Source organism: Rhizobium sp. O111 (genome assembly GCF_055616315.1).
Window position 1 is genome coordinate 1,082,672 of the sequence record NZ_JBSHXL010000002.1, and the last position, 229,128, is coordinate 1,311,799.

Here is a 229,128-nt window from a genome sequence, read left to right on the forward strand (position 1 = left end):
GCGAGCCGCTTGGAATTATCGGCGAGAACGTGCTGTACCTCCCAGGCCTCGCTATTCCGGAAGCGGAGCAGGAAATCAGCGATCTAGCGGCATTCAGTGGTATACAGCTCTTCGCGGAACGTGTTTCCATGGTCGCAGAAGAGTTTTCTATAGACGGCCCTCATAACATCAGGCTCGCTGCGGAAGTAGTGCGCATGACCGAGGGCAATCCGCTGGCTATCGAACTCGCCGCATCCCGTGTCGCGGACCTTGGCCTCGAATATCTGGTTATTTCCCTTGACCGTCCTCTCAGAACGCTTCGGCGCGGCAACAGAACCTCGCATCCACGTCAGCAGACCCTCAGGGCAAGCATCGACTGGAGCTACGACTTGCTCGACAGCAACATGCAGGCGCTCCTCGGCCTACTTTCCATCTTCGAGGCCGAGTTCACCAAGGAACTCGCCCGCGAACGATACGAATGCAACATCGGTCCGTCCGACTTCGAAGAAGCGTTCGACGGTCTTGTCGTCAAATCACTCATCGACGGCCAGCAACGGGGCGGCAGCTATTCACTCCCGCGGCTGATCAGGGAATACGCATCGGAAAAGCATCGGCTGTGTGAAGTCGGCAGCCACTCCGAGAAGATGCAGCGCTTGGATGAGGTATCCCCCTATAGTCCTCGCTATCAGTCAGAAACTTTCGCACCGCGTTCTGACCGTCGTGCACTCGACGTAGTCTGCCAAGCAGCCTAGGTTTCCATCTCATTCGCGGGCGGTTTGGACAGTAGCTCCGCCTTCTTGACCAAATCGGCAACCGACCGCGCTCGCATCTTCTTCATCAAATTAGAGCGATGGAGCTTCACGGTCACCATGCTGATACCGAGCTGACCCGCAATTTGCTTGTTCATGTAACCGTTGACGACGGCGTGCATCACCTCGACTTCCCTCGGAGTCAGGCTCTCCCGTAGCTTCTCGATACTCGACCTCGACTGAGATTGCTCTCTGATCGCCTCGTCGCGTTTGATCGCGCCAGTTACCGCGTCAATCAAATCCTGCTCTCTAAAGGGTTTGGTAAGGAAGTCGATTGCCCCGGCTTTCATTGCCCTTACAGTCATAGGAATGTCCCCGTGACCCGTCACGACAATGATGGGCATCCTATTTCCTGCCTTCTGCAGGTCGGATTGGAAATCGAGACCACTGGCGCCAGAGAAACGGACGTCGAGCACGATGCAGCCCGGCGTATCAAGATTGTCGGCCTCAAGCAGCGCTTTGGGCGAGTCGTAGGCGATCGCGTTCAAATCCATCGAACTGAATAGGTCCATGAGGGATACGCGTACCGAATTGTCGTCATCGACGATACGAATAAGCGGGGATGATGACGTCTTCTCTTGCACTGCGAGACCCTCGACGGTTCCCCTAGCCCTGTATGAACTTCGCTGAAACCTGAACCCAATGCCTAAGATTTAGCGCGAGATGTTCGCCGTTGCAATTCGGTAAAGCGGTTTAAGGGGTCGGAATCGCTTGCAAATACGCGTCCTATGAGCCGAAACTGCGGGAGGTTTGCGGAGGCAGTGCACGCCAGATCGCCGATCGAACCTGATCCAGAAATCTCTCAGGCATAAAAGGCTTCTCTATCAAGGCAAAAGCACCAGATTTCAGAGCCTCCGCGGCTTTGGCACCCTTTCCTTGGGCCGAGACAATGATGACCGGGGTCTCTATGCCCTTGCTTTGTAACGCATGAAGAAGATCAACACCGTTCCTTCCCGGCATGTGAAGATCGCTGACGATGCAAACGCACTTCCAAAGAGCATCAGAACTGAGGAAGCCATCGACCGTTGTGAAGCACTCTGTCGAGTATCCGCTGCTCTTGAGGAGATCGTCTATTGCTGCCGCGACGCTGGGATCGTCGTCGACTACCGATATTGCTGGAAATGCCGTCAAAGTTCATGCCTCTGCCATAAGCCAGACCCGCGGCGCCTTCCCGGATCACGTTGCTTGCAAGAACGTCGTTCACCGTCCAATTGTTCCCCACCGACCCCGACCTGACTTTGATTTTGCTCCAGAAAACTCAAACTTAACAACATTTCACATGCTCTCACTCACGTTTTCGGTGAAGGTGGCAAAGGGCTTCGCGCGAGTTGCTCGAACTTGGCTGGCGAGCCAAAAGATTGAGAGCTGGCGGACACGGGTGCGCTAATTTTCGGCGAACCGAAGCCTTGCGATGGCGGTCTTGGATCTCCGGAAGCTATCGCGTTGCGACACGAAACGAGGCAATGATGAATTCGAATCCGCTCTTCCTGCCTCGGCACGGGGGCACACGGACTCAAAATCCGGAGTACACCGGCCAATCAGCCGCGGCGAAAGTCGGCGAATACGCACCGGCGTTCGTTCTGCCACGTTGCGACGATGGCTACTTCGGGTTCGCCGAGCTGATCGGTAGACCCTCGATCCTGCACTTCTATCCGAGTGCGGTGGCTTCGTGGTCACGACAAAGTGCCTGCCTGAACGCGCTCGCGCTGACGCTTGAAATGCTGGGCGTGAGGCTGGTCGGCATAGTTTGCGCTTGTCGGGAGATTGCCGCCTATCACTGCAATGAGGCTCAAACCGTTTTTCCGATCCTGTCCGACTGGGAGCCTATCGGCCTCGTCTCACGCCTGTATGGTCTAAACAGCTCGCGCGTTTCGCCGGATTTTCCGGCGACGTCCTATCTCATGGACAGCCGCGGCGTCATTAAATGGACTTCGTTGGAGTTGCCGTCGGAACGCGCGGATCCGACTGCGATAATCAATGCAGTCAAAGCGCTTCTCTCATTTCCCGCACCATTGGACTCTTGCGACTAATCCGAAAGGTATTCGCCATGTCGCTCCTGCAGTTCGACGACTACGAAATTGATATCGAGCAACGGCGACTGACCGAGCACGGACAACCCTTGCGCCTTGGCGGGCGGGCCTTCGACATTTTGTCGACGCTTGTTTCGAGAGCTGGGGAAGTCGTGACGAAAGAGGAGCTGATCAGTCTCGTCTGGCCGACAACCCTCGTTGACGAAGGCTCTCTGCGCGTCCACCTCGTCGCTCTCAGGAAAACGTTAGGGGACCGTGCCCGACATTATGTAGAAACTATCCCAGGCCGCGGCTATTTGTTCGCTGGGGATGTCCGGCCGATATCAAGAGCGTATGACGTCGTTGCAAAGCCGCAACCCGCCTCTCCTGCCCTTGTAGGCAATCTACCGAGAATGCCAAAAAAGCTGGTCGGTAGAGAAGAAAGCATCCAATCCAATCTTGAACTGTTGGAAAGTACCCGCCTCCTGACGCTGGCGGGACCCGGAGGCATCGGCAAGACCGCCGTGGCGGTGATGTGCGCTAACACGCTCGCCGAAAAGAAGCGCGTCGTTTTCTTGGACTTGGCAACGCTCGCCGATGGAGAAGTTCTCCTTTCCTCGCTTGCAACCCACCTTGGCCTTAACACCTTCGGCGATGATGTCCTCCCCGGAATTCTTGCCGAGCTCTCGCGAATGGAAACAGTGCTAATCCTTGACGGGTGCGAACGGGTAGTGGACGCCGCCGCGAACGTGGCCGAGACGATCTTGAAAGCGTCGACGACGACCCAGATCGTGACGACCACCCGCGAACCGCTGAGGACCGCGATGGAAAAGGTGAGGCAAATTCCACCGTTGGAATTCCCTTCCCACACAGACGAATCCTTTGATATTCAGGCTTACCCCGCCGTTGAACTTTTCCTCGGATTGGCGGCCTTGGCAGGTGATGGCTTGGACATCTCGCGACAGCAGGACCTCCAAATCGTTGGCGATATAGTTCGCAGCCTCGACGGGATACCCTTGGCGATAGAACTGGCCGCGGCCCGTCTGTTCGATATGGACCTCCCAACACTTCATCGTTCGGTCGCCGACCCCATAGCCTTCTTGAGACGCGGAAGACGAACGGCGCCGCCACGTCAGCAAACTATGCGGGCCACCTTGGACTGGAGCTATTCCACACTGTCGGATGACGAAAAGGAATTGCTTTTGAGGCTATCCGTCTTCGCGGGGACCTTCACGACCGATGCAGCCCTCTCAGTCTGTGAGCGCACCGACCGGGTGGATGCATTCCACGAGGCTTTCGATGGACTGTTCCTCAAATCATTCCTCGTGGCAACACAGAGGGGCGGCGGCTTCCGGTTACTGTTGACAACTCGAGACTACGCGCGCGAAAAACTTAACGACGCAACGTTTTCAGTATCCTGCCGGCAAGCGCATGCAGGATATTGCCTCAATGGACTGCGCGCAGCCACCGAAGAATGGCGGGAAATAGGTCAAACTATTTGGCATGCCCGTTATGGCGAGCTTGTCCACGACGTGCGTGCAGCCATCCACTGGACGCTCTTCGACAATGGGGACGAGGAGCTTGGCCTCGCTATCTCGAAGGCATGTGATACGTTGTGGGTGCCATTCGGCCTAATCGCCGAGCAGCTTACCGTTTCGGAGCGGGCACTAGGTGTCTTCGAGGGCCGGCATGTAGTTGATGTAGGTCTCGAGATGAGTTTGCGTATGTCATACGGGCTCGCTCTGTACCATTCGAAGACATTCGAGAGAAATGCCGAGGTAATCGAGCAATATCAGAGGGTACTCGACCTCGCAGTTGGCGCCGGCGACAACACGATGTTGATGCGTGCGATCATAGGAATAGCGGCAATTCACACGTCGAATGGTCACTATCAGATGGCAATCGATCTCGTGCATCGGTTCGAGAACGAATTTGACCTTTTCCCCCCGCAGGCACGCAGCCATCTCCTCAATCACAACTACCACTACGTGGGCGACTTCAACAGAGCCATGCACCATGCCAGCCTGGCGCTGATCCCGTCCCGCGATACGACGAGATCGCCACCAAACTATGGGAGCAACTTCGATCTTCGGATCAGTGCTCTCTGCACCATCGTGAAAACGCATTGGATACAAGGCCGTTACTCAGCAGCGAGATCAGCCCTTGATGAAGCTCTCGAAGAGGTGATCCAAACGGACCACGCGATCTCGACATGTCTCTTTCTCGCCGCATCCGCCAGCCCAACGGCCTTCGGAATAGGAGATAACGAAACCGGCGCCGCACTGCTGGGAATGTTGCGCCAGGTGTCCACCAAGAACTCACTCATGAGGTGGAAAATTTGGGGTGAAGCGTACGAAGCCGTCGTAGCTGCGAGACAGAAGCACGATGCACTCGCCTTTCATCAGACCGTGTCTGCTTTGAAGGGGACGTCATTCGAGAACTCGCTCGTGATGGGCTGCCACCTGGCAAAGGCAGAACTCCTCGAACGGATAACCCCGGAGGGAAACTGGTGTGGGGCGGAAGTGTTGCGGCTCAGAGGAGAACTAGCCATGCCCCTCTCGCCGGCTGGAGGGCGAGCGCTCCTGCAGCAGGCCTTCGAAATGGCGCAGCGACAGGCTGCAGGAACGTTCGCGTTGAAATGCGCGACCAGCATTTATATACACTCGCCCGCCGATCGGATGAGCTTATCACGGAGCCAACTCCTCGAGAGTCTCGAGGCTGTGGAATATCGCGAGGACGTCGCCGACGTCGCATACGCACGAGCCGCCCTCTGATCACGCTTCTAAACCGTCATCCCTTCCGGCTCGTTTCAAAGAGGAACCATACGCGGCCCTCGGCCTCGTCTACCCAGCCTTCGAGCAGGCTCGTCGTCGCCACATCCCTGTGCTCCGAGGTCAGATCGTGGACGCCCCTCATAATAGCGATGAGTTGCTCGTTGTCGCCTTTAAGTTCCGCGAGCATGTCATCGGCGGCGACAAAGTCGGCATCGTTGTCGAGGAGCCTTTGAAGGCGTGCGGCATGACCAAGGGAACGCAGCGTTGTGCCGCCGATTTTCCTCGCGCGCTCGGCGATCGCGTCCGTCATAGCCATCAACTGTCCGGCTTGCTCATCGAGCATCAGATGGTAGTCACGGAAATGCGGACCGGAGAGGTGCCAGTGGAAGTTTTTCGTCTTGAGGTAGAGCGCGAGCACATCTGCCAACAAGGCTGTGAGCGCTCCGGCGATGTCTGCTCGTGCGTTCTCACCGAGATCGGTCGGGGTCTTCAAGGAAGCTTTGTGAAGCGCTTGGTTCATAGTCTTCTCCATTGGATGCTGCTTGATAAGGCGCGCGGTGGCGCGAACTGATCAGGAAGGGGCAAGTTTGCAGGTGAGAAAGCCCAGTTTATTGCACGATCGTGCGGTCGCTTCGGCGTTTTCCAAGCTGAACCGCACAGAAACGGTCGCGCCGAAGATCTTGCTAGAGCTGTTCTTCGGATATCTTGATGATGTGAGACAAAGAATGGATAAGTGGGTGTCCGAGACCGCAGAGGCCGGCCGCTTGGGGGCAGAATGGACGGGGGCATGGGTGTATGACTGATCGGCTGCGAAGACCCCTGTTTATGGGCCTGGCCATTGCCTTGTCGGCCGTTGTTTTCTGGATTGATAGCATAGCTGAATACGAGTCCTCCGTAGCAATCCTCTATCTGGCGGCGCTTGTACTCGTATCAGCGGCAGGCAATGCGAAAGAGGTTGCACGCGCGGCTCAGGGATGCGTAGGCCTGACCGTCCTAGCATGGGTCATCGTCCACGTGGATGGACCCACCGTATCAAGCATTCTTCGTTGTCTGTTCGCATGTGTCGCCATCGGTGTGACGGCAGCTTTGCTCATCAGCAGAAAACGGCTTGAGGCGACTCAACAGGATCTGGAGCGAAGCCGAGCAGAAGTCGATCTGTTCGCAAATTCGGTGCCGTACGTCCTTTGGCGGTCAAATCCGCAGGGCGAAATCGAATATTTGAACGAGAGTTGGACTGCCGTCACGGGTTTGGATAGATGGACGGTCTTGGAGGGTCAACGCTACAACGACGTCGTTCATCCAGACGACATCCCGATCCTTAATGAGACGGTCTCCGCCGCAGTCGCAAACAGGACTATTACCAATCTCAAGGTAAGGATCCGACAGGCGGACGGTTCATACCGGTGGATGCAAATTTACGACAACCCCGCCTACTCTCCCCTAACCGACCAAGTGGAACGCTTCGGCGGACTTTCGGACGTCCATGACGAGGTCGTTGCGAAGCAAGAACTACAGCAGGTTCGGGACGAACTGGAAATCAGCAGGGCTGAGCTTGTAAACTTCACGGATTCTGTTCCTCAAATTCTGTGGCGAGCCAATTCAAATGGCGACATCGATTTCTTCAATCGCCGCTATACCGAGATCACTGGTAGGAATGTTCTGGCGACACTAGCGCAACAGAACCATGCCGACGACATCCACCCCGACGATCGGGAGCATTTCGAACTCCTCGCCAAGAATGCAGTCTCAAACCGGGCCGAAATCCGTGCCACCTTCCGGCTGCATCATGTGAATGGCGATTATCGATGGATGTCGCTAGTTGGCCGGCCGGTTCAGTTCGGAGACGGTCCTGATGAAGTGAGATATTACGGGGGCATCTCCGACATTCATGACGAGGTAACGTCTCATCAGAAGGTGAAGGAGCTGAACGAGACCCTCGAGCATCGGGTCGCCGAGCGGACTTCCGAGCTCATGCGTACCGAGCAGCGATACGCGGGCTTGTTCGACGTGAGCAACATGACCTTTGCAGAAATGGACTTTAGCGGCGCAGAGGAGATACTAGACGCGATCAAGGCGACCGGGGTCACGGATCTGCGTGCCTACATGGCAGCCCGCCCGGACGAACTGGTGCGCACGCTTGGCGCCATCCAAACGACTAGGGTCAATGAAGCGCTGGCGCGTCTCATGGGATACGATAGCGTTGCCGATCTCGTATCTAATCCCCCCGCACAGAACGCTGAAGACGGGCCTGAGGTTCTTCTGCGCCAACTTGAAATGCACTTCTACGGCATCAACCATATTGATGGACATACCGTGCTGGTCGGAAAGGGAGGGAGACGCATTCCGGTCTACTTCACCGTGACACGCCTCGCGGACGGCATGCATCTATCGAGCCATGTCGACCTCTCCGAGCGCGCCCGGATCGAGGAAATGCGGCAGGCGGCCCAGGCGGAGATGGCCCGCGCGAACCGGATCGCGACGGTCGGCGCCTTTTCTGCTTCGATCGCGCATGAACTCAATCAGCCCATCACGTCGATGGTCTTCGATGCCAGAACTGGAATCCGTATGATGGCCCGCGAAATGCCCGACATGGAAGGCATCGATCGGATTCTGCAGCGGATGGAAAAGAATGCGCAGCGCGTGGCGGGCATTGTGCAGCGGACCCGTGAGAACCTTGTCGGAAAAAGAAGGGAGCTCGGATGGGTCGATCTCTATAGTCTCGCGGTCGAAACACGCGAACTCATCCAACATGATCTCAAGCGGTCGGCGGTCGAGCTTGAGGTAATTAGCGATACGCCTCTGCCCAAGATCAAGGCCGACCCGATCGAACTGCAACAGGTCTTCGTAAACCTCGTCAGCAACGCGATCGACGCGATGCGTGGCGAAGCAAGTACCCGTCGTATCACAATCGAATTGATTGCCAAGGAAACATCTGTAGGGGTGCGGGTTGCCGACACGGGACCCGGCATTCCCGAGGAGTATATCCAAAAGTTGTTCGAGCCATTCTTCACGACCAAGTCTACTGGAATTGGCATGGGGCTGGAGATCTGCCGCGCTGCTGTGGCAGCAATGGGTGGTCAGTTGACCGTCGCAAATCAAGTCGAGGGCGGAGCATGCTTTAGCTTCGACCTTCCTTTGCCAGTCGACCAGACCTTAGAGCCCTCCGCCTAAAGCAATCAGCATGGATCGCAGTGGTCTGCAGGCATCGATGACCATTCGGTGAGGATGTTCTGTTTTCACGCCAAGGTCCGAATGATCTCAAAGACCTCGCGAGTTGCGCGGATGCAGGATCGTACAATCACAGAGGTTTCTGACTCGATACCCCTCACCGGTGTGGGAGACGACGTCATGCCGGGGGCATCGTAACCAGGCTGCGAAGGCTCCTACAGCGGGCCCGTCCATTCTTCAATTCAAGAGGTTATCGTAATGTCTAATGCTGCAGTGGATAAAGGCGGCCGTATCGCTGTCCTTGGCGCGACAGGTAGGATCGGCTCCGCGTTGCTTTCCAGGCTTGTCAATGACAACCTTGATCTCGTTCCACTCTCACGCGACGCTTCTTCGGATCGGTTGCCCCCTGGATTGAGCCCTACCGTCATCGATTTTGAGACGCCTTCGACGTTGCTCAGCGCCTTGGAAGGAGTTGAAAAGCTTTTCCTCGCACACGGCACGTACGCACGTCAGGTTGAGAATGAAATTGCTCTGATTGACGCTGCGGTCCGAGCGGGTGTCTCACACATCGTCAAAGTTTCGGTGATGGGCCCTCCCGTGCGCCTACACCCTTTTGACTGGCACGCGAAGATCGAAGCGCACCTCGCCGAATGCGATATCGGATACACACTACTCAGGCCTTCCGCGTTCGTTGATATCCTGGCACGGGCAGCGTCACCAGTGGCTGGTGGCTTCTGGGGAGGCGCCGCCGGAGACGGACGGGTGAATTTCATCGACACACGTGACATCGCAGATGTCGCGCGAATGGCGCTGCTGGACGACAGGTTCGAAGGCGTACAGCGCGCCTATCACCTAACAGGGCCTGCGTCGGTGAGCATGCCTGAGGTCGCCACGGAACTTTCAGAGCAGCTCGGACGGGAGGTGAAGTACCAGCTACGTACGCCCGCCGAACAGCGGGAAGTTCTCATCCGCATGGGTTACAGCGAGATGGCAGCAGACATCTCCCTCGGGCTTGATCAACTCTTCAAGCAATCAGTGCAGGCAGAAACGACTAGCACCGTCTCCGAGTTAGCCGGACACGCCCCTCGATCCGTGGCATCTTGGTTGAAGGACAACATCTCCGTGTTTCAAGGAACACCGGCTGCGGCTTAGGTGTGATGGTGGCTCCACCACGGGAGCATATGCTGACGTGGACAGAGAACGCTGCCAGGGTCTCAGGCACAAACCGATTCATAGACTCGAAGGCCGTTTCCTCTCTGTGTCTGAGCTACCCCTGAAACAATGCAGGATTCGCGCAGGCGCAAGCAATCGAGTGCGCATCGAGACAAAGACTGAGACAGGAAGGATCAGACATGAAGGATCAGCGTCCCGATGGCATCAAGGCCTACGATGAACCGGCTGGAGGTTGGGGTGCGCTAAAGGCGGTTGCCAAGACCCTCGCACATCAACAGGTCGTCGCTCAGGGCACCGCCACCCTTCTCAAGGCGAACCAGCCGGACGGTTTTGACTGTCCTGGTTGCGCGTGGCCGGACCCCAAGCATACTTCATCTTTTGAATTTTGTGAAAATGGAGCGAAGGCAGTTACGTGGGAATCTACGGCTCGCCGTGTCGGCCCTGATTTCTTCGAGGATCACACCGTCGAAGAACTTTGGGAGTGGACTGACCACAAACTGGAAGACGCCGGGCGACTTACGAGCCCCTTGGTCTACAACGCCAGCCGCGATCGCTACGAAGCCGTGGATTGGAGCGATGCGTTCAAGCTTATCGGCGAAGAGCTGAACAAGCTTCCCGATCCGAACATGGCAGAGTTCTATACCTCTGGGCGGGCCTCGAACGAGGCAGCCTTCCTGTATCAAACATTCGTTCGGGCGTTTGGTACCAACAATTTTCCCGACTGCTCAAATATGTGCCACGAAGCAACGAGTGTCGGGCTGCCGATTTCTATTGGCGTTGGCAAAGGAACCGTCACCCTCGAAGATTTCGATCATTGCGACGCGATCTTCTCATTCGGGCACAATCCGGGGACAAACCACCCAAGAATGATGACTACCCTGCATGAGGCTTCTCGTCGGGGCGTAGCAATCGTTGTCTTCAACCCTCTCAAGGAGCGCGCACTAGAGCGGTTTGCCGCACCCCAGAACCCAGTCGAGATGCTGACGATGTCATCGACATCAATAGCGTCAGCCTACCATCAACTCCGCATAGGCGGCGACATAGCGACCTTAAAGGGCCTGATGAAGATGATCCTCGAGCGTGACGCCGCGGACATTGACGGCGGCGGTCCGGGGGTCTTGGATCGGCATTTCATTGCCGAGCACACGCTCGGTCTCGACGATTTGACACGGGACATCGAAGCGACCTCCTGGGAGAGCATTTTGGATGTCTCCGGACTGTCATTGGACGAGTTCGCGAGCGCCGCCGATGTCTACATCCGCGCGAAGAACGTCATCATTTGCTATGGAATGGGATTAACTCAGCATGAAAATGGCACGGCGAACGTTCAGCAACTTGCAAACCTTCTAATGCTGCGGGGTAATATTGGTCGACCAGGCGCTGGGATTTGCCCGGTCCGCGGCCATTCTAACGTGCAGGGTGACCGTACCGTCGGCATAACGGAGATCCCCAGCGACTCGCTTCTCGATGGCATGGAGAAGGCTTTTGGATTTAGACCATCCGGACAGAAGGGTCACAATGCCATTGAGACAGTAGAAGCAATTGCCGATGGTCGCTCTCGGGCGTTATTGTGCCTCGGCGGTAACTTTGCCGTTGCGATGGCGGATCCCGACGCCACTTTCTCGGCCATGCGGAAACTCGATCTCGCGGTCCATATTGCGACCAAGCTGAACCGTTCCCACCTACTTCTGGCGAAGACCTCGATCATTCTACCATGTCTTGGTAGAACCGACCTCGATACGCAGGCGTCCGGGCCGCAATCCGTCACCGTCGAAGATTCGATGTCGATGGTTCATGCTTCTCGTGGGTTCCTCAATCCGCCTGGTGAGCTGCTCCGTTCTGAGCCCGCGATAATCGCGGGGATTGCCAAGGCAGTCTTGGGCAGGCGCTACGGGATCGACTGGGATGCGTTGATAAGCGACTACGATCGAATTCGCGAGAAGATCGAGATTGTCTTCCCCGACTTCTCCGACTTCAACAAGCGGGTGCGCGTCAAAGGAGGCTTTCGTCTCGACATCCCGGCAGCCTATCGTGTCTGGAAGACAGCAAGCGGGAAAGCAAATTTTCTCGTTCCGCCCAGTCTGGACGGGGACCGTCTCGTTCAGAACCGAGACGCGCTGATGTTGACGACCATTCGCAGCCACGATCAGTACAATACGACTGTCTATGGTCTCGACGACAGATATCGGGGCGTATTTGGCAGGCGTGACGTGATCTTCATGAATGAGGCCGACCTCGCCGATCGCGGCCTGAAAGATGGCGATCTGATCGATCTCACAGCAACACTATCGAGAGAACCTCGAAGAGCGAGCAAATTCACTGTGGTCGAATACAATATTCCACGCGGATCGGTCGCCGGATACTATCCAGAACTGAACGTCGTCATTACGCTCGAGCACTATGACCGACTATCAGGAACTCCCTCCTACAAGAGCGTTCCCGTTATCGTTTCCGCAGCGGCGTGAAGCTGATGAGGATCATCAGAGGATTGGAGTACGCTCCAGGCTGCGACTTAGACGCATATATGTCGCTTTCGCCACGTGGCGCCGTGCTCCTTCTGACGTCCTGTTGGCTCGAAGGAGACGAAGGCGAGGCCTCCGGTCTGGCAGAGCTTCTCTGCAATGCGGGCTTCACCGTGTTCGCCACTAGCTTTCGACTGGACCCAAGCGGCCCGAGCGGCGTCGCCCTCAGTGACGCGTGCGCCGCGTTGAGCTGGATCGCAACTTCCGAGATGCGGTTCGAGCGCCGGGAAATGGTGGTCATGGGCTGCGGAATCGCGGGAACAGTCGCGATTGAGGTTGGCTTGCGAGAAAGCATTCCGGTGGTCGCGTGGTCAGCCGTGATTGACTTCAGGGCGTTCATGGACAGCACGGCGAGTCTTGGTGATAGCGACCACACTCGCGACTATCACGGCGTCGATTGGGGACAGATTAAGGATTCAGGCGAACAGGTACCGTTTCTGCGGAGCGTCATTTTAGCTATAATATCCAACAACCTGAGCCTTTTGACGGCGATGAATCCCGTGAGGCGTGTTGTTTCGTCAGCAGGTCCAATGTTGCTGATGGGTTCGACACGCGAGGTAGTTCCGGCGGCTGGCGTTGCGTTGATGGAGAAAGCCCTGAAAGGACAAGGGATCCCTTGCGCGGTAGACCTCATGGAGGGTGCCGGGCATGCGACTGATTATTTGGACCAGGCACTTCCAGGCACGATCCGTTTCATTGGCGAGGCGCTCTCCGGAACTGAAACTACGAGGTTCTCCGCCACGGAGATCGATCTCGAAGCAATTGCAAAAATCTGTTCCGAAGTTTCAAGCAATTTACAGCCTAACATTGCGCTAATGCGGCCGGTGTTGGGGGCGAGATGAGACAATCCTGAACTCGTCGTTTCATGCACTTCATCTCGATGACTCAACTCATCCGATGAAGACAGCCATGATCGCATCTTTGCTTTGGAATCCTATACTTCAGTTCGCGGTGCTGATGACGGCGACCGTGGCGGTACGCGTGCTTCTCGGCCGAAACCCAACGATCAGGTTCGTGGTCAGCATCAGCTTCCTTGCATTGTTGACAGCTTCGCTTTTGAGCCATCACATCACGCCATATGTTCCTGATGCCGGCGAAGAGATACTCTCGCGAAAAATCACAACCGGGTTTCTCAAGTCCGTATGGTGGATGGGGGTGGCCGTGGTTCTTGTCAGCGCTGTTCGCCTGTTTCTTATCTTCGAGAACAATCCTCGCGAAGGACGCCTTGCTCAGGACCTCCTAGTAGGCGTGGTCTATCTGGGGGCTGGTCTGGCCCTCATAGCAAATGTGTTCAGTTTGCCCATCGGCACATTGATCGCTACCTCGGGCGCATTCGCGATCGTACTGGGTTTGGCCCTACAGAGCACCTTGAACGACGTGTTCTCAGGCGTAGCCCTAAATTTAGGCCGCCCGTATGCAGTCGGCGACTGGATCGTTCTGGAGGGAGGCTTTCAGGGGCGTGTGGTGGAAACCAACTGGCGCTCGACGCATCTGGTGAATGGTACCGATGATCTAGTCGTCTTGCCGAACAGCACACTGGCCAAAGCGAGGATCGTAAATCTGACCCGTCCGCATGAAACGCACGGAGCCTCCATTACGGTGCGCGTCCTTCCTACACGCACTCCGGCCGCCATTGTCGAGACGATGCGAACCGTTCTCCTAAGTAGCGTTTCTATCATCAAGACGCCCCCACCGTCCGCGCTTGTCGTCGCGATAGACAGCCAGGCCGTTGAGATTGAACTGACGTTCCGGGTCTCTGGGTTTGCGTCGGTCGGCGCTGCCAAGAGCGAAATCTACGACCTAGTCTATCGTCACGCCAAGGCCACGGGGCTTAGGCTGGCAGGACCACGCGAAGCCGCGGCTCTATATTCAGAAGCAGGGCAGGACACCCAAACGGCAAAGCATCCCGGCACACCGTGGCGTCTGCTGGAGTCGATTCCACTCTTTGCAACATTGACGGACGACGAAAAGGACGCGCTGGCCTCCGCGATGACCCGCCGAACTTACCAGCGCAATACGGTTATCGCCGCCCAGGGTAGCAAGTTGTCATCGCTCATGATCATGCGGACGGGTGTGGCGGCGGTCGAACGGTCCGACGGCGGAAGCTCTGTCGAGTTGGCTCGCCTCTCGCCGGGCGACCTATTCGGTGAACGAGGTGTCTTGGTTGACTCGGCCGAAGTCGGGGACACCAGAGCGCTCACTTTTGTCGTGATCTACGAAGTCGCCAAGGATGATCTCGCCGCAGTGATGCGCGACCGGCCCGCGTTGGTCGAAGAACTCGGAACATTGCTATCGCGACGTATGGAGGATCTGGACCTTCGGGCCAATGCGAATGCGCTCTCTCATGGAACACATCCGGACACCTTGGCGACGCGGATCCGCAGGCTCTTCGAAATATCGCGGGAAACCGACTAGCTGTTGAGGGCGCCGGCTGGCCGGCGCCCTCAAATCAAATCACTTCACGTTGCCAAAAAGCATATTCAGCCCTTCCGTGATCGTCGGATGGGCGAAGATACCATCACGCAGTGCCGTGAACGGCAGTTTCCCGAGCATCGCCATCTGCACGACGCTCATGACTTCTCCTGCGTTGACCCCCAACATGCTGAAGCCAAGGATCTGATCCGTATCCTTCGCCACTAGCGCTTTCATGAAGCCCTTTCGTTGGGAGAGAGTGCGGGCGCGGGGAACAACGTCCATGGGAAGTCGCGCGATACGGTATTCTAGGCTTCTCGAGCGGGCTTCGTTTTCGTTCAGGCCGACACGGGCGAATTCTGGATCGATGAACACGCAGTAAGGGATCAGCCGCCCTTCTGTCGTCCGCTCGCCGCCCTTGAGCTGGCTCGATACAATTCGATAGTCATCGAGCGACGCGTGGGTGAACATCGGCGTGCCCGCGACCTCGCCCATTGCCCAGACGCCGTCCGCTGTCGTTTTAAGCTTCTCATCAACTTTCACGAATCCGCGAGGGTCCAATTTCACACCCGCAAGCTCAAGGCCGATCCCATCTGTCCGCGGACGCCTGCCCGCTGCCACAAGGAGATGGGAGCCCTTGAACACACGCCCGTCGGCAGTTGTGACGGTCACCGACTGTCCCGACTTCCCAGCCACCCTTGTGCCGTTGCAGTCCAACGCAACGTTGACGCCCTCTCCCTCAAGCACTTGAAGCAGCGCGACACCGACGTCTTCATCTTCCCTAGGCGCGAGACGGGAACCCCTCTCGAGAATTGTCACCTCCGCGCCGAGACGACGGAATGCCTGGCCAAGCTCCATACCGATGTAGCCGCCGCCAAGAACAAGCAGGTGGGTCGGCATGTCGCCAAGCTGAAGTGCCTCGACGTGAGTGATGGGATCGGCGGCCGCAAGCCCAGGAACATCTGGTATAGCTGCAGTTGTGCCGAGGTTTATGTAAACCTTGTCACCAGTCAGGGTTCTGATGCCATTCCCGGTTTCGACGGAGATCGTCTTAGGGGAGACAAAGCGGCCCCAGCCAATCACCAGCTCAAAGCCGCTTGAATCGAAAATGGACTGATTGAAAGCGACCATTTCCGCAACTACACTTGCTGTGCGGTTGCGCACGAGATCGAGACTGGTGCGAATATTATCAGCCTCTGTGCCGTACTCTGCGGCTCTTCGGGTGGCATGCGCAACCTCGGCGCTGCGGATCAGCGCTTTGCTGGGAATACAGGCTATATTGATGCACGAGCCACCGATGAGGCCAGCTTCCACCACAGCTACGCGCTTACCCGCCTTTGCCTGCTCCATTGCGAGTGTCTTACCCGCCTTGCCGCCTCCGAAGACGAGTATGTCATAGGATTCCACTTGGGCCATTGTCTTTTCTCCTTTGGGTTTGTGTCCCCCGGAGGAAAGCAGGTGGCGGTCTCAAGTGATTGTAAAATCATGCCTGCGACCAACCTCGGCCCCAAATTGCACTAGGACTCGTTTGGTCATGTCGTGGGAAACAGAACGGCGAAGTGTAGCCCCGTTCCTGTAAGGCTATGCACCATTTTTCCCTGCAACTGGCGTTCGACAAGCATCCTCATCAGCTTCGACCCCTCATTTGGCTCGGCCAAGGTGTCCGTTTTCGGCCCACCGGTCTCCCGCCACCAGAGCCCTATCTCGCCGTCGCAATGAGTCCATTGAACCATCACCCGACCGGAGCAACCCGAAAGCGCTCCATGCTTGAGTGCGTTTGTAGCAAGTTCATTGGCGAGTAGACCTAGTGCCGTTGCAACATTGCCGGCCACCTCGATGTCAGGGCCTTGAACGACGATCCTCGGAACATCGGGATCCTGGTATGGCGCTAGTACGGCGGTCAGGAGCGCATGCAGTGAGACAACCATCCTTCGGTCGCCGTCGTCATCGAGAAAGTGATGTACCTTGGCCAAAGCTCTCAAGCGATAGGCGTACTCTGTAGAATGCTCTCGTGGCAGCGACAGATTGGCAAGCCCGATCGCGGACGCGTACACGTTTTTCAGGCGGTGTCGCACCTCGTCGCGCTCAAGTTTGAGACGGGTAGTCGCGATCGCCAGTTCAGCGAACACGCCGCATCTCGAAATTGCCGCCGACGCCGCGCGCGCGAGTGTTTGTGCGGCAAGTATCTCGGCGATCGCTTTTGCAAGATCGCCATCGGGCTCCTCCGTGTGAAGGTTATCCGCGCCATGCCGTAGCGTTCGCGAAAAACTCTGGGGGTTCGGGATCATCCCTGCCCCGCCGAGTAAAGCCGGATGGTTCACCTTGGGCATCAACGATAGACCTGCTAGATCGCTTGCGTATGAACCGGAAGGGATGGCGGAAATTGCGGTAAGAGGCGCTGATTGTGCCCCCACCACCTCCAGACCTTGCGTTTCGATGAGTGCTATAGCGTCGTCAGACAGGATCTTCCGTGCGGCCTGACGGGCAATTTCCGAGATCTGACTGCTGTCGTTGGAAGCCGCGATCTGGGCAAGCGCTTCTACGAGTATGGGATAAGGCTGAGGCATCTTCGGCACCAATTCTTCACGGGTCGCCGCATGGGCTGTGGATAGCACCATGGCTAATACCTGGCCCCGTCGCGGAATAGGACGATTCAACTCCGGGATGCCCGGCGACTTTCAGGCTTCATCGCTCAGCTTGACGACCGGATTCGCCAATCGCGCGTCACCCGCCTTCGATAGTCAAGGTCGCGCAGACGTCAACGATAGGGCAAGAAATGACAATCGCGACATCCGAAGGCACAAGACATTTGGGCGCATTCGAACACCTGTTCGCGGCGTACGGCGAAGACGGCACGATGAACTTCACGATTGCGGCGCGTCTGTCCGGAACTCTGTCCGAGGCAGGCGTCATATCCGCACTCGCACAGGTGCAAGCACGGTACCCTCTCCTTAGAGCTTCATTGGCGTGGGACAAAGACGACGCCCACTGCTTCGTCCCTTCAAATCATCCGATACCCCTCTCGGTGATTGCGGGGTCCACGACTACGTGGCATCGAATTGCAGAAAACGAAATTAACAGGCCTCTCATCTCCGCAGAGGCACCACTTGTTCGCGCGGTGATCGCAACCGAAGCTCGGTCAGGTATCTTGGCGCTGACTTTCAATCATGCCGTAGTGGACGGTCTCGCCGCCGTCTTCGTACTTCACGAGGTCCTACTCGCCTTGAGCGGCAGTGACCTTTCCCTTCCGATCGCGGACTCAAGATTAGAGGATCGCATGGGGTTGGAGGTCCCGTTGTTCAGGCGGCGCGCGCACTTCGAGCAGAGTTTCACCGACGGAAAGCCAGCTCAATCAGCTGAGCTTTACGCGACTGCGTCGATCGACGCAGTTGAACTCGACAGGGGCCGTCTCACAAAGCTCTACCTCGATGCAAAGTCACGTGGATTAACGCTGAACTCGGTCCTGACCGCGGCACATGGAAGGGCCCTAGTCGACCTCAACGACCGCTGGTCAGGTCAGCCGTTGCGGGTGATGTCGCCGATCGACCTCAAGCCAGAATTCGCAATTCCTGAGCATGTTGGCCTTTCGCTGTCCGTCGCGGTCACTCCTTTCCAGAGGGATGGGTTAGAGTTCATTGACGACGCACGCCGAGTTCAATCCCAGATCGCCAAGTTCCGAGAACGGAAAATGGCGCTCTGGATGGTCGCCGATCTAGCGAAGCGGTTCACCGAAGACGCGAGCTACGAGGCAAGCCGCCAGCGCGTAGTCGAGCACATACCTTTCGATACGGTGATGACAAACCTCGGCATACTGCGTTTGCCGGAACGGTATGGTGACCTCGTGATTGAAAAGATTTGGGCTCCCGCGTTGCGCTCGGTTCGCGGTCAGGACGTTGTGGCCGCAGCAACATTCGACGGTACGCTGAGCCTGGTTCACACAGCTGTCGAGGGAACCAGCGGCCTGCTGGCACGCATCGTTGAGATCCTAGCCGAAGGAGGTCGCGCCTGAGTCGACTTGGGCGTGAGATGCAATTCGCAAGATGAACTGGCCACGGCCGGTTCGTCAGCCGCCTGTCACGCTCATGTGGCGGCGCACAGCGGGCTCCCGCCCTCTTTCAATGACAAAGTCATGGCCCTTTGGCTTGCGTGCAATGCCCTGGTCAATAGCATTTCCTAACCCCACGTCATCGATACCCGCGCGCATGACTGCCCGCAGATCGACGGCATCTTCCTGCCCGAGACAGGCGTAGAGAGAGCCTGTGCAAGTGAGGCGCACACGGTTGCAGCTTTCGCAGAAATTATGGCTAAGCGGCGTAATGAAACCAAGTATGCCCCCTGTCTCTGCAATCTCAACGTAGCGCGCGGGGCCTGAAGTACGGAAATTCAACGGCCGCATCGTGAAATGCCTCGCAAGCTCCTGTCGGACGTCCGATAGCGGCAAATAGAATTTGGTCCTGTCCTCGCCGACGTCACCCATCGGCATTGTCTCGATTAGGGTGATGTCCATGCCGTGACGATGAGCAAAGCGAACTAGATCCGGTATCTCCTGCTGATTGATGCCGCGCATCGCCACAACGTTCAATTTGACCTTCAGTCCAACATTGCGAGCCACGCCTATGCCGTCCAACACTTTCGTGAGTTCTCCCCGTCTTGTTATCGAGCGAAACCGCTCGGGATCAAGGGTATCGAGGGATACGTTTACTCTGCGAATGCCGGCATCCATTAGCTGAGCGGCGTACTGCGAGAGCTGTGAACCGTTGGTCGTGAGTGTTAACTCCTCAAGGCCGGATCCAATCAATCTTCCGAGCGCCCTGACAAAATCGATAATCCCCTTCCGTCCCAGGGGTTCACCTCCTGTCAGCCTTATTCTCTTAACCCCTTTGGTAACAAAGATCCGACAAACCCTTTCGAGTTCGTCGAGCGTCAGAAGTTCATTCCTCGGAAGAAAAGACATGTTTTCAGACATGCAATAGGTGCATCGGAAATCGCAGCGGTCTGTGACAGACACGCGGAGATAATTGATTGATCGGCCGAACCCATCGGTCATCTTCTCAATCGTTGGCGATATCATTCGTACTCCTAGCTTTAGATCCCTAGCCGGTCCCTGCTTCAAACTGCGGCTTGAGACAGAGGCAGAGACCGGATGCGCTTTCCCGTTGCCGAGAATATCGCATTTGCCAACGCGCCAGCAGCAGCGGCTGTTCCGGCCTCACCAACCCCGCCAGGTTTTTCATTGCTTTTCACTTGGTAAACTTCGACCTTGGGCGCCTCGTTGATCCGCAAAATCCGGTAGGTATCGAAATTGCTCTGGTCCACGGCGCCATTGCTGAAAGTCACTTCGTTGAACATTGCTGTGCCCAGCCCGAACAAGACTCCACCTTCCATCTGAGCCCGGACCGTGTCTGGGTTGATAACGATCCCGCAATCGACTGCCAGGACTGAGCGGAGCAGCTTTACCTGTTTGCCAGGCACTACCTCGACCTCAAGGACATGAGCGAGGTACGTGTTGAAGGCGAATTGCAAATTGACCCCTCGCCCGCGGCCTTTCGGGAGCGGCTCCGTCCATCCGGCTTTTTCGGCCGCGAGCTCCAGTACTGCAAGGGCTCGTGGGTTCTTCGTCAGCATTCGTCTCCTGAACTCTACAGGATCCTGACCGGTCGCATGGGCCATTTCGTCCACGAAGCTTTCCATGACGAAAAGATTGTGGGTCGCACCGACCCCTCGCCACCAAGCTGTCGTCAATCCTTCCGGCTCATGACGGACATAGTCCGCGAACACCGCTGCTTCATCGTATGGGGTTTCCGCCGCGCAATCGAGAGAGTCGGGGTCGACACCATTGACGAAAGCCGGAGGTGCCCATCGTGCCATAACAGACGAGCCCGTCACCCTATGGGTCCGTCCGACAAGGCGGCCGGTTTCGTCCAGCCCGGCAGATACTCGATCGTAATAGTACGGTCGGAAGAAATCGTGCGTCAGGTCCTGCTCCCGCGTCCAGACCAGTTTCACCGGATATCTCACGTCTCGGAGGAGCTTGGCGGCCTGCTCGATCGTGTCGATGTCCAGCCGGCGCCCAAACGCTCCTCCCATCAGCTGATTGTTCACAACTACCTTCTCGGGAGGAAGCCCCGTCGCGTCTGCCACGGCCTTTTGCGCCCGGACAGGGACCTGTGTCCCGACCCACAGTTCGGCACGATCGTCCTCGATGTGCAGCGTGCAGTTCATAGGTTCGAGAGGCGAATGAGAAAGAAACGGCGAACGATACACCGCATCGAGCTTGGTCTTCGCCTTTCCGATAGCTTCTGCAGCACCGTTGTCGTCTCGAACGACTACGCCCGACTTCATTGACGCTTCGTGCATGTCGTTGACAATAGAGTCTGTCGAGACAGAACCATTCGGTCCGCTCTCCCAAGTCAGTTCGAGAGCATCCACGCCTAGTTTGGCGGCCCACATGTGCTCGGCGATAACCGCTACGGCGTCGTCGGTGCGGACGATGTCACGAACGCCCTTTACCGCACGACCGGCCTTTTCGTTCATGGTGGCGATCCTGCCGCCCTTTACAGGCGCGACCGCCAAGGTCGCAAACGCCATGCCCGGAAGCCTGGTGTCGATCCCGTATACCTGGGAACCGTTGACTTTCGCGGGCGTGTCGAGGCGTTTCGCCTTCGTACCGATAAGCCTGAATTGGGAGGGATCCTTGAGCGCAACTTGTTTTGGCACTTCCTGCGTAGCCGCATCCGAGGAGACCTCAAGGTAGCCGATAGCACGCCCGGAAGGTGGATGGTGTATTGTGCCCCGCGCAACCGTGCATTCCGCGGGCGCGACCCCCCAACGTTCTGCAGCTGCACCGACTAGCATGATGCGGGCGGAGGCGCCTGCCTCACGTAGACGTACCCAGTCGGATTGAGTGGAAGTCGAGCCGCCTGTGGCTTGGTCGAACAGGATTGGATCCATGTATTTTTTGAGATCGGGCGGCGCTGCCTCCACACGAACCTGATCGAGATCGACTTCCAGTTCCTCCGCCATAAGCATGGCGCTAGACGTGTAAATACCTTGGCCCACCTCGGTGTGAGGCATGATCAGCGTGATCCCGCCAGTGTCGATTTTGATAAAAGCGTTAGGTACGAACTGCGGCTGCTCCCCCATCGCGGCCGCGGCTCGACGGACGTTTCCGGGCAGCTGAACAGCCAAAACCAGACCAGCGGTAGCGAGCGCGGTTCCACGAAGGAAATTCCTGCGGGATACGAGATTCTCGATCATACTGCCGCCCTCTCACACATTGAGCGAGTGGATGGCTTCACGGATCCTTACGTAGGTGCCGCAGCGACAGATGTTTCCCGACATGGCGTCGTCGATGTCAGTGTCCGTTGGTCGGGGATTGTCTGTTAAGAGGGCCGCCGCGGACATGATTTGCCCAGACTGACAATATCCGCACTGGACCACTTCCTTTTCCAGCCATGCCGCTTGAACTTTCGCGCCGATAGGAGTGTCACCGACGCCTTCGATGGTCGTGATTGGCATGTCCTCAATGGCGTCCATCGTCGTCTGACAGGATCGCACCGCTACACCACCTAGATGCACAGTACATGCTCCGCACTGAGCGATCCCGCATCCGTATTTAGTTCCCGTCATCCCGAGCACGTCGCGTAGCACCCATAGGAGTGGCATGTCGTCCGGCACGTCCAGCTCGTGGACTTTGCCATTGATGGTCAGCTTTCTCATCGTTCGCCTCTTCGTAGCCCCCGGACCAATATGCCGCGTAGTAGCTAAGCACGGTCGATCAAATCGTCGTCGATCATGGTGACAGCTTTCGAGGCTCGAAAATTGGACGATCCTGCACCAACGGCATGCGTCGGTCACTTTGCAGTCGTCCCATTCTTAGGGGCAGTCCACCGTCTCAATAAGCGAGAGGCATGCGCACGTCGGGGTTTAGTCCGCAGCGGTCGCCGCCTTTCAGATAGTCCCAGCGGCGTGTTGCGGAGACCGAGGCGTTTTTCCGCCATTTTAGCGGTGTGGTTCCCACGAGGCGTTTGAAAACCTTGGAGAGGTGAGCCTGATCGCTGAGACCGCAAGCATGGGCGATCTGGCTGAGCGGCTCATCTGTCGAGGCTATAAGATATTTTGCCGCCTCTATGCGTCTCGACAGCACGTAGTCATACGGCGGTCGTCCAAACGTGACGTTAAATCCCTTGGAGAACCTGCTCACGCTCAAGCGAACCTGCTCGCTCAAATCACTGACGCGGAGCCTGGTGTCCACATTCTCGTCGACGTAACGGATAATCTTCTTCCGTTGCCACTCGCTGAGCCCTGATGGAATTTTTTCCTTCGCTACCGCAACCGCCGGGATGATTCGGTCCGCAAGGCTTTGCCTATCAAGCCAGCCATCAATCGTTCCGTAGTCTACTTCAGCGTGCCAGATCTGTGAGGCGCTGCCACCATCCAATGTGGCGCTGAAAGAGAGAGACGTGTCCATCGCGATATCCTCGCTGCTTCGATGCAGGGAGATTGCCGTGTTGGGACGTGTGAAATCGAGTTATAGGATGTAAAAAGAAGTTACGCCGTTAAGGCCTCGCCCTTAACAACGGAGGGGACTGAATTTTACAATAATCGCTGGAAGCAGCTCGATAACCGCTTGGTGAGGTGCCCGACCCACGCGAGGCCCATCGATCTTTGCAAACTCTTCGAGGCATCCATTGAGCACTGTCGGACAGGACACAGACCGGACCGTTAGCCTTCGGGTGGCTCTGATTACACACGCGCATACCGAAATTGGCGTCGCTACAGTTCAAGCTCTCGCTCGCGAGGGAGTAGATCTGGCGCTCGCGACGGAGGAAGAACCTGATCCTCATTTTCTCGAGTCTCTGCGATCATACGGCGGGCAAGTCGTGTGGTTCCCCATGGCACGGACTTCGACTCGAAACCAGGCTTCACAGCTCGCACGTGCGGTTGCCACTGCTTTCGGACGCCTCGATGTGCTTGTAGCAAACACGGTTCATCGTGTCGAAGGCCAGATCGACGTCGACGATGTCGACGATGATGCCCTCAGTGAACAGTTGGACGTGGATATGCGAAGCGTCATTGCTCTGATCAAGGCAGCTTCAAAGGTCATCAACAATGGTGGTCGGGTGGTCGCATTGGGGTCTAGTTTGGCTGCGCGCACAGGAACTGCCGGACTCGCCGATTTCGCTGCGACGCGCGCAGCTATAGCTGCCTTCTGCAAGGGAGCTGCACACGATCTGGGACCGCGAGGGATTACCGTGAATGTGGTCCAGATTGGAGCAATTGCTTCTAGGTCTGTCGCTAAGATCTCCAAAGAGGCCGAAGCTGCAGAACGTGCCGCGCGACGATCAACGTGGAATTCGAGCGACAATCAGGATGGGACTTTGCGGGTGGTGGGCGTAACGGAGTGAGGGCGTAGCCCGATCGAAGTTATGCCCACCACCCGTGGCGCAAATTCAGGCATGCCTTGCGCCTGTGATCGCGGTCAATCTGGCGATTTTCCATAACCGGAGAATCACTTTGTGCCAGGTCGCCATGTAAACGATCATCAAATGAGGCTTTTCATGAAGTTACGTCAAAATCATTCCGTCACGGTTGCTGCCGCAAAAGCCGAGATCGGCCGCACGACAGCTTTCCGGATCGAGAAGGATCCGCGTCTGCCATCTCAAAAAACAAAACCGCGAGAGCGCCGGCGTCCGGATCCACTGGCCCATATCTTTGACGCCGAGATCGTGCCGCTGCTTCAGGCTGCGCCCGGAATACGGGCGGTGGCGATATTCGAGGAGATGTTGCGCCGCCACCCGGAGCTTGGGGACGGCATTCGTCGGACGATGGAGCGGCGCATTCGCTCCTGGCGCGCTGTGCATGGCGCAGAGCAGGAGGTCATCTTCCGGCAGGTTCACGAGCCCGGCCGGTTGGGCCTTTCGGATTTCACCAACATGGATAGTCTGGAGGTCACGATCGCCGGCCAGTTGCTCGATCATCTCCTGTATCACTTCCGCCTTGCCTATTCCGGCTTCGAACATGGTCATGTCATCCTCGGCGGCGAGAGCTTTGTCGCCCTGGCGGAAGGGCTACAAAACGCCCTGTGGTCCCTTGGCGGCGCGCCGCATGACCATCGCAGCGACAGCCTGTCGGCGGCGTTCCGCAACCTGACTGCCGACGAGCAGGAGGATCTGACGCGTCGATACGAGGAACTTTGCGCTCACTATCACATGAAGCCAACGCGCAATAACAAAGGCATCGCCCACGAGAACGGCTCGATCGAGAGCGTGCACGGGCATATCAAGGCAGAGATCCGTGATGCGCTGCTCATGCGCGGCAGCAACGACTTCGACGATCTTGCCGCCTACCGTGCCTTCATCGATGAGATCGTTAGCCGCCGCAATGCACACAATCTCAAGCGTATCGAGGCAGAAAGACCTCATCTTCAGGACCTGCCGCAGCGCAGGACGACAGACTTCGAGGAGGTGGTTGTCAGGGTGATGCGCACCGGCGGCTTCTCGCTGCGCAAAGTCTTCTACAGTGTGCCTTCCCGCTTGATCGGTCATCGGCTACGGGTGCGCCTCTTCGATGACCGACTTGATGTGTTCGTCGGCGGCACCTATCTCATGACGCTTTCCCGAGGGCGGGGACATCCAGATGGTCGCCACAGCCAGGTCGTCAATTACCGGCACGTCATTCACTCGCTCCGTCAGAAGCCGATGGCGCTATTGCGGCTCGTCTACCGAGACCAGCTCTTCCCGAGGCTGGAATATCGGCAAACCTTCGAGGTCTTGCTGGAGCGGCTGACCGACAAGCAGGCCTGCAAGACCATGGTCGAGATCCTGGCGCTGGCCCATGAGCGAACCTGCGAACGCGAACTGGCCGAGCAACTGGCCAGAACGTTGGATGCCGGCGAGCTTCCCGATATGGCTGAGTTGCGAAAGCACTTTGCGCCCGACCCCGCCGCCTTACCCGTCGTCTCCGTCCATCTGGCACCGCTAAGCGGCTACGAGGTCCTTGTCAGCGCCGACCAGGTGGGAGAACGCGCATGACCAATCCCAATGATATCGATGCTGGCCGTCTGAGCATTATGTTGAACGAGCTTCGCTTGCCGGCGATCAAGATGCTTTGGGCAGACTTTGCCCAACAGGCCGACAGAGAGGGTTGGCCCGCGGCCCGCTTCCTATCGATTATCGCCGAGCATGAGCTTGCCGAACGTGACAGACGCAGGATCGAACGCCATCTGTCCGAGGCCAGGTTGCCGCCGGGCAAAACGCTCGACAGCTTTGCCTTCGACGCCGTGCCGATGATCTCCAAAGCGCAGATCATGGCGATGACGGCGGGAGATAGCTGGCTGGCGAAGGGGGCTAATGTTCTCATGTTCGGGCCGCCGGGGGGCGGTAAAAGCCATCTTGCGGCAGCCATCGGCTTGGCGCTGGTCGAGAACGGCTGGCGCGTGCTCTTCACCAGGACGACGGATCTCGTTCAAAAGCTCCAGGTCGCGCGACGCGAACTGCAACTGGAATCCGCCATCAACAAGCTCGACAAGTTCGATCTGCTTATCCTCGACGATCTTGCCTATGTCGCAAAGGATCAGGCTGAGACCAGCGTCCTCTTCGAGCTCATCTCGGCACGCTATGAGCGGCGATCTATCCTGCTGACCGCAAATCAGCCCTTTGGCGAATGGAACAAAGTTTTTCCAGATCCCGCCATGACGCTCGCCGCGGTGGATCGCCTCGTTCATCACGCCACGATCTTCGAGATGAACGTCGAGAGCTACCGTCGCCGCTCAGCTATGGAGGCAAAACGGCAACGCGGGCGGCCTCCAATCTACGCGACAATCAACGAGGCTACACAGATTGACGCTCCGCGACAATTAGAAGAGCAATGACCGCTTGCCAGCGTCAATCACGCTGCTAAATTCCCACTGTCCGCGACACAACAGTCCCATCTAGATTGTCGCGCGAGTTCCTTCCAGATTGCCGCGCTATAAGAACGCGAGGCAAATGCCTTGAAGAGGCTCGGCACACCATCCGAGGTGGCCGAAGCGATACTATTTCTCGTCGGGCCGAGCGCCGCGTTCATCACGGGCAGCGTATTGAACGTCGATGGTGGCTACAGCGCCTGACTGGCTCTCGGCCAAGTGTTTCGTCATGTAGGCAGCGGGGTCCCGTCCATTAGACGCTGATTATACCTCGTTTCATGCCTATCGCGACAGCGTGCGCTCTGTCGTTCGCAGTCAGCTTGCTGAGTATGCTCTTTATATGCCCTTTCACGGTCTCCTCGGTGATCGAAAGCACAATACCGATCTCGCGGTTCGAATTGCCTTCCGCAACGAGCGCTAGCACGGAGATTTCACGCGCAGTCAGAGTATCTCCATCAGCGTAAGCCGCAAGCGTGTTAGCAACCTCGGCATCGACGTGACGTCGTCCGCTCGACACAGACCTTATGGTGTTGATCAGGTCTTTACGGACAGCCGACTTGAGTAGATAGGCTTGGGCGCCGGCAGCTATCGCCCTGCTCGCAAGCTGCTCGAAATCATAGGTGGTGAGGATGATAACGCGTGCTGAGGGGTAGTTCTTCCGAATCTCCATCAACACGTCGATCCCATGCACTTTGGGCAACTGCAAATCAAGAAGCAGGATGTCTGGCTCTAACTCGCCATAACGTCTGATCGCCTGTTCGCCATCGGCAGCCTCGCCAACAAGCTCGATGTCCGGATGTGCGGCTATCAGCGCCGCCAATCCTTCACGAATAAGCAAGTGGTCGTCAGCGGTCATTATTCGAATGGGACGCGATGCCATTGATGTCAGGGTCCTCGGAGCGTGAGTTGGTCTCGGACAAGGTCATCCACCACCACGCACCTGCGACTGTGAACCGGACGCAACACTTTCCGTAACGACATTGTTTTTAATCCAACTCGGCTGATGCATTCATTTGTAGTCCACGTCGAGGCGGCGCGCCACAGTCACATCGACACAACCGTTATCAACTGTGTTTACCGCCGATGGTAGGTTCCTGCCCCACTTTGTCCACCCCCGAAAGGGTGGTTCAGCGTGACGGAGCAATATCACTCGGATAGGCGAGACCAACGGATCGCGGCTCGGCGCTGGTTTAGGAAGCGCTCAGTTCGCCGGCCAATGTTGCCGACGCAAGTCGGGGCTCCTTGCAGATTTGGCCATACCGCAGCCAGCGGACTTTCGTCCGACCTACCAAAATAGATAGGTATCGTATGCGAAACTAAAGGTGTTAGCTCTCACGTCAAATTAAACCTTGGGTAGGAGCAAGCGAAGTTGCCAGACGAGGAATGGCCTTTGCGACGAATAGTTGGTTTATTTTCCGTACAGTCCAATCCAACCCGATCACACTCGCGGTGGGATAGGGCCTGGCCAACTTTTGCAATGGCCGCATCGTATCTCGGCAGGGCGCGCTCTGACATTGCATTGTCACCAATCCCACACGCTGCCTCAAGCTTGCTCGGGTTACCTCGATCCCTGTTCATCGTCGCGACCTGCTCGACGGTCGGCCTCACGTGTCTTGTCGCATTGAATGGATCACAAACGACCCTTTCAATTGCTGCCTGGATCGAAGGTTGCAACCTGATGACCTTGGCGGCGGCTATCGCAGCATTCGGCTTTTTCGCCCACCGCAGACAGCGGAACAATCTTCGCGAGCCGCCGTCCCAAGTCGATGAACGTCAAGAGTTCGCCGACGCCCTACCGCATGTTCTCTGGGGAACCGCTGCTGACGGGCGGTGCGAATTCCTCAACGAGCGATACACTGAAACGTTTGGAATTCCGCGTCTTCAGGCAATTCGCGACCAAAGCTGGGTCGACCCTATTCATCCTGCCGATCGTCTCAAGATGTATCAAGCCTGGCGACTAGCGGTGGAGAATGGCAGTGCGTCCTATTCAGCCCACGCGCGGGTTTGCATGAACGATGGCTCATACCGCTGGATGGAGTCCCGTGGCCGATCGGTCAGCTCACCCAAGAGCGGCGAGGTAGTCAAATGGTTTGGCAGTCTCATCGACGTTCAAAGCCAAGTCGAGTTGCAGGAGACTATCGCCCGGCTGCAGTTTGACATGCAGACTGTTACCGACGAGTGCGAAATGGCACTCGCCCGCGCTGAGGAACGATTTCAGAAGACCTTCGAATCCCGAGAAATGGGTTGGATCGAGTACGAAATTCGACCCCACTCACCAACATTAGGCGGCTCGGGTCTGCACACTTCGACGAGTATCCGCGAGTTCCTTGAAAAGCATCCCGCCGCCGCTGACGAATTGAGACGTGTAATCTCTATCACCCGCGCAAGTGAAAGAACAATTTCAGCGCTTGGATACGCCGACCGTTCACAGATGGTCTCAGGTTGGGCCGGGATCGCCGGCACTGCCACTCTCGACGTCGAGATCGCGATCCTCAACGCGCTGCACGACAAAACTCCAACATCCTGCGGAATTGCAGAACTGCTCGACGCTGAAGGCAAGAGGCGGGCTTATCCTTTCGCGCTGTGGATCATGGATAGCGGGATCGCTAAGGTTGCCTTCTTTGATGCGAGCGAAACCATCGAACGGACTGAGAGCCTCGGCGCTGCGCGACAGCACCTGGCCAAGGCGAACAGGATCGCATCGGCGACGGCACTCTCGGCGTCGCTAGTTCATGAGATCAGCCAGCCGATCACTGCGATCTCCCTCGACTTAGCCACGGCGACACGTCTGGCGGCGGCGACAGACACGACCGACACTGATGCACTCTCCAAGGTGATGGAGCGCCTTCGCTGGAATACACAGCGGTTAACCGAAATTGGGAAGCGGACCCGTGAAAGCCTTCGTCCTAGCCGGCTTGGTCGAGAAGCTTTAGATCTCCATGAGTTGGTAGCTCAGTGCCGTGACCTTCTGATTGAACCGCTAAGCGGTAAGGCGGTTTCGGTATCGATCATCGCCGATGCCGAATTGCCCCTGATAGTGGCTGATCCGGTGGCGCTGAAGCAAGTCGTTTGCGCTTTAATACAGAACGCCCTGGAGTCAGCGAACTCGCGGGAAGAGGCATCTTCGGTGTCGGTATGGATTTCACGCGCTACGCGATCGAGAGACCTTAGAGTAAAGATTGCAGATCGCGGCGTCGGTGTGAAGGAAGAACACCTCGCCATGGTCTTCGATCCGTTCTTTACGACTAAGCCGAACAGGTTGGGGTTTGGTCTCACGGTGGCCCAGGCCGTGGTGGAAGGCTTTGGCGGGAGACTCAGACTTTACAATCGGCGTGAGGGAGGAACGGCGGTAGAATTCTCCATTCCGACCGGAGAACTGCGGTGAAGCAAAGGATCCGCAACGACGAGACCTCGGCTGCGATTGAAATCGGAGTGCCGCAGCATTTTGTCCTCACCCAACGTGGCCGGCGAGTTCCAACACACTGGCGATAATAACGTCGATATCACCTCCCTTGCTGAAGAACGCCGCCGCTCCTGCCTCCATGGCCTTAGCCCTGGTGGTTTCGTCGTCTTGTGACGTGATGAAAATCGTTCTGAACGTAACTTCACGTTCTTGGAGAACACCTTGAAGCTCCAGGCCGCTCATTCCCGGCAGCCTTTGGTCAAGGATGAGGCAGGCTACGTCGTGCGTCGTGATGTGTTCAAGAAAGTCCTCCGCATTCGAAAAGGCGGCGGTTTCACAATCGTATGACGAAAACAAATCGGCGTAGGCTCGACGGACGGCAAGGTCATCTTCCACGATAGCAATCGGAGGACGAGTTGTCATATTCATCTGATGGACTGCGGCATTTGGGTGTGAACCACTTCTTGGAAATTAACTTGCATTGTCGGCGGCCATCTTCCGAGCGATCGATCGGAGCCGGCTTTCGCTTGTATTCATGCTCAGAACAACCTTCGTGCCATGACCGAGCCGACTCGAAATCGCGACGTTGGCGCCCAGATTGTTTGCCCTCTCTCTGATTCCCGAGATGCCATAATGTCCAGCCTCATGTCTCGATTCAAATTCCTCCGGCATACCCTTTCCATCATCGGCAACGATGATTTCCATACGTGAGCCCTCGAACTTGAAGAAACAGCTAATATTGCTGGCTTGCGAATGGAAGTAGGCGTTCCGGAGAGCTTCGCGACAGATTTGGCGTAGTTCATCCCGCACTTCTATGGGAAGGCGCGCTTGTGTTCCCTCAACCTCAAGCGAGAAACTGGCATGGCCCTCATCAGGCTGAATGGAAGCAAGTTCGACGGAATCTTCTTCGACCAACTTTAGCAAGTCCGCGCTAGCTTTGGTTGGGTCGCGAAGCGACTGAATTGTGTCACGACCCTCTACAATTGCGTCATCGCTCTTGAGGAGGATGACGTTGAGCATTTCCGACGCTTTCACTGGCTCGCCAGGAAGAAGGCTTCGGACCGCTTCGAGGCGATAAATCAAACCCTGGAAGCTTTGTAGAAGCGTATCGTGAAGATCTCTGGCGACACGTGTGCGTTCTCCAAGCCGTTCCTCCAGACGTGCTCGATATAGCGCGTCAATCTGCATCACTCGGGCTCGATAAACCGCAACGAGCATTGTCATCAATAATAGACAAACCAGAGCAACGAACCACCAAGTCGTCCACCATGGCGGGGAAACTTGAATAGACAAAGAGCGGGCACCACCCCAAGTCCCCCGTTCCGTAGCGGCCTCGACGATGAGCGAGAATGTCCCCGATGGAAGGGTAGCAAAGTTGATCGTTCGCGACGTCGCTGGCAATTGATGCCAATCCGCTTCCAATGGCGCGATTCGATACCTGTATCTCACCGCTGCTGGATTTGAAAAATCGAATGCGGAGAAGGATACGGCGAAGTTCTGATCGTAGCGCAGTCGAAAAGCGGTCTTCTCGCCCTTAAGGGGATAGAGAACGGATTTGTCCGCGATCCTGACGTCTGTGAAGAGAATCGGGGAATTTTGTTCCACAGGGCGGATGCTCGCTGGGTTCGTAACCGCGGCGCCAGGGAAGCCTGCGAAATATATCCGCCCGTCCTTACCGCTGCTACAAGCATGCCATCCTCCCATGTCGTTGCCCGGCAAGCCGTCAGCACTGGTGAAATTCTGGAAGGTGCCAGTCGTAGGATTCATTTTCGAAACGCCACGGTTCGTGCTTATCCAGAGATTTCCGTCCGCATCCTGCCGTGTGCAACTGACGGCATTGCCAGCCAGCCCATCCTTTTCGAAGAACGCTTTGAACTTGCCGGTTTCGGGATCGAACATGTTCAATCCGTTATGGGTGGCAACCCATAAATGGCCGTCTCTGGCTCTGAAGATGTTGTTGGTAGTGTTGTTGCTGATGGATGTGGGATCCGCAGGATCGTGACGGAACTCCTCGAATTGCTCTATCGCCGTGGAAAATTTCACGAGCCCTACTCGCGAACCAATCCAAAGGTTGTCCTTGTCGTCTTCATCGATCGAAAAGAGCTCCTTGTTCAACGACGTATCAGCTCGATAGGTTTTAAAGGTCAGGGATTTCGGGTCTAGGCGATTGAGGCCGTTCCAGGTAGCAAGCCACAGCACATTGTGCCGATCTAGGAACACGCGCGTGACGACATCGCTGCTCAGCCAATCACGCCGTCCGCGCTCATATCTGAACGTCTGCGTCTTGCCCGTATCTGGGTTGAATGAGAACAAGCCGGTTCCGATAGTTCCGATCCAGAGCGTCCCCTCGCTGTCCTCGGCCATTGAAAGGATTTCAACGGATGTCCCATTGCCCGCAAGGTCGAATATTCGAAGCTTACCAGCCGGGTCGACCCGCGTCAGCGACCCACCTGTTCCCATCCAGACGTTGCCTTTGCGATCTTCTAGGATGGCGTTTACGAAGGTTTCTCCCAACTTGTTTACATGCCCCGGATAAGGCCATATTTTTCGGAAAGGCAGTGGTTCTGGAACGAAGATATTCGGCGGGCTAGCGTGAAGTCCGGTCCATATATTGCCTTGACGGTCTTCAAAGATCTCGATGACCCTGTTTTCCGACAGGCTTTGGGGATCAGTCGGATCATTCACGTACTGGTCGAACGTGAAGTCTGTTCGGTTGAACCTGAGAAGACCAGCCCCCATGCTGACAAGCCATAGGTCGCCATTCCGGGTTTCGATCATTTTGTAGATCCCGGACATCAACCCGTCGGCGCTGTTGCTGAAGGAGATCTTCTTCACCGTATTCGACGTTCGATCGTAGAGCGCTAGGCCGCTGCCCGAACCCCAGAGGATCCAGAACAGTCCCTTGGAGTCTTCGAAGAACTGGAACTCCCTGGCTTCGATACGCAACGGAATACGGAGACTTACCTTGCCAGTTTCGGGATCGAACGCTTCCAAGCCGTTCCCTGTCGCGACCCAGAAGACGCCTTCCCGATCCGTCGCAGTCGACTTGATGTCGTCGGTGCTCAAACCATCGTCGCGCCCAGCGACCTGTCCGAAACGCTTGACGTCGCCGTTTGCAATGTCGAGTCTATAAAGGCCCTGCGACGTCGCAAGCCAAAGATAACCATTCCGGTCCTGGCTGATCTGGAGGACGGTCGGAGTTGACGCGTCTAGCACGTAGTGTCGGAATTTCCCGGTAGTCCTGTCGAATGCGTCTAAAAGCTGGTCCGTTCCAATCCAGATCGTGCCATCGCGGTCCTTGAATGTCGAGTAGATGTAAACTCCGCTCAAGCTATCGGGATCGTCGCGGTCATGTTTGAAAACCTGGAAAGTATACCCGTCGAACCTGTTGATCCCGTGCTGAGCTCCCAACCATATAAAACCGTCGTCGTCCTGAATTATCTGCCCGACACGGGTTTGCGAGAGCCCCTGCGACAAAGACATCCTAGTGAACTGGATGTCGCTTTTTGGAATGAGGCGGCTGGTGATAACTTCGGGCAGAACGGTAGCCGTAGGGACTTGGCCGACGGTTTGGGCAAGAGCTGGCAGAGGCCAAATGACCAACAGCTCGATGAGGGCCGCCAACAGAAGAGCTCTCAGCGAAATTTTGTCCAAGGAATTGGTGCGCAAGACAGCTCCGCCAAGTTCAAACCACGATCCAGATTATGTCGAATAGCCCGGTGTTCACAAGCGGTCGCCGAATTTCTGCACACCTGGGCGAATTCACTCGCGAGATGGCCCCACTGCGACGACGCGCGGCTCCTAGTGGTCGCCATAAACATGTACCCCCCTCTTTCGAGGGTGGGCGAAACGAGTTCGTTGCTTCAGTTTATGCGCTGGAATGTGACACCTAGCATCGATCACGTTTCGCTCGCTGCATCACTTGGGATACAATGCGATGACAGATTTGAATTCGATTTCACGCGACCGCGCTGGATCTACTTGTGATCCAAGGTCCGGCGAATGCGGGTTGGATGACAACTCCGTCTCAAAACCGCAGCAAGTGGTCGAGCTTCTCTATCTTCTCAAACTCGGCGTAAAAACCAATCTTCGTTGGATTGGACGAGACAAACCGGACATAGACGCCGCACGCATGACCTCTGCGCGCCTATGCCAGTATGTGGATCGCCTTGAAATGCTCCTCGAAGGTGTGAGGGATAACTGATGCAGCCGAAGAAGGCTGACTGATAGGTTGCGTTGATCGGTCCGTATTGACTTTCAGGCGCCCGGCTTCTCGGCGTCCATTAGGCTGGTGGATGCGTTACGGCAGCCGGCCATTGTTTGCCGTTGCCTTAAAGCCATACAGATGTGATACCCGTGATGTAGATCAATTCTGGCGGGATCAACGTTTCGGCGATGGCTGTTATAAAGTTCGGCACCTTTGAGCTCGATGTTCTCAACAAAAAACTGACTCAATCGGGTCGACCGTACCAACTTGGCAAGAAAGCTCTGGAGTTGCTGATCGCGTTGGTCAGTAAAGCCGGGGAAATTGTTTCGAAGGATGAGTTGCTCCGTGCGGGGTGGCCGACCACTACTGTCGACGAGGGCGCGCTTCGTGTCCATCTCGTAACGCTCCGGAAGGCCCTGGGCGAACATAGTGACCGGCGATACATCGAAAACATCCCTGGTCGTGGATATATGTTTGTCGCTCCTACGGAGCAATCTCTCGCAGCCTCGAGCGTGCCAAACCGGCAAAACGGCGATCTCGATACCAACCTGCCGCGGTTCGCGAGCCGCTTGATTGGACGACAGGATTTCATCCAGACGACACTAGCTGCATTGACGTCCACTCGGCTGCTGACGATTGCAGGTGCTGGCGGGATTGGGAAAACTGCCGTTGCCCTCGAAATCGCGACGAGGGTCCAGTCGTCAAAGACGGTAATCTTCCTCGATCTTGCGGTTTTGAGGGACGGCAATCTGTTGATGCCTACTCTGGCGTCGTCTCTGGGCCTGGTTCTTTACACAAAAGATTATCGACAAGCTGTTCTCAACTCTCTCGAAGGAAGCGACATTCTCCTCCTTTTTGACAACTGTGAGCATCTAATCGACACGGTTGCGCAGGAGGTAGATCAGATCCTCAAGGCAACGGCGAGCGTGACGATTCTAGCGACCAGTCGCGAACCCCTTCGGGTCGCCGGCGAGAAAGTGAGGCAGTTGCCCTCTCTCCCTGTCCCAGATCTGGAGATCTCGTCGGGGGATCTTCTCTCCATTCCATCCGTTGAACTGTTCGTGGAAGCGGTGAAACTGGCTTCGGACGTCGAAGATTTCGCCGAAGAAGAAAGCCTTTGGGCAGCAGCAGCGATCGTTCGAAGCTTGGACGGCATCCCTCTGGCAATCGAACTTGCTGCTTCTCGCGTCAGCAGCCTCGGCCTGAAGAGCGTTCTTGGCTCTCTGGACGACCCGTTGTCCATCCTACGTAGAGGACGACGAACCGCACCTCCCCGACAGCAGACGTTGAGAGCTACCCTCGATTGGAGTTATGACAGTCTGGATCACGACGAAAAGCAACTCTTCGCGATGATCGCGGTGTTCCCCGGCACCTTTTCGGATCAGGGCGCAGAAACGGTCGCCAACAAATGGCTTTCCGGCGAGCGTTTCGACCGCGCCTTCGATGGATTGCTACTCAAGTCACTGATCGCCGTATCGAGCGCCGATGGTCGATATCGTCTCTTGGATACCACGAAAGGGTATGCTGCCGAGAAGCTTGCTGATAGCGCTCTGGCGAAGGAGTATCGCCTGTCGCATGCGCAATACTGCCGGGATGAACTCTTGAGGGCAGAGTACGACTGGAGATCGCTCTCGACGGCCGACTGGATCCGTCGTTTCGGGTCTCTCATAAACGACCTTCGTGCTGCAACTGTGTGGACGCGCTCATCCGACGTCGATATTGATCTGTCAGTTGAGCTTGTCGCCATTTCGAACGTGATATGGGTTCAACTGGGCGCGATGAGCGAACAGTCGGTTGAAATCGAGGCCGCACTTGAGCTTCTCCCGTCAACCAAACACGTCGGCACTGACATCGAGGTCCAGTTACGTATCGCGAGAGGAAGCGCACTTTACCATACCCGCGGCTTCAAGAGCGACGACGAGGCCCTCGCGGAGTTCGAGAAAGCTATTGCGATTGCCGAGCGTCTCGGAAACCCGACACGGATAATGAGGGCGTTCGGAGGCAAGGCATCGGTCACCAGTTCAAACGGTCGCTACCTTGACACGATCGCGATCGCGAACGATCTGCAGGCGAGATTCCCAGGCTCATTGAGCTTCAGCAGGCTGCTCGAGCACAACTACCTTTTCCACGGAGATCTTTCCGCTTCGCGCCGGCAGGCGGAGATTTCGATTATGGAGGCGAGCCGCGCAGTCAGGACGACGCAAAACTACGGCACAGGCTACGACCAAGGGACGATAGCGCGATCCGTTGTCACTATGATCGACTTCCTCGAAGGAAAGATAGATGAAAGCCTCGAGGGAATACGTGAACTTGTCGCCGACTCAGAAACACTCGGCCACTCTATCTCCACCTGCCTGATGCTGTCGCTTAGCGCCATACCGATCGCTTATCTGGCTGGGGACATTCAGGCCGCCAGATCGCGATTGGGCGCTGTAAGGCGGATCGCAGCTAAGGACATGCTGGTCCGTTGGCAGGAATGGGTGGATGGATACGAGCTCATTATTCCCCCAGAAACTCAAACCGACGAGGTACAATCCCAGCTGCGGCGGGCTCTTCTCGAAGGGGTTGGCATGAGGCTGGAGTACATGACGATACTTGCTGGGTGCAGAGCGTCACCGGCTGCATTGGACAGGGCTCTTTCTGGCGACGCCGGCTGGTGTAGGCCTGAACTGCTAAGACTGAAAGCGGTTTCGTTGATCAAGCAGGATCGCGTCGGGGCGCTTAGGCTCCTCAATGAGGCGCTCCATCTCGCCCGCTCGATGGGCGCGATCTTCTGGGAACTCCGATGCGCCATATGCCTCTTCAGGATTGCACCATCAGCCGACGTCAAAGCGGCGCGGGAGGCTCTGGAGGCGGTACTCGGGAAGTTCACCTGCAGCGGCACGATATCCGACATCGATATGGCGCATGCGCTGCTAGACCGATAGTGTCTCTGATGACGTCTGCTCCCTGAAGGGTGACGTTGTTCGATGTTGCACCAATTACCTCGGCGGCTTCAACGCCGAGGTCGTTTTAACTCTATTCGTCACGCTGCCTTGCGCGCGTTGACGATCCGTCGCTGTGTGAAATCCTCCATCCCTTCGAGGCCGTTCTGCAGGCCCATTCCGGACTGCTTCGCTCCTCCGAAAGCGACATCGTATGGAAGGGACATGTGTTGGTTTACCCAAACGGTGCCGCTTTCGATCTCGGAGGCGATGGAGACGCCCCTCTCGACATCACTTGTCCAGATTACACCGCCAAGACCGAACTCAACACTATTCGCCTGTTCGATCGCTTCTTCGACCGTGTCATAGGACTGAATGGGGAGAACAGGTCCAAACTGCTCTTCCTTGACGAGACGCGCGTCGTTGGACAGATCGCGCACGATCGTTGGCTTAATGAAGTAACCATCGCCTTCAACTCGGTCCCCGCCAGCGACGATCCGGCCATTCCGACGCGAGTCATCGATAAAGCTCTGGAGTTTATCAAACTGCATTTTGTTTTGGATGGGACCAATCGAGGTTCCCTGCTCTAAGCCGTCGCCTACTTTCGCGTCCTTTGCGAGCGCGACAAGAGCCTCGGTCAGCGGGTCGATAAGCTTGCTTGGCGCGTAGACCCGCTTGGTAGCAAAGCAAATCTGTCCGGCGTTGAGGGTGGCGGCCCTGAAGATAGCAGGGGCGACCTTGTCGATATCCACATCGTCGAGAACGATCGCAGCGTCATTACCACCGAGCTCCAACGTGAAACGCTTGAGTGTGCTCACGGTGCTTTCCAGCACTTTCTTTCCAGTTGGTGTCGACCCGGTGAAACTTACATGGGCGATGTCTTCGTGGCTGGTCAAAAGCGGTCCGAGGTCATTCGTGTCCGCAAGGGTTTGGAACACCCCATTGGGGAAAATCGCCGCAGCCAATTCTCCGAGCAAGAGCGTCGTCAATGGCGTCGTCGGCGCCGGTTTCGCGATCACCGGATTGCCCGTCATCAACGCCGCGCCGACTTTGTAGATCAACAGCGACACCGGAAAGTTCCAGGGTGTTATCGCAGCTACAACCCCCTGGGGATAGCGTTGCTCCACGATGTACTCGTGTTCGTTGTCGCGGATAACTCTTGGCTTCAGCTCCTGCGAAGCGAAGAAACGCAAGGCTGCAACCGAGCCTCGGATTTCAGCCTGGGCCTGCGGAAGCGGTTTCCCCTGCTCCAGCGTGAGAAGACGAGAGAAATCTTCTGCGCGGGCTTCTAACGCGGCGGCGAATGCCTCTACGTAGCCCGAGCGATGCTCGTAGCTCAGAGCGGCCCAAGAAGGAAACGCCTTCTTCGCCGCTGCGATTGCTCTCATCGCGATTGCCGCATCTGCCCTTGGAGCTGTCTCGAACTCGACGGCGGTCGCAGGGTTGATCACACCCACACTCCTCGCGCCGTCGATCAATTCGCCATCGATCAACAGTCTATAGCTCATTCGTCTGTCCTCTAGAAAGCGCCCGCTTTCGGGCGTCTTGTTGAGCCTGGTCGGGCCAGCATTTTGTCGCGGCCGCTCAGTGGCGGCCGCGATTTGCTACTTGCTCAGACGGGGATCGGGTCCTTGACCATCGCCTCGTTGAATTGAAAGAAGAACTCGTGCTCCTTCGAGCCCGGATTGTCGCGCAACATCTGGATAGCATCGACGTAGATGTCCTCCTTGTCGGTCGCGAGTTTCTCCATGGTCTCCTTTACGAAGGCGTCCAGGGGCATTGCGCGCGGATCGCCGCTCTTCTTGATGAGGTCCGTGTCGACCCACGGCGGAGCGATTTCCTGAACCTTTACGGAGGTGTCGCGGAGCGTGAAGCGCTGGGACATGCTGAAGGAGTGGAGGGCCGCCTTCGTCGCCGAGTAAACGGCATTGTATGCAAGCGGCACGTAGGCAAGCACGGATGTGTTGTTGATAATGACTGCCGAGGGCTGTTTCTTGAGATGCTCGATCAGCGCCGACGTCATTCGGATCGGGCCGAGGAAGTTCGTTGTGACGATGTCCTGCATGGTTTTCTCGTCAATCGGCTTGGCGGCATCGTCGAAGGGCATGATGCCGGCATTGTTGAACAGCACGTTCAACGACGGATAGTCGGCTACGATCTTTGCTGTGACCTGTTCGATGTTGGCCGGGTCGGTAATGTCCATCTCATACGCGGCCATACCTGGATTTGCCTTGACGGTCTCGTCGAGGTTGGCCTTGCGACGTCCAGAAATGATCACCTGGTTTCCCAGCTTGTGGAAAGCTTCGGCAAGACCACGGCCGATGCCGGAACCGCCACCAGTGATGAAGATTGTGTTGCCAGTCATTTTCATTGTCGTTCTCCTTGGTTGTAAGTTGGGTTGAAAAAGTCGAGTCGACGTGCCGATTTTCAGTGGGCAGGCGACGCGTTGGGTGATGTCGCTTTGGTAGCGAAACCGTAGAGCAGGATGATGCCGATCGTTTCGGCGAGAGCTGCGGCTATGCCGAGATCTGCAACCTGTCCATGTGCGACGACGAGAGAGCCGATGGCGCTCCCGATGGCAAAACCGCCGTACATGAAAGATGCGTTCAGCGAGAGGACGATAGGCGCCGAGCCATGTCCGCCAACATGTATGAGATTGGAGATCTGAGCTGGAAAGAAGCCCCAGACTGTCACGCCCCATACCGCTACCGAAACCACGATCGGAATGATCGCTTGTGAGGGGGTCAGGAAGAAAGCCGTCAACGACAGAGCGACGAACGCCAATGCCAGGATCACGAGGCTAGCACCCATTACAGCCTTGGCGCCAAGCTTATCACTGAGGACTCCACCACTGAAGACACCGACGGCCGAACCGACTCCCCACAGGCAGACGATGAAACTAATGCCATTCGGACCGAAATCGGCGACGGATGCGAGGTAAGGAGCGATGAAGGTCCATACGGTATACGCGCCGATCGCCCAGAAGAGTGTAACCCCAAGCCCAAGTAGAACTGGAGGTCGCTTGGCAACCGCGATTCTGGCGGCCAAAGTGGGCACGGGGATTCCAGCCCCGATCGATCGATGAAGGCCGAAAATCAGGCCGACCACTGCGATAGCTGCAAGAATGCCAACGCCGAGGAACGTGACTCGCCATCCGAGCGCATTGCCAACGAGAGAACCGATTGGCAGCCCCAGTGCGATGGCAATCGTCAAGCCGCCGTTGACGATGGCGAGCGCTTTGCCCCGCTTCTCAGGCGCTACTAACATCCCAATCAGCGCGTTGGCGTTCGGCGTGTAAAGTCCTGCGGCTACAGCCAGCAGAAGCCTGGCGGCAAAGATGCCCCAGTACCCGCTGGACTGCCAAGCAACTAGATTTGCAAGCGCGAAGAACACCATCGTCGAGATCAACAGGCGCCGACGGTCTACGCTTCCAAACAGGGTCGTGAGGATGGGCGAACTAAACGCAAGGGTCAGCGTAAAGACGGTGACAAGTGTCCCTAACGTGGCAATGGGTAGCTGCAGATCAGCGGCCATGTTTGGCAGCAGCGGTACGATCATGAACCCCTCGGTACCAATAGCGAAAGTACCGAGCGCCATGATCCATGCAGGCGTTAGGCTTTTGTCCTGTGTGCTTGTCGCCATGGATACATCTCCGTGATGCCGTTTTCAATATGACCGGTCGTCTTGACTTGCATTTAGATATGACCGGTCGTATTATCGTGTCAACTGAGTTTATTTTTTCGATTTGCGGTCGTTCAGACTTGAATTCAGATAGCCCCGTTCATATGCCCGGACCTAAGGAGACACTCATGGCCTCAATGACCAGAGACAAGATATTCGCTGCCGCTCAAGACCGCTTTCACGCGCTCGGCTACAGTGCGTGCGGCGTCCAGCAGATTGTCGATGCGGCTGGCGTGCCGAAGGGCAGTTTCTATAATTACTTCAAGACCAAAGAGGGCTTGGCGCTTGAGGTGTTGGAGACATATATCGCATCGTCGAAGCGAGAAATATTGTCTAATGCTGCTCTCTCTCCCCTCACCCGGATCAAAGAGCACTTTGGTTTTTTTATCTCGAGATACGAGAAGGACGGCTTCGATAGAGGTTGCCTGATCGGAAACCTGTCGGCAGAAAGCTCGGACAACGTTCCTCTCCTGAGGGAGGCACTCAAGGGTTCCCTATCCACTTGGGCAGATTTGCTCGCGAAGGTTATCGCCGAGGGGCAGGATATCGGTGAGATCAAGCGAGGACTTGAGCCTGACGAGATGGCACGCTTTCTCATCAACAGCTGGGAGGGTACTGTTCTGCGAATGAAAGTCATGAATGATCGGCGGTCGCTGGATGACTTCATGTCGATCGCAATGGGATTGCTCGAACAGAGGCGGGACTGACTACCGAACCGAGTCAACCGGTTCAGCCGCCGCGCGGAACTGCCGGAGAGAAGTCTTCGCCATTGTTCGCGACAACTCGCGCAGCGACATCGGCAATAACTGAAACTGCGAGCGAATAGGCATCCCTCGCTTTGTCGAAGAGACCGATAGGCGCCTTGATCCGCGAGATTTCCGCTTCGCAGTAACCTAGTCTCTCCAGCGCCTGCCTGCGCCTGTCGTGGGTTCGACGGCTGCCCAGCGCACCGATATAGAACGCGGGAGATTTGAGGGCCGCCTCTAGCGCGGGCAGCTCAGCATCCAGATCATGATTTAACAGGACGACCGCCGAGTACTTGTCGGGAGCGACGTCACGGATATCTTTTTCGGAGAATCTCCCAATCAGATCGACGCCATAACCGGCGGCCAGGGCGACATTAGCGACTGCATTGGCCTCCAAGGCATTACCCGAAACAATCAGTCGGATCGACGGTCTGTATATTCTCAGGAAGCCGTCCCGATGCCAACCCGTCTGGCCGGACCCACGGTATGAGATCGTCTCTCCTCCAGGACTGTAGATCAAACCTGCTTCTCTGCGAGAGCAAAGTTGTTCGAGCACTTCTTCAATGGCCTCAATCTTCCGGATAACGTGTATCGAGAGCTGGATCCCGCCACCGCATGGCAACACGATGTCGAAAAATGGCGATCCTTCCCCCAGTCGAAGGAACCTGTCATGCCCCTTCTTCAGCGCGTCGATTGCCTCATACGCGACGGCGGACTCAGTGCATCCACCGGAAACGAACCCACAGTAGAGACCGTCGATACGCACCGTCATCTGCGCTCCCAGTGGTCGTGCGGCACCTCCACGGATTTCGACTAGCGTGACCAGGGCAACAGCGACACCATCTCCGAAAGATTCTCGTGCGTAGCGAAGTATTTCGACTGGATCGTCAGTGACTAGGTGAGTTCTAGGCGTGCTGCTCTCGGCGATAAGATCGTAGGCATTCATCGCATTGGTCCCGTCGGAGTTTGAAGGATTGGCCCGCGCTTTCCATTCGCGGGCCTTCGGCGAATTCTATGATCAGCGGGCTTCGGAAACCTGCGCGGCGGTCACCGTGCCCGTTCGTCCACTGAAGTGTTCGACCACGTAGTTTGCCAGCGCGGCAATTTCCGCGTCCGAGTAGATCTTCGCAAACGAAGGCATGGTCTTACCGGGGGCCGAGGCATGATCGGACGACCCCTGCAAAATTACCCTCACGACGTTGCTTGCTTCCGGGTCGGCGAGCGCGTGCCCGCCAATAATTGCGGCGCGTGGATTGAACTGCCCCTCACCGTTCCATCCGTGGCAACTCGCACACGCCCCAGCATAAATATCCTTACCCGCCAACAAGGCCGGAGAAGTCGGTGTAGAACTGGCGCTCAGCTCGCCCCCCTCCCGTCTTGCCGCTCTGTCGTTTGCCGCGCCGGTCACAGGGGGAACGGTCCGAAGGTATGACACTATGGCGTCGATGTCCGACTGCGGTAGTTTGCTCAGGCTCAGGTCGACTGCTTCCCGCATCGGACCTGCCGCTACGCCGCGGCCGTTGGCATGTCCGGTGGCCAACATGTCCGCGATCTGCTGATCGCTCCAATTCCCGAGGCCATAGTCCTTGTCAGACGTGATGTTCCACGCCTTCCAGCCGTCGACATCGCCTCCGGACAGCGCGACTCCCTGCTTTCGTTGGAACATCAAGCCACGGGGGGTGTGGCATTCCCCGCAGTGCGCAAGTGCTTCGACGAGATAGGCGCCGTCATTCCACTGCTTGTCCCTACTGGGATCAGGTTGGAATGGGCTCCACGGCACGAAGAGTAGCTTCCATCCACGCATCAGGGGCCTTTGATTGAACGGGAAGGCGAGTGCGTTATCCGGGGCCGGATCCGATACAGGAGCGAGCGTCGTGAGGTAGGCCTTGATCGCAAGAATGTCGTCGGTAGAAAGCAGAGCGTATGAGCTGTATGGGAAAGCGGGATATAGATCCTCGCCATGCTTGCCGACGCCAGACCGCATGGCTCTGACGAACTCGGCATCACTCCAGTCGCCAATTCCGGCAGCCTTATCCGGCGTGATGTTCGGAGAATAAATAGTCCCGAATGGCAGCTTGAACGCCAATCCGCCCGCGAAAGGCTTGCCGCTCTTGGTAGTGTGACAGGCCGCGCAGTCGGCGGCGACAGTGAGATACTCGCCGCGCGCGATCAGTTCAGAACCGGTCGGTTGGGACTTGCTGGCTTCAATTTGGGGAAGGCCGTGGGGCCAGTAGAAGAATGCGGCCGCGCCGAAAAGGCCCACGACCGCGATGGAACAGATCCCGATTATGTAGTTCCGCCAACGCCTCATTGTCTTGCCTTTCCGCGCTTGAAAACCTTCATCACCCCTGTAACCCCGCCCATCTTTGAGTTCCGGATGTCTACGGGATGCAGCTGGGTGACACCCCATCGATAGCGGCTCGTTGGACGATGGATTGAACAATCCTGCCCCCACGGACGCCGTTCCTTCTTTTGACTGACCGCTGTGGAACTGCCGGCGCAAAAAAGAAGGCGATCCCTGCTCGTTCTGGGAGAGGGAACCAGGAGCAGGGATCGCAAAGTCGCAGCCACGGCGGATGGTCTACGACTGGAAGGCGATGAGGACACCTTCGCGGAGAGGCGGTCGCTGGGAGGAGGGTTCGACCGGTTGCCTCGCCTGTATGTATAAGACGCCAGATCCAGCCGACATTCTTGCAAGATTCGATCTGCGAGAAGGACGCTTTTGTACGATCCATTCCCAACAGTCCTCCAATGCAAAACGCCGACCAGGAAGGCCGGCGTTAAACTCAAGTCCATTTCAGCTGACTATCAGTTTAAAGCCTTCGGCTCCGGTTCAGCGACCGCTTTCGGCCTGTGATGGGACCGAAGAAGCACGAAGAACACGGGTGTCAGGAAGAGACCAAAGAACGTCACTCCCAACATACCCGAGAACACGGCGGTTCCGAGCGACTGCCGTAGCTCTGCTCCCGGGCCCTCCGCTATCATCAGCGGCACTACGCCGAAGATGAATGCAAACGCGGTCATGAGGATCGGCCGTAGCCGCAGCTTGCTTGCGTTGATGGCAGCTTCGACGGCAGAGGCTCCTTCGTCTTGCGCCTGTTTCGCAAACTCCACGATGAGGATCGCATTTTTCGCGGCCAGACCGATGAGGACGATCAGTCCGATCTGGACAAGAATGTTGTTGTCCAAACCACGGAGGTGCACGCCGATAAGCGCCGCCAGAATTGCCAGCGGCACGATCAGGATGATCGCCAAAGGCAGCGTCCAGCTTTCGTATTGGGCCGCGAGAGCCAAGAAGACGAAGACCACCGAAAGAATGAAAATGTAGGCGGCCGTATTTCCTGTATTCCGCTCCTGATACGAAAGCTCTGTCCAGTCGAAGCTCGTGCCTGGCGGCAAGACCTTGGCGGCGACCTGTTCCATTGCATCCAACGCGCTCCCCGTGGAGACGCCTGGCGCGGCGCGCCCCTGGATCGGGACCGACACGTACATATTGTAGCGCTGCACAAGCGACGGGCCAGCCGTGTCCTGGATGTCTACTAGTGTTCCCATGGGAACGAGCGCTCCGGTGGCCGATCTCACCTTCAACGCAAGAATGTCGTCACGATCCATCCGGAAGTTCTTCTCGGCTTGAGCTCGCACCTGGTATACGCGGCCGTAAGCGTTGAAATCGTTCACATATGAGGTTCCAAGGTTGATCGACAGGGCCTCGAAGATATTGGGGATTGGCACGTTCAAAGAGCGCGCTTTGTCACGGTCTACATCCAGGAAATACTGCGGGCTCGACGCGCTGAACGTGGTGAAGACACCTGCCAATCCTTTTGTCTTGTTTGCGGCTGCCATGACCTCGTATGCGAGCGGAAGGATTCGCTTCATGTCCGAATTATTGAAGTCTTTGATCTGCATCTTGAAACCGCCCGAGTTACCGACGCCACGCACCGGCGCCGGAGGGATTGCGATGATGAACGCCTCCTCGAGCACTTGCATGTTGGCGTAAAGCTGACCGATCAACTTTTCGGCCGTCTGCCCCTTCTTCAAGCGCTCTTCAAACGGATCGAAGGTCGCGTAGATCAGTCCCTGGTTCGATGCATTGGTGAACGTCGCACCACTAAATCCTGCGAATGACGCAGTGTGCGCTATGCCAGGCATCTTATTCAGGATTGCAGAGGCGCGCCTCACTACGTCGTCGGTCCGGCTGAGAGAAGCGCCGTCTGGAAGCTGGACGATCACCAACGCGTACTCCTGGTCCATTGTTGGAATGAACCCTCTCGGCACGATCTGTGTCATGTAGAAGGTCGCTCCCAACAGTGCGACAAAGGCGACGAGCGAGCATATAAGTGCGAGCTTAGTCTGCACCATCCTGCGGACGACCCAGGAATACCCCTCGCTAAGCCGATCGAAGCCGCCGTTGAATTTGTCGGCAGCCCAATGGCCCGCCCTGGCAACGTTCCCCCCTCTTGCGCCATGCTCATGAGGCCGTAGGACGATTGCCGCCAGGGCGGGAGATAGCGTGAGTGAGTTGAGCGCCGATATGGCTGTGGCCACAGAGATCGTTACAGCGAACTGCCTGTAGAACTGGCCTGTGATTCCAGGGATGAATGCCGTCGGCACGAAAACCGCGATCAGCACCAGGGAAATTGCCACAACGGCGGTCCCGACTTCGTCCATCGTCACGTGCGCAGCTTGGCTGGGCGTCATGCCATTCCGGAGATTGCGCTCGACGTTCTCAACGACCACGATGGCGTCATCGACCACGATGCCGATCGCCAACACGAGCCCGAACAGCGAAAGCATGTTCAATGAGATTCCAAAGGCGAGAAGGAATGCCAAGGTTCCTATAAGCGATACCGGGATCGCGACGATCGGAATAAGAGCTGTGCGCCAGGATTGCAGAAAGACCAAGACTACGATGGCAACGAGAACCGCGGCCTCGAAAATGGTCTTGTAAACCTCGTCAATGGACTCGGAAATGAACTTGGTGGGATCATACACGATCCGATATTCTAGCCCTGGCGGAAAATTCTTTGCCTCGGCCTCCACGATCTTTCTTACTGCCGCCGCGGCCTCCAGCGCATTGGTGCCGGGACGCGCGAAAATCCCCATGCCAACCGCGGGTTTTCCATCGAGATAGCTGTTGGTGACGTAGTTTTTTGCGCCAAGTTCAATGCGAGCTACGTCCTGGAGCTGAACTAGACGACCTGTGTCAGTCGACTTGACGATCACATACCGGAACTGGCGAGCGTCGCTGAAGCGACCTTCGGTTCTCACGGTGTATTCGAAAGCGCTACCTCCGGCGGATGGAGGGCTGCCGATCGAGCCGCCGGAAACCTGAACATTTTGGTCGCGCAACGCCTGCACGACATCGCCAGCCGTCATTCCATAGGCCGAAAGCTTTTCGGGATCGAGCCAGATGCGAAGCGAGTATTCCCGTTCGCCGAAGAGCGTGACGTCCCCTACCCCTTGAAGCCTGACAAGTTGATCTCGGATGCGGTTGCGACCGTAATTCGAAATGTAGAGCTGGTCATAGCGGCTGTCCGGAGAAAGCAGGTGAACGACCATCATGATGTCTGGCGAGCTTTTCACCGTGGTCACGCCTAGCCGGCGTACGTCTTCGGGCAGACGGGGTTCGGCAATGGCGACACGGTTCTGGACCAGTACCTGCGCCTTATCGAGGTCCGTACCTAGCTTGAAGGTAACGGTGATCGACATCGCGCCGTCGGCGCTGGAGTAAGAAGACATGTAGAGCATGTCTTCTACGCCGTTGATTTCTTGCTCGATAGGCGTCGCAACGGTATCGGCGATCGTCTGAGAGTCTGCACCTGGGTAGGACGTGCGCACCACGATAGTGGGTGGCGCGATCTCGGGATACTGGGCGACGGGAAGATTGAAATACGCGATCCCGCCGATGATCAACAAAAGCAGAGACAGTACGGACGCGAAAATCGGACGCTTGATGAAGAAATGTGCAAATCTCATTGTCCCGCTCCCGGCACTGCTGCTTCCTCGGGAAGCTGTGTCATCTTCGGCGTGACCTTCTGACCTGGACGTACTCTCATCAGTCCGTTGACGACGATAGTCTCATCACCTTTGAGTCCTTCGCGAATTACGCGGTAGCCGTAGAGTTTCGGCCCGGTCCGGACGGCTTTCGTAGTCACCGTTCCATCGTCACTCACGATGTATACAACCCGCTGGTTCTGGTCTGCTGCGAGCGCTTCATCAGGAACGAGTACCGCAGAGTAGGCCTTCGATGCTCCTACCTCGATCCGGCCGAACAGACCGGGCTGAAGGACAAGGTCGGGATTGGCGAAACGTGCCCGCACCCGCATGGTACCGGACTCGCCGTCGACCTTGTTTTCCGAGAAGTTCAGCTTGCCATGGAAGGGACGTGAGGCGCCGTCCGCGATCTTTACCGTGACGTCGAGCCCTCCACCACCTTCCTGCAAAGCCTTCCCGTTCTCACGGGCGAGCGCCGCGTAGGCGAGCAATCGGCGCTCGTCGACGTCGAAATAGAAGTCGATCGGATCCAGCGAAACGATGCTGGTCAATTCAGTCTGATCTGCCTGGACAAGGTTCCCAGGAGAGATCATATGCCTGTCTATCCGGCCACTGAGCGGCGCAGTGATCTGCGTGTATTCCATGTCCAGTTCCGCCCTGTCGGCGCTCGCCTGAGCGCCCCGGACGTTGGCCTGGGCCGAAAGCCATTCACGCCGTCGGTCGTCGAGCACCGATATCGACTGGCTGCCATTGGTGGACAGCGCCTCCGCGCGTCGGAACTGCGCCTCGGCGTATGTCTGGGTGGATTTCGCAACCTCTAGCGCTGCGTTCGCCTCGTTGAGCGCGGTCCTGAACGGTCGCTGGTCGATAACGAATAGAGGGTCGCCGCTTTTAACGAGGGCACCGTCGTTAAACTGGACTTTGTCGAGGTATCCGCCGACCCTAGCGCGGACAAGGACCTCCTCCACGGCACGGAACCTGCCAATGAACTCGTCCTGATCAATGACTTCGCGTACCACAGGCCTGGCAACAGAGACGGGCGGCGGAGACGCCTCTTGTGCTAGTGCCGTCGAAGTACAGAGGGCGGCCAACATCGCGAGCGTGGCCGACTTCGCATGCCTCCGCGATCTGGTGGGTTGGTAGAGTTTCATGGTTGATGCCTTGTCTCTCGAGGTATTTCTGGAGAGACAGTCTGGCGGGGCAACCCAATGAGTTGATTGTATCTTACGGCTCTCTCAGGGTCGACGGCTCGCGCTTTTGGACGATCCAGTCGTCGCAACTTTGAGCGCGCCACGAGCTGCGATTTCTTACAATATCGCCTTGGCAGATGGCCATAGCGTCCGCTCATCAACCGCTCCAACTAGGAGAACATCGATGAGAGACAGCTACCAGCCCCGCAATGACAACTACGGCACAGGACCGATGATGTTCCTCATACTCTGCTTGATGGCGGGGATGGTCGGCTATCTCGTCGCATTCGGCGATACATTCAGGGCCGGCTCGACTCCTCGTGTCTATCTGGCCGACATGCCTGAACTGTATGCCAAGCCCGTTTCCAGGTGATGAGCTCGCGCTGAAGCGGGCACGATCCCAAAAGCAGCGAGCTAGCTCACCTAGAGCAAAGCCAGCGAACTTCTCCGGTTTCGGAAGCGCAGTAGCGGCGAGACGCGGGGGATGCATCAAACAATCTGAGCGGCGCTCCCTCATCGATACAGGTGTCGCTAGCTTCGCAATCTTTGAAGCTCGTGACCATTAGGGAACAGTCGCGCTCGCTGAGCGCGCGTTTGAAGGGAAGACACATGAAAATCACCTATCACGTCGGCCAACATGACGGCGGTTTTGCCTATCGTCTGGATGACGTTTGGTCGGAGCCGTTCCGAACACATGACCAGGCTTTAAGGGCAGCAAAGGCAGCGGCGCAACGGCAGCATATCGAGGGCCGAGATGCCGAGATCACTTATCAGAACGCCGACGGCACCTGGAAGAGCGAACACGCCCTCGGTGGCGACAGGCCGGAAACGGCAGTCGTGGATGACGCCTGAACCCAGCAGCTAACGAAAGAGGCCCCGCCGAGCAATGCGCCCGCCGGGCCTCTTTATGTTCTAAATAAATGTCGGTATCGACGTGCTAGCTTATGACCGAGCGCCTACTTGGCGAACGCCGCAGCTCCAGCCTTGGCGACAGCCTCATCCTGATCTTTGTTGCCACCGCTCACGCCCACGGCGCCAATGACTTTTCCGTCGATTTTAAGTGGAATCCCTCCCTGCATCACGACATAGCCTGACGACAGTAGCGCGGTCCGGCCTCCGTTCGCGGCATTCTCCAAATTCCCCGTGCTCTGCCAGAAGGCCGCTGCCGTCTCCGCCTTGCCTTGCGCGATCTTCGCGCTTGCTGGAAAAGCTCCGTCCATGCGCTCTGCCGCGACGATCGCGCCCGAGGTGTCGACTACGAAGATACTTGAGGGCGGGCCCTTCTTCGCTTCTACGACCGCAGCTGAAATCACCTTTCGAGCAGCGTCGGCATCAAGAACTGCCGACGTCTGGGACGATTGCGCATAGGTCGGGGCGGCGCATGTCAGAGCCACGCTCAGCGACGCCGCTATAAGGGCACCATCGCGCTGAAACTTCGACGGCGTTGTTTGGGCTAGACTGCGAAAGTATTTCTTCATCGAGAACTCCATTTGAATACGGGGCGCGGAACGCCACGAACGCGCGCCAACCTAGGCACTTTAGGCCCCGCGTTCTTGTAACTTCGGGTCACGAGTTGATGAGCGCTACAGGACGGCGTGACGGCAGCGCGTCGAGTTTCCAAGCCAACGGTTATGCATCAACCGTGTCGGCTTGACGCTGACTGTGTTCTTCATCGAACGACAACGGCACGAGAATCTCGAATATCGCCCCACCATCGTCGTGATTTCGGGCAGTCAGCGAGCCACCGTGTGCCTCCACAATCGTCTTGCAGATTGCCAGTCCGATGCCCATGCCGTCGCTTTTGGTAGTGAAGAACGGAAGGAAAAGTTTGGCGAGGTTCTCTGGTGCGATCCCGGTACCATGGTCTCGAATCTGTAATCTTACCAGTGGAGGTTCCGCTGCGGACAGCGAAATGCTGAGTTCGCGATGCTCCGCGGATACGGCTCCCATGGCTTGAATTCCATTGGTCACGAGATTTGCTATGACCTGCTGGATCTCGACCCTATCGGCCAGGACGATTGCTTCCTGAATGTTGAAGTGCGTGGTGACCCGTGTCGAGGCCGACATCAATTCCCGATCAAGAAGTTCAACGACGTCTGTTACGATGTCCCTCAGATCCACGGTTTCGAGCGTTCTTTGGGCGCCGCGGACTTGCTCTCGCGTACGCTGGATAATCTCGCTTGCTCGCATGCTGTGAGTGATGGCCCGTTCGGCCGCAGTCGAGGCCGCCTTGATGTCGGGTGGATTTGCCTTGAGCCAGCGAACACAAGCCTGAGCGCTCATGACAACCGCTCCGATCGGTTGGTTTACCTCATGAGCGATCGAGGCCGAGATGGCGCCCACGGTCGCCACCCTTCCTACGCGGGCAAGCTCTGCCTGCGCCGCGATTAGAGCCTCCTTCGCTTGTTCTCGTTGAGTCACGTCGATCATCGCGCAAGCCACGCGGTCAAAGGTGTCCTTGTCTTCAGGAAACGCTATGACAAAGATTACGATGACCTCGGCTCCCTCGCCGCGGAGCAATCGCGTCTCCATTTCGACGCGATCATCGCCGGAGCATATCCCCATTATGATAGCGTCCGCCAACTCGCTGTGCGGCGGAAGGAAGCGGTCGATAGAGCCAAGCACCTCTGAATCGCTGCCCTTACCGAGCAATTGCACCGTTGCGCTGTTCACGTCCACGAAACTTATCAGCTTCGCACATTCGTCAACCATCGCCGGATTGTTGCCGAGGTAGGCCCTGAGCTCTTGTGGCGAATATCCACGAACAGGCTCTAACCGCTTCCAAAGCGACGAGAGGTCGACTTCGCACAGCGAGACGTGGTTCTGTGCGAAGATTGACCTGTATCTGATATCGCTTTGAGCGAGTGCATCGAGGGCCTTCCTCCGGGCACTTGCATCGAAGGCGATAAGGCTCAGCCCACCGGTGATGGCAAGGTAGAAGCCTACTGCCACCAAGCCGCTGTACTGGGAGAGCGCCTGTGAAACGACAGGGGTTAGCGCTCCGCCGATGATCCCACCTATGTTGAAGGCCACCGATGTTCCCGAGTATCGAACTCGGGTCGGGAACAGACCGGGCAGCCAGGCGCCAAGCGGCCCGTTCACAAAACCCATTACCCAGAGCGAGAACGCCAAGTAGATAAAGATGACAAATAGTGAGCCGCTACCCAGCATGGGTGCGAGAACGATCCCGGAAATGATCGTGCCAATGCATCCGAAGATCAGAATGCGTTCTGGATCGATGCGATCTGAAAGCCAGCTCGCGACGACGATCCCTGCCGCCATGAACAGGATCGCGCCAAGTTCCACCATGAGAAACGAGGATCGTGTATAGCCGAGCTCTGACGTTCCGTAGCCAAGGGCGAAGGCAGTCACAACGTAGTACAGAGAGAAGCAGGCTACGACGCCGAACGCCCCAAACACGACTTGGTCCATATGCAACCGAAAAATGTCGAGCAAAGGCACGCGAGAGGGCTTCGCCTTGCTTATGGCAGCATGGAAGTCCCGCGTTTCAACCAGATTGAAGCGGATCCAGATCCCCATCCAGACCAGCGGCGCGCTCAACAGGAATGGAACTCTCCAACCCCAATCGGAGAACTGCTCGGGTGATAGCGTCAGCGTCAGGATGAGGAACAGACTGTTCGCCAACAAGAAGCCGATTGGAGCGCCTAGCGGCGCGAACATCGCATATCTTGCTCTCCACCCCTTTGGAGCATTCTCGAGGGCAAGAAGGGCCGCACCGGTCCATTCTCCTCCTAGCGCCAGCCCCTGCCCGAACCTCAGCAGACACAGCAGAGCCGGCGCCAGCCATCCAGCGATAGCGTAGGTTGGCAACAGTCCGATCGCCGCGGTAGACGCGCCCATCAACAAAAGAGACACCACCAGCGTCGCTTTTCTACCCACCCGATCTCCGAAATGACCGAAGACCGCCCCGCCGAGGGGCCTTGCTATGAATGCGATGCCGAAGCTGGCGTACGCGCCGATCAACTCCATAGAGGACACGGTCGCCGGGAAGAAAAGGGGGCCAAACACCAGGCTTGCCGCTGTCGCGTAGATATAGAAGTCGTAGAATTCGACGGAGGTCCCGACCAAGCTGGACATCAAGACGCGGAATGTCATTCCGCTCGACATCGGTTCGTCACCGAAGCGTTCGGCGTCGGGCTGGGCTTTAGCGGTCATCGAAATCGGTCCTGGGGATTGAGATATTTCGGCCTCCCAACCTGCTCGGACACTACAATATCGGGCCGCCGCCAGAACCTATTCTTATGGATAGGTCGAGCTTTCCTCCCACGCGTAGTAGTTATTCACGCGTCGTTTGGAACCTCGTGGCCAATTTCCCAGTTGCGGATACCAAACCAAATAGGCTTTGAGGTCGATGCCGATGACGGCTGCTTTGGGTAGATGGAACAACAAGGACGCAGCAGCCGAAACGCCGCTTGTCGTCGTCGTGGATGACGACGACGGGATGCGTGATGGCGTCCGAGATGTTCTACACTCGGTCGGCATCGAGACCTTGGGGTTCTCGTCGACTTCCGCACTGTTGGCAGAGACCCTACCCGATCGTCCCGGCTGCCTTATACTCGACGTTCGCTTGCCGGGCCTTAGCGGGCTCGACCTCCAGGCGAAGCTTAATGCCATGGGCAACAGACTTCCAATAGTTTTTATGACCGGATACGCAGACGTTCCGATGAGCGTTCGCGCGATGAAGGCCGGGGCCACCGATTTTCTTACGAAGCCATTTCGCGACCAAGAGATGCTTGATGCTGTCTCTGTAGCTGTGGAGAAAGACCGGGCGCGGCGTCTCGAGCTGGGTGCAGCCAATGAGGCTACAAGAGCCGCCTCGTCGCTCACTCCAAGAGAGCATGAGGTCATGGAGGCTGTCGTCAAAGGCCTACTCAATAAACAAATCGCACACCTACTCGACATCTCTGAAGTGACCGTAAAAATTCACAGGGGTAACGTCATGCGCAAGATGAACGTCACCTCACTTGCCGATCTCGTCCGGAAGGCTGAGATCCTCAAGGCGCTCGCCTGAGCCACGGCTGTCGTCGACTCATACAATCGTATTATTACAAAATCGCGCCAGTCAGACTAACTAGATGTCATAGCCCGCAAGTCAGGGAAAAGGAACATCAGGTGTCTGGCGACAAAAAATCCGTAGCGATCGTGGATGACGACGAGGCACTCCTCGAGGCCACTTCAGGGTTCCTCGAGTCAATGGGCTATGACGCGTTGCCTTTCAGTTCGGGCAGCTCATTCCTTGCTTACGATAACATCGAGCTGGTCAATCTGTTGCTGACCGACGTGAACATGCCCGAGATGACCGGGCTTGAGCTATTGGACATCGTGAAGGCGCGGTGGCCCTCGATGCCCATCATAATGATGACGGCTTTGAAGGACGAAGTGACAAGGCGGCGAGCGATAGCTGGTGGTGCGCGAGATGTTCTAAAGAAGCCGATCCTGGCCGATGATTTGATCAAGTGCATTGAGGACGCATGAGCGGACTGACGTTTTCGCTTCGGAGATGGCGCCCGCCTTTCGGTACGCGGTGGCGGGATCGAAGAACGGGTCGAAGCGTCCCTGCTCGAAAAAGCAACGCCACTGAATGGTCGCGGTCCGCACCGCGGCTCTACGCCAACGACGAAGCATCGCGAGAACAAGCTCCTCTTTGCCGGCGTTCATGAACGTCGGCAGCTTGTCGCAGCGATAGATCGGAGGGCGCTCGCGCTTCCGTTTAGGCAAGACGCGCGTCTCTCGAAGAGGGCACGCGTGCTGCGTCCTGCATCATCTTGCGCGAGATCCAATCAGGCGTCAGGAGAGCGAGAATGTCTTCCGCAGCGGCAAGGTAGAAGTCGCGTTCATGGCCTTCCATGGTCGTGCCCACGACCGCCACTTCGAGCATCGACTGGAATGCCGCAACTCGCGACGCATGTTCGTCACGATGCCCCAGATCATCTGTTGCGCTGCCGCGACTGTCGATTACGCCGTGATTGAAATCCGCCAAACGCCCGCCCCATTGCTCTTCCTATGAGGAAATGGTCGGGCGAAAAACGAACGGCCGCAATAGCGTTTTCGACGTTGGATCGACCAATTGGCGTGACGCCATCAACCTAATATGCAGTAGTGGCGAACGCGATCGGCCGAGCGGCTTCAACCTCGTATGCGGGAATGCCATAAATCTAGTCACCCGTGATGGGACACCGGACGAATAGCGCAGGTCCGAGTGTACTGGCCATAGCATCTACCGAACTACATTCGGAAAACCAATGCTCCACCGACGAGGCCAGCCCCCATTGCGGCCATCAAAAGATGCTCTCCTTCTGCGAACTTCAATTCCTGGTTCGCGACAGCAAGGGACAAGGCAACGGTAGCGGCAGAAGAGTTCCCATATGTTTGAATCGTCCGAACGATCCTTTCATGTGGCACACCCAGATCTCTTGCGACGATGTCAAGAATACGAGAATTGGCCTGATGGGGGATGAAGCGGTCGATGTCCTCAACAGCGATCTCCGCTTCGGAAAGCGCTCGACGGGAGACATCTGTCATCAAGGTCACCGCGCGCGCAAAGACCTCGCGCCCGTCTCGCATCGTCATTAGGAATTCTTGCGCGTCGAACTCGGATGGGAACGGTAGATTACTACCGCCAGCCGGTATTTTGATCAAATCATAGCCGCTACCGTCCGAGACGAGTTGTGAAGCAAGAAGGCCGCGGGCGTAGTCTTTCTCCGGCACAAGGACGACGGCGCCGGCGGCGTCAGCGAAGAGAACAGAGCTCGGCTTCTCGGCAGGATTAATCCGGCGACTGAGAATGTTGGCGGCGACAACCAGAACAGCCCGACCGTGCGCTCGAACGAAACCATCTGCGAGCGTGAGTGCGTAAATGAAGCCGGAACAGGCGCCAGCAAGATCGACCGCGCCTGAATTCGGAAGACCCAGCTTGTATGCCAGCAGCGGCGCCGACGGTGGCAAGAGATGATCCGGCGTCGACGTAGCTAGCAAGGTCAGCCCTATATCGCTTCGGCAAATTTCCGCGTCATCGAGCGCCAATTGGCTGGCAGTGGCGGCAAGGCCGCTCAGCGTATCCTCGTCATCGGCCCAATAGCGCGTCCGGATGCCGGTTCGGCGCTCGATCCAGCCAGCCTCAAGGCCTAGCCTTGCCTCGATTTCCGAATTTTCAACGCGTCGTCCTGGAACGGCATGACCAAATCCGGCAATGCGCGACGAACTTACTGACTTCATTTTGCGTGCTCCAGGACAATGGACGCCACCTCGTCTATGGCATCGTAAGCGCGGCCGATCTCCTGTGCCGTCAAGCAGTAAGGAGGCATCAGATACAAGACATTGCCAAGCGGGCGGATTAGCAGGCCACGGCCCCGAAAGAAGGCCCGCATCTGCTGTCCGACTTCCGCAAGATAGCCGCCCGTCGGCACCACCAAGTCCAGCGCCGCTATCGTGCCGATTTGACGAAGATTGGCGAACCGGCGATCGCCGGCGAAGCGGGCAAGGTTGCACCGATGGGCCTCTTCTATTGTCTCTATGCGAGACAAAACCGGCTCCGCCCGCCAAATCTCCAAATTGGCGACCGCCGCCGCGCAGGCAATCGGATTGGCGGTGTAGGAGCTCGAATGGAAGAAGGTTTTCCGCCTATCGGTGGAGAGATGAGCATCGAAGATCTTGGCAGTTGCAAGCGTTGCCGCGAGCGGTATGGCGCCGCCGGTCAGTCCCTTAGAGGTGCACAGAATGTCTGGCGCAATCGAGGCCTGCTGGCACGCGAACATCGTCCCGGTCCGCCCCCAACCTGTCATGACTTCGTCGGCGATAAACAGGCATCCGAAACGCTCGGCAATATCCTTCAACGAGGCCAGCATACTTGCCGCATAGATCTTCATTCCGCCGGCACCCAGAACCAGAGGCTCGATCAAGAGGGCCGCAACGCGGCCTGTTCGGCAAACAGCCTCGAAACAGTCGAGTACATCCTGCTCGCGCCCTGCCTGCGGGAATGGAAGTCGATCGACGCCAAAAAGCAGCGGCTCGTAGGCAGCATTGAACACACCCCGCTCCCCGGCCGACATCGTGCCGATGGTGTCGCCATGGTAACTCCCCTCCATCACTACGATACGGTCGCGCGGCTCGCGGCGGTTGTGGAAATAGCCCAGTGCCATCTTTATCGCCACCTCGACAGCGGTCGACCCACTGTCGGAATAGAAGACATGCTCCAATCCGAGTGGAGCGATTTCGACCAAGCCTTGCGCCAACCGCTCAGCGGGCTCGTGCGAAAATTCGGCGAAGATTACCTGATCATAGGCCTCAGTCGCGGCACGGATGGCCGCCATGATCTTCGGGTGTCGATGGCCATGAGTAATGACCCACCAGGAAGAGATTGCGTCGAGGAGGTGATTGCCATTCTCATCTATGAGGTAGGCCCCATCTGTCGACGTGATGCGCGTCATCGGTGGCTCGAGCGCATGCTGGGTGAAGGGATGCCACACGGTTGATCGGTTCATTGGGAGCCCCCAGCGAAAATGGATAGGTCGAAATTCTCGGCGAATGCGCGGCGAAGTCCATCACAGCTCATTTCTGCAATCCACGGTAGGCGACCGACTATTTGGGTGCCACTCGAATTGCCAATGATGCGTTGCGTCTCCCGGTTTTCGTCGCCGATGAATGCGATCCCGAAAAGTGGGATGCCGCGATGTCTCATAGCCTCGACGGAGAGCAGCGTATGGTTGATCGTGCCGAGCGACGTGCGTGCGCAAAGAATGGCGGGAATTTGCCATTGCGCGAAAAGGTCTGCAAAGAGCAGGTCATCCGCAAGTGGCACCAGAAGACCCCCGGCCCCCTCTATGACCAAGGGGGCGTCTGTTTCCGGTGGAACAAGCCGGGCGGGATCGATCGCAACGCCGTCGAGACGGGCGGCGAGATGCGGCGAGGCAGGTGTTCCCAGGCGATAAGCCTCCGGCAGAATCCGTTCACGGCCAATGCCGCCAAGCCGCAGAACGGTCTGGCTATCGGTCTCCCCGTCGAGGCCCGACTGCACAGGCTTCCAGTAGACGGCGTCCAGGGCTGCGGTCAGCGCGGTCGCAAACATCGTCTTTCCAATGCCGGTATCCGTACCTGTCACGAGATAGCGTAGATTCATGGTCTGTCCTCCTCGATCGCAGCAGCCAACCGCGCGATCATCGCGGTGATCTGTTCTTCATCGACATTGAGGGTGATGGAGAGACGAAGGCGCGCGGTACCATTGGGCACGGTTGGCGGCCTGATCGCCCTGATGTCGAAACCCTCGCTTTGCAAGCGCGCCGCAACCCGCAAAGCCCGCGCGTTGTCGCCCATCACGATTGGCTGGATCTGCGATCCGCTCGGACTGATCCCAAGCTCGGAGAGCAAAAATGCGGCAGCGAATTCGCGCAAAGCATGAAGACGGTGTCGCCGCTCAGACTCGTCGTCCACTATCCGCAACGCCTCGCGCACACCGGCTGCTACGAGCGGCGACGGCGCAGTCGAGTAGATGAAATTGCGGGCGCGATTGACCAGGTAATCCGCAAGAACGGCAGGCAGGGCGAGGAGTGCGCCGGAAACACCTAGCGCCTTGCCGCAAGTATGCAGCGTAATCAGGCTATCCGAGCGCGTGAGGTCAGATGTGAGCCCGCGGCCGCCGGTGCCGAATATGCCCGTTGCATGCGCCTCGTCGACGACGAGAAATCCGTCATGCCGTTCAGCGAGTTCCAGCAACTCCATGAGCGGCGCCCGGTCACCATCCATGGAATAGAGGCTCTCGACAGCGATCCATGGGTGCCCCTTGCCGCCAGCCCGCCGCCAATCACCCATAGCGCCATCGAAAGCGTCGACGTCATTGTGGCGGGCAGCGACTGCTTCGGCCTTGCCGGCTGAAATGCCATCAAGGGCGCTCGCATGGATCAATTCGTCATATACGACGAGATCGCCGCGTTTGGGTAGGCAGGAGAACAGCGCAACGTTCGCAGAGAACCCGCAACCGAAATATAGAGCCTTCTCCGCCTTGAAGAAGGTTGCGGCATCGGCTTCAAGTGCTTCATGCACCCAGTGATTGCCGCGTAGCAGGCGCGATCCGCCAGAGCCTGAAGGGATGCCTTGCTCAATCGCAGCATATATCGCAGCAGCCAGGCGCGGCGAACGGGAGAGTGACAGGTAATCGTTCGAAGAGAAGTCGATGCCTTGATACGGAGATAATGCCCGTAGATGTGATTTTCGGCCGAGGCCATCGAGCGTGGCTTGGTAGCGGCGCAACAACGGCGCACTCACTTCTGCTGCTCCAACTCCAAAGGTTTCAGACCGAGCCGACGAAAGAGAGAGCCGTCATGATCTTCGCCAGGGTTGCCGGCCGTCAGCAACGTCTCGCCGACAAAAATGGAGTTGGCGCCCGCGAAGAAGCAAAGAGCCTGCATTTCGTCGCTCATGTCTGTCCGCCCGGCGGAAAGCCGAACAAAGGATTTCGGCATGAGAATACGCGCCAAGGCGATAATTCTGACGAAATCGAACGGGTCGATGGGGGCCGCATCCTGCAGTCTTGTGCCGGGGATCGGTATCAGCATGTTGATAGGAACACTTTCCGGCGGAGACGGCAGGTTGGCCAGTGTCACCAGCATGGAAATACGGTCCTCGATGGTTTCACCCGTGCCAAGGATGCCGCCGGCGCAGACCTTGATGCCAGCTTCTCTTACATTGGCCAGCGTCTCCAGTCGGGCCCCAAAGGTGCGGGTGGTGATGATTTCCGAGTAGTGCCGCTCGGACGTATCGATATTGTGGTTATAATAATCCAGTCCCGCATCGGCGAGCTTGGCGGATTGCTCTGGTGTCAGCATGCCAAGCGTCATGCATGTCTCCATGCCGAGCGCCTTGACGCCCTCGACCATAGCAACCACGGCATCCATGTCGCGGTCCTTCAGATTTCGCCAGGCAGCGCCCATGCAGTAACGCGAGGCTCCTCCATCCTTCGCCTTCCGGGCTTCCGAGAGCACCCGCTTCACCTCCATTAATTTCGACGCCTTGAGACCGGTCGGAGCGTGAGCGGATTGGCTGCAGTAACCGCAATCCTCTGCGCAGCCTCCGGTCTTAATCGAGAGGAGCCGGCTCATCTGAATGGCATTGGGATCGAAGTTTTCGCGATGGACCTCATGTGCATGAAAGAGAAGGTCAGAGAATGTCATGTTGTAGATAATTTTAGCATCTTCGATTGTCGCGCCGGGTGATAATTTCCGAGAAAGTCGAGCTTCACTCTGCTTATTCGTTAAAACGATATCCATCGCGCCATCCAATTCGAATCATAGTAGATATATCGAGCAAATTATCTATAATTTTTCTGCGCGCAACCTCATTCGCCTTCCGGTGTAGGCAGAACGTTAAAAACGGACGCGTCTAGTGAGATTTTATGCGCTTTGCAGGGAGGCACCGGCGCGGCGCTTCTCTATCAGCCGCAGCACATGGCGCTCGAGTGTGCGGACTGCCTCATCGAGATTGCCGGAGCGCAGATGCTGTAGGACCGCATGATGATCCGCATCGTAACGCGGCACAGCCCACCCTTTATTGCCTTCGAGAAACAGAAACCGGGAGCCCACCATGTGGAGATCGTCGATCTCTGCGAGCAATCTCGGCATCTCGCAGGGGGTGAGCAGCAGGCTGTGGAATTGCCGATTTGCAGATTCTTGCTGAACGATGTCGACCGCTTGATCGCAGGCTCTCGCAACGACCTCGGCATTGTCGAGCATGTGCGAAGTAAGATGTGGCGCGGCTTGCCGAAGTGCCAGCCCTTCGAGAACAGATCGCATTCTGGTTGCTTCTTCGACTGCAGCCGAGTTGAAAGATGCGACCCTTACACCGCGGCGCGCTTCGCTTACGGCGAGGCCTTGAGCTTCAAGTCGGCGGAGCGCCTCGCGAACCGGCACATGGCTTGCTCCAAACTCTTCCGCGATATGCTCTTGACGCAGACGCGTGTCGGCCTGGAGCACGCCCGTTATTATCCGGTCGGCTAGGACGCGGCTGATGCGGTGTGCGATCGTATCTTCTGTGGCGCTCATCCTTCCGTGGATAAATTTTTCAAAGCTTGCTGTCGAGGCCGAGAGCGGCGGTCCCACGAAATTTCATAATCCGGAGTAGCCAAACCAAAGTGCAAATCGGCAGCGAGCCCTAAAGTTCATCGCCATTCGCGTCACAGCCGACACTCTCATTGAGCACATTGTGGAGGCTAGATGCCGGAAAGAACACCTATGTCACTGGAGCACCAGATATTGTCGACCGTATTGCGTGATGACGCAGATGTCTCCGCTCCTCTTCAGTTCGAAGTCGTAGCGGTTCTTAATCAGGTAATGGCGCGAGGGATCGCTGCGGGGGACATGCTTCTCCTCGACTAGAACGTCCATGCGTGCCGTGTCGCCATCGATTGTTACCCGCGGGTTGGCGACGGAATGCGTCGTGCCTAGGGTGGAAAGCGATGTCGTCAGCGCCGAGACTATGAAACCCCGGCCCTCGATAACAGGATAATCGGAGCCGGCGATGGCGGCTGCCGGCCGCAAGTCGGAGCCGGCATTCTCCGCCAAGGATGACGCGAGGAGATCGTTGTCGCGAAGATCGATGCCCGCGGTGAAGCGATAGAGGGCCTCGACGACGGCGAGCCTGTCTGCGCCCTCCTGTGCGAACGATGGCGATATGGTCATGAACGTGCCCCTTGTCGTGCCAGAGGCCCGCGGAACGCACGCCTTCCCCGACATCGGCGCGCTGGGCGCCAATGGATGTGGTAGTGAGAACTGCTGTTGAACCGGTTATTCGAGATCGGCGTCGATCCGCTCGATCAGGCCGATGGCATAGATCGCGATCTTCAGATCGCCGCTCTCGTGTCCGAAATCGCCGGTGGAATCGAGCCGGACGCTATAGAAATGCCTCGAAGGCAATGGGCCAGCGGAGACCGACTGCCGGTAGAGACAATTTCGACACCAATGAGATCTGACTATCGGTGCCGCACGAGCGCTGCGATCAGTTGAGAGCGATGACAGCGCTTGAATTGCTGAAATGATTGCGGGAATGCGGTTTACCGGAGTCGTGACTGGCGGCTAGAGCGGTACGGCGCCAGTTATTCGGAGTGATGCCAAAAACCTTTCGGAAAGTCTTGCAGAGGTGCGCCTGATCAGCCATGCCGCAATCCAATGCGATCTCGCTAAGAGCTGTATTGGTCTCTGCGATCAGTTCTTTCGCCAATTCCATACGCCGACGAAGGACATAGCTGTACGGGCTCTCTTTGTATGCCGCTTTGAAGACCCTGGAGAAATATGTTTTGCTGAGCTTAGTCATCGTAGCCAGTTCTTCCACCTTGATGGTTTCGGTGAGGTTGGCTTCGATGAACTGCATAATTTTTCTACGCTGCCACGGCAGAAGCAGGTCACGCTGGACAACCTCGGCGGACTGATCCGGAAGCACCACAGGCGCCTGGCCTGGGGTAGACATGGCACGCGACAGGTCGATGTCAGATACGATTACCAGCGCGGCTGCGGCGATGATCTTGTGATCCTTGGTCGGGGCGTAGGCGTTCATCAGACTCTCCGTTATTTGGGTTTCGATGAGCAGATGTTGCCTGTCCCTGAGCTTGAAATCTGTTCGGACCACGGTGTGCCGAAGCCATACCTTTTGGTTATATTCGACTGCCCAAAGCGTGATCTCGATCTAAGAAGCGTTGAATGTCATCCGACAATGATGTTGGCTGCCATCAATCCGCTCAGGTCTTGAGCAGCTTGAGATGCTCTGGTCGCTGACCGATATCGAAACAGAAATGACCATGAACCTAGAATGGTGGCCGTGGATTACAGTCCTGTCTGGGAGCCGCGTGATTGGAGATGCTGTATGGACACTAAGGTGGCGATCGCTGTCCTAGCTGCGGGCCGGTCCAGCCGTATGGGAAGCTTCAACAAGTTGTTGTCGAACTTTGCTGGGGTACCATTGATCCGGCGGACAGTGGAATGCGCCACCGCTTGCGATGATTGCCCCGTGATTGTCGTGACCGGCCATATGGCCACCGAGATAACAAGCGCTATCGGGGAGCTCGTTGTGACGGTCGTTCAAAACGACTCGTACGCCTCGGGAATGTCTTCCTCGATACGAGCTGCACTGCGGGCGGTTCCTCAAACCTGCGACGGCGTTCTCATCCACTTGGCCGACATGCCATTGATAAACGAGAGCCACATGTCCTCACTGATCCAAACCTTCAAGGACAACCGAGGTTTGTCAGTTGTACGCGCGATGGCATTTGGAGAGCCTGGCAATCCGGTCATCCTTCCAAGATTACTTTTCCAGGCTCTTGACGAAACTGACGGCGACACAGGAGCACGCAAAGCAATCGCGGCAAGCGGACTACCAGTAGTCGGCGTGGAAATTGGAGCAGCGGCGACATGCGACGTCGATACACCAGAAGCACTTGAGGCCGCCGGAGGTCGCCGACCGTGATAAACCATGACCGGCCTCCGAAAGCCAATTTCAACGCGCCGGATCTAACGTACACGGGATCCGGACGGACGAAGGCAGCACACGACGCATCTCGCGCAGGACCGCGGCCTCTTCGTTGGATCATCGGTACGGAACTGAGATCTTTTCCAAGGCAGGAACCTAGGCGTTCGAACGCGCCGATCGAATCCTTGCCGGCGTCAAACACCGTCGAGTACCGAAAAAGAGCTTAGCAAGGATTCCCCGCCGGCGACGCTGGATTCGTAGGGAAAAATCTCTCCAAAACCAAGGGCATTCACGATCCTCGATCTGGTTCGACGCTGCTCGGCACATGTATCGAAGCGGCATCCGGTGCATTCCACCCCCTTGACACCATTTCGTCGTAACCGGAGCGGTATCCCATCATAGCGTTTTCGATTACCTTTCCGATGTCATTGAAACCAGCCACGAAATCTGGATTATTTGCAGCGGTTGTTTCGCCGTCAACGATAGCGGCCATTCGCGCTAAGCCCGCCGTGTCTTGCTCCACGAACACCGTCTTTCGCTTCTCAACCTCATAGGGGTGCATACCAAGCGACTGCAGCGCTATCCCAGCAGCCTGGATTGAACCGTCGAACATCTCCCGCACGATGTGGTCCGCTCCGGCATCAGCCAGTTTGTAGTAGTGAAGACGATCATAGGCGCGAACAATGATCGTGACGCCGGGGTTGACCCTGCGTGCGTGAGAAACGATCTCCGTGGCGCGGTCAGGGTCGTCTATGGCAACGATGAGCAATGTCGCGTGGGCCAGACCAGCCGAATCCAGCAGATCTGGACGGCCAGCATCTCCAAAAAACGACTTCACCCCGAATTTGCGCACATTGTCTACAACGTCTGCTCGGTAATCCAGGACGACAGGCTTGTATCCGTTTGCGAGCAGCATTCGATTCACGATCTGCCCGAAGCGCCCAACCCCTGCGAGGATGATCGTGCCCTCATCCGGCTGGTCAACTGTTCTGCGACGGCCTCCGCTCTTCTCTAGCATGACAACGATCCGGTCAGAGAGTTTGAACAGCAACGGCGTGACGACCATACCGAATGTAATGACCAGTACCGATACCGACACGAATTGAGACGAGAGAATTCCGCGATCACCGCTTATCGACAGCAGGACGAAACCGAACTCTCCAGCCTGTGCAAGACCAAACGCGAATAACCATCCAGACGGCCCGCGGACTTGAAAGAACCACGCCAAAGGAAGAAGTACCAACGCCTTGATCGCAATCAAGGCCAGTGTTGCAGCAAGCACGACCGGCCAGTTCGCATAGAGCACCTCCGGGTCGATTTTTGCTCCGATAGTCATAAAAAATAGCCCAAGCAATAGCCCCTTGAATGGCTCGATGTCGTTCTGCAGCTCATGCTTGAACTCGCTGTTCGCAAGAACGACGCCTCCCAGGAACGCGCCAAGTGCCGGCGAAAGACCCACTGCAGACATGAGGACGGTTATAGCGACCACCACCAGCAGCGCCGCTGCGGTGAATACCTCCCGAAGCCCGAGAAGCGCTATCGTCCGGAAGACCGGGCGAGACAGGAAATGAGCAACAGCAACCACCACTCCCACCGCCGCGATGGTGACAATCGCAGAAACCCAGCCGGGGAGCCCTGCCAAGAGATCCGCGCTCCCATGCGCCGACGGTGATCCATGGGCGCTTCCGGCTATTAGCGGAATACACGCAAGCATGGGAATTACCGCCAAGTCCTGAAACAGAAGTACCGCGAAGCTCGCCTGGCCACCATCCGATCTAAGAAGGCCTTTCTCTTCGAGAGTCTGCAGAACGATCGCAGTTGATGACAAGGCTGCCACGAAACCAAAAAGTACGGCTTGCTGCCACTCGAATCCGAGCCCTATCCCGGCGAACGTGACCACGGCGATCGTGGCTACGACCTGAAGCCCGCCAAGACCGAGTAGCTTGCCTCTCAGCCGCCAAACCATCTGGGGGTCGATCTCAAGGCCGATCAGGAACAGCATCATTACAATGCCGAATTCCGAAAACTGCTCGAGGGTCGCGGACCCAGTCACCGATATCTGGAAGACCGGACCGATCAGGACGCCAGCGGCGATATAGCCGACGACGGAACCCAGTCCGATGCGCTGGGAAACGATAACAGCGAGGACCGCTGCAGCAAGGTAGCAAAGTGCGTAGATTGCGAAGCCTTCCAACGGTCAGTTCCTCACCAGATCGATTAAGTCATAGCTCCCAAAAATCGGCAGCTGGCGGACGTCTGCGATTGCAAAACTGTCGTCACGAAGCGCTGCCAGCAGCCGTGGGTAGGATCGAATGTGATGTTGCACAGCCGCGTCACCGAGATGATTGGCTGAGTATAGGACAAACGGAGGAAGATACTCCATGCCGCAGAGGGTCGCTGTCTGTTCCAGCGGATAGAGAAACTGTTCGACAACGCGACGATTGCCGCCGCTTTCCGAGTAGTCCGACTTGCTGCCTCCAGTAGTGATACAAGCCATGAGATGCTTTCCCGCCAGCATCTTGCCCCGCGGACCGTAGGCAAAGCCGTACTCGAGAACCAGATCCTGCCATTGCTTGAGAAGAGCCGGGGTCGAATACCAGAACACGGGAAATTGGAAGACGATGACGTCGTGCTCCAGGAGCCGACGCTGTTCGCGATCCACGTCTATGGAAAAGCGTGGATACTCAGCATAGAGATCGACGAACGTCACGCTATCCAAGCCTTTGGCGCTCGCCGCCATGGCCGTGTTGATACTGGACTTCCGCTGCGCCGGATGCGCAAACAGAACTAAAACTCGCATCTGTTCTCTTCCTCTGAGCCTGACGACGCGACCGTTTGAAAGGCCACGCGATACCGTTGCATGGCGTTATCGGCGCATCGGGAGAGTCTTTATTGAAGGATCGCGTCCTTGCGTCGCTAAGGCAGCTTTTCGAGGGTTTGCCGATCCCTCGTCTACTCTTGAAATTTCGGCGTGGTCAGTGTCGATGATTGACCGCGCCGAATTCATTGTAGGATCCGGAAATCCACTGCTGGATTTCAGCACCATATTCTTCCGCTGCGTCCTCCCAAATAAGGTGTCCGCCTTCCAGGAGAACCTGTTGGCAGAGGCTGATCCGCTCGACGAGAAACTCGCCGTTAGCAGGTGGAACGATCGGGTCGTGCCGCCCTGCGAGCACAAGAACAGGCGCTTCTATCTGCGGGAGCACCGTCTCGAGGATCGGAAGTTCCTCGGAGTAGGACCGAACGAAATTCGTCGCTCGGTCAAAGCGCGCGGCGGACGACGAGTGCCAGTAGTCTTCGATTACGGATGGTGGAACCGTGTTTGCGGATGCGCTTGTGACAAAGCCCACCGCCAGATCTCCACCCTGCTCCTCCGCAAATGTTCCAGGCGCTGAGGCGATCAGGTCGACTAAACCGCCTGCGGCCAGTTCGACCTTCGTAGCGCCGCTGCCAACGACTAGACTCTCAAAAAGATCCGGACGGTCGGCCGCGGCAAAGAGCATTGCGAGAGCGCCTACGTCGGGTCCGACGCCGTGCATCCGCCTGATACCCAGTTTCCAGGCAGCTCGCACGAGGAAGCGAGCCATTGCCCTCGGTGACATCAGATCTGAGCGTCCCTCCGACATGCCGAAGCCCGGCAAATCGATTGCTACATATGGCGCCGCTTTTCCGATCGCTGCCAGAATGTTTCTGAATGCGTAAATGCTCTCAGGCCAGGGACTGGTGATGACAACCGGAATTCCCTCGGACCCTCCGCCGGTCGCAATGCGCACATTGACGCCGTCGATTTCCATATACGACACTTTGCCGATATCAGGTAGCACGTTTGCCATCTCACAATCTCCGTTCGCCCGCATACAGCGCGGTTGCGCCCATAGCCGGATCTGTGTCGTGAAGATTAAACATCGGTGCGCCCGGAGATTGTCCGATCGTGCGATCGTCAAGCGCGGGCTTGGGACACGATCCTACAATAACCTGGGCGGATAGCTGCCATAGTCGCTTCCTATTGGGGCCGATTGTTCTTGACCTTGAGGTCAGCCGACTGGGTTCAGCACTCCCCACTCGCTGTCTGCGGTCTGGAAGCTTTTTCTAGTCCGATGGGACGTGCGATCGGAGTTGCCGCATCTATCCGGTATCTGGCCAGCCACAGAACTTCGCTTGATGGGCAGACCGCCCGATAGCTCAATCCCAAGGGCGAGGCGCCCGAGCCAGAATATATGGAGGCGATTTTGTCGCAGAACGAACCGCACACAACCATCAAGACCTATCTGAGGCCGATCGATCGCGATGGCCTGATGGCCTTTGCAGCCCGAGGCCGTGAAAATCCGGACAGACGCGGGACGAACATTGTTCATACGGTCTGCGAGGGCCAGTACCGCACGCTTAGCTACGTTGGCGATCACGAGCCCGTGGTCGTCGATGAGCCCTTGCATCTGTTTGGCCAGGACACGGCGCCTGCGCCAGGCGAGATCGTGCTTTCCGGACTCGGAGGATGTCTTGCAGTAGGGATTACCGCAGTCGCCACGTTCAAGAACATTCGGCTCTCTCGCCTCGAACTTCATATCGAGGGAGACGTTGGCAATACGGCAGCCTGGGGCGCTGGCGGCGCACCCCGCGAGCCTTTCCAGATGGGTTTTCAGGCTATCAGAGTGAAGATCGACGTCGAGGGCGATGCCACCCGCGAGGAGCTGGACGAAATTGTCCGGCTGGCAAACTATTTTTCCCCTGTTGCCAACTCCATGCGAAACCCAGTCCCGCTGGACGTTTCGGTCTCGTAAACCGAGGCCGGAAACAACGCGAGGCCAATGGCATCCTGATCCAGGCCGTCGGCCTCCTCCTGCTGCGGCAAATTCTGGAGCAGGTAGCAGCGCATGCTTGGCGTGCTCTGACGTCCTTGGTGCGCTTACGCATCTGCAGCTGACTTCGTCCATGGGAAGTCGGACGATCAACTGGAACCGAAAGGTGACGATATGCCTACCGACCGCTCAGCAACTTCATGCATCTTTAGACGGGCACCAATGTCGAGGGTGAAAGCACGCGCCGTTGGGCGGGGGATGCGAGCAGCAAACGACAACACGTTCAGGCGCCAAGCTGTTGAGCCGACCCCAACTGACGACACTCCTTCTCTTGCTGATGTCGGCCCAATTATGGCGGTCGCCGGGATCTCTGCCGCAACCTTTTACGTGATCTCGACAGTGATCTTGGGCTATCTGAGATCCTTTCCACTGTTCTACCCGTAACAGCAGAAAGCCGCGACCGGCTAATGCACCGGTGCGAACGACGATACGCTGCATCACACGCGCGCAGCACTACCGCTCCATCAAAAGAGTACGTCGGGAAGCCGTTGAACGAGTGTGCTCTCACAACGACGATAGGTGCGATCCCCGAGTATGTGACGCGTATGGAGTAAGCAGGCTGGACAACGAGCCAGCCTAGCTTGCGCTACGAGTTATCGGCCAGATACTGGTGTATCGCCGCAACCACGACAGAGCCTTCCCCCACGGCAGAGGCAACCCTTTTGATCGAACCAGAGCGGACGTCTCCTACCGCGAAAACTCCGGGTTTGCTCGTGCGATAGGGTGTGATCGGCGAAGCACGTTGTCCGTCATCCGAATACCCGGTCTCCACGAAACCGCTCCGATCGAGATCGACGCAGCCGGCCAGCCAGTCCGTGTTGGGCGATGCACCGATCATCACAAACATGCTTGTAGCAGGGCGGTCGTATGACTGCCCAGTCTTCCTGTTCTTCCAGCTCACGCCCTCAAGACCATCTTCGCCACGAAGCTCCGTTATCTCACACGATTCGTGGAGTGTGATCCGGGGCGAGCTCTTGATCCTTTGAACGAGATAGTCTGACATCGTGGACGAAATTCCGCTTCGCATGACCATATTCACGTGACTGGCCGTTCGCGACAGGAAGACCGCCGCCTGACCTGCCGAGTTGCCGCCCCCGACGATGACAACCTCCTGCGCCGCACAGAGGTTTCCTTCCATTGCCGTGGCCGCATAGTGGATGCCCTGCCCCTCAAACTTGTCGTAGTTCGGAAGATCAAGCGTTCTGTAGCGAGCACCGGTCGCAACCACCACGGCTTTCGCCCGTATTGTGGAGCCATCGGACAGTCCGATCTCGAAAGGTTTCTTCGAGCAGTCGAGGGACACAGTCCTGCGCGAAACACAGATACGCGCGCCGAACTTCTGTGCCTGTATATGCGCCCGTCCAGCCAGAGCTTCGCCCGATATCCCAGTCGGGAAACCTAGGTAGTTTTCAATTTTGGACGATGTGCCAGCCTGGCCACCCGGAGCCAGCGTTTCCACGACGATCGTCCGCAATCCTTCAGAAGCCGCATAGACCGCCGAAGCAAGACCCGAGGGACCGGCTCCGAGAACCACCACATCATAGACGACGCCCTCTTCGGGAGGCTCAAACAGCCCTAGTTCCTCAGCGAGCAATTCGTCGGATGGCTTCGACAGAACGACACGGTCTGGCTTTATCAAGACCGGAAGGGCAGAGACCGGAATGGGGAGCTCCTCCATTGCCCGGATAGCCTCTGGGTCGTTGACGATGTCCAGCACCTCGACAGGATAGAGATTGCGGGTGAGGAACCGCTGTATACGGAGCAATTCGGAGTGCTCGCGGTGGCCGACCAAAACACCACCGCCTCTAAGGTGCCGCACAAGTCCTGCGCGCCGAAGGATGTAGGCCCGCATCATTATCTCAGCGATATCGGGCTCTCCGGTTACGAGGGCCCGGAAACGTTCGTGAGGAACCCTGACGAATTTCGTGCCCGCCAACATCCTGCCGGACAATAGGGTATTGCGGTCGGTGAACATGTTGTGCTCGCCGCTAAACTGACCCGCGCGATAGCTGTAAAGATACTGCCGTCCTTTAATCGGGTGATCAGCGTGAACTTCCATTTCTCCTTCCAAAATCAGGTAAAAGTCCAAAGCGTGGTCGCCCCGGCTAAAGGCAATGCTATCGTCGTGGCTAACCTGTAGCTCGCCGTATTTGCGAACTCGTTCAATCATCTCCTGAGGTATAACCGGGTAGGTCTGCGCTTCGCGTAGCCATGGATCCGACGGATCGTTGGGCATAACGTTCATGGTAGTCTCCTCAATGGTCGCTAGGGGTGATGCGTGATGCTGTATCGACGAAGGCTTCCACAGACATTCCGGGACCGAGCCTCTCGAACTGAGGCTGGTCAGCATCGATTTTAATGCGCACTGCAATACGTTGTGGAATCTTTGTAAAATTGCCGATGGCATTGTCCGTGCGTAGGACTGAAAACTCGGATCCGGCTGCTGGCGAGATATCCTCCACCGTTCCATGGAAGCGGGCCCCGGCCAACGCGTCGACAAAGAACCATGCTTGCTGTCCAGCGCGGATCGCGCCGGATTGGGCTTCCTTGAAGTTCGCAATCACCCAACGAGCTTTGGGGACCAGGAACATCAGCTGGCTGCCACTCGTGACGAATTGTCCCCGTCTGGCGCTTACGTCGCTCAGCTTCCCATCCTCCGGGGCTGTTACGACAGTGTAACCGAGGTTGATCTCCGCCATTTGTAGCCTGGCTCGCGCACTCTCTACATCGGCTCTGAGTGTAGAGTCGTTCACGGTTGCGGCTTTCAACGCCTGCTCCGCATTGCCCAACCCCGCGTTCGCCTCCTGCAGACCAGCCCCGGCCACACCTTTCGCTGCACGCGTGGCGTCCTCCGCGCTGGCGGAACCAGAACCCTGTTTTGCTAGCTGCGTCGCCCGCTTAAAGTCTGCCTCGGCCTTGACAAGTTGCGCGTTGGCGCTTGCAATTTTTGCCTCGGCGGTCGTGATGTCGAGCCGTCTCTGTGTGATCGTCTGCTGATTATTGGCGAGGTTGGAGCTGGCAATATCGAGTTCCGCGTGAGCGGCCGCGACCTGGGCTCGGTAGACCCTGTCATCGACGCGCAGCAGCACGTCGCCCTCCTTGATCTCTGCGTAGTCACGGACTCCAATCTCGCCAATGTAGCCTGTCACCTGCGGGCTAATCACCGTGGTGCGTCCTCGGACGAACGCATTGTCGGTCTTCACAACGCTGGTTGCGAACGGGGGCAGCTGCCATGCGGCCAGAACCGCAACCATGCCTGCAGCTACCAGCAACATGGCGAATGCCTTCGTGATGAAGCTGCTTATCTTGGGCTGCCATTGCTGAGGGGGAGCAGCTGCCATCTCCGTGGCACTGGCCGTCTGCGCCGAGGTGACGGGGGATACCGCGTTCATGGTGTCTTGCTCCGATATTGCTTGAACAGGCTGACTGTGATGACGGCAAGCAGCGAGACCGCGCCGGCCGAGGCTGCGAGCGAAATGGCGGTGAAGACGTCGACATACCCTGCAAGCCGCGCGTACAGGGTGACCTGTTGTGACAGAGCCGCAACACCCTCTGCGGACCGTATCGCGGGGTCGTCGATGGTCGAAACATATCGAGCGGCAAGCGTCGACAGAAGCGCCGTCACCTCCGGATTGGACTTCGCCACCTGCCCGGCATATTCGCCGAGATGATATTGTTGGGCGTGAAAGAGATATGTTTGGGTGAACGCATTTCCTGTAAGCGTTCCAACCGACTGCGTGACGTTAAATAGCGCAATAAAGCTCGTCATTCGGACCCCGCCATCGGCCAAGACCCGTCCAAGCCCGAAAATGAACACTGGGCCGATAAAGAACGTACCCGCGAAAGCGACGAGCGGTTGGGTGATCATCAATTGAGGTGCCCGTGTCAAAACGCTCGATCCAGAATCGATGTATGTCGCGACGGCGACTAGCAGCAAAGCGAATAGAACCATGTGCGGCAAACGCGGCGGCGACACGATCATCGCGGCTGCAACCAATCCCGCCACCGCGCCAATAAATATGGCTCCGGTGAGCGGCCTGATATCGTCATTCGTGAGGCCGAAATCCCGCAGCATCGTCAGGATACCGATCGTCTGCTCGGATTGGACGAATCTGCAGAGGACAGCGATCATCGCCCATCTGACAAAGGTTCCGGCCGAAAGCCATTTTACGTCGATGAGCGGGGTCTTCCTGTGGTACTCGATCCAAACGAACAAGGCGAAACACGGGAGACAGGCTGTGAAGCACCACCCGATCCATGGCACGTTCGTCCACCAAAGATAGCTGCCTAGTCCCATCGCAGAGCCAAACATGATGAAGCCCGAAGCGTACAAAACGAAACTAAGGGCATCCAGCGGCTCGAACGCCTTCGACCGCACGCTAGGCGGGAGACGAATGATCGAGACAATACCTAGCGCGGTGAGCGACAGACCTAACTCGAAAAGGTAGAGCCCGTTCCAGTTTCCGAGTGCCAAGAAGTCCTTGGGAACAAGCCACGCCAGCGGAAGCGAAAGTTGTGGCGTGCCGACGCCGAGACAGACTGCTCTCAATCTGTGCGCAGCGGGAAACGCCTGCATCATGTAGAACACGCCCAGCGTCGTCAGCGCCGACGCAGATATACCACTTGCCGCGCGCACGAGTATCGCTCCGGCCAGTCCATTTACAAACAGATGAGATGTGATCAACGCTGCCTGCAGCGTTAAGAAGATCATGCAGAAAGACCGTACGCCGAACTCCTGGCGATATTTTACCAGCACGCAGCCAGTAATGGCATTCGTGACGAGGTAGGCTGCCGGAAGCCAAGCCACCTCGCTGAGATCGAGCCCCAGCGACCCCTGAATGTACGGGAGGTTCGCGGCTACAATCGCGTTTCCCAAAGCTCCAGTGATCCCGACGAACATGGCTGTAAACCCGTACATCACACGGCGGCCCACGGGGTGGCTGGGAAACCCAGGTGAGCCCGGCAACGCCGGACGCTGTCCGTCGGGGCAGTTGAACAGTTCGTCGTCTTCGTAAAAATGCTGTTTGCGGACCGGGGTCGCTGTCCGCTCTTGTATCTTCGCAAGGTTCGAAGCGACAAATCCCACGGCAATGACCTTTCTGCTCCATCGGGTCACTCCGCGTGTGCGCTCTGACCTGGAAAACGCGTCGGACGTGACTTCCTTAGAAGCGGCCCTCTCATGGAGTAGCCGCAAGGTGTCGGACCATATTGAACGATCCTATCCCGGTGGGAATCGAGCGGTCTCATTTCGGACATTGAGCCTATCTCGGCATCCGCGCGTTTGTGCCCGAATCTACAATATCGGTATTCGCTTCTCCCCTAGCTTCCGGTCATGCCGTGACCCGGCGGAAACAATGGAGCCGACTGTGACCTACGACCTTTCTCGCCGACAGACACTGATTGCGGGGGCAGCCGTCTCCTTTTCCATGTTTGTGCCCGTGGCAAACGCAGCAGACAAAAAAACAACCGCAACTATTGGAGAGCTGGAAATGACTGAAGCATTCGTAGAGACCAAGGACGGCGTGGAGTTGTACTACAAGGATTGGGGTCCAAAGGATGCCCAGCCGATCGTCTTTCATCACGGCTGGCCACTATCCTCAGATGACTGGGACGCACAGATGCTCTTCTTCGTGCAGCATGGCTATCGCGTCATCGCTCACGATCGACGCGGCCATGGCCGCTCGTCGCAGGTGGCCGACGGCCACAACATGGACCAGTACGCAGCCGACGCTTCTGCGGTCTACGAGCATCTCAACCTCAAGAACGCAGTTCATATCGGCCACTCGACCGGCGGCGGCGAAGTTGCACGCTACGTCGCGAAATACGGGGAGCCCCAGAAGCGGGTCGCGAAGGCAGTACTCGTCTCCGCCGTCCCTCCGCTGATGCTCAAGACTGAGTCCAATCCTGGTGGTCTTCCGATGGAAGTCTTCGATGGGCTCCGCAATGGTCTCGCAGCCAACCGCGCTCAGTTCTATCTGGACGTCGCTTCCGGTCCGTTCTACGGCTTCAACCGAGATGGCGCCAAAGTCTATCCGGGCGTTATTCAGAACTGGTGGCGGCAGGGCATGATCGGCGGCGCGAAGGCGCACTATGATGGCATCAAAGCCTTCTCTGAGACCGATCAGACCGAGGACCTCAAGAAGATCACAGTGCCGACCTTGGTCATGCACGGTGACGATGACCAGATCGTACCGATCGACGACGCGGCCCGCCTGTCGGTGAAGTTGCTCAAGAACGGCACGCTCAAGGTATATCCGGGCTACCCGCACGGCATGCTGACAACGCACGCTGACGTCATCAATCCGGACCTGCTCGCTTTCGTGAAGAGCTGATGGCTTGACGATATGACGACATCGCGAACGCGCCGTATCCAATGGCGCGTTCGCGGTGAGGATACTATTCTATTGAATCGTGCGTGGCTCGAACCCAGCAATCTGATAGCCCAATTCAATGAGCACCATGGAAATCAGATACTGGGTTATTTCGGAACCGCTCTGCTTGGCGACCTCATAGGCCGCGATGCAATGGTCGGCAAGTTCGGAATTCGGCTCTTTCCGTTCCCCTCTGATCCGGAATACTAGTCCGGTGCAGACGTCCGGAACGCGGCCCCCGCCCAGGAACGAGTGGCCAATTGCCTGCAGTTCCTCGAGACTTCCGCTCGCCGCCTTCAGCCTGAAAGCGCGCCTGAAAGACGATCCGGTTCGCGCGGAAGTTTCAATCCCATCCAAGAACCCCGCGCGATCCGCCTTGTGCAATAGGTCAACAACATGATGCAGGGAAACTCCCTCCGCGCCAATTGATTGAGCTACTCCAAGATATTGGCATAAGGTGGCGTCCATTCTGAAAGCGTCCGCAGCAACATCCCACATGTAGACGCCATAATCCGCTGGCCCCACTTCTGAGCCAGAGAGCCGTTTCAAGTCAGGTCTTTTCATAGAATCTTTCATCGTTCTTGGACGCGACAACCGAGCATCCCTTCACGAAACTGATAACCCTCTAAAGAGGGGTGCGGATGAATCCGGTGACTATCCTGATGAGGGTGTGATTACCTAGGCAACCTTGTCATTCGAGAATACAGGCGAACCCTTCCCCTTGGGCCTTCCCCACCCTGCAGCAGAACGGCTTTGCGAAATGCACGGGCATGAGCCAGGTGCCCGTTTCGCTTATAGCTTCAAGGATCTTGATCCTCGTGGGAACCGCCTGCTCAGTCACCGAGCATGCAGCAGAATTCCAGCTCGGAATGTGCACTTGGATAGGGTGATGAACGATATCGCCGGAGAACACTGCCTTTCCGCCGCCCGACGACAGGGTTAGATGGCAATGTCCGTCGGTATGGCCAGGACTGGTCTCGATGAGGAGCTCGTCACAAAGCTGGAAGGGAGCATCGATCGGGAGCCATTGCCCGCTCTCGATGATTGGCTGGATCGTATCCACAATCAAATTCAGATCATCGCCGGATGGCGTTTCATCCTCGACCAGGCGTTCGAATTCGCTACGGGACACGATGTACTTCGCGTTCCGGAACGTGGGCACCCACCGCCCGTCGACGAGGTGCGTGTTCCAGCCTGCGTGGTCGATATGGAGGTGCGTGCAGAAGACATAGTCTACATCGTCCGCGTCCACTCCGGCTGCCGCCAAATTCTCCAGATATCGGGAATTCATCATGGAGAAGAACGGGCTGTCGGGGCGATGCTTGTGGTTGCCGCTGCATGTGTCCACGAGGATCGTCAGATTTGGCAATTTGATCAGCCAGCTGTGTATCGATCCCACTAGCCTGCCTTCGCTTGGGACGTAATGGTCGGGCACCATCCAGTGCAGGTGCTCTTCCACCAGTCGGTCATCCCAATCTGGCAAGAAGGCTTGCGGGGGAAAACCTAGACCGTGGTATTCTTCGATACGAAAAACCTCTGCGTTTCCTATCCGCATGAACCACCCCTGTTGTGCTGGCCCAGTTATTCCGTTCGTGGAGACGCCTTCAACCTGACTCTATGGCTAGGTATTTTTGGGAAATCCAACGGGCTAAGGTAATCGCATAGAATTGTGGTCGATTGCTTACCCATCATTTTCGGGTTGTTCGAGGAGGTTCCGGGACATCCTGATGTCAACTATTCGATTTCTTGATTTTGAACTCGACGTCTCCCGCAGGTTGTTGGCTCATCAGGGCAAACCCGTGAAGATCGGATCTCGAGCGCTAGACATCCTAGCGCTACTAGCCTCGCGCGCCGGGGAAATCGTGTCCTCGAGCGACATCCTTCTGGCCGTTTGGCCTGACAGCGTTTCCGCTGAAAACTCGCTTCGGGTTCATGTGGTTGCACTCAGAAAGGCGCTCGCCGTGGGCAACGCGGGCTCCCTCGTTCAGAGCGTGGCGGGCCGCGGATATATTCTGTCGGCGACCGTGCGAAGGGACGAGCGAGCTGTCGAGCCGATCGCCCCACAGCGCAGAGGCAATCTTCCTGGTAAAGTGACAACTGTTATCGGCAGGCAGGATTTCATTGCCAAATGCCTGGAACTGCGCGAGTCGCGCATCATGACGATCGTTGGCCCCGGAGGCATCGGAAAGACCACAGTTGCCCTGGAGCTGGCGCATCTGCTCAAGGGTGATTATGAAGCCGTGTATTTTCTGGACTTGGCAGCCATCGGCTCAACAGCAACGATAGCGCCTACGCTGGCATCCCTACTTGGTCTTTCTGTCTATAGCGACGATCCCCTCCCCGGAGTCATCGCGGCCTTGGCGCCGGAAAAGATCCTGCTCGTCTTCGACAACTGCGAACATGTCATCGCCAATGCCGCCCAGATCATAGACGGCATCATCAGGACGTGTCCCGAAGTGACGGTACTCGCAACGAGCAGAGAACCCCTATCCGTTCACGCTGAAACCGTCAGACGGCTTGGAGCACTGGATGTCCCTGACGTAGGTGAGGGAACGAAGCAGGCAATGCAGTCCTCGGCTGTGGCCCTTTTTATGGACAGGATGGAGCATTCGTTCGAGATGACCGCTCCTCTGCGAGAAGATCAGTTGGACGTTGTAACCTCGATCGTGAGGAGACTCGAAGGTATCCCACTCGCTATCGAATTTGCGGCCACCCGAGTGGTAGATCTTGGACTGGACCAGCTTTTGGCTTCACTTGATCAGCCATTGACAGTGCTGAGAAGAGGGCGACGCACCGCTCCTCGCCGCCAACAAACCCTGCAGGCTACCCTCGACTGGAGCTACGGCTTCCTTACAGAAGGCGAGAAGGTCGTTCTGCAAGCTCTGTCGGTTTTCGCATACTCCTTCTCCCGAGAAGGCGCACTCGTCGTGTGCCAAGCGGTTCTCGGACAGGAAGAGGCCGAAGATGCGATCTGGGGGCTACAGTCGAAATCGCTTCTCGCTCGTTCGGAATCGGGGCGAGCGCTGCGCCTGCTTGAAACCACCAGGGAGTATGCGGCAATCAAGCTTGCCTCGACTGGACGGCATCGGAACGTGCGTTTGTCTCACGCAGCGCTGCTTCTCACACGAATGCGAGAAGCCGAATTTCAATGGGACAAACTTCCAACCTCGCAATGGATGAATGGATATGGGGTTCTCATTCACGATCTTCGTCTCGCTCTGGCGTTCTGCGAGGAGACTGCTGAAACCCACCTTTTCTACGAATTGCTCGCCGCCTCCGGAGTTCTCTGGACACAGCTCGGACTGCTGAACGAGCAGTTCAGGCATATCGAGAAAGCGATCCGGTCGATCGACCTCGAACCGCTAGCCGATCCACTGCTAGAAACACAGCTACGGTCAGCGTATGGCTCCATCGCTTACAACGTTCATAGCGTCGATGGCGATGCGGAAGCGGAACGTCAGTTCGAACTGGCCGCGCGTTCGGCGCGATTGCTAAACGACGCTACTAGGCTCCTGCGAGCGGCGAGTGGTATTTGCGCCCTTCTGACCACACGGGGGCACTATCATGCTGCGAATGAAGTGGCTTTGGAGTTGCGGAAAGATCTAGGTCAGATCGCCGAGCCTGCGGTGAACCGTATTCTCGCCCACAACAGCCACTACCTTGGCGCCCACGACGAAGCCTACGATTACGCCCTGCGCGCGCTGCAGGCGAACGGCCAAGCCGTTCGCGGAACCCTCACAAGTGGTGCAAGTTTCGGTCAGAAGACGCTTTCGTTAATGGTCATGGCCAAAACCGCATACCTCCGCGGCCAGATCAAGATCGCTCTGGAGCACCTGGATGAGCTTACCTCGGACATCGTGGTGGTTGACCATCCGATATCGACTTGCCTTGGCCTCGCCGTCGGCGCCTGCCCCATCTACTTCGGGGTCGGGGAAATGGAGCTCGGGAACCGGTTTCTGGGTATTCTAAGAGATACCTCGACTAGAAACTCGCTCGTCCGATGGCAGGAGTGGGTGGAAGGATACGAGTACGCACTGGAAGAGAGCCAAATCCAACGAGGCCCTGCGCCCGCCTGCTTCCGACATGGCAGTAATGGACCTCTCCTTGAGAACATTGTTACGACCGCTGGAAGGAAAGCTGGGCTCGAGTTTATCCAGCTCGGTCTCGCCGGCGAAGCGGGTTGGTGCCGGGCGGAACTGTTGAGGCTTTATGGTGAAATCCTGCTCGATCGCAACGATGAACGTGGCAGCGTCTTGCTTCACGAAGCCTACCTCACCGCTGAGGTGCAGTCCGCTCTGACCTGGCAGCTCAAGTGCGCGAACAGCCTTGCGACGCGCGGTACCGTTCAGACGTTTGACGCAGATCGTGAAAGGATCGAACGGACACTGCGGCTTTTCCCAGAAGTCCCGGTTAAAGGCGACTTGGAGGCGGCCGAAGCAATCCTTTCCCTCGCCTCCTTTGAGGCTGAGGCGATCTGACCGTCGGTCTCAAGAGATCTCCGCCGACGCATAAATCACCTCGTTCGTGAGGCGGCGAGCTTTTCCGGACGAATGTACAATAACCAAGCCGAAATATGGCGCTTATTCAAGCAGTCGAAAATCGAACGAGGATATCCCATGTTCAAGAGCCTACTCGCATCTGCATTGCTTGCCACTTCGATGGCGAGTGTTCCGGCCTACGCGGCCAGCACAAAGCCGACGATCGTCCTGGTCCATGGCGCGTTCGCAGACGCGTCGAGCTGGAATGGCGTTATCGGAAAACTTGAATCCGACGGTTATCGCGTTGTCGCCGTGGCAAACCCGTTGCGCAGCGTCAAAGGTGACAGCGCGTACCTCAAGCGCATCATCGCAAATCTCGATACTCCCGTCGTGCTCGTAGGGCATTCCTACGGCGGCGCCGTGATCTCAGAAGCCGCAACGAAGGACGGCAAGATCAAGTCGCTCGTCTATGTCTCGGCATTTGCTCCGGAGCTCGGCGAATCCGCCCTCACGCTTTCCGGCAAGTTCCCAGGCAGCACCCTTTCGTCGGCGCTCGACAAACCGGTCGAGCTGGGGAGTGGCGTAAAGGACCTCTACATCCAGCAGGAGAAATTCCACAATCAGTTCGCAGCGGACGTTTCTGAAAAGGCTGCAGCCGCCATGGCAGCCTCGCAGCGCCCGGTCACCGATGCCGCTCTCGGCGAAGCGGCAACAAACGCTGGATGGAAGGAAATCCCGTCATGGTCGATTTTCGGTTCCGCCGACAAGAACATCCCGCCTGAAGCTATGAAGTGGATGGCTAAGCGTGCGAACGCCAAAGAAACCATCGAGGTCAAGGGTGCCTCACATGTCGTCATGGTGTCCCATCCGGACCGCGTAGCGAAAATTATCGAGGACGCAGCCCAGGCAAAGTAGCCGGAGGGGTCGGGCCGTCCTCGCGTAGGGCGGCCTCACTCTTTCCACCACGCGGCCACAACATTAGGTCTCGGGTAGTCAATGCAGCCGCGATCTTACCCTTCTTTGGATGTGTCACGGCGATAGTCCCGATCGATATGCCCCTCTTCCGCCTTGTAGAAGAATTGACTGTTTACCAGCCAGCCCTTGAGAGGGCGAAGGGGCAAGATGCAGGCCAGTAGGGTGATCGGCAGCGAAACCACCGCATGCATCCATATTGGGGGCGCGAAAGAGACCTCCAACCAGCAGGCGAAGGCTACAGCTGGAACGCAGGTGAAGCAGATGACGAAGAATGCAGGACCATCTGCAGGATCGGCAAAGGAATAGTCGAGGTCGCAGACCTCGCATCTCTGCTTCAATGTTAGAAATCCATCGAATAGATGCCCTTGCCCACACCGCGGGCACAGTCCTCGTATCCCGGTTTCGATTGGCCGCAGTGGAGGGTATTCGATCATTTTGTGACCTTTCATCGGCATTCTTTCAACAATGCTGGGTCTTCATCGAGCTTCGAAGTCGATCACTGTTTGAAGCCGCTCCCCGAAGATCATTGACGCGATCTCGGCTCAGAGATTGTAGGATTCGCTCGCCTTCGGGCGCCACTGGGAGTTCGGCCACTGGAGTTCCCGCTATGTGCCAGGGCGTTTTTGTACAATACGGCTGTGAGACCGGTACCTACCGATTGCTGCCGGCGTCATCCGACGCCGCGGACCAAGATTGGGAGAACTCCATGAAAGCCATCGGATACCAGCAGGCAGGCGCGCTCGATCGCGAAGATTCCCTTGTAGACATAGTGTTGGAAAAACCCGTGCCGACAGGACGCGACCTTCTGGTAAAGGTTGAAGCCGTGTCCGCGAACCCGGTCGACTGCAAGATCAGAAGCAGCATGTCGTCCCCGGAAGGCGCGTGGCGGGTTCTCGGCTGGGACGCCGCGGGGACAGTCGAGGCCGTTGGCGATGGCGTGTCTAACTTCAAGGTGGGCGATGCCGTCTTCTATTCAGGGTCCCTTATCCGGCAAGGTGCAAATGCCGAATACCACCTGGTCGACGAGCGCATCGTCGGTCCAAAACCCAAGCACGCCAGCTACGTTGAGGCAGCAGCGCTTCCTCTGACGGCCATCACCGCATGGGAGATGATGTTCGACCGCCTCAATGTTCGGTCCGCACTGCCTGGCGCTGCCAATGCGATGCTCATCATCGGCGGCGCTGGTGGCGTCGGGTCCATTGCCATCCAGTTGGCACGCGCATTGACGGACCTCACAGTGATTGCAACAGCGTCACGTCCGGAAACCGTCGAGTGGGTCAAAGAGCTAGGCGCTCATCACGTGATCGACCACAGGCAGCCACTCGCCGAGCAGGTCAAAGCGTTGGGCGTCGGCGCACCAGCGTTCGTCTTCTCCACAAACGAGACCAAGTCCCAGCTTTCCGAGATCATCGAGTTGATAGCGCCACAGGGCAAGTTTGGCCTAATCGACGACCCCGATAGCTTGGACATTATGGGCTTTAAACGGAAGTCTGTTTCTGTCCACTGGGAGTTCATGTTCACGCGATCGATGTATGGTACCGCGGACATGGGGAAACAAGGTGAACTTCTAACCGCGGTCGCTGATCTCATCGACGAGGGAAAGATCAAGACGACCGTCACAGAGGTCTTGCGGCCCATAAATGCTGCAAACCTCAGGAAGGCACATGCAGTACTCGAAAGCGGCAAAGCCAAGGGCAAGATCGTACTCGAGGGCTTCTGAAGCGAAAGCCGGAAACCCACGCGGCGAGTAGATAAATCTGCTCGTCGCGTGGTCGCATGCGTTACCGGACGTTTTTTACGAAGGACGTAATCATCTCCGCGCAGAAGATAGGTTCCTGATGATGCGGGCCGTGTCCTGCCTGCGGGATTGTCACAAGATGGAGCGAGTTCCACTTCGTAGCCAGCGGCAGCCAATTGCCGATCGGGCATGCGATGTCATGATCACCGCTTATGACGATGACAGGGGTCGTGCCCGACGCCAGCGCCGCCATCTCCAGCCCCTCTGGATCTGGGTAGATCGTGGTCCGGTCCTTTGCCTCGCTCAGAAGTTTCAGGAACACGGCCTCGGGGATCTGAGGTGAACGGTCGGCGACGCGGCTGCCGATGCGCTCCAGAGACTGCTTTGCCGCTTCTCTGCTGCGTGCCGACTTCGGCTCGAAGAACAAAACTATCTGGTCTTCCAAGCCGTTATTCGGATGCATCGCAGTCTCCATGAATAAGCGCTCGCCGCTCACTTCAGGCTTTCCGGGAGGAGCTGTTCCGATCAACACGGTATGCGAAACGGCTTCCGGATGGGTGGCAGTAAATTTCTGAGCGACGACCCCTCCGAGAGACCAGCCGCCGATCACGACCTTTTTGAAACCCAGGTATTCGATAAGGTCCTTGGCGTCCTTGACCAGAGACGCGCGGTCGTAGGTAGGATGCCCGGTCGATGCTCCAAGGCCCGTGTAGTCGAAAATGACCACTTCGAAACTCTTTGCCAGTTCATCGAGGAAAAGCGGATCCCACGAATCCATGGTTCCGCGGAACCTTACGTTCAAGACGAGCGGGATTCCCTTCCCGAACCGTCTGTATGCGATCTTGCGATCGGAAAATTCGGCGAACTTGGTCGGTGCATTCGAGGCTACTTCGGTCATACTGTCTCTCCTTTGCTTGAGAGAACAGACACCGAGTGTCAGCTCAATTATTGCATGAAACAGCCTCTAGGAGTTTCCGACCTGGTTGCCGTATGAGGGCGATCTGCGCTCTGGCGTCGTGCACTTCATCCATGATACTGTCCATCACCAGCGAACATTTGATTTCGCTAGATCCAGTACAGAGTCGCCCCTGCCGCTTAGGACGGCTTTAGCCATCCATAAGCTGAAGCCTCCGACCTGCTCTAGGGTCACCTTGGGAGGCATGGCGAGTTCATCCCGGTTTGTCACGACATCCACGACCACTGGACCATCATACGCGAAAGCGGTCCTCAGCGAGTGCTCCAGATCTGCGGCCTGTTCGACCCTGATACCCATGATTCCACCTGCCTGCGCCATCGCGGCAAAATCCGGGTTGGCGAGCTCTACATTAGACGGAAGGAACCCGGCGGCTTTCATCTCCATATCGACGAACCCGAGCACGCCGTTGTTGATGATGACGATCTTCACTGGAAGATTTAGCTGACGGATCGTGAGGAGATCCCCCATCAGCATTGCGAAGCCACCGTCGCCGGACAAACTGATCGTCTGGCGTCCAGGAAAGGCGACCTGCGCACCAATAGCTTGCACCATGGCGTTTGCCATCGAACCATGGACGAAGGACCCAAGCAGGCGGCGCTTGCCGTTCATTTTAAGATAGCGCGCTGCCCAAACAGTCGGAGTGCCGACGTCGCAAGTGAACACCGCGTCTTCATCTGCGATCTCGCTCACAAGTCTAGCGACGTATTGCGGATGGATGGGTTGGCCGTGCTTTCCTGGTGTGGCGAGCTCGTCAAGTCCTTCACGCGCTTGCACGTAGTTGTCGAGGGCATGCTGCAGATGATCGTGGTTATTCTTGATTTCCACCCTGGCGATCAACGCCTCGACCGTCGCGGCGACGTCTCCGGTCAAGCCTAGGTTCAACCTCGTCCTCCGACCGAGCCTCGAGCCATCGATATCAATCTGGATGACCTTTGCGTCACCCGGATAGAACTGCCGATATGGGAAGTCGGTGCCAAGCATGAGCAGCGTATCGCACTGCTTCATCGCGTGATATCCGGAGGCGAAACCAATCAGCCCCGTCATGCCCACGTCGTAGGGGTTCTCCCATTCAAGATGTTCTTTTCCTCGCAAGGCGTGAACGACTGGCGCTTTCAAAATCTCGGCCAGTTGGACGACTTGGTCGTGAGCGCCGGCGCAGCCCGCCCCTGCAAGAATTGTCACCCGCTCGGCGGCGTCGAGAAGGGATACCGCTTTGGCGATATCTTCCGAATGCGGCACGACAGTAGGATCGGATGGCACGACCCAACGCCCCGGTTCAATCGCGTCCACCTTTTCCATCGCGATGTCGCCGGGCATTACGATTACTGAAACACCGCGCTTTGAGACCGCTTGGCGTATGGCAACGTCGAGCACTCTCGGCATGACGTGCGTCGTTGAAATCAATTCGGTATAGTGGCTACACTCGGCAAAAATCTTTTCGGGGTGCGTTTCCTGAAAATATCCGCTGCCAATCTCGGAGCTCGGTATTTGAGCTGCAATGGCGAGCACCCTCGCCCCGCTGCGATGGCAGTCGTAGAGGCCGTTGATAAGGTGGAGATTGCCGGGACCGCAACTACCTGCGCAGACGGCCAGCCCCCCGGTAAGCTGGGCCTCCGCACCAGCCGCAAACGCCGCCGCCTCCTCGTGTCTCATATGTATCCATTCGATTGTACCATTGCGCCGGAGGGCATCGCTTAACCCGTTCAACGAGTCTCCGGTGACGCCGTAAATGCGCTTCACGCCTGCTGCTTCGAGCGTGTCAACGATCAACTCAGCTATAGTCTGCCTTGCCATGAGAACCTCATTTCTGCGTGAGCGCTGCCCCTAAAAAGTCGGCTAGCCGTTATGAGCCAGAAGGTCGCTCAGACTATTTAGCATCGCGGCTGCCAACGCGGTCATCACGTTTGCACCGAACTTCGGCGTTAAGCTGAAATTCAAGCGCGACTTTGGAAAAGACGCCGCGCTTTCGAGACGCGGCGAAAGTTCCGCAGGTCGGTCTTTCTATTCCATTCGTCCCGATGCCATCGGGTCGCTAGCCGGAAATGATTCCACCAGCGCCTCGTCAAGCAGTTCTTCCGGCTTTGATTTGACGGCTGGCGGTAATTCCAGTGCGATGTCCGCAAACTCCGGCAAGACTTCCACCCCGTCCCTGACCTGTTCAGCCGATCGGTCAAATTTACTGCTCATGGTGATGTGCTCCATTGATCATTGCGGGACTAGAACGTGGTTGGAGCGACGAATCTTGGATGATCCAATCCTGTTTTCGCACGCAGCGACAACCGATCTAGGCCTGATCGATTCATCACGCACCAAAATCAGCGAGCCCACTTGAGAAACGTGCGCGAGCACGACGCGCAGTCCGCAAGCGCCGAATTTTACAATAAACTCGCTTGGCGACGCCCTAGACCAACTCAACACATTCGATGGAGGGTCGGTTGAAAGCTGCAATCGAAAAAATCGCCGGCATTGTCCCGGCTCAGGGTGAGGTTCCAAGTTTCCACGAGGGTGACGATGTTTCGATCGCAACCCGTTCGCCGATCGGCCACTACAGGATGCCGACCTACCTCCGTGGCAAGCGCGGAAAGATCGAGGCCATCATGCCGGTAATGGCCGTTGATAATGAGGAAGAGGGATACGGTCGCAACGCGGGCTCCAAGGGCCATTACTACCGCGTCGCCATCCCGATGACCGAGATTTGGCCGGACTACGAGGGCTCGCCCAACGACGGCCTTCGAATTGAGATCTTTGAAAACTGGCTGGAGAAACTGTCCAATGTCTGATCAGCACGACCACGATCATGACCACGATCACGATCATGATCATGACCACCACCATGATCATGCACCTATCACTGCCGACGAGAAGCCAGGCTACTTCGATCTGATGGAGACGTCGGTTCGGGAACTGCTAACTGAGCGTAAGCTTTTCGGAGCCGACGAGATCCGTCGTCAGATCGAAGTGCTCGACTCCCGGACTCCAGCTCTTGGGGCAAAAGTCGTCGCGAGAGCCTGGACAGACCCCGAGTTTAAATCTCGTCTCCTCGCAAATGGGCGGTCTGGATGCGAAGAACTGGGCATCACATTCTATGATGACACTCAGTTGATCGTCCTGGAAAACACGCCGGATGTGCATAATCTGATCGTTTGCACACTCTGCTCCTGCTATCCGCGCCCGGTTCTCGGACTTCCGCCCGACTGGTACAAGCTCAAGCCTTATCGCGCTCGTGCAGTTTACGAGCCACGAGCGGTTCTGGAGGAGTTCGGAACGTCCATACCCGACGACGTCGAGATCCGCGTCAGCGATTCCACTGCGATCATCCGCTATCTTGTCCTGCCCATGCGGCCGACCGGGACTGAGCATCTAACCGAAGTACAACTAGCCGACTTGGTTACGCGTGACGCCATGATTGGCGTCATTCAAGTCGATTACAATAAGGAGGCGGCGTGATGGGTTCCGAAACTCTGGTAAGAAAGCTTCCCAACGATATCGGTGGCGACGAAGCGGGTAAGATCGAACGCGTTGAACACGAGCTGTTGCCTTGGGAAAAACGATGCCATGCATTGGCTGACGTCCTCGACTTCCACAAGATCATCAATACTGAAGAGAAGCGACGAGGCGTAGAGGCTCTCGGCGCTGAGATGATCGGAAAACTCTCGTACTATGAACGCTGGATCGTCGCCTTTGCCAACATTCTCTTCCAGAAGGGCATTTTGACCCCTGAAGAGTTGGCGACAAAGATGTCGGAAGTCGAAGCAAGGTTTTCCGATGTCCCAAGCCCGCAACACAGCTAGGTCCGGCGAACCGGGCGCAATTCCCAGCTTCTTCGAGCACAACCCCGAACTGCCAATCTTCAGGCGCGCGTTCGTCGAGGCGGTGGGTACAGCATTCCTTGTCGCTGCGATGATCGGATCAGGAATAGCTGCGTCGAGGCACGTGCCAGCCGAGTCGCTAGCTGCGTCCCTGCTCGTCGCAGTTTCGATTGCAGGGGCACTCGTAGGATTGATAGTTGCCCTCGGGAAAGTTTCCGGAGGCCATTTCAACCCGCTGATCACGCTTGCGCAGTACATCAATGGTGAGCGTGGCCTCGCCTGTTCGGCTGCGTACATCGTCGGGCAGACAATAGGTGGCGTTCTAGGCGCATTGCTCGCTGCTGCGATGTTCGGCTATCCGCTTCGCGCTGACTTGGCCGCTGCTCCTTCCATTGGGAATCTTCTAAGCGAAGTCGTGGCCGCGGCCGGATTGATGACGATCGTGCTGGGATGTGCGCGCAGTACGAAATGGGACACCGGACCGTTCGCCGTCGGGGCATGGTTGGTGGCGGCTATAATCGCCACCCCTTCCACCTCATATGCAAACCCGGCGGTCACCCTAGCAGCTATCTTTGCGCCGGGCCTTGCCGGACTTTCGCCAGTCACCGCCGCCGCTTTCGTTGTGGCACAGATTGTCGGAATGTTCATCGCTATGGCCATCAACAAGATAGCGTTCGCCGCCGACACGCCCCTCTCGGGGTAGATGGCCTGCTGCCCTCCGAGTGCCATCGGCATTTGAGGCTCGATTATACCGAGTGTCGCAGGGGCACATCCTGCGACAGAAATGACCTTGAATTCTATCATCCCTTGAACAAACGCCACTCGCTTTGGAGACAGCCATGCATATCGAACCAGGAATAGTAGACAGTTCCAAAATTGTACTCAGCTACGCGACAGCAGGAGCATCGGGGCTGTTTGCGCTGAAGCTCGCAGCGGACGAAATCCGCCGAGGCGGCGTTCTGTCCCTCGTTGTGAGAAGCATCGTTACGACGGCGCTGGTTTTCTGCTTCTTCGAGGTTTTGCCACACTACCCCGTAGGCGTTTCCGAAGTACATCTCATCCTCGGATCCACTCTGTTTCTGCTGTTTGGCATGGCCCCTGCGGCGATCGGGCTCGCACTTGGTCTGCTCGCGCAGGGAATGTTCTTCGCACCATATGATCTGCCGCAATATGGCATGAACGTAACCACGCTTCTCGTGCCTCTATTTGCTCTGCGGGCTGTGGCCGTTCAAGCTATTGCGCCCGGAATACGCTACGTCGACCTTACCTACCGCCAGGCGCTGACCCTGTCTGTCGCCTATCAGGCAGGTATCGTTACATGGGTCGCATTCTGGGCGCTCTATGGCCATGGGATGGGCGCGGATAATCTAGCTTCGATCGGCACTTTTGGGCTTGCCTACATTGCGGTCATCACAATTGAGCCACTGGCAGATCTGGTCGTCCTTGCAGTTGCCAAGTCGAGCGCGAATGTCACTCGGAGCAGGTTCTTCGAACCACGGCTGCTCGGACAAGGTTGAAGAACGGCCATAAGTGGCGCGACGGTTATTGAGAAGAGGGCGCGATCGTTTCGCGCCTTCACGCATTTCGTTCGGGATGATCTTCATCATACCAAGGGGTTACCAAACGAAACTTGTATAGAATACCCCACCCTCGAACGGTTCCCTATCCTGGCCTCACTGACCAACCCAATCCCACTAGCAATCAAAGCGAGGAACCACGTATGGACAAGAAAAATCATCGAAGCCGAGGCTATCTGACAACTGCTGTTTTGGGAACTTTCGTGTTTATCGTGCCGATCGGTACTGCCTCAGCCTCGTGGTTCCCGGACCTTATTTTTCCGAAGGCCGAACCGGTGCCAGTCACAAAGGCCGACAAGATTGTCACCGGCACCATCCCTCGGAGTAAGCGTGATGATGAACGCGATTTTCTCTCCAATAAAACTCCAATGAGACCGTCGCGTGGCAATCCTGCCAGTTCGAAGGAGGGTCAACCATGAAGTCTCATTCGTCGAACCAGCGAAGCAGCACCGCCGCAAGCAGAGCGCATGCCCTGCCCAGCCTTCATATCGTCGCCAGCCTCTACTGCTTCAGCCTGGGCGTGCTGGCGCTCGTGATCGCTCTGAACCGAGTGTGAAGGGATCGCTTCTAGCGGAAGCCGTCTCTTCGCAGACCGATCTTCTGCCGGGTAGATGCTAGGCGGCCAGCCTACGGGACGAGCCGCCTGCAAGCGTCTACCTTAGTTCCCAAGCCACTGATATTCGGAAACTGCCGCCCTGCCAGTACGCTTGTCGTAGAGACATATCATGCTGACCCTGGCCTTCGATTTTCCGCGTCCCATTTCTCCTCGCAGTAGAATGGCGATTCTCCCGACGCTGTCGTCGAAAACCACAGGGCGAGACGCCTCCGGGGTGTTCAATGTGGATAGGCCGATACATGTGCCGTTGGCTTTGGCCAACATCGCGCTCCAAGCACCATCGCTGGATGCAAACGCAGAGCTGATGGATGTGGCGACCACTAGCGACGCCATTACGCATTTTAGAAGCATTTTCTGCCTTTCAACGGGTTGAGCGCCGTTGTTGACCGCCCGGTTTGGCTCGATCTTGGCGCTGTCTGACCGGGCAACGACCTGAGCCACAATGCTCGATAGGTCGCCTGCGCAGCCAAGCGGAGGGATAGAGGCACGCTATCGCAGGATCTTGTATGATGCAGCTGACTTCTTGTCCGTGCACGAGCGGATACGCCAATTTCAGTCGCAGATTCCTTGCTAGGAAGTGATGAGTATCACGGCGGACGTTGCTCAGAGTCTGGCTCAGGGCGGGTTCAAATTGGAGGCAAAGATGGGCGTTAACGGCGAACTTTTGATTGGGAACGCAAGCTCGATAGGGAAAGGCACCGCCTTTTTCGCAATCGAACAGACTACAGGCAACAGGCTTGGAAAAGCCTTTCATGGCGCGTCGACTGACGATGTCGAAAAGGCGCTGGCTCTGTCTTGGGAAGCCTTTCGAACGTATCGCGAAACGCCCCTTCATGAGCGAGCGCTCTTCTTGGACCGTATCGCTTCGAACATTCTGGCCCTCGGCGAGCTAGTGGACAGGGCAAGCGCGGAGACTGGACTTCCCAAGAGCCGGATCGAGGGTGAGCGTGCGCGAACCGTCGGTCAGTTGCGGCTTTTCGCCAACGAAGTTCGCGAAGGCCGCTTCCAGGAGCTCCGCTTCGATCCCGCTGACCCAACTAGAAAACCGCTTGCAAAGCCGGACCTGAAGCTTCGCAACATCGCTCTCGGACCAGTTGCGGTGTTCGGATCTTCGAACTTCCCCCTGGCGTTTTCGGTGGCAGGAGGAGACACCGCGTCTGCTCTTGCTGCAGGCTGTCCGGTCATCGTCAAAGCGCATTCAGCGCATCCGGGGACGTCGGAACTCGTTGGAAAGGCCGTTCAGCGAGCCGTCGCCGACTCTGGCTTCGCTCCAGGTGTCTTCAGTTTGCTGTTCGACGCCGGCTTCGAAGTGGGGCAAGCCCTTGTTGCCGACCACCGGGTTCGCGCTGTTGGTTTCACTGGCTCCCGGCGTGGAGGCCTGGCTTTGGCGGATATCGCCTCAAAGCGAAAACAGCCGATCCCCGTCTACGCCGAAATGAGCAGCATCAACCCCGTCATTATTTTTCCGTCCGCTCTGAAAAATCGGGGTGACGATATTGCGAAAAGCTTCATCGGGTCGCTGACACTCGGAGCCGGCCAATTCTGCACAAACCCTGGACTGATCCTCATTGTCGATGGGCCGGGCGCAGAAGAGTTCGTGTCCGCAGCCGCATCGTATATCGCCGAGGCCGCCGCGCAGACGATGTTGACAGCAGGTATCTGTGACGCCTTCAAAGGCCAGACAGCCAAGATGGAAGGCAAATCGACCGTTACTGTGGCTGGACGCGGAGCCGCAGGGACTTCGCTGGAGGGCCAGGCTGTCCTTTTCTCGACGACCGGATCTGCGGTACTGAGCGACCCGGAGCTTCAGGAAGAGATTTTTGGGGCAGCGAGCCTGGTAGTCAGGTGCGCTCACCAAAGGGAATTCGAGCAAGTGCTCGCTTCACTCGAGGGGCAGCTTACCGTAGCGCTGCAAATGGACGAGGCTGACACTGAGTTGGCACAACGGCTCCTACCTTCGCTCGAACTTCAGGCAGGCCGAATTTTAGTGAACAACTTTGCGACTGGGGTCGAGGTCTCACCCGCGATGGTTCACGGCGGCCCATTCCCCGCGACCTCCGACGGCAGATCGACGTCGGTCGGCACTCTGGCAATATACCGTTTTCTGCGGCCGGTTTGCTACCAAGACTTCCCGCCAGCCCTGACGCCGGCGGCCTTCCGCGATAAGTGAAACGCGGTTCAGTAGCCACACCTCCTTCGAGGGTGTGGCTACGGGACAGTCTTGTCTAGGGTCTCGGAGTTACGATGCCTCTCGACCATTTTATCAACTCGGATGTGACCAACTCGCGTAGCTAATTACCCATGCACTTCGATCTTCGACGGTTGGTAACGATGCTTTTGCGGTGCGGGTTTCCCTAGTCATACAGAACCTGGAGTGCGTTCCCACCATGAACGTTTTCGATCTCTTCGACGAAAGCCAACGGCCCAAAGCACCCCCGATCCGCGGAGCGACCGAGCAGCATCGATCGGTCGGGCGCAGGCTCGCCGCGATTCACGCGATGCACCTCTCTGCGCTCGATGAAACAAAGGAGATGATGGAACGCGTGCAACAGGGTGAAGCCGCTGCTACGGATCTAGCCGAGCAGGTCACTTCGCTAGAGTTGCTGGACAACTACCGCAGATTTGGAAATCTCTGCGGTCGCGAATGCCAATTTCTCGATTTCCATCATACATCCGAGGACAACGAGATCTTCCCCGCGATTGCACAGAATGGCGGCGAGGAGTTCAAAAGAGTCATTGAACGCCTTACTGAAGAACACGCGGTCATCCACCGACTTCTGGAAACGCTGGCGATGAATGTCGTTAATCTTCAAACAGAGCCGTCCGCAGCAAATTTCGCGCGAACCCGAGATACCTTCGAGGCGCTCTACCGGGCTGTCGGATCCCATTTCAACTACGAACACACCGAGCTCGAAGAGGCCATAGGGCACTATGGCCTCTTATGAGGACGCGGCTAGTTGGCCGAAACGAAGAGCGGCAGGGTGGCCGCGCTAGAAACTAGTCTTTCCAGGGGGCAGACGTCCACCGATGAACGCCGGTCGCATGGTGCGTTCGGTCAGGCATCTAGCGACACGCAGCTTTAGTTCTCTCGGCCGGCGTCACTTTCCGAGCAGACTTTAAGGAGTGCACGCAAGCAGTGGGAATCGTGCGCGGCTCGAAAACTTGATCATCACCAGAGGCTTCCAAAGGAAGCGAGAACGATCCGCTGTTGCTGTCGTCGCGGTAGCGATCGGTCCCCGGAGGCATACCCTCAAACCGACCGGAGTTGTCTTGGTCGCCAAGCGATTGAGCCACCGCAAGAGTGGGCAGTAACACGAAAAGTGCAGCAAGTGTCGATGAGCGCATCAAACGGTACCCTTGGATTGTTGAGGTCGCTTTCAGAAATAGCCTCTGTCGGCGTCACGGGCTTGTATCATTCTGCTTGAACGTGACTTTGCTACGCAGGCGGAGCGAGGCGACCGTCATAGTCGAACATTGCCGAATAAGGAGTGACTGCGAAGCTGGCGCAGCTGCGTTCGCAGCGCGATGTCTCGCCATGCCGCGTTGCGCACGTATGACGGCCGGGGTGGAATCGGCCAAGTCAAACCACGCTTCAGCTCCTATTGTCGGAGACGCTACTACCGCGCCGTGTTCGAAATCCGTCACTGCGATTACACAGATAGGAAGGCGTATACTTATGAGAAAGAACGTGGAGCACCTCTCCATTCGCAGCAAGTTTGACCCTGCAGAAACGATGGACAGGCTCGAGCGAGCGGTCTTGGATCGAGGTATGACGATTTTCTGCCGTGTAAATTTTGCGGCCGACGCCGGCAAAGTCGGCATGGACCTCGAGGCGACCGAACTGCTGATCTTCGGGAATCCTAGGGTCGGCACACTGCTACTGCAGTCCGACCAGCGCATTGGACTTGACCTTCCATTGAAGGCGCTCGTGAGAGGTTCGGCCAAGGGCGAGACGGTAGTCGACGTGCAAGATCCAATCGACTTGGCGGCGCATTATCGGGTGACGGACTTGGAGGTCGTAGCGAAAATGCAGCAGGTGGTTCATCGAATAGTCCAGGAGGCCACTGGGGAGGCGCTGTAGCTGTCGTTCTCCGAATGGCGATCCATCCACCCCTGCGCCGAGGCACCCGGATCGGCGGCGAGGGACAGATCATTCATCAAAGAACGACCACGGAACGCACAAGGATTCCGCGGTCGTTCTTATCGAACCTCAGTTACTTTGCGACGAACTGAAGTTTGAGTTCTTCTGTGCCGACGGCAACATTGACGCCCTGCTCAGACTGAACGGACACCGGCTGCAGCGCGATGGACTTTCCTTGCCCGCCACCGAGCACGTTAGCGCCGAGACCGACACCGATTGTCGCGTCGGCGTTGATACCTACATAGTCGCCCGCGAGTGCGCCGGCACCGAGGCTTGTCGCCCCGTAAACGAACCATACGAGGGATGCTTCGCGGATCTGACCGATTTCCAGGCCAAATTTTGCGATTGTTCCTCGATAGTGCTCCAGCGCACCCGTGGTCGGCTTGAATGTGCAGTCGACGTCCTGCTGAGCGACCAGAATTTTGCCAATCCCTGCCGACACGTCACAGGTAAGTGTGCCGGCCTGGATACGGGCTGCTGACGCGGAGTCGAAAGACGAGACTAAGGCGGCGGCTACGATTGCGATTACTTTTTTGTTCACTTGGCTCTCCATTGTTCACGGAACAACAGTTGCGCAACTCCACCTGTGCAGATTGTACGAATTGGCCGTACCGTTTCATATCCGCGGCGTTCGTTTCGGCATTGCTGCCCACCGATCTAGCGGTTTAGCGAAATAGAGATGCGCACCGAATGGTACAATATCGGCTCAGTGGACAGTTCTAAGGCTTGTCAGACGTCACCTTTACTTTCGATGTCTTTCAAGGCCGAACCATTTCCCTGGAGGAATCCCATGGCAAACTTCATCGTACCTAAACTCTCCCGCCGCGGCTTCTGCCTTTGCTGCATCGGTGTCGCGTCCGTCGGCCTTGCAGGCGGGTGGCTCTCGCCCCGAGAAGCTTATGCCGAGGCGCATCAGCTCGTCGGAATGATCCGGGGTGCCGCTGCAAAAGCCGATATAGCGACCCATAAGCTTCGCGGTGGTGTCTACGTTTTTGAGGGCTCGGGCGGAAACATCGCCGTCTTTGTCGGAAAGGACGGCAAGGTGATGGTCGATGCCGGTATCACTGCAACTCGCCCGAAGATCGTTCAAGCGCTCAACGCTCTCGGCTCGCAACCCGTCACCAACTTGATTGACACCCACTGGCATTTCGACCATGCGGATGGCAACGAGTGGGTTCACGCTCAAGGCGCCTCGATCATGGCGCACGAGAACACCAAGAAGCGGTTGATGGAAACCCAGCAAGTAGCGGACTGGGATTTCACCTTTCCGCCCTCGCCGGCTGGCGCGATCCCGACTGAAGTGTTCTCGTCTGACCACGAGGTCACGCTCCAGGGATGTAAACTTCATCTGGTCTGCTACGAAGCAGCCCACACAGACAGCGACGTCGGCGTGCATTTCGTTGATCAGAACATTCTGCATACAGGTGATACATACTGGAACGGCATCTACCCTTTCATCGACTATTCCACCGGCGGCAGCATCGGTGGCAAAATCGCAGCATGCAAAAAGAGCCTCGGAATGGCTGACGACAAGACGATCATCGTCCCCGGTCATGGCGCGCCTGTGAGCAACAGAGCTGAGCTCAAGGCGTTCCACGACATGCTCGTTGCGGTTCGGGACAACGTCGCGAAGCTGAAGAAGCAAGGCATGTCCGTCGGAGAGGTTGTTGCGGCCAAGCCGACTTCGGCGTTCGACAAGAAGTGGGGTCAGTTCGTTATAACCCCCGGCCTGTTCACCGAGCTCGTGTACGAGGGCGTCTGAGCAGGCGTGCGTCCGTTAAAGCATCCGCTGCTAGCATGACGCAACAAATCGAGATTTAGGTTTCATTGTCATCGGCACGGGAGCGAAAAGCGACCGTGCCGATGACTATTTGCCTCGCAGCAAGGAATGCCTGAATATCAATCGGTCACGCTGGAAAAAAGAGATGGCCGCGTTGCCGCGACCATCTCTAGGAAAAGGTGCCGAGCACCTTCCGGCGCGCTCAAAGAATCCAACAAAATCTAGCGCACATAGAACGTGATGCTACCGTCAGCGGCCTGATACGCATTGATCACGTCCCGTACCGCGACACCTTTTTGGGTCAGGCTGCCCAGCAGGTCGTTGTTGTCTCGAATAGCGGACCGCATCCGCTGAATTTCTTCCAACGGGCGGTCGGGAATGCCAAGCGGACCATCGGTTCTGTCATTCAACGTGAGACGATTGTGGACGTACTCGACATCGATGTGTCCGTTGAATGTGCGAAGGCTCTTCTCAAGGGAGGCCGGCGAATTTGCGCTTAGGCCGTCGGCGTGGGCTACTGTGATACCAAGGGTGGCGGCGACTGCGAAAGCAACTAGCGATGGCTTTACAAGATGCATGATGACCTCTCGAATTATCGGACTATGGCCTGGTAGAAACATCCCGTCATGGGTTGAGGCCCGACAAATCTTTGTCATCACGATGGTCCGTGGAATTGTAGGATACGGCGCCGCAGTTCGCCTTCGACTGATTTTGATTAACGAGGTGGCCTCTCCGCTGAAGCTCCTGTGTCATGCGCCGGTATCCGCAGCAGCGCAGCTCGTCCTGGGTTTACTCTGCAACGAGCTCGCAATCGCCGAATTTCAAAGCTTTTGCCGCGGATCGGTAATAGTAGGCGCACCTCGGAGATCGATCATTTTGCACTCCCGCCTGACAGAACTAGCTGGGAGCGCTGATAATGGAGGAGCTCGCGCTGTCGGCGGAGATCGGTTGGCGCGGTTTTCCTTTCACCAGGTCCAACTCCATGTGAGCTGCCGACAGACTGAACGAACTTGGCTATTGCCGTTTGGCGTCCCTGTGTTTCGCAAGAGATCTGAGGTACGCAAAAGCTTCCGTTCTCTCCATCGGATCGACAATGTGGACCGCGGCGCTCACTTTCTCCAGATCCTCGAGCGAAAGACGCTGAAGATTCGCCATGATCCTCCTTTGCAAAGCTTGGCGGTGATCATTCTCTGTCATCATATTGGCAATTCTCCCATTCACGTTCTGAAAAATGGAAACCTTGATCGAGCATGGCGTCAAGCATTCAATGAAGAACGTAGCACAGTCAGTTGCTCTGAAAATGTAACCGCGGGGTATGACGGTCTACGCCGTGATCATTGGTGAAATTCGTTGAAAGGTTCAAAGGGTAACAGGTGCCGCGAGTGAACGACTGGTTCAGTGCGAGCCAAGCCAGTGCCTCCACCACCGGTGCATCGAAGGCCGACAGCCGTTGACCCACTCGCACCGTCTCAGACTGTCACTGTCATGTTTGGGAAGTAGATCGAGATTGGCGTATCTACAACATGCTCTGGCTCTAGGGCCCGTCGTACCTGACTTGCTATCTCCGACCGGTAGGATTCGATGCGAGGAGCGAACGAATAAATATCGCTCGTATCAATCTGAACCGTTCGCATCTGGTTTACATCAAACGGAATTTTATCGGCTGACCTTACTAGCTGAACGATTGGAAGTTTCACGGCATGCCGCAGTGCTAGTTCGTAGAAAACATTTGGATTGTGGAACGACAAATCTGCAATCACCAACCGGGATCGCATAATGTACTCGATGATCTGGCGGGTGATCACACCCGGTTTATCGATGGCATCGGCACGTATCACCTTTAACCGAAATGCTTCAAGAGCGGGCTCCACAATCGTGCCGAGAAATAGATCGGAGTGCTTTCGCGCTTCTGAACCGTCTTCTCCTATCGGCGCGATGTAGAAGCAGGTACTCTCAAACTGCGCGTGCTCAGATGTTACAACGCTAGTACCGTGTACTGGGATCAACGTCGGTCTGGCGGCAACATTCGGAGCTACAGACGGCACATCGCCAAGCATCATATCGACGGATATTATTCGCTCTGCACCCGAAAGCATTCTCAGTAAGCCAGCAAAACGGAGGTTGACGACAAAGGTATCCACAGCTTCCGCCGCATGGGATGCATCAATACCAACGTCCTTTGCCGCATCGATTAACACGGCGTGAGCAGGAAGTTTGTTCCCCTCGAATTTTGAGTGCAGCTTCTGGAACGGCTCGATGTTGAGGATCGCGACCTCTGCAAGAACGCGCGCGCGCTCCCGCTGTGCTATTTGCTCATCTACCGCCTTTAGCCCTTCAGCCGTTAACTCGATGCTGTCAGCTTGGACCCCTCCCCTCGTAAGCCCGTACTTACCAGCGTTGATTATCAACTGACGAGAGCCTCCGCTTTCAGGCGACTTTCCGAGTTGATCGAACAACGTTAGGCGTTTGACCGGCTGCCCACTCCCGATCCGAAAAATTGACTTCGCGAATTCCAGCGGCTCTTCGACTGTAGACGCCGGGAAAGAACGCTGGGACCGCCGCTTCTTCAGTTCCGCTTCGACTTTCGAAGACTGTTCAGGCGCCGCTTTAGATGCTTCAGAACGCTTGGCCACTATAACTCCTCTCGAAAGATGACGTTGCGAAATTACGCCCGAACATCTAATTCGTCACAAGTACCGAATTGTGAAATCCGCGAATTATAAACTGAAAAGTTGCAGCGGCCTAAGACGTCTGAGCAAGTATAGAGATTTTTGCAGGAGATTATGGGGGCCTATATTCGGCTTTTTCCCGCAGCCGATGAAGCAGTCGGACTGACCCGCTCCCAGTGCGGCACCTCTCGGCGTCCGTACACCGCGATCGTTGAGGGCATGTTGTCTGGTTGGATATCAGGCTTCCCCGAGAAGGAAGAGAGTTCCGCCCCCCGAGGTCCGGCGAATTTTAACGACCTAGTACACGCGAAAATAAGTCGTCCCGGATACAACTGCTGCGTTCAGTTTAGGGGCGGGCATGAAATTTCCGGCGGTTGTTGCATTGTGTTCGACGGCGGCTTTTCTCGGAGCCGGAGGCTATACGGTGCTGCCAAAAGCCGTCACCAATGCTTTTAATCCGGGCTGCAAGATCAAAGGCAATATTAGCATCGATTCGGGGGTGCGAATTTATCACGTGCCGGGGCAGCACTACTACGCTGTGACTAAAATACGCCCTGACTACGGAGAACGTTGGTTCTGCTCCGAAGACGAAGCACGCGCTGCTGGCTGGCGCAAGGCTGGCTACTGAAGCTCTCACTCTTCACCACAGAAGCCTCAGGAACGCGATGATCTCGGCGTATGTGCAGGTGAGTCTCGCTGGTCAGCAAATACGTGTAGGATGACATCTTCGCCGTTCATGTAGGCTTCGAATACCCGATATTCTGCCGGAGCCATGCGAGAAAACAAGCCATTCATGAGCGTTCCCATGTAGCCGGCACTTCTGATGCTGTGTTAATGAGCGGACATTACCTGACCTGCGAGTGACGCGTCTTCAGCTATTTCATGAAAAATGTTTCTTGCTACGTGTTCATCGCTGCTCGTTTTCTCCAGTTACATAGCCGTGGAGCAGACCCAGTCATCATTCGCGAGTACAGGCTCGAAGTCATTGCAGAGCCCGTTTGAGCAGCCTCTGTACGATCCTGTACATGCGGTTATTTAGTTGAAACAGCAACTTTCATGAACATGCGAATCTGCTAAATCAGCGGTTGGTTCTGCCCGAGAACCACGCCTAGAGAAGTCCCGCTGTCACCCCAACTTCAGCGGGCTTCTTCACGTTTCCCCTGGGATTTACCTCCTGGTCACCGGCATTCAAATCACAGCCGCACCAAGCCGCTGAGAGCCGGATGCTCATAGCCGCGAGATCGTAGGGCCCAGGATACAACTCCCTGTCGACCCTCGAAATTTGCCAGATGTGATGGCCGCCTCGCGGAGCTGCCTCGTCACCTGCAACCGTCAGTTCCGTCCGCGCCTCCATGCCCGCACAAGCCTGTAGTGGTACTCGATTGGTATGCGAAGTAGGCCGCCGCGGAAGGAGATCGCGGGAATGCCAGTCGATTTCATTCTTCTCGACACCAGCGTTTTGAGCGAAGCGCGCAAGACGGCTGAAGAGCTGAATGAGAGTATCGTCACTTTTCTTAGAAATATCCCGATCGGAGCGGTCGCGGTTCCATCTGCTGCGATCTTCGAGCTCAGGCGTGGGGCGCTCATCCTCTCAAAGACAGATCCAGTTCGTGGGAAGGCTCTCGGGCGCTGGCTCGATCAACTGCTTGAAACCGACATCTGGCTGCCTTCCGTGAACATCGAGGTACGAGAGCTTGTTGCGGTGATGTCGATCACTCCCGAGCTGGCCGGGTTCTGGATGACGAGCAGCTACCGAAGCAGGATGAAGTTCGGATGCGATCCCGAGATTGCTGCGACCTCGATAGTCCATGGCATCCCGATCGCCTCGACGGACGTCTCGGACTACATGCGGATAAACCGTTTTTTCCAAGTTCCGGGACTTTACTGCCCGCTTCGAGGCAAGTGGTTTATAGACCCGCCGGAGGGATGGCGCCTGCGTGAGCACATTCAACCGGTGCGCAGCGATTGGCGAAGGATGATCGGGCCGATAGATTGGCGATCCGGAGAAGACGACCTTGATGACGTGAACACACCAAAGATGTAGATGACTTCGCCGTGCCGCTATTCGGCGCTGTCGGTCTTGGTATTGATCACCCGCAGGTCTTCAAACAACGAGGATCTCGCCATTATCAGGGCGACCTCTCGCCGGGCTGAGGCATCCATGCGCTCAAAAGAAGTCCCGGCCGCGCGGTCATGAGTCAGCCGCTCCAAACGCTTTAGCACCGCTCGCGAAATTGCGAGCTTGAATCAATCGATCGTACCGTATGCTCTTCCATTTCTCATCTCGCGCAACTCAAGAGAGAGCGTGTGGCAAGGAGGCGATCCGGTCAACGTCATCGCCGCGTATCAAGAGATTATTGGCTGTCGTCTGCTGACCTGCCCTTTGAAAGGAATTCCTTGGCGCTCCCTCGCGGGCCGCGAGGCGAAAATGAGACTGTGTAGATCCCGTCGTGATCGAAGACGACCTGTTCACCTGTGGACTTCGCGCTGGCGAAGATGCGCCGAAAGTCCTCGCTATCTTCGGGCAATTCCCATCGATCGTCAGGCGTCATCGCGAATCTCCGTGCGCTCGAATCTTTATACTACCGCCTGATCATTTTGCGAACGGAATAGCATCGAATCCATATTTCCATTATCCCGAGCTGAAACTTAGCGACGCCGGTGAATCCTTTTAGTCCTCAGCTTAAACCGAAGGAAAAGTCATGCGGTTCGAACTTCGCAGGGCGGCACAAAATTTCTTGATGGTCGCAGCGCGCTTCTAATCCTCGCTCTGCGACTGAGGCCAAGTGGGTTCTTTCTCAGCCGAGCGGGTCTCCTATGCTTTCTCGGCGAGTGGAGAGCCTGAAGGTCCCTCAACGCTGGTTGACTCTCCACATTTCTTCGCCGCCCAGCGCATAACGTACGAAGCGGACCAAGTTCTCGACTAAAATCCCAGTGCCCGTCGTCATTTTGCTGGTCGTGTTTAGGCATGGCGGGCCGCTCCCTAGTCGTTTAGGCGAACGGCAGTTGCTCAAGGACTCATTAACCATATTCGATCAAAGCTAGCCATTTTGGCGCATAGTGGCGATTAGGCGTCTTGCAATGGATCATGATCGGCGCCTAACTGCACGACCACAGGGTAACCTGATCGGAAACAATCCAACCAATGAAGTACTCGATGTCACAACCGCAACACCAACAAAGTTGCCGCACAGCGGCCTAGGCCGGTGATATCGATCGCCGCGGCCCAGGGCGCCCGGCAACTCCTTCGAAGTCTTGTCTTTGATTTGAGGAAGTACGAATGGCCCGCATCTATCTCAGCATAATCCATCTCCAACGACTCTAAGCCGGGTCGAGGTCTGCTCGCTAACATTTGCGATTGGTTCGCGAGGTTGGCTGCCCCCTCGTCGATGTGGAGTTTATCAACTGCGTAGATCGCGGTCGTGACGTCGTGCGCCGACGCCGCCGGATCATTAAGAAAGGAAAGTCCAATGAAGAAGCTTACCATCAACCTACAGACCATCACGATCAAAGCCGACCGGCCCACCGCAGCAAGCCGTCTATGGTCTGCGGAAGAGATTGACCGCATCGAAGCGGAGGTGGTCTCTGGCGTCGTGTTTCGCTACGCCTCCCTGGAGGGCGCTCGTACCAAGAGCCGCGGAGACAAGAAGGCTCGTCGCTCCTCCGCTGCCGTTGCCGTTGCCGGGAAGTAAATGGGATTTTGAAGGCTCTCGGAAGCCGAGATGGCCCCTTGGAAAAGGAAGGAAATACAATGAATAAGATTGAAACGATCGCAATGATGATCGACCGCGGCACTCTCTCGGAAAAGCCTGTAGCCATGGAACGCGCTACTTGCTTCGACTTTGTCGTGAAGTATCGCAATGGACAGTGTCGCGCATTCACGGTGAAGCCTTCTGGCTCCGCCAATCTCGTTGATGTGCTCTCTGATAACGGGTTGAACCGCCGCTCGCGTTAGAGATAGCCTTGGAAAATCGACTCCCTGTTTTGCGTTAGGAGGCAAACATGAGCAAGATCAAGCTCGCACTTCAGTACTACCGCTACGCTGAGAATGGCTACGATATCCTGGATATCGCGCATGGCTATGAGACGTCGTTCGCCAATGCTGATCGCCAGATTGGCAACCACACTCGCCGGAGCGCGCAAGGATAAAGACGCTGAACCGTGCATCGAAGAAAAGCTCGGTTTCAAGGTAGAACTCGACCCGGTTTCTCCTTACGACCGTGCAGTCTCGATGAAATCCGGCAAGAACTGCCGCGTGTTCCTCAACAATCCGTTGGGAACCGGACCGCTTCGTTGCGAGAGCTGGTTCGAGGCGCAGTGCGCGATCTACCTAATGTCACGGCGTGACGTCGTCGATGTTTCTTGCCAGTACGAGGTCGAATACGCGCAGGGAAAGTTCCACTACTTTGACTTCCGCGTGACCTAACCGACAGTGGGCTTGTCTTCCTCGGCCTCCCATACGGTGACGAGCGTGTCCAGGAAATTCGCAACCAGAGTACCAAGGGCACATTTACTATCCGAGTATCGCCCCGCGACCTGTCCAAGATCTGGGTGAAGACGCAGAACGGGCGTGGCTACTACGAGCTGCAATGCAATCTTCCAGGTACCGAGCATCTTACTCTGAACCAGTGGAAAGCCGCTTTGCATCATATGCGGAAGACCGTGAAGAAGTCCCAGGAGGGATCATGGGAGATTGCTCTCCGGGCGATTTATCAGGTCCAGAAGCTTGTGAAGGCCGCAGAGGACCGCGCCGGCATCGCCATTGCGACGTGGACGGTCGAGGACTTGCAGAACCTGGAACGCGACGTTGTACAGGGCGTGATCTACAAGCGGCCCTACGAGATGGATTACGGTCAGCAGATCCACCAACAGCTCAACCCAGGAGACGGAAGCGCGAACGCGCCTATCGAGGATCTTGCAGAGCCGGAAGCTGATCTCGACAGCGAGTTCGGTGACGTGGACGATGGCGTCAAACGCGATCCGAACCGTTTTGCCACGCCTGAAGAGGGTGTGCGCCGAGAGGGTCGCCCGAAACAAGATCCGTATAGAGACGAGCCTCCCCAAGCCGAACCGAATTCTATCTCGTCCGGAAGACGATCAAAGAACCGCATTGGCGGCCCAAAACCATGGCAAGGAATTAAAGGATAATTTCATGGCAAGAGAAGATAACGCTGTCACCCGCACCATGACCGAACGCTTGTCTCCGGAGCAGCGCAAGATCCGCGACATCATGGAGAAGGTGGAGGCTTTCTACCTGACCACCCACAATGATCCGGAAGTAAAGCGCGAAATCGACGTCGTGGTCCGCGGGGCTTCCCGCGCCGCAAAGGACGGTCACATCCTTTTGATCACCGCCGAGTCCCAGTCGGGGAAGACTACGATGGTGAACCACTATCTTGATGAACATCCATCGCTGTTTCCCTTCCCCATCGAGAACGACAACACGGCTTACCCATTGTTCAAAGTCACCGCGCCGCCGGATTGCACGATGGCAGGTCTGGGTCGTGAGATGGCAATGCGCTTAGGTTATCAGTTGCATCGCAGGGTGACCGAACCGAGCATATTCGAAAAAGTACGCGCTCAGTTACAAGTGCAAGGGACCAGACTTGTTGTTGTCAACGAGATCCAGCACGTGTTGGATGCACCAAGCATCAAAGGTCTGCGCCACTTCTCCGACGCGTTTAAGAACCTTCTTCAGGAAGAAGATTGGCCGATCCACATCATCTTTGTCGGCCTCCCCGAAGCAAAAGATATGATCAAGCGAGATAAGAAGGAGCAGTTGGAGGCACGTGTGATGCACCTCGCTCTCGAGCCCCTATCCTTGAATGATCATAGCGAGGCGATAGCCGACATGATCGATGAGGTTCTGGCTATTGCGGGCCTTGGGTCCGCCACTCCCTTAACCAACGAGTTCTTGGCTCGCCTGTTCCACGGCGCGCGGGATCGTCTCGGGTTGATCTTCAAAATGCTGCACTTCGCGATCGAAGACGCACTGGACAGCGGCGATACCGAGGTTGTCATCGAGCACTGGGAAGATGCTTACATGCGCCTGGCGAAGGGCGGCCGAAACGTCTTCGTCGAGCTTGAGTGGTGGACCATCGTCCGGGGTGTTCGATCTGACGGTTTTCTCACAACGGAGAAAGAAGAAGGTGACCTCGCAGCCTCAAAAGGTGGCGCGGGCGGTTCTCAGAAATCGGGGCGGCGATGAGAGGCATATACAAAGTTCCCTTCCACGAAGACGAGACCGCCACCAGTCTTGCGATCCGGCTTGCGGCTGCTAACCGCATCGCTGCGGTTCCGTTTTGCGACGACCTAGGATTCTCGTTCAAGGGCGTTGTTGGTGGAGAGCACGACGCGTTAACGCGTCTAAGTGAAATTTCCCAAATTTCACCCCAGCGCATTTTCCGAAATGCCTTCACCATCACAAAACCGGGCCACGGAATATTGAGAGACGAGAAGGTGCGAACCCCGTGGCTGGCCCGCTATCCGGCGCGCGTTTGTGCGGCATGCCTTCATGAGGACCTTCGCCGCGAACAAGGCCCAAACTCGGCACGGCGGTACTACCGTATTCATTGGCAGTTGGTTTCGATTCGATCGTGTGAGATCCACAATGCTCCTCTGATCGAGCTGCCCTCCGCTAGTAAGTACCGGAATTTTGACCTGGACTACCGAGCTACAAATCACACAAGGGAACTTAACAACGCTCTAGCTCTCAACGGAACCCGGCTCTTTACAGACTATGAGAGGTTCGTATTGGATCGTCTTGAAGGCCGCAGGCAGGCAGGCGAATTGCTCGACAGCATGTCAATGCTCTCAGGCATGGACGTCACAGAGCTCATCGGGATGTACGCTACCTTCGGAAAATACGCCAATCTCGACCAGCATAATGAAAGCGACTGGCATACTGGTGCGCAGGCTGGGTTTGGCCTGATGCGACAGGGACGGCTAGGAATAAGACAGTTTCTTCAGCAAATGACCGCGGATACGAACAAGAAAAGATCGGCCCGCGGCGGAGGCACGATCCTCGGCGGGATCAATCTTGGACTAAGTCCTATGTACCCCTTCCGGTCGGGTCCGGATTATGACCTGATCCGCGCTGAAATGATGACGTACGTCAATGAGCACGTAGCACTCACCTCCAAGCAAAGGATCTTCGGTAAAGCCTCGTCAGGAACGCATGTAGCCGTTCACGATGCACTAAGGACCATGGGAGGAGGAGACATGGCTCGAGGATTACTGTTGCATTTCTCTGGTGAACAAGACGAAAAGACAACGGTATTTCCCCTCGCAGCGTACGAGAAGGCCCAAGAGTATTGGGACGACCTCGTATTCCCAATAGACGCAAATCTGCTGCTCGGGACAAACAGCCCCCATTTTGTTCAACTTGTTGACCGCGGCATCATTGAAAAAGACGAGCTATACGGGAAGCTGTTTCCATCCAATATGGCCAGATATTCCAGAAGCAAGCTTCTGGCGCTGGTCGACGCAGCTCGTAGCTGCCCCCCAGTTGCTAAACACGATGGCTTGATCTCACTGTCCAAGGCCGTCGTGTTAGTTCGCGTGCCGTTCGCAGACATCATCACCCTTCTCATCGAGCAAAAGCTGTTACAGGTGTGCTACAACCTGGAGCTGCCCGGCTTGGCGTCGATCTTGATCGATCCTGCAGAGCTGAAGGGCCTCTTCCCCTTAGATGAGCGCTGGATGATGGTAGGCGACGTTGCAAAGCTGATGGGAGTTTTGAAGCGAGATATCTGTCAGATGACGCGGGAAGGCATCTTGCCGTTCTCCAAATTCCGGTTCCCTGGACGTAGCCAATCGATCTTCTTCGACCGAAATGAGATTCAGGAATTTCATAAAAAGTATACCCACTCTAAAGCCCTCGCGACAGAAACCGGACTGAGAAGCCAGAAAGTGGCGCAGCTTCTGAGATTGACGGACATCCCAAAACTTCGAGCAGGCATCGCAGTGTACTACGAGAGAACTGCGGCCAGGGCGGCACTCGCCGAGGCTGGATACCCCTAAATCTCTGATTCTGATGTTGGTTTTAGCCCTCCGCTTCGTAAGAGGCGGGGGGCTTTTTTATGCCATTTTTTTCGTAAAATAATCCAATTAAATCAATGATTAACGTGACTTCTCCCTACGACGCTCTAATATGTAAGTGTCAGTTTGGCGTGACGTTTGTGTCATGTGAGATGTCGCGGAGGCTGGCTAAGTATCTGTTTTTATTAGATGGCCGGTGTCTAGCCTCGTGACGCGTAATAACCTAACCTAATCGAGAGGTCGGCGATCCAGATAGAGAAACCCATTTCGACACGGAGGATGTTCAATGGATTATCGAAAGCTTGGACCAAGCGGGACAATCGTCGCGCCATATTGCCTGGGAACGATGACCTTCGGCGCGGAGGCCGATGAAGCCACCTCGCACAAGATACTCGACGACTATTTCAAATGGGGCGGCAACTTCATCGACACCGCCGACGTCTATAGCGCTGGCGTTTCGGAAGAGATCATCGGCCGCTGGCTGAAAGCACGACCCACCGAGGCCCGCCAGGCAGTGATTGCCACGAAGGGACGTTTCCCTATGGGAAGCGGACCGAATGACATCGGACTGTCACGGCGGCATCTGAACATCGCGCTAGACGACTCGCTTCGACGTCTCGGCGTCGAGCACATCGATCTCTACCAGATGCATGCTTGGGACGCCCTGACACCGATCGAGGAGACGCTGCGCTTCCTCGATGATGCCGTCTCCAGCGGCAAGATCGGCTATTACGGCTTCTCCAATTACCTCGGCTGGCATATCGCAAAGGCAGCCGAAATCGCCAAGGCACGCGGCTACACCCGGCCGGTAACGCTGCAGCCGCAGTACAGCCTGCTCGTGCGCGATATCGAGCTCGAGATCGTGCCGGCCTGCCAGGATGCAGGCATGGGACTGCTGCCTTGGTCGCCTCTTGGCGGTGGCTGGCTGACAGGCAAATACCGCCGTGACCAGATGCCGACGGGTGCGACCCGGCTTGGGGAGAATCCCAAACGCGGGATGGAATCCTACGACCAGCGCAACGCGCAGGAGCGGACGTGGGACATCATCGGTGCGGTGGAAGACATCGCGAAGTCCAAGGGTTGCAGCATGGCCCAGGTTGCGCTCGCCTGGACCGCTGCGCGGCCGGCAGTGACGTCGGTCATCCTCGGCGCCCGGACGACGGAGCAATTGGCGGACAACCTCGGTGCGGCCAAGATCAGCCTCTCGGACGAGGAGATGAGCCGCCTCACCGAGATCAGCGCGCCGCACCCCTTCGACTATCCCTACGGGGTCGGTGGAACGAACCAGCGCCACCGCAAGCTCGAAGGCGGGCGGTAAATCATCAGGCAGCGGCGGCGTGTGCCGCCGCTGCCTTGTTCCTTCAAATACGGACGCCGGTCGCGTCGTCGAAGAGATGCACCTGTGCCGGATCGATGGTCACCCCGATCGTCTCGCCACCGCGGGCCGTGCTGCGACCGGTCTCGACGATCGTCAGTTCCGGCGTGGTCGCCGCCGTGATGAAGGTGGCCGAGCCGGTGGATTCGACAACGTCGACGGGGATGTCGAATGTCCCCTGCCCTGTCGCCGTGATGCCGATATGCTCCGGGCGGATACCGACGGTTAACTTGCGGCCAGGCTGCAGCTGGCGATTGCTCGGCAGCGTATGCTTGACCGTTCCAAGGTCGATTGCCAGCCCGCTTCCGTCCGCCTGCACGACACCGGGAATGAAATTCATCGCCGGCGAGCCGATGAAGCCGGCCACGAATTTGTTGGCCGGTGTGTCGTAGAGCTCGAGCGGCTTGCCCTGCTGCTCGATGACGCCTTCGCGCATGACGACGACGTGGTCGGCCATGGTCATCGCCTCGATCTGGTCGTGGGTGACGTAGACGGAGGTCGCGCCGAGCCGATCGTGCAGCGCGCGGATTTCCTTGCGCATGTGAACGCGCAGCGCCGCATCGAGGTTCGACAACGGCTCGTCGAACAGGAAGGCCTTGGGATGACGGATGATAGCGCGGCTCATGGCCACGCGCTGGCGCTGGCCGCCGGAGAGCTCGCGCGGATAACGCTTCAGCAGGTTGGAGAGCCCGGTCGTCGCCGCGACATCGGCCGCTGCCTTCTTGGCCTCGGCCTTGGCGACGCCGCGGATGCGCAGGCTGTAGGTCAGGTTTTCCTCGACCGTCATGTGCGGATAAAGCGCGTAGGACTGGAACACCATGGCGACGTCGCGCTTGCGCGGCGGCACGTTGTTCATCAACTCGCCGGCGATCTTCAGATCGCCCTCGGAGATGCTTTCAAGGCCTGCGAGCGAGCGCAGCAAAGTGGACTTGCCACAGCCCGACGGCCCGACGAGTGCCACGAAGCTGCCCTTGGCGATCTCAAGGTTGATGTTCTTCAGCGCGTGGAAGGCGCCATAATGTTTGTTGACGCCGCTGAGCTCGATCTGATTGGTCATTTGAGGGCTCCAGAGGTGAGGCCGGATACGATGCGGCGCTGCAAGAGAACGAAGATGGCGAGAACGGGCGTCACATACATCGTGGCGTAGGCCATGATGTTGTTCCACTCGCTGGTATTCGGCCCCATGAAGGAGTTGAGACCGACGCTGGCGGGCTGAAGCTCTGCTTCCTGGATCATCGACTTCGAATAGACGAACTCGCCGAAGGCCTGCATGAAGATCAGAATCGCGCTGACGAGAATGCCGTTGCGGGCAAGCGGGAGCACGATGTTGAAGAAGGCGCCGAAACGGGAGTTGCCGTCGACCAGCGCTGCTTCCTCAAGCTCCATCGGCACGGCCATGAAGGTGGCGCGCACCAGGACCACGAAGAACGGCATGCTTTTCGCGGCGATCGCCAGGATCACGGCAAAGCGCGGATAGTCGAGCAACCCAAACTGCGAGAAGCCCACGAAGATCGGCGTGATCATCAGCGATGCCGGCAGGACCTGCAGCATGAGGATGAGGAACAGGCCGATATCCACCCACATGTTGCGATAGCGCGCCAGCACATAGGCACAGCCGACGCCGAGCACGGTGATCAGCGCCACGGAACCGAAGGCGATGACGACAGAGTTCCAGAGATAGCGCCCCATGTTCCGGCTTTCCCACACATAGGCGTAGGTTCCCCATTGCGGCGAGGACGGCCAGAAGCTCGGCGGATTGGCGAACATCTCGGAGCCGCTCTTCAGCGCCGTGATATACATCCAGTAGAGCGGGAAGAGATAGATTGCCGCCAGGACGATCGCAATAAAGAGCATCAGGCGGTTGCGGTTGGTATCGCTCATCCGCGCACCTCATGTTTTGTCGACCGGACATAGACGATCGAGGCGAACATCACGAAGACGATCATGATGACGGAGATCGTGGCGCCCTTGCCGAAGTCATATTGCCGGAAGGACAGGTCCCAGGCCCAGTATTGCGTGACGTTGGACGAATTGTTCGGCCCGCCATCGGTGATGGCCGCGAACAGGTCGAACTGCTGCAGTGTGAAGATCAGGCCGAGCGAAACGATGGCGCCGATGGTCGAGCGCATCATCGGAAGCGTGATCGTCCAGAAGCGCTGCCAGGCATTGGCGCCGTCGAGTTCAGCCGCCTCATAGAGATCGCCGGGAATGGAAGAAAGGCCGACGGAGAGCAGGATCATGTTGAAGGACGTGCCGAGCCAGATATTGGCGATAACGACGGCCCAGAGCGAGAAATTGGGGTCCGAGCGCCAGAAGATGTTGGAGCTGATCAACCCGCTTTCACGCAAAATGAAATTCAAGACGCCGAAATCGCCAGAGAGCACCCAGTTCCAGATCGCGCCGACGACGAGGCCGGGCATGACCCAGGAGACGAGGAACAGGCCGCGCAGCCAGGAGGCGCCCGGAAAGTTCACCCAGAAGAACAGCGCCAGGCCGAAGCCGATCAGGAACTGGCCGGCGATGGAGCCGACGACGAACAGCACGGTGTTATAGATGATCGGCAGCGTTTCAGGCTGCTTGAACAGATCGACATAGTTCTTGAAACCGACGAAGGGGCGCACGAAGGTCCCGAGGCTGAACATGTCGACCTCCTGGAAACTCATGACGATGTTATAGACGAGCGGCAGGCCCGAGAGCACGAACAGGAAGATGAGCGGCAGGGTGACAAGCGTGATGTCGAACCCGCGGCCATCGGTGATGCTGGAAAATAGCCTCTTCATGGATACCCCTTAAGCTCCGAACGGGGCTGCCTGGCGCTTGCGCGGAAGACAGCCCCCGCCGGGAGGAAACGGTGGGATGGCGAGAACGCCATTGGGGTCGGACAGGCGGAGCGCGTCATGCACGCTCCGCTTGCCCTGATATGTCACTCTTCGACGGCCTTGATCTTTTCGGCGGCCTGATCGAGCGCATCCTTCGGCGACATCTGGCCGGTCAACGCGGCCTGAATGGCATCCTGGATTGCCTTGGAAATCTTCGGCCATTCCGGCGACGGACCGCGCGGCTGGGCATATTTCAGCTGCTCGACGAAGGTCTTCAGCGCATCGTCCTTCAGCTTGTTGCCTGTCGGCGGGATGGCGATGTCGGAGCGAGCCGGCAGCTGGCCGAACTTCTCATACATCGTGTTGTCCTTGGAGGCGAAGAACTCAAGCGCCTTGAAGGCTTCCGCCGGATGCTTGGAACTGGAGAAGATCGCCCAGTTGTAGTCGCCCATGGCCGAAGACCGTGTCGCGCCTTCCTGCGGAACCGGCAACAGCGCCGTGCCCCAGTCGAACTTGGCGTCGGTCAGCATGCGGTCGATTTCCCACGGACCGGAGATGGCCATGGCCGCATTGCCGGCGTTGAAGGTGGCGGTCGAATCCCACTGGCTGCGGGTCAACGTATCGGGAGAAGCAAGCTTCTCGTCCATGATCTGCTTCCAGACCGTCAGCGCCTTCACCGCACCGTCAGCATTGATCGTCTTGTAGGTCGCACCGCCCATCTGCGCCCATGGCAGGAACTGGAAGGTGCCTTCCTCGTTGGCCTTGGCCGAGAAGGTCAAGCCGTAGACGTTCTTCGACGGATCGGTCAGCTTCTTGGCGTCCGCAACCAGCTCGTCCCAGGTCTGCGGCGGCTTTTCCGGATCGAGGCCGGCGGCCTTGAACATGTCCTTGTTATAGTAGAGCGCGATCGTGTTGGTCGCCTTCGGCACACCATAGAGCTTGCCGTCCCAGGTGGCGGACTTCAGCGGGCCGGGGAAATAGTTCTCGGGCTTGATGACGGTCGACTTGGCGATCATGTCGGTCAGGTCGAGGAAGGCCTTGCGGGCAGCGAACATCGCGTGGTTCGGGTTGTCGATGGCGATGATATCAGGCGCCTTGCCGGTCGAAAACGCACGCATCGATTCGCTGACGACGTCGTCGAACTGGATCTGGCGGTATTCGATCTTGATGCCGTTGTTCTGATCGTTGAATTCCTTGATCAGGTTCGGCGCCGGCTGAATGTCGCGGTCGAGCGACCAGAGGGTCAGGGTGACGTCTTCGGCTTTGGCGGCAAGACCGAAGAGCGACACGCCCGCCAGCGCAAGTGCGCCGATCATTGCAAATTTACGGATAGCCATGGTTCTCCTCCTTTGTGGTTATCCTAGATCGTAGGCCGGCAATTCCTCCTTGCCGGCCGCGATATCATCAAACCGGATCGACGACGAAGTCGCCGCCCCGGGCATGCTTCAAATGGTTCAGCGCATGAACCTGGCCGGTCATCTCGAGCGCGTCGCGATAAACAGGATCGTGCCAACCTTCAATGTCGATGGATCCCGACCAGCCGGCGAGGCGCAGTTCCGAAATGATGTCCGTCCAGTTGCTGTCGCCAAAGCCCGGCGTCCGCATGAACACGAACTTCTCCTTACCGAAGATGCCATGCTCCTTGATGACATCCCAGCGGATCGTTGCATCCTTACCGTGAACGTGGAAAATTTTCGACGCCCACTTGCGGATCTGCGGCAGCGGCTCGATCAGATAGACCATCTGATGGCACGGCTCCCATTCGATGCCGATGTTATCGTCAGGCGTCTCGTTGAAGATCAGTTCCCAGGCATCCGGATTGTGAGCGATGTTCCAGTCGCCCGTCTGCCAGTTGCCGTCCATCGCGCAGTTTTCGAAGGCGATTTTGATGCCCTTGTCGGCGGCGCGCTTGGCAAGCTCGCTCCAGATTTCCTTGTAGCGCGGCAGGCTGTCGGTCAGCACCTTACCACGGATACGGCCGGTAAAGCCGGCAACGCAGGTGGCGCCGAAGTGATGTGCGTTATCGATGCAATCCTTCCAGCCCTGGAGCGTGTCGAGATCGATATCGGTGGTTTCGAGCGGGTTGCCGAACATGCCAAGCGTCGAGATCGTGATATCGCGGTCGCCGATGGCGTCGACGCAGCGCTTTCCGACCTCGGCAAGGTTCTGGCCGTTGGTCGTCTGCCAGAAGAAGGGTTCGAAGCTTTCGAAGCCCATATCGGCGATCTGGCCGATCCGCTTGTCGGCGCCGCCCTTGGAGGCGCTGACCATGGTTCCGATACGAATGGACTTGGCGGGGTTGCTCACAATCTCAATCCTTATGCTGAAATTTCGATACGCTTGCCGGTCTTGGCGCTTTCGATCGCGCCGAAGACCATGGCGAGGCTTCTGATGTTGTCGGAACTTGCTGTTTCCGGGCGCTTGCCCGTCTTGATCGCCTCGACGAAGCTCGCGATCACGCTGGCGTGGCCGTGTGTCTCTTCGTCATGTTCAGGTGCTGGAACATCGACCGGCGTGAAGCCGTGCAGCAGACCGGGCTCGCTTCCGGCGGTCGCGGCCTTGAAGCCCTCTTCGCCATCCCAGGTCAGCATTCCCTTGGAGCCGACGAGGCGCCACTGGCTTTCCCAGCTCGTGCGCTCGCCTTCGGCACACCAGGAACCGCGATAGGTGAAGACGACATCATCGGCGAATTCGAAAGTCGCGTTGGCGGAAGCGCCGTGCTGATACCAGGAACCCTTCGGATTGCGCTCGACACAGTAGACGGCGAGCGGCTTCTTGTCGGCCACGAAACGCGCGGCATCGAAGGTGTGGATCGCCATGTCGAGCAGCAGCACGTTCTGCATCTCTTCGCGGAAGCCGCCGAAATGCGGTGCCAGGAAGAAGTCGCAATGGATGCCGGTGATATCGCCGATGGCACCGCTTTCAACGAAACGGCGCATGCGGCGAACACCCGAAATGAAGCGGCGGTTCTGAATGATGGCGTGCACCTTGCCGGTTTCGGCGGCGAGATCGATGAGGGCAGCCCCTTCGGCAAGCGAGGTTGCCATCGGCTTTTCGCTCAGCACATGGCAGCCGGCCTTCAGCGCTGTCGACACGACGTTGAAGCGCGCGGTCGGGATGACCACGTCGAAGACGATGTCGGCTTTGGATTTGGCGATGACGTCGGCGAGATCAGTGCCGATCACGGCACCGCTCAAACCAAATTCCTCGGCGAGCTTTTCAGCCGCCGCAGGATTGACGTCGACGAGGCCCTTGACCTCGATCTCGGCTGCAAGAGCCGGGGTTTCCTTGATGGCGCGCAACCAGCCCTTGGACATGGCTCCGCAACCGCAGAGAACGGCATTCAATGTCACGATTTCCTCCCGTGGACAGTTTCTGGCTTTCCTCCCGAAACTTGTCCCGTAAACGTTTACGATACTAAGCGGAAACGTTTCTCGCTGTCAATCCCACGCGATCAGACAAAAAATGCTGCGGAAAACATCTGCAAATGCGGGGCCTTAACGCCTGCTGCGCCGCAGCGCAGCACGAAAAAATTTCGCGCTATTTTGCGCCCGCGTTCCGGCTGGAACGCAGGTTGCCAGATCAGGTTTCGATTCTTCGATTAGCGGATCAGGATCGCGCGGAAGTCATTGACATTGGTTCCCGTCGGGCCAGTCTCGAACAGGTCACCGATAGCAGCGAAGCCGCTATAGCTATCATTGCCATCGAGAAGACGTCGCGGATCAAGACCGGCGGCGCGCAATCGTTCGACCGTCTTCCCATCCACGAAGGCGCCCGCATTGTCTTCCGACCCATCGATGCCATCGGTGTCAGCGGCAAGCACATGCATGTCGTGGCCCTGGATCGCCAACGCCATGGCGAGCGCGAACTCACCGTTGCGGCCGCCCTTTCCGCCCTTGCCTCGGAGCGTCACCGTCGTCTCGCCGCCGGAGAGAATAACGACCGGCTTTTGGAACGGTCGGTCTTTGGAGAGGACCTCACGGGCGATCGCCGCATGCACCGAAGCGACATCGCGGGATTCGCCCTCGATGGAATCCGACAGAATGGCGGCTTCCACCCCATGCGATCTGGCAAGCGCGGCCGCGGCCTCTAGCGAGACGCCGGCCGAGGCGATTACGTGATGTTCGTGGCGGCCGAAAACCGCATCATCCGGGCTCGGCGCATCGGCGGCGGGCGTGGCAAGGAAATCGAGCGCGGCCTGCGGCAGCGGCATTTTGTATTGCGCGATGATGTCAAGCGCATCGTGCCGCGTCGAGCTGTCTGGAACCGTCGGGCCCGAAGCGACATAAGCGGGGTTGTCGCCGGGGATATCCGACACGACCATGCTTACAACACGCGCCTTTGTGGCCGCCGCCAGCCTGCCGCCCTTGATCGTCGACAGATGCTTGCGCACCACGTTCATCGCGGAGATCGGCGCGCCCGAGGCGAGCAGGATCTCGTTCATGGCAATCTCGTCTTCGAGCGTCAGCCCCTCCGGCGGCGACGGCAGCAGGGCGGACCCTCCCCCGCAGATCAGCGCGATGACGAGATCATCCTCGCCAAGCCCGCTCACCGCGTCCATCAACCGCTTCGAAGCCACGAGGCCGGCGCGATCAGGCACGGGATGCGAGGCTTCAAGGATCTCGATGTTTCGGGTTTCGCAGCCATAGCCATAACGCGTTACCACAACGCCCTCGAGCGGACCGTCCCAGACACCCTCAAGCGCCTGGGCCATCTGTGCCGCGCCCTTGCCGGCGCCGATCACCACCGTTCGTCCCTTCGGCTTGGCTGGAAGATGGGCGGTGATGCCTGTCAACGGATCAGCCGCCTTGACTGCGGCGGAGAAGAGATCTTTGAGGAATTCGCGCGGTTGCATGGGCTGGCTTTCGAGAAAATTCAGATGTTGAGACTGAAGGCATCGCTCTCGCCCGCAACGAGCTCAAGCGGCCAAATCGTGTTGCGCGCGCCACCGGGATAGAAATCCGCGTAGGCGGGCATGGTCGCGAGCAGCGTTTCCGCAAGCTCGGCGCCAAGATCGCGCAGCGACATTCGGAAACATGTCAGTGCCGGCTGCAGGAACCTGGCGCGCGGCTCTTCGCGAAAGCCGATGACGGCAAGATCCCGGCCTGGAATGATGCCTGCCTCGACCATGCGCCGGTAAAGCCCGATCGCCATCAGTTCGTAGATCAGAATGATTGCCGTCGGCCGAGGATCGAGGCGGATGAGCTCGTGACCGGCCTGATATCCACCCTGCTCGCTCGACTTCGCGCGAATGACGAGTTCGGGATCATAGGCGATACCGTGGCGTTCCAGCGAGCGGCGGTAGGCATCGAGGAAGATGTAGCCGAGATTGACGTCGCTCGATGGGACCGCGATCGCGATCCGTCGATGGCCCTTCGACACGAGGCGATCGACAGCGCTGGCCGCGACGCCTTCGAAATCTAGGTCGATCCAGCTGTAATTGCCGCCGGACGAGCTACGGCCAAGCGCGACGAAGGGTATCTTCGCCTTGGCCAGGAAATCGATACGCTTGTCGATGCGCTGCGTGGCGGAAATGATCAGTGCATCGACAACACGACGCGCCACCATGCGCTTCAGATACTCCTGCGGGTCTTCGTCATTCGGGCAAGGCAGCATGATGAGATCGAGCTTGTGGCGCGAAAGCACGCTTTGCAGACCGCCGGTCAGGCCCAGGAAGAAGTTGTCGGCGTTTTCGACCGTTTCCTTGCTGGACTCGATCATCAGGCCGATGACGTTGGTCGTACCCTGCCGCAGGCTTCGGCCCGACTGGTTCGCAACATAGCCAAGCTCTTCGGCCGCCGCCAGCACACGCTTGCGGGTCTCCTCATTCACATCCGGTTTGCCATTCAGCGCCCGCGACACGGTCCCGATCGAAATATCGAGATGCTTGGCCAGTTGGCGAATTCCCCTCATTCCGACAATCGTCCTCCCAGTGGCGATGGCTAGCCGACCTTATGTGACACACCAAAACCGATCCGGAAAGGACCAAGGACAACGATATCTGGTGGAGTGAGAGACGTCAGGCCGATGATCGGCAACTTTCCGCGCCGACGCAACTATGATCGCGAACCGCCGTTACGGAAAAAGATCCGCATCTCTCATCAACGGCGCCTGCGCGTCCTTGGATGAAAGGGTGGGGGGTACCTCTATCGGCCAGGCGACGTTCACCGTCGGGTCGTTCCAGATAATGGCGCGCTCATGTTGCGGCGAGTAGAAATCAGTCGTCTTGTAGAGAAATTGCGCGGTTTCGGACAGAACCACGAAGCCGTGCGCGAAGCCCGGCGGGATATAGAGCTGGCGCCTGTTGTCCGCCGACAGGATTTCACCAACCCAGTGCCCGAAGGTCGGAGAGGATCGCCGCAGATCCACGGATACGTCGAAGACCTCGCCCTCGACCACCCGTACCAGCTTTCCCTGGGCTTGGCTGATCTGATAGTGCAGCCCGCGCAGCACGCCCTTGGCCGACTTGGAGTGATTGTCCTGAACGAATGAAACCTCGACCCCGGCCGCTTCGTTGAAGCGCGCCTGGTTGAAGCTTTCAAAGAAGAAGCCGCGCTCGTCGCCATAGACGGTGGGCTCGATCAGCAGGACCTCAGGAATTTCCAGAGAAGAGACTTTCATCGGTCAGCCCGCCTCCGCCAGAAGTCGCATCAGGTATTTCCCATATCCGTTCTTGCAGAGAGGCGCCGCCAGTTGCTCCAGTTGGCGGCCGGTGATCCAGCCGCTTCGAAAAGCGATTTCCTCGGGGCAGGATACCTTCAACCCCTGGCGTCGCTCCAGCGTTGAGATGAATTGCCCGGCGTCGAGCAGTGAATCATGCGTTCCCGTATCCAGCCAGGCGTAGCCGCGGCCCATGATCTCGACGGTCAGGCTGCCATCCTCGAGATAGCGCCGGTTCAGATCGGTGATCTCGAGCTCGCCGCGCGGCGAAGGGCGTAGCGACTTGGCGAATTCGACGGCGCGTTCGTCGTAGAAGTAGAGGCCCGTCACGGCATAATTCGATTTCGGCTCCGCCGGCTTTTCCTCAATCGAGACCGCCCTGAAGCGCCTGTCGAATTCGACGACGCCATACCGCTCCGGATCCAGCACGTGATAGGCGAAAACCGTCGCGCCGCGATCAACCGACATGCCGCTTGCCAGAAGGATCGGCAGGTCATGGCCGTAGAAAATATTGTCGCCGAGCACGAGCGCCGACGGCGCGCCATCGAGAAACTTCTCGCCGATGATGAAGGCCTGGGCCAGGCCATCCGGCGATGGCTGTTCGGCGTAGGAAAACTTGACGCCCCAGGCGCTGCCATCGCCCAGCAGCTGCTCGAAGCGAGGAATATCGAGCGGCGTCGAGATGATCAGAATGTCCCGGATGCCCGCCAGCATCAGTGTGCTGAGCGGATAATAGATCATCGGCTTGTCGAAGACAGGCAAGAGCTGCTTGCTCATGGCCAGCGTCGCGGGATGAAGACGTGTGCCGGATCCACCGGCGAGAATGATGCCTTTTCGGGTCACAGCGGCCACTCCCGTTCCCTCAATTGATCAATTACGCGATCCACATGCACCGTCCATTCGGGCAGGGTCAGCCCAAGGGCAGCACTCAAAGCATCCGTGTTGAGCGACGAATTGCGCGGCCGCGCGGCAGGCCGCGGAAACTCCTCGGTCGTGATTGCTTCGATATCGGCGGGATCGACCGCCGATACGAAGCCGATCTCGATCGCCCTCTGGACAATATGCCGGGCGAGCCCGTGCCAGCTTGTTCGTCCCGATGCGGTCAGGTGATACGTCCCGTCGGCAAGTCCACCGCGCCGGTTCGCGGCAATTGCAAGGGCAGTGACATCGGCGAGCAGCTCGACCGCCGTCGGAGCCCCGAACTGGTCCGCGACGATCCGCAGGTTCGGACGCTCGCGCGCCAGGCGCAGAATGGTCTTCACGAAATTCGTGCCATCGGCAGACACGACCCAACTCGTGCGAAGCAAAAGATGCCGGCAACCGGACTCGGCGATCGCCAACTCGCCGGCGCGTTTTGACTGACCGTAGACATTCAAAGGATGCGTGTCGTCGCTCTCGCGATAGGGCGTCTCCTGTCTGCCGTCGAAGACATAGTCCGTCGAATAGTGAACCAACAACGCGTCGCACCGGCGGGCGTAATCCGCTAACGCCTTCACGGCCTGGTGATTAACGCGAAACGCCGCATCGGAATTCGTTTCGGCCAGATCGACCTGCGTATAAGCCGCCGCATTGACGATGATGTCAGGGCGGATGGCATCAAGACGGTCGGCTATTGCTTCCGGCTTGTCGAGATCGAGTTCGTCGCGCGCGACTGCGACGAGATTGCCGAATGGAAGCAGCGTGCGCTGAAGTCCGCGTCCCAGTTGCCCGTTTTTTCCGAGAAGCAGCACGGTCATGCGTATTGCTTCTCCACCCAGTTGCGGTAGCTGCCTGAGGTCACGTTCTCGACCCAGTCGGCATTGTCGAGATACCATCGGACGGTCTTGCGAATGCCGCTCTCGAAGGTCTCGGCCGGCCGCCAGCCGAGCTCAGCCTCGATCTTGCGCGCATCAATCGCGTAGCGCCGGTCGTGCCCAGGGCGATCGGTCACGAAGGCGATTTGCTCGCTGTATTTCTTGCCATCGGGTCGCGGCTGCAGCTCGTCGAGAACCTCGCAGAGCGTCGTGACGACGTGAATGTTGGCGCGCTCGTTCCAGCCGCCGATATTATAGGTTTCGCCCAGGCGCCCGGCCTCCAGCACGCGACGGATCGCGCTGCAGTGGTCTTTCACATAGAGCCAATCACGGATCTGCATGCCATCGCCATAGATTGGCAAAGGACGGCCTTTCAGCGCATTGTGGATCACCAACGGAATGAGCTTTTCCGGGAAATGCAGCGGACCGTAATTGTTGGAGCAGTTGGTGGTGACGACTGGAAGCCCGTAGGTATGGAAATAGGCGCGAACCAGATGGTCGCTCGCCGCCTTGCTGGCGGAGTAGGGGCTGTTGGGCCGATAGCTGGTTTCCTCGTTGAAAGCGGGGGCATCGGCGCTCAGCGTCCCGAAGACCTCGTCGGTCGACACGTGCAGGAAGCGGAAATCTGATTTGTTCTGGAGGCCACCCCAATAGGCGCGCGCGGCCTCCAGCAGACGAAACGTACCGAGAATGTTGGTCTGGATGAAATCTTCCGGCCCGTGGATCGAACGGTCCACATGGCTTTCGGCCGCGAAATTGACGACGGCCCGGGGCTTGTGGCGCGTAAAGAGATCGCTCAGAAGTGCCGCGTCGCCAATGTTGCCATGCTCGAAGATATGGCGCGGATCGTTCTCGAGAGACCGCAGGTTACTCAGATTGCCCGCATAGGTCAGTGCATCGAGATTAACGACCGGCTCGTCGTGCTCCGCCAGCCAATCCAGCACAAAGTTCGAGCCGATAAAGCCGGCTCCCCCAGTCACAAGTATCATCGCCTACGCACCTCTCAACCAACGCAAACACCAGGATTGACGACGAAATTTCAGTAGACGTTGCTCCGATCCTGTAAGCCGATCGCCGTCATCACGACGATCCTGAGATCCAGCCACAACGACCAATTGTTGATGTACCAAATGTCGTGCCGCACCCGGTCGGCCATCCGGTCGACGGTGGGGGTCTCGCCCCTGTGCCCGTTGATCTGCGCCCAGCCCGTCAGGCCTGGCTTCACATGCCGGCGAGAGGCGTATTGGGCGATCAGCGTTCCATAGAGATCGTCATGCGCCAGCGCATGCGGGCGCGGACCGACCACGGACATCTCGCCGCGCAGTACGTTCCAGAACTGCGGCAGTTCATCGATGCTCGTTGAGCGAATGAAGGCGCCGACGCGGGTAACGCGCGGATCGTTGCGCGTCGCCTGGCGAATGTCGCCGGAATCCTCCATGACAGTCATGCTGCGAAACTTCAGGATCCTGAACGGCTTTCCATTATGCCCCTTGCGGCACTGCATGAAGAAGACGGGACCGCGGCTCTCGCACTTGATGGCGATCGCTACGAGGACGCAGAGCGGCAGGGTTACCGTCAGCGCGCCAATCGAAAAGCCGATATCGAACAGGCGCTTCACGATACGCTCGACCAGGCCGAGCGGTGGGCGATGGATCTGGAATGCCCGGTTCTCGCCGATATCTTGAGCAAAACCCTGGGCAATATCGCCAACAAGACCGGAGAACATCACGCTGACCGGTACGCAGAACTCACGCAATGCCGAGAGGCATTCTTCGAGAACAGCGGCGTTGGCGTAGTCGCCCCAGACAACCAGAACCTCATCGACATCAGCGATGCCGTTCTTCTGAAGCTTTTCATGCAGCAGGTAAGGAGGCTCATCGACGCCGCGGAGGTACATCGTATGCTTGATGGACAAGCCGCCAAGTGCAGCCTTGTGGATGAGAGGCTCAACCGGCGTGGAATCGGGGCAGATCAACAACACCCGCCTGGTTGGAAAAGCTGCATGAGCGACCGCACGGTTCAGGTAAGAGTACCACACCAGCCGCAGCGTCGTCAGTGCGCCAAACGACAGCACGGCTGCGGAGATTATCGCGCCACGCGACACCATCGTGCCAATCTTCAGGAAAAAGACAATCGCAAGAAGAAACGCAACGACCGCTGGCAGAAACGTGCAAACAATTGCCATCTGTCTGCGAAACGACAGTAGCCCGGCCGGGCGATAGGCGTGGGCGCCGCCCATCGCAAGAACGAAAGCGGTCGCGACCAGCAGGCCAATACCAGCATATCGTGACAGGTCGTCATCCATCCCCAAGAATACCTGCTCATAAAGCATGTATCCTCCGGCGCTCGCGAAGAATAACACCGCGAAATCGAGGATGGCCGCAACGTAAGTGGTCGCGACAGCATTGAAGCTAAACCACCGTCGATCATTTCTGGCTGAAAGCCGCACGCTCCAGCTGTGTTCCACTGGCATGGTCATAACGTTTATCCTCAACCCGCCAGTCTAGTTAACACAAGATTAATACACCCAACAATTCGCCCAGGAATACTCCTTATTTAGTATTTCAAAGTAGGAATACGTCTCGCATCACAGTCTTGTCGATTATACGACTTGGCGTTGGAGTAAATCCTCAAAAATACAAACCTAGAGTAGGCGCTTTAGATGCCAACAAATGTCGACCGCTCCGGTAGTATAATATTTTAACGACGACAGGGCTCTCAAGCTTGGAAACATGCGGTCGCGACACACCGAGGATTGGTCATAAAATCACGATACGAAAGCTGTGGAGGCTTTACGCCTATCGGCAACTTCACCGACAAACAGGAGTTATTCATTCAACGGCAGCGCCGACCACCTTAAGAGTAAATGTATATTCAATATTAAAATTAACAATTACGATTCTATACTTAAAAATAGAGCGAATTTACTCATCGAAACGCTCACTTCTGTGGCGCCGTCACTCGTCCAGCGGATCGTCGTCATCGCCATCGAAGCCAAATGACCCGCCCTGCATTTCAACCGTCATTTGCTGATAGGCACGGGCCTTGATCTCGTTGCTGATCAGAACGATCCAATTATGGGCACGCCCAAGGCCGGACCCATTTTCCGGCATCACGAGCGCCATGCAGGTCATGACCCGTGGCCCGGTCTCACGATAGGGCTGCATGCTCCAGGCGAAGGGCTCATCCCGCTGGCGGCGCTTGCGAAATGTAACGCTACGCTTGCGCGCACTCTTCCACGCCATCGTCATCGACCTCTGTTATCGACGCTGCGAACACAGGACTGGCGTCCCTTTTTATTTCGCGCCCGATCGATCGATAGAAGAGCGAGCTGTCTCGCGCGCAACGGCCGGCGGGCCATCCCAGCCTGCGCGCATCGAACGGCCTGACTATCAGCGAGCAAGATCTTCGTAAGTCCCTCTGTCATCAGCATGCGCCTCAAATGTCATCTCACTCATGTCGCGATGAAGAGCAGCTTGCGCGCTCAGATGTCAGCTCGCCGCTTGGCGGAACCGCAACGCAAAAAAGCGCGCGATCGGTGAGATTTTCTCAGCAGCGAATGTCGCCGACGAGCGGCCTCATGCGCTGATCTGCTATTTATCAACGACAGCGAGAGCTTAAATGTGAATTGACCAAAGGCAGGGTGAACGGCGGAGAGGCGCTCAAGGCATGGTCCGTGAAGTATCTCTCCAGGACCTGGATCGGCGTGAGCGCCGATTTTTAGTTGTTTTCTCATTTCTTCCCCCGAAAGCACACAAAAAACACCTCCGGAAAAGAAATTTCCGGACACTATACATACACTCTAAGGAAGCCACACTCGACGATATTGCTCTCGTTCACTTTATTATTAACGTGAAACAATGCTAAGCGCAAAAATTCAGCGATGCAATAGTCAAATTTCATTATGAAACGACGAAGACTGAAGCGAGCAGCAGCAGCAACAAACCTAACAGAAACACCAATCATTGACATCGGTATATTCACGCTGAGGCGTCATCATTTCGGATATACCGATAATTACAATGGCGTTACTTATAATAATGGATAAGGAAAGAACGGCAACCGGAAGTATTCTTTCGGCTGCACCTGTGTCTCGCGTAGCGCGACGACCAGCAATAGCACTTTGGCGCGAAACGATCAGGCGATCAGGCGGCGGCTGGCAAGTACGGCACGACGCTCCCACCACACAAGCAGGAGGCTAGAGCAGACGATCACAGCCGCGCCGGCAACGACGTTCACCGTTGGGACTTCTGACCAGATGAGGTAGCCCAAGAGAAACGCCCAGACGAGGCCGCTATACTCCATGGGAGCAAGCGTAGACGCCGGCGCGTGTCGGTATCCCTCATAGAGCAGGAATTGGCCGAGCGCCGATACAGCCCCGAGCCCCAGCATCAACACCCAGCCGGCAAGATCGGGCGACTTCCAAACCCACGGCAGCATGATCCCGCAAGCGATGGCGAAAAGGAAGCTTGTCGCCATCATCTGGTTGAACGTGCTCTCGAAGCGGCTGACCAAGCGGACAAGCACCGTGCTCCACGCCCAGCAAAAGCCTGCAAACAGCACCATGAGCGTCGGCGCAAGGCTTGGCGAATGCGTAGGATTGGCGGCAAGTATGACGCCGGCGAAGCCCGCAAAGCAGGCAAACCATCGCATCGGGCCTACGTTTTCCTTCAATACGAAGATGGAAAGGAAGATAACGATGATGGGGGCCGAGAAGTATAAGGTCGTGATCTCGGCAAGGCCGAGATGCCTGGCGGCCGAGTAATATGCCATCCAGGCGCCCAGCATGAGCAGGGCGCGCAGGACGAGCGAACCGCGATGCGCGCTTTTCAAGATGGACGGATGGCGCAAGCGCCTGACCATGAAGCCCGCGACCGCAACGATGATCACGCTACGAATGAATAGAATTTGCGGCACCGCATAGTCCGCAACCAGCCATTTCACGATCGCATCCTGGATCGCAAACAGCGAATAGCCTGCGCATGACAGTGCAATACCAACGAGCGGGTTGGGCGAGGTGTCTGAAGCGCGGAAATGCATGATATGGCAGCCTGGATGCGGCATTGATGATGCTGTGCACCTAGCAAGAAGTTGCATAGGGAACAATGGCTAGTTTTGGTCCAGTATACATTAAGGATGCGGCAGGCGATTGACGCGGTGTGCTTGTCCGCGCGGTTGCTTAAACGCGCGATATTGCATACGAGCCACAATCGTAGTGTATCAACGAATGACTTCGAGATTTGGCGGAGATAACACGTGACCGACAAGAGCGCATCGATCACCCACGCGCTGCTTTCATGGATGCTGTGGCCAGCGCTGTTTGCAGCCGGGCTGATAGGCGCTGGGTTCGCCTTTCAGAGCCACGCGCCTCTGCTGTGGTTCAACGTGGTGTACTTGGCGATCGTCTGCGCAATTGCGCTTTTCGAGCGCGTGATGCCATTCGAAAAGCAATGGCTGCAGCGGGACGGCGAGACGTTCAATGACGTCGCCCACACGCTGCTGAGCAAAGGTGGTGTTCAGCTGGCCGCCGCACTGGGTGCGACCGCGCCGATGGCGGTCGCGACCGTTGCGCATCCCTTTGTTGTCGGCCTGCCCGATATATGGCCCAGCAACTGGCCGCTGGCGCTTCAGGTGGTCCTCGGCTTGGTAATCGCCGAATTCGGACTATACGTCGCCCATCGCGCGGCCCATGAGATCCTGTCGCTCTGGCGGTTTCATGCCCTTCATCACAGTGTCGAGCGCCTCTGGGTCGTGAATACCGGCCGGTTCCATTTCATGGACTCGCTTTTCAAGATCGCGCTCAGCCAGCTTCCGCTCTATCTCCTGGGCGCACCGCTGCCGGTGTTTTTATGGATCGGCGCCGTGACGGCCTTTATTGGCCTTCTCACCCATTGCAATATTGACGTGCGCACGGGGCCGCTCGATCTGATCTTCAGCACGCCGGGCCTGCATCGTTGGCACCACTCGCGAGTGCTGGCCGAGGGCAATACGAACTACGGCGAGAACCTGGTCTTGTGGGATCAGCTGTTCGGCACCTACTTCAATCCCGACCGCCGCCCGTCGACGGATATCGGCATCAGCGGCCGCGTCGCCGACAACTTTATTGGTCAGCTGTTCCAGCCGTTCTCGAAGAAGGGCTACCGACAAATTCTTGGCCGCCGGGTACACCCCGACGGCCAGGAAACACGAACAGGTGACAAAGGATCGCGGAGCCCATCCGGCGCCATCAGCGAGAACCACCCGGTCAGCACGGATGGCACCGCCTAGCCTGACCTAGGTCGCGTCCCCATTAAAGGGTTTCGCTTTAGTCAGGATGATGATTCAATGTCCTTGGAAGGAGATTGATATGCGCCGTCATGAACTTAGCGATGAAGAGTGGGCGATTATCGCACCACTTTTGCCGAATAAGAGCCGTGGTGTCGAACGTGTTGATGACCGCCGGGTGATCAATGGCATTTTGTGGCGTTTCAGAACTGGCTGCTCTTGGCGGGATATCCCTGAGCGCTACGGCCCTCGTACTACACTTTACAATCGGTTCTCGCGCTGGCGTAAAGCCGGCGTTTGGGACCGACTTCTTGAAGCGGTATCAAGGCGTTACGACGGCGATATAGTTATGATCGACTCGTCGTGTGTGCGCGTTCACCAGCATGGTGCCAACGCAAAAAAGGGGGCTCTACCGATCCTTGCATGGGACGTTCGCGCGGCGGCCTGACGACCAAAATCCATGCCATGGTCGATGCGGATGGCCGACCGTTACGAATGGAGCTGACAGCAGGCCAGGCAGCGGATGCTCCGGTCGCTGAGAGGCTGATATCTGACATCGAACCAGGCACGACGCTACTTGCAGATAAAGCGTATGACACGGATGCGATCCGAGCGTTTGTGAAAGGCCGCAAGGCTTGGGCTAACATCCCAACAAAGATAAATCGGAAGCAGAGCTTCAGCTTCAGTCGCTGGGTCTATAGGCAGCGAAACCAAGTGGAGAGGTTCTTCAATCGTATCAAACACATGCGGGGCCTGGCCACGCGCTACGACCGTCGCCCTGACAATTACCTTGCTGCACTGAAACTCGTTGCGACACGAATTTGGATCAATTCAGTTTGCGAGTCCACGTCCTAGTCCGCCGATGCGCTCCAGCGCGAGTCGGACTGGAACAGATCGTTCAGCTTGTAGGCAACCTCGGTACGGTTGGTCGCCTTCAGCTTCTTCATGATGTTGCGGATATGAACCTTGACGGTGCTTTCGCGCAGATTGAGTTCATAGGCGATGATCTTGTTCGCCTTGCCCTTGCGCAACGCCTGGACGACTTCGGCCTGGCGCAGCGTGAACATGCGCGAGAGCTCTTTCTGCCGTGGCGCGTTGTCGACAGGAGCCGACGATGTGAAGGCCTTGCCCGCCACGATGAAGGTGCCGCCCGCAACGGCCAGCCCGATGGCTTCAACGCAAACTTCGATGCCCACGGAAGTGGGAATGAAGCCGCGAGCGCCATGCTCGATCGCCCGGAGCGTCTGATTGAGATCGTCACCATCGGCGAGGATGACGACCGGCGCCGGTGCGAGTTCCGTGGCGATGCTGGCGATCTCTTCGTAAAGAGCGCCATCGCTCGACGCACGGCCGGTGATGTTGAGCAGCACCGCCTTGACGCGCTGCGTTGCATCTTTCTTGCGCCGCCATTCCGCCACCGAGCCCACCGCGCAAGCCTTCATGCCAAGGCCGTTCTGCGTCAGCGTCGTCGCGAGGCATTCCCGCTCGAGTGTTCTGCCGTCGATGATAAGCAGGCACCGGTCCTCGCCGATAACCTTTACTTCGCCCAGTTCGCTGAGAGCTCTGGGTGCCACGGCAACGGCCTGAAGTCTGTTGACAGGCGTGCGTCCGCTTTCAAATTCCGAAGGTACGTAATTCATACTAGCCTCATACTCAATAGTGTTAGAGGTGACCATTCGCAACGAAATGCAATACTCGGGGGACATCGGCGTGTATTAAGTCAGCAAAGTAGTTTATCCGTTTTGGATCACTTATGGCGTGTGGTTTCTACTTTATTAAGAACCTACATACATCAGTAGTGACAATCAATACAAAATATTTCGTCAGATTTAGATTAAAAATGCTCAGTATATAAAATTATACCGCCTATAGATAAAAACAGGAATTAATTTTTACTCCGAAGCAAAAACATCAACCAAGAAGCGTATGGCAATTATTCTTTAGAAATACCGTTTCTTAACGATAATAATCGTTTGTGTTTTCGCCTCACGGTATAGTGCCAAATCCCGTATTGTTCTGGCATAGACGAAGCAACGTCATCCCTAGTAAATACTGTAGCAACGCCATTGTAACGGGATCACGAAACCAAGCTAATCCAATTGGTTAATCCCTCGTTTACCACTCGAGCCGGGTTTTCAGGGCAATCTTCGGGGATATTGGACGCTGTGGATAACATTAAGCCTTACCGCACGCCGATTGCCCGGCGCGCGAGGCAGAAAAGCCGGCAATTGTGCGGCTAGAAGTCCAAGTCTTGCGGCGATTTTACTGTCGACCTCTGAAGCGACGCTGATAGGTCGCATCGTAAAGCGAGCTCTCGCGAAAATCGGTCGACGACAAGGATGGGCCGACGAAGATGATCGCCGTCCGCTCGATCGGCTCCGCGGCCACCTTGGCCTCGATATCGCCGAGCGTCCCGCGCACGATCCGCTCATCCTCCCAGCTTGCCTTCACGACGATGGCGACGGGGCACTCGGCCCCATATAGCGGCGTAAGGTCACCGACGACCCGGTCAAGCGCGTGAATGGCGAGATGGATGGCAAGCGTGGCGCCCGTGGCACCGAACTGCGTCAAGGTCTCGCCACCCGGCATCGGCGACGCCCGGCCGGATACGCGGGTCAGCACCAGGCTCTGCGCGACCTCGGGAATAGTCAGCTCGCGGCCGAGCGCGGCGGCGGCGGCGGCAAAGGACGGAACACCTGGTGTCATCGTGTAGGCAATGCCATGCTTATCCAAGCGGCGGATCTGTTCGGCGACAGCGCTCCAGACCGATAGATCGCCCGAGTGCAGGCGCGCGACATCCTCGCAGGCATTGGCCGCGCGCAGATATTCGGCCTCGATCTCGTCGAGCGACATGGGGGCGGTATCGACGATCCGCGCTCCCGGCGGGCAATAGACGAGAAGATCCGGCGAAACGATCGAGCCGGCATAGAGGCAAACGGGGCATTTTCCGATGAGGTCGCGGCCGCGCACGGTGATGAGATCCGCGGCACCCGGACCAGCGCCGATGAAATGAACGGTCATGTCCTTGTCCTCAATCCTTGACCCAGTGCCACTGCGTGACGGGCATTGCTGGGCGCCAGCCCGTCATCGCACCGATCGCGCCGGCGCGGGAAATATCGATACGGGTCAGCGACCCGCCCAGGCTGGTGTGCAAGGCCAGCAATTTCGCATCCATCTCGAGCGTCACAGAGTTGGCGACCAGCCGGCCGCCGCTTTTCAGCGCCGCGATCGCGGCTTCCATTACCCCATCCTCGCTGCCCCCGCCACCGACGAAGATAACGCCGGGCTTGGGCAGCGACTGCAACGCCTGTGGTGCTGCACCTTCCACGACCGCGAGCCCGGGCACGCCGAAGGCCGCCGCATTGCGCGCAATGCGCTGCGCCCGCGCGCTCGATTGCTCGATGGCAATCGCCCGAAGCGACGGGTCACACAGCATCCACTCGATGCCGATGGAACCGGAACCGGCGCCGATATCCCACAGCAGCTCGCCATGCCGGGGCGCCAGCGTCGACAGCGTCAACGCCCGGATCTCCCGCTTGGTGATCTGGCCATCATGTTCGTAGAGCGCATCATCGAGGCCGGGCGCAAAGGCAAGCACGCGCGCGCCCTCGCCTGCCACGATCTCGATGGCGCAGACGTTCAGCGGATTGATGTCCTTAAGGTCAAATGCATCGGCTTGGCAGGTCCTTCCGCGCTCGTGCTCGCCGCCGAGTGCCTCAAGCACATGCAGCCGCGATCGGCCAAAGCCACTGGTCGCAAGGAGCGCCGCAAGCTGCGTCGGTGTCTCCTGGTCGGAGGTGAGCGCGATGATGCGCCGGCCGTGATGCAGATGAGGACGGATGAGATCGATCGGACGTCCGTGCAGGGAAACGGAGGCAACCTCCTGCAACGGCCAGCCCAACCGCGATGCAGAAAGGCTGAAGGATGACGGCGCCGGTATCGCGCGCATCTCCGTTGCATCGACGTTCCGCGACAGCGTTGCGCCCACACCATGGAGAAACGGGTCTCCGGAGGCCAAAACAACGACAGGCGAACCGCGCCGCGCGGTGATTGCCGCAACCGAACGTTCGAACGGGCTCTCCCACGTCAGGCATTCCCCCTGGATGAGGTCGCCCATCAGCGCATGATGGCGGGTACCGCCGAAGACGACGGACGCGGCTGCGATCAGCCGCTTGGCTTCATCGCCCAGCCCTGCTGGACCATCCTCGCCGATGCCGATAATAGTCAGCCAAGGTTGGCCGGGAGCGGAAGACATATCAGCCATGAGCAAAATCCGCATTCTGATGCTTGGCGGGACGACCGAGGCAAGCGCGCTCGCCAAGGCTTTGGCCGCTCAGCCGCGATACGATGCCCTGCTGTCGCTTGCCGGCAGGACGGAGAAACCCGCTCCGCAGTCGCTGCCCACCCGCGTTGGCGGATTTGGTGGCGCGGAGGGGCTCGCTAACTTTCTGCGTGATGGGAAATTCGACCTGCTGATCGACGCCACCCATCCCTTTGCAGCGCGCATCTCGCAAAACGCCGCGCAAGCCGCCACGATGACCGGCCTTCCCGCCTTTTGCCTTCGCCGCGCGCCCTGGCAGGCCGAGGCGGGCGACAATTGGCGGCATGCCGCGAGTGTCCAGGATGCCATCGCGAAAATCGGGAGCGCGCCGCGCCGCGTGTTTCTCGCCATCGGCCGCCAAGAGGCGCACCGAGCGGATGCCGCTCCGCAACACCACTATGTAATCCGAAGCGTGGATCCGGTCGATCCGCAACCCCAGCTTCCCCACGCGCACTATCTTCTCGATCGCGGACCCTTCGATGTCGAACGCGAAGCCGAGTTGCTGCGGGAGCACCGCATCGATGTCGTCATCACCAAGAACAGCGGCGGTTCGGCCACCTATGCCAAGATCGCGGCTGCGCGCGCGCTCGGTATCGAGGTGATCATGATCGGCCGCGCCGAAGCGCCCGCCATCCCCACGGTCGCCACTGTCGACGAAGCCTTGGCGATGATCAATCACCTGCTGCCCCCGGGCTGAAACGAGGGGTATAGATGAGATCGGCCCTGCCCTTGCGTTCGATGATCTTCGTCTCCGCCGAGCCGATGATCACGCAGGTCGCCATATCGGCCGTCGCGGCATCCGCAACATTGAGCGATTGAGCGGAAATACGCTCGTCCGGCCGTCCGGCAGCTCGGCCGAAAATGACAGGCGTCGAGCCGGGCAGCTTTTCGCGCAACAATTCGAACGCCTTTCCAAGCTGCCACGGACGCGCCTTGCTGATCGGATTATAAAGCGCGATAACAAAGCCGCCTTCGGCTGCGGCAGCCAGACGCTTTTCAATAGTCGCCCAGGGCTTCAGATTGTCTGAGAGCGAAATCGCGCAGAAATCATGGCCAAGCGGGGCGCCGACACGGGCGGCGACCGCCAGCATGGCGGTGATCCCCGGCAGGATGACGAGATCGACGTCCCGCCACGCATCCGGACCATTGTCGACCGCCTCGCAGACAGCAGCCGCCATGGCGAACACACCAGGGTCGCCACCCGAGACGACACAGACGACCGCGCCCTCGGACGCGGCGCGCAGCGCGGCGCCCGCGCGGTCCAGTTCCTCGCGGTTATCGGACGCCTGACGCGTCTGATCGGCCCGCAGGTTCAGGCGATCGAGATAGGGGCCGTAGCCGAAAAAGGCGGTGGCCTTCGAAACGGCGGCATGCGCCTCCGGGGTCATCTGATCAGGATTGCCCGGGCCGGTGCCGATGACGAAAAGCTGGCCGCTCATCGGTTGCTCTCCCAGCCGGGAACAAGCACAATCGAAAAGTAGGGCGCATCGCCTTCGGGGCGATCGGCGAGCTTGATCATCGCCGCGTTGGCCATGGTGCCGCGCTCGACATAGACCGCTTCGGCAAGCCGTCCCGATGCCTGCAGCGCACGGCGGATCTTCGGCAGGTTGCGCCCCACCTTCATGATTACCGCGGCTTGCGTATCGGATAGACGGCGCTCGAGCTCCTGCTCGGCCATCGTGCCTGGCAGAACCGACAACACGTCGTCGCCCTGCACGATCGGGATGCCGGCGAGAGACCAGCAGCCGGACATGGCGCTGATGCCGGGGATCACCTCGGTCGGATAGCGGTGGGCGAGGCGCACATGCAGGTGCATGTAGGAGCCATAAAACAGCGGATCGCCCTCGCTGAGGACGGCCACCGTGCGGCCGGCATCGAGATGCGCGGCGACAGCCGCCGCCGACTCTTCGTAGAAATCGGTGATCTGTCGCCTGTATTCGGCTTCGTTCTTTTCGATCTCGGTGGTCACGGGATAGTAGAGCGGCAGCATGACCGCGTCCGCCCCTATCAGGTGCTCGACGATCGCCCTGCCGTTGCCGCTTCTGCCGCGCTTGGCGAAATAGGCTATCACGTCAGCCGCTTCGATTGCCTTGACGGCCTTGACGGTGAGCAGTTCCGGATCGCCGGGACCGGTGCCAACGCCGATGAGACGACCAGCGCCGCTCATAGGCCGGGCCTCGCCAAGGCGTTGACCGCCGCTGCCGTCATGGCGCTGCCACCAAGCCTTCCGCGAACGATCGCATAGGGCACGCCGTAGGAGTTTTCAGCCAAGGCATCCTTGGATTCCGCAGCGCCGACGAAACCCACAGGCATGCCGATGATCGCCGCCGGCTTCGGCGCGCCGTCGCGCAGGAGCTCGAGCAGATGGAAGAGCGCGGTCGGTGCATTGCCGATCGCGACAACGCTGCCGGCAAGACGGTCATTCCAGAGGTGAAGAGCGGCGGCCGAACGCGTGTTTCCGGTCTCCTTCGCCAGCTCCGCGGTGCGCGGATCGTGCAAGGTGCAGATGACATCGTTCTTGGCAGGCAGTCTCGTGCGGGTCACGCCGTGCGCCACCATCTCGGCGTCGCAGAAGATCGGTGCACCGGCATGCAGCGCCGCGCGCGCGGCGCTGACGAAGTGCGGCGCGAACACGAAATGCTCGGCGGCTTCAACCAATCCACAGGCATGGATCATGCGCACGGCAACGTCGGCCTCCTCGGCGGCAAACCGCGACAGATCGGCTTCGCTGCGGATAATCGCGAACGACCGCTCATAGATGGCGTCACCGCTGTGGATGTAATCGTAGTCTGGCATGCCTATTCCTGTCGCAGCGCTCGCATAATCGTGGCCGTCCCCACCCTGTCGAGACAGGCCCTAGCAGATTCGCCAGCTTGTCTTTCACTTTTGATGAGACGGGAAAGCCTCTCTATAGCGGAATTGATGTCACTACCAGCAATCTGTGCATCGGGCGCATCGGACGCGAGGCCGCTTAGCACGAGGTGATAGCCGTTTGCGGCACCCGAGACCGTCAAGGCGCGGCGTGGATGGGCGCAACCCTTGGCGCAGCCGGACAAATGCAGGTCGAGCGAGCCATCCAGCACCTCGGGACACCGCTCGATCAGCGTCTCCGCCAATGCCTTGGTGGCATAGAAGCTCGACGCGCAGGCGCCTGCCCCGGCACAAGTGGCGATGCGCGATGAGAGATCGTCGCTATTGGCGGATAGACCGAAGCGCTCCGCCGATTGCCGGACTGCTGCGGCGCTCTCTACGCTCAGGCCTGTAATGAAAAGACAGCGATCAGGAGCCGGGCGGATATCCGTCGCATCGAGATCGCCGAGGAATCCAAGAAACGCCAGAAGGTCGGTCGCGTGTATTTGCCCGAAGCGCGGCTTGAGACCGATCACCGCCGAACCGTCTTCCATCCGATGAATGCCGACCGATGGCGTCGCGCCCGCGCGCCGTTGGCACGAAATGGCATGCATATCGGGGAAGATCGACGCCAATCGCTCCGGATCGATAACGCGGCAACGCTTCTGCCAGCCGATCGAAAGCAGCAGCTTGAGCACGTCACCGACCGCCGCGATCGCCTCATCGGCGGAACCGACGGCAACCGGACGGGCACTCGCGCTATCCCCAGCGATGGCGACCACCCACTCTTCCGCCGACAAGGCCAGCAGCCTGATGTCGGCGGTGACATCGGCCAGATCAAAGCGCCCACCGCCATCGACGATGATCGACAGCTTCGGCGCGAGCCCCGGCGCCTGCAGATGCTCGGCGAGCCGGTCCCGCAGCAGCAATTCCATCGCGGCAGCATCCCCGACATCACCGAATTCAGCGCCATGCAGCGGAGGCAGTTCGATCACAGGATTGGGCGAGACGATGATGCCCGCCGCATCCACCGCTTCGGCAAAGGGCTCGACCGTCTCCGGCCGAAGTCCTCTTATCTGCAGGCTGCCTCGCGCGGTCACCTCAAGCAGACCGTTACCACACAGCAAGGCGGCTTGAGCCAGCTGCGCGCACTGGTGGACCGTCAGGATGCCGCCCTGCGGACGCAGGCGCGCAAGCAGGCCGTCACCCGTCGGCATCGGCCGCGCCAGGGTCGGACAGGCGCCGCGCCGCGCATAGGGTTGCGCGGCTTCGCCTGCAATATCCGTCTTGATGCGCTCATCGCATGCCATCTCGTCATTTCCTTCCGCCCGGCGCCTATAGCGAGGCACGGGGCAAAGCTATCGCTGGTGTCACAGATCGTCGAAATCGCGACCCTTGCGCAGCAGATAGATATCCATGATCCAACCGTGTCGTGCCCGCGCTTCGGCACGCAACTTCACGATATCCGCCGCGACGTCACCAAGCCGCCCCGAACGCACGATTTCGTCGTCCGTACCGAGATAGGCGCCCCAGAAGATCTCGGCATCCGGATCTTCGATCTCGGAGAAAGCCTGCTCTCCATCCAGCATGACCACGGTGCTATCCGCCCGGTTCCCATGTTCGACAAGCCGCCGACCGGTCGTGATCTCGACCGGCTTACCGACCATGTTGATCGGAATGCGGTGGCTTGCCGCCAGGGCCTGGATGCTGGTGATCCCGGGAACGACGCTGAAGTCGAAATCGACGGTGCCGAGCTCCCTTGCCCGCTCAATGATACGGATCACGCTATCATAAAGGCTGGGGTCGCCCCAGACGAGAAAGGCGCCGGTGCCGTCTTCGGGAAGATCGTTGATCAGCCGCACATAGGTCTGCGCCAGTGTCGCATGCCAGTCATCGACGCTTTCGACATAGCTGCGGTCAGCCGTCTTGCGCTGAGGAATGGCGAACTCGACGATCCGGGTCGTCGCATTGGTGACGAAGCGCTCGCAAATCTCACGGCGAACGGAAGCGAGCTTCTCCTTCTCCTCGCCTTTCGTCGGCAGGAAGATCATGTCGGCGGCGTTCATCCTGCCTATGGCCTGGATGGTGACGTGCTCGGGATTTCCCGTTCCGATACCGATGACATAGATGTGGCGCACGCCGGCTCTCCTGATCAATTCTCACTGCTTTTGACGCACATGGTCCGGTGCCGCAAGGGCATGGATCAAACCGGCGGTGGGCAACCAGCGATCGATCGACGCTGAAGATTGCTGCCATTTTCGAATCGTGCGATCCTTTACTGATAATGGCCCGCCTGGCATTGGCCCACATGCCGCGGACAACGAACGGGCTGGTGATCAATATTCACCGCCCCCATGAAGCAGGAATAGCCGGGCATGTTCGCGGCAGGACGATTTTTCGAAGCGTTGACGGGACACATCAGAGCGCGCCGTATGCGCCCAACACCGATCTCTCGCGAGATACAGGCCAGCCGGACCGGAGACGCCTGGCGATGAAGCACGAGATCGATACCACATCGGTGATGACGCTGCTCCCGCTCTTCGTTCGGGCGGAAGATGCCTTGGCGCGGCTGGACGAGCGCGCGCTGCGATCCTCGATCGCCGACGGTTTTTCCGAGCGCCGCCACTTCTTCGATGCCGTCGGCGCCTTGTGGGTGGCGGGCGAACTGGTCCATCTCGAAGACCTGGTGCTGCACGACGCCCATATGGATGCCCGCACCCCCAGCCATGAGCTGACGATCGCCCATGCGGTCCTGCGCGCACGCCGCAGAATATGGACGAGCGATGCCTATTGGGCCTTGAGCGAAACCGGCATGACGGTTCTGACGGGGATCGGCGGCGAACAACAGAGAGCGCCGGAGCTGAAGAGCGCCTATCGCGATCACGACAACGACGATCATGAACCTGATGCCCCGCTGGCCACGGAGCTGGCCGAAATCGACGCCGTGCTGGAGCGGTCGAGCCGGCTCCTCGACGATCTCGCCAGAGGCGTTCGAGAGGCCAAGCCTGAACCCACACGGCCGGAGCGAGCGGACGACCGGCTGGCGCTGCTTGATGACGAAGATTGGGACGAGGCAGCGCGCCTGCGCGAGTGGCGTTCGGTTATCGCTGTTGCCGACGCCTTGCCGCCGACATTGGGCGCAGCCGTCCTCTTCGACGCGTGGGAGCAGATCGAGCCGCTGCGGCGACAACACTGGCTGGGTGGACTACTGGTTTCCGGCTATCTGCGCCAGCGCGGCAAGATCACGTCGCATCTGTTTTCATTCTTCGCTGGCCTGAAGACCGTTCGCCACGAACGCCGGCGCTCCCGGCAACGTCTCGTCAGGCTGCAATCCTTTCTCGAAGCCATGGTGGAGAGCGCCGATCTCGGCCTGAAGGAGATGGATCGACTGTCGCTGGCACAGCAGCAGATGCAGATGCGTTTCAAGGACAGGCGCTCCAACAGCAGCCTGCCTGACCTTGCGCAATTCGTGCTATCGCGGCCGATGGTGTCTTCGGCGATGGTGGCGCGGGAGCTCAAAGTCAGCGGCCGCGGCGCGCTCAATCTGCTCAACGATATAGGCATCCGCGAGATCACCGGTCGCGGACGTTATCGCGCCTGGGGCATCATCTGAACGTCCGTAAAATCTCAACATCTCTAAAACAGAAAAGCGGCCGGACTTGCGTCCGGCCGCTTCCCTATGGTGAACACCCGATCCACGCATCCTGTCACAGAGTGCGGATCGGGCGTTCTAGCGCTTCCTTTGCCCCCAGAAGCGCCGTAGCTCGACTATTCGCGCTCGCCTGTGAAGTTGAGCAGCAGCTGGAAGATGTTCACGAAGTTCAGGTAGAGCGAGAGGGCGCCGAAGACGGCAAGCTTCTGGTTCGATTCCTGATCGTAGTTCTCCGAATACTGTTCCTTGATGTTCTGTGTGTCGTAGGCGGTCAGGCCGACGAAGACGACGATACCGATGACCGAGATCGCGAACTGCAGAGCGCTCGATCCAAGGAAGATGTTGACCACGCTGGCAATCACCACGCCGATCAGGCCCATCATCAGGAACGAGCCCATGCGGGACAGGTCACGCTTGGTCACGTAGCCATAGAGGCTGGTCGAGCCGAACATGGTGGCGGCGATGAAGAAGGTGCGCGCAATGCTGGTGCCGGTGAAGACCAGGAACACCGAGGCCATCGACAGGCCCATGACGGCACAAAAGGCCCAGAAAGTCATCTGTGCGGCGCTTGCCGACATCGTCTGGATCTTGAACGAGAAGAAGAAGACGAAGGCGAGCGGCGCCAGCATGACCACCCACTTTAGCGGCGACTGGAAGATCGGCACGTACAACGCCGGTGTCGAGCCAACGATGAACGCGACGATGCCGGTGATGACAAGGCCGATGCCCATGTAGTTGTAGACGCGCAGCATGTGCTGGCGAAGACCCTCGTCGAACATGGCCTGCGAGCCAACGGCTGCACCGTAACGCTGCTGATTGATTGGGTTCATTGAGATCTCCTCGAGTGAACTAGTAAAGGGTACGGGCAAGCCCATCGGCTGCCTGATCCAGTGAGATGGAGCGATCCGCGGTCACCAGTGCGTAAGCGACGTCGCCGATCTGCCAATAGGCGGCCTCGGCGCCATCGAGCGCGATATGGTTGACCGACTGAACGGAGAAGACGCCCGGACGAACGGCAAACAGCGAAAGCTGCTTCTTGTCGGCCGTGATCGACATTTCGACGCTCGGGCCGAACTCGGACGGGAATATCTGTACGTCCGAGATCGTCCAGCCAGCCGGAAGCTGGGGCATGACGATGCCGGTTGCGGCGCGAATTTCATCCGGCTTGTAGCCTTCCGCCGGCTGTGACGACACGGACTGGCGCACCAAGGCCGTCTTGTAGGCCTGAACGGCTTCCTCGACATAGGCGGGCGCCGGGACGGATGCTGCCACTTCGGTTGCGGTGAACGCGCCGAACGAGGTGTGTGCAACCCAGCCAGCCGCCACCATGACGCCGACGGCGGCAACGCGCTGCACGGCGTGGAAGATGCGACCATAGGCAAGTCCGCGCTCGAGACGGCGCGCGAGATCGCGCGTTTCCGCCCGGCCGGAGGCGCCTTCATGAGCGAGCGCCAGACGCAATTCGCCGCGCATGCTCAGATCTGCCATCACCTTCGCGGCCGTTTCGGGATTCTCGGAAAGATAGGATTCCACCTGGATGCGGCGGGTCACATCGAGTTCGCCATCGACATAGGCATCGAGATCGGCGTCGATAATGGGATCAACTGCTTTCATTCCCGCCTCCTTCGATCAACCTCAAATGTGGTGCGCGCGGTGTCGCTTCCTCGATTTCGCGCAGCTGGGCGCGAGCGCGCGAAATGCGCGACATCAATGTACCGATCGGAACGCCGAGCGCTGCAGCAGCTTCCTGATAGGAGAGGTCTTCAATCGCCACGAGATGGAGGGCCTCGCGCTGCTCCTCCGGCAAGCGGAAGAAAGCATTGCGCACCTGCTGCAGACGCACGGCATGTTCCTGCGCGGCTGGCAAGGACTGCTCGGCCTCTACGGCGGCCTCATCGTGCCGTCGTGTCAGCGATCGCCCCTGTCGGACGCGGTCGATGTGAGCGTTATGCACGATCGAGAGCAACCACGTACGCAAGTTACCGCCACTGCGGAAGCTCTGCTTCTTCTCGTATGCCCGGACCAGGGCATCATGAACCAGATCTTCGGCGTCATCCGAATTGCGCACCAGGGAGCGCGCGTAGCGCCGAAGCGCTGCGAGCTGACCGATGACATCGAATGGGCGTTCTTTCCGTTCCATGATTGAGTATACGAAGCCGCGCGTTGTTTTATTCCCCGCGGCTGCGATTTTTTCTGCATTTTCGTCATCCAGCCGACAAAACAGCAGAACGCCCGCAGAATATCACATGGAAATCATGACGTTAAGCATTGCTCGGAGATGTCGCACATGCGGGCAAATCGTCAGGCATGCTGCTCGTCCGACAGTTCCTCGAGGATGGGACAGTCAGGCCGATCATTTCCGTGACAGGCATGGACCAGATGCTCGAGCGTGTGCCGGAGTTCGCTGAGCTCGCGGATCTTGCGGTCGATCTCCGTGAGCTTGGCCTGGGTCAACTCCTTCACGTCGGCACTGGCCCGGCTCTTGTCCTCGTAGAGCGCCAGCAGCTGCCGGCACTCCTCCACCGAGAAACCGAGCCCGCGCGACTTTTGTAGAAAGCGCAGCTTGTGTACGTCGGCGACCGCGTAGTCGCGGTAGCCGTTGTCGTTTCTATCAGGGTGGATGAGGCCGATATCCTCGTAATATCGTATCGTCTTCGATGGCAGGCCGGACCGTGCCGATGCTTCACCAATATTCATGGCGACCTCCTAGAGCTTGGCGGCGCGCAGCCGCAGCGCATTGCCGATGACCGAGACAGACGACAGACTCATCGCCGCCGCCGCAATCATCGGCGACAGCAGCAGACCGAAGACTGGATAGAGCACGCCGGCGGCCAGCGGAACGCCGAGCGCGTTGTAGCCAAAGGCGAAGCCGAGGTTCTGGCGAATATTGCGCATCGTCGCCTCTGCCAGGCGCCGCGCCCTGACAATGCCGTTGAGATCGCCCTTGACCAGGGTGATGCCGGCGCTCTCCATTGCGACATCGGCACCCGTGCCCATGGCAATGCCGACATCGGCAGCGGCCAGCGCCGGCGCATCGTTGACGCCGTCGCCGGCCATGGCAACCACCGCCCCCCCGGCATGCAGCTCGTCGATCAGCGCCTTCTTGCCCTCTGGCAGGATATCGGCGCGCACATCGTCGATCCCCAGGCTCCTGGCGACCGAGCGCGCCGTGCGCTCGTTGTCGCCCGTCGCCATGATGATCTTCAGACCGCTGGCATGCAGCGCCTTGATCGCGGCAGCCGTTGTCGGCTTGATGCGGTCGGCGACGGCCACCAGCCCGGCAAGGCGCTGGTCGACGACAACGAAAATCACCGTCTTACCCTCGTCCCGCAGCGATTGCAGCAGCTCTCCATGGGCGGCGACGTCGATGCCGAGATCAGCCATCATCGCCGCGTTGCCAAGCGCCACGGCCGTCTCGCCGATATTCCCCCGTACGCCTTTGCCCGTTGCCGCGTCAAAGCCTGTGATATCGATCAAGGCGATCCCGCGCTCTTCCGCACCCGACACGATAGCGGCCGCCAGCGGATGCTCCGATCCGCGCTCCAGGCTGGCAGCAAGCTGCAGGAGCCGGTCATCGGCCACGTCACCGAGCCCCACAACATCCGTCAGGCGTGGCTTTCCTTCGGTGAGCGTGCCCGTCTTGTCGACAATCAGCGTATCGACTTTCGAAAAACGCTCCAGCGCTTCAGCATCCTTGATCAGCACGCCTTCATGGGCGCCGCGGCCCGTGGCGATCATGATCGACATCGGCGTGGCAAGACCCAACGCGCAGGGGCAAGCGATGATGAGGACGGAAACGGCGGCGAGGAGCGCGTGGACCATGCGCGGCTCGGGACCGACGAGAGCCCAGATCGCAAAGGCGGCAATCGCAGCGGCGACAACGGCCGGGACGAAGAAGGCCGAAACGCGATCGACGGCGCCCTGGATCGGCGCGCGCGAGCGCTGCGCCGTGGCGACCATGTCCACGATGCGCGACAGCGTGGTCTCCGCACCGACCTTCACGGCCGTCATCACCAGCATGCCGTTTTTGTTGATCGTACCGCCCGTCAACGCATCGCCCACGGCCTTTTCGACGGGCATCGGTTCGCCCGTCAGCATGGATTCGTCGATCGTCGATTGCCCCTCGATAACCGCGCCATCGACAGGAACCCGCTCGCCCGGCCGAACGCGCAGGCGGTCTCCAACCACGATATCGTCGATCGGCACATCGGCCTCGCTGCCATCGCGGCCGATACGTCGCGCGGTCTTCGGCGCGAGATCGAGCAGTGCGCGAATGGCCGAGCCGGTCCGTTCGCGCGCCTTCAACTCCAGCACCTGCCCGACGAAAACCAGGGCCACGATAACGGCGGCCGCCTCGAAATAAACGGGCACGGCGGCGCCGTGCCCACGGAACGTATGCGGGAAGATGCCCGGCGTCAGCGTGGCGACAAGGCTATAAATATAAGCCGTCCCGACACCGAGGCCGATCAGCGTCCACATATTCGGGCTGCGATTGACGACGGACGCCCATGCGCGGCGGAAGAACGGGAGTGCTGCCCAAAGCACCACGGGCGTGGCGAGAATAAGTTCGGCCCAGGCCGCGAGCGGCTCGCCGAGCCAATCACGCACAGGCAGGCCGACCATCGGTCCCATTGTGATGACAAGCAGCGGAACCGAGAGAATGCCGCTGATCCAGAGACGGCGGGTGAAATCGACCAACTCCGGGTTCGGGCCCTCATCCATGGGCGGGATGCCCATCGGCTCCAGCGCCATGCCGCATTTGGGGCAATCGGCCGGATGATCGCTGATCACCTTGGGATGCATCGGGCAGGTATATTGCGTCCCCTTCGGGGCAGGTTTCGGCTGCGGCTTGCTGCCATCGCGATAATCCGCCGGCGCGGCTTCGAACTTCGTCTTGCAGCCAGCCGAGCAAACGTAGTGCTTCTCGCCTTCATGCCGCAGGAAGTGCTTCGCGGTCGCGCGGTCGACGCTCATGCCGCAGACAGGATCCTTTGCCGTCAGATACTCCTCAGGCGCGGCTTCGAATTTGGTGCGGCAGCCCTCGCAGCAGAAGAAATAACGCCGCCCCTCACGCTCAAGCGACGGCTTGCCGGCAGCGGGATCGACCGTCATGCCGCAGACGGGGTCGCGGACCACGCCGTCATCCGCTAGATGATGGTGGTCGCTGTTGCCGTGATGATGTGCGTGGGTGCTGTCCATTTGTATCTCCTGTGCCTGACAAGGCAGTGGAGATGCTTATCAACCTTCCAGCAACTGGAAGGTCAAGTGCAAAATGCATGTCTCTTGACGGCGGTCAAAACCGGCTCAATCGATGAAGACGCCGACGCTTGCCGCGCGCCCCATCGCATCGATCACCGTAAGCTTCGAATAGCCGCCGCCATCGGGCGTCCACTGGTTGGTGCGCCGCCGCGACAGGTCGGGCAGAGGTTTGCCGTTGGCGAGCCAGCGGAAGGGCGCGCGGCCACCTTGCAATTTCAGCATCAGCGGCGAGAGCTCGCCGCCTTTTGCCAGGCCTTGGGCGCCAAGATCGACATGCGCTCCTTCAGGCGGATAGACGATCTGCGGCGCCGGCTCACGGCCTGAGGTGGCCAGCAATCCGCTGGGATTGATGGCAAAGCGGCGCTGGCTGATCGGCAGCTGCGCCTGCGCGATGCGCACGGCGCCGGACGGTGGGCGCGGCAGCGGCGTCGTCGCGATACCCGACTTGGCGAAGCCCTCGAACAGGATCGGCGCGGCCGTGCCATAGCCTGTCAGCCCGGGAGAGGCGCCGTTGTCAGGGCGACCGACCCAGACGCCGAGGACATAGCGACCGTCATAACCAACCGACCAGGCGTCGCGGTATCCGTAACTCGTGCCGGTCTTGTAGGCGATGCCGCGCTGCGGCGCGGCGGCGGGCGGGATGACGCCCGAGAGAATATCGGCGACATTCCACACCGCGACCGGCTCCAGCAGCGCCTCGCCTTCGATCTCTCCGGGCTTTCCGGATATGCCGTCCCCGATCCTGACCGCCTGCCCTCGATTGGCGAGCGCAGTATAGAGCTGCACCAGATCCTTGAGCGTGAGACCGACGCCACCAAGCCCGATCGCAAGTCCCGGCGTTTCGTTGGCCGGCAGCAGCGGGCGCACCTCGGCGCGGCGGAAGCGGATGAGGAGCTTGGCCGGGTTGACGGCATCGAGCAGCTTGACCGCGGGCACGTTGAGCGAGAGCTGCAGCGCATCGCGCACCGTCACGTCACCCTGGTAGCTCATATCGAAATTGCGCGGCCGGTAGCCGAAGAAATCCGCCGGCCGGTCCTCGATGATCGTCTCCTGGCTGACCAATCCCTCCTCGAAGGCAAGGCCATAGATGAATGGCTTTAGGGTGGAGCCCGGCGAGCGCGGGACACGCGTCATGTCGATCCAACCGGATCGGCTGGCGTCGAAATAATCGGCGGAGCCAACTTCGCCGACAATATCCCCGGTCTGCGCATCGGCCATCACTATCGCCAGCGACAGCTTGGGACCAAGTTTCAGCGCGGCCGCCTTGGCGACAGCCTCCAGTCCTTCCTGCACCCGCTTCTTCAGCGTGGTCCGGTATGGCGACGCGTCCGGCGCCTTGCGCAGCGCCGCTTCGCCGACATGAGCTGCCAGCGCCGGCAGTTGCATGCGTTTTGCAGGCACAAGCGTCGCCTCGGCGCGCTCCGCCTCCCCTTCCCCGATAGCATCGACAACCGCGACGCGTTCGAGCACGCGCTTGCGCGCCGCTTCGGCGGCCTTGAGATTGCGGTCGGGACGGCGCTTTTCGGGAAGCTGCGGCAATGCCACGAGGAGCGCTGCCTGCGCCGCCGTCAGCCGCTTCGGCTCCTTGCCGAAATAGGCAAGGCTGGCAGCCCGGACGCCCTCCAGGTTGCCGCCATAGGGCGCATGGGTCAGATAGAGGTCGAGGATCTCATCCTTGGACAGGCGTCGCTCGATCTGGATCGCGCGCACCACCTGCAGCAGCTTTGCCGAAAGCGATCGCCCCTGACGCGGCTCGATCAGCCGCGCGACCTGCATCGAGAGCGTAGAGGCCCCGGAAACGATGCGGCCGTTGGTGACGAGCTGCAAGGCAGCGCGGCCGATCGCACGCGCGTCGATGCCGCCATGCTCGTAAAAACGCCGATCCTCATAGGCAACCAGCATGCGCAGGAATTGCGGATCGACATCGCCGACATCAGTCTTCAGACGCCAGCGCCCCTCCGGTGTCGCGAAAGCGCGCAAAAGCTCTCCGTCGGCATCGAGCACCTCGGCAGATACGCGCGCCTTGTCGAGCGGCGGCGGAAATGCCTTGTCCGCCGCGTCGAGCGCGATCAGCCCGGCGCCGGCGATTGTCACCGCCGCCACAACGCCAACTGCGATTTTCCGCCTCAGTCTCATGGCTGTGCTGCCACGACCTCCATCTTGCCGGTTGCCGTCCGCGCCGAAAGCTGCGGCCGGTACATGTCCTCGACGTTCGCGGCCGGGTGATCGTAGACGCCGGGGGTCACGGCGCGCACGACGTAGGCGACGTTGATCTCGCGGTTGTCATCGGCGCTGCGATTGAAGGCGGCGACGAAGCGATCGTTGCGGAACTCGGTATGCGCGGCCGTCACATCGCCGATCCAGTCGAAGTTGGTCAGCTGCGCGCTGTCGACAAGGCTCGGATTGTCGATCTGGAAGCCGGCCGGCAAGAGATCGGTGATGACGATGCGCGATGGCCATTTGTTGCTCTCGGTGACATGCAGCACGACGACGTAGCGCTCGTTCTGCTTCGCCTCCGAGACATTCGCTTCCTCCCCATCCAGCGTGTAGTAGCTGCGCTCGATGGCAAAGCCATCGCCACCTGCCGGCAGCGGCGTCACCGGTGCCGCAACGGTCGTGACGACAGCCGAGACGGCATCGCTCGTCTGGTTGGTCAGCGTCAGTGCGTGCTCGGCCAGCGCCTCGCCGTTCATCCGCGCCATGTAGGCGCCGTTGTGGAGCGCGCCGTTGACGTCGATCTTCAGCGAATCGTCGCCGCCCTGGATGGCGCGGGCGGCGAGCAGCATCCAGGCCTGTTCCTGGGTGCTGGTGTACTTGCTGCGCTCCCACTCCTTGGCCACTGCCTTCGCCAGTTCCGGCACGATCGGCGGCACCGGGCGGCTTTCGGCGGCGAGCGCGAGGATGGCGGCGCCATCTCTGAGCACCGAGCCGTAGTCCGTGCGCGACAGGTTCACCTTGGTGACCATCGACTGGGCCGACATCTGCAGCGCATCGACGAAGATGTTCTTCGACCGCGTTGCATCGCCATAGAGTGCCAGCGCGGCCGCGATATGGGCCTTGGCGAGCGGCGTCGGGAAATCGTTGATCATCGTGTCGGCATAGTAGCGCAGATCACTGATGGCGGCCTTCTTGTTGCGCGCGAGCACATAGAGCGCATAGGCGATCTGATCGCCCTGATCCTTGACGTTGACGTCATAGCTCAAGGCGTTCTGCAGGTTCTCGAGCGCCTGCGCGAGCGCGCGATCCGGCACGTCGTATTTCTGTTCGCGGGCCCGCGTCAGGAAATCGGTCACGTAGGAATCGAGCCAGAGATCGCCGCTATCCGGCCCCCAAAGGCCGAAACTGCCGGCGGATGCCTGGTAGGACAGAACGCGATAGATGGCGTCCTGCACGCGCTTCTTGATATCGGCATCGCCATCAAGACCGACCTGCTCGGCAAGCTCGCTCAGATAAAGCAGCGGCAGAGCTCGGCTGGTCGTCTGTTCGGCGCAGCCGAAAGGATAGCGATCGAGCGACATCAGCAAAGCCGGAATATCGAAGGCAGCCGAGCGCGTGACGTTGACGCTGACCGACGCGCCCGGAAGGACGCTATCCGCCAGAAGCGCCTTGTCGATCGTCAGCTTCGCGCCTGGCTTGAGCGCCAGCACGCGACGCTCCGTGACCGGCAACACCGCCGGCCGGACGGGGACATCGAGGCTCTGGTCAAGCGACAGGCCAGCCGTATCCGACAGGTTGATCGAAACGATACCGTTGCCCGGCTGCAAGCCGGTAACCGCCAGCGTCACCGCCTGCTTCGCGCCGGCATCCAGACGGATCGTCTGAATGGCCTTATCGATACCGACAGAGTCATTGCCTGTGACGGCAAGCTTGTAGTCGCCGGCGGGCGCATCGGTATTGGCGATATCAAGGCGCAGTTCGGACTTGTCCCCCGGTGCCAGGAAGCGCGGCAGGCTGGCCGTGACGACGACAGGATCGCGAATGATCACGTCCTGCATGGCATGGCCGACACCGGACTTGGACCAGGCGACCGCCATCAGGCGCGCCGTGCCGTTGAACTGTGGAATATCGAAGCTGACATGCGCCTTGCCTTCGGCATCCAGCTTCAGCGGACCGGAGAAGAAGGCGACGAGCTTCTGCGTCGGCGGGCTTGCCTGCAGCGCGATCGCGCCGCCATCGCCGCCTGTGCGCAGCTTGCCGGTGGCGCCGAGCGAGCCGTCGATCAGGCGGCCATAGAGATCGCGGATCTCGAGACCGAGCTGGCGCTGGCCAAAATACCATTCTTCCGGGTTCGGCGGCTCATAGCGCGTCAGGTTCAGAATGCCGACGTCGACTGCGGCAACGGTGACATACGCGTCCTCGTTCGCGCCGGCACCCGCAACGGCGAGCGTGATCGGCAGAGGGCCGCGCGGCAGCATCTTCTCAGGTGCCTCGATCTTGACCTGCAAGGCCCGATCCTCAGGATCGACCTTCAGCCATTTCACTCCAATCGCGCGCATCGGCATGTGACTGTCCTGGGCATCGCCCGGGCGGAACAGCGTCGCGGTCACATAGGCGCCCGCGCCCCAGTCGGCGGTAACGGGGATATCCACCTCGCCGCCCGTCTCGCCGATCGCCGCATTCTGCACGGCAACCAGCATCTCGGTACCGGCGGCGATCATGAGTTCGCCGGCATAACGCGAGGAGACCTTCAGCTTCGCCGTCTCGCCGACCTTGTAGCTATCCTTGTCGAGCGCGATCTCCAGCCCATCGGGCGTTTCCGTGGATGTTGCCTGCACGAACCAGCCGGCGTCGAACTCCACACTGGAGGTCGGTCCGTCCGCGTTGGTGCTTTCGACCTCGAGGCGATACCGGCCCCATTGCACGGGCGAGGCGATCTTGGCGCCATCGATGCCGGCATCGACATTGCCGTTGCCCACCTGCTCGGCGGTATAGACCGGCTCATACTTCCAGGCCGTGCCATCGCGATACCACTGATAATCACGGTTGAGCTTGAAGAGCTTCCAGCGAAGCCCCTTCATCTCCTCTTTCGCACCATCGGCGCTCACACCGATGACGGTGAAATTGGCGATCGAGTTCTCGCCGAGATCACCCGAGAATTCCGGCTTGATGCCGATCATCGGACCCTGGTTCTGCACCGGCAGCACAAGCGAGCGCTCGATCGCGCGTCCGCCCGCTTCCTGCATTCGGATATAGACGGTCGCGTTCAGAAGCTGCGTCGTTGCCGGCAGCTCGCCAACCGTCAGATCGGTGACGCCTTCGCCCTTTTCGTCGAGATCCGGCAGCCCCTCGATCGACTGGCGGGAATCCTCGCTCGCTTCCTCATCGGCAAGGCCGAAGAAATAGCCCGGGAACGCATCCGCCTGGCGTGTCGGCTTAATGACGACGTCGCCTTCGAGCGTGAGCCCGGCGGCGGGTGCCCCATAGAGATACTTGCCCGAGATATTGATCGTCGCCGGCGTGTCCGGTCCGATCACCTTCGCCTCGGTCTTCAGCTCCATGTCGGTCCGATCCGGCACGAAATCGTCGACCAGGAAGCTCTTGCTCGCGATCGGCGAACCCTTCGGGTCGGTATGGATGTTCATCGTCCAGGTGCCGCGCATGGCGTTGTCCTGTACGGCGAAATCGACGTTGTAGCCGCCGAGATTGCTGGTCTGGCTGACGATGCGGCGATCTTCAACGCCATCAGGACGCATGAAGATGAAGGTCAGCGGCAGATTTTCGATCGCCTTGCCATCCGTATCGCGCGCCAGCGCCGAGGCGTGAACCGTTTCGCCGACACGGTAGATCCCGCGCTCGGTGAATGTCAGCACGTCGATCGCGCCGGGCGATGCGCGGCCGGTGACGCCGCGATCGGAGAGGTCGAAGCCGGCCCGCGTCATGTCGAGGAAGACGTAGTCCGACGTCCCGTTCTTCGCCGTGATGACGGCAGGCGTCAGCGCCGACGTCCCGCGGATCAGGCCGGCGGTGAAGGTGGCGCGGCCGTTGTCGTCGGTCGTGGCGGTGCCGAGCACCTCGTTATTCTTGGCAAGAAGCTGCAGCGCGACACCGGCCATCGGCTTGGCTGATGCAAGCGAACGGGCGAAGACGTTGAGGCCGTCGGTCCCGGCGTAGGTCGTCACGCCGATATCGGACACCACGAACCACTGCGTGGCCTGCGAATTCCATTCCTGGTCCGGCCCCGTAGGCGATGTCGCCGTCAACACGTAGACGCCGGGCTTGCGCTCCGGCAGCGCCTCATCGACGGGGAAGCTGGTGACGACGTCCTTGTTCAGGTCATTGGCGATATCGATCGCCCCCTGCCAGACCAGCTCACCGCTTTCGTCCTCGATCCGCTGGGCGCTATAGCCATCCAGCTGGGTGAGGAACTGCGAGCTGGTCAGCAACGGCGCGATGCCGCGATCGCCGATACGGTAGAGCTTGAGGTTGGCCGAGGCCATGTTGACCGAGACGATCGGGATGCCGCGACGCGCCGTCGATGGCAGCACGAAGCTGTCGCCGGTGAAGCGGACGCTCGCCGTGCGATCCTTGACGTAGATATCGAGGCTGACGGGCGCCTCCAGAACTTCGTCGACCGACGAGGGAAGGCCGGTACGGAAGGAAATCTTGTAGTTCTCGCCATGCGTCAGCCCCTCGACGCAGATCTGCCTGTCCTTGGTTTCAAGCGCTTTCGGCGAGGCTCCGTTCAGCGTCACGAACGGCGTGTAGTCGGTCGTCTTGACCAGCGATTCCGAGAATGTGACGCAAGCGCGCGGGGTCGCGCTATCGGCATCGACGGTGTGATCCGTGATACGGAAACCTTGCGTCGACTTCAGCTGCAGGTAGGCGGCCTGAACTTCCTTCGAATTCACCAGCGCCAGGCTTGCCTTGTAGGCATTGAGCGCGGCCCGGTAGTTTGCGTTCTTCTCCAGCGCCACGGCCAGAACAGCAAGCGCATCGGCGCGGCTGGTCGTCGTCCGCGTCAGGTCGTAGCCATTGATGGCGGCGAGCACGGCCTGGGCATAGATATCGCTGCCATTATTGTCGTCGGTCTTGACGAAGCTGTCGCCCGCGCGCGCCATTTCGAGCCACAGGTGCGCATTGTCAGGCGTAAGCGCGAGTGCGCCCCGGAAGGACTTCAGGGCGTCGACCACATTATTGGCCGTGAGGTCGATCCGCGCGTTGGCGATGAGGCTGTCGGCGGATTGCCCCTGCTGGTCATCGGCGAGTTCGAGATTGGCCTTGTCGTCGCGCGCCTGTTGCAGCACATCGCCCGAGAGGAAGCCGATGCGGGGTGCCGCGCCGAGATCCGGCTCCTGGCTGCCCGTTGTCTCGACGATCTTGCCGGCAATGGCGCCCGGGAAGGCATTCATCGTCTTGAAGTCGGATTTCAGGAAGCACCAGCTGGCCTTGGGGTTATAGGTGAAGGCCTTGCACGACTTGTCGCCAATGCACGAGGCCTTGCACTGGTCGAGCGTGACATTCTGCTCGCTGCGCAGATCAAAGCCGAAATAATCGGCATCGCGCACGGTTTGTACCTGGCGCTTGGTGTCCGCGGAAAAGGCGGGTGAACCAATTAGAGCGGTCGAAAGAACAACGGTTACGGCTGTCAAGAACGCGCGTGCGAACATAGGTTCCCCCCAATATGCTGGCGCCTCATTTGCCGGCAACTCTCCCCACTCGCATCCCTGTTGTCAACTCGGATGGAGCGTCGCCCTGCAGTAAATCTCAATCATGTAACAGCACCATCAAGACGGGCTGTGGATCGACGGGCGCGCGTGCGCCACGAGGCAGTAAAATTAGCGTTTTGTTAATATTAACAATACTTTAACAGAAAATAAAGCTGTCCCGCGCCGGAACATATCTGTTGCCGAGCCGTTTTCTGTCCGAGTTCTGGTGAAAATGAGTAACAGGGGGCCAAGTATGGGCACCGGCGTTGAGTACAGTTCACAGACTGAAAATAGCACCAAGCAGCGTGTCCTGATCGTCGAGGACGAGCTCTTCATCGCGCTTGATCTCGAGGAAACGGTAAAAGCCATGGGCTTCGACGTCGCCGGCCTGGCGAACGGTCGCGATCAGGCGCTGCAGCTTGCGCGTGACGCCGATATCGCCTTCGTCGACGTCAACCTCTCTGACGGACCGACCGGCCCGGAAATCGGCCGTCGCCTGGTGGAGGAATTCGGGGTAACCGTGGTGTTCATGACCGGCAATCCCGAGGCCGTGGCGGATAAGCTGAACGGCGCGCTTGGTGTCGTCACCAAGCCGGCCATGCCCTCGACCGTGCAACGCACGCTCAGAAAAGCAGCGGAACTTCGCCGCGGCTTGAACTAAAGACGCGGAGTTGTCTCCGCGAAACGTGGGATAAGGAGCCGATGAAAGCACCTCATCCCGGAGCATAGAGCAATCAGATAAGACCGGTCAGCAGGCCGATCCCGGCCAGCGCCGCGAAACCGCCGGCGGAACGCGCGACGAGAGCGCCTTTGGCATCACCGGCCCGTGCAATCGCAAAGCCCATAGCAAGACCGATGGCGTGCAGCGTGGCTGTCGCGATCATGAAGCCGGCGGCGTAAGACATGCCTGCAGCGGCAGCCGGCATTTCGGAACCATGCGCATGACCGTGGAAAACGGCGAAAAGACCAACCAGACCGGCGGCAACGGCAACCGGCGCACGAACGTTAAGCGCGATGACGGCGCCGAGAACGATAACCGAAAGCGCGATCCCGGCTTCAACGAAGGGGATCGAGATACCCATCATGCCGAGCGCTCCGCCCAGGCCCATGACGGCAACGAAGGTGGCAGGCACCATCCAGACCGCGCGGCCGCCAAGCTGCCAAGCAACGACGCCGACCATGATCATGGCGAGGATATGGTCGAGCCCGGACATCGGGTGGCTGAACCCATGCGCGAAGCCAACCGCCTGACCGGCGCCCGGATGGGCGAATGCAAGCGATGGCGCAAGCAGGATAGCCGCAAGCGCGGCGTTGAATTTGATGCTTTTTGAAAACATGATCGTCCCCATTATCGGTATGCAGTGTTGCGCTGAAAATGACATGGAGAATCAAGGCTTCAAAGCGAAAAAACAGGCAGCACCGTTATTTGACGTAGATGGATTGGCCGGCGGCTTTCGCGCCTAGCGTGGCTGCAACATGCCGAACCAGGCGACGAGCCCGACAACCGCCAAGCCGAGAACGATCTCGGTGATGACGCAGATCTTCAGCGGAAGAAGAGAGTGATCTCGGGCGAATTTCGGCACGAAGACATAGCGATTGACGATCGCAATCAAGACCATTGCAGCCACCACCGCGATCTTGGCGCTCAGCAGGCGCTGATAGCTGAACGACCAATCCGACGGCACTCCTCCGAGGATAAGCAGCGTGTTCGCGGCGCCTGAGAGAAGCACGAGCGCAACGGCGACATGCCCCGCCGTCGAAAACCGCATGACCGCGACGCGCGCATCGGCCTGCAGCGTGCCGCGTCCAAGCATCGGCAGGATCAAGAGCACCGGCACGAGTGCACCCAGCCAGGCACCGCCGGACAGAAGATGCACACCATCATTGATGCGGTGAAGCACCCTAAGCCAACCGCTGTTCATCGCCGCGTGGCCGCTCAGTGTAAGGCTGAGCAGCAAAAGCGCCGAGCAGGCGGCCCGTCCCATTTGGCGATACCTAGACGGAAGAACCACTGTCGCGCCAAGCAGCACCGCGCCGACGGCCTGGACCATCCAGGCTGTCCCGACATCCGTCTGGGTGAGCACGGCGCCGAGCATCTCCGGCGCCAGCATATCGGACCACCCGTCGCCGATGATCGCCGTGCGCAGCGGCAACATGGCAACGGTGGACGCGAACGCGACTGCGATTGCAGCCGCGCTCAACCACCGCAGCCGGTCTCCTACAATGCGTGCAAGTTCGGGCGACACGAGCGCGCAGAGATAGGCGGAGCTACCCCAGATCAGGATAACAGCGGCGTCGAATAGAAGGCGGCAGACGATAAGGGCCGCATCAGGCGTCACGGCTTGACCGTGAAACCATAGCTGCCCTTCGTCTTGTGGCCATCCGTCGACAAAACATGCCACTCGACAACATATCCGCCGGCTTCAAGGCTTCCCGAAACAGGCACCGTGAGCGTCTTTCCGTCGTCCGACAGCTTTGAATCGCCGGTCGGAACCTGCTTGTCGCCGGCACCGGCAATCGTCGCGCCCGAGAAGCGGAGGTTAAGCTCCTCGGAGAAATGCAGCTCCACCGCTGCGGGGGATACTTGCACCGTGGCCTTGTCGGCGGGAACGCTCGACGTCAGATGCGCATGGGCGCTCGCCTGCCCTGCGGCAACAAGAGTGGCAACGAAGGATGCGATAAGGAATTTGCTCGTTCTAGACATAGGATTGCTCATTGTAGTGATTTGCTGATTGCTGATGACAGTCTAATGCCTGCCGCCTATTGCGGCTTGGACATATCGCTCATCCCGGAATGACCATCCATCTTCATGGCGTTGGCGCCGCCTACCGCGAATTCGACATCGACCTGTCCAGCCTTTTCAAAGGTCAGGGTCGCCTTGACCGTCTCGCCTTGCTTGAAGGGCTCGGCGACATCAGTGAACATGACATGGTAGCCGCCCGGTTTGAGATCGATCGTCTGCCCCGCCGGAATGACGAGGCCATCAGCGACGGGCCGCATGGTCATGACGCCGTTGTTGACGCTCATCTGGTGAATTTCAGAGGATTTGGCGCGCGTCGAGATGATGCCGACGAGCTTGTCGTCGGCCTTGCCCTTGTTGGTGATGCTGAGATAGCCGCCACCGACTTTCGCACCGGGCACCATGGCGCGGGCGTGTGGATTGGAGATCTCGATGTCGCCTGCGGTGACCGTCTGTGCGCCGGCGGGCACACCGAAAGTAACTGCAAGAAAGAGAATGGCCAGAAGGGCTGTAAGCTTCTTCATGATGATTGTTCCTGCCAGAGCGACCGCTGTTTCAGGAGGCTCGCGTGACCAACATGTCATGCGGCATCGGCAGCGGACGGATGTGTGAGACAGACTGGATATCGATGCGGGGTAACCGACTAAGCAGCGAACCGCATGGCAGCTCAAACTTGAGCAACGCCCAACGGAGGCCCTCTGGGACCGCCCCCGGGTGATAAAGGCCTGCTTTCATCGACCGCGGAGCCGCGGCGCGGGCCAGGATTGGTGAGGATCGCGATGCCTCGCCATGCGACAAAAGCGGGAGCCGGCAGGACGGTCGACGCGCTGATCCGGCAAGCCTCGCAGCCATGCGCGTGGACCTTACTGTTGTGATGCGTGGGCTGCGCCTTGTCGACCGTGCAGATAACGGGCGCGGTTCCATCCGGCAGCACGAACTCGGAAAGCTCATCGGGGATGAACTCGCCATCGGCAAAGGCCGGCGCCTGATGCGCGAAGCCCACAAGGACCAGCGCAACGACGCAGCTGATACGCACCAGCCATCGAACTATGCCTGCTTCCGCCGCTTTCACCTGAGTCCTCACCGCTCACTCGCATCGTCTTTACGCAAAATGCCGGCAAATCTCAATGCGACAGTTTAGGCAATCAGCAGGCGCTGCCGGGCTGTTGCCGAGCTCATGGGACTTGGCGTACGGAGCCCGACCAGGACATTGCAGCACGGCCAAACCTGGTTCTAACCACGCGCGGCAGCGCTTCGGGCGGCAGCAATTCGGCGAGGGTCTTGAGCGAGTAAAGCCCGGTTGCAGCGGTGGCGACCAGACCAATCGAGCTCGCCAGCCACAGCGGCAGGAACTGGAAGCCCAGAGACACCATTCCCGAAAGCGGCAGATATACAAAAACCAGAACACGATTGATCGCGGAATATCGAAAGCCGGTATAGCGCCGGGCAATCCAATAGATGAGAATGCTGTGCCAGACATAAAGGCCGAAGAAGGCAATACCGGCGCCGACCGTGCCGAAACTTTTCACGCAGATCCAGGCAAGCCCGACATGAACGATAGCCGCCGCCACTTCAGTCCAGAAGAAAATCCTCTGAGCGCCCTTGGCCAGTATGATGAAGCCGATCGGCCATGCGACGATGCGGAGCATCATGCCCAGGCAAATCCAGCGCAACAAGTCTACCGCCGCGTAGAACGCCGGCGAGTAGAAGACATGCATGATGACAGGCGCAAGCGTGAGTGTGGCGAGCAGCCCAGGGCCAGCCAGGAGCACGCTCACCTGCGTCTGTTCGTTGACGAGGCGGTTGCATTCGCCGTCGTCATTGGCGACGCCGGTCAGGCGCGGATAAAAATCCGTGCCCATCGCTTGCAGGATGAAGCCTGCATACAATCCACCGAGCGACCATGCGGCCTGATAAAGCCCAGCCGCGACGATGCCTGCCTCGTCCAACACGATGATGCGGATCGCGTAGGCGCTGCCAAACGTCAGGAAGCCGCTGACCATGAAGATAAAGCCAAGCTTGAACAGACCGGCGGCCTCCAAGCGTAAATCCGTGAATGACAGGCGACACGGATTGATCTCGATCTTGCGGCTGTACCACCAAGAAGTCGCCAGCGTTGCGGCGGCAATACATACAATAGACGCCACTATGCCTCTTTCACCGTAAAGATAGATAATCGGGATACTGATGACAGTGCTGAAAAACGCACCCAGAATGCTGAGGCGCGCGAGCCCGGCGATGTCGCGCACGCCTTGAACAAGGGCCGTCTGTCCTCCTGACATGACCTGGAAGAGGATTACAATGGACAGCAGCCGCATAGCCGTCGCATGCTGGTCGTCGCCGAATGTCCACCTGGCGATCGGCGCGGCAAGCAGCGCCATCGCCAGTGTTCCGAGAAGCCCCAGCACCACCGAGATACGCCTCAGCGCCGTCGCCGTTCTCGCGATACGATCAGGATCGTCGCTACCAACGGATTCGGCGATCTGGCGGACGCCGCTGGCGTTCATCCCGAAGCCCGCAACGGAATGGACGATGTCGACCGTGGCGCTGTAAAGGCCCATTAGACCCACGCCCTCCGGCCCAAGCAGGAGCGCCATTGCCTTGTTGCGAATGATCGAAAAGCCGATATTCACAACTGATGATCCGCCGATCAAGACCGTGGATTTCAGGATTTGAGTGTAGCTCTGTCGTCCAGTTGCGTTCACATCCGTGACCATCAAGGCACGCTAACCCTCTAGCTCGGCACGCTCTTTGGGTAGCGGCCGCCAATACGCAATACGCTTTTGGTTCTCCCGCCAGATGATAATAGTCATCGACTGGCTTGGTCAGCGCCGGTGACGGACGAAACCTGCTCGATCGGTTTCGCGGTTTGCAGGGGAGGCCGGGTTACCTTGACGACATCGCCGGGCATGAGTGTCGTCGTCTCGGATGCGGAGATCTCGTTTGCCGTTCCGTTTTCCGTGCGCACGATGACAAACGTCAGGACAGGCTTCCCGTCCTCGCTTGCGACTCCACCGAGAGATGACAGGCTGTCCAACACCAGTTTTTGACTGGTTTCACGCTTGAGCTTCAGTTGGACGAGGGCTGCTCTTTCCGACTGGAGATCCGACGCAACTTCCGTCTTTCGCTCGTCGTAAAGCGCCTGCAGATCCCTGGTCGTCTGGCTGATGCTTTGGCGAGCGCGCATGATCGCAGTGCTGATGTCCAGCCGGGTGTCTTGATAGGTTCTGAGCGCCCGCTCGACCTCGCCCTGCCGGGTCGCTACCACAGCGCCCTTGGCAACGAGCATCGCGGTGCTATCCACCTGTTGCTGGATGGATTTGATATTCTCGTCAGTACTCTTGGTCTTTTGTTCGAGAACGCCGATTTCCTCGTTGAGCAAATCTCGCAGCTCGGAAAATGACTTCGCCTTTCGATCAACAGCGTTCGCCCTGGCTTCGAAAATCACCTTCTCCTGATTGTAGACAGCTGCGGCGAACGGTTCGGCCTTGTCGGGCTGCCGTGAGAAATCGACCGAGGTAGCTCCCGCCATCTCAGCTTCCAGGCGCACGATCTTGGCGTTACTGCGCGTGATGGAATCGTCCAGTTCTTTCAACGCGCCGGCCAACCGCGTCACCTCGCCGGCGCCCTCGAGGGCGAGGGGCGCGCGAAACTCGCCGCCGCCCAAAGCGAGCGCCTGCAAGACAGTCAGCCCCGAACTGAATTTATACTCACCGGGTCTGGACACATCCCCAACGACATACACCGGCGGATATTCGAGTACCTGGACAGTTGTCGCCGGCGCATCGACCAGTCCGATCTTTTCCTTGAGACGTTTGCCGATTTCCGCGGCCAAGCCGTCGTCGTCAAGATCGCCGACAGCAACACTCCCCAGCACCGGTACGGACACCGTGCCGGCATCCGAAACAGTGAGATCGCCGCCGATGGAGCCCCATTGTTCATAGACGCCCTTGGTGGGCATCCATTGCACAACGCTCAGCCTGATCTTGGTGTGGGGCGGAAGCGGAGCGCTCGCGGCGGCACCGGCGAACATCGCCGTCCCCAGCGCAAGCAGGGTCAGCAACCTGCCCAGCCGTGTGGGCTGATGGCGACCTGTCGAAAAACGCATGCATTGCATGACCATGCCCGATCATTCCTCATCCTGGCGCGAAAATGCTCAAAATACTGCGGAGCCCACCTAGTCATTCCTTGCCTGTAATCAGAATATCGGGGCTTAATCGAATTTCGCAGAACTATTATTCATTATATTACTGCTTGAGATCAATATCTCCCTATCTACCAAAATAGACTAGCTTCCGCCTGCTCTCGGTGATCGAGTGACCCATAAAAATGCCGCAAAGAAATAATTAGCGCGAACACACGAAGTATCGCGGGCAATCGCGACAGAAAATACCCATATTTCAATGTATAATTTCCTATATACTAAACTTTATTTGAAATTAAACTAAAAAAATCCCAAACCCTGTCCAAAGGTACTAGCAACCGTGGCGCGGCATCCACTATCGACGAACTACCCTCCAGTGGGGAACTGATCGAAAATGTAGGCAGGTAAAACACCTTCAGCTTCTCAGGATCAGTCAGGCGAACTTGTAATGGGTGATATTGATATTCGTTTCTACTTGTCGATCCTGCTAAGGCGACTGCCGCACATCATAGTTCTCACCGTGATCACGACAGCGATTGCGCTGGCGTTCGCTCTGCTGATACCGAAGTCCTACCAGTCAACCGCGAAAATTCTCGTCGAAGCGCCGCAGATACCGACCAATCTTGTCAAGTCGACGGTGCCCACGAGCTCGCTTGAGCAGTTGCTGATCCTGCAGCAGCAGATGACGACGGGCGACAATCTGGTCCAGCTCGCCGGCAAGCTGGATGTCTACGGGGTCGACCAAGACAAGCTTTCAAGGGACGCGTTAATCAAGGACATGCGTTCGCGGATCACCTTCAATCAATTGCCGCTCGGCGATGGAGCAACGACGGTTTTCAGCGTCGTCTTCGAAGCAGGAACACCCGAATTGGCCGCAAAAGCCGCCAACGAGCTTGCGTCATCGATTCTGTTTGACAACCAGCGGCAGCGCACCGACCGCGCTGGCGATACGCTGCAGTTCTTCAACGACGAAGTGAAACGGCTCGATGTCGACCTGAACCGACTTGAGGACGAGCTTCTGAAATTCAAGACCGAACACAAAGACACCCTTCCCGAAAGCCTTGAGTTCCGCCGGCAGCGACAGGCCAGCCAGCAGGAACGCCTGGTGGCGCTGGAACGTGAGGAAGCGGACCTTCGCGCGCGGAGAAGCCTGTTCGCGGAAAATGCCATCGCCACAGGCAACATCGGTCCGCTGAGCACCGAGCAGCAGATGTTGCTGGATCTGAACAGGGCGCTCGCCGAACAGCTGGCGATCTTCTCGGAAGACAGCCCCAATATCGTCAACCTGCGCGCCCGCATCGCAGCCCTGCGCGGCCGGGGTGCTGCGAAGCCCACCGGCGAAGCCGGCAAGCAGGGCGCCTCAGCTGTCGATCTGCAGTTGGCGGACATCGACAAACGACTGGAGGCGATTGAACGCGAACGTGCGACCCTGACACAGAGCATCTCCGATCTCACGAAATCAGTCAGCGAAACCCCCGCGACGCAAACGGCGCTGAATGTCATCGAGCGCAATCTCGGAAACATTCAGACACAGTACAACACCGCAATCGCACGACGCGCTGAGGCATCGCTTGGTACGCAGATCGAAGCGCGCTCGGACGGCGGACGCTTCTCCTTGCTTGAAGCGGCCAAGCCGCCGGAAACGCCGGTGAAGTCGAAGCGCCGGATGATCGTGCTTGCCGGCGCCCTCGGCGGGATGGGTCTTGGTCTCGGCCTTACCTTGCTGCTTGAGCTGATGAACCGCACGATCCGCAGACCATCGGAACTGAGCCAGCTCCTGCAGCGTCAGCCGCTCGGCGTCATTCCCTACATCGCGTCACCTGCGGAGACGACGGGCGGTTTCTATAACAAGCGGATTGCGGCCGCCGCCGTTTCGGCAAGCGTCATCCCCGCCTTCCTCTTGATCATCCATTACTTCTACGCGCCGTTGGCGAGCGCTTTTCAAAGGCTGCTATCCGGCTTCATGAAGCCCGGTTCGATGTAACGCAAGACCACTGAAACCGATCAGCGACATCGAACAGAAAAGTTGAGGCAAACCCTATGGAACAGACTCTGGTATCGTCGTTTTCGCAAGCGCTCCAGGAGAAGAATAACATGTCCACAGCGCCTTCGCGGGAGATCAGCGAGATAGCCTGGGAGAAGCTTCAGCCGTTCACCCCTGATGCGAGCCTCGTTGCACGAAACCGTATCGTCACGGTCAATCGCTCCGACACAGCGCACAGCGCTTTCGACATGATGCGAACCAGGATCCTGCAGAACATGCGGGAGAACAACTGGACATCCGTCGCCATTACCTCGCCCACACCAGGCTGCGGAAAGACCTTTACCGCGCTCAATCTGGCCTTCAGCCTCGCGAACCAGAAGGACTGCCGGACAGTTCTGCTCGATCTCGACATGAAGCGCCCCCAGGTCGGCAAGACGCTCGGAATGCGCGATGCCGCATCAATGGAATCTTTCCTGCGCGGCGAGTTGCAGGCCGACGACATATTCAGACGTCATGGCGACAATCTCGCCATCGCGGCCAACAAGCAGTCTGTCCAGTTTTCCGCGGAATTGCTCCAAAGCGCCGCGTCAACTCAGGCGCTTCAGGACATGCGTCGGAGAATGCGTCCTGATATCGTCATCTACGATCTGCCGCCGATGCTTTCCACCGACGACGTTCTGGCGTTCCTGCCAAATGTTGACTGTATAATCCTGGTCGCCGCGGCGGAGCAGAGCACTCTGAGCGAAATCGACATCTGTGAACAGACGCTTACCGAGAAAACAAACGTGCTCGGTGTCGTGCTGAACAAGTGCAAGTTCAGTGCCGAAAAGTACGGCTACTAGCAAAATCGGTACGCGGCGCCACGACGCACATCACTAGTTGCGTTGCAGGTTGATCTCGCTTGTAACGACCTGCTTGCCGGACGAGGGGTCCTTGTCGACCGTTCTGATCCGCAGCGTGTTTGCGCCCGCGCGCCGGATTGTCATGGTCGCAGCACGATCGCCGTTTACAATTCTGGACCATGTGACCGCAAGCTCGATGGCATCCCCACGCCTTGCTCCGTTCAGTGTGGAAACCCTACCCGAGGGACCGATGTAACGGCCAGCGTAACTGCCGCCGGTGGCTTTCAGCTGCGCGGAGACCGCACGCGAGACCACCAGCATACCGGTGCATTTGCCATCCATCGATAGCGCTTCACCGTTGGCTTTCGATTGAAAACTGCAGCTTAGATTGATCGGAGAAGACGCCGTTGTCCGCTTCATCATCCCGCTACCGCTCCAGCTGCCGGCTAGCGACTTCAGAAACGGCGACTCGTTGGCGAACGCACCCCCAGCGGTGCAGACAATGAGCACGCACAAGGCGAGACGTTTCACCATCACATCCTCCCGAAGTTCAATCCGGGAGAATGCGTGAGCGGCGCCAATGTTCCGCGTTTTTGTCCACCGCCGATACAAAAGCGGAGAACGACGCGTCTCTCAATCAAACGATCGAAAGGCTGAGACGCGTTTCGTTGCCGAGTAAGATCTCGATTGGGCCGCGCGAGGTCAGTTCGATCGCGCCGCACAGCGTGCCCGTAGTGATCAGCGCGCCTTTCTTCAGCGAGGTGTGCGGGCGCAGCTTGTCATTGGCGTAGGCAAGCAGCCATACCAGCACGTCGTCGTTCGGATGGCGCGCCAGGGCGTCATAGATCACCTGCTCGCCATGCGTCACCTTGAGCGTCGTATTGCCGACGGTGTCGACGATGCTTTTCGGAAGTGTCGGACCCAGAACATAGCCCTTGTTGCCGATGCGTTCGGCCAGATAAAGCAGGAAGGAGACCTGCCCGCTTTCCACAATGCTGCTTGCCAGAAGCTCGGCGCCGAGATGGCAGTCTGCGATCGCCTCGACGATCTCCTCGCGGCTGTAATCACCGTTCTGACGGACCGGGAGATCCTGTCCCAGGCGAACTGCCACTTCCGCCTCGAACTTCATGCCCGGACGCCAGGAAATCGATGCGCCGGAGACGGCCTCGAAATAAGGATGCAAGGGTGCCAGGACAGGCTCGCCCGACGGCGACATGGCCACCTTCCAGGCATGCGTGGATATGCGCTCTTCGGCGGCAAGAAAATTCTGCGCGTCCATCGCTTCGCGCAAAGTCGCGGGCAAAACGAAATCCGCCGTCGGTGCTTTTTCGCCTGACTTTTCAAGGCCACTCAAACGCGCGGCCAATGCCCGCGGATCGAAACCCTCGCCGGATGAAACTGTCATGTCGTGCTTTCCTCACCTGGTATGAAATGCGCTTCAACTCTACCGGCATTCATAGATGGCGCAAATAGTCGATCCGGAAAGAGTCTTATGCTAGCGCGGCGTACCAGCGACGCCGATAGTCATGCAAGTGAAAGATCTCGCGCGGCGGAAAATGCTTCTCTTTGCCTGTCATCGGCGCAATTCCAGTCAGAAGTGCAGCGCCGGCGCTTGTGCCCGTCGAGCCGGGAACGGCGATCACATCCCGTCCAGTGAGCGCTGCGACCACATCGAGATAGGTCTCGTTCAACGAGAACGGACCCTCTACGACAAGGGGGCCGCCGGCGCCGATCAAGCCCAGGCACGCTTCGGTCATCAGTGCCAGATAGAGGCAGACCGCAGCGTAGCGTTGGGCAGCATTCGCCGTGTCCGCGTTTACCCAACGCCGCTCATTACCCGGGAATGGCCCAGACCCTGGCGCTACGTTGGGCAGGAGCATCATGCCTGTTTCGATGACACCGGGCATGGCCGCGACCGCGTCCTCGACCGCCACGGGCCCGATCTCGGCCGACAGGATTTCGAATTCGCGCCCCCCCATGAAGCGCGAGGACGGAACGGCCCGCCCGTAGGCATCGACATTGGCAAGCGTATCGCGCTTCGGATCGAGATGGTCAAGATCGCCACCAACACCGAAGTTGACCACCCACGTACCCGTCGAGACGACGGCGAACGGGGCCTGTCGGCTGACCAGATGCGGCAACAGCGAAGCGTTGGAATCGTGGATGCCGCAATAGACGGGAACCGGTTTGGAAAGCCCGATCTCCTTGGCGATGTCAGGCAGCACGGGTCCGAGCGCATCGAAAGCCGAGCGGATCGGCGCCATCAGCGGTCTTATGCCCAGCGTGTCTACGAGACTGGAATAGCTCGAAGCGCGCGGGTTCCACAGATCCGTATGACAACCGAGCGACGTTACCTCGTTCGCCGCGACACCCGTCAGCCGCGCCGCCCAGTATTGGGCGTAGGTGACGATGGTGGTGACATTGGCGAACGCCTCTGGAAAGGCTGTCTGCTGATAGTGCAGTTGTGCTCCGATGTTCAGGCCCATCGACTGGCGCGGCGAATAGGTTTCGTCGAATGACGGGCGCAGCGCGGTATAGGCGTCGACAATCTCGCGCGAATATTCGTGCTCATAATCGAGCACCGGCATCGCGAGCGCCCCATCCGTAGCAAGCAGAGCGGCGCTGGCACCATGCGTGGTGATCGAGATAGCATCGAAACCGGGCGAAACGGCAAATCGCTTCAACGCGTCGAGCGCGAAAGCCCACAATGCCTCCACATCATAATGCGGATAGAGACCGGATTTGATCACCACGTTCGGGGTCTTGACGACCGCAACCTCGGCGCCGGTGGCGCTGTCGAGCACGACGACCTTGGCATTCGTCTTGCCGATATCGAGAACCGCGACGCGGGCGTAGCTCTGGCTTGAGGTCATGGCATATGAAAGACGGTGACGAGGTCGGTCTGAACAGGCGAATTATCCGGATTGGTCGCCATGATATCGCGCATATGCGCCCACCAGCGCTTCATCACGGGGTGCTCCGGCAGGCTCGACAGCGTGTTGTCGCTGGTGCGCGTCAGAACGCCGAACAGCGTATTGGTCTCACGGTCGAGATGGATGGAATAATCGCTGGCGCCGGATTGGTGCAGCAGCTCGACCAGTTCCGGCCAGATTTCGTCATGGCGCTTGATATACTCGGCTTCCATGCCGGGATTGAGCGTCATCTTGAAGGCGTGTTTTTCCAGCATCATTTCGAACTCATGGCTTTGATACGGCGAGCGATAATCGGGATCGCGATGGTGATGATCAAAAGCAGGCCGATGAAGATCGACATGACGATGCCGGGAACGTTAAGCAGGCCGAGACCGAAGGTGACGAGGCCCATGACGAAGGCCGCGATGACGACACCGCCGATCTTGCCGGAGCCGCCGAGGATCGAGACGCCGCCAAGAACCACCATGGTAACGACTTCGAGCTCCCAGCCTTGCGCGATCGACGGGCGCGTCGAGCCGAGCCGCGAGGTCAGGCAGACCGAGGCGATGCCGCTCATCACGCCCGTCAGCATGAAGAGAATGAACTTCACCCGCTCGACAGGGATGCCGGAGAAGCGCGCGGCGAAGTCGTTGTTGCCGATCGTGTAGACTTGGCGGCCGAAATTGGTGGCGTGCAGCAGGATGGCGAACAGTATCGCCAAGACAATGAAGAGCACGAACTCGAAGGAGAAGACCCAGACGACGTAACCCTGCCCGAAGAAGGCGAAATCCTCGGGATAGTTGCCGTAAGCCTGATCGCCCAGCACGATGTAGGAGATGCCGCGAAACAGGCTCATCGTGCCGATGGTGACGACGATAGAGGGAAGCTTCATCACTGAGACGAGAAAGCCGTTGAACATGCCGCAAAGCAGACCGACGCCGACGCCTATGGCGACAAGACCCGGCGCGCCGACACCCGCCTGCGCCGCGGCGCCCATGGCGGTAGAGGCCAGCGCGATGATGGCCGCGACCGACAGGTCGATCTCACCGGATATGACGAGCAGCGCCATGGCAAAGGCGATCATCGCCTTTTCGGTGAAGTTGAAGGTGGCGTCCGAGAGGTTCCAGGCATCCAGGAAGTAGGGCGATGCCAGCGAATTGAAGATGAAGATGACGACGGCCACACCGAAGAGCAGCACTTCCCAGCTGGACATGATCCGCTTGAAGGGCGTTCCCAGGCGATCCGGGATGACGCGCTTTTCGGTGGGCGTGGAAACGACGGTGCTCATGCTGCCACCTCTGCTGGAGTTTCCGCGGCGGCCTTGTCGCGCAGGATGATGCGGCCACGATTGCGCTCGCGCCTTGCGTTGAAGACGACGGCGAGAATGATGACGGTGCCGGAGATCGCCATCTGCGTGAAGGGCGAGATGCCGATAACGGGGAGCGCGTTCTTGATCACGCCGAGGAAGAGCGCGCCGAGCACGGTGCCAAGCACCGATCCGACGCCGCCGGCGATCGATATGCCGCCGATGACGCAGGCCGCCACGCTATCGAGCTCGAAGCCATTGGCGATATCGACATAGGCGACCGCATAGCGCGACACCCAGAGATAGCTTGCAAGACCGGCAAGCGCGCCCGACAGGACGAAGGCAAGGAATTTCGTCCAGCCGACATCGATACCGGCATAGACGGCCGCAGTCGGATTACCGCCGGCTGCATAGGTGGAGCGGCCGAACTGGGTGTACTTCAGCACGACATAGATCAGCGCGACGATGATGATTGCGGCCCAGCTCAACACCGGCATGCCGAGAACGACGGTGCGGGGAACATTGAGAAAGGTCGGCGTCATCTGGTGCGCGTTGACCCACTCGCCGCCCGAGAGCACGAAGGCCATGCCGCGATAGATGGTGAGCGTACCCAATGTCACGACGATCGGCGGGATCTCGAGTGCCCAGACGAGGAAGCCATTGATGGCACCGAGGCAGGCGCCGATCAGGACCGCGGTGAGGATCAGGACGATCAGCGGCAGATCCGGATGCGCGGCGTTCAGCATCGCGATCGCCATGCCGGTGAAGGCGAGGTTGGCGGCAACCGACAGGTCGATCGATTTCGTCAGGATGACGGTCATCTGCGCCAGCGCTAGGATGATCAGGATCGACGTGTCGTTGAAGATGCCGGCGAGGTTTCCTGGTGTCGCAAAGCCGTCGGCGCGGGTCGAAAAGGCGCCGATCATCACCGCGATGATGATGAAAAGCAGCGTTTCACGTTTTCTCAAGAGTCTGGACATGCTGGTTACCTCAAGCATTGCCGGTGGCAGCGCGCACCAGCGTTTCCGGCGTCAGGTCCTTGCGCTCGAAAAGGCCGGCCGACAGGCCCTCCTTCATGACAAGCACCCGGTCGGACATTCCGATGATCTCCGGCAGTTCCGATGAGATCATGATGATGGAGAGGCCCTCGGCGGCGAGCTCGCTGATGAAGCCGTGCACCGCCGCCTTCGAGCCGATATCGATGCCCTTGGTCGGTTCGTCGAGAATGATGACCTTGGGCATGGTTGCCAGCCACTTGCCGATCACCACCTTCTGCTGGTTGCCGCCCGATAGCGTTCCGACAGGAACCGAAAGCGCCGCCGCGCGCAGATCGAGCCGCTCGGCATATTTGCGGGCAAGCGCGAATTCGTTGGCCGCCTTCAGGAAGCCCTTGCGCGACGTGCGCCCGAGCGATGGCAGCGTCATGTTCTGGTAGATTGGCATCGGCAGCGCCAGGCCGTGGCGGCCGCGCTCTTCCGGCACATAGACGATGCCCGCCCTGATGGCGTCGAGCGGCGAATTGATGCTGATCTCCCGGCCATCAAGCGTGAGCTTACCCGATAGCGGCTTGGTAATGCCGAACAGGGACTGACAGAGCTCGGAGCGGCCGGCGCCGATCAGGCCGTAGATGCCGAGAATTTCGCCCTTTCGCAGCGTCAGCGAGATATCGCGGAACTCGGTCTGGTGGGAGTATTTCTCGACCTGTAGCACCGGTCCGCCGATCGCGACGTCGATCTTCGGGAACGCGTTCTCGACATCGCGGCCGACCATCATGCGGACGATCTCGTCCTGTGGTGTGGCTTTCAGATTGCCGTGGCCGACAGCGCGGCCGTCGCGGAAGACCGCGAAATTATCGGCGATCTCGTAGAGTTCGTCGAACTTGTGGCTGATGAAGAGGATCGCCTTGCCCTGCGCCTTCAGGCCTTCGACGATGCGGAAGAGATCGTCGATCTCCTTGCGTGACAGGGCGGCCGTCGGCTCATCCATGATGACGATACGGGCCTCGATCGACAGTGCGCGCGAGATGGCCACGAGGTGGCGCTGCGCGATCGAGAGGTCCTTCAGGCGGATCGTCGGATCGATATTGCTTTCAAGCGAGGTGAGCAGCGCCTTCGCGCGGCTGTTCATCAACTTCCAGTCGATGGTACGGAAACGCGTGCGCGGCGCATGGCCGAGGAAGATGTTTTCGGCAACCGTCAGCTCGTCGAAGAGGACGGTTTCCTGATGGATCGCGGTGACGCCGGCATCGATCGCGGCCTGCGCATTGGCAAACGTCGTCGGCTTACCGTCGACGAGGATTTCGCCTTCGTTCGGGCGGTAGATGCCGGTGAGAATCTTGACGAGGGTCGACTTGCCGGCGCCGTTTTCGCCGATCAGCGCGGTGACCTTGCCGGGGTAGAGCGCGATGCTGACGTTATCGAGCGCCTTCACGCCAGGGAAGATCTGCGAGATGCCGCGCATCTCGAGAATTGCGGGTACGTCGTTTGTCGCGACGCTTGCAACAGGGTGTTGAAGGGCGTTGTTCATCAGCGCTTACCAGTGTTCATTGGGAAGGGCCCGGCGGCAGTGCCGCCGGGTTTTGTCTGTCCGCGAAAGGCTTAGAAAACCTTCGAGAACTGGTCGATGTTCGACGCGTTGTAGATGAACGGGTCGGCCATAGCGGCTTCGCCCTTGTCGTCTACCTTGATCTTGCCCATGCGGCCGGCTTCGATTTCGGTGCCCGGTGCGCCAGTCGCGTCACCCTTTACGAGGTGATAGGCGATCTGCGTTGCGGAGTAACCGAGGTCGATCGGGTTCCAGATCGCAAATTCCTTCGTCGCACCAGACTTGATCGCACCAGCCATTTCCGACGGCAGGCCGAGACCTGTCACGTAGACCTTACCGACGAGACCCTTGTCTTCGACGACCTTGGAAGCGGCCAGAACGCCGACCGTCGTCGGAGCGACGATGACCTTGACGTTCGGGTTCGACTTCAAGAGGCCTTCAGCTTCACGGTAAGACTTGTCGGAGAGATCGTCACCGTAAACGGTAGTGACGAGGTTCATGCCGGCGAAGTCCTTGAGCTGCTTCTTCATCTCACCGATCCAGATGTTCTGGTTCGTCGAGGTGGTTGTTGCAGATAGGATCGCGAAGTCACCCTTGCCGCCTTCCAGATGATCCTTGACGAGCGTCAGGCACATCTTTCCGATCAGTTCGTTGGACGACGGGTTCAGCTGCAGGATACGGCCGTCCTTGTTGACGCCGGAATCCCAGGAGATGACCTTGATGCCGCGCTGCTTGGCCTTCTTGAGGGCCGGGATGACAGCGTCCGGATCGTTGGCGGAGATCGCGATGGCGTCGACGCCCTGTGCGATCAGCGAGTTGATGACTTCGATCTGGCCTTCGGCCGTCGTCGAGGTCGGGCCGGTGTAGATGACTTCCACGCCACCGAGTTCCTTGGCTGCTTCCTGGGCGCCCTTGTTGGCGGCTTCAAAGAAGCCGTTGCCGAGCGACTTGACCACGAGGCCGATCTTGATGTCCTTGGCGCTTGCAGCACCTGCCATCAATGCGACGGCAAAGGCGACGCCCACCGCCAGTGTCTTTGCGAGTTTCATGCTTTCTTCCTCCCACGTTGATTGACTTGACTACATCCTGCCTGCGCCATTCAGGCGACCGACGAGGAATCCTCCCTTGCCTGCGAGACCATGCTCGCAACGACGAGCTTGACGCCCGCATCCTCGATCATCCGCACCGCTTCGTCGGAGACCCCCTCGTCCGTGATCACGGTCGTGACGCGATCGAGTCCGCATAGAATGAGGCTCGAGCGGCGATGAAACTTGCTGGAATCGACCATGACGATCAGCTCGTCGGCCTGATGCATCAGCTTCTGCTCGCTCTGGATGATCTGCGCATCCGCTTCCATGATGCCGAGCGGGCCGACGCCCTGTGCACCAATGAAGAAGCGCCGCGCATAGAAATTGCGGATCGCGTCATTGTCGAAAGGCGAGAGGATCAGGCTCTGCTCGCGATAGATCACGCCGCCGGGAACCGTGACCGTGTTCTTCGAATGCTTGACCAGATGCTCGGCGATCGCGAAGGAATTGGTCATCACCTGCATGCGATGCGCCGCCATGAAATGCACCATCTGGAAGGTGGTCGTTCCACCATTGATGATGATGGCATCGCCAGGATCGCAGAGATCGACGGCCGCGCGCGCTATTGCGCGCTTTTTATCGGAATTGACTGATTCTGAAACCCTGAAAGGCCTCCCTGCGAGATTGCCGAGCTGCGGCGGATGCACGGCTTCCGCCCCGCCACGCACGCGCCGGATCTTTCCCTGCACGTGAAGCGCTGCGATATCGCGCCTGATCGTCGCCTCGGAAGCCTCGGTCAGCTCGGAAATATCCTGAACCGTCACGACCGACTTTTCCTGTACGGCGCTCAATATGATGCGATGGCGTTCGCGTTCGTGCATGGGTTCCTCCTGCATCGTTTATTTCGCAGTTGTGACAATGTGTCAATCATAAGCGATCATATTTTTCCATATTGCGTTGCAACATAATCGTTTTTGATCGTTTTCGATTGACAGCGCCGCTTTTGATGAGCGATACCGTCACCGCAAAGGGCGTATTACTCATTTTCACGTCCTGAAGAATTCTACATGGGAGGATGACATGGCGGCAACCGTCCGGCTTCTGGATAACCGTTGGGATGACTCGTACGCTGCAGGCCTGGATGAGCCTGGAAAGCTACTCTATCGCTCGAACCTGCTGGGCGCCGACAAGCGCATCACCAATTATGGCGGCGGCAACACCTCGGCCAAGGTCATGGAAACCGACCCGCTGACCGGCGAAAAAGTCAAGGTTCTCTGGGTCAAGGGGTCTGGCGGCGACGTCGGCACCATCAAGCTCGACGGCTTCGCCACCCTCTATCAGGACAAGCTGGATTCGCTGAAGAGCGTCTACAAGGGTGTTGAAGACGAAGACCGCATGGTCGGCTTCCTTCCGCATTGCACCTACAATCTCAACAGCCGCGCCGCCTCGATCGACACGCCGCTGCATGGTTTCGTGCCCTTCACGCATGTCGACCACATGCATCCCGACGCGATCATCGCGATCGCTGCTTCGAAGAACTCCAAGGAGCTGACCCAGCAGATCTTCGGCGCTGACATCGGTTGGCTGCCCTGGCGCCGCCCGGGCTTCCAGCTCGGCCTCGACCTTGAAGCCTTCGTCAAGGCGAACCCGAATTCCAAGGGCGTCGTGCTCGAAAGCCATGGCCTCTTCACCTGGGCCAACGATGCCAAGGCCTGCTACGAGCTGACGCTTGAGATCATCAACAAGGCGATCGTCTGGTTTGCAGAGAAGACCGAAGGCAAGACGATCTTCGGCGGTGCGGCCACGGAGAGCTTGGCCGCCGAACAGCGCCGCGCCATTGCGGCCCGCCTGATGCCTGAAATCCGCGGCCGCATCGGCAAGGCGGAACGCAAGCTCGGCCATTTCGACGACCAGGACGCCGTTCTCGAATTCGTCAACTCGAAGAACCTCCAGCCGCTCGGCGCGCTCGGCACCAGCTGCCCCGACCACTTCCTGCGCACCAAGATCCGCCCGCTGATCGTCGATTTCGACCCGGCAAAGCCGGATGTGGATGCCATCGTTGCCGGTCTCGACAAGGCGCTGGAAGACTACCGCGCCGATTACGCGCGCTACTACAACGACTGCAAGCATGACAATTCGCCCGCCATGCGCGACGCGAACCCGGTCATCTTCCTCGTTCCCGGCGTCGGCATGCTGTCCTTTGCTCGAGACAAGGCAACGGCGCGTATCGCCAGCGAGTTCTACGTCAACGCCATCAACGTCATGCGCGGCGCCTCGACCGTTTCCGAATATCAGGGCCTGCCTGAGCAGGAAGCCTTCGATATCGAATACTGGCTGCTCGAGGAAGCCAAGCTTCAGCGCATGCCGAAGCCGAAGAGCCTGGCCGGCAAGGTTGCCTTTGTCACCGGCGGCGCCGGCGGCATCGGACGCGCGACGGCTGCCCGGCTGATCGGCGAAGGTGCCTGCGTGGTTCTGGCCGATATCGACCAGGAAGCGCTCGACAGCACCAAGGCCGACTTCGCCAAGCAGTTCGGCGCCGATGCCGTTCGTGGCGTCAAGCTTGATGTGACCAAGGAAGACGGCGTGATCTCGTCCTTCGCGGAAGCCTGCGTCGAATTCGGCGGCGTCGATATCCTCGTCTCGAACGCCGGTATCGCCTCGTCCGCGCCGATCGAAAGCACCGAGCTCTCGATGTGGAACAAGAACATAGACATTCTGGCGACCGGCTATTTCCTCGTGTCGCGCGAAGCCTTCCGCCTGTTCCGCAAGCAGAACCTCGGCGGCAACGTCGTGTTCGTCGCCTCAAAGAACGGCCTCGCATCGTCGCCGAACGCTGCCGCCTATTGCACGGCCAAGGCCGCCGAGATCCATCTTGCCCGTTGCCTGGCGCTTGAAGGCGCGGAAGCCGGCATTCGTGTCAACACCGTCAACCCGGATGCGGTCCTGCGCGGATCGAAGATTTGGAACGGCGAGTGGCGCGAGCAGCGTGCGGCCTCGTCGAAGATCGAGATCAACGAGCTGGAGGAGCACTATCGCAAGCGCTCCATGCTGAAGCTCAACGTCTTCCCTGAAGATATCGCCGAAGCAATCTACTTCCTGGCGTCCGATCTCTCGGCAAAATCCACCGGCAACATCATCAATGTCGATGCCGGCAACGCGCAGAGCTTCCCGCGCTGATCGCTACCGCCGGAGGATCACCCATACCGCATGGATGATCCCCGGCACGTAGCCGCACAGCGTCAGCAGTATGTTTAGCCAGAACTGCAGGCCGATACCGACCTGCAGGAATACGCCGACAGGTGGCAGGATGATCGCGAAAAGAATGCGTATGATGTCCAAGGTCGCCTCGTTATTGATTTAGGTATTTCACGCATCGAAACGCGGACAGGAGCCGCTTGGTTCGATGCGAAGAGGGAGGAACTGATGGCCGAAAGCAAAATCGCGCAGGATGTGATCGCGCAAGAGAATGACAAGCGCGCATCTGCGCTCAAATCCGATTACGAAGCGCTTGGCGCCAATCTTTCGCGCCGTGGCGTGGACATTGAAGCGATCACGCGCCGCGTCTCCGAGTTCTTCGTCGCCGTTCCATCCTGGGGCGTTGGCACCGGCGGCACGCGCTTTGCCCGCTTCCCCGGCACTGGCGAGCCGCGCGGGATCTTCGACAAGCTGGACGATTGCTCCGTCATCAACGAGTTGACCCGCGCGACACCAAACGTCTCGCTCCACATTCCGTGGGACAAGACCGACGTCAAGGAATTGAAGGCAAAGGGCGATCAGCTCGGCCTCGGTTTCGACGCGATGAACTCAAACACCTTTTCCGACGCACCCGGCCAGGCCCATTCCTACAAGTATGGTTCGCTCAGCCACACCGACGCGGCAACGCGTGCACAGGCCGTCGAGCACAACATCGAGTGCATCGAGATCGGCAAGGCGATCGGCTCCAAGGCGCTGACCGTCTGGGTCGGCGACGGCTCGAACTTCCCCGGCCAGAGCAACTTCACCCGCTCCTTCGAACGCTACCTCGCCTCGATGGCCGATATCTACAAGGCGCTGCCCGACGATTGGAAGCTGTTTTCCGAGCACAAGATGTACGAGCCGGCCTTCTACTCGACGGTCGTGCAGGACTGGGGCACCAACTATCTGATCGCCCAGACGCTCGGCCCGAAGGCGCATTGCCTCGTCGACCTCGGCCACCATGCGCCGAACACCAATATCGAGATGATCGTTGCCCGGCTGATCCAGTTCGGCAAGCTCGGCGGCTTCCACTTCAACGACTCGAAGTATGGTGACGACGACCTCGACGCTGGTTCGATCGAGCCTTACCGACTGTTCCTCGTATTCAACGAGCTGGTCGAGGCCGAGCAGCGCGGCGTCAACGACTTCAACCCCGCCCACATGATCGACCAGTCGCATAACGTGACCGATCCGATCGAAAGCCTGATCAACAGCGCCAACGAAATCCGCCGCGCCTATGCGCAGGCCCTGATCGTCGACCGCAAGGCGCTGGCAGGTTTCCAGGATGAGAACGACGCCTTGATGGCGACAGAGACACTGAAGCGCGGCTATCGCACCGATGTCGAACCGATCCTGGCGGAGGCTCGTCGCCGCGCCGGCGGCGCTATCGATCCGGTCGCAACCTATCGCGCCAGCGGCTATCGCAAGAAGGTTGCAGCGGAGCGCCCGGCGTCCATGGGCGGCAGCGGCGGCATCATCTGAGGTCGAAGAATTGTTCGAGCCGCCGCGACAATCGCGGCGGCTCGAATTTTAATCAGCCGGCGCCGCGCGTCTCGACATAGAGCGCGTAGACCGAATGGCTGGAAGCCATGTAGAGGCGGTTCTTCTTCGGCCCGCCGAAGACGAGGTTCGGGCAGCGTTCCGGCAGCTTGATGAAGCCGATTGCCTTGCCGGCCTTGTTGAAGATCTTCACGCCGTTGAGATCTTCCGGCTTGGCGCCGGCCGCACCCGAAGAGCCCCATCCGCACCACAGGTTGCCGTCGACATCGACCTTGAAGCCGTCGAGGCCGCCATTGTCGTCGGCGGTGATCAGCGCCTTCTTGTTGGAAAGCGAAAAGCCATCCTTGGCGACGTCGTAGGACCAGACGATGCGATAGGGCTGTGCACGGCCTTCGACGATATAGAGCTTCTTCTCGTCTTCCGAGAAGGCGAGGCCGTTCGGACCCTTCAGCTCGTCGGTGACGAGGCTGAGCTTCCCATCCGGCGAGATGCGATAGACCGAATGCGGCAGTTCCGGTTCGGCCTTGTCGCCTTCCCATTCACCGGCAATGCCGAAGGTCGGGTCGGTGAACCAGATCGAACCGTCCGACTTGCAGACGATGTCGTTCGGCGAGTTGAGCTTCTTGCCCTTGTAATTATCGGCGAGGACCGTGATCGAGCCGTCATATTCGGTGCGGGTGACGCGGCGCGTCAGGTGCTCGCACGACAAAAGCCGGCCCTGCATGTCGCGGGCATGACCGTTCGAATAGTTCGAATTCGGGTTGAAGACACTCCAGGTCTCGTTGGTCTCGTCGTATTTCATGACCCGGTTGTTCGGCACGTCGCTGACGAGAAGATAGCGACCATCGCCGAACCAGACAGGGCCTTCCAGCCAGCGTGCGCCGGTGGCGACCTGTTCCAGCGAAGAGCTGGCGACGCGATATTTGGCAAAGCTAGGGTCGAGAACCTGAATGGCCGGATCCGGGTAGATTGGCGATGGGGTGAAGCCGATCGACTGTGCGGCTGCGACCTTCGGCAGAACGGCGCCTGCCAGCGCGGCTCCGGACATGGCAATGACGTTGCGGCGTGTGTAAACCACTAAGCATCCTCAATATGATTTGTGTCAAAAGGACCCACGGGCTCGCGGGCTGCGATCAAAATCGTGACCGCGCGCTCATGTATGTTGACCTATACGTGTGCCGCAATGACACTTTTAGGTCATTCAGCCGACTGGTTAATCAGCCGTGACCAGAACACCGTCAATAACATGACGGAAAATTAGACAGCATATATATATGCTTATGCTTTCACACAGACATGCTTTGACAAAACGCATCTCTACTGTCGATTCTATTCGCTTGGCTTGGCAAGGTCAGATTTCTTTAATGATAAGCGCCTAGGTTGAAGCCACAATATCGTGGATGTCTCCCCGATGTTTTGCGCATGATGCGTTGTCTCACCGTTTTCTGATGTCATTTTTTCTTGCGATCGAGGTCCCCTCGACCGCAGGCGGCCTGATGCCATTTCACCACGATTTCCAAGGTGCCTCATGTTGAAAAACCTGAAGATAAAAACCAAATTCCTTATGGCTATTGCCATGCTCGGCCTCGTTTCCATGGCAGGCCTGCTGTACCTCACCGACAAGTTCAGCGCGGCCAATCAGCAGTATACCGGCTTTCTTCAGAACGAGAGCCAAGCGGCGACCTTCAGCGCCCGCGCGGCAGCAGGCATCTGGACATCCACGACATGGCTGAGCCGCGCTGTCGCGCAGCAGCCCGGTTCCCCCGCTTTCGACAATATCTCCAAGCGTTTTGCCACGGAATTCGACGGCGCGCGCAAGCGCCTCGCGCAGGTGTCCGAGCTCGTCCCCAGCCGCAAGAGCGCGATCGACGAACTGCTTGCCGGCGCCGATGGCCTGAAGTCGCTCGGCGATCAGCTTCTTGCTGCGCACGCCGCCGGAAACGCGGAGCAGACGCAACAGCTTTCCACAAAGCTAGATGATACGATCATTGGCCTGTCGCCCAAGTTTGGCGCCAACAACAAGGCAATGGCAGATCTGCTGGAACAGGGAGGCAGCCAGCTCTCGGCTTCCGTTTCCTCTACCATCTTCTACACCCTTGTCGGCATTACGTTTGGCGTTATCGCGGCAATCGCCTTTGCCATGGTTATCGCCCAGAAGGGTGTGACGACACCGATGGCGAAACTTCGCGAGCGCATGGAAACGCTTGCTTCCGGCGAGACCGGAAAAGAGGTTGACGGTCTTGATCGACGCGACGAGATCGGACAGATGGCTGCAGCGGTTGCCGTGTTCCGGACCAATGCGATCGATCGCATGCGCATCGAGCAGCAGGCGGAAGCCACCCGCTCGATGAGCGAGAGCGAACGCCTTGAGCGCGAAGCGGAGAAGGCCAATGAGGCGGCCAACCTGCAGCGAGCAGTCAAGGCGCTTGGCGGCGCGCTGGGCAATCTCGCCGATGGCGATCTGAATTGCCGCATCGACACGCCGTTCACCGGTGACCTCGATACGCTTCGCCAGGACTTCAACGCCGCGATCTCCAAGCTGAATAACGCGCTGCAGGCCGTTGGCGCCAATGCGAGCGCCATCAGTGCAGGGTCGAGCCAGATCCGCGCCTCCGCCGACGACCTTTCCAAGCGTACAGAGCAGCAGGCAGCCTCCGTTGAGGAAACCGCTGCAGCGCTGGAAGAGATCACGACGACGGTCAAGGATGCCGCAGGGCGCGCAAGCGACGCCAGCCAGCTTGTCGCCAAGACGCGCGAAGCAGCCGAACGCTCCGGCGAAGTCGTGCGCAACGCCGTCACCGCGATGCACCTGATCGAGCAGTCCTCGAACGAGATCAGCAACATCATCGGCGTGATCGACGATATCGCGTTCCAGACCAACCTTCTCGCCCTCAATGCCGGCGTGGAAGCCGCCCGTGCCGGTGAGGCAGGCAAGGGCTTCGCGGTCGTCGCCCAGGAAGTGCGTGAACTGGCACAGCGTTCGGCGCGCGCCGCCAAGGAGATCAAGGCGCTGATCACCGCCTCGGGTTCGCAGGTCGAGTCCGGCGTGGAGCTGGTCGGCGAGGCCGGCAAGGCTCTCGATGCGATCGTCGCCGAAGTGCAGGAGATCAACCGACATGTTCACGCGATCGCCGAAGCCTCGCGCGAGCAGTCCCTCGGCCTGCAGGAGATCAACACGGCCGTGAACACCATGGACGAAGGCACGCAGAAAAATGCCGCCATGGTCGAGGAAACGACCGCGGCGAGCCACAGCCTCGCGCATGAAGCCATGGCGCTGTCTCAGCTCATGGCGCAGTTCAAGCTGGACGGGGGCGCCGTTGCGAGCCAGGGACGCCCGAGTTTTGCCAAGCCTGCGGCGACAACCGCCAGCCACGGCCCCGTTGCCTCGCCGGCACGGCAGCTTGGCCAGAAGTTGACCAACGCGTTTCGCGGAAACGCCGCGCTCAAGCAAGAGCCGGAATGGTCTGAATTCTGACCTGTATCGCTTAGAGAACGGAGCCCGAAAGGCTCCGTTTTTTTATGCAGACGCACCGCGCGATTTTCGGCATCAGCGTGGATCGCCAAAAACAAAAAAGCCGCCGCCAATGTGGCGACGGCTTTCGGGGGGCAGGGAAGCCCAAGGCGTTAGCAATAGCTGCAGATTGCGGCCGGATTGCTCTTGATGACGTCGATGAATTTCTTGACCGGATTGGCGCGCTGTTCGCGCTTTACCGCCGCAGTCTCCAGGAGCCGCTTGAAATCTTCAAGCTTCACGCCATCGGCGCGCATCACCATGGCGATCAGGGGATCACGAAGGGCTTCGGATATCGTCAGGTCGTCTCTGGTCTTTCTCATGGCTCAGTCCTCCTTTCGTGGGCGGTCGCCCGTGTTCCACTTCGGCCGCGTTGCCCTCTCGGCAATTGACTTCCGCGAAAAGTGGTGTTACCGGTAAGTAACAATGCATTTGTTACCGATCGGTCACATGGATGTCAAGGACATTGTCCGCAGAAAAATCAAAAACTTCGACAGCTCTTCTGCCTGCAGGCACTGATGAAAAGATCCCTCCTAGGGAGCGTATCGTTTCGACCGCGGCGGAGCTTTTTCGTGAGCACGGGATCCGTGGCATCGGCGTCGATGCCATCGCCGAAGGCGCTCTCACAAACAAGATGACGCTCTACCGGCACTTCGGATCGAAGGACGAGCTGGTATGCGAAACACTGCGCCGCGCCTCCGAAAAGGCCGAGGCGATCTGGCGCGAACTGGAGGCCACGCATCCCGACGATGCCCGCGCCCAGCTGCTTGCCTGGATCGAGCTCAGGACGCAGAGCCTTTGCGGCGACCAAGTCGGCTGCGATCTGGCGAACGCCGCAATCGAGCTCAAGGGCGAAGGACACCCGGCCTATAGCGTCATCGAACGCCATAAGGCGGAGCAGCGTGACAGGCTCGAGGCGCTCTGTCTCGCCGCCGGCGCGCGTGAACCGCAGCTGCTGGCCGACACGCTGACCCTGCTTCTCGAAGGCGCCCGCGTCACCCGTCAGTCGATGGGCAAGGACAACTGTTGCGGCCACTTCTCCAAGGCGTGCAACGCCGCTGTTGCGGCGTTTGCCTGACCGCTGGTCTCTAAGCTTGGAACTTTCATGAGGGCAACTCGTTTTCAACCAGATGTGGAAACACGGTTGAGCGAGAAGATGAACTACATTTATCTCCAACGCCTGTATGCCAAACGGGCGGAGCTTGAAGCCAAGCTTGAACTCTATGACGCGCGCGATTGCTTCGGGGACGAGGATCTCAACGACGGCACTGATCGTGAGTTGCGCTCAAGGATCGAGGAAATCTCGGCGGAAATCGACACGCTCGAACATTCCCGCGTTGGCTAGTGCCGTGGGTTATCGGCCTGCATCGAGCAGTTCGATCGTGCGATGATCGAAAGCTCCGTCATAGAAATGGTCTATCACCCGATGGAAGGGTGACCCGTGATCGCTGACCGCTGCGAAAAGCGTCATCGACGATCGGAGCTTGTGATCATCGGGAGAGCCGAAAACCTCATGCGCGGATTTTCCATCGATCGATAACACCGCGCCGACGCAGCGCAACAGGCGGGCGCCAAGAATGGGATCGGCGAGATAAGCCGAGACTTCGCCGGCCGAGCGGATCGCATATTTCTCAGCCATTGAGGAGGTGCCGAGACCTGCCATCTGCGGAAAGATGAACCACATCCAGTGCGAACGCTTGCGGCCATTCCTGAGCTCTGCAAGCGCGCGATCGTAGACACCGTTTTGAGCGTCGATAAAGCGATCGAGATCGTAGTCGATATCACCGGACATGATGCCCTCCCCCGACTAGAACTAAGTCACGATCACCGTTTCTCCAGTCTAAGCTGGAAGTCCTCAGCAGGACTTGTCTGGATACGGGCTATGCTCCCGGCAATAATCCAGCGACGGGCCGGAATCCGAGATCGCCCCGACGGGGGCCAAATCAACGGCCGATGCCGTCGAGGTGTTCATATGCGCGACATACCCCGCCGCACCAAGAACCAGCAGGGCTCCAACGATCATAAACCGCTCCGACACCGATGGTCGGCTGGTTGCCTTGATGTGTTCCACGTATTCGCGCTCGCCCATACCGTCCAACTCTTCGTCCGTTGCATGATGATGGACCGTGTCGCCGCGAGGGGCGCTCCAGCTGTCTACATCTCTCATTGTCTTGCTCCTGAAATCCGCGCGAGGTGCTTACAACATCCCTCGACCCGTGGCGTCTTTCGCGCATTCCCCATATGTGGTGGCAACCGCCACGGTTGAAGGCCGGATACGCAAACTCAGTGTTCATAAAATCGAACCAATCGGTTTGATCTGGCTTCAAGGGCTTGGCACTTCGAGGAAATTCGGCTTAGGTCGGGTATTCATCCAGACCACGGACACTGACATGACGAAATCATTTGGGGCGATGTCGATCGCGCAACTTTCCGTTCTCATCCAGAATGGTGCCGCCGATCCGGTCGAGGTTACCGAGGCGGTGCTTGAAGGTATCGAGGCGCACCCCGATCAGTCGATCTTCACCGAACTGCTGGCCGACCGCGCGCTTAAAGAGGCCAAGGCGTCCTCGGCGCGGCTGAAGGCTGGCCGGTCGCGCGGGTTGCTTGAGGGCATTCCCGTTGCCTGGAAAGACCTGTTCGACATCAAGGGGCGCGCGACGACGGCCGGCTCCAAGGTGCTGCGGGACGCCCCCGTGGCAGAAGACGACGCCGCGGTCGTGAGCTCGCTCGCCCAGGCCGGCATGGTCGCCGTTGGCTGCACCAACATGAGCGAATTCGCTTTTTCCGGCCTTGGCATAAACCCGCACTACGGCACGCCGCACAATCCGCGCGGCAAGGATGAGCCACGTATTCCCGGCGGATCCTCCTCCGGCGCGGGTGCCGCCGTTGCGGCAGGCCTCGTTCCGGTCGCGATCGGCACCGACACCGGCGGATCGGTCCGCATCCCCGCCGCCTTCAATGGCGTCGTCGGCTACAAGGCAACGCGCGGACGCTACGCAATGGGCGGCGTCTTCCCGCTGGCGAAAAGCCTGGATTCGCTCGGCCCCCTTTGCCGCACCGTTCAGGACGCGATCTGGGTCGATGCGGCCATGCGTGGCCTGACCGCCGCTCCCACCATCACCCCGAGCTCGCTTCGGCAGCTGGATGTGGTCATTCCTGATAATGTCGTATTCGATGGCGCCGAGGCCGGCGTCGTCGCCGCCTTCGAGCAAGGCGTGGGGTGGCTGATCGCCGAGGGTGCGTCGATCACCCGCGTCACCATCCCGGCCTTCGACGAGATTCTCGCCCTCATGGGCAAATACGGTAGCCTGGTGACCGCGGAAGCCTTCGCGCTTCATCGCGAACGTCTGGCCGGGCCGGAAGCGGATCAAATGGACCACCGCGTCGTGCAGCGCACCCGCCTTGGCCAGACGATCACCATGCCCGACTACATCGCCATTATCGAAGCACGCGAGCGACTGATCGCGGAGGTCAACCGCATGGTCGGTGACAGCCTCGTTGCTTATCCGTCCGTCGCCCATGTCGCGCCGCCGATCGCCGCGCTGGAGGCAAACGACGATCTTTTCTTCGCGACCAATGGCAAGACCTTGCGCAACACCATGCTCGGCAATTTCCTCGACTGGTGCGGCGTTTCAATCCCCTGCGGGACCGGCGACGCGGATATGCCGGTCGGCCTGTTGCTTTCGGCGACCGCCGGCCGCGACGAGGCGCTGCTTGCCGCCAGCCTTTCGGCGGAAGCTGTGATCACGGGAGATTCCGTTTGAAATTCCAAGACGTTGCTGCCTAGATAGGGTGGAAACGAGGAGGAGGAATGGAATGATCGAGGATATCGAGAACGGGCGGTTCGCCGTCTCCACGTGGTCGCTGCACCGGGCGCTGGGCGCGGTCTATCCCTATAGTCCAGATCCGGCCAAGAGCGCGGCACCGCAGGAGCCTTACGGCCCCGGCAGCGTCGAGCTGATCGACGTTCCGCGCCAGCTTGCCGATCGCGGCATCCACAGGCTGGAGATCTGCTCCTTCCATCTGCCGAGCCTCGACGCGGACTATCTACGGCGGCTGCGCGCAGCCCTCGATCAGTCCGGCGTCATGCTTCAGACTTTGCTGGTCGAAGACGGCGACCCGAGCAACCCCGAGACGGCCGAGCGCGATATCCGCTGGATCGCCGGCTGGATCGAGATCGCAACGGCGCTTGGCGCGAGGAACATGCGCGTCATTGCGGGAAAACAGCAGCCGAGCGACGAGAACCTCGCGCGCTCGTCGGGACATCTCTCATGGCTGGCGGAGCAGGCCGAGGAGAGCGGCATTCGTGTCGTCACCGAAAACTGGTTCGACCTCCTGCCGTCGCCGCGAGAAATGAACTGGCTGCTTGACGATCTCGCCGGCAAGGTCGGCCTCAACGGCGATCTCGGCAACTGGTCGGCGCCGGACAAATATGCCGGTCTGGCGGACATCATGCGCCGCGCCGAGATCTGCCACGCCAAGGCCAACTACACCGCATCGGGCATGGACACCCAGGACTACGGCAAGTGCCTGGAGGCCTGCCGACAGGCCGGATATGCCGGCCCCTACACGCTGATCTACGATTCGCCCTTCTTCCCCGACGAATGGGACGGCATCCTTCTTCAGAAGGCCTTTATCGAACAATTCCACCAAGATGAGCAGCGCGCCACGGGCTGAGCTGCGGAAGGAGACTGGCATGCCTGGTTCAACTGCGATCAACGACTTTTCGAAACGCCTCAGGTCGGGCGAAAGCGGTGGTCTGATTTCGGCCTGGATCGGCATACCCGATCCGCTCTTCGTCAATCATCTCTCGCAGGAAGCCTTCGATGCGGTCGTGCTCGATATGCAGCATGGCGTGTGGGACATGGTGTCGGCCGCCAACGGCATTGGGCAGGGCAGGCTGGCCGGCAAGCCGGTGATGGCGCGTATTCCCGTTGGCGACTTGTCGACGGCCTCGCGGCTGCTCGATGCCGGCGCTTCCGGAATTATCGCGCCGATGATCAATTCGGTTGCGGATGCGCATGCCCTGGTCAAGGCGACCAAGTATCCGCCACTCGGCGAGCGCAGCTGGGGGCCGACGCTGGCGATGAACCATACCGGCCTCGCTGCCACGACCTACCTGGCGACAGCAAACATGGAGACCGTCGCGATCGCCATGATCGAGACCCGGGCAGCGCTCGATGCTACCGACGACATTCTCAGCGTTGATGGCATCGACGGCATCTTTATCGGCCCATCGGACCTTTCCATCGCGCTATCGAACGGCGCAAAGCTGGCGCCCGATACGGCGGAGATGGATGTCGTGCTGAAGCAGCTGCTCGATCGCTGCCGTGCGCATGGCAAGTTCGCCTGCATCTTCGGCAGCAATGGCGAGCGCGCCGGGCAACTGCTGAAGATGGGCTTCGATCTTGTTATCGCGGGCGCGGACACGCAACAGCTTCGCGCTGGCGCCGCGAACGCCATCGCCACGGCCCGCAAGGGACAGGCCGGCTGAGTTACTTCTTCTGTGCCAGCCAGATGACGTGGCGCGCGCCGCCGCGTTTTCCGTTGGCGCGCGAATTGACGGCCTCGACCACAAAGCCACTGTCGCGCACCCTGCGCGTGAAGCTGGCGTCGGGACCGGATGACCAGACGGCGAGCACGCCACCGGGACGCAAAGCCTCGCGGGCGGCCTTCAGCCCGGCGAAGTCGTAAAGCCCATCGTTCGATTGACGGGTCAGTCCATCCGGCCCGTTGTCGACATCAAGCAGGATGGCGTCGAATTTTGCCCGGCTCGCGCGAATGAGCTCGGAGACATCCCCCTGATGAATGTCGACGCGAGGGTCATCGAGACATCCCTTGAACACCTCGGCCATCGGCCCCCTCGCCCAGCTGACGACGGCAGGCACCAGTTCGGCGACGACAATAGTCGCGTCCTTGGGCACGACGGCGAGTGCAGCGCGCAGCGTGAAACCCATGCCGAGACCGCCGATCAGGATGCTCGGTCGCGGACGCCCCTTGAGCTTGTCATAGGAGAGCGTCGCGAGCGCCTCCTCGGAGCCGGAGAGGCGGCTGTTCATCAGCTCGTTCGATCCGAGCATGATCGAAAATTCGCTGCCGCGCTGCTTCAGGCGCAGCTCGCCGGCCTCACCGGGAATTTGAGCGGAATCGAGCTGAATCCAGGGCAGCATGTCTTAGGCCTCGCGTTGAGCCGCCCCACTAGCACAAAAGATCGCGCCAACGAAACGCAAACACGAGGCTGTAAGCCAGGCACCGGTCGGATCACTGGCCGTTGATGCAGGCCGGATTTGTGGACTTGCGGTTGGCAGCATTGCGTTGGTGCGGCGGGCAGCGCGTCCACTGGACCGGTGCCGAGCCCGCAGTGCTTCCAGTCTCAAGCGAATCGAGAGGAATGGAAAGGCCGCTAGACTGCTCGTCCTGCGGACCGGTTCCAAGCGGTGCAGAGCCGTCAAACCGGCCGCTGCTGTCCATGCCCATGTTCATCTGCGCGAATGCACTGCCGGCAAAGCCCATGATGACGATTGAGGTGACTGCGAGAAGCTTGCGCATGCTGGAAACTCCTTCACGTTGAATACCATGAAGAAATAGCGCGCGGCCGGATAGTTTCCAACCGCGTGCTACTACCTATTTCGCGCGAGCTCAGCGTGCCGCCCAGTTGGCACCCCGGCGGAAGATGGTGCGCATTTCCGGCACGGAAAACTCCTTGGCCTGATGCCCGAGCGAGGAATAGAAGACGCGTCCCTTTCCGTACTTCCGCTTCCAGGCAACCGGCATCACCACGCCATCGATCCAATAGGCATGATCGCCGGTAAAGGTCGTCGTCGCCAGCACCTCGTTGGATGGGTCGACGTGCATGTAATACTGCTCCGACGTGTAGTCGAAATCGGCAATGCCTTCCATGACCGGATCATCGGGGCGGGTAATGTTGACCCTGTAGTCGATGATGTTGCCGGGATGCGCAACCCACTGGCCGCCGACGATGAACTGGTATTCCACGCATTCGCGGAAGCTGTCGCCGGCTCCGCCATGATAGCCGGCCAGACCGACACCGCCTTCGATCGCGGCCGCAAGGTTCTTGATCTCCTCCTTCTCGATCTTCGACATGGTCACGATCGGCACGACGAGCGAAAGGTCGTGAACGGAAGGGTCGGCGAACGCCTCGGTGGTATGCTCGACATAGACCTTGAAGCCGTCTTCCTCGAGTATGTCCTTGACGATGGCGGCGCATTCCTGCGGCTCGTGGCCGCTCCATCCGCCCCAAACGATCAGTGCTTCACGCATTAAATTTCCTCCTCAATAATTACTTGCCCAGACGTCCGTCGACGAGGGATTCCGAGATCGGCGCCGGTCTTTCCGTCTGCGTTGATATCGCCACGGTACGGCCGGTGTCGGATGCGGTCTGGAACGCTTCCATGACCTCCAGCACGTGCAGCGCCAGGCTGCCGTTCGCGCGGTGCGGCCGGTTCTCACGGATCGCATAGGCGAGATCGGCGACACCGATCGACCGGTAGTTTCCATCGGCATAGGGCGCCGTCAGCGGCTGGCTTTCGAAGGCACCGCCCTTTCGCAGCAACTCCACCTCACCGCCGAAGTGATTGGGATCGGGCACGATCAGCGTTCCCTCGGTCCCGTAGACTTCAAGCGGCACGTGCTTGTGGCCCGCGACGTCGAAGCTCATGCCGATTTGAACGACGGCGCCATTGGCAAAGGCCATCAGGCCGGACACATGGGTCGGCACATGCACGGGGATATGCTCGCCGTTTCGCGGCTCGCTGGTGATCACGCGTTCCTTGCGCGGCGTAACGGCAAAGCCCGCCACCTGCGCCACCGGTCCGAACAGATTGACCAAATCGGTGATGTAATATGGCCCCATATCCAGCATCGGCCCGCCGCCAACTTCGTAGTAGAAGGCGGGATTGGGGTGCCAGCGCTCGTGGCCGGGGCACATGAAGGTGGCCGTGCCGCCCACCGGCTGGCCGATCACGCCCTGGTCGATCAGCGCCCGCGCCGTCTGGTGGCCGCCGCCGAGGAAGGTGTCGGGTGCCGCGCCGATGCGCAGGCCCTTCGCCTTGGCGGCTTCGGCCAGCTGCTTGCCTTCGGCGAAGTTGATGCCGAGCGGCTTTTCCGAATAGGTGTGCTTGCCGGCGGCAAGCGCCTGCAGGCCGACGGCAACGTGCGCCTTCGGAATGGTCAGATTTACGATGATCTCGATCGAGGGATCGGCGAAGAGTTCGTCAACGCTTCTGGCCGGCACGTTGAACTCAGCCGCCTTTGCCTGCGCGAGTTCGCTGTTGAGATCCGCCACACCCCTGATGTCGAGAATGGGGAAAGACGCCATGGCCTTCAGGTACGCGCCCGATATGTTGCCGCATCCGATGATGCCTATGCCGACTTTATCCATGATTTCCTCCCATAGATTTTGGTTCTGAAAGCGTCAGAGTGCCGGGCCCGTGGTGTTCCACGGCGACTCGTAGAGTTCGTAGAGGGCGACGGCCGCAGCCCCCTGTGCCCAGAAGTCGTCGCTGGAATCGTCGAAGACGAGTTCCGCGACGCCCTTGAGCGAGGGTGGGATGGCAAGCGCGTAGGCATTGCGCAGGCTCTCCAGGAAAGGCTCGCCAAGCGCCAGGCTGGAGCCGACCAGGATGACGCGCGGCGGCGCGAAGAGCGTCACGATATTGGCAACCGCGACGCCGACAGCCTCCCCCGCCCGGATCGCCGCGCTGATCAGCGCGTTGTCTTCTGCCTTGATCAAGGCCTGCGCATGCGCCATGCCGCGCCCGAGCCGGATCGCCTCTGCAAATCGCCCACCCGCCGGCTGCTCGCCCAGAATTTCGCTCTCGCCTGCCTGGCTCGACAGCCGCACGATGCCGCGCGGCCCCATGCCAAGCACGAGATCGCCGAGATTGTGGCTAAGGCCGCCGGCGCCGCGAAACAGCTGGTTGCCATGGAGTACGCCGAGCCCGAGCGTCTGCTCGAGCGAGATCAGCACCATGTCTTCCAGGTCGCGCGCCTTGCCAAACCAGTGATGCGCCAGCGTGATGGCATGCGCGTCGCTTTCGACGATCGTCGAGGTGTTCAGCCTAGCAGTCATCTCGGCGGCGAAATCGACATTAACGTCCCGAAAGATCGGGCTGCTGCGGATATGGCCGGTCCGATGCTCGATGACACCCGGCAGGCTGAGGCAGACGGTATCGACATCCTCCAGCGACAGGCCGGCATCGACGACGCAGCGCCGCACGCCATCCTCGACCAGATCGGCGATGACTGCGATCGGCTGGCGATCGATCCGGATGGGCAGGGTGAGGTTCGAGAGCACGTCGCCGCGAAAATCGGTGACGACGAAGACCATGCGACTGGCCGCGATCTTGGCGCCCACGACACGCGCCGCATCCGGATTGAGCTCCAGCATGACGCGTGGGCGGCCGCGCGCCGCTTCGTTGCGGATATCGCCTTCGTGGCGCGGCAGGATCAGCCCATCATCCAGCAGCGAGGCGGTGATGGCCGACACCGTGGTAGTCGACAGCTGCGTGCGCTCGCTGATCTCGACACGCGCGATCGGCCCATGTCGGCGAACCGTGTCGAGCACGTTCAGGCGATTGATCGCGCGCATCAATTCCGGGTCTGCGGTCTTCATCTATTCGTGCACGGCTCTTCTGGCGACCGCCGACGCGGATCGGTATTTTTGTCGGAATGCGAATTAAATAACGTGGAGATTCAGCCCTCTGTCAAGGCTAATTTGCCAAAATCAACCAAGGGAGTTGACATTCCGGCAAAGCTGCCGATCATTTAATCCGCATAAGGGACAAAATTGTAGAGGACGATTTTCCCTTGAGGAGGAGACCTTATGTTCAATCATCAAAGGGCGAAAGCCCTGTTCAATAGTCGTGCCTTTGTCCGCTCGACCGCGACCGCTCTGGCGCTTCTGATCGCCGCCGGCACTGCCGCTGCCGACACGACAATCAAGTGGATGCATCTCGAAATCGACCCGACCTATCTCGGCGTCTGGCAGCAGATCGTCAAGAATTACGAGGCCGAGCATCCGGGCACGAAGGTGGAGATGCAGTTCCTCGAAAACGAGGCCTTTAAGGCGAAGTTACCGACGCTTCTGCAGTCCAGCGATGCGCCTGATCTTTTCTACAGCTGGGGCGGCGGCGTCCTGAAACAGCAGCTCGCGACGGGCGCCCTGCTCGATCTCAGCGAGGCGATGGACGCCAAGGATGGCGCGTGGTTGAAGACCTACAACCCGGCCTCCGTCAAGGGCCTCAGCTATGACGGCAAGATCGGCGCGGTCCCCTATGCCGTCGGCACCGTATCCTTCTTCTACAACAAGGAATTGTTCGCCAAGGCCAGCGTCGATGCGACAACGATCAAGACCTGGGATGACTATCTGGCCGCGGTCAAGAAGATCAAGGACGCCGGCATCGTGCCGATCGCAGGCGGTGGCGGCGAGAAGTGGCCGATCCATTTCTACTGGAGCTATCTGGTGATGCGCAACGGCGGCCAGCAGGTCTTCGATGCGGCCAAGAATGGCCAGGGTGAAGGCTTCAACGACCCGGCGATGATCAAGGCCGGCGAGCAGCTCGCCGAACTCGGCAAGCTTGAGCCATTCCAGCCCGGCTACCTCGGCGCCACATGGCCGCAGACGCTCGGCGTCTTTGGCGACGGCAAGGCGGCGATGATCCTCGGCTTCCAGAACACCGAGGCCAACCAGCGCACCAATGCCGGTGACAAGAAGGGTCTGAACCCCGACAATATCGGCCGCTTCGCCTTCCCGGCCGTCACAGGCGGCGCCGGTGCCGTTACCGACACGCTGGGCGGTCTGAACGGCTGGGCCGTCACCAAGAAGGCGCCGCCGGAAACGCTCGACTTCCTCGCCTACCTTACCAATGCCGAGAACGAGCGGACTATGGCCAAGGCCGGCATGATCATCCCGGTCGCGGTTGGCGCCGAAGATGGCGTGACCAACCCGCTGCTGCATGAATCCGCCGAACAGCTGGCGCATTCCACATGGCACCAGAACTTCTTCGACCAGGATCTCGGCCCCTCGGTCGGCCGGGTCGTCAACGACGTGTCGGTCGCCATCGTCTCCGGACAGATGACGCCTGCCGATGGCGCCCAGCAGATCCAGGACGCCTTCGAGCAGGATCAGTTCTGATCAAGACCATCGCGGCGCGGGACATACTCTCGCGCCGCAATTTGATGTCTGGAATGTGAGGTCCCCATGGCCAATGTCAGCGCCGCCGCCGCAATCAGACCCGCGCGCATACCGGCCACCCAGTCCGCCCGGCGCAAACATCCGGCCGTTGCCGGCCGCCTGCCCGTACTGCTGCTTTTCCTGCCGCCGGCGCTTCTGCTGTTCTCGATCTTCGTGATCCTGCCGATGGGCGAGGCTGCCTGGTACAGCCTTTACAAATGGGACGGCTATGGTCTGCCGACGCAATATGTCGGCATGCGCAACTTTGAGCTTCTGTTCAAGAACGGCGCCTTCCTTACCGCGTTGAAAAACAACGCGATGATCATGGTGATCTCGATCGCGATCCAGATTCCGCTCGCCATCTGGCTGGCGATGATGCTGGCGCACCGCATCGCCGGTGTGGTTGTCTTCCGGCTGATTTTCTTCCTGCCCTACGTGCTCGCCGATGTCGCGGCCGGCCTGATCTGGCGCTTCGTTTATGACGGTGACTACGGGCTCTTCGCGTCTATCGCTCATCTGCTCGGCGTCGAGACGCCCTATGTGCTGGCCGACAAGGATCTGGCGATGTACGCGGTGCTCGGCGTCATCGTCTGGAAATACTTCGGTTTCCACATGATGCTGTTCATCGCCGGGCTGCAATCGCTCGACAAGAGCGTGCTGGAGGCCGCCGAAATCGATGGCGCCAGCGGCTGGCAGCGGTTCCGCTACATCACCCTGCCGTTGCTGGGATCGACGGTGCGTCTCTCCGTCTTTTTCGCTGTCGTCGGCTCGCTGCAGCTGTTCGACCTCATCATGCCTCTGACGGGCGGCGGCCCCTTCAACGCCACGCAGACGATGGTGACCTTCCTGTTCAACTTCGGCGTCGCCCGCATGCAGGTCGGGCTCGGAAGTGCGGTCGGCGTCGTGCTCTTCCTGATCTGCGTCACGCTCGCCTTCAGCTACAAACGGATATTCATGCGCCATGACTGACGTCGTTTCATCCGATCGGCTCAATGCCGGCACCAAAGCCTATCTCTACACGTCGCTGGTCATCATCTCGGCCATCGTCCTGATCCCGCTGGTCACCACAGCGCTTGGCGGCTTCAAGGATCTCGGCGACCTGCGCACCAATCCATTCGGCCTGCCGGTCGAATGGCATGCCGAAAATTACACCGATATCCTGTTCGGCGATCGCTACTGGCGGCAGATGGTCAACTCGCTGCTCATCGCCGCGCTCACCGTCTTCCTCACCGTATCGGTATCGGCCATGGCGGCCTTCACCTTCGCGCATGTCCGCTTCTTCGGCGCCGACTTCCTGCTGAACTATTTCCTGATCGGGCTGATGTTTCCGGCCGCGACCGCCATTCTGCCGCTCTTCATCCGCATCCGCGATCTCGGGCTGCTCAACACATACTGGGGCGTGGTGCTGCCGCAGGTGGCCTTCGGGCTTGGCATGAGCATACTCTTGTTCCGGAATTATTTTCGCAACCTCCCGGAAGAATTGTTCCAGGCGGCGGTGGTCGATGGCTGCGGCTACATGCGCTTCTTCTGGCATATCTGCCTGCCGCTTTCGCGACCGATCATCGCGACGGTCAGCATCATCTCCTTCGTCGGCAGCTGGAACAGCTACATCCTGCCGCTGATTATGCTGAACTCGGAGAAGATGTACCCCTGGCCGCTCGGCATCATGGTCTACCGCGGCGAATTCGGCACCGCCTGGCAGCTGGTGCTCGCCTTCATTACGCTGACCATCATGCCGACCGTCATCGTCTTCTTCCTGGCGCAGAAGCATATCATCGCCGGCTTGACCGCAGGCGCGGTCAAGTCGTGATGATAGCCCGGTGACGTTCAGCCAAAAACAAGGCCGCCATCGACAATAAGGTTCTGGCCGGTAACCGCCCGCGCCCAAGGGCTGGCGAAGAACAGCACGGCGTCGGCGGCTTCTTCCGGCGTCGTCACGCGGCGCAGCGGCGTGCTGCCGGCAACGAGATCGAACACCGCCTCGGGCGTCCCGGCGCTGGCATCGGTGGTCCGCAACAATCCGCCGGAGACCATGTTCACGGTGATCCCATCAGGTCCGAGTTCGGCAGCGGCGGTGCGGGTCAGCGACAACAATGCACCCTTTGCCGCCGTATAGTCGTGATAGGGAACAACCGGGTTTTGGAAGAGATTGGTGCCGATCGTGACAACGCGTCCAAAGCCGGCTGCGGCCATTACCGGGCGCGTTGCCTGGATGAGGTTCAAAGCACCCTTCACCGCCGTATCGAGTTGCGCGGTCATTTCTTCCCAGCTGAGCTCGCCGAGTTTCGGGCGAGCGTCGCCGTTGAAGCTGAAATCGGCGAGCGCATTGTGCACGACTGTCGTCGGCGATCCGAGCCTGCGGGTAACATCGGCCACCAGCTCGCTCACGGCCGCGCCGTCGCGGATATCGGCCTGAAACGCATGCGCCCGCTCGCCGAGGCTTTTCGCCAGCGCCTCGGCCTGTTCCCGGCTGTTGCGATAGTTGATCGCCACCTTCGCGCCCTCGCGGGCGAAAGCCCTTGCGATCGCCGCCCCGAGCCCGCGCGCGGCGCCGGTTACGATCACCGTCTGCTCACTGATCGGCAATGTCATTTCGCGTCTCCTTCCGCTGTCGTCCAAAGTTCGTGAAAGTGCTGGACCGGGCCATGTCCCGAGCCGACGTCGAGCGTGCCGGCAGCAGCCACCGCGCCGGCGAGATAGGTCTTTGCGGCTGCCACCGCCTGTGGCAGCGTCGCGCCCTTGGCAAGCTCGGCCGCAAGTGCGCTCGACAGCGTGCAGCCGGTGCCGTGGGTGTTTGCGGTCGGGATCCTGGCGGCCTCGAACCAGGCGAGGCCGTCTTCCGTTGCCAGCACATCGGGGCTCTGGTCACCCTTGAGATGACCGCCTTTGACAAGCACGGCAGCGGCCCCCAAAGCGCGCAGCGCTTCGGCCTGCTCGCCCATCTCCCGGCGACTCTCGACCAGATCGGTGCGCAGCAACGCGGCTGCCTCAGGCAGATTGGGCGTCAGGAGCGTCGCAAGCGGCAGCAGCCTGCGCAGAAGCACATCGACCGCAGCGGGATCGAGTAGCTTCGCACCACCCTTGGCCACCATCACAGGATCAAGCACGATCGGGATGCCGGTATGAAGCTTGAGAACGTCGGCGACCGCATCGGCGATTTCGGCATTGGCGATCATGCCGATCTTGACGGCATCGACGCGGACATCGGCGAACACGGCCCTGATCTGATCCGCCACGAAGCCTGGCGGGACAAGATGAACGCCGGATACGCCCTGCGTATTCTGAGCGGTCAACGCGGTGAGCGCCGCCATGCCATAGACGCCCCGCGCGGCAAACGCCTTGAGATCGGCCTGGATGCCCGCGCCGCCCGATGGATCGGATCCGGCGATGGAGAGAACGTTACGGATCATCGTGATCTCCCTTGAATTGCCTCTGAAAGCTCGCGGGCGGCGGCGCGAGGATCGGCCGTGCCGCAAATTGCCGAGACGACAGCAATCCCGTCGGCGCCGGCTGCAAAAACACCGCTGACATGCGCAAGCTTCAGCCCACCGATGGCAACGGAGGGAACCGGGCAGGCGGCGACGAGACGTGCAAGACCGTCGAATCCGATCGGCTGCTTATGGTCCGGCTTGGTCGGCGTCGCGAAGACCGGCCCGATGCCGGCATAATCGACCAATGCGGGATCGACCGCAGCCGCGAGCGCCTCGGTCTCCACCGACAGGCCGAGGATCATGCCGCGCCCGATGCGCTCGCGCGCGGCGCGCACGACCATATCGTCCTGGCCGACATGCAGTCCATCGGCGCCGATCGCGATGGCCGCCTCGACATCGTCGTTGACGACAAGCAAAGCGCCCGTCCCGGCAAGCGCTTCCTTCAGAGCAAGGCCGGTCTCGATCATGCGCGCGGTGGAGGCATGCTTGTCGCGCAGCTGCACGACCGTCGCGCCACCGGCAACGGCGCGCCTTGCTGTTTCGACCATGCCGATGCCGGCGCAAAGCTCGGGATCGAGGACGAGATAAAGCGAAAGATCGATCCCTTTCATAGCATCCGCACCCGCGCATTGTTGTTGATCGCGGCGCCGTCTGTCGCCGCGAGGACGTCGAGAAACCGCCAGGAGAATGAACCCGGCCCCTCCGCACCGCGCGCCGCGTCTTCACCGGCGACGGCGAACATGGCGAGTGCTGATATTGTCGCCTCAAACGGTGCATCCGGCCTGATCGCGGCGAAGGCGCCGACGAGGCATGTCAGCGAGCAACCGAGCGCCGTCACCTGCGGCATCAGCGATGAGCCGCCCTCGATGCGGCAGGCGCGCGCGCCATCGGTGACAAAGTCGACCTCGCCCGTTACCGCGACCACGGCCTGATGCTTGTTTGCGATATGGCTGGCTGCAGCTTCCGCCTGCTCCACGGGATCACGGCTGTCGACGCCCTGCCCCCGGCTCTCGCCACCGGCGAGCGCGATGATCTCGGAGGCGTTGCCGCGAATGATGGTCGGGCGAAGCGCCAGCAGATCCGCGACGGCTTGCCTGCGAAAGGCAGTCGCATAGTGGGCGACGGGGTCGAGAACCCATGGCCTAGCGCTGGCATTCGCCGATCTGGCGGCGGCGCGCATGCCGTTCATCCAGCTCGGCGAGAGCGTGCCGATGTTAACAGTCAGCGCGCCGGAGATGGCCGCGAACTCGCCGGCTTCTTCCTCGGCATGCACCATGGCTGGCGACGCGCCGGCCGCGAGCAGCACGTTTGCGGCGACGTTCATCGCAACGAAATTGGTGATGCACTGAACGAGCGGCTTTTGCGCACGCATGGCATCAAGCATCGAACCGGGAGATCTGTCGTCTTTCATCATGCCCCTTTCGGGCGGGGCAAGACGCGGGAACCCTGATAGCAATGCCGAAGGGTCCGAGCGACTCCCTCCGCCAGCATTATCTGGTTCAGGTTCAAAGGGTACTTCTCAGTCTGCCGTCGGCAAACGCCCCTGTCTCTCAATGGGTCTGTTCTGTCAGAGAAGCCGACCGCTGTCACGCGCAAAATGACAGGAGCCCAGAGCCCGCAATCGACCGCCGATCAGGCGCCGTTCTCCTTGATCGCTTCCATGGCAACGAAGGTCGATGTGTTGGCGACGAAGGGAAGGCTGGAGATCTTCTCGCCCAGCACGAGGCGATAATTGGCGATGTCGGACGTGCGTATCTTCAGCAGATAATCGAATGCGCCCGCGATCATGTGGCACTCCTCGACTTCCTGCAGCTTGCGAACCGCGACGTTGAACGCGTTCAGCGCGTTCTCCCTGGTGTCGGAGAGTTTCACCTCGGTAAACGCCACATGGTTGCGGCCGAGCTTGTTGACGTCGATGATGGCGCGGAAGCCGAGAATGTAGCCATCCTCGATCAGCCGCTTGAGCCTGACCTGGCAGGGCGTGTTGGACAGGCCCACGCGTTTGGCGAGGTCGGTCACCGACATCCGGCCATCGGCGACGAGCGCCTCAAGTATGCGTTGATCAAATTGGTCGATTTCTCTTATATTTCCCGCGCCAGCCACAATAATTCCCTTCAATATGAATATTGAATAGCGAACTAAAGACTAGAACGCTCAAAATCAAGTGAAATTGACTTTTTGAAATCTGCTAGCTTTCCAACATCAGCGGATCAGGAGCCCAGCATGGCAATCACCACCGACGCGGCAGCAGTCGAAGTCACAGTAGAGCAGGCCAACGGCTCTGCAAATCCCTTTGAAGGATTTGCCACTCCGATCAGCGAACAGAGTGATCTGCGCCGCGCCATCACGGCTGCCTACCGCACGCCGGAGACGATCTGCGTGCCACGCCTGGTTGAGGCAGCCGCCCTTCCCGGTCACGTCAGGAAAGCCGCCGCCGACACCGCCCGCAAGCTGATCGAAGCGCTGCGCGCCAAGCACAAGGGAACCGGCGTCGAGGGACTGGTGCACGAATACTCGCTCTCCAGCCAGGAAGGCATCGCGCTGATGTGTCTGGCCGAGGCGCTGCTGCGCATTCCCGATACGGCAACGCGAGACGCTCTTATCCGCGACAAGATTTCCGAGGGCGATTGGAAGGCACATCTCGGCGGCGGTCGCTCGCTCTTCGTCAATGCCGCGACCTGGGGTCTTGTCGTCACCGGCAAGCTGACATCGACGGTCGCCGACCGCAGCCTTTCGGCTGCTCTGACCCGTCTGATCGCCCGCTGCGGCGAACCGGTGATCCGCCGGGGCGTCGACATGGCGATGCGGATGATGGGCGAGCAGTTCGTCACCGGCGAGACCATCGACGAAGCGTTGCAGCGGGCAAAGCCGCTCGAGCAGCGCGGCTTCCGCTATTCCTATGACATGCTGGGCGAAGCCGCGACGACGGGCGACGACGCGAAGCGCTACTACAAGGATTACGAGACAGCGATCCACGCCATCGGCAAGGCGTCTGATCGGCGCGGCATCTACGAAGGGCCGGGCATCTCGATCAAGCTTTCGGCGCTGCATCCGCGCTACGCGCGCGCGCAGAGCGCCCGCGTCATGGACGAGTTGCTGCCGAAGGTGAAGGCGCTGGCGCTGATCGCCAAGTCCTGCGACATCGGCCTCAACATCGACGCCGAAGAGGCCGACCGCCTCGAATTGTCGCTCGACCTTCTGGAAGCGCTTTGCCTCGATCCCGATCTGGAAGGTTGGAACGGCATGGGCTTCGTTGTCCAGGCCTATGGCAAGCGCTGCCCCTTCGTGCTCGATTTTATCATCGACCTCGCGCGCCGCGCCGGCCGCCGCATCATGGTGCGCCTGGTGAAGGGCGCTTACTGGGATGCGGAGATCAAGCGCGCGCAGGTCGACGGCCTCGCGGACTTCCCTGTCTTCACCCGCAAGATCTACACCGACGTTTCCTACATCGCCTGCGCCAGGAAGCTTCTGGCGGCGACCGACGCCGTCTTCCCGCAGTTCGCGACCCACAACGCCCAGACACTGGCGACCATCTACCAGATGGCCGGCTCGGATTATTATGTCGGCAAGTACGAGTTCCAGTGCCTGCATGGCATGGGCGAGCCGCTTTACGACGAGGTGGTCGGCAGGCAGAACCTGAACCGCCCCTGCCGCATCTACGCCCCAGTCGGCACGCACGAAACGCTGCTTGCCTATCTCGTGCGCCGCCTGCTCGAGAATGGCGCCAACTCCTCCTTCGTCAACCGGATCGCGGATCCAAACGTCTCCATCGACGAACTGATCGCCGACCCGGCCGAGATCGTCTCGAAGATGCCGATCGTCGGGCAGAAGCACGACAAGATCTCGCTTCCCGGCGAACTCTACGGCACCCGCGTCAACTCCGCGGGCCTCGATCTCTCCAGCGAAACGGTACTGAACCACCTGTCCCATCTGCTGGGCGAAAGCGCCACTAGGGGCTGGCGCGCCCTGCCGAGCCAGGCGACCGACATCAACGGCGCGCGCGACGTGCTCAACCCCGCCGACCATAGGGACGCGGTCGGTCAGGTGCGTGAAGCAACGCCATCGGAGGTCGCAGCAGCGATGCAGGCGGCGAAGGCGGCAGCGGCATCCTGGGCCGGCGTTTCGCCCGCCGATCGTGCCTCGTTGCTCGACACCGCCGCTGACATCATGCAGACACGCATGGAGACGCTCCTCGGCCTCATCATCCGCGAAGCCGGCAAGTCGGTGCAGAACGCCATCGCCGAAGTGCGCGAGGCGATCGACTTCCTGCGCTATTATGCCGAACAGGCGCGCCGGACGCTGGGGCCGTCACACGCGCCTCTGGGCCCTGTCGTCTGCATCAGCCCGTGGAACTTCCCGCTGGCGATCTTCAGCGGTCAGGTCGCCGCGGCACTCGTCGCCGGCAACCCGGTTCTGGCAAAGCCCGCCGAGGAAACGCCGCTGATTGCTGCGGAGGCCGTCAGGATCCTGCATGAGGCGGGCATTCCCCAGGATGTCGTACAGCTGGTTCCGGGCGAAGGTAGCGTCGGTGCGGCGCTTGTCGCTGCGCCGGAGACGGCGGCCGTGATGTTCACCGGCTCGACCGAAGTTGCCCGGCTGATCCAGGCAGAGCTCGCCAAGCGGCTCTCCGCCGACGGCAAGCCGATCCCGCTCATCGCGGAAACCGGCGGCCAGAACGCCATGATCGTCGATTCCTCGGCGCTTGCCGAGCAGGTCGTGGGCGACGTCATCGCATCGGCCTTCGATAGCGCCGGCCAGCGCTGCTCGGCGCTGCGCATTCTTTGCCTGCAGGACGATGTCGCCGACCGCACGCTGACGATGCTGAAGGGCGCGCTGCGCGAACTGACGATCGCCAACACCAATCGCCTCTCCGCCGATATCGGCCCCGTCATCACCGCCGATGCGAAGGAGATCATCGAGACCCACGTGAAGTCGATGCAGGCGCTTGGCCGCCAGGTCGAACGCATCGAGCTACCGACAGAGACGCAGCATGGCACATTCGTCGCTCCGACGATCGTGGAGCTCAAGAACATCGCCGAACTGAAGCGGGAAGTGTTCGGGCCCGTGCTGCATGTCATCCGCTGGCGCCGGCAGGATCTGGACCGGCTCGTCGATGAGATCAACGCCACGGGCTATGGCCTGACCTTCGGCCTGCACACGCGCCTCGACGAAACCATCGCTCGCGTGACCTCCCGCATCGAGGTCGGCAACGTCTACGTCAACCGCAACGTCATCGGCGCCGTGGTCGGCGTTCAGCCCTTCGGCGGGCGCGGACTTTCCGGAACTGGCCCGAAGGCCGGCGGACCGCTCTATCTCGGCCGCCTGGTGAAGACGCCGCCGATCCCGCCGCAGCATAGTTCGGTCTACAGCGATCCGGCGCTCTCGGATTTCGCCAAGTGGCTCGACGAGCGCGAACTGCATGAAGAAGCCGAGATGGCCCGCAATCTCGGCAGCCAATCGGCGCTTGGTCTGGAGAGCGAGCTTACCGGCCCTGTCGGCGAGCGCAACATCTACGCTCTGCACGCACGCGGCACCATCTTCTGCGCACCGGTCTCGGAAGTCGGCCTGCATCGCCAGATCTCCTCGGTGCTGGCAACCGGCAACAAGGCATTCATCGAGTGCAGCGACAGCCTTCGCAGCAGCCTGAAGGACCTTCCATTGAGCGTCTCCCAGCGTATGCACTTTGGTAACGGCAGGACCGCGAGCGAGATCCTCTCGGGCGCGCTCATCGAAGGTGACAGCGCCCGCATTGCCTCGATGCAGCAGGAAATCGCCGCCATGTCCGGCCCGCTGCTCCTGACGCAGGCGGCCTCGACGGCGGAGCTGGAGCGCAATCCCGAAGCCTATTGCCTGAACTGGCTGCTGGAGGAGGTTTCTACCTCTATCAACACCGCTGCCGCCGGCGGCAATGCGAGCCTGATGTCGATCGGCTGATCGCCTGGGCGCTTTGTGGAAACAGGGCGTCGGACAAGCAATAGCAGCACCCGCCTAGGCGACGTCGCCACCTTCAGTAGAAAGGTGGCGACCTTGGAATGACTTCTTTGTGAAATGCGCCAAGCCGAGGCAATTCGTTAACACCGCATTAACGTTCTCGGCGCTAGCTGATGCGCACTAACAATTCGTATGCGCGCTATCGAGCAAGCTGGATCCGATGTCCATTCTCCAAACTCTAGCATCCAGAAGCGGGCGGCTCGTCAGCCTGGAGTTCGGCTCTCGCGATGGCGGCAAGCGCCTGGTCAAGCCGCGCCGCAAGGCGCCCACGCCGAGATCGCGCCTGGCGATATTGGGCACCGTGCTGGTGCTTGCCTACAGCGTCATTGGCGGCAAGCTCATCTATTACGGCGTGCATGGCGACCCCTCCACGTCCGCCATCCTGCCCAAGCCTTCGTCGGTCGCATCGCGCCCCGATATCCTGGATCGCAACGGAGAGCTGCTTGCGACCGATATCCGCACCGTGTCGATGTTCGCCGAGCCGATCAAGATCGTCGATGTCGATGACGCGGTCGAAAAGCTCGCCACCGTCTTTCCCGATCTCGACAAGCGCTCGACATTTCAGAAACTCTCCAACCGTCGTTCGCACTTCGCCTGGCTGAAGCGCCAGCTCAGCCCGAAGCAGCAGAGCGAAGTGCTGAAACTCGGCATTCCCGCCATCGGCTTCCGCCCCGAGGTGAAGCGCTTCTACCCCGGCGGCCGCACCGCCGCGCATATTCTCGGCTATGTCGACATCGACAATCACGGCGTCAGCGGCATGGAGAAATATCTCGACGATCAAGGCCTCTCTGCGCTCGCCTCAACAGGCCTCACCATCGCCGGCAGCCTGGAGCCGGTGAAGCTTTCCATCGATATCCGCGCGCAGAACGCCGTGCACGATGTGGTGGCGGATGCGATCGGTCGATATCAGGCGCAATCGGCCGGAGCCGTCATCCTTGATATCTACACCGGCGAGGTGCTCGCCATGGCCTCGGCACCCGACTTCGATCCGAACGATCCGCAAGCTGATGGCGACAAGGGCTGGCTCAACCGGATGTCGAATGGCACCGACGAGATGGGCTCCGTCTTCAAGACCTTCTCGATCGCGATGGCGATCGACACCGGAAAGATCAAGCTGTCCGATACGTTTGACGCAAGCACACCTCTCCATTACGGCGGCTTCACGATCCACGACGACCGTGACGTTCCGCGGCGCGTGTTGTCGATCCCGGAAATCTTCCGTTACTCCTCAAACGTCGGCACCGCCAAGATGATGGATGTCGTCGGCATGGATATTCAGAAAGAATACCTCACGCGCTTCGGCCTGCTCTCGAAGATGCAGACGGAGTTGCCGGAAGTGAAGGCGCCGAGCCAGCCGAGGGTCTGGAAGAAGATCAACTCCATCACCGCCGCCTTTGGCCACGGCGTTGCCACGACGCCGATGCAGACGGCAGTCGCCGGCGCAGCTCTTCTCGACGGCGGCGAACTGATCGAGCCGACCTTCCTGCCGCGCACGCGTGAAGAGGCTGCCGAGACCGAACAACCAGTCGTCAAGAAGAGCACCAGCGACACCATCCGCTATCTCTTCAAGCTGAATGGCGAGCAGGGCACAGGGCGAACCGCCGATGTCCCCGGCTTCCATGTCGGCGGCAAGACCGGAACGGCCAACAAGGTCATCCACGGCGTCTATTCGCACAAGCTGAGCTTTAACTCTTTCCTCGCGGGCTTCCCGATGCAAAACCCGCGATACGTGGTCTTGTCGTTCATCGATCAGCCCCTGACGGGCTTGCACAACCTGAACCTCGCCGCAGAGACCGCAGCGCCCATGGTGGCCGATATCGTCAAGCGGGTCGGGCCGATACTGGGCGTTCAGCCGGATTTCGGACAGAACCTGTTGGTCGGCTACTGATCGGATGCACCTAGGCCTTCAACCGCCGGCATTGGCGGTCGAAAGCCCATTGACTGCGCCTAGACCAGGTATTTCTTGAACCAGGCCACAGTCCGTTCCCACGCAAGCTTGGCAGCCGCTTCGTCGTAGCGCGGGGTCGAGTCGTTGTGAAAGCCATGGTTCACGCCGGGATAGATGTAGGCCTCGTAGACCTTCTTGTCGGCCTTCAGCGCCGCCTCGTAAGCCGGCCAGCCGTCGGTGATGCCCTTGTCCAGTTCCGCGTAGTGGAGAAGCAGCGGCGCCTTGATGCGCGCGACGCTGTCGGCACTCGGCTGGCGCCCATAAAACGGCACGGCGGCGCCAAGTTCCGGATAGGCAACGGCCGCGGCATTGGCGACGCCGCCGCCGTAGCAGAAGCCGGTAATGCCGACCTTGCCTGTGGTCAGGTCGCTCTTCATCAGAAATTCGATCGCTGCGAAGAAGTCGTTCATCAGCTTTTGCGGATCGACCGTCTGCTGCAACTCGCGGCCCTTCTCGTCATTCCCAGGATAGCCGCCGACAGACGTCAGGCCATCGGGCGCCAGCGCGATGAGGCCGGCCTTGGCAACGCGCCGCGCGACGTCTTCGATATAGGGGTTGAGCCCCCGGTTTTCATGCACGACGACCACGCCCGGCACCTTGCCCTCGGCCTTCGCCGGCCGAACCAGATAGCCGCGCACGTCGCCATTTCCCTTGGGCGAGGGATAGGTGATGTATTCGGCGACAATATCGGGATCGGTGAACTCCACCTGCGTCGCCAGAGCATAGTTCGGGCTCATCGAGGAGAGGATCGCAGCGGCGGTCAGGCCGCCGACGGCGAACTTGCTCGCTCGGTCGAGGAATTCGCGTTTGGTGATCCTGCCATGAGCGTAATAATCGTAGAGTTCAAGCAGTTCCTGGGGGAAGTCCTTCGCGGTCAGCCGATTCATGATTGATCCTCCATCCATCCGTCTCAGTTGCAATACTACACGACCGTTTCCCCTCGTCAGTTCAACATTGCGCTACCAGCAGGGCTCAGCGACGCCCCAGGCGGTCGAAATACAGGAGCATCGCCAGCCCGATCACGCCGGCAAGCGCGCCGATTAAGGCGGTGCCGGAATAGCTGCTGACCGCGGTGCCGATGGCGAAGAGCAATGCGCTGAGGCCGGCGCTGATGAAGATGTTGACGGAAATGAGCGCGCTGCCCAATCCCGGACGCTCCGCGATCAGGTCCTGCAGATAGGTGATCGGGATGCTGATCAGCGCAGCCGCCCCAATTCCGCTGATCAAGGTGAGCGCGTAGACATGCCAGGGCGCTGAGGCGAAACCGAGCAGCGTGAGATAGACGACATAGATGCTTGCGCCGATCGCGAGCGCCGTCACATGGCTCATGATCCTTTGCGCCCGCCCCCAGACGATGATGAAGACGACTTCCAGGAAGGCGACGATGCCGATGAGGACGCCGAGATCGGCGACCGTCCCGTGCGCGGCGCCGGTGACGATCAGCGGCAAGATGGCGCCGTTGATATGCAGCGTAGAGCTTATGAGCGCGATGGCGATGACCCGCACAAGCACTGGCGGCGAAACGACTTCGCCGAGCGCCGCGAGATAAGAGAGGTGGCGGCTCGCGGCCTTGTCGGTCCCCGTCTGGCGCGGAAGGAAAATGGCGATGAGCCCAAAGCAAGCGGCGCAGGCAATGCCGGCGAACAGGTAGGCCGGCAGCATGCTTGGCGACCGGGCGAGCAACACGCCGGTCAGACCGGGTACCAGGACCCAGGAGAGCGACATCATCGCGCGCACACCGGAATTGACCCTGGCGACGTCGTCGCGCGACATGCCGGTTGTTCTTCGGCGAACGTTTCCGAAGAGCAGCGAATTCAGCGAGCCATAGACCGGCAGGAGCAGCAGCGCGCTGACCACGAAGGTCGCCTGATGCGGCAGGATGTAGATCGCACCATAGCCGAGCACGCCAAAGATTGCGGTCGCCAGCATCATGGTACGGTATTCGCCAAGCCGGTCCGCCAGATTGCCGAGCAGGATGCTGACCGTAACGTTGACGGCCGCGGCGGAAAAAATCAGCGCGGAGTAGAGCCCGTTGCTCAAGCCCAGTTCGCGGATGCCGACGACGGATTGATAGGGAGAGGTGGCGGCACTTGCGACGCCGAACATAAAGAGGGCGAGCATGCTCACCCGAATGGTCGGGTCGCGGAAGACGGCGGGAAGGAAGCGGGTCATGTTCGAATTCGTGGCGGTGGCGGCAGACGCCCGTCTTGGGCGAGCGCGGCCTGGCGAGCCCGGTATAAAACCGAAACCGCCAGGCTGTCAGTTATTTTCTATCAGTCGGCCCAGCGCGCCGAGAAGCGCGCTTGCGGGATGTAGCTGAAATCGCGATCGAAGGGGAATGCAGGCCGCGCGCGGCGGTTGCTGGTGAGCCCCTCAATATCCTGGTTTACCACGCCCTGTGTCAGCGCCATCAGGTTCGGATTGGCGATCGGCGCGAGTTCCGGCGAGAGGTAGCCGGATTTGACGACCAGGAGCCGTACAGCCTTCGGATCAAGCCCGAGCAGCGTGAAATCGGCGATGTTGTGATACGGGCGGCGCCGCGCGGCGAGCACGACGGTGATCCCGCCAACGCGCACGACCGCCTGACGCTCGGCGGCCACGCCCGTATCGGACAGCAGCACCACCTCCGCCTGCACCTTGGCCGACGTGCTCGATCCATCGAGGCTGCCGCCGATGGTCAGAGCCAACGTGGCGCCCTGGCCGGCGGCAAAGCAGGCCTCGACAGCGGGACGATCGGTAATCCCAGCAATCAGCGCGCCGTCAAAGCCACGCGCGATCAGCGCGTTCAGCACGTCGGCACGGTCGCCGACGCCGCCACCCGTGGGGTTGTCTGCGGAATCGGCGAGGATGACGGGCGAGGTCTCGGCCTTCTCGGCGATATCAAGCATCTCCGCCAGCGGCCCGGTGACGGGACCGAAGCGGAATTCCTCGCGTGCGTGCCAATAAGAGAGCGCGATCTCTTCCGCAGCCTTGGCAGCAGCGCCCTTGCTGGTCGCGGTGATGACCGCGCAGGCGGTCGCGCGCGGCTCGTCGGCCCAGACGTAACCGACCATCAGATTGGCATCGAGAACGCCGGCGCGTTGATCGAAGACCGGCAACGCCTCATAGAGCGCCTTCGCCGGCTGATCTTCCGTCGATGTGCGTTCGCCGGGCCAGAGAACCGGCACCGGAGCCCAGGCAACGCCGGGGCGTGTGCCGCTCTTCAGGGCATCGACCAGCATCGACCACGCCCGCACCATGGTTTCGCGCACATCGATATGCGGCGCGGTCCTGTAGCCGGCGAAGATGTCGAGCTGATCGATGATCTTCTGGCTGACATTGCCATGCAGGTCATAACTCGCCGCTACGACGACATCGGGTCCCACAACCGCGCGAGCGGCCGAAATCCAATCGCCCTCTGCGTCGTCCATGCCCTCGACATTCATCGCGCCATGCATGGCGAGATAGAGCCCATCGATCGGCAAAGCCGCCTTCAGGAGAGCGAGGAACTCGGTCTTGAAGGCCTCGTAGGCAACGCGGGAGACCGGACCTCCAGGCACGGCGCGCGCATGCAGCAGCGGCAGATGCTCGACGCCACCGGCCTTCAGAAAGTTGAAATACTCGGCCCCCAGAAGGTCCGTGCCCTTGAGGACGCGAAAATCCTCGACGGCCATCAGCACCGGCGAATAGGTGCTGCACTCCGTATGAATTCCGCCAACAGCGATCCGCATCGTCAGCTCCTTAAAGTTTCGGGCTCAGCGGCACGATGGCCGAGAAGCGGTCCCAGTTCTTCTTCGCCTTTGGTGTCCACGCCGCCTCGGCAATGGCCGGCAGGCGCGGGAAGACGAGACGGTTGAAATAGCCGCGCGACAGGAAGTGTTCCGACCAGATGCAGGCCTGAACGCCCTTCATCCTGTCCTTCAGCTCTTCCGGGAAATCGCCTTCGGCTTCATAACCATAGGTGTGGGCCGGCGGCACCGTTCCCGCCCAGCTGGCGCCAGGCTCCTGGAAGGCCTCGGCCTGCACCATGTCGAGATAATAGGCCTGGCCGGGGGTCATGACCACCTCATAGCCTTCCCTGGCGAGCTCGATGCCAACCTGCGGGTTTTCCCAGGCCATAAGTAGCGTATCCTTGGCCGCGACGCCGCCGCCATGGGCGACCTCGTTCCAACCCGCAAGCTTGCGCCCGCGCGCCGTCAGCATGTCCTTGACGCGCTTCAGGAAGTAGGACTGCAGCGCGAAGGTGCCCTCGATGCCTTCCTGCTCCATCAGCTTCTTGGCAAGCGGCGACGCCAGCCAGGAGCCGTTCGCCACCTCGTCGCCGCCGATGTGCAGATATTTCGACGGGAAGAGCTCGACCATTTCGTCGAGCACCTTCTCGAGGAAGGTGTAGGTCAGCGGGATTGCCGGGTTCAGTGCATTGTTCGGATAGCCCTGGACCGAGTGATAGCTGTCCGGCGCTTCCTGGCCATCGGTCAGCTCCGGCAACGCAACGAGAGTCGCTGTGCTGTGACCGGGGATATCGATCTCGGGAACGACCTCGACGCTCAACGCCAGTGCGTGCGCGACGATCTCGCGAACATCGTCTTGCGAATAGAAGCCGCCTACCGGCTCCGCGCCATTGCCGAGCTGCGGCAGAAGCGGTGCGTCCGGTCCGCGCAGCACGCCTGTCGTCGTGAGCTCCGGATAGGCTTTGATCTCCAGGCGCCAAGCTTCGTCGTCGGTCAGGTGCCAATGGAAGATATTGAGCTTGAGCCAGGCCAGAATGTCGACCAGCCGCTTGATATCCGCCGCCGGGTAGAACTGACGCGAGACATCGAGATGGCAGCCGCGCCAGCCGTAGCTCGGCTTGTCGGCGATAGTGCCCGATATCGGGAAACGGAAGGTGCCGGGGCGGCTACGCGCGCCCTCAAGCAACTGCGCCAGCGACGTCAGGCCATACTGGCGACCGGCGGCATCCGCATAGGCAAGCGTGATTTCATCGTCCGAGAAGGTGAGCTTGTAGCCTTCGGCCGCAATCGCGGCATCGGCGATGAAACGCAGCGCGCGGCCCTGCGGCGACGGCTGCAGATTGAACGGCGCATGCGCGCTTTCGAAAAGACGGCGCACCAGCGAGGTGACCGTGGACATGGCGCGCAGATCATCCGAGGAGGCACCGGCCGCGGGATAAAGCACGACAGGAAAGCCATCGCCGGGTTTGGCGTCGATGTCGGCCGGCCAGGGCTGCAGGGCGAAAGGCAGGTCGAGCTTGCCCTCAGGCAACAGCACCGGCGGCGGCTCGCTGACGCGGCCTTCGAGCAGGAGATCGGACACGGCGACCGCGACGTGGCTGCCGTCGGCAAGCGTCACATAGGCCGACTTGGCGCCATCGGTGCAGTGCTTTGCCGGGCGGTGCAGACCGCTGACGGTAAAGGTCCAGCCTTCACCCGGCGCAATGGAAAGACCTGTAGGTGGCGCGAACTCGTGAAAATTGGCGTTGCGGCGCAGGAAGGTCGCGTTCTCGCAAGCCTTCTTGTCGATCACCCGTGTCAGCGACGTATAGACGATCTTGAAATCCGCAAGCGGCGCATCCGACAGGTTGAAAAGGGTAAACGTGAAGCGACCATTCGGACCGCCGTCCGGCTGCCAGGAGCTCTCCAGACGATAAGGGACCGTGTCCATAACTGTTCCTCTCAGTATTATTTTTTTTCAGTAGTCAGCGGATTGGGAGAAGGTGCGGGCCAGTTCCGCTTGCCCCGCGGTGAGGCCGCAATCGACGGGCAGGCAGACGCCGGTGATGCCATTGGCCTGCGCGCTTGCCAGGAAGCCGACCGCGTTGGCGACATCCTTCGGGTCGACGACACGCTGCAGCGGATACCAGCGGCGGGCTTCCTCGAAGACATTCGGATTGGCGGCGGCGCGGGCTTCCCAGGCCTGGGTGCGCACCGTGCCCGGCGCAATCGCGTTCGAGCGGATGCCGAACTTGCCGTATTCGACGGCGACCAGCTTGGTGAAGTGCAGGAGGCCGGCCTTGGCGGCGCTATAGGCCGGATGGCCGAAGACGTGCATGCCGTTGACGGAGGCAATGTTGACCACCGAGCCCTGCGTTGCCTTCAGAAGATCGGCAACGGCGCTGAAGCAGAGGAACGGCGCTTCTAGGTTGAGCGCATTATCGGCGCGCCAATCTTCCGGCTTCGTCGACTGCAGGCTGACGGCGCGCGCGGCACCCGCATTGTTGACCAGCGTCTTCAGCGCGCCGAGCGACGCGGCGGTCTTCGCCATTTCGGCAACGCTGTGCTCGCTCGTGACGTCGCAGCTGACGGCGACGAAGCGCTCGGCCGAACCCAGCGCACGCGCGGCCTTTTCGGCGGCAGCGCCGTCGATATCGACAAGCAGGACGACGTCGTGGTCATCCGCGAGCCGGCTGGCGATGGCACGGCCGATATCGCCCGCAGCGCCGGTCACGATCGCTACCGATTTTGTCATTCTCAGTCCTTTCCTGACATGAAATCCTCAGTCCCCGAGCAGCTGACGGTCATCGCCGTCACGGTGGGCAACGAGTTGTTGTTTGATGCGTCGAAGAGTGACCGCCGCCTGTGGGATGTTGTAGGCGACGAGGCTGGCCAGGATGTCGACGGCGGCCAGATAGGCGATGCGCGTCGAGGTCGGCCGGAAGATGTTGTTGCCCTCGGCGAGATCGATCGGGATGACGATGTCGGCGGCCTTGGCGACGAGGCTATCGGCCTGCGTCAGCGCGATGGTCGTAACGCCGGTTTCGCGGGCGAGCGTGAAGGAACGGACGAGTTCGGTGTTGCGACCCGAAAATGACGAGCCGACGATGACATGCGTCGACTTCGCCGCCGCCGCCAGCATGAGCTGCATGCCGTGGTCGGAGCTCGCGGTGACATGCAGGCCGAAGCGAAAGAGGCGGTTCTGCAGCTCGCTGGCAATCATCGAGGAATTGCCGCCCGAGCCGAAGGCATAAATCATCTCGGCCTTGGCAATCTTCTCGGCGGCCTGCTCTATAGCGGCAAGGTCGAGCGAGCGATGTAACAGAAACAGCGCGTTCTGCGCCTTGGTGATGATGTCCTGGGCGACGTCACCGGGATCGCGACTCTTCGGCTCGGGCCTGAGATAGCGCATCCCGACATAGGCCGTGCGGGCGAGCTGAACCTTGAAATCGGAAAAGCTCTCGCAGCCGACACGGCGACAGAAGCGCGTGACCGTCGGCGGCGAGACGTCGGCCTTCTCCGCCAGCTCGATGATCGAGGCGTTGACGGCGAATTCGAAGTCGTTGAGCAGAATATCCGCGATACGGGTTTCCGACGGCGAAAGCCGGGCCTTCTCTTCCTGCAATGTCGAGAAAATATCCACGCCCGGCTCCCCTTGGTCTATCGCGCTATTTGTCTTTCGCTTTATACGCGACGCAATCGATTTCGACCTTACAATCGACCATCATCGACGATTGCACACAGGCGCGTGCCGGCGGATGCTCGCCGAAATACTGCTGGTAGATGCCGTTGAAGGTCCAGAAATCGCGGGGATCGTCGAGCCACACGCCGCAGCGCACGACATGCTCGAGGCCATAGCCGGCCTCTTCCAGGATCGCGATCACGTTCTGGATCGTCTTGTGCGTCTGCGCGACGATATTGCCGTCGATGATCTCGCCATTTTCCATGGCGACCTGACCCGACACATAGAGCCAGCCGTCGGCTTCGACCGCACGAGCGAACGGCAGCGGCTTTCCGCCTGCGCCGGTCTGAACGGTGCCATAACGCTTGATGGACATTGACCGATCCTTGCAAATTATTTTCGTGATAAGTTGACAAGTGACCATATTAAGCGGAATTTGGCCAGAGAAAAACGTCATTCATGAAAAGAATTTCAATCGGGAACACCATGCGCGATCCTTTCAAGAACCCCTTCCCCGCCTCAGACACTGCCCGGCATTCGATCTGGGAGATGCTCGTTCACCGCGATATCGACGCCTTCCTGGCCGCCGATTGGTCGATGGTGGAGCACGATTTCGTCGAGGAGGGCTTCATCGGCATTGACGGTCGCAAGGAAGTAAGTCCCGACAAGTGGCGCCTCGCCTTCCCGACGCTTGCTGCTTATCGCGATGAGTGGGTTCGCCAGGCCAAGGATTTCGCGACGCAGTCCTTTGCCGAAGACACGCGCACCGCCATTTTCACCACGACCACGCTCGAGGATATCGAGATCGAGGGCGACATGGCGCTGGTGCGCAAGAAGTTCGACGGCGGCATCGCCAAGGCCGATGGCAGCCGCGACATCATGCAGTGGCAGACCCTTTATTATTGCCGCCTGCACGAGGGGCGTTGGAAGATCTCCGGTTTCACCGGCTATCTTCCGAACCCGATGGGTTGATCAACACAAAGGCCGAGACATTGCGGATTTTCACGGCGGCTCTCGCAACCGAGACCAATACCTTCTCCCCCATTTGCGTCGATCGGCGCGCTTTCGAGGCGTCGCTCTATGCGCCGCCGGGCGAACATCCCGAAACGCCGACACTCTGCTCCGCGCCGATCACCGTCGGCCGGCGCGTCTGCGCGGAGAAGGGCTGGATGCTGATCGAGGGCACCGCGACCTGGGCGGACCCGGCCGGTCTCGTTAACCGCGCGACCTATGAAGGCCTGCGCGACGAGATCCTCGGACAGCTTCGCGCGGCGATGCCCGTCGACGCCGTGGTGCTCGGCCTGCATGGCGCCATGGTCGCCGCCGGTTACGAGGACACTGAAGGCGATACGCTGATGCGTATTCGCGAGATCGTCGGCCCCGATATACCGGTTTTCGCCGAGCTCGATCCGCACAGCCATCTGACGGCCAAGCGTTTCGCTGCTGCTAATGTTTTCGTCTACTTCAAGGAGTTCCCGCACACGGACTTCGTCGACCGTGCAGAGGATCTGTGGCGTATCGCCGTCGACACGCTGGAAGGCCGCGTCAGGCCGGTCATGTCCGTCTTCGACTGCCGGATGATCGACGTGTTTCCGACCTCGCGCGATCCCATGCGCTCCTTCGTCGACAAGATCATGCAGATCGAGAAGGACGACCCCGACGTTCTCTCCATCTCCGTGGTCCACGGCTTCATGGCCGGCGACGTGCCGGAGATGGGCACCAAGCTTCTCGTCGTCACCAACGACCGCAAGGACAAGGGTGATGTGCTGGCGCAGGAACTCGGCATGGAACTCTTTTCGAAACGCGGCACCTTCATGATGCCGCAGATCGACGAGAAGGAGGCTGTGTCGCAGGCGCTGGCGGCAACGGCGTGGCCTGTCGTGATTGCCGATATGTGGGACAACCCCGGCGGTGGAACGGCTGGCGACGCGACCGTGGTTCTAGGCGAACTCCTGGCGCGCGGCGTCACCGATGCCGCGATCGGCACGATCTGGGACCCGATGGCCGTGCAGATCTGCATGGCGGCCGGTGAAGGCGCCGAGATTCCGCTGCGCTTCGGCGCGAAGTCGGCGCCCGGCACCGGCAACCCGATCGACGGCCTGGTCAAGGTCATCAAGATCGTGCCGAATGCCGAGATGCGCTTCGGCGAAAGCTTCGCGCCCTTTGGCGATGCGGCGCACATCGTGCTCGATGGCATCGATATCATCTTGAACTCGACGCGTGCGCAGAGCTTCGATCCGAGCCTGTTCTCGGTCATGGGCATCGATCCGACGCAGAAGAAGATCCTGGTCATCAAGTCGACGAACCACTTCTACGCCTCGTTCTCGAAGATCGCGTCCGAAATCATCTATTGCGCGGCCGGCACGCCTTATCCTAACAATCCGGCGAAGACGCCGTATCGGCGGGCGCGCAAGGATATCTGGCCCATGATCGCCGATCCCCACGGCGCCTAACATGGAGTAGCCTCAGATGCACAACAGCCCATTTGCCGTCGTCGCCAAGCCCGGCGACAAGGTCGCGGAACTCTCGACACCTCGGCCGATCATCGACGAAGATCGGATGGCGGCCAATATCGCCCGCACGCAAGCCTACATGGACGCGCACGGCATCGACTTCCGCCCGCACATCAAGACGCACAAGATCCCCGCGCTGGCCGCCCAGCAGGTGACGGCGGGCGCCAAGGGCATCAATTGCCAGAAGGTCACCGAGGCCGAAGTTTTCGCCGACGCGGGCTTCGAGGACATCCTCATCACCTTCAACATCATCGGCACCGCGAAGCTCGAACGCCTGGCGGCGCTGAACGAGCGCATATCCGGGCTCAAGGTGGTCGCCGATAGCGCCTATACGGTCGACGGCCTGTCTACCTATTTCGCAGCGCGCAAGCCGCTTGTGGTGCTGGTCGAGTGCGATACCGGCGCCGGACGCTGCGGCGTGCAGAAGCCCGCGCAGGCCGTGACGCTCGCCAAGCACATCGACGCTGCGACGGGCCTCACCTTTGGCGGGCTGCTGAATTATCCGAAGCCAGGCGCCGCCACCGAGGTCCAGGCGTTTCTCGCGCAAACGCTGACCTTGCTCGACGCCGAAGGCATCGCCTGCCCTATCGTCAGCAATGGCGGCTCGCCGAGCCTGTTCGATGCCCATCTGGTTCCCGCCGCGACAGAACACCGGGCCGGCACTTATATCTATAATGACCGCTCCATGGTCCGCGCCGGGCATTGCACAGTGGACGATTGCGCCATGCATATTCTCGTCACGGTCGTTTCACGCCCGACGGGGGATCGCGCCGTCATCGATGCGGGCTCGAAAGCGCTGACCTCGGACCTGCTCGGTTTCGCGGATTACGGCCAGGTGGTCGGCTATCCGCAGGCTTCGATCACCGGCCTGTCCGAAGAGCACGGCGTGATCGACCTCTCGAAATGCGAGGGCGCGCGGCCACAGATCGGCGACAAGCTCCTGATCATCCCGAACCATACCTGCGTGGTCTCGAACCTCTTCGACACCATGGTCTTCCATCGCGATGGCGTCGTCACCCGCGTCGAAGACGTGGCCGCGCGCGGGCTCGTCTGGTAACCGAAGCGCCGGATTGGCGGCCGTTCACCGGCCGTTAGAGCCTTTCCTGGTTAGATTGGAGCATTCTGTTGGCTCAAACGGAGTCGGATGGTCGTCCGGCCGGCGCGCGTCGTAGCCCACGCATACGGCCAAGCCGGCCGGTCGATCAGGCGGCCCGTTTCAGCCAACCCCGGTGGTTTGCTTCGCAAACCAGCTAGGGCCGGGCATCTTTCCGTCAGGGCAAAGGCGATCGGCTCGACCGTACCCGGGGTATGCCCTTCGCCAATCGCCTTTGCCCTGACGAAAACCTGCTCCGGCAGAATGCTCCAATCTAACCAGGAAAGGCTCTAACGCCATTGGATAGTCCTCCTTGAAGTTTGCCGTATCCGGCGCATCTTATTGATGCGCCAATATTCCGGCGACGTCATGGGAGATCATTCATGAGAGCGTTGATAGCATTGGGAATTGCAGGAAGCCTGGCGTGCATTTCAGCAGCGCAGGCGCCGTCGCAATGGCAGACCTATTCCGGTGTCCCAGTCGATTCCGACCCGACCATTCTGGCCCGCTTCGACCACACCTACCCCTATTGCGAGCAGGAAGCGTTTCGCCGCGGCTCGACCGACGTCAACAGCCTGTGGCATGTGACGGCGCTGCGCAATTGCATGTACCGCCACGGGATCGTTGATCGGGGCGCATACGCCTATCCGACCAACACCCTGTTCTACAATTTTCTCGCTCGCTGATGGCGCGACCTGCGCTCGCGATCAGGAGAGCGCTGTCGGGTTCAGCAGATTGAGGTCGATATCGGTCAACGCCACATGGCGTTCGAACGCGATGCCGGCTTCGTCGAAGAGATGGCAATCCACCGCGTTGATACCGACGAGCATCGGCTGCTCCGGCCGCACGCCGACGCTGCCGGACAGTGTGGCGCAGAAGTTCTCGCCCTCGCCATTCAGCGCGGCGTAGGCGACGGTCTGCGCGCCGAGACGCTCGATGACGCTTGGCGTGATGGTGAGCGAGATATCGCCGGATGCGAGCTGGATATGTTCAGGGCGAACGCCAAGCGTCAGCGTCTTGCCGACGACACCTGCGCGCGGCGTGACCGGCACGGTGAGCGACTGGCCCTTGTATTCGACGGTCACGCTCTTGTCGCCGACGGCGGTGCAGGTGACCGGCAGGAAGTTCATCTTCGGATTGCCGATGAACCCGGCCACGAAGATGTTGGCGGGCTTGTGATAGAGCTCGAGCGGCGCGCCTGTCTGGGCGATCTCGCCGGCGTTGAGCACGACGATGCGGTCAGCCATCGTCATCGCCTCGACCTGGTCGTGGGTGACGTAGATCATCGTCGCCTTGAGCTGGCGGTGCAGTTTCGCGAGCTCGATGCGCATGTCGGAGCGTAGCGCGGCGTCGAGGTTGGAGAGCGGCTCGTCGAACAGGAAGATCTTCGGCTCGCGCACGATCGCGCGGCCGATCGCCACGCGCTGGCGCTGACCGCCGGAGAGCATGCCCGGCTTCTGCTGCAGGCGTTGGTCGAGATGCAGGATGCGGGCCGCGTTTTCGACCCTGGCCTTGAGCTTCTGCTCTTCCATCTTCTCCACGCGCAGCGGAAAGGCGATATTCTCGAAAACGCTCATGTGCGGATAGAGCGCGTAGGACTGGAACACCATGGCAATGCCGCGCTTGACCGGCGGCAGATCGTTGACACGGACGCCGTCGATTACAATGTCACCCGCGGACGTCGCGTCCAGGCCGGCGATCATGCGAAGCAATGTGGATTTGCCGCAGCCGGAGGGGCCGACGAACACGACGAACTCGCCATTGTTCACCTCGAGCTGAACGCCCTTCAGAACCTCGAAGTCGCCGTAAAATTTCTGAACCTTGTTGAGAAATAACTGTCCCAAAACCTGTCTCCGGTCACCGCCACGCGCGGCGCTTACTCTCGATAGCGAAGGGATCGCGGGTGTTGCGCGCCCGCGATCCCCAACAAAGGCTTACTTGAACGCTTCGATCTCGCCAGCGGCCTTCTTGATGGCGTCAGCCGGTTCGGCCTTGCCTGTCACGACGGACTGGACCATTTCGATCATAGAGTTCTGGAAACCCTTGTAATCGGTGAAGAGCGGCTCGGGACCACCATAGGTGATGCCGTCGATGAACGGCTTCCACGACGGATCGGCCTTGACGAATTCGTCGACCTTCGCGGAAGGACGCATTGGTGTCAGGCCGGCGCCGCCCTGCAGTTCGTATTCAGGCTGGATATCCGACGAGGTGATGTACTTGGCGAATTCGATCGCCTTGTCCTCGACGCCAGAACCCTTGAAGATCGCCAGGCTGTCGGTGATGAGCAGCGTGCCCGGGCCCTTGGCATCCGGTCCGAGCGGCAGCGTCGTCACGCCCCAGTTGATCTTGGTGTCCTTGAGCCGGGCGGCGGCGCCGGAGCCGGCCTGGATCATGCCGACCTTGCCGTCGAGGAAGATCGCACGAACTTCGTTCTGCTCGTAAGCGGTCGGGCCTTCTTCGGAGTAAGGCGTGATGTCCTTGTAGGCCTGCAGAGCGGCGAGAACACCCGGGCTATCCAGCGTGACCTTGCCATCGGCGTCGATGACGGTCGCATTGTTGGTGTAAACCCAATGCATGAACTGGTGCATGGTGTTGTCGAAGGTCTTGGCGGACAGGCCGTAGCCCGGGATGCCCGTCTTTTCCTTGATGGTCTTTGCAGCAGCGATTTCTTCAGCCCAGGTTGTCGGCGGCTTCTCGGGGTCGAGGCCGGCCTGCTTGAACAGATCCTTGTTCCAGTAGAGCGCCTTGGTGGAGAACGCGATCGGCACGCCCCACTGGTTGCCCTCGAAGGTGACCGTGTCGACGATGTGAGGATAGTAGGCCTTCTTCTCGTCATCGGTCATCGGAACAGGAACGATCAGGTCGTTCTGAGCGAATTCCTTGAGCGTGCGCGAGCCGACGTAAGCCATCGCGACGGGCGTGCCGGCGGCGGCAAGCGTAGTTGCCTTGTCCTGGCACTGTGCCCAGCCAACGACTTCAGGCGCAACCTTCCAGCCCGGATTCTTGCCTTCCCATTCCTTGATGTACTTCTCGTGGATCGGGTCGATCTTGTCGCCGCAATAGATCCAGCTGATTTCCTTGTCGGCAGCTTCGGCCGTCATGGCGCCAAGCGCCGTCGAGCCGAGCAAGGCCAGTGCCATAAGGCTAGTTTTGAAAGCGATGCTCACGTCAATACTCCCGTTAGTTAGCTGTTCACTTGTTATTGTTTTACCGCACCGGCAGTCAGACCGCCGACGAGATACCGTTGCAAGAAGAAGATGATGACCATCGCGGGCAGGATGCCAACGAAGGAGGCTGCCATCAGCTCGTTCCAGATAACCTCCTGCTTACCGAAGTAAGCGAAGAGCCCCACCGGCAACGGCATGTATTCGGTCTTCGAGTTGAAGGTCAGCGCGAAGATGAATTGCTGCGCGTAGGCGCCGATGAAAGTGGTGATGGCGACGACGATGATCCCCGGCATGGCAATCGGCAGGATCACGCGGCGCAACGTATAGAAATGACTTGCTCCATCCATATAGGCGGCCTCGTTCAGCTCCTGCGGGATACGGATCATGTAGGTCCGCAGCAGCCAGATGGCCGAAGGAATGAGGAATGCCACGCCAGGCACGATCATCGCGAAATAGGTGTTGAGCACGCCGAGCGTGCGCATCAGCCGAAACAGCGGAATGAGCAACACGGCGCCAGAGAACATGTTGACCGTCAGGAACGCGCCAAGCAGCAGGCCCATGCCGCGAAACTCGAACTTCGCGAAGGCATAGGAGGCCGGGATGACCAGCGCCAACACGATCACGGTGACGATGATCGAGATGAAGAAGGAGTTGAAGATATAGCGTCCGAAGCCCGGAACGCTGATCCACATGGTGCGATAGGCTTCGAACGAGCCGTTCTCCGGCCAGAAGCGGTACGGCGACGAAAACAGCTGGCTGAGCGGCTTCAGCGACACCAGGAAGCCTTCGACGAAGGGCGCCAGCACGAAGGTGAGGAACACCAGGACACCAAGGTAGATCAGCAGGATTTCCCACCAGCTGTAGCGATCGATCATGGCCGCGTTCTTCATGCGCGCTTCTCCGGGTTGAGCCGACGGGTGACACGGAAATAGGCAAAGCAGAATGCCGAGAGGAAGATGCAGATCAGCACCGCGCGGGCCGCACCCTCACCATATTTCTTCGAGCCGATGGCCGTCTGGTAGGTATCGATGATCATCGTCGTGGTCTGCCCGCTGGGGCCGCCCTGCGTCAGGATCCAGATGATATCGAAGGAGTTGAACGTGGCAATGAGCGATAGCATCGACATTGTGATGATCGACGGTACCATCAGCGGCAGGGTGATGCGGCGGAAGCGATAAAAACGCCCCGCGCCATCGGTCCAGGCCGCCTCGTAGAGATCCTTCGGGATCGACTGAATGGCCGCCAGGAAATAGATGGTGACCATCGGCACGCCGATCCACACGTCGGTGATGATTGTTGCCCAGAATGCCGTGTTGCCATAGGCGAGGAAGGCCACCGGGCCATCCACGAAGCCGATGCGCTGCAGCATGCCCGAGATCATGCCGAACTGGCCGTTATACATCCAGCCCCACATGAAGATGCCGATCGCCATCGGCACTACCCATGGCGGCATGGTCAGCAGACGAAACAGCGAGCGACCAGGCACCGCGCTGTTCAGCAGCGATGCGCCGAAGGTGCCGATGATCATCTTCAGCGAGACCGAGAAAAAGGTCCAGATGAAGGTGCGGACGATGACGTCCGCGAAGGTCGCGTTGAAGATCTTCTCATAGTTCGCCCAGCCCACCCAATTGGTCACTTTTCTGAGCGACGCGTCGGTGAAGGACAGAATGAACGTATCGACGAGCGGGTAAGCGACAATTACCGCGACATAGAGGACTGCCGGAAGGAGAAGGATCCAGGCGAAGATGAGGTTGCTTCTTTGAACGTTCATCCTGCCGCCCTCCTCAAGCCGCTCTGGCGTGGAGCGCCTCGTCGAACTTGTCCCATACGGGACGCAGGTCGACAACCGTCTTCTTGATGCGGGCCTCGTCCATGGATAGCGCCAGAATACCGGCTTCAAGGGCATTCAGGGTCGAGACGGGCAGCACCGTGCCGGTGCGAACGCTGTCGAGGATGTCGACCGCCATCTGCTCGTCGGCACCATAATGCTGCGAGAGTTCCGTGGCCGCATACTTGTTCTCGACGACCTTCTTGCCGGTCAGCTGCTCATGCACATCGAGATAGCCGCGCACGAAATCGCCCTCGGCCATCCCGCGCGAGCCCATGATCGCAAAGCGACGGAACTGGTCCGGAACGTTGAGGTTGGTGTGGAAGTTCATGCCCACGCCATTGGCGTATTCGACGATCGCAACCTGGTAGTCGATGATGTCGGCATCGCTGTCGAACACCTTGTCGGTGCCCTTCCAGCCGCTCGGCTTGCGATGGAACAGCTCGAGGTCGTTGATGCCTTCGCGAGCGGGATCGTTTGCCGGCGTAAAGCTCTTGCGGCCGCCAAAGCTTGCGACCCGCTCGGGCCGCGCGCCGGCGATGCCATTATAGAGGTCGAGATCGTGGCAGCACTTCTCCAGCATGAAACTGCCGGAATAACGCTCATAGCGGCGCCAGTCGCGCATGAAGAATGCGCCGTGGTAGGGCTCGATGTGCTCGGACGCCTCGATCGAGACGATCTGGCCGAGATTGCCGGCTGCCTGGACAGCCTGCAGGTCGCGATAAAGCGGCGAATAGCGCAGCACCAGGCCGACCATCAGCCGCTCGTGGCCGAACTTGGCCATCAGGCGCGCGAGCTCGATGCTTTCGGCGATCGTGGTCACGATCGGCTTTTCGCAGAACACCTTCAGACCGGCTTCAAGACCGATGCGGATATGCTCGAGATGGAAGAGATTGGGCGAGCCGATCATCAGGAGATCGAGCTTTTCGTTGGCGATCAGCTCCTGCGGCGTGGCATAGGATTTGCCAACTGAGACGCCCTTTTCGACGAGACCCGGCAGGCCAGCGGGCTCGGGATCGACATAGCCGACGATCTCGAAGCTTTCATCAATCGACTTGAAGACGTAGCCCAGATAGCCGAGCCGGAAACCTAGCCCGATAATTCCCACTTTCATGCTGCTCTCGTTCCCATTTACGTAATTTATTTTCGTCAAGTTGAGACAAAAATTCGATCTCGTCAACACGAAACACGGAAAAAGTTGGAACTGTGAAATTAATTTTCATGACGCTTGTTTGACAGGCATTTTGATTTTCATCGCGTATGCGCCTGCCGTCAGCCACAAGGCGGGACGACGGGATCGCCTGCACCCACATCATCATGTGGGTAAGTGGCAAGATGCGCGTGCCCGTCTCGATCGAGCGCGGCGTGAGCATTGACACAAATCGCGTCGCCTCACACTATTTCGCGGAAACCATACCAACACTGATTGCCGGACCGTGTCAAATGAACGATTCCACTGCAAAAATCGATGCGTTTGACATGAAGATCCTCAGCGCCATGCAGAATGATGCGACCCTGTCGCAGCGCGATCTGGCCGAAAAGATCGGCCTCTCGCAGAATGCCTGCTGGCGCCGGCTGCAACGGCTTCATTCCCTCGGCCTGATCCGGGGATCGCACAGCGACATCGACTTGAAGGCTCTCGGCTTCGACCTGACGGTCTTCGTCATGATCCGCACGCGCCATCATTCGAAAGAATGGAGCGAGGGATTTCGGGCGCATGTCGAGCGATTGCCCGAAGTGATCGATTTCTATCGCATCGGCGGCGACTGGGATTATCTCATCAAGGTCGTGACCAAAGGCATGTCCGGCTACGATGCCTTCTACCAGAAGCTCATCACGAACTTTGATCTCGCCACGGTGACGGGCTTTTTCTCGATGGAGGCGATCATCAACAATCGCCCGGTCGACCTGACGCGGTTGCGCTGACGAAGGAAGCGAGGATGACCCCAGCTGTTATGACAAAAAAGGGGACCTCGCGGCCCCCTTCTTCGCCTCTATTTCTTAAGCCTTGCCTGGCTGGTTGATCGTCAGGAAGTGCCGGACGACGGGCTTGTCTGGCCCCGAGTGGTAGGCAAGCACCTTGCCCTGCAGATCGGCGTCGGCGTTTGACACCCGCTTGTGCTGCCGAAGATGCTCCGCCCACGATTCCACCATGAACCACTCGACGATCTTCTGCGGATCCGCGGAGTCTTCCGTCACGCCCCAGCCATAGGCGCCATCGCGGCGGCGTTCCTGCGACATGTCGTTGAGCACACGAAGGAAAGCCGAACGGTTGTGCTTCTCGACGTTGTATTCGATCAGGATCAGAACCGGTCCACGATCATGGGCGACAGGCTCGGCAACAAGCGGCTCCGGCCAGTGGCTCGAGGGAACCAGATCGGCATCGCCGGCAGGCAGTTTCACACGGTGCATGATGAGACCGGCGACGAGCAGACCGGCGGCGCCGATCAAGAGAGCGCCAGGGACGCCGACCGCTTCGCCAACCGCACCCCAGCCGAGGCTGCCGGCCGTCATCGCGCCGTTGAAGACGGTGAGGTAGACAGCAAGACCGCGACCACGCACCCAGTTCGGAAGGACAGCCTGGGCCGCGCCATTGAGCGTCGTCAGAGCGGTGATCCATGCGCCACCGAGGAAGAGGAGAGCGACGATGGCAACCAGCTTCGGCGGAGAGAGCGACAGGATACCCATGACGACCGCCGTGATGATGGCTGCACCGAGCAGTAGCCCATCGCCATCAAAGCGTTGGCGCAGTTTCGGCATGACAAGCGCCCCACCGATCGCACCAGCGCCAACCGCGCCGAGCAGGATGCCGTAGAAGCTTGCATCACCACCGAGAAGCTGGCGGGCGACGAGCGGCAGGAGGGCCCAGACGGCGCTGGCGAAGGCGAAGAAGATCGCGGCACGCAGCAGCACGACATGCAGCGGGCGGCTGGCCCGGGTGTAGCGAAGGCCGGCCCGGAAGGCGCCGAAGAAATTCTCCTGCAGGGCATCGTTGGCGCTCTTGGCGCGCGGCCACCAGATCAGCGCGGCGATGACGACCAGATAGCTGGCAACGTCAGCCCCGTAAGTAAGACCCGCCCCGAACGCGGCAAGCAGGATACCCCCCGCTGCCGGGCCGATGGAACGGGCGATATTGATGCCGAGCGAATTCAGCGCAACCGCGCTTTTCACATCCTCACGCTTGACAAGCTCAGGCACGATCGCCTGCCAGGTCGGCCCCATGAGTGCTGCGCCGATGCCGCCGAGGAAGGTGAGACCGATGAGGGCGCTGACCGAGAGCATCCCCGTCTGCGCAAGAACCATCAGGCTAATGCTGACAGAGGCGAGCAGCAGCTGCACGGCAATCAGGAACTTGCGGCGGTCGAGAATATCGGTCAGCACGCCGGCCGGAATGGCGAGAAGGAAGATCGGCAGCGTGCCCGCCGCCTGAACCATAGCGACAGCGGCCGGCGACGCCGAGAGATCGGTCATCAGCCAGGAGCTCGCGACATCTCGCATGAAGCTGCCGGTATTGCCGAGAACGGTGGCCGCCCAGAGAACGGCGAAGACGGGCTGGGCGAGTGGAGCGAAGCTGCCCCCGGAGGATTTTGCGGTGCTCATTGTTCAGCTCCCTTAGTGATGTCGAAGATGGTGACGAGAATGAAGGCGCCTGCGAGGCCGAGGTGTTCGAAGAAGGCATTGGTCGCCATCATCCGCTCCATGCCGGCGGGCAGTTCCCAGAAACGAAGCGCGATAAAGGTCGCGAGAATAGTGAAGCCGGCGAGCGCGAGGGCGCCCAGCCAGCGCAGCTTGCCCGACACGACCATGGCCGATGCGGTCAGCTCGAATGCGATGACGACGACGGCGAAGACGGGCGCCGGGGAAAGGCCGAAATGCTCCATCTCGGCAATCGCGCCGCCGAAATCGAAGATCTTGGTAAGCGGGCCCTGGATATAGGCGGCGCAAAGCGCGAGCAGTGCTGCCGTTCGCACGGCGGGCGCCGAAACGACATCGGCCAGAAGCCTGCGCTGTGTTGAAGGTGAGTGGCTGGTCATCTTTGCTCCTGCGATCTTGACCGGTCTGTTCGAGCGGCGCTGTGTTCGTCTGATGGAGCCATATTGACGGGAACCATTGCCGCCAACAATTGCATCAATATTTTCGATTTAATTGCATTATCCGCAATTATCCACGAGAGCTTTTTTACGCTTGCAAAACAGGCTTGGGCAGCGGTTTCCCGCTGCCCAAGATGATATGTCGTTCGGTTATCGCGTCAGCCTCAAACGGCCCAGCAGGAGCACCCGAGTGCGCCGAAGAAGCCCTTGAGATCAGCGATCGGCAGCTTCGATGTCCAGGCACCGGCATGGTCGTGGCCGTGGACGCCGCAGTCGCTGGCGCAGCCGCAGGTGGAGATGGCCGTGCGGCGCAGCGAGCGTGCGCCCGCACCTTCGGGCTCACCCCAGGCGGCGTAGCCGCCGAACTTGCGCACCGGAGACCAGTCCGGCATGGCGGGCGGAATGTTGCTTTCGTCGTACTTGGCGAAGTCACCCGAGCCATAGACGATCTTGCCGCCGACCATTGTGAGATCGGAGGTGAGGAACGAGATCTCGTCCTCGGCGCAGGCGAAGAAGTCCTTGCTCGGCACCACGAGATCGGCGAACTGGCCCTTCTCGATACGGCCCTTCTTGCCCTCTTCGTTGGAGAACCATGTGACCTTTTCGGTCCACATGCGCAACGCGGTCTCGCGGTCGAGGCAATTGGCACGCGGATAGAGCTGCATGCCGCCAACCGTCTTGCCCGTCACCATCCAGGAGAGCGACACCCATGGATTATAGGAGGCGACGCGGGTGGCGTCGGTGCCGGCGGAGACGTTGACGCCCTTGTCGAGCATGCGCTTGATCGGCGGCGTGGCTTCGGCAACGCCGTGGCCATAGCGCTCGACGAAATATTCGCCCTGATAGGCCATGCGGTGCTGGGTGGCGATGCCGCCGCCAAGTGCCGCGATACGGTCGATCGAACGCTCCGAGATGGTCTCGGCATGGTCGAAGAACCAGTTGAGGCCTTCGAGCGGAATGTCCTTGTTGACCTTCTCGAACACGTCAAGCGAACGCGAGATAGTTTCGTCATAGGTGGCGTGCATGCGCCACGGCCAGCGGTTTTCGGCCAGGACCCGCACGACTTCCTCGAGCTCGCCTTCCATCTCCGGCGCCATTTCCGGACGCGGCTGGCGGAAGTCCTCGAAGTCGGCGGCGGAGAAGACCAACATTTCGCCGGCGCCGTTGTGGCGGAAGTAATCGTTGCCCTGCTTGTATTTGACCGAGGACGTCCAGTTGAGGAAATCCTCTTTCTCGGCCTTCGGCTTCTGCGTGAAGAGGTTATAGGCAAGGCGGACGGTCAGCTGGTTTTCGTCGGAGAGCTTCTGGATGACCTCGTAGTCATCGGGATAGTTCTGGTTGCCGCCGCCGGCATCGATCACGCCGGTCACGCCGAGACGATTGAGCTCGCGCATGAAGTGGCGCGTTGAATTGACCTGGTAGTCGAAGGGCAGCTTAGGGCCCTTGGCGAGCGTCGAGTATAGGATGCCGGCGTTCGGCTTGGCAAGCAACATGCCGGTGGGGTTGCCGTTGGCGTCGCGGGTGATCTCGCCGCCGGGCGGGTTGGGCGTGTCGCGGGTGTAGCCGACGGCGCGGAGCGCAGCACCGTTCAGCAGCGCGCGGTCATAGAGATGGAGCAGGAAGACCGGCGTGTCAGGCGCGACCGCATTGATCTCCTCGATCGTCGGCAGGCGCTTTTCGGCGAACTGGTGCTCGGTGAAGCCGCCGACGACGCGAACCCATTGCGGGGCCGGCGTGATCGCCACCTGGCGCTTCAGCATGTCCATGGCATCCGCCAGCGAACGAACCCCATCCCAGCGCAGTTCCATGTTGTAGTTCAGGCCGCCGCGCACGACGTGGGTGTGGTTGTCGATCAGGCCGGGCAGGACGCGCTTGCCCTTGAGGTCGACGATCTTGGTGTCCGGGCCGGCGAGCGCCATGATCTCGGCATCGGTGCCGACTTCAAGAAAAGCACCGTCCTTGATCGCGACGGCGCTGGCGGTTGGGTTGGTGCGATCGAGCGTGGTGATCAAACCGTGGTGGAGGATGAGGTCGGCGAACATGGGAAATGCTCCTGGCTTCATTATTAATATTGATTTCAACGCTTTGCGCCGGGATTGGCTGGGCTGGGCCCCACCGCAAGCGAATCTCCTCTTGCGGCGTCAGCTATCAGACTTGTGCTGATCTTGGCGAGACACGACGACGTCATTGCGGCTCTCGCCCTTCGGCATATGGCCGAACATGTGAGGCTTGATCTGGTTGATCCAGGAGACGGCCGCCGGCTCCCTGGCGATCAGTGTCTTGGCGAAGGGGATGAGCTGCTCGCCGACCAGAATGCCGAGCAGGCCGACAAGAGCCACGATCGGTGGCGCGGGAGAGCGAACATTGAGCAGGCTGTAGACGATACCGACCAGAAGACCGGCGCCGATCGAGAGAAGGTAGAGTTTCATGGGGGCATCCTCGACTGTGAATGAAGCCGCTTCCGCATCTGGACATTCGATCCTGCGGAAGCGGCAGTGACGGGTGATTACTTGGCTGGGTTAGGGCCGATGCGTTTGCCGTGGCTGACGCGCTCGGCGCCGCCGTGGACATGCGTGACCGCATAGTCGATGCCCATGCCGTAGGCGCCGGAATGTTCCTTCACCAGCGAGGTGACGGCGTTGTAGGTTTCCTTGCGGGCCCAGTCGCGCTGCCATTCGAGCATGACCTGCTGCCAGGTCACGGGGATGACGCCGGCCTGTACCATGCGGTCCATCGCATATTTGTGGGCGTCGACCGAGGTGCCGCCGGATGCATCGGCGACCATATAGATTTCGTAGTCGGGGACATCATGGAGGGCGGAGAGCGCGAAGGTGGTGTTGCACACTTCCGTCCAGAGGCCGGAGACGACGATCTTCTTGCGGCCGCCGGCGGCGTTCTTGGCAAGGGCATCACGAACGTTCTGGTCGTCCCACGAGTTCATCGACGTGCGTTCCAGAATGTCGCTCTCAGGGAACACGCCGAGCAGTTCCGGGAAGGTGTTGCCGGAGAAGCTTTCCGTCTCGACCGTCGTGATCGTGGTCGGGATGTTGAAGATCTTGGCAGCCTTTGCGAGACCGACGACATTGTTCTTCAGCGTCTGGCGGTCGATCGACTGGACACCGAAAGCCATCTGCGGCTGCTGGTCGATGAAGATGAGCTGGCTGTTTGCAGGGGTCAGGACTTCGAGCTTGGACATTTGATTTCTCCGTTTAGATTTTGATTGCCGATCTGGCGGTTAAGGATTGGGATGCCTCCGGCGGTCGGCTGCCTGCCTCAGGCAGCCGTTCGAAGGCGGAAATGTTGGTGTTAGAGGTGCGCGGCAGTTTGCCGGGCGGGTTCCGCTGCGAGCGGAACGAGGTTCTCTTCGATCTGGCCGCGATAGGCCTCATACCGGGTCGGCAGCTTCAAGGCTTCGCCGAGGTGTGCGGTATCTTCGTCGCGGTCGAAACCGGGCTCGTTGGTTGCGATTTCGAACAGGATGCCACCCGGCGTTCTGAAGTAGATCGCCCAGAAGTAATCGCGGTCGATAACCGGCGTCACCTGGTAGCCCGTGTCCATCAAGGCCTTGCGCACTTCGAGCTGCTTTTCGCGGTTCTCGACGGCAAAGGCGATGTGGTGGACCGAACCGGCGCCCTGGCGGGCAAACGGCGTTTTCGGCAGCGACGCGATGTCGATGGTATCGGCACCATTGCCACCGGGAATGATGAACCGCGTGACATCGCCTTCGACCTCGGCGCGCTCATAGCCCATGAATTGCAGCAGTTCCGATGTGGCGGCGGTGTCGTGCAGGTCGAAGCGCGCACCGGAGAAGCCGCGGATCGCATTGTCTTCCGAGATGCCATCGGCAAGCCATGGGGCGCGGACGTCTTCGGCGGTTTCGATCAGAGCCAGTCCGTCGCCATCAGGGCCGGCGAAGCGCAGGCGGTTGGCGCCGAAGACCGTGTCGGTCTTCAGACCGACGACACCCTGGGCCGTCAGGCGGTCTTTCCAGAAAGCCAGCGATCCCTTCGGGATGGAGAACTGCGTCTCGCTGACTTCACCGACGCCGGGGCGGCCGGTCATCATGTGCGGGAAGGGAAAGTAGGTCATGACCGTGCCGGGCGTGCCGTTTTCATCACCGTAGTAGAGGTGGTAGACGCTTGGGTCGTCGAAGTTCACGGTCTTCTTGACGCGGCGCAGGCCGAGTGCGTTGGTGAAGAACCGGTTATTCTGCTGGGCATCCGACGCCATCGAAGTGACGTGGTGCAGTCCCTTGATATCCTTGATCATGGCCGTTGCCTTTCTCTGTGAGCGTTGCCGTTTCGATGACCAGAGATGTAACCGGGTTGATTGCATTGCGGAATTGCAATATTCCTCTCGAATGAATTGCGATTTTTGAAATAATTGAGATGAACGACTATAAAGCCCTGAAAACCTTCCTGCTCGCCGCCGAAAAGCGCAACTTTGCCCAGGTCGCCCGCGAACTCGACATGACGCCCGCCGCCGTCACCCGCGCGATCGCGGCCCTCGAGGACGATCTCGGCGTCCAGCTTTTCGTGCGCACCACGCGCCAGGTATCGCTGACCACTGACGGCGCCGTCTTCGCGGCGCAGATCCAGCCGGCTGTCGAAGCGCTCGAGAATGCCCGCAAGGACGTCAGGAACGCGCATAAATCCGACCAGGGGCGGCTGCGGATCAGCGCGCCGACCTGGCTTGGCAAGACAATCCTCACGCCAATTCTCTCGGGCTTCCGCGAGCTCTATCCGAAGATGAGCTTCGAGGTTTCGCTGTCGGACGGCTTGGTCAACATCATCGACGACGACTACGATCTCGCCATCCGCATTTCGTCCGCGCCCTCGGACAAGTTCACTATCTGGCGCAAGATCAGGGCGGTGCCGAGGATCCTGGTGGCGGCGCCCGGCAGCCGGTTCACGGAGATGCAGCATCCGAACGAACTGACGCCCGACGATTGCCTCGCCTATAGCGGCGAGAGCCGTCGCGAGACCTGGGCCCTTTCGGACGGCGGATCGAGCATCTCGATCGCGGCCGGACGCGCATTCAGCGCCAACAATGGCGAGGTGCTCGCCGATATGGCCGCCGATGGCGTCGGCGTCGCCATGCTTCCGGGCTTTCACATCGCCGAGCACATCCGCACCGGCCGGCTGGTGCACGTGCTCCCGGGCTGGGCGCCGCCGGAGCTCTGGCTGACGCTCTACTACCCCCCCTATCAGGCTCTGCCGCCGCGTATCGCGACATTCTCGAAATTTTTCGAGGAACAGCTGCCGGCCCACATGGTCATGCTCGACTAGGGGCTCACGAAGTTGGACCATCGGCTTCACCAAGGGGCCTGCTCAGAAGTTTCTCAAGCAAAGCGAGGCCTTGCTTGAGACGCGTTCGATAGAGACCTTACTGCGCGCTTTTCAGTGGATCGAGCACGGGACGCCCTGCCGACAGGCGAAACTCCAGCTCGGTTCTCGCGACAAACCAGAAGCCACCGGCGATGGCCAGATTCTTCAGAAAGTTGATCGACTGGCCGGCCTGCTGGGCGGGCGCGGCCGCCCAGAACTGGTGAAACATCAACGCCGTCAGCACCGTGTAACCTGTGAGAAGCACGCTCACCACCAGAACCTGATAGCCGGCGATCAGAACAATGGGAGCAACAAGCTCGAACGCGGTTACCAGATACGCCATCAGCATCGGCACGGGAAATCCGAAATCGGTCAGTCGCGTCGCAACCGATGCCGGGTCCATCAGCTTCCCGACCCCGCTGTAGAGGAAGAGGATCGACATCAAAATCCGCGCTGCAATGTCCAGGCGGCGAAGTGCGGCTGTATTCATGGTGAGTTCCTTGTTTGAATATCGAGGCGCCGGACGATACGTGAAAGCCGCGCAGGTCATTGCCGTGCACAATACAGCCGAGCATCTATCGTCCAACGCAAGCAATATATATGTTCTCAACATATTATGTTATTAACAAACAAGTGATGCCGCCGTGTGCGGCCCCACCTGGATGTTCTAGAATTCGCCCGTCATCGGGCTTGATGCAAACCGCGAAATGGCGTCTACCCTCTGGATCGGCCTCCCATTCACGAGAAGGGACCGGAAGGTGGATCAGCGTCATCGGGTGCCGATCCTACGGCCGCCTTGACGAAGCAGCGCCCCAAAAAGCCAGCAAAGGAATTGCCTATGGAAAGACATGACATGCCGCAGCAAGCCGCTTTTCGACGTGCTTCCGCCCTGGCCGCGCGCCTTGTCGCCATGCTCTCGGTCGTTGCGGCTACATCTGCCTGCGTTTCGTCCGAGACCGGCCCCACCGCCTCGGGCCTGGCCTCGCTTCGCGGCCAGCCGCTTGCAAAGGCGACGTCCATGTTCGGCGAACCGACAGGCGAAATCCGTATCGGTGGGCGCCACACCGTTTTCTGGCAAAAGAGTTATACCGAACAATATGCTGCGCCGAGTGTGATCCGGACGGTTTCAGGACGAGACAGCCAGTCGGCGACGCAGGAAACCGAGAGCCTTAAACTCAAGACACGAACGCACACCTGTACCGTCAAACTGTCGGTGGACGATCAGCGCGTGATCAAGGATGCCGTGTTTGACGGGGATCGAACACGCTGCAGAGAGATGATCTCGCCTGCGTCGTGATGGTTTCACGGATCGCGAGTTTGCGTGAAACTCAATCAAGTCTTTCGAGGTGCGCCCATATGCAGCAGCTCGTTACATCCGGCTTGAGCAGACCCGCACTTTGCTACGCTTGTTTTTGATGTATTTTCAGATGTGCAAGCCCCACACCAAACGATAAACGGCCCTGAATTTGACTGAGGAAATTGAAAGCGTCGGCGACTTTCGCATGCCGGAGATGATCGCCGCGGAAACCGGCAAGGTTCTCACGGAACAGGAAGCCTATCTGTTCCTGATCAGGGCAGCGGAGATTGTCAGCGCGCCGGTAGCCGATCTTTTTGCGTCCAACGGTGTTTCCGGCAAACAGTACAACGCGTTGCGGGCAATTCGCCGCGCTGGGCCGGCCGGCGCGACGGTCAATGAGATCCGCCATCAGATGACGGACCCGCGCGCTGACGTCACGAGGCTGATCGATCGCCTTGTACGCGACCGACTCGTCAAGCGCAGAAATGATAAAAGCGATCGTCGTATCGTCAGGGTCGTCCTGTCGGAGACCGGCAACCAGGTTCTGACGAACATCGATGCACCCTTACTGGAGGTGCATATGGCGCAGTTTCGTCAATTTGACGCCGATGAACTCGCGCAGTTGAAGAGCCTGCTGAAGAAGATCAGTTCGGCGAGCCCTGTCGAACAACCGCCGGAATAATCCCTCCGCCGTCAAGACGGACGATCGGACGGTATCAGGCGAGTACCGACCGCAGACGGCGGGAATTCGGCCCCGACGAAGCAGTTCAGGCGCCCCTCCGCGTAGGAGGAGAGGCGCCTTTATCTTTAGAAAATCAGGCTACCGCCGGCTTCCTGCGCAGGAACAGCCCAATCAGCAGGATCAGGACGATGGCTGCCGCGCAGGCGCCGCCCCACATCAGCCAGGGTGTCGCCTTGATCAGCAGCGGCACCTCGCCGCCATTGCGCAATGTGACGACGTCCTGCTCGCTCACCTTCAGCGTATCATTGCCGAAGCGCGCCAGAACATAGTTCGAGACGGCAGCGATCTGCGCGTTGGTCAGCTGGTTCTTGAAGGCCGGCATCGCCACGGTGACGTCGTTCGTCGGGCGGTGAATGCCCTCGACGATCGCCATGACCAGGTTGCTTGCCGTCAGGCCGCCGGTTGCGCGGTTGCTGGTCAGAGACGGATAGAACTGGTCTTCCGTGCCCGAGCCATTCAGCTGGTGGCAGGTTGCGCAGGCGCTGACATAGAGCTCCTGGCCATCGACCGACGAACCATTCTGCATAGCGGCCGGCGAGCGGTCGATCGCGTAGTCGAGCTTGGCTATATCGTCAGGCTTCGCATCGTTGTGCGCGAAGGCCGGCACGGTCTGACCGGCGGCGCGGATCGGCGGCACCGTCTTCAGGTACACGGCCATCGCCGTCAGATCCTCATCCGACATATGGCGGAAGCTGTGCTCGACCGCCTCGGCCATCGGTCCCGCGGCCTGCGACTTGCCGACGGCATTGCCGTGCTTCAGGTAGGCGACGATTTCCTGCGTGTTCCAACCGCCGATGCCGCTGATCGGATCAGACGTGATGTTCGGCGCATGCCAGCCGCCGACATCGCCGCCGCCAAAATACTGGCCGGCATCTTCAGCCATGAAAGTGTTGCGCGGAGTGTGGCAGGCGCCGCAGTGGGCGAGCGCATCGACGAGATACTTGCCGCGCTCGGCGGCACCCGGCGCGACCGCCGCGCTATCGAACGGCGTGGCACGGTTGAACAGGAGGTTCCAGCCGAACATCGCGATGCGCTGGTTGAAGGGGAATGGCAGCGTCGTCTTTGCCGACGGCGCTTCGTCCACCGGCGAAACGTCGTGGGTGAGATAGGTGTAGAGCGCGTGGATGTCTTCATCCGTCATGCCGCGATAGGCGGTATAGGGCATGGCCGGGTAGAGATGGCCGCGCGGGGCGACACCGTTTCTGACCGCATCGATGAACTGCGCTTCCGTCCAGTTGCCGATGCCGAACTCCTTGGAGGGAGTGATGTTCGGCGCGACGATCGGGCCCATCGGGGAGGCGATCGTGTAGCCGCCGGCGAACGGCTTGCCGTCGGGCGCCGCAGTCCTGTGGCAGGCCATGCAGTCGGACGCGATGGACACCGCGTGCCCACGCTCGATGAGAGCCTTGAGGTCGGCGTCCTGCGCGAAGGTCGGCATAGCGGAGAAGACGAGAGCGCCGACGGCGGCCGAGAGCGAAAGGATCGTGTTGCGCATCTCAGACCTCCTTGGAGATGATGTCGGCGGTGCGCAGACCGAGCGCGATACCGGCAAGGGTGGGGTTGAGAACGCTCGACGACGGCAGGAGGCCGGTCGTCGACAGGAACAGGTTATCGTGATCCCAGGTGCGGCCCTCGTGATTGGTCACCGAGGTCTTGGAATCGGCGCCCATCATCACGGTGCCCATGACGTGGGCGTGGTTCTGCCAGCCGGTCTTGTCGTTGATGACCTTGCCGCCCATGGCGCGCACGAACGTGCCGTAGTCTTCCATGCACAGATCGCGTGCCTTTTCGACATATTCGTCGCCGTCGAGATCGTAGTTGAAGGAGAGCGTCGGGATGCCGAGCGCGTCCTTCTTCGTCGTCGACAGCGTCACGCGGTTGGTGGCGCGCGGCAGGGTTTCGAACATGCTTTCGATAACCACCCAGCGGGCGGAGAGATGGCGGATCTGCTCGTCGAGTTCCGGCCCGACAACGCCCTGCTTGATCAGCATTTCGGCGACGTCGCGGTTCGGCACGTTGTTGTGCGGCGCATGCTTGATGGCCGAATGCTGGCCGCGCCAGTCACCATCACGCCACTTGAAGATCGCGCCCTGCTGCACCTGACCACGACCGGGCCAGAGCGGCTCGTCGGCGGTGAAGATCAGGCTGATACCCGAATGGTCCATCAGATGGCGGCCGACCAGGTCGTTTGAGTTGGCGACGTCGGAAAGGAGCAGCAGCTTCGGCGTCTCGATGCCGTTGGCGGCAACGATGAAGACCTTCGCCGTCAGCCGGACGTCGTCGCCCGTCGGCGTGCGGTAGTGGACGGCGACGATCTTGCCGCCCTCGCCCTTTTCCAGATTGTAGGCCGTGGCGTTCGTGATGATCTTGGCGCCGGCATCCTGGGCGTGGCGGGCATGCACATCGCCCGAATACATCGCGCCGATGGGACAGACGGGCATGCAGTTGTTGTTGCCCGAGCAGGCCGGACGGCCGTCATACGGCTTGTTGGTACGACCGTTTGGCTCGTGGATGAAATTGTAGCCTTCGGCGCCGATGCGCTCCTTCAGCCGCTGGAAGTAATAGGTTTCGCCTTCAGCCGTGACCGGATACGGCTTGGAACGCGGGGGGTGCGCACCACCGCCGTGGCCGGACTGGTCGTCGGTGTCGCTGCCGGCGACGCCGAGATTGTATTCGGCCAGATCGTACCAGGGCTCGAGGTCGGAATACTCCATCGGCCAGTCATTGCTGACGCCATAGAGCGACTTCATCTTCATGTCGTTCGGCAGGAAGCGCCAGGTCGCCGCCGCCCAGTGCCACGTCGTGCCGCCGACCAGCGACAGCTGATAGGGGACGTAGTGAAAATTGCCGGTGTTCTCGATGTAATCCTTATCAAAGGAGGACATCGCCCAGGGGAATGTCGGATACGGATCGTTGAGGTTGTTCTTGCGCGGCGAGGAGCGGAAGTTCTCGACGATCTTCCAGCGCGGGATCCACTCCCCCGTTTCGAGAATGATGACGGACTTGCCGCGTTGAGCAAGCAGATGCGCGGCGTTGCTGCCGATCGCGCCGGAGCCGATGACGATCACATCGGCGTCGTATTGGGTAGCCATGACAATATCCTGGGCTGGCCGGTCCCGGAAGAGGCCAGCTTATCAATGAGTTGAATTGGGAGAGGGAGGGAGGTTAGTCGGTAGCGAGGCTTGCCGGCGGTTCGACCCAGTAGTTGGTGTGTCCGCGTGCATAGGTGGGAACGATGGTGACGTCCTTGGTCGGCTCGTACATCAGCGCGCCGGCAAAGGCGACGAAGCGGGCATCGTCATGATTGGCTTCGCCTTCGGGCGTGCCTGTGTAGCCGAGATACCAGGCCGAGATGATCTTCATCGCCGTCGGCGACAGATCCGGATGAGCGGCCGCAAATTCCTTGAAGTTGCGCATGTCGGTGAGACCGGCCTGCTCCATCGCCTGGCTGAGCTTCAGGGCTGCTGCCGGAAACGACGCATCCTCGGCCGAAAGCGCGGCGAATGCGCGTGCCGAGATTTGCGCATCAAGCGTGGCACGATTGGTCAGGCGCTGCGAAAGCGCCAGAAAAGCCTTCTCGTCAATAGCTTCCTGCGCGAAAGCCGCGCCGGGACAGATGCCGAACGCAACCGCAGTGACACCCGCGATGCCCAGGCCGAGCACACCGCGTCTGCCGAGCTTCAAAGTTGATAGTGATTTGTCTTCCATATGCCGTGTCCCGACGAACGCTTCAAACAATGGCACCCTTCGATTTGCATCGACGATGCCACTACGGCGTCCGAGAATTGGTTTTGCCCATTGGCGAATTCGCAGCACCCGCGACAAGATGTCTTGTGCGCTGCGACAAAAGGACTAATCCGGCTGCTGCAATGCAGCAACAATGTTCCTTGATGGAAGTCCATCAAGTTTGCGCATTGTCAACTATTGGGTTTCGTGCCGCTCTCTTAGAGATTTTCGCTACAGTAAATCCTCAGTTCCGGCTTCTGAACCGGCACGAGCATGAACTTTTCTTCGCGACACCGGTGCAGAACATCAAGCAATGCATGAGATGCTTGCTGATTCGGATCCTGATCTAGCACGAAGTCTAGAACCCCCGTTTTCAGATATGACTGGTGAACGCTGCTCTTCTCGTGCGCGATCCAGACCGGCCGATCGGCACGCCTTCTCAGTGTCTCGCCGATTTCGACCGAATCGTGGCCAGTGTCATAAATCCCCACCACACCGTGTTTATCGAGCAGGTTTGTCACAAGGCTGGATAGTTTGTGATTGCGATCGTAGGTCGGATGTACCTGTACCTCGAACCGATCCGCGACCATCTGGCGGAAGCCTTCGATCCTCTGTGTATGTTCGACACGCCGCTCATGTGGCGGCAAAACGGCCAGCACGCCTTCGCGCCGAAGCAGTCCTGCCATCAGCTTGCCGGCCGTGCGACCGGCGGCAAGATTGTCGATGCCGCTATGCGTGTGGCCGGACAGGCCCGGAATCTCCGTCGTCAATGTCCCCACAATCTCGCCCCGGTCCATGACCTCCTGCAAGGCAGGCGCGATTTCGGCTCCGGCATCAGCCGCTATGATCAAGGCAGCCCTCGGCGCCACAGGATTGAGGATGGCGCGTCGCCAAAGCGCGGCATCGTTCTCTCTTAAGTGCGTCCTCTGCATCACATAGTGCCGCGGCAGCGCGGCACCGTGGCGGACAAAGGCATCATCCAGCGATTGCCAGAACGGCGTCGAATTCTTTGGCAGGATCACTTCGATGCGTTTCGTCGTGTGCCAGATCTCGGGAAGAACCCGCACGAAGCCCAATTTCGCCGCAGCCTCGACGACGCGACGCGCCTTCTCCTCCGTAACGCCGCCGCGTTCGTTCAGGACACGATCGACCGTGCTGACGCTGACATCAGCGGCAAGCGCGATCGCTTCGTGTGATGCACGGCTGGACTTCGACTTCATGCTTAAAACGGCCTCGTCTAAATTACGCGGCCGCGTATTAGGACGTTACGGTCGATCAGCGCAAGCCATCCAGGCCCCAGCAGGCCGGGGCAAAGAGTCGCTGCCACAGAGGCATTGAGAGGGTCTCGCAGAATTTCGATGATTTGGTCGCGCCGTTCGTTGCAATACTGATACAACAGGCTCTTTATACCGTGGGCCCGGGCCGAAGCCTTGGCGGGGGCATCGTCGTCAGCCAGATCGCATTTCAGTCGTCGTAACCATCCGTTCCAGCCTCGGAGTCCACATGACCGCAATGCCATCGCAACCTGATCAGGCGACCGCAGCCACTGGAAGGCGGCTTCCTGTCGTTCCCGCATCGGCTTTCGGCATCGTGCTCGGCATAGCGGGCCTTTCCAACGCCTGGCGCGCGGCCGCCGG

General features: G+C 59.3%; 208 protein-coding genes, 1 pseudogene and 1 riboswitch (2 of these 210 only partly in view). Of the genes and pseudogenes, 78 read left to right on the top strand and 131 right to left on the bottom strand.

The genetic code is table 11. From position 1 onward, the window contains the following. On the top strand, positions 1-731 hold the end of the coding sequence (locus tag ACVTFQ_RS24570) for an ATP-binding protein (RefSeq protein ID WP_470424067.1). 754 nt of this gene lie to the left of the window's left edge; 731 of the gene's 1,485 nt are visible here — the last part of the coding sequence; the start codon falls outside the window, past its left edge; its stop codon occupies positions 729-731. Here the strand turns inward: ACVTFQ_RS24570 and ACVTFQ_RS24575 are convergent. Together ACVTFQ_RS24575 and ACVTFQ_RS24580 are read right to left on the bottom strand one after the other, a co-directional pair. Next, the gene (locus ACVTFQ_RS24575) at positions 728-1,372 is read right to left on the bottom strand and encodes a response regulator transcription factor (RefSeq protein WP_470424068.1); all 645 of its coding nucleotides are present in this window, start codon (positions 1,370-1,372) and stop codon (positions 728-730) included. The genes ACVTFQ_RS24570 and ACVTFQ_RS24575 overlap by 4 nt on opposite strands. 142 nt (positions 1,373-1,514) lie before the next feature. Then, the gene (locus tag ACVTFQ_RS24580; protein ID WP_470424069.1) at positions 1,515-1,919 is read right to left on the bottom strand and encodes a response regulator transcription factor; all 405 of its coding nucleotides are present in this window, start codon (positions 1,917-1,919) and stop codon (positions 1,515-1,517) included. A gap of 332 nt (positions 1,920-2,251) precedes the next feature. On the opposite strand from ACVTFQ_RS24580, the gene ACVTFQ_RS24585 reads away from it, so the two are divergent. Together ACVTFQ_RS24585 and ACVTFQ_RS24590 are read left to right on the top strand one after the other, a co-directional pair. Further along, positions 2,252-2,818, top strand: coding sequence for a redoxin domain-containing protein (locus ACVTFQ_RS24585; RefSeq protein ID WP_470424070.1), 567 nt, complete (start codon positions 2,252-2,254; stop codon positions 2,816-2,818). 17 nt (positions 2,819-2,835) lie between these two features. Next, the gene (locus ACVTFQ_RS24590; RefSeq protein ID WP_470424071.1) at positions 2,836-5,571 is read left to right on the top strand and encodes an ATP-binding protein; all 2,736 of its coding nucleotides are present in this window, start codon (positions 2,836-2,838) and stop codon (positions 5,569-5,571) included. Between the two features lie 16 nt (positions 5,572-5,587). Here the strand turns inward: ACVTFQ_RS24590 and ACVTFQ_RS24595 are convergent, their stop codons facing one another. Then, on the bottom strand, positions 5,588-6,091 hold the full coding sequence (locus ACVTFQ_RS24595) for a Dps family protein (RefSeq protein WP_470424072.1): 504 nt from the start codon (positions 6,089-6,091) through the stop codon (positions 5,588-5,590). 275 nt (positions 6,092-6,366) lie between these two features. On the opposite strand from ACVTFQ_RS24595, the gene ACVTFQ_RS24600 reads away from it, so the two are divergent. From ACVTFQ_RS24600 to ACVTFQ_RS24620, 5 genes are all read left to right on the top strand, one after another. Next, a complete protein-coding gene (locus tag ACVTFQ_RS24600; protein ID WP_470424073.1) occupies positions 6,367-8,742 on the top strand; it encodes a PAS domain-containing sensor histidine kinase in 2,376 nt (791 codons plus the stop codon). Positions 8,743-8,997: 255 nt separating this feature from the next. Further along, entirely contained in the window at positions 8,998-9,891 is an 894-nt protein-coding gene (locus tag ACVTFQ_RS24605) for an NAD(P)H-binding protein (RefSeq protein WP_470424074.1), read from the top strand. A 200-nt stretch (positions 9,892-10,091) separates the two neighbouring features. Beyond that, positions 10,092-12,377: an FdhF/YdeP family oxidoreductase gene (locus tag ACVTFQ_RS24610; RefSeq protein WP_470424075.1), complete on the top strand. Its 2,286-nt coding sequence runs from the start codon at positions 10,092-10,094 to the stop codon at positions 12,375-12,377. Positions 12,378-12,436: 59 nt separating this feature from the next. Further along, a complete protein-coding gene (locus tag ACVTFQ_RS24615; protein ID WP_470424076.1) occupies positions 12,437-13,276 on the top strand; it encodes an alpha/beta hydrolase in 840 nt (279 codons plus the stop codon). A 67-nt stretch (positions 13,277-13,343) separates the two neighbouring features. Beyond that, positions 13,344-14,849, top strand: a complete 1,506-nt coding sequence (locus ACVTFQ_RS24620) for a mechanosensitive ion channel domain-containing protein (protein ID WP_470424077.1) — start codon at positions 13,344-13,346, stop codon at positions 14,847-14,849. A gap of 39 nt (positions 14,850-14,888) precedes the next feature. Here ACVTFQ_RS24620 and ACVTFQ_RS24625 read toward each other — a convergent pair whose 3' ends face one another. Together ACVTFQ_RS24625 and ACVTFQ_RS24630 are read right to left on the bottom strand one after the other, a co-directional pair. After that, a complete protein-coding gene (locus ACVTFQ_RS24625) occupies positions 14,889-16,262 on the bottom strand; it encodes a dihydrolipoyl dehydrogenase family protein (protein WP_470424078.1) in 1,374 nt (457 codons plus the stop codon). 116 nt (positions 16,263-16,378) lie between these two features. Further along, positions 16,379-17,464, bottom strand: coding sequence for a sensor histidine kinase (locus ACVTFQ_RS24630; RefSeq protein WP_470424079.1), 1,086 nt, complete (start codon positions 17,462-17,464; stop codon positions 16,379-16,381). Positions 17,465-17,622: 158 nt separating this feature from the next. On the opposite strand from ACVTFQ_RS24630, the gene ACVTFQ_RS24635 reads away from it, so the two are divergent. Beyond that, positions 17,623-18,855 carry a hypothetical protein gene (locus ACVTFQ_RS24635; protein ID WP_470424080.1) on the top strand — a complete coding sequence of 411 codons (1,233 nt, stop codon included), beginning with the start codon at positions 17,623-17,625 and terminating at the stop codon, positions 18,853-18,855. 54 nt (positions 18,856-18,909) lie between these two features. Here ACVTFQ_RS24635 and moaA read toward each other — a convergent pair whose 3' ends face one another. The 4 genes from moaA to ACVTFQ_RS24655 form a co-directional block, all read right to left on the bottom strand. Then, entirely contained in the window at positions 18,910-19,917 is a 1,008-nt protein-coding gene (moaA, locus tag ACVTFQ_RS24640; protein ID WP_470424081.1) for a GTP 3',8-cyclase MoaA, read from the bottom strand. A 38-nt stretch (positions 19,918-19,955) separates the two neighbouring features. Continuing rightward, positions 19,956-22,103, bottom strand: coding sequence for a xanthine dehydrogenase family protein molybdopterin-binding subunit (locus ACVTFQ_RS24645; RefSeq protein ID WP_470424082.1), 2,148 nt, complete (start codon positions 22,101-22,103; stop codon positions 19,956-19,958). Between the two features lie 12 nt (positions 22,104-22,115). Beyond that, positions 22,116-22,565 carry a (2Fe-2S)-binding protein gene (locus tag ACVTFQ_RS24650; RefSeq protein WP_470424083.1) on the bottom strand — a complete coding sequence of 150 codons (450 nt, stop codon included), beginning with the start codon at positions 22,563-22,565 and terminating at the stop codon, positions 22,116-22,118. A 175-nt stretch (positions 22,566-22,740) separates the two neighbouring features. After that, complete coding sequence (locus ACVTFQ_RS24655) at positions 22,741-23,316, bottom strand: helix-turn-helix domain-containing protein (protein ID WP_470424084.1); 576 nt, start codon at positions 23,314-23,316, stop codon at positions 22,741-22,743. A 265-nt stretch (positions 23,317-23,581) separates the two neighbouring features. Between ACVTFQ_RS24655 and ACVTFQ_RS24660 the strand changes: the two genes are divergently transcribed. The 4 genes from ACVTFQ_RS24660 (at position 23,582) to ACVTFQ_RS24675 (ending at position 26,955) form a co-directional block, all read left to right on the top strand. After that, positions 23,582-24,253: an SDR family oxidoreductase gene (locus ACVTFQ_RS24660; protein ID WP_470424175.1), complete on the top strand. Its 672-nt coding sequence runs from the start codon at positions 23,582-23,584 to the stop codon at positions 24,251-24,253. A 111-nt stretch (positions 24,254-24,364) separates the two neighbouring features. Continuing rightward, positions 24,365-25,879: an IS21 family transposase gene (istA, locus tag ACVTFQ_RS24665; protein ID WP_113178755.1), complete on the top strand. Its 1,515-nt coding sequence runs from the start codon at positions 24,365-24,367 to the stop codon at positions 25,877-25,879. Further along, the gene (gene istB, locus ACVTFQ_RS24670) at positions 25,876-26,718 is read left to right on the top strand and encodes an IS21-like element helper ATPase IstB (protein ID WP_113178757.1); all 843 of its coding nucleotides are present in this window, start codon (positions 25,876-25,878) and stop codon (positions 26,716-26,718) included. The genes istA and istB overlap by 4 nt, the downstream gene beginning before the upstream one ends. Before the next feature lie 120 nt (positions 26,719-26,838). Beyond that, the gene (locus ACVTFQ_RS24675; RefSeq protein ID WP_470424085.1) at positions 26,839-26,955 is read left to right on the top strand and encodes an SDR family oxidoreductase; all 117 of its coding nucleotides are present in this window, start codon (positions 26,839-26,841) and stop codon (positions 26,953-26,955) included. Positions 26,956-27,004: 49 nt separating this feature from the next. Here the strand turns inward: ACVTFQ_RS24675 and ACVTFQ_RS24680 are convergent, their stop codons facing one another. Next, positions 27,005-27,631: a response regulator gene (locus ACVTFQ_RS24680; RefSeq protein WP_470424086.1), complete on the bottom strand. Its 627-nt coding sequence runs from the start codon at positions 27,629-27,631 to the stop codon at positions 27,005-27,007. 798 nt (positions 27,632-28,429) lie between these two features. Here ACVTFQ_RS24680 and ACVTFQ_RS24685 point away from each other — a divergent pair. Then, positions 28,430-30,136 carry an ATP-binding protein gene (locus ACVTFQ_RS24685; RefSeq protein ID WP_470424087.1) on the top strand — a complete coding sequence of 569 codons (1,707 nt, stop codon included), beginning with the start codon at positions 28,430-28,432 and terminating at the stop codon, positions 30,134-30,136. Between the two features lie 66 nt (positions 30,137-30,202). Here ACVTFQ_RS24685 and ACVTFQ_RS24690 read toward each other — a convergent pair whose 3' ends face one another. Together ACVTFQ_RS24690 and ACVTFQ_RS24695 are read right to left on the bottom strand one after the other, a co-directional pair. Further along, positions 30,203-30,583 carry a response regulator transcription factor gene (locus ACVTFQ_RS24690; protein WP_470424088.1) on the bottom strand — a complete coding sequence of 127 codons (381 nt, stop codon included), beginning with the start codon at positions 30,581-30,583 and terminating at the stop codon, positions 30,203-30,205. A gap of 42 nt (positions 30,584-30,625) precedes the next feature. Next, positions 30,626-33,823 carry a ligand-binding sensor domain-containing protein gene (locus ACVTFQ_RS24695; RefSeq protein WP_470424089.1) on the bottom strand — a complete coding sequence of 1,066 codons (3,198 nt, stop codon included), beginning with the start codon at positions 33,821-33,823 and terminating at the stop codon, positions 30,626-30,628. A gap of 268 nt (positions 33,824-34,091) precedes the next feature. Between ACVTFQ_RS24695 and ACVTFQ_RS24700 the strand changes: the two genes are divergently transcribed. Both ACVTFQ_RS24700 and ACVTFQ_RS24705 read left to right on the top strand, forming a co-directional pair. Then, the gene (locus tag ACVTFQ_RS24700) at positions 34,092-34,358 is read left to right on the top strand and encodes a hypothetical protein (RefSeq protein ID WP_470424090.1); all 267 of its coding nucleotides are present in this window, start codon (positions 34,092-34,094) and stop codon (positions 34,356-34,358) included. Between the two features lie 191 nt (positions 34,359-34,549). After that, entirely contained in the window at positions 34,550-37,288 is a 2,739-nt protein-coding gene (locus ACVTFQ_RS24705; protein WP_470424091.1) for an ATP-binding protein, read from the top strand. A gap of 98 nt (positions 37,289-37,386) precedes the next feature. Here ACVTFQ_RS24705 and ACVTFQ_RS24710 read toward each other — a convergent pair whose 3' ends face one another. The 3 genes from ACVTFQ_RS24710 to ACVTFQ_RS24720 all read right to left on the bottom strand — a co-directional run bounded on the left by ACVTFQ_RS24710 (position 37,387) and on the right by ACVTFQ_RS24720 (position 40,927). Then, a complete protein-coding gene (locus ACVTFQ_RS24710) occupies positions 37,387-38,793 on the bottom strand; it encodes an aldehyde dehydrogenase family protein (protein ID WP_470424092.1) in 1,407 nt (468 codons plus the stop codon). Between the two features lie 104 nt (positions 38,794-38,897). Next, entirely contained in the window at positions 38,898-39,656 is a 759-nt protein-coding gene (locus ACVTFQ_RS24715) for an SDR family oxidoreductase (protein ID WP_470424093.1), read from the bottom strand. A 56-nt stretch (positions 39,657-39,712) separates the two neighbouring features. Continuing rightward, entirely contained in the window at positions 39,713-40,927 is a 1,215-nt protein-coding gene (locus tag ACVTFQ_RS24720) for an MFS transporter (protein WP_470424094.1), read from the bottom strand. Positions 40,928-41,094: 167 nt separating this feature from the next. Here ACVTFQ_RS24720 and ACVTFQ_RS24725 point away from each other — a divergent pair, with 167 nt between their 5' ends. Beyond that, on the top strand, positions 41,095-41,673 hold the full coding sequence (locus tag ACVTFQ_RS24725) for a TetR/AcrR family transcriptional regulator (protein WP_470424095.1): 579 nt from the start codon (positions 41,095-41,097) through the stop codon (positions 41,671-41,673). Positions 41,674-41,695: 22 nt separating this feature from the next. Here the strand turns inward: ACVTFQ_RS24725 and ACVTFQ_RS24730 are convergent, their stop codons facing one another. The 4 genes from ACVTFQ_RS24730 to ACVTFQ_RS24745 all read right to left on the bottom strand — a co-directional run bounded on the left by ACVTFQ_RS24730 (position 41,696) and on the right by ACVTFQ_RS24745 (position 48,800). Next, entirely contained in the window at positions 41,696-42,658 is a 963-nt protein-coding gene (locus tag ACVTFQ_RS24730; protein WP_470424096.1) for an XdhC family protein, read from the bottom strand. A 72-nt stretch (positions 42,659-42,730) separates the two neighbouring features. Further along, positions 42,731-44,023, bottom strand: coding sequence for a c-type cytochrome (locus ACVTFQ_RS24735; protein ID WP_470424097.1), 1,293 nt, complete (start codon positions 44,021-44,023; stop codon positions 42,731-42,733). Positions 44,024-44,520: 497 nt separating this feature from the next. Then, positions 44,521-47,688: an efflux RND transporter permease subunit gene (locus ACVTFQ_RS24740; RefSeq protein ID WP_470424098.1), complete on the bottom strand. Its 3,168-nt coding sequence runs from the start codon at positions 47,686-47,688 to the stop codon at positions 44,521-44,523. Next, positions 47,685-48,800: an efflux RND transporter periplasmic adaptor subunit gene (locus tag ACVTFQ_RS24745; protein ID WP_470424176.1), complete on the bottom strand. Its 1,116-nt coding sequence runs from the start codon at positions 48,798-48,800 to the stop codon at positions 47,685-47,687. The genes ACVTFQ_RS24740 and ACVTFQ_RS24745 overlap by 4 nt, the downstream gene beginning before the upstream one ends. A 280-nt stretch (positions 48,801-49,080) precedes the next feature. On the opposite strand from ACVTFQ_RS24745, the gene ACVTFQ_RS24750 reads away from it, so the two are divergent. Both ACVTFQ_RS24750 and ACVTFQ_RS24755 read left to right on the top strand, forming a co-directional pair. After that, complete coding sequence (locus ACVTFQ_RS24750) at positions 49,081-49,269, top strand: hypothetical protein (protein ID WP_470424099.1); 189 nt, start codon at positions 49,081-49,083, stop codon at positions 49,267-49,269. 236 nt (positions 49,270-49,505) lie between these two features. Then, on the top strand, positions 49,506-49,748 hold the full coding sequence (locus ACVTFQ_RS24755) for a DUF2188 domain-containing protein (RefSeq protein WP_470424100.1): 243 nt from the start codon (positions 49,506-49,508) through the stop codon (positions 49,746-49,748). 104 nt (positions 49,749-49,852) lie between these two features. Here the strand turns inward: ACVTFQ_RS24755 and ACVTFQ_RS24760 are convergent, their stop codons facing one another. Together ACVTFQ_RS24760 and ACVTFQ_RS24765 are read right to left on the bottom strand one after the other, a co-directional pair. Beyond that, entirely contained in the window at positions 49,853-50,374 is a 522-nt protein-coding gene (locus ACVTFQ_RS24760) for a GlcG/HbpS family heme-binding protein (protein WP_470424101.1), read from the bottom strand. Positions 50,375-50,525: 151 nt separating this feature from the next. Beyond that, positions 50,526-53,072: an MFS transporter gene (locus tag ACVTFQ_RS24765; protein ID WP_470424102.1), complete on the bottom strand. Its 2,547-nt coding sequence runs from the start codon at positions 53,070-53,072 to the stop codon at positions 50,526-50,528. A 202-nt stretch (positions 53,073-53,274) separates the two neighbouring features. Here ACVTFQ_RS24765 and ACVTFQ_RS24770 point away from each other — a divergent pair, with 202 nt between their 5' ends. Together ACVTFQ_RS24770 and ACVTFQ_RS24775 are read left to right on the top strand one after the other, a co-directional pair. Next, complete coding sequence (locus ACVTFQ_RS24770) at positions 53,275-53,928, top strand: response regulator transcription factor (RefSeq protein ID WP_470424103.1); 654 nt, start codon at positions 53,275-53,277, stop codon at positions 53,926-53,928. 101 nt (positions 53,929-54,029) lie between these two features. After that, entirely contained in the window at positions 54,030-54,392 is a 363-nt protein-coding gene (locus ACVTFQ_RS24775) for a response regulator (protein WP_112949597.1), read from the top strand. A 235-nt stretch (positions 54,393-54,627) separates the two neighbouring features. On the opposite strand, the gene ACVTFQ_RS24780 is transcribed toward ACVTFQ_RS24775, so the two are convergent. The 10 genes from ACVTFQ_RS24780 to ACVTFQ_RS24825 form a co-directional block, all read right to left on the bottom strand. After that, complete coding sequence (locus tag ACVTFQ_RS24780) at positions 54,628-54,897, bottom strand: hypothetical protein (RefSeq protein WP_470424104.1); 270 nt, start codon at positions 54,895-54,897, stop codon at positions 54,628-54,630. Positions 54,898-55,142: 245 nt separating this feature from the next. Beyond that, entirely contained in the window at positions 55,143-56,132 is a 990-nt protein-coding gene (locus tag ACVTFQ_RS24785) for a beta-ketoacyl-ACP synthase III (RefSeq protein ID WP_470424105.1), read from the bottom strand. After that, positions 56,129-57,397, bottom strand: coding sequence for an adenosylmethionine--8-amino-7-oxononanoate transaminase (locus tag ACVTFQ_RS24790; RefSeq protein WP_470424106.1), 1,269 nt, complete (start codon positions 57,395-57,397; stop codon positions 56,129-56,131). Before ACVTFQ_RS24790 ends, ACVTFQ_RS24785 begins: the two co-directional genes overlap by 4 nt. Beyond that, positions 57,394-58,032, bottom strand: a complete 639-nt coding sequence (bioD, locus tag ACVTFQ_RS24795) for a dethiobiotin synthase (protein ID WP_470424107.1) — start codon at positions 58,030-58,032, stop codon at positions 57,394-57,396. The genes ACVTFQ_RS24790 and bioD overlap by 4 nt, the downstream gene beginning before the upstream one ends. Continuing rightward, positions 58,029-59,174 carry an 8-amino-7-oxononanoate synthase gene (locus ACVTFQ_RS24800; RefSeq protein WP_470424108.1) on the bottom strand — a complete coding sequence of 382 codons (1,146 nt, stop codon included), beginning with the start codon at positions 59,172-59,174 and terminating at the stop codon, positions 58,029-58,031. Before ACVTFQ_RS24800 ends, bioD begins: the two co-directional genes overlap by 4 nt. Then, positions 59,171-60,175 (bottom strand): biotin synthase BioB, encoded by a 1,005-nt coding sequence (bioB, locus tag ACVTFQ_RS24805; RefSeq protein WP_470424109.1) that lies wholly within the window; start codon positions 60,173-60,175, stop codon positions 59,171-59,173. The genes ACVTFQ_RS24800 and bioB overlap by 4 nt, the downstream gene beginning before the upstream one ends. 123 nt (positions 60,176-60,298) lie before the next feature. Continuing rightward, positions 60,299-60,946 carry a GntR family transcriptional regulator gene (locus ACVTFQ_RS24810; protein WP_470424177.1) on the bottom strand — a complete coding sequence of 216 codons (648 nt, stop codon included), beginning with the start codon at positions 60,944-60,946 and terminating at the stop codon, positions 60,299-60,301. Between the two features lie 192 nt (positions 60,947-61,138). Continuing rightward, positions 61,139-61,582, bottom strand: a complete 444-nt coding sequence (locus ACVTFQ_RS24815) for a nuclear transport factor 2 family protein (RefSeq protein ID WP_470424110.1) — start codon at positions 61,580-61,582, stop codon at positions 61,139-61,141. Positions 61,583-61,687: 105 nt separating this feature from the next. Next, on the bottom strand, positions 61,688-61,816 hold the full coding sequence (locus tag ACVTFQ_RS24820; RefSeq protein ID WP_470424111.1) for a hypothetical protein: 129 nt from the start codon (positions 61,814-61,816) through the stop codon (positions 61,688-61,690). Positions 61,817-61,898: 82 nt separating this feature from the next. Further along, the gene (locus ACVTFQ_RS24825; RefSeq protein ID WP_470424112.1) at positions 61,899-62,453 is read right to left on the bottom strand and encodes a helix-turn-helix domain-containing protein; all 555 of its coding nucleotides are present in this window, start codon (positions 62,451-62,453) and stop codon (positions 61,899-61,901) included. Positions 62,454-62,759: 306 nt separating this feature from the next. Between ACVTFQ_RS24825 and ACVTFQ_RS24830 the strand changes: the two genes are divergently transcribed. After that, positions 62,760-63,359, top strand: coding sequence for a nucleotidyltransferase family protein (locus ACVTFQ_RS24830; RefSeq protein WP_470424113.1), 600 nt, complete (start codon positions 62,760-62,762; stop codon positions 63,357-63,359). A gap of 292 nt (positions 63,360-63,651) precedes the next feature. Here ACVTFQ_RS24830 and ACVTFQ_RS24835 read toward each other — a convergent pair whose 3' ends face one another. The 3 genes from ACVTFQ_RS24835 to ACVTFQ_RS24845 all read right to left on the bottom strand — a co-directional run bounded on the left by ACVTFQ_RS24835 (position 63,652) and on the right by ACVTFQ_RS24845 (position 67,195). Further along, positions 63,652-65,556 (bottom strand): cation:proton antiporter domain-containing protein, encoded by a 1,905-nt coding sequence (locus tag ACVTFQ_RS24835; RefSeq protein WP_470424114.1) that lies wholly within the window; start codon positions 65,554-65,556, stop codon positions 63,652-63,654. A 3-nt stretch (positions 65,557-65,559) separates the two neighbouring features. Continuing rightward, positions 65,560-66,162, bottom strand: a complete 603-nt coding sequence (locus ACVTFQ_RS24840) for an NAD(P)H-dependent oxidoreductase (protein WP_470424115.1) — start codon at positions 66,160-66,162, stop codon at positions 65,560-65,562. A gap of 175 nt (positions 66,163-66,337) precedes the next feature. Next, positions 66,338-67,195 carry an alpha/beta fold hydrolase gene (locus tag ACVTFQ_RS24845; RefSeq protein WP_470424116.1) on the bottom strand — a complete coding sequence of 286 codons (858 nt, stop codon included), beginning with the start codon at positions 67,193-67,195 and terminating at the stop codon, positions 66,338-66,340. Between the two features lie 396 nt (positions 67,196-67,591). Here ACVTFQ_RS24845 and ACVTFQ_RS24850 point away from each other — a divergent pair, with 396 nt between their 5' ends. After that, positions 67,592-68,140, top strand: a complete 549-nt coding sequence (locus tag ACVTFQ_RS24850) for an OsmC family protein (protein WP_470424117.1) — start codon at positions 67,592-67,594, stop codon at positions 68,138-68,140. A gap of 664 nt (positions 68,141-68,804) precedes the next feature. Here the strand turns inward: ACVTFQ_RS24850 and ACVTFQ_RS24855 are convergent. The 3 genes from ACVTFQ_RS24855 to ACVTFQ_RS24865 are packed head-to-tail and all read right to left on the bottom strand — an operon-like array spanning position 68,805 to position 73,304. Further along, positions 68,805-70,463: an FAD-dependent oxidoreductase gene (locus ACVTFQ_RS24855; RefSeq protein ID WP_470424118.1), complete on the bottom strand. Its 1,659-nt coding sequence runs from the start codon at positions 70,461-70,463 to the stop codon at positions 68,805-68,807. 10 nt (positions 70,464-70,473) lie between these two features. Beyond that, positions 70,474-71,610: an HlyD family secretion protein gene (locus ACVTFQ_RS24860; protein WP_470424119.1), complete on the bottom strand. Its 1,137-nt coding sequence runs from the start codon at positions 71,608-71,610 to the stop codon at positions 70,474-70,476. Beyond that, positions 71,607-73,304, bottom strand: a complete 1,698-nt coding sequence (locus ACVTFQ_RS24865; protein WP_470424120.1) for an MFS transporter — start codon at positions 73,302-73,304, stop codon at positions 71,607-71,609. The genes ACVTFQ_RS24860 and ACVTFQ_RS24865 overlap by 4 nt, the downstream gene beginning before the upstream one ends. Positions 73,305-73,707: 403 nt before the next feature. Between ACVTFQ_RS24865 and ACVTFQ_RS24870 the strand changes: the two genes are divergently transcribed. Further along, positions 73,708-74,550: an alpha/beta fold hydrolase gene (locus ACVTFQ_RS24870; RefSeq protein WP_470424178.1), complete on the top strand. Its 843-nt coding sequence runs from the start codon at positions 73,708-73,710 to the stop codon at positions 74,548-74,550. A 69-nt stretch (positions 74,551-74,619) separates the two neighbouring features. Here the strand turns inward: ACVTFQ_RS24870 and ACVTFQ_RS24875 are convergent, their stop codons facing one another. Both ACVTFQ_RS24875 and ACVTFQ_RS24880 read right to left on the bottom strand, forming a co-directional pair. After that, the gene (locus ACVTFQ_RS24875; protein ID WP_470424121.1) at positions 74,620-75,153 is read right to left on the bottom strand and encodes a hypothetical protein; all 534 of its coding nucleotides are present in this window, start codon (positions 75,151-75,153) and stop codon (positions 74,620-74,622) included. A 127-nt stretch (positions 75,154-75,280) separates the two neighbouring features. Further along, positions 75,281-76,144 (bottom strand): MBL fold metallo-hydrolase, encoded by an 864-nt coding sequence (locus ACVTFQ_RS24880; protein ID WP_470424122.1) that lies wholly within the window; start codon positions 76,142-76,144, stop codon positions 75,281-75,283. A gap of 172 nt (positions 76,145-76,316) precedes the next feature. Between ACVTFQ_RS24880 and ACVTFQ_RS24885 the strand changes: the two genes are divergently transcribed. Both ACVTFQ_RS24885 and ACVTFQ_RS24890 read left to right on the top strand, forming a co-directional pair. Beyond that, the gene (locus ACVTFQ_RS24885) at positions 76,317-79,067 is read left to right on the top strand and encodes an ATP-binding protein (RefSeq protein ID WP_470424123.1); all 2,751 of its coding nucleotides are present in this window, start codon (positions 76,317-76,319) and stop codon (positions 79,065-79,067) included. 138 nt (positions 79,068-79,205) lie between these two features. Beyond that, positions 79,206-79,982, top strand: coding sequence for an alpha/beta fold hydrolase (locus tag ACVTFQ_RS24890; protein WP_470424124.1), 777 nt, complete (start codon positions 79,206-79,208; stop codon positions 79,980-79,982). Positions 79,983-80,077: 95 nt separating this feature from the next. Here the strand turns inward: ACVTFQ_RS24890 and ACVTFQ_RS24895 are convergent, their stop codons facing one another. Further along, complete coding sequence (locus ACVTFQ_RS24895; RefSeq protein ID WP_470424179.1) at positions 80,078-80,476, bottom strand: DUF983 domain-containing protein; 399 nt, start codon at positions 80,474-80,476, stop codon at positions 80,078-80,080. 272 nt (positions 80,477-80,748) lie between these two features. On the opposite strand from ACVTFQ_RS24895, the gene ACVTFQ_RS24900 reads away from it, so the two are divergent. Beyond that, entirely contained in the window at positions 80,749-81,762 is a 1,014-nt protein-coding gene (locus ACVTFQ_RS24900) for a zinc-binding alcohol dehydrogenase family protein (RefSeq protein ID WP_470424125.1), read from the top strand. A 61-nt stretch (positions 81,763-81,823) separates the two neighbouring features. Here the strand turns inward: ACVTFQ_RS24900 and ACVTFQ_RS24905 are convergent, their stop codons facing one another. The 3 genes from ACVTFQ_RS24905 to ACVTFQ_RS24915 all read right to left on the bottom strand — a co-directional run bounded on the left by ACVTFQ_RS24905 (position 81,824) and on the right by ACVTFQ_RS24915 (position 84,943). Then, positions 81,824-82,678: an alpha/beta fold hydrolase gene (locus ACVTFQ_RS24905; RefSeq protein ID WP_470424126.1), complete on the bottom strand. Its 855-nt coding sequence runs from the start codon at positions 82,676-82,678 to the stop codon at positions 81,824-81,826. A gap of 144 nt (positions 82,679-82,822) precedes the next feature. Further along, complete coding sequence (poxB, locus tag ACVTFQ_RS24910; protein ID WP_470424127.1) at positions 82,823-84,550, bottom strand: ubiquinone-dependent pyruvate dehydrogenase; 1,728 nt, start codon at positions 84,548-84,550, stop codon at positions 82,823-82,825. Positions 84,551-84,757: 207 nt separating this feature from the next. Next, the gene (locus ACVTFQ_RS24915; RefSeq protein ID WP_470424128.1) at positions 84,758-84,943 is read right to left on the bottom strand and encodes a hypothetical protein; all 186 of its coding nucleotides are present in this window, start codon (positions 84,941-84,943) and stop codon (positions 84,758-84,760) included. A 248-nt stretch (positions 84,944-85,191) separates the two neighbouring features. Between ACVTFQ_RS24915 and ACVTFQ_RS24920 the strand changes: the two genes are divergently transcribed. From ACVTFQ_RS24920 to ACVTFQ_RS24970, 11 genes are all read left to right on the top strand, one after another. Next, entirely contained in the window at positions 85,192-85,536 is a 345-nt protein-coding gene (locus ACVTFQ_RS24920; RefSeq protein WP_245206660.1) for an SH3-like domain-containing protein, read from the top strand. After that, complete coding sequence (locus ACVTFQ_RS24925; protein ID WP_470424129.1) at positions 85,529-86,203, top strand: nitrile hydratase subunit alpha; 675 nt, start codon at positions 85,529-85,531, stop codon at positions 86,201-86,203. The genes ACVTFQ_RS24920 and ACVTFQ_RS24925 overlap by 8 nt, the downstream gene beginning before the upstream one ends. Continuing rightward, positions 86,203-86,547: an SH3-like domain-containing protein gene (locus ACVTFQ_RS24930; RefSeq protein WP_209193541.1), complete on the top strand. Its 345-nt coding sequence runs from the start codon at positions 86,203-86,205 to the stop codon at positions 86,545-86,547. The genes ACVTFQ_RS24925 and ACVTFQ_RS24930 overlap by 1 nt, the downstream gene beginning before the upstream one ends. Further along, complete coding sequence (locus ACVTFQ_RS24935; RefSeq protein WP_470424130.1) at positions 86,522-87,268, top strand: aquaporin; 747 nt, start codon at positions 86,522-86,524, stop codon at positions 87,266-87,268. Before ACVTFQ_RS24930 ends, ACVTFQ_RS24935 begins: the two co-directional genes overlap by 26 nt. 136 nt (positions 87,269-87,404) lie before the next feature. Then, on the top strand, positions 87,405-88,082 hold the full coding sequence (locus ACVTFQ_RS24940) for an energy-coupling factor ABC transporter permease (protein ID WP_470424131.1): 678 nt from the start codon (positions 87,405-87,407) through the stop codon (positions 88,080-88,082). A 203-nt stretch (positions 88,083-88,285) separates the two neighbouring features. After that, positions 88,286-88,561, top strand: a complete 276-nt coding sequence (locus ACVTFQ_RS24945) for a hypothetical protein (protein WP_470424132.1) — start codon at positions 88,286-88,288, stop codon at positions 88,559-88,561. After that, positions 88,558-88,698 (top strand): hypothetical protein, encoded by a 141-nt coding sequence (locus tag ACVTFQ_RS24950; RefSeq protein WP_470424133.1) that lies wholly within the window; start codon positions 88,558-88,560, stop codon positions 88,696-88,698. The genes ACVTFQ_RS24945 and ACVTFQ_RS24950 overlap by 4 nt, the downstream gene beginning before the upstream one ends. 169 nt (positions 88,699-88,867) lie before the next feature. Continuing rightward, positions 88,868-89,131 (top strand): hypothetical protein, encoded by a 264-nt coding sequence (locus ACVTFQ_RS24955; RefSeq protein WP_470424134.1) that lies wholly within the window; start codon positions 88,868-88,870, stop codon positions 89,129-89,131. 270 nt (positions 89,132-89,401) lie between these two features. Next, the gene (locus ACVTFQ_RS24960) at positions 89,402-90,928 is read left to right on the top strand and encodes an aldehyde dehydrogenase (NADP(+)) (RefSeq protein WP_470424135.1); all 1,527 of its coding nucleotides are present in this window, start codon (positions 89,402-89,404) and stop codon (positions 90,926-90,928) included. Between the two features lie 217 nt (positions 90,929-91,145). Further along, positions 91,146-91,703, top strand: a complete 558-nt coding sequence (locus ACVTFQ_RS24965) for a hemerythrin domain-containing protein (protein WP_470424136.1) — start codon at positions 91,146-91,148, stop codon at positions 91,701-91,703. A 731-nt stretch (positions 91,704-92,434) separates the two neighbouring features. Next, complete coding sequence (locus ACVTFQ_RS24970; RefSeq protein WP_470424137.1) at positions 92,435-92,839, top strand: DUF302 domain-containing protein; 405 nt, start codon at positions 92,435-92,437, stop codon at positions 92,837-92,839. A gap of 133 nt (positions 92,840-92,972) precedes the next feature. Here ACVTFQ_RS24970 and ACVTFQ_RS24975 read toward each other — a convergent pair whose 3' ends face one another. Next, the gene (locus ACVTFQ_RS24975; protein ID WP_470424138.1) at positions 92,973-93,440 is read right to left on the bottom strand and encodes a DUF992 domain-containing protein; all 468 of its coding nucleotides are present in this window, start codon (positions 93,438-93,440) and stop codon (positions 92,973-92,975) included. A gap of 249 nt (positions 93,441-93,689) precedes the next feature. Here ACVTFQ_RS24975 and ACVTFQ_RS24980 point away from each other — a divergent pair, with 249 nt between their 5' ends. After that, positions 93,690-94,661 (top strand): MBL fold metallo-hydrolase, encoded by a 972-nt coding sequence (locus tag ACVTFQ_RS24980; protein ID WP_470424139.1) that lies wholly within the window; start codon positions 93,690-93,692, stop codon positions 94,659-94,661. A 239-nt stretch (positions 94,662-94,900) separates the two neighbouring features. Here ACVTFQ_RS24980 and ACVTFQ_RS24985 read toward each other — a convergent pair whose 3' ends face one another. Both ACVTFQ_RS24985 and ACVTFQ_RS24990 read right to left on the bottom strand, forming a co-directional pair. Further along, the gene (locus ACVTFQ_RS24985) at positions 94,901-95,257 is read right to left on the bottom strand and encodes a hypothetical protein (RefSeq protein ID WP_470424140.1); all 357 of its coding nucleotides are present in this window, start codon (positions 95,255-95,257) and stop codon (positions 94,901-94,903) included. Between the two features lie 891 nt (positions 95,258-96,148). After that, positions 96,149-97,312 (bottom strand): hypothetical protein, encoded by a 1,164-nt coding sequence (locus ACVTFQ_RS24990; protein WP_470424141.1) that lies wholly within the window; start codon positions 97,310-97,312, stop codon positions 96,149-96,151. Positions 97,313-97,706: 394 nt separating this feature from the next. Between ACVTFQ_RS24990 and ACVTFQ_RS24995 the strand changes: the two genes are divergently transcribed. After that, complete coding sequence (locus tag ACVTFQ_RS24995; protein ID WP_470424142.1) at positions 97,707-97,976, top strand: sunset domain-containing protein; 270 nt, start codon at positions 97,707-97,709, stop codon at positions 97,974-97,976. Positions 97,977-98,771: 795 nt separating this feature from the next. Then, positions 98,772-99,392, top strand: coding sequence for a PIN domain-containing protein (locus ACVTFQ_RS25000; protein ID WP_470424143.1), 621 nt, complete (start codon positions 98,772-98,774; stop codon positions 99,390-99,392). A gap of 310 nt (positions 99,393-99,702) precedes the next feature. Here ACVTFQ_RS25000 and ACVTFQ_RS25005 read toward each other — a convergent pair whose 3' ends face one another. Beyond that, the gene (locus ACVTFQ_RS25005) at positions 99,703-99,900 is read right to left on the bottom strand and encodes a hypothetical protein (protein WP_470424144.1); all 198 of its coding nucleotides are present in this window, start codon (positions 99,898-99,900) and stop codon (positions 99,703-99,705) included. A 918-nt stretch (positions 99,901-100,818) separates the two neighbouring features. On the opposite strand from ACVTFQ_RS25005, the gene ACVTFQ_RS25010 reads away from it, so the two are divergent. The 8 genes from ACVTFQ_RS25010 to ACVTFQ_RS25045 all read left to right on the top strand — a co-directional run bounded on the left by ACVTFQ_RS25010 (position 100,819) and on the right by ACVTFQ_RS25045 (position 106,706). Continuing rightward, positions 100,819-101,040, top strand: coding sequence for a hypothetical protein (locus tag ACVTFQ_RS25010; protein ID WP_470424145.1), 222 nt, complete (start codon positions 100,819-100,821; stop codon positions 101,038-101,040). 59 nt (positions 101,041-101,099) lie between these two features. Further along, a complete protein-coding gene (locus ACVTFQ_RS25015) occupies positions 101,100-101,303 on the top strand; it encodes a hypothetical protein (RefSeq protein WP_470424146.1) in 204 nt (67 codons plus the stop codon). Positions 101,304-101,350: 47 nt separating this feature from the next. Beyond that, positions 101,351-101,497, top strand: coding sequence for a hypothetical protein (locus ACVTFQ_RS25020; protein ID WP_209193557.1), 147 nt, complete (start codon positions 101,351-101,353; stop codon positions 101,495-101,497). Beyond that, the gene (locus ACVTFQ_RS25025; RefSeq protein ID WP_470424147.1) at positions 101,448-101,774 is read left to right on the top strand and encodes a hypothetical protein; all 327 of its coding nucleotides are present in this window, start codon (positions 101,448-101,450) and stop codon (positions 101,772-101,774) included. The genes ACVTFQ_RS25020 and ACVTFQ_RS25025 overlap by 50 nt, the downstream gene beginning before the upstream one ends. A 125-nt stretch (positions 101,775-101,899) precedes the next feature. Then, complete coding sequence (locus ACVTFQ_RS25030) at positions 101,900-102,496, top strand: hypothetical protein (protein ID WP_470424148.1); 597 nt, start codon at positions 101,900-101,902, stop codon at positions 102,494-102,496. Positions 102,497-102,500: 4 nt separating this feature from the next. After that, on the top strand, positions 102,501-103,556 hold the full coding sequence (locus ACVTFQ_RS25035; RefSeq protein ID WP_470424149.1) for an ATP-binding protein: 1,056 nt from the start codon (positions 102,501-102,503) through the stop codon (positions 103,554-103,556). Then, positions 103,553-105,370, top strand: coding sequence for a TniQ family protein (locus ACVTFQ_RS25040; RefSeq protein ID WP_313760528.1), 1,818 nt, complete (start codon positions 103,553-103,555; stop codon positions 105,368-105,370). Before ACVTFQ_RS25035 ends, ACVTFQ_RS25040 begins: the two co-directional genes overlap by 4 nt. A gap of 304 nt (positions 105,371-105,674) precedes the next feature. Then, positions 105,675-106,706 (top strand): aldo/keto reductase, encoded by a 1,032-nt coding sequence (locus ACVTFQ_RS25045; protein WP_113177493.1) that lies wholly within the window; start codon positions 105,675-105,677, stop codon positions 106,704-106,706. A 43-nt stretch (positions 106,707-106,749) separates the two neighbouring features. Here ACVTFQ_RS25045 and ACVTFQ_RS25050 read toward each other — a convergent pair whose 3' ends face one another. The 15 genes from ACVTFQ_RS25050 to ACVTFQ_RS25120 all read right to left on the bottom strand — a co-directional run bounded on the left by ACVTFQ_RS25050 (position 106,750) and on the right by ACVTFQ_RS25120 (position 123,075). Further along, positions 106,750-107,820 carry an ABC transporter ATP-binding protein gene (locus ACVTFQ_RS25050; protein WP_113177492.1) on the bottom strand — a complete coding sequence of 357 codons (1,071 nt, stop codon included), beginning with the start codon at positions 107,818-107,820 and terminating at the stop codon, positions 106,750-106,752. After that, positions 107,817-108,644, bottom strand: coding sequence for a carbohydrate ABC transporter permease (locus ACVTFQ_RS25055; protein WP_018896480.1), 828 nt, complete (start codon positions 108,642-108,644; stop codon positions 107,817-107,819). Before ACVTFQ_RS25055 ends, ACVTFQ_RS25050 begins: the two co-directional genes overlap by 4 nt. Further along, positions 108,641-109,543 carry a carbohydrate ABC transporter permease gene (locus ACVTFQ_RS25060; RefSeq protein WP_313760527.1) on the bottom strand — a complete coding sequence of 301 codons (903 nt, stop codon included), beginning with the start codon at positions 109,541-109,543 and terminating at the stop codon, positions 108,641-108,643. The genes ACVTFQ_RS25055 and ACVTFQ_RS25060 overlap by 4 nt, the downstream gene beginning before the upstream one ends. A 143-nt stretch (positions 109,544-109,686) precedes the next feature. Continuing rightward, the gene (locus tag ACVTFQ_RS25065; RefSeq protein WP_113177491.1) at positions 109,687-110,919 is read right to left on the bottom strand and encodes an ABC transporter substrate-binding protein; all 1,233 of its coding nucleotides are present in this window, start codon (positions 110,917-110,919) and stop codon (positions 109,687-109,689) included. A gap of 67 nt (positions 110,920-110,986) precedes the next feature. Then, a complete protein-coding gene (locus ACVTFQ_RS25070) occupies positions 110,987-111,889 on the bottom strand; it encodes a sugar phosphate isomerase/epimerase family protein (RefSeq protein WP_313760525.1) in 903 nt (300 codons plus the stop codon). An 11-nt stretch (positions 111,890-111,900) separates the two neighbouring features. Beyond that, complete coding sequence (locus ACVTFQ_RS25075; protein ID WP_112949559.1) at positions 111,901-112,935, bottom strand: Gfo/Idh/MocA family protein; 1,035 nt, start codon at positions 112,933-112,935, stop codon at positions 111,901-111,903. A 248-nt stretch (positions 112,936-113,183) separates the two neighbouring features. After that, a complete protein-coding gene (locus tag ACVTFQ_RS25080; protein ID WP_113177489.1) occupies positions 113,184-114,437 on the bottom strand; it encodes a glycerate kinase type-2 family protein in 1,254 nt (417 codons plus the stop codon). A 20-nt stretch (positions 114,438-114,457) separates the two neighbouring features. Then, positions 114,458-115,495 carry a substrate-binding domain-containing protein gene (locus ACVTFQ_RS25085; RefSeq protein WP_047505132.1) on the bottom strand — a complete coding sequence of 346 codons (1,038 nt, stop codon included), beginning with the start codon at positions 115,493-115,495 and terminating at the stop codon, positions 114,458-114,460. Between the two features lie 162 nt (positions 115,496-115,657). After that, entirely contained in the window at positions 115,658-116,203 is a 546-nt protein-coding gene (gene rfbC / locus ACVTFQ_RS25090) for a dTDP-4-dehydrorhamnose 3,5-epimerase (protein WP_113177488.1), read from the bottom strand. 3 nt (positions 116,204-116,206) lie between these two features. Then, a complete protein-coding gene (gene rfbA / locus ACVTFQ_RS25095; protein ID WP_113177513.1) occupies positions 116,207-117,085 on the bottom strand; it encodes a glucose-1-phosphate thymidylyltransferase RfbA in 879 nt (292 codons plus the stop codon). Next, positions 117,082-117,978 carry a dTDP-4-dehydrorhamnose reductase gene (gene rfbD, locus ACVTFQ_RS25100; protein WP_113177487.1) on the bottom strand — a complete coding sequence of 299 codons (897 nt, stop codon included), beginning with the start codon at positions 117,976-117,978 and terminating at the stop codon, positions 117,082-117,084. Before rfbD ends, rfbA begins: the two co-directional genes overlap by 4 nt. Then, positions 117,975-119,024: a dTDP-glucose 4,6-dehydratase gene (gene rfbB / locus ACVTFQ_RS25105; protein WP_113177486.1), complete on the bottom strand. Its 1,050-nt coding sequence runs from the start codon at positions 119,022-119,024 to the stop codon at positions 117,975-117,977. Before rfbB ends, rfbD begins: the two co-directional genes overlap by 4 nt. A 50-nt stretch (positions 119,025-119,074) precedes the next feature. Further along, entirely contained in the window at positions 119,075-120,514 is a 1,440-nt protein-coding gene (locus tag ACVTFQ_RS25110) for an exopolysaccharide biosynthesis polyprenyl glycosylphosphotransferase (RefSeq protein ID WP_113177485.1), read from the bottom strand. Positions 120,515-120,992: 478 nt separating this feature from the next. After that, positions 120,993-121,280 carry a hypothetical protein gene (locus tag ACVTFQ_RS25115; protein WP_146618453.1) on the bottom strand — a complete coding sequence of 96 codons (288 nt, stop codon included), beginning with the start codon at positions 121,278-121,280 and terminating at the stop codon, positions 120,993-120,995. 892 nt (positions 121,281-122,172) lie between these two features. Beyond that, the gene (locus tag ACVTFQ_RS25120; RefSeq protein ID WP_313760521.1) at positions 122,173-123,075 is read right to left on the bottom strand and encodes a DMT family transporter; all 903 of its coding nucleotides are present in this window, start codon (positions 123,073-123,075) and stop codon (positions 122,173-122,175) included. Positions 123,076-123,291: 216 nt separating this feature from the next. On the opposite strand from ACVTFQ_RS25120, the gene olsE reads away from it, so the two are divergent. Continuing rightward, a complete protein-coding gene (gene olsE, locus ACVTFQ_RS25125; RefSeq protein WP_113177484.1) occupies positions 123,292-124,302 on the top strand; it encodes an ornithine lipid hydroxylase OlsE in 1,011 nt (336 codons plus the stop codon). A 79-nt stretch (positions 124,303-124,381) separates the two neighbouring features. After that, positions 124,382-125,154, top strand: a pseudogene (locus ACVTFQ_RS25130) (IS5 family transposase). Here ACVTFQ_RS25130 and ACVTFQ_RS25135 read toward each other — a convergent pair. The 3 genes from ACVTFQ_RS25135 to cbiE form a co-directional block, all read right to left on the bottom strand. After that, positions 125,151-125,939: a response regulator transcription factor gene (locus tag ACVTFQ_RS25135; RefSeq protein ID WP_018896496.1), complete on the bottom strand. Its 789-nt coding sequence runs from the start codon at positions 125,937-125,939 to the stop codon at positions 125,151-125,153. The pseudogene ACVTFQ_RS25130 and the gene ACVTFQ_RS25135 sit on opposite strands and share 4 nt — an antisense overlap. A 622-nt stretch (positions 125,940-126,561) precedes the next feature. Next, a complete protein-coding gene (gene cobM, locus ACVTFQ_RS25140; RefSeq protein WP_113177483.1) occupies positions 126,562-127,320 on the bottom strand; it encodes a precorrin-4 C(11)-methyltransferase in 759 nt (252 codons plus the stop codon). Between the two features lie 10 nt (positions 127,321-127,330). Beyond that, on the bottom strand, positions 127,331-128,563 hold the full coding sequence (gene cbiE / locus ACVTFQ_RS25145; protein WP_313760520.1) for a precorrin-6y C5,15-methyltransferase (decarboxylating) subunit CbiE: 1,233 nt from the start codon (positions 128,561-128,563) through the stop codon (positions 127,331-127,333). Here cbiE and ACVTFQ_RS25150 point away from each other — a divergent pair. Further along, a complete protein-coding gene (locus ACVTFQ_RS25150; protein ID WP_313760519.1) occupies positions 128,562-129,317 on the top strand; it encodes a cobalt-precorrin-6A reductase in 756 nt (251 codons plus the stop codon). The two genes, cbiE and ACVTFQ_RS25150, sit on opposite strands and share 2 nt — an antisense overlap. Here ACVTFQ_RS25150 and ACVTFQ_RS25155 read toward each other — a convergent pair. The 5 genes from ACVTFQ_RS25155 to cobF are packed head-to-tail and all read right to left on the bottom strand — an operon-like array spanning position 129,292 to position 133,608. Continuing rightward, on the bottom strand, positions 129,292-130,059 hold the full coding sequence (locus ACVTFQ_RS25155; RefSeq protein ID WP_313760518.1) for a precorrin-3B C(17)-methyltransferase: 768 nt from the start codon (positions 130,057-130,059) through the stop codon (positions 129,292-129,294). The genes ACVTFQ_RS25150 and ACVTFQ_RS25155 overlap by 26 nt on opposite strands. Then, positions 130,056-130,787, bottom strand: a complete 732-nt coding sequence (locus ACVTFQ_RS25160) for a precorrin-2 C(20)-methyltransferase (RefSeq protein WP_313760517.1) — start codon at positions 130,785-130,787, stop codon at positions 130,056-130,058. Before ACVTFQ_RS25160 ends, ACVTFQ_RS25155 begins: the two co-directional genes overlap by 4 nt. Continuing rightward, a complete protein-coding gene (locus ACVTFQ_RS25165) occupies positions 130,784-131,416 on the bottom strand; it encodes a precorrin-8X methylmutase (RefSeq protein ID WP_113177478.1) in 633 nt (210 codons plus the stop codon). Before ACVTFQ_RS25165 ends, ACVTFQ_RS25160 begins: the two co-directional genes overlap by 4 nt. 2 nt (positions 131,417-131,418) lie before the next feature. Next, positions 131,419-132,780, bottom strand: a complete 1,362-nt coding sequence (cobG, locus tag ACVTFQ_RS25170; protein ID WP_313760516.1) for a precorrin-3B synthase — start codon at positions 132,778-132,780, stop codon at positions 131,419-131,421. A 60-nt stretch (positions 132,781-132,840) separates the two neighbouring features. After that, positions 132,841-133,608, bottom strand: a complete 768-nt coding sequence (cobF, locus tag ACVTFQ_RS25175) for a precorrin-6A synthase (deacetylating) (RefSeq protein ID WP_313760515.1) — start codon at positions 133,606-133,608, stop codon at positions 132,841-132,843. 353 nt (positions 133,609-133,961) lie between these two features. On the opposite strand from cobF, the gene ACVTFQ_RS25180 reads away from it, so the two are divergent. Further along, positions 133,962-135,083, top strand: coding sequence for an RHE_PE00001 family protein (locus ACVTFQ_RS25180; protein WP_313760514.1), 1,122 nt, complete (start codon positions 133,962-133,964; stop codon positions 135,081-135,083). A 155-nt stretch (positions 135,084-135,238) separates the two neighbouring features. Here the strand turns inward: ACVTFQ_RS25180 and ACVTFQ_RS25185 are convergent, their stop codons facing one another. The 7 genes from ACVTFQ_RS25185 to ACVTFQ_RS25215 form a co-directional block, all read right to left on the bottom strand. Continuing rightward, on the bottom strand, positions 135,239-135,952 hold the full coding sequence (locus tag ACVTFQ_RS25185) for a Bax inhibitor-1/YccA family protein (protein WP_018896506.1): 714 nt from the start codon (positions 135,950-135,952) through the stop codon (positions 135,239-135,241). Between the two features lie 19 nt (positions 135,953-135,971). After that, complete coding sequence (locus ACVTFQ_RS25190) at positions 135,972-136,736, bottom strand: anti-sigma factor family protein (protein ID WP_112436088.1); 765 nt, start codon at positions 136,734-136,736, stop codon at positions 135,972-135,974. Next, positions 136,723-137,262 carry a sigma-70 family RNA polymerase sigma factor gene (locus ACVTFQ_RS25195; protein ID WP_047505082.1) on the bottom strand — a complete coding sequence of 180 codons (540 nt, stop codon included), beginning with the start codon at positions 137,260-137,262 and terminating at the stop codon, positions 136,723-136,725. The genes ACVTFQ_RS25190 and ACVTFQ_RS25195 overlap by 14 nt, the downstream gene beginning before the upstream one ends. A gap of 161 nt (positions 137,263-137,423) precedes the next feature. Next, complete coding sequence (gene cueR, locus ACVTFQ_RS25200) at positions 137,424-137,819, bottom strand: Cu(I)-responsive transcriptional regulator (protein WP_313760513.1); 396 nt, start codon at positions 137,817-137,819, stop codon at positions 137,424-137,426. 9 nt (positions 137,820-137,828) lie between these two features. Next, a complete protein-coding gene (locus tag ACVTFQ_RS25205; protein WP_313760512.1) occupies positions 137,829-140,321 on the bottom strand; it encodes a heavy metal translocating P-type ATPase in 2,493 nt (830 codons plus the stop codon). A 105-nt stretch (positions 140,322-140,426) separates the two neighbouring features. After that, entirely contained in the window at positions 140,427-142,517 is a 2,091-nt protein-coding gene (gene pbpC / locus ACVTFQ_RS25210; protein ID WP_470424150.1) for a penicillin-binding protein 1C, read from the bottom strand. After that, on the bottom strand, positions 142,514-147,988 hold the full coding sequence (locus ACVTFQ_RS25215) for an alpha-2-macroglobulin family protein (RefSeq protein WP_470424151.1): 5,475 nt from the start codon (positions 147,986-147,988) through the stop codon (positions 142,514-142,516). The genes pbpC and ACVTFQ_RS25215 overlap by 4 nt, the downstream gene beginning before the upstream one ends. Before the next feature lie 292 nt (positions 147,989-148,280). Here ACVTFQ_RS25215 and ACVTFQ_RS25220 point away from each other — a divergent pair, with 292 nt between their 5' ends. Continuing rightward, entirely contained in the window at positions 148,281-148,688 is a 408-nt protein-coding gene (locus tag ACVTFQ_RS25220; protein WP_112981522.1) for a response regulator, read from the top strand. Between the two features lie 73 nt (positions 148,689-148,761). On the opposite strand, the gene ACVTFQ_RS25225 is transcribed toward ACVTFQ_RS25220, so the two are convergent. The 7 genes from ACVTFQ_RS25225 to ACVTFQ_RS25255 all read right to left on the bottom strand — a co-directional run bounded on the left by ACVTFQ_RS25225 (position 148,762) and on the right by ACVTFQ_RS25255 (position 154,884). After that, the gene (locus ACVTFQ_RS25225) at positions 148,762-149,364 is read right to left on the bottom strand and encodes a HupE/UreJ family protein (protein ID WP_313760914.1); all 603 of its coding nucleotides are present in this window, start codon (positions 149,362-149,364) and stop codon (positions 148,762-148,764) included. Positions 149,365-149,487: 123 nt separating this feature from the next. Next, positions 149,488-150,366, bottom strand: a complete 879-nt coding sequence (copD, locus tag ACVTFQ_RS25230) for a copper homeostasis membrane protein CopD (protein WP_313760913.1) — start codon at positions 150,364-150,366, stop codon at positions 149,488-149,490. Beyond that, the gene (gene copC / locus ACVTFQ_RS25235) at positions 150,363-150,731 is read right to left on the bottom strand and encodes a copper homeostasis periplasmic binding protein CopC (protein ID WP_313760912.1); all 369 of its coding nucleotides are present in this window, start codon (positions 150,729-150,731) and stop codon (positions 150,363-150,365) included. Before copC ends, copD begins: the two co-directional genes overlap by 4 nt. A gap of 56 nt (positions 150,732-150,787) precedes the next feature. Beyond that, on the bottom strand, positions 150,788-151,291 hold the full coding sequence (locus ACVTFQ_RS25240; protein ID WP_470424152.1) for a copper chaperone PCu(A)C: 504 nt from the start codon (positions 151,289-151,291) through the stop codon (positions 150,788-150,790). 143 nt (positions 151,292-151,434) lie between these two features. Further along, on the bottom strand, positions 151,435-151,839 hold the full coding sequence (locus ACVTFQ_RS25245) for a hypothetical protein (RefSeq protein WP_470424153.1): 405 nt from the start codon (positions 151,837-151,839) through the stop codon (positions 151,435-151,437). A 103-nt stretch (positions 151,840-151,942) separates the two neighbouring features. Beyond that, positions 151,943-153,484 carry an O-antigen translocase gene (locus tag ACVTFQ_RS25250; protein ID WP_313760909.1) on the bottom strand — a complete coding sequence of 514 codons (1,542 nt, stop codon included), beginning with the start codon at positions 153,482-153,484 and terminating at the stop codon, positions 151,943-151,945. A gap of 92 nt (positions 153,485-153,576) precedes the next feature. Then, complete coding sequence (locus ACVTFQ_RS25255; protein WP_409527968.1) at positions 153,577-154,884, bottom strand: polysaccharide biosynthesis/export family protein; 1,308 nt, start codon at positions 154,882-154,884, stop codon at positions 153,577-153,579. 475 nt (positions 154,885-155,359) lie between these two features. On the opposite strand from ACVTFQ_RS25255, the gene ACVTFQ_RS25260 reads away from it, so the two are divergent. Beyond that, positions 155,360-156,895: a GumC family protein gene (locus tag ACVTFQ_RS25260; protein ID WP_470424154.1), complete on the top strand. Its 1,536-nt coding sequence runs from the start codon at positions 155,360-155,362 to the stop codon at positions 156,893-156,895. 110 nt (positions 156,896-157,005) lie between these two features. Next, entirely contained in the window at positions 157,006-157,737 is a 732-nt protein-coding gene (locus tag ACVTFQ_RS25265; protein ID WP_409527967.1) for a CpsD/CapB family tyrosine-protein kinase, read from the top strand. Between the two features lie 33 nt (positions 157,738-157,770). Here ACVTFQ_RS25265 and ACVTFQ_RS25270 read toward each other — a convergent pair whose 3' ends face one another. The 9 genes from ACVTFQ_RS25270 to ACVTFQ_RS25310 all read right to left on the bottom strand — a co-directional run bounded on the left by ACVTFQ_RS25270 (position 157,771) and on the right by ACVTFQ_RS25310 (position 166,408). Beyond that, positions 157,771-158,271 (bottom strand): hypothetical protein, encoded by a 501-nt coding sequence (locus ACVTFQ_RS25270; RefSeq protein ID WP_470424155.1) that lies wholly within the window; start codon positions 158,269-158,271, stop codon positions 157,771-157,773. Positions 158,272-158,374: 103 nt separating this feature from the next. Next, on the bottom strand, positions 158,375-159,142 hold the full coding sequence (locus ACVTFQ_RS25275; RefSeq protein ID WP_113177463.1) for an FAA hydrolase family protein: 768 nt from the start codon (positions 159,140-159,142) through the stop codon (positions 158,375-158,377). 85 nt (positions 159,143-159,227) lie between these two features. Beyond that, a complete protein-coding gene (locus ACVTFQ_RS25280; RefSeq protein ID WP_113177462.1) occupies positions 159,228-160,610 on the bottom strand; it encodes an FGGY-family carbohydrate kinase in 1,383 nt (460 codons plus the stop codon). After that, on the bottom strand, positions 160,607-160,927 hold the full coding sequence (gene rhaM / locus ACVTFQ_RS25285; RefSeq protein WP_113177461.1) for an L-rhamnose mutarotase: 321 nt from the start codon (positions 160,925-160,927) through the stop codon (positions 160,607-160,609). The genes ACVTFQ_RS25280 and rhaM overlap by 4 nt, the downstream gene beginning before the upstream one ends. Continuing rightward, positions 160,924-161,937, bottom strand: coding sequence for an ABC transporter permease (locus ACVTFQ_RS25290; protein ID WP_112435419.1), 1,014 nt, complete (start codon positions 161,935-161,937; stop codon positions 160,924-160,926). Before ACVTFQ_RS25290 ends, rhaM begins: the two co-directional genes overlap by 4 nt. Continuing rightward, complete coding sequence (locus ACVTFQ_RS25295; RefSeq protein ID WP_113177510.1) at positions 161,934-162,935, bottom strand: ABC transporter permease; 1,002 nt, start codon at positions 162,933-162,935, stop codon at positions 161,934-161,936. The genes ACVTFQ_RS25290 and ACVTFQ_RS25295 overlap by 4 nt, the downstream gene beginning before the upstream one ends. Before the next feature lie 10 nt (positions 162,936-162,945). Next, positions 162,946-164,481 carry a sugar ABC transporter ATP-binding protein gene (locus tag ACVTFQ_RS25300; protein WP_113177460.1) on the bottom strand — a complete coding sequence of 512 codons (1,536 nt, stop codon included), beginning with the start codon at positions 164,479-164,481 and terminating at the stop codon, positions 162,946-162,948. Between the two features lie 71 nt (positions 164,482-164,552). Next, a complete protein-coding gene (rhaS, locus tag ACVTFQ_RS25305; protein WP_018896530.1) occupies positions 164,553-165,548 on the bottom strand; it encodes a rhamnose ABC transporter substrate-binding protein in 996 nt (331 codons plus the stop codon). A 50-nt stretch (positions 165,549-165,598) separates the two neighbouring features. Then, on the bottom strand, positions 165,599-166,408 hold the full coding sequence (locus ACVTFQ_RS25310; RefSeq protein ID WP_018896531.1) for a DeoR/GlpR family DNA-binding transcription regulator: 810 nt from the start codon (positions 166,406-166,408) through the stop codon (positions 165,599-165,601). A gap of 199 nt (positions 166,409-166,607) precedes the next feature. On the opposite strand from ACVTFQ_RS25310, the gene ACVTFQ_RS25315 reads away from it, so the two are divergent. Further along, positions 166,608-168,704: a bifunctional rhamnulose-1-phosphate aldolase/short-chain dehydrogenase gene (locus ACVTFQ_RS25315; protein WP_113177459.1), complete on the top strand. Its 2,097-nt coding sequence runs from the start codon at positions 166,608-166,610 to the stop codon at positions 168,702-168,704. Positions 168,705-168,707: 3 nt separating this feature from the next. Here ACVTFQ_RS25315 and ACVTFQ_RS25320 read toward each other — a convergent pair whose 3' ends face one another. Beyond that, positions 168,708-168,866, bottom strand: a complete 159-nt coding sequence (locus ACVTFQ_RS25320; protein ID WP_018896533.1) for a YqaE/Pmp3 family membrane protein — start codon at positions 168,864-168,866, stop codon at positions 168,708-168,710. Positions 168,867-168,950: 84 nt separating this feature from the next. Between ACVTFQ_RS25320 and rhaI the strand changes: the two genes are divergently transcribed. Then, entirely contained in the window at positions 168,951-170,243 is a 1,293-nt protein-coding gene (gene rhaI, locus ACVTFQ_RS25325) for an L-rhamnose catabolism isomerase (protein WP_113177458.1), read from the top strand. A gap of 52 nt (positions 170,244-170,295) precedes the next feature. On the opposite strand, the gene ACVTFQ_RS25330 is transcribed toward rhaI, so the two are convergent. Further along, positions 170,296-171,339, bottom strand: coding sequence for an SMP-30/gluconolactonase/LRE family protein (locus tag ACVTFQ_RS25330; protein WP_113177457.1), 1,044 nt, complete (start codon positions 171,337-171,339; stop codon positions 170,296-170,298). A gap of 450 nt (positions 171,340-171,789) precedes the next feature. On the opposite strand from ACVTFQ_RS25330, the gene ACVTFQ_RS25335 reads away from it, so the two are divergent. After that, positions 171,790-173,736 carry a methyl-accepting chemotaxis protein gene (locus ACVTFQ_RS25335; RefSeq protein ID WP_113177456.1) on the top strand — a complete coding sequence of 649 codons (1,947 nt, stop codon included), beginning with the start codon at positions 171,790-171,792 and terminating at the stop codon, positions 173,734-173,736. A 149-nt stretch (positions 173,737-173,885) separates the two neighbouring features. Here ACVTFQ_RS25335 and ACVTFQ_RS25340 read toward each other — a convergent pair whose 3' ends face one another. Further along, positions 173,886-174,095, bottom strand: coding sequence for a hypothetical protein (locus ACVTFQ_RS25340; RefSeq protein ID WP_047505010.1), 210 nt, complete (start codon positions 174,093-174,095; stop codon positions 173,886-173,888). Between the two features lie 131 nt (positions 174,096-174,226). On the opposite strand from ACVTFQ_RS25340, the gene ACVTFQ_RS25345 reads away from it, so the two are divergent. Then, positions 174,227-174,850, top strand: a complete 624-nt coding sequence (locus ACVTFQ_RS25345; protein ID WP_026282638.1) for a TetR/AcrR family transcriptional regulator — start codon at positions 174,227-174,229, stop codon at positions 174,848-174,850. 78 nt (positions 174,851-174,928) lie between these two features. Then, positions 174,929-175,117 (top strand): hypothetical protein, encoded by a 189-nt coding sequence (locus ACVTFQ_RS25350; RefSeq protein ID WP_113177509.1) that lies wholly within the window; start codon positions 174,929-174,931, stop codon positions 175,115-175,117. A gap of 9 nt (positions 175,118-175,126) precedes the next feature. On the opposite strand, the gene ACVTFQ_RS25355 is transcribed toward ACVTFQ_RS25350, so the two are convergent. Continuing rightward, positions 175,127-175,564: a DUF1810 domain-containing protein gene (locus ACVTFQ_RS25355; protein ID WP_113177455.1), complete on the bottom strand. Its 438-nt coding sequence runs from the start codon at positions 175,562-175,564 to the stop codon at positions 175,127-175,129. Positions 175,565-175,627: 63 nt separating this feature from the next. Continuing rightward, positions 175,628-175,939: a hypothetical protein gene (locus ACVTFQ_RS25360; protein WP_018896541.1), complete on the bottom strand. Its 312-nt coding sequence runs from the start codon at positions 175,937-175,939 to the stop codon at positions 175,628-175,630. Between the two features lie 223 nt (positions 175,940-176,162). On the opposite strand from ACVTFQ_RS25360, the gene ACVTFQ_RS25365 reads away from it, so the two are divergent. Genes ACVTFQ_RS25365 through ACVTFQ_RS25375 form a run of 3 tightly spaced genes read left to right on the top strand, consistent with a single transcriptional unit; the run spans position 176,163 to position 179,266 of the window. Then, entirely contained in the window at positions 176,163-177,536 is a 1,374-nt protein-coding gene (locus ACVTFQ_RS25365) for an amidase (protein WP_113177454.1), read from the top strand. Positions 177,537-177,588: 52 nt separating this feature from the next. Continuing rightward, positions 177,589-178,449 carry a sugar phosphate isomerase/epimerase family protein gene (locus tag ACVTFQ_RS25370; protein WP_470424156.1) on the top strand — a complete coding sequence of 287 codons (861 nt, stop codon included), beginning with the start codon at positions 177,589-177,591 and terminating at the stop codon, positions 178,447-178,449. A gap of 19 nt (positions 178,450-178,468) precedes the next feature. Next, on the top strand, positions 178,469-179,266 hold the full coding sequence (locus ACVTFQ_RS25375; RefSeq protein WP_113177453.1) for an aldolase/citrate lyase family protein: 798 nt from the start codon (positions 178,469-178,471) through the stop codon (positions 179,264-179,266). A gap of 1 nt (position 179,267) precedes the next feature. Here ACVTFQ_RS25375 and ACVTFQ_RS25380 read toward each other — a convergent pair whose 3' ends face one another. The 5 genes from ACVTFQ_RS25380 to ACVTFQ_RS25400 all read right to left on the bottom strand — a co-directional run bounded on the left by ACVTFQ_RS25380 (position 179,268) and on the right by ACVTFQ_RS25400 (position 183,406). After that, on the bottom strand, positions 179,268-179,942 hold the full coding sequence (locus ACVTFQ_RS25380; protein ID WP_113177452.1) for a spermine/spermidine synthase domain-containing protein: 675 nt from the start codon (positions 179,940-179,942) through the stop codon (positions 179,268-179,270). 91 nt (positions 179,943-180,033) lie between these two features. Beyond that, the gene (locus ACVTFQ_RS25385; RefSeq protein ID WP_112949977.1) at positions 180,034-180,321 is read right to left on the bottom strand and encodes a hypothetical protein; all 288 of its coding nucleotides are present in this window, start codon (positions 180,319-180,321) and stop codon (positions 180,034-180,036) included. 90 nt (positions 180,322-180,411) lie between these two features. Further along, a complete protein-coding gene (locus ACVTFQ_RS25390) occupies positions 180,412-181,053 on the bottom strand; it encodes a ThuA domain-containing protein (protein WP_112818794.1) in 642 nt (213 codons plus the stop codon). 19 nt (positions 181,054-181,072) lie between these two features. Then, entirely contained in the window at positions 181,073-182,173 is a 1,101-nt protein-coding gene (locus ACVTFQ_RS25395) for a Gfo/Idh/MocA family protein (protein WP_113177451.1), read from the bottom strand. 33 nt (positions 182,174-182,206) lie between these two features. Beyond that, positions 182,207-183,406 carry an ROK family transcriptional regulator gene (locus ACVTFQ_RS25400; protein ID WP_113177450.1) on the bottom strand — a complete coding sequence of 400 codons (1,200 nt, stop codon included), beginning with the start codon at positions 183,404-183,406 and terminating at the stop codon, positions 182,207-182,209. 210 nt (positions 183,407-183,616) lie between these two features. On the opposite strand from ACVTFQ_RS25400, the gene ACVTFQ_RS25405 reads away from it, so the two are divergent. From ACVTFQ_RS25405 to ACVTFQ_RS25415, 3 genes are all read left to right on the top strand, one after another. Then, on the top strand, positions 183,617-184,927 hold the full coding sequence (locus tag ACVTFQ_RS25405; RefSeq protein ID WP_113177449.1) for an extracellular solute-binding protein: 1,311 nt from the start codon (positions 183,617-183,619) through the stop codon (positions 184,925-184,927). Positions 184,928-184,993: 66 nt separating this feature from the next. Further along, positions 184,994-185,935 (top strand): carbohydrate ABC transporter permease, encoded by a 942-nt coding sequence (locus ACVTFQ_RS25410; protein ID WP_047504975.1) that lies wholly within the window; start codon positions 184,994-184,996, stop codon positions 185,933-185,935. Then, positions 185,928-186,776, top strand: coding sequence for a carbohydrate ABC transporter permease (locus tag ACVTFQ_RS25415; RefSeq protein ID WP_113177448.1), 849 nt, complete (start codon positions 185,928-185,930; stop codon positions 186,774-186,776). The genes ACVTFQ_RS25410 and ACVTFQ_RS25415 overlap by 8 nt, the downstream gene beginning before the upstream one ends. A 17-nt stretch (positions 186,777-186,793) precedes the next feature. Here ACVTFQ_RS25415 and ACVTFQ_RS25420 read toward each other — a convergent pair whose 3' ends face one another. The 5 genes from ACVTFQ_RS25420 to ACVTFQ_RS25440 form a co-directional block, all read right to left on the bottom strand. Further along, complete coding sequence (locus ACVTFQ_RS25420; protein ID WP_113177447.1) at positions 186,794-187,558, bottom strand: 3-oxoacyl-ACP reductase; 765 nt, start codon at positions 187,556-187,558, stop codon at positions 186,794-186,796. Continuing rightward, on the bottom strand, positions 187,555-188,376 hold the full coding sequence (thiD, locus tag ACVTFQ_RS25425; protein ID WP_113177446.1) for a bifunctional hydroxymethylpyrimidine kinase/phosphomethylpyrimidine kinase: 822 nt from the start codon (positions 188,374-188,376) through the stop codon (positions 187,555-187,557). The genes ACVTFQ_RS25420 and thiD overlap by 4 nt, the downstream gene beginning before the upstream one ends. Next, complete coding sequence (thiE, locus tag ACVTFQ_RS25430) at positions 188,373-189,008, bottom strand: thiamine phosphate synthase (RefSeq protein WP_113177445.1); 636 nt, start codon at positions 189,006-189,008, stop codon at positions 188,373-188,375. The genes thiD and thiE overlap by 4 nt, the downstream gene beginning before the upstream one ends. Continuing rightward, positions 189,005-189,808 (bottom strand): hydroxyethylthiazole kinase, encoded by an 804-nt coding sequence (thiM, locus tag ACVTFQ_RS25435; protein ID WP_113177507.1) that lies wholly within the window; start codon positions 189,806-189,808, stop codon positions 189,005-189,007. Before thiM ends, thiE begins: the two co-directional genes overlap by 4 nt. A 48-nt stretch (positions 189,809-189,856) precedes the next feature. Continuing rightward, positions 189,857-189,952: riboswitch (TPP riboswitch) on the bottom strand. Between the two features lie 77 nt (positions 189,953-190,029). After that, a complete protein-coding gene (locus ACVTFQ_RS25440; RefSeq protein ID WP_047504963.1) occupies positions 190,030-190,500 on the bottom strand; it encodes an Lrp/AsnC family transcriptional regulator in 471 nt (156 codons plus the stop codon). 120 nt (positions 190,501-190,620) lie between these two features. On the opposite strand from ACVTFQ_RS25440, the gene putA reads away from it, so the two are divergent. Together putA and ACVTFQ_RS25450 are read left to right on the top strand one after the other, a co-directional pair. Next, positions 190,621-194,331: a trifunctional transcriptional regulator/proline dehydrogenase/L-glutamate gamma-semialdehyde dehydrogenase gene (gene putA / locus ACVTFQ_RS25445; protein WP_113177444.1), complete on the top strand. Its 3,711-nt coding sequence runs from the start codon at positions 190,621-190,623 to the stop codon at positions 194,329-194,331. Positions 194,332-194,548: 217 nt separating this feature from the next. After that, positions 194,549-196,276 carry a peptidoglycan D,D-transpeptidase FtsI family protein gene (locus ACVTFQ_RS25450; RefSeq protein ID WP_113177443.1) on the top strand — a complete coding sequence of 576 codons (1,728 nt, stop codon included), beginning with the start codon at positions 194,549-194,551 and terminating at the stop codon, positions 196,274-196,276. A gap of 59 nt (positions 196,277-196,335) precedes the next feature. Here the strand turns inward: ACVTFQ_RS25450 and yghX are convergent, their stop codons facing one another. The 7 genes from yghX to ACVTFQ_RS25485 form a co-directional block, all read right to left on the bottom strand. After that, positions 196,336-197,223: a YghX family hydrolase gene (gene yghX / locus ACVTFQ_RS25455; RefSeq protein WP_470424157.1), complete on the bottom strand. Its 888-nt coding sequence runs from the start codon at positions 197,221-197,223 to the stop codon at positions 196,336-196,338. Between the two features lie 85 nt (positions 197,224-197,308). Further along, positions 197,309-198,508, bottom strand: a complete 1,200-nt coding sequence (locus ACVTFQ_RS25460; RefSeq protein ID WP_113177441.1) for an MFS transporter — start codon at positions 198,506-198,508, stop codon at positions 197,309-197,311. 101 nt (positions 198,509-198,609) lie between these two features. Further along, entirely contained in the window at positions 198,610-200,046 is a 1,437-nt protein-coding gene (locus tag ACVTFQ_RS25465) for a M81 family metallopeptidase (RefSeq protein ID WP_113201031.1), read from the bottom strand. 10 nt (positions 200,047-200,056) lie between these two features. Continuing rightward, positions 200,057-201,976 carry a beta-N-acetylhexosaminidase gene (locus ACVTFQ_RS25470; protein ID WP_113177439.1) on the bottom strand — a complete coding sequence of 640 codons (1,920 nt, stop codon included), beginning with the start codon at positions 201,974-201,976 and terminating at the stop codon, positions 200,057-200,059. 27 nt (positions 201,977-202,003) lie between these two features. After that, complete coding sequence (locus ACVTFQ_RS25475; RefSeq protein ID WP_018896573.1) at positions 202,004-202,780, bottom strand: SDR family oxidoreductase; 777 nt, start codon at positions 202,778-202,780, stop codon at positions 202,004-202,006. 27 nt (positions 202,781-202,807) lie between these two features. After that, the gene (locus tag ACVTFQ_RS25480; RefSeq protein ID WP_018896574.1) at positions 202,808-203,668 is read right to left on the bottom strand and encodes a MurR/RpiR family transcriptional regulator; all 861 of its coding nucleotides are present in this window, start codon (positions 203,666-203,668) and stop codon (positions 202,808-202,810) included. 25 nt (positions 203,669-203,693) lie between these two features. Next, positions 203,694-204,083, bottom strand: coding sequence for a RidA family protein (locus ACVTFQ_RS25485; RefSeq protein WP_112424839.1), 390 nt, complete (start codon positions 204,081-204,083; stop codon positions 203,694-203,696). 110 nt (positions 204,084-204,193) lie between these two features. Between ACVTFQ_RS25485 and ACVTFQ_RS25490 the strand changes: the two genes are divergently transcribed. From ACVTFQ_RS25490 to ACVTFQ_RS25505, 4 genes are all read left to right on the top strand, one after another. Further along, entirely contained in the window at positions 204,194-204,679 is a 486-nt protein-coding gene (locus tag ACVTFQ_RS25490; protein ID WP_113177438.1) for a hypothetical protein, read from the top strand. A 20-nt stretch (positions 204,680-204,699) separates the two neighbouring features. Continuing rightward, complete coding sequence (locus ACVTFQ_RS25495) at positions 204,700-206,160, top strand: M81 family metallopeptidase (RefSeq protein WP_113177506.1); 1,461 nt, start codon at positions 204,700-204,702, stop codon at positions 206,158-206,160. A 16-nt stretch (positions 206,161-206,176) separates the two neighbouring features. Further along, entirely contained in the window at positions 206,177-207,277 is a 1,101-nt protein-coding gene (locus ACVTFQ_RS25500; protein WP_113177437.1) for a D-TA family PLP-dependent enzyme, read from the top strand. A 419-nt stretch (positions 207,278-207,696) separates the two neighbouring features. Then, complete coding sequence (locus ACVTFQ_RS25505; RefSeq protein WP_047504923.1) at positions 207,697-207,999, top strand: hypothetical protein; 303 nt, start codon at positions 207,697-207,699, stop codon at positions 207,997-207,999. Positions 208,000-208,020: 21 nt separating this feature from the next. On the opposite strand, the gene ACVTFQ_RS25510 is transcribed toward ACVTFQ_RS25505, so the two are convergent. The 5 genes from ACVTFQ_RS25510 to ACVTFQ_RS25530 form a co-directional block, all read right to left on the bottom strand. After that, entirely contained in the window at positions 208,021-209,157 is a 1,137-nt protein-coding gene (locus tag ACVTFQ_RS25510) for a sn-glycerol-3-phosphate ABC transporter ATP-binding protein UgpC (protein WP_113177416.1), read from the bottom strand. 90 nt (positions 209,158-209,247) lie between these two features. Continuing rightward, positions 209,248-210,453, bottom strand: coding sequence for an ABC transporter substrate-binding protein (locus tag ACVTFQ_RS25515; RefSeq protein ID WP_162717999.1), 1,206 nt, complete (start codon positions 210,451-210,453; stop codon positions 209,248-209,250). Between the two features lie 59 nt (positions 210,454-210,512). Continuing rightward, positions 210,513-211,370: a carbohydrate ABC transporter permease gene (locus ACVTFQ_RS25520; protein WP_018896582.1), complete on the bottom strand. Its 858-nt coding sequence runs from the start codon at positions 211,368-211,370 to the stop codon at positions 210,513-210,515. After that, positions 211,367-212,251, bottom strand: a complete 885-nt coding sequence (locus ACVTFQ_RS25525) for a carbohydrate ABC transporter permease (RefSeq protein WP_018896583.1) — start codon at positions 212,249-212,251, stop codon at positions 211,367-211,369. Before ACVTFQ_RS25525 ends, ACVTFQ_RS25520 begins: the two co-directional genes overlap by 4 nt. Before the next feature lie 13 nt (positions 212,252-212,264). After that, on the bottom strand, positions 212,265-213,422 hold the full coding sequence (locus ACVTFQ_RS25530; protein WP_111560836.1) for a Gfo/Idh/MocA family protein: 1,158 nt from the start codon (positions 213,420-213,422) through the stop codon (positions 212,265-212,267). Positions 213,423-213,751: 329 nt separating this feature from the next. Here ACVTFQ_RS25530 and ACVTFQ_RS25535 point away from each other — a divergent pair, with 329 nt between their 5' ends. Beyond that, positions 213,752-214,234 (top strand): Lrp/AsnC family transcriptional regulator, encoded by a 483-nt coding sequence (locus ACVTFQ_RS25535; protein WP_026282647.1) that lies wholly within the window; start codon positions 213,752-213,754, stop codon positions 214,232-214,234. Between the two features lie 75 nt (positions 214,235-214,309). Here ACVTFQ_RS25535 and ACVTFQ_RS25540 read toward each other — a convergent pair whose 3' ends face one another. The 6 genes from ACVTFQ_RS25540 to ACVTFQ_RS25565 all read right to left on the bottom strand — a co-directional run bounded on the left by ACVTFQ_RS25540 (position 214,310) and on the right by ACVTFQ_RS25565 (position 220,668). Further along, entirely contained in the window at positions 214,310-215,908 is a 1,599-nt protein-coding gene (locus ACVTFQ_RS25540) for an MFS transporter (protein WP_113177415.1), read from the bottom strand. After that, on the bottom strand, positions 215,905-216,342 hold the full coding sequence (locus ACVTFQ_RS25545; RefSeq protein ID WP_113177414.1) for a DoxX family protein: 438 nt from the start codon (positions 216,340-216,342) through the stop codon (positions 215,905-215,907). Before ACVTFQ_RS25545 ends, ACVTFQ_RS25540 begins: the two co-directional genes overlap by 4 nt. Before the next feature lie 221 nt (positions 216,343-216,563). After that, positions 216,564-218,441 carry an amidohydrolase gene (locus tag ACVTFQ_RS25550; protein ID WP_113177413.1) on the bottom strand — a complete coding sequence of 626 codons (1,878 nt, stop codon included), beginning with the start codon at positions 218,439-218,441 and terminating at the stop codon, positions 216,564-216,566. A 99-nt stretch (positions 218,442-218,540) separates the two neighbouring features. Further along, positions 218,541-218,828: a XapX domain-containing protein gene (locus tag ACVTFQ_RS25555; RefSeq protein WP_112435380.1), complete on the bottom strand. Its 288-nt coding sequence runs from the start codon at positions 218,826-218,828 to the stop codon at positions 218,541-218,543. Between the two features lie 77 nt (positions 218,829-218,905). Beyond that, positions 218,906-219,595 (bottom strand): hydrolase, encoded by a 690-nt coding sequence (locus ACVTFQ_RS25560; protein ID WP_113177412.1) that lies wholly within the window; start codon positions 219,593-219,595, stop codon positions 218,906-218,908. Positions 219,596-219,705: 110 nt separating this feature from the next. After that, the gene (locus ACVTFQ_RS25565) at positions 219,706-220,668 is read right to left on the bottom strand and encodes a VOC family protein (RefSeq protein ID WP_113177411.1); all 963 of its coding nucleotides are present in this window, start codon (positions 220,666-220,668) and stop codon (positions 219,706-219,708) included. A 119-nt stretch (positions 220,669-220,787) separates the two neighbouring features. Between ACVTFQ_RS25565 and ACVTFQ_RS25570 the strand changes: the two genes are divergently transcribed. Continuing rightward, positions 220,788-221,687, top strand: coding sequence for a LysR family transcriptional regulator (locus ACVTFQ_RS25570; RefSeq protein ID WP_113177410.1), 900 nt, complete (start codon positions 220,788-220,790; stop codon positions 221,685-221,687). Between the two features lie 97 nt (positions 221,688-221,784). On the opposite strand, the gene ACVTFQ_RS25575 is transcribed toward ACVTFQ_RS25570, so the two are convergent. Then, on the bottom strand, positions 221,785-222,216 hold the full coding sequence (locus tag ACVTFQ_RS25575; RefSeq protein ID WP_162741275.1) for a DoxX family protein: 432 nt from the start codon (positions 222,214-222,216) through the stop codon (positions 221,785-221,787). Between the two features lie 363 nt (positions 222,217-222,579). Between ACVTFQ_RS25575 and ACVTFQ_RS25580 the strand changes: the two genes are divergently transcribed. After that, positions 222,580-223,023, top strand: coding sequence for a hypothetical protein (locus ACVTFQ_RS25580; protein WP_162741276.1), 444 nt, complete (start codon positions 222,580-222,582; stop codon positions 223,021-223,023). Between the two features lie 205 nt (positions 223,024-223,228). Further along, positions 223,229-223,705 (top strand): MarR family winged helix-turn-helix transcriptional regulator, encoded by a 477-nt coding sequence (locus ACVTFQ_RS25585; RefSeq protein WP_470424158.1) that lies wholly within the window; start codon positions 223,229-223,231, stop codon positions 223,703-223,705. A gap of 133 nt (positions 223,706-223,838) precedes the next feature. On the opposite strand, the gene ACVTFQ_RS25590 is transcribed toward ACVTFQ_RS25585, so the two are convergent. The 4 genes from ACVTFQ_RS25590 to ACVTFQ_RS25605 form a co-directional block, all read right to left on the bottom strand. Beyond that, positions 223,839-225,260, bottom strand: coding sequence for a cytochrome c (locus ACVTFQ_RS25590; RefSeq protein ID WP_113177406.1), 1,422 nt, complete (start codon positions 225,258-225,260; stop codon positions 223,839-223,841). A 1-nt stretch (position 225,261) separates the two neighbouring features. Continuing rightward, the gene (locus ACVTFQ_RS25595; protein WP_113177405.1) at positions 225,262-226,857 is read right to left on the bottom strand and encodes a GMC family oxidoreductase; all 1,596 of its coding nucleotides are present in this window, start codon (positions 226,855-226,857) and stop codon (positions 225,262-225,264) included. Positions 226,858-226,930: 73 nt separating this feature from the next. Beyond that, positions 226,931-227,473, bottom strand: coding sequence for a sugar dehydrogenase complex small subunit (locus tag ACVTFQ_RS25600; RefSeq protein WP_113177404.1), 543 nt, complete (start codon positions 227,471-227,473; stop codon positions 226,931-226,933). 236 nt (positions 227,474-227,709) lie between these two features. Continuing rightward, positions 227,710-228,711 carry a LacI family DNA-binding transcriptional regulator gene (locus tag ACVTFQ_RS25605; RefSeq protein WP_113177403.1) on the bottom strand — a complete coding sequence of 334 codons (1,002 nt, stop codon included), beginning with the start codon at positions 228,709-228,711 and terminating at the stop codon, positions 227,710-227,712. 292 nt (positions 228,712-229,003) lie between these two features. Here ACVTFQ_RS25605 and tehA point away from each other — a divergent pair, with 292 nt between their 5' ends. Then, positions 229,004-229,128 carry the start of a dicarboxylate transporter/tellurite-resistance protein TehA gene (gene tehA / locus ACVTFQ_RS25610; protein WP_470424180.1) on the top strand. 868 nt of this gene lie beyond the right edge of the window, so only the first 125 of its 993 coding nucleotides appear in the window; its start codon is at positions 229,004-229,006; its stop codon lies off the right edge, out of view.

Bases quoted from the DNA above. Each gene is read 5' to 3' on its own strand.
- ACVTFQ_RS24585 (WP_470424070.1), top strand. From the start codon at position 2,252: ATGATGAATTCGAATCCGCTCTTCCTGCCTCGGCACGGGGGCACACGG.
- ACVTFQ_RS24590 (WP_470424071.1), top strand. From the start codon at position 2,836: ATGTCGCTCCTGCAGTTCGACGACTACGAAATTGATATCGAGCAACGG.
- ACVTFQ_RS24595 (WP_470424072.1), bottom strand. From the start codon at position 6,091: ATGAACCAAGCGCTTCACAAAGCTTCCTTGAAGACCCCGACCGATCTC.
- ACVTFQ_RS24600 (WP_470424073.1), top strand. From the start codon at position 6,367: ATGACTGATCGGCTGCGAAGACCCCTGTTTATGGGCCTGGCCATTGCC.
- ACVTFQ_RS24605 (WP_470424074.1), top strand. From the start codon at position 8,998: ATGTCTAATGCTGCAGTGGATAAAGGCGGCCGTATCGCTGTCCTTGGC.
- ACVTFQ_RS24610 (WP_470424075.1), top strand. From the start codon at position 10,092: ATGAAGGATCAGCGTCCCGATGGCATCAAGGCCTACGATGAACCGGCT.
- ACVTFQ_RS24615 (WP_470424076.1), top strand. From the start codon at position 12,437: ATGTCGCTTTCGCCACGTGGCGCCGTGCTCCTTCTGACGTCCTGTTGG.
- ACVTFQ_RS24620 (WP_470424077.1), top strand. From the start codon at position 13,344: ATGATCGCATCTTTGCTTTGGAATCCTATACTTCAGTTCGCGGTGCTG.
- ACVTFQ_RS24625 (WP_470424078.1), bottom strand. From the start codon at position 16,262: ATGGCCCAAGTGGAATCCTATGACATACTCGTCTTCGGAGGCGGCAAG.
- ACVTFQ_RS24630 (WP_470424079.1), bottom strand. From the start codon at position 17,464: ATGGTGCTATCCACAGCCCATGCGGCGACCCGTGAAGAATTGGTGCCG.
- ACVTFQ_RS24635 (WP_470424080.1), top strand. From the start codon at position 17,623: ATGACAATCGCGACATCCGAAGGCACAAGACATTTGGGCGCATTCGAA.
- moaA (WP_470424081.1), bottom strand. From the start codon at position 19,917: ATGATATCGCCAACGATTGAGAAGATGACCGATGGGTTCGGCCGATCA.
- ACVTFQ_RS24645 (WP_470424082.1), bottom strand. From the start codon at position 22,103: ATGATCGAGAATCTCGTATCCCGCAGGAATTTCCTTCGTGGAACCGCG.
- ACVTFQ_RS24650 (WP_470424083.1), bottom strand. From the start codon at position 22,565: ATGAGAAAGCTGACCATCAATGGCAAAGTCCACGAGCTGGACGTGCCG.
- ACVTFQ_RS24655 (WP_470424084.1), bottom strand. From the start codon at position 23,316: ATGGACACGTCTCTCTCTTTCAGCGCCACATTGGATGGTGGCAGCGCC.
- istB (WP_113178757.1), top strand. From the start codon at position 25,876: ATGACCAATCCCAATGATATCGATGCTGGCCGTCTGAGCATTATGTTG.
- ACVTFQ_RS24680 (WP_470424086.1), bottom strand. From the start codon at position 27,631: ATGGCATCGCGTCCCATTCGAATAATGACCGCTGACGACCACTTGCTT.
- ACVTFQ_RS24685 (WP_470424087.1), top strand. From the start codon at position 28,430: ATGACCTTGGCGGCGGCTATCGCAGCATTCGGCTTTTTCGCCCACCGC.
- ACVTFQ_RS24690 (WP_470424088.1), bottom strand. From the start codon at position 30,583: ATGAATATGACAACTCGTCCTCCGATTGCTATCGTGGAAGATGACCTT.
- ACVTFQ_RS24700 (WP_470424090.1), top strand. From the start codon at position 34,092: ATGACAGATTTGAATTCGATTTCACGCGACCGCGCTGGATCTACTTGT.
- ACVTFQ_RS24705 (WP_470424091.1), top strand. From the start codon at position 34,550: ATGGCTGTTATAAAGTTCGGCACCTTTGAGCTCGATGTTCTCAACAAA.
- ACVTFQ_RS24710 (WP_470424092.1), bottom strand. From the start codon at position 38,793: ATGAGCTATAGACTGTTGATCGATGGCGAATTGATCGACGGCGCGAGG.
- ACVTFQ_RS24715 (WP_470424093.1), bottom strand. From the start codon at position 39,656: ATGAAAATGACTGGCAACACAATCTTCATCACTGGTGGCGGTTCCGGC.
- ACVTFQ_RS24720 (WP_470424094.1), bottom strand. From the start codon at position 40,927: ATGGCGACAAGCACACAGGACAAAAGCCTAACGCCTGCATGGATCATG.
- ACVTFQ_RS24725 (WP_470424095.1), top strand. From the start codon at position 41,095: ATGGCCTCAATGACCAGAGACAAGATATTCGCTGCCGCTCAAGACCGC.
- ACVTFQ_RS24730 (WP_470424096.1), bottom strand. From the start codon at position 42,658: ATGAATGCCTACGATCTTATCGCCGAGAGCAGCACGCCTAGAACTCAC.
- ACVTFQ_RS24735 (WP_470424097.1), bottom strand. From the start codon at position 44,023: ATGAGGCGTTGGCGGAACTACATAATCGGGATCTGTTCCATCGCGGTC.
- ACVTFQ_RS24740 (WP_470424098.1), bottom strand. From the start codon at position 47,688: ATGAGATTTGCACATTTCTTCATCAAGCGTCCGATTTTCGCGTCCGTA.
- ACVTFQ_RS24745 (WP_470424176.1), bottom strand. From the start codon at position 48,800: ATGTTGGCCGCCCTCTGTACTTCGACGGCACTAGCACAAGAGGCGTCT.
- ACVTFQ_RS24750 (WP_470424099.1), top strand. From the start codon at position 49,081: ATGAGAGACAGCTACCAGCCCCGCAATGACAACTACGGCACAGGACCG.
- ACVTFQ_RS24755 (WP_470424100.1), top strand. From the start codon at position 49,506: ATGAAAATCACCTATCACGTCGGCCAACATGACGGCGGTTTTGCCTAT.
- ACVTFQ_RS24760 (WP_470424101.1), bottom strand. From the start codon at position 50,374: ATGAAGAAATACTTTCGCAGTCTAGCCCAAACAACGCCGTCGAAGTTT.
- ACVTFQ_RS24765 (WP_470424102.1), bottom strand. From the start codon at position 53,072: ATGACCGCTAAAGCCCAGCCCGACGCCGAACGCTTCGGTGACGAACCG.
- ACVTFQ_RS24770 (WP_470424103.1), top strand. From the start codon at position 53,275: ATGACGGCTGCTTTGGGTAGATGGAACAACAAGGACGCAGCAGCCGAA.
- ACVTFQ_RS24785 (WP_470424105.1), bottom strand. From the start codon at position 56,132: ATGAAGTCAGTAAGTTCGTCGCGCATTGCCGGATTTGGTCATGCCGTT.
- ACVTFQ_RS24790 (WP_470424106.1), bottom strand. From the start codon at position 57,397: ATGAACCGATCAACCGTGTGGCATCCCTTCACCCAGCATGCGCTCGAG.
- bioD (WP_470424107.1), bottom strand. From the start codon at position 58,032: ATGAATCTACGCTATCTCGTGACAGGTACGGATACCGGCATTGGAAAG.
- bioB (WP_470424109.1), bottom strand. From the start codon at position 60,175: ATGGATATCGTTTTAACGAATAAGCAGAGTGAAGCTCGACTTTCTCGG.
- ACVTFQ_RS24810 (WP_470424177.1), bottom strand. From the start codon at position 60,946: ATGAGCGCCACAGAAGATACGATCGCACACCGCATCAGCCGCGTCCTA.
- ACVTFQ_RS24815 (WP_470424110.1), bottom strand. From the start codon at position 61,582: ATGACCATATCGCCATCGTTCGCACAGGAGGGCGCAGACAGGCTCGCC.
- ACVTFQ_RS24825 (WP_470424112.1), bottom strand. From the start codon at position 62,453: ATGAACGCCTACGCCCCGACCAAGGATCACAAGATCATCGCCGCAGCC.
- ACVTFQ_RS24830 (WP_470424113.1), top strand. From the start codon at position 62,760: ATGGACACTAAGGTGGCGATCGCTGTCCTAGCTGCGGGCCGGTCCAGC.
- ACVTFQ_RS24840 (WP_470424115.1), bottom strand. From the start codon at position 66,162: ATGCGAGTTTTAGTTCTGTTTGCGCATCCGGCGCAGCGGAAGTCCAGT.
- ACVTFQ_RS24845 (WP_470424116.1), bottom strand. From the start codon at position 67,195: ATGGCAAACGTGCTACCTGATATCGGCAAAGTGTCGTATATGGAAATC.
- ACVTFQ_RS24855 (WP_470424118.1), bottom strand. From the start codon at position 70,463: ATGAACGTTATGCCCAACGATCCGTCGGATCCATGGCTACGCGAAGCG.
- ACVTFQ_RS24860 (WP_470424119.1), bottom strand. From the start codon at position 71,610: ATGAACGCGGTATCCCCCGTCACCTCGGCGCAGACGGCCAGTGCCACG.
- ACVTFQ_RS24870 (WP_470424178.1), top strand. From the start codon at position 73,708: ATGACTGAAGCATTCGTAGAGACCAAGGACGGCGTGGAGTTGTACTAC.
- ACVTFQ_RS24875 (WP_470424121.1), bottom strand. From the start codon at position 75,153: ATGAAAAGACCTGACTTGAAACGGCTCTCTGGCTCAGAAGTGGGGCCA.
- ACVTFQ_RS24880 (WP_470424122.1), bottom strand. From the start codon at position 76,144: ATGCGGATAGGAAACGCAGAGGTTTTTCGTATCGAAGAATACCACGGT.
- ACVTFQ_RS24885 (WP_470424123.1), top strand. From the start codon at position 76,317: ATGTCAACTATTCGATTTCTTGATTTTGAACTCGACGTCTCCCGCAGG.
- ACVTFQ_RS24890 (WP_470424124.1), top strand. From the start codon at position 79,206: ATGTTCAAGAGCCTACTCGCATCTGCATTGCTTGCCACTTCGATGGCG.
- ACVTFQ_RS24895 (WP_470424179.1), bottom strand. From the start codon at position 80,476: ATGATCGAATACCCTCCACTGCGGCCAATCGAAACCGGGATACGAGGA.
- ACVTFQ_RS24900 (WP_470424125.1), top strand. From the start codon at position 80,749: ATGAAAGCCATCGGATACCAGCAGGCAGGCGCGCTCGATCGCGAAGAT.
- ACVTFQ_RS24905 (WP_470424126.1), bottom strand. From the start codon at position 82,678: ATGACCGAAGTAGCCTCGAATGCACCGACCAAGTTCGCCGAATTTTCC.
- poxB (WP_470424127.1), bottom strand. From the start codon at position 84,550: ATGGCAAGGCAGACTATAGCTGAGTTGATCGTTGACACGCTCGAAGCA.
- ACVTFQ_RS24915 (WP_470424128.1), bottom strand. From the start codon at position 84,943: ATGAGCAGTAAATTTGACCGATCGGCTGAACAGGTCAGGGACGGGGTG.
- ACVTFQ_RS24925 (WP_470424129.1), top strand. From the start codon at position 85,529: ATGTCTGATCAGCACGACCACGATCATGACCACGATCACGATCATGAT.
- ACVTFQ_RS24930 (WP_209193541.1), top strand. From the start codon at position 86,203: ATGGGTTCCGAAACTCTGGTAAGAAAGCTTCCCAACGATATCGGTGGC.
- ACVTFQ_RS24935 (WP_470424130.1), top strand. From the start codon at position 86,522: ATGTCCCAAGCCCGCAACACAGCTAGGTCCGGCGAACCGGGCGCAATT.
- ACVTFQ_RS24940 (WP_470424131.1), top strand. From the start codon at position 87,405: ATGCATATCGAACCAGGAATAGTAGACAGTTCCAAAATTGTACTCAGC.
- ACVTFQ_RS24945 (WP_470424132.1), top strand. From the start codon at position 88,286: ATGGACAAGAAAAATCATCGAAGCCGAGGCTATCTGACAACTGCTGTT.
- ACVTFQ_RS24950 (WP_470424133.1), top strand. From the start codon at position 88,558: ATGAAGTCTCATTCGTCGAACCAGCGAAGCAGCACCGCCGCAAGCAGA.
- ACVTFQ_RS24955 (WP_470424134.1), top strand. From the start codon at position 88,868: ATGCTGACCCTGGCCTTCGATTTTCCGCGTCCCATTTCTCCTCGCAGT.
- ACVTFQ_RS24960 (WP_470424135.1), top strand. From the start codon at position 89,402: ATGGGCGTTAACGGCGAACTTTTGATTGGGAACGCAAGCTCGATAGGG.
- ACVTFQ_RS24965 (WP_470424136.1), top strand. From the start codon at position 91,146: ATGAACGTTTTCGATCTCTTCGACGAAAGCCAACGGCCCAAAGCACCC.
- ACVTFQ_RS24970 (WP_470424137.1), top strand. From the start codon at position 92,435: ATGAGAAAGAACGTGGAGCACCTCTCCATTCGCAGCAAGTTTGACCCT.
- ACVTFQ_RS24980 (WP_470424139.1), top strand. From the start codon at position 93,690: ATGGCAAACTTCATCGTACCTAAACTCTCCCGCCGCGGCTTCTGCCTT.
- ACVTFQ_RS24985 (WP_470424140.1), bottom strand. From the start codon at position 95,257: ATGCATCTTGTAAAGCCATCGCTAGTTGCTTTCGCAGTCGCCGCCACC.
- ACVTFQ_RS24995 (WP_470424142.1), top strand. From the start codon at position 97,707: ATGAAATTTCCGGCGGTTGTTGCATTGTGTTCGACGGCGGCTTTTCTC.
- ACVTFQ_RS25000 (WP_470424143.1), top strand. From the start codon at position 98,772: ATGCCAGTCGATTTCATTCTTCTCGACACCAGCGTTTTGAGCGAAGCG.
- ACVTFQ_RS25005 (WP_470424144.1), bottom strand. From the start codon at position 99,900: ATGACGCCTGACGATCGATGGGAATTGCCCGAAGATAGCGAGGACTTT.
- ACVTFQ_RS25010 (WP_470424145.1), top strand. From the start codon at position 100,819: ATGAAGAAGCTTACCATCAACCTACAGACCATCACGATCAAAGCCGAC.
- ACVTFQ_RS25015 (WP_470424146.1), top strand. From the start codon at position 101,100: ATGAATAAGATTGAAACGATCGCAATGATGATCGACCGCGGCACTCTC.
- ACVTFQ_RS25020 (WP_209193557.1), top strand. From the start codon at position 101,351: ATGAGCAAGATCAAGCTCGCACTTCAGTACTACCGCTACGCTGAGAAT.
- ACVTFQ_RS25025 (WP_470424147.1), top strand. From the start codon at position 101,448: ATGCTGATCGCCAGATTGGCAACCACACTCGCCGGAGCGCGCAAGGAT.
- ACVTFQ_RS25035 (WP_470424149.1), top strand. From the start codon at position 102,501: ATGGCAAGAGAAGATAACGCTGTCACCCGCACCATGACCGAACGCTTG.
- ACVTFQ_RS25040 (WP_313760528.1), top strand. From the start codon at position 103,553: ATGAGAGGCATATACAAAGTTCCCTTCCACGAAGACGAGACCGCCACC.
- ACVTFQ_RS25045 (WP_113177493.1), top strand. From the start codon at position 105,675: ATGGATTATCGAAAGCTTGGACCAAGCGGGACAATCGTCGCGCCATAT.
- ACVTFQ_RS25050 (WP_113177492.1), bottom strand. From the start codon at position 107,820: ATGACCAATCAGATCGAGCTCAGCGGCGTCAACAAACATTATGGCGCC.
- ACVTFQ_RS25055 (WP_018896480.1), bottom strand. From the start codon at position 108,644: ATGAGCGATACCAACCGCAACCGCCTGATGCTCTTTATTGCGATCGTC.
- ACVTFQ_RS25060 (WP_313760527.1), bottom strand. From the start codon at position 109,543: ATGAAGAGGCTATTTTCCAGCATCACCGATGGCCGCGGGTTCGACATC.
- ACVTFQ_RS25065 (WP_113177491.1), bottom strand. From the start codon at position 110,919: ATGGCTATCCGTAAATTTGCAATGATCGGCGCACTTGCGCTGGCGGGC.
- ACVTFQ_RS25080 (WP_113177489.1), bottom strand. From the start codon at position 114,437: ATGCAACCGCGCGAATTCCTCAAAGATCTCTTCTCCGCCGCAGTCAAG.
- ACVTFQ_RS25085 (WP_047505132.1), bottom strand. From the start codon at position 115,495: ATGAGGGGAATTCGCCAACTGGCCAAGCATCTCGATATTTCGATCGGG.
- rfbC (WP_113177488.1), bottom strand. From the start codon at position 116,203: ATGAAAGTCTCTTCTCTGGAAATTCCTGAGGTCCTGCTGATCGAGCCC.
- rfbD (WP_113177487.1), bottom strand. From the start codon at position 117,978: ATGACCGTGCTGCTTCTCGGAAAAAACGGGCAACTGGGACGCGGACTT.
- rfbB (WP_113177486.1), bottom strand. From the start codon at position 119,024: ATGATACTTGTGACTGGGGGAGCCGGCTTTATCGGCTCGAACTTTGTG.
- ACVTFQ_RS25110 (WP_113177485.1), bottom strand. From the start codon at position 120,514: ATGACCATGCCAGTGGAACACAGCTGGAGCGTGCGGCTTTCAGCCAGA.
- ACVTFQ_RS25115 (WP_146618453.1), bottom strand. From the start codon at position 121,280: ATGGCGTGGAAGAGTGCGCGCAAGCGTAGCGTTACATTTCGCAAGCGC.
- ACVTFQ_RS25120 (WP_313760521.1), bottom strand. From the start codon at position 123,075: ATGCATTTCCGCGCTTCAGACACCTCGCCCAACCCGCTCGTTGGTATT.
- ACVTFQ_RS25135 (WP_018896496.1), bottom strand. From the start codon at position 125,939: ATGAATTACGTACCTTCGGAATTTGAAAGCGGACGCACGCCTGTCAAC.
- cobM (WP_113177483.1), bottom strand. From the start codon at position 127,320: ATGACCGTTCATTTCATCGGCGCTGGTCCGGGTGCCGCGGATCTCATC.
- ACVTFQ_RS25150 (WP_313760519.1), top strand. From the start codon at position 128,562: ATGAGCAAAATCCGCATTCTGATGCTTGGCGGGACGACCGAGGCAAGC.
- cbiE (WP_313760520.1), bottom strand. From the start codon at position 128,563: ATGGCTGATATGTCTTCCGCTCCCGGCCAACCTTGGCTGACTATTATC.
- ACVTFQ_RS25155 (WP_313760518.1), bottom strand. From the start codon at position 130,059: ATGAGCGGCCAGCTTTTCGTCATCGGCACCGGCCCGGGCAATCCTGAT.
- ACVTFQ_RS25160 (WP_313760517.1), bottom strand. From the start codon at position 130,787: ATGAGCGGCGCTGGTCGTCTCATCGGCGTTGGCACCGGTCCCGGCGAT.
- ACVTFQ_RS25165 (WP_113177478.1), bottom strand. From the start codon at position 131,416: ATGCCAGACTACGATTACATCCACAGCGGTGACGCCATCTATGAGCGG.
- cobG (WP_313760516.1), bottom strand. From the start codon at position 132,780: ATGGCATGCGATGAGCGCATCAAGACGGATATTGCAGGCGAAGCCGCG.
- ACVTFQ_RS25180 (WP_313760514.1), top strand. From the start codon at position 133,962: ATGAAGCACGAGATCGATACCACATCGGTGATGACGCTGCTCCCGCTC.
- ACVTFQ_RS25185 (WP_018896506.1), bottom strand. From the start codon at position 135,952: ATGAACCCAATCAATCAGCAGCGTTACGGTGCAGCCGTTGGCTCGCAG.
- ACVTFQ_RS25190 (WP_112436088.1), bottom strand. From the start codon at position 136,736: ATGAAAGCAGTTGATCCCATTATCGACGCCGATCTCGATGCCTATGTC.
- ACVTFQ_RS25195 (WP_047505082.1), bottom strand. From the start codon at position 137,262: ATGGAACGGAAAGAACGCCCATTCGATGTCATCGGTCAGCTCGCAGCG.
- cueR (WP_313760513.1), bottom strand. From the start codon at position 137,819: ATGAATATTGGTGAAGCATCGGCACGGTCCGGCCTGCCATCGAAGACG.
- ACVTFQ_RS25205 (WP_313760512.1), bottom strand. From the start codon at position 140,321: ATGGACAGCACCCACGCACATCATCACGGCAACAGCGACCACCATCAT.
- pbpC (WP_470424150.1), bottom strand. From the start codon at position 142,517: ATGAGACTGAGGCGGAAAATCGCAGTTGGCGTTGTGGCGGCGGTGACA.
- ACVTFQ_RS25215 (WP_470424151.1), bottom strand. From the start codon at position 147,988: ATGTTCGCACGCGCGTTCTTGACAGCCGTAACCGTTGTTCTTTCGACC.
- ACVTFQ_RS25220 (WP_112981522.1), top strand. From the start codon at position 148,281: ATGGGCACCGGCGTTGAGTACAGTTCACAGACTGAAAATAGCACCAAG.
- ACVTFQ_RS25225 (WP_313760914.1), bottom strand. From the start codon at position 149,364: ATGTTTTCAAAAAGCATCAAATTCAACGCCGCGCTTGCGGCTATCCTG.
- copC (WP_313760912.1), bottom strand. From the start codon at position 150,731: ATGTCTAGAACGAGCAAATTCCTTATCGCATCCTTCGTTGCCACTCTT.
- ACVTFQ_RS25240 (WP_470424152.1), bottom strand. From the start codon at position 151,291: ATGAAGAAGCTTACAGCCCTTCTGGCCATTCTCTTTCTTGCAGTTACT.
- ACVTFQ_RS25250 (WP_313760909.1), bottom strand. From the start codon at position 153,484: ATGGTCACGGATGTGAACGCAACTGGACGACAGAGCTACACTCAAATC.
- ACVTFQ_RS25255 (WP_409527968.1), bottom strand. From the start codon at position 154,884: ATGCAATGCATGCGTTTTTCGACAGGTCGCCATCAGCCCACACGGCTG.
- ACVTFQ_RS25260 (WP_470424154.1), top strand. From the start codon at position 155,360: ATGGGTGATATTGATATTCGTTTCTACTTGTCGATCCTGCTAAGGCGA.
- ACVTFQ_RS25265 (WP_409527967.1), top strand. From the start codon at position 157,006: ATGTCCACAGCGCCTTCGCGGGAGATCAGCGAGATAGCCTGGGAGAAG.
- ACVTFQ_RS25270 (WP_470424155.1), bottom strand. From the start codon at position 158,271: ATGGTGAAACGTCTCGCCTTGTGCGTGCTCATTGTCTGCACCGCTGGG.
- ACVTFQ_RS25275 (WP_113177463.1), bottom strand. From the start codon at position 159,142: ATGACAGTTTCATCCGGCGAGGGTTTCGATCCGCGGGCATTGGCCGCG.
- ACVTFQ_RS25280 (WP_113177462.1), bottom strand. From the start codon at position 160,610: ATGACCTCAAGCCAGAGCTACGCCCGCGTCGCGGTTCTCGATATCGGC.
- rhaM (WP_113177461.1), bottom strand. From the start codon at position 160,927: ATGATGCTGGAAAAACACGCCTTCAAGATGACGCTCAATCCCGGCATG.
- ACVTFQ_RS25290 (WP_112435419.1), bottom strand. From the start codon at position 161,937: ATGAGCACCGTCGTTTCCACGCCCACCGAAAAGCGCGTCATCCCGGAT.
- ACVTFQ_RS25295 (WP_113177510.1), bottom strand. From the start codon at position 162,935: ATGTCCAGACTCTTGAGAAAACGTGAAACGCTGCTTTTCATCATCATC.
- ACVTFQ_RS25300 (WP_113177460.1), bottom strand. From the start codon at position 164,481: ATGAACAACGCCCTTCAACACCCTGTTGCAAGCGTCGCGACAAACGAC.
- rhaS (WP_018896530.1), bottom strand. From the start codon at position 165,548: ATGAAACTCGCAAAGACACTGGCGGTGGGCGTCGCCTTTGCCGTCGCA.
- ACVTFQ_RS25310 (WP_018896531.1), bottom strand. From the start codon at position 166,408: ATGCACGAACGCGAACGCCATCGCATCATATTGAGCGCCGTACAGGAA.
- ACVTFQ_RS25315 (WP_113177459.1), top strand. From the start codon at position 166,608: ATGGCGGCAACCGTCCGGCTTCTGGATAACCGTTGGGATGACTCGTAC.
- rhaI (WP_113177458.1), top strand. From the start codon at position 168,951: ATGGCCGAAAGCAAAATCGCGCAGGATGTGATCGCGCAAGAGAATGAC.
- ACVTFQ_RS25335 (WP_113177456.1), top strand. From the start codon at position 171,790: ATGTTGAAAAACCTGAAGATAAAAACCAAATTCCTTATGGCTATTGCC.
- ACVTFQ_RS25340 (WP_047505010.1), bottom strand. From the start codon at position 174,095: ATGAGAAAGACCAGAGACGACCTGACGATATCCGAAGCCCTTCGTGAT.
- ACVTFQ_RS25345 (WP_026282638.1), top strand. From the start codon at position 174,227: ATGTCAAGGACATTGTCCGCAGAAAAATCAAAAACTTCGACAGCTCTT.
- ACVTFQ_RS25350 (WP_113177509.1), top strand. From the start codon at position 174,929: ATGAACTACATTTATCTCCAACGCCTGTATGCCAAACGGGCGGAGCTT.
- ACVTFQ_RS25355 (WP_113177455.1), bottom strand. From the start codon at position 175,564: ATGTCCGGTGATATCGACTACGATCTCGATCGCTTTATCGACGCTCAA.
- ACVTFQ_RS25360 (WP_018896541.1), bottom strand. From the start codon at position 175,939: ATGAGAGATGTAGACAGCTGGAGCGCCCCTCGCGGCGACACGGTCCAT.
- ACVTFQ_RS25365 (WP_113177454.1), top strand. From the start codon at position 176,163: ATGACGAAATCATTTGGGGCGATGTCGATCGCGCAACTTTCCGTTCTC.
- ACVTFQ_RS25370 (WP_470424156.1), top strand. From the start codon at position 177,589: ATGATCGAGGATATCGAGAACGGGCGGTTCGCCGTCTCCACGTGGTCG.
- ACVTFQ_RS25375 (WP_113177453.1), top strand. From the start codon at position 178,469: ATGCCTGGTTCAACTGCGATCAACGACTTTTCGAAACGCCTCAGGTCG.
- ACVTFQ_RS25380 (WP_113177452.1), bottom strand. From the start codon at position 179,942: ATGCTGCCCTGGATTCAGCTCGATTCCGCTCAAATTCCCGGTGAGGCC.
- ACVTFQ_RS25385 (WP_112949977.1), bottom strand. From the start codon at position 180,321: ATGCGCAAGCTTCTCGCAGTCACCTCAATCGTCATCATGGGCTTTGCC.
- ACVTFQ_RS25390 (WP_112818794.1), bottom strand. From the start codon at position 181,053: ATGCGTGAAGCACTGATCGTTTGGGGCGGATGGAGCGGCCACGAGCCG.
- ACVTFQ_RS25395 (WP_113177451.1), bottom strand. From the start codon at position 182,173: ATGGATAAAGTCGGCATAGGCATCATCGGATGCGGCAACATATCGGGC.
- ACVTFQ_RS25400 (WP_113177450.1), bottom strand. From the start codon at position 183,406: ATGAAGACCGCAGACCCGGAATTGATGCGCGCGATCAATCGCCTGAAC.
- ACVTFQ_RS25405 (WP_113177449.1), top strand. From the start codon at position 183,617: ATGTTCAATCATCAAAGGGCGAAAGCCCTGTTCAATAGTCGTGCCTTT.
- ACVTFQ_RS25410 (WP_047504975.1), top strand. From the start codon at position 184,994: ATGGCCAATGTCAGCGCCGCCGCCGCAATCAGACCCGCGCGCATACCG.
- ACVTFQ_RS25415 (WP_113177448.1), top strand. From the start codon at position 185,928: ATGACTGACGTCGTTTCATCCGATCGGCTCAATGCCGGCACCAAAGCC.
- ACVTFQ_RS25420 (WP_113177447.1), bottom strand. From the start codon at position 187,558: ATGACATTGCCGATCAGTGAGCAGACGGTGATCGTAACCGGCGCCGCG.
- thiD (WP_113177446.1), bottom strand. From the start codon at position 188,376: ATGATCCGTAACGTTCTCTCCATCGCCGGATCCGATCCATCGGGCGGC.
- thiE (WP_113177445.1), bottom strand. From the start codon at position 189,008: ATGAAAGGGATCGATCTTTCGCTTTATCTCGTCCTCGATCCCGAGCTT.
- thiM (WP_113177507.1), bottom strand. From the start codon at position 189,808: ATGAAAGACGACAGATCTCCCGGTTCGATGCTTGATGCCATGCGTGCG.
- putA (WP_113177444.1), top strand. From the start codon at position 190,621: ATGGCAATCACCACCGACGCGGCAGCAGTCGAAGTCACAGTAGAGCAG.
- ACVTFQ_RS25450 (WP_113177443.1), top strand. From the start codon at position 194,549: ATGTCCATTCTCCAAACTCTAGCATCCAGAAGCGGGCGGCTCGTCAGC.
- yghX (WP_470424157.1), bottom strand. From the start codon at position 197,223: ATGAATCGGCTGACCGCGAAGGACTTCCCCCAGGAACTGCTTGAACTC.
- ACVTFQ_RS25460 (WP_113177441.1), bottom strand. From the start codon at position 198,508: ATGACCCGCTTCCTTCCCGCCGTCTTCCGCGACCCGACCATTCGGGTG.
- ACVTFQ_RS25465 (WP_113201031.1), bottom strand. From the start codon at position 200,046: ATGCGGATCGCTGTTGGCGGAATTCATACGGAGTGCAGCACCTATTCG.
- ACVTFQ_RS25470 (WP_113177439.1), bottom strand. From the start codon at position 201,976: ATGGACACGGTCCCTTATCGTCTGGAGAGCTCCTGGCAGCCGGACGGC.
- ACVTFQ_RS25475 (WP_018896573.1), bottom strand. From the start codon at position 202,780: ATGACAAAATCGGTAGCGATCGTGACCGGCGCTGCGGGCGATATCGGC.
- ACVTFQ_RS25485 (WP_112424839.1), bottom strand. From the start codon at position 204,083: ATGTCCATCAAGCGTTATGGCACCGTTCAGACCGGCGCAGGCGGAAAG.
- ACVTFQ_RS25490 (WP_113177438.1), top strand. From the start codon at position 204,194: ATGCGCGATCCTTTCAAGAACCCCTTCCCCGCCTCAGACACTGCCCGG.
- ACVTFQ_RS25500 (WP_113177437.1), top strand. From the start codon at position 206,177: ATGCACAACAGCCCATTTGCCGTCGTCGCCAAGCCCGGCGACAAGGTC.
- ACVTFQ_RS25505 (WP_047504923.1), top strand. From the start codon at position 207,697: ATGAGAGCGTTGATAGCATTGGGAATTGCAGGAAGCCTGGCGTGCATT.
- ACVTFQ_RS25515 (WP_162717999.1), bottom strand. From the start codon at position 210,453: ATGGCACTGGCCTTGCTCGGCTCGACGGCGCTTGGCGCCATGACGGCC.
- ACVTFQ_RS25520 (WP_018896582.1), bottom strand. From the start codon at position 211,370: ATGAAGAACGCGGCCATGATCGATCGCTACAGCTGGTGGGAAATCCTG.
- ACVTFQ_RS25525 (WP_018896583.1), bottom strand. From the start codon at position 212,251: ATGAACGTTCAAAGAAGCAACCTCATCTTCGCCTGGATCCTTCTCCTT.
- ACVTFQ_RS25530 (WP_111560836.1), bottom strand. From the start codon at position 213,422: ATGAAAGTGGGAATTATCGGGCTAGGTTTCCGGCTCGGCTATCTGGGC.
- ACVTFQ_RS25535 (WP_026282647.1), top strand. From the start codon at position 213,752: ATGAACGATTCCACTGCAAAAATCGATGCGTTTGACATGAAGATCCTC.
- ACVTFQ_RS25540 (WP_113177415.1), bottom strand. From the start codon at position 215,908: ATGAGCACCGCAAAATCCTCCGGGGGCAGCTTCGCTCCACTCGCCCAG.
- ACVTFQ_RS25545 (WP_113177414.1), bottom strand. From the start codon at position 216,342: ATGACCAGCCACTCACCTTCAACACAGCGCAGGCTTCTGGCCGATGTC.
- ACVTFQ_RS25550 (WP_113177413.1), bottom strand. From the start codon at position 218,441: ATGTTCGCCGACCTCATCCTCCACCACGGTTTGATCACCACGCTCGAT.
- ACVTFQ_RS25555 (WP_112435380.1), bottom strand. From the start codon at position 218,828: ATGAAACTCTACCTTCTCTCGATCGGCGCCGGTCTTCTGGTCGGTATC.
- ACVTFQ_RS25560 (WP_113177412.1), bottom strand. From the start codon at position 219,595: ATGTCCAAGCTCGAAGTCCTGACCCCTGCAAACAGCCAGCTCATCTTC.
- ACVTFQ_RS25565 (WP_113177411.1), bottom strand. From the start codon at position 220,668: ATGATCAAGGATATCAAGGGACTGCACCACGTCACTTCGATGGCGTCG.
- ACVTFQ_RS25570 (WP_113177410.1), top strand. From the start codon at position 220,788: ATGAACGACTATAAAGCCCTGAAAACCTTCCTGCTCGCCGCCGAAAAG.
- ACVTFQ_RS25575 (WP_162741275.1), bottom strand. From the start codon at position 222,216: ATGAATACAGCCGCACTTCGCCGCCTGGACATTGCAGCGCGGATTTTG.
- ACVTFQ_RS25580 (WP_162741276.1), top strand. From the start codon at position 222,580: ATGCCGCAGCAAGCCGCTTTTCGACGTGCTTCCGCCCTGGCCGCGCGC.
- ACVTFQ_RS25585 (WP_470424158.1), top strand. From the start codon at position 223,229: ATGCCGGAGATGATCGCCGCGGAAACCGGCAAGGTTCTCACGGAACAG.
- ACVTFQ_RS25590 (WP_113177406.1), bottom strand. From the start codon at position 225,260: ATGCGCAACACGATCCTTTCGCTCTCGGCCGCCGTCGGCGCTCTCGTC.
- ACVTFQ_RS25595 (WP_113177405.1), bottom strand. From the start codon at position 226,857: ATGGCTACCCAATACGACGCCGATGTGATCGTCATCGGCTCCGGCGCG.
- ACVTFQ_RS25600 (WP_113177404.1), bottom strand. From the start codon at position 227,473: ATGGAAGACAAATCACTATCAACTTTGAAGCTCGGCAGACGCGGTGTG.
- ACVTFQ_RS25605 (WP_113177403.1), bottom strand. From the start codon at position 228,711: ATGAAGTCGAAGTCCAGCCGTGCATCACACGAAGCGATCGCGCTTGCC.